This is a genomic window from Bradyrhizobium symbiodeficiens (genome assembly GCF_002266465.3).
In the GTDB taxonomy this organism is placed as follows: domain Bacteria; phylum Pseudomonadota; class Alphaproteobacteria; order Rhizobiales; family Xanthobacteraceae; genus Bradyrhizobium; species Bradyrhizobium symbiodeficiens.
Genome location: NZ_CP029427.2, coordinates 3,946,819 through 4,175,435, shown reverse-complemented (window position 1 = coordinate 4,175,435; position 228,617 = coordinate 3,946,819). Strand labels below are relative to the sequence as shown.

The following is a 228,617-nucleotide window of genomic DNA, read 5'->3' as shown; positions in this document are numbered from 1 at the left end:
GCGGGGTGTTGCGCCGAAGGAGGTCAAGAGCTCGGACATCTATTGGGGCGCGATGCCCTGGATCGGCCTGCAGGCGATCATGGTCGCGGTCGTCATCGCATTCCCGATCACGGTCACCGGATTACTGGACGCCCCCATCAAGGTGGATCTGGACAAGGTCAAGATCGAAATCCCGGACATCGAGATGCCGCCGCCGCTCGATTTCGGCCAGCCGAAGAATTGAGAACTTGTTGTGGTTCAATCCGAAACATGATCGTGCTTTGTATCGTGTCCGGTCAACCGTCCGCACGACTCCAGCTCGTTTCCGGGATTGGATCTCGATGATACGCAGCTTCACTGCCACAGTCCTTGTCCTGCTCGCATCCTCCGCATTCGCCCAAAGCGCGCCGCCGCGGGAGGGCCCGATCAGCTGCGCTGCGCCGGTTGCCCCTGACGATACCGAGCGGAGCCTGAAGCAGCGCTACGGCAAGGAGGCCGTGGTGCAGGAGCTGCCGGGCGCCGAGGGCGAACGCTACAAGGGCATCGTGCTGTTCCCGAAGGCGAGGGACCGTCGCATCGAGATCGCCTTCACCGACGACAAGGCCGGGCGCGCCTCCGGCCTGACCTTGCGCGACGCGGGCAAGGCCAGCCTCTGGAACATCGCCGGCGTCACGATCGGATCCAGCCTTGCCGACGTGCAGAAGGCCAACGGCAAGCCGTTCCTCGTCAACGGCTTCGAATGGGACTATGGCGGCTTCGTCACCGATTGGAAGGGCGGCGCGCTCAGCCGGCCGCTGCAAGGCGGTTGCACGGTCACGATCCGCTTCGGCGGCAAGACAGGCGCGCCAAGGTCGCTGTCGGGTGACGGCGTGAAGGCGGCGTCGGATGGCGCGGCGCTGGTGAAATGGGCGCCAGTAGTGACGGAGATCGGTGTGAATTTTCCGGACAGGTGACGATCGGTGCGATTGCGTATGCCGGATCAGCCGGAGGCATGATCCGCCATACTTGGAGTGGCGCCATGCACTCGAGCATTCCATTCTGGACGCGATAAACCAATCAGTAGGAATTGCTCCGCCCTGATTTTTCCGGCCCTGATTTGTTCTTTGAGAACGAAGTGGAGTCGGATGCGGAACGAAAGCGGATGTCCCGGGGGCGGCTCACGCCGTGCGCTCTGTCCGCCGCGCGCGATAGGCCTGTGGTGACATCAGGGTCAATTTCCGGAAGGCCTTGCGAAAGCTGCTCTCGTCCTCATAGCCGGCCGTCCGTGCGATCGCCTTGATCGGCTGCGTCGTCGTCTCCAGCAGCGTGCGCGCATGCTCGACGCGGCGGCGCATGATGAAGGCCTGCGGCGGCTCGTGCGTGAGATCCTGAAACTTCCGGTTCAGCGTGCGCTCGCTGAGGCCGAGCGCGCCGGCGAGCCGCTTGACCGTCATGGGAGCCTTGCCGGGGCGGCGAACCAAGAGGTCGGCCCTGGTCAGCAGCGGGTCCTGCGAGAGCAGATAGCCGACCGGCATGAATATCGACTGGGTGCGCTGCGCGGTGTCGATGACGACGTAGTCCGCGCATAATTTTGCGATCTGCTTGCCTTCGACCATCTCGATCAATCTGAGCAGCAGGTCGACCCACGACATCGGGCCGGCTGCGCAGACGATGCGGTCCGCAGCCGTGATGACGGCGTCGGCGGCGAGGTCGATCGTGGGATGACGCTGCCGCAGCTCGCCTTGCAGCCACCAGGTGATGGTGGCGCGGCGGTTGTCGAGCAGGCCGGCTCCGGCCAACAGGAACACCCCGCTGCAGAACGCACCGATCAGCCGGCCGTTCGCGTGTTGCTGCCGGAGCCAGGCGCCGGCCCGGGCATATTGCGGTTGCAGGCGCTCGGCCGTGACGTGATCGACGAGGTTACCGGGGACGAGGATCGCGTCGAAGCGCGCCCGTGCTCCGACCGCGCCGTCGGCCGCGACTATCTGCCCGCCGCCGGCGCGCACGGGCTTGCCGTCGAGCGAGAGTGTCTGCCAGCTGAAGCGGGGCTTTGCACCGCTCTGCTGCATGACGTGATTGGCGAGCGAGAGGATGTCGGCGACGCCGGCAATCGCAGAGTGCATGCAGCCTTCCACGGCCAGAATTGCAAGCTTCATGGGGAGCTCCAGGCGGGACGCGGCGATCCTATCCGATCGGTGCGCGGACCGCGTGGCGGAAATTGCCCGATCTCTGTCTTATCCGCCACTGCCTCGCCGGTCACGTTCGGGTCAATTTGCCCCCGTCGTCACACGACATGATTGGAGAGAGACATGCCTTACGTCACCATTTCCACCGTCCGCGGCATCCTGGATGCCGCGCAGAAGAAGGCGCTGCTCGATCGCGTCACCGATCTCCTGGTCGAGATCGAAGGACAGGGCAATGCGGACTTCCGCCGTAACGTCTGGGTCAGGATCGAGGAGCAGGATCCCTCGCACTGGTCGCTCGGCGGCATGCAGCCGACAGCTGAGATCATCGCCGGCACGTTCGGTACGATCGGGGCGGACGGGCTGCGGATCGCGCGGCAGAAGGCTTAGGTTCGCCTCGAGCCGAAAAACGAAAAGGCGCCTCCTTTCGGAAGCGCCTTTTGCCTGTCGCAGACGGTTCAGGCTGCTCAGCCCGAATAATACATCTCGAACTCGACCGGGTGCGGGGTCATTTCGAAGCGGGCGACTTCGGTCATCTTCAGCTCGATGTAGGCGTCGATGAAGTCGTCGTCGAACACGCCGCCGGCCTTGAGGAAGCCGCGGTCCTTGTCGAGGTTTTCCAGCGCCTCGCGGAGCGAACCGCAGACGGTCGGGATCTGCTTCAGCTCTTCCTTCGGAAGGTCGTAGAGGTCCTTGTCCATCGCCGGACCCGGATCGATCTTGTTCTTGATGCCGTCGAGGCCGGCCATCAGCATCGCGGCGAAGCCGAGATACGGGTTGGCCATCGGATCGGGGAAACGCACCTCGACGCGCTTGGCCTTTGGCGAAGCGGTGTAGGGGATGCGGCAGGAGGCCGAGCGGTTGCGCGCGGAATAGGCGAGCAGCACGGGGGCCTCATAGCCCGGGACCAGACGCTTGTAGGAGTTGGTCGACGGGTTGGTGAAGGCGTTGATCGCCTTGGCGTGCTTGATGATGCCGCCGATGTAGTGCAGGCAGGTCTCCGAGAGATCGGCGTATTTGTTGCCGGCGAACACCGGCTTGCCGTCCTTCCAGATCGACTGGTGCACGTGCATGCCCGAGCCGTTGTCGCCGAAGATCGGCTTCGGCATGAAGGTGGCGGTCTTGCCGTAGATGTGCGCGACCTGGTGGATGCAGTATTTGTAGATCTGCATGTGGTCGGCCATCAGCGTCAGCGTGTCGAACTTCATGCCGAGCTCGTGCTGGGCGGAAGCCACTTCGTGATGGTGCTTCTCGACCTTGACGCCCATCTTGGCCATGGCGCCGAGCATTTCCGAGCGCATGTCCTGCACCGAGTCCTGCGGCGGCACGGGGAAATAGCCGCCCTTGGTGCGGATGCGGTGGCCGAGATTGCCGCCTTCATATTCGGTGTCGGAATTGGTCGGCAGCTCCGAGGAGTCGAGCCGGAAACCGGTCTTGTAGGGCTCTGCCGAAAAGCGCACGTCGTCGAACACGAAGAATTCGGCTTCGGGACCGACGAACACGGTGTCACCCACGCCCATCGACTTCACCATGGCTTCCGCCTTCTTGGCGATGCCGCGGGGGTCGCGGTTGTAGGGCTCGCCGGTGGTCGGCTCGAGCACGTCGCAGGTGATGACCATGGTGGTCTCGGCGAAGAACGGGTCGATCGTCGCAGTGACCGGGTCGGGCATCAGGCACATGTCGGACTCGTTGATCGCCTTCCAGCCGGCGATCGAGGAGCCGTCGAACATCGTTCCTTCGGCGAAGATGTCGTCATCGATCATGCTGACGTCGAACGTCACATGCTGCCACTTGCCGCGCGGATCGGTGAAGCGCAGGTCGACGTACTTGACGTCGTTGTCCTTGATCGATTTCAGGACGTCTTTGGCGGTCTTCATGCATACCCCTTTTGGCTCTGCGGGTCGGTTTCCAGATGAGCAAAATTATTCTCGCTCAGGCGAGTTTTGCGCGACCGCACAAACGAAATCAGGCCGCCGAAGCAGCCTTCATTCTAGTCGCAGTGTCGCAAAATTCGGGATAGCACCCGGCTCAGATAGCGTCCAGCCCGGATTCGCCGGTTCGGATGCGGATCGCCTCTTCTATGTTGGAGACGAAAATCTTACCGTCGCCGATGCGGCCGGTTTGCGCGGCGCGGCGGATCGCATCGATGGCGCGCTCGACCAGATCGTCGCCGATCACGATCTCGATCTTCACCTTGGGCAGGAAGTCGACGATGTATTCTGCGCCGCGGTAGAGCTCGGCATGGCCTTTCTGCCGGCCAAAGCCCTTGGCTTCGGTGACGGTGATGCCCTGAAGGCCGACTTCCTGAAGCGCTTCCTTCACCTCGTCGAGCTTGAATGGCTTGATGATGGCTTCGATTTTCTTCACTGCGCGCCTCCCGGCCTTTCGAACAAATAGCAACGTCTTCGTCAGGATGCGCTTTCTTAACGCACGATCTTGTCTTCGCTATGCCTGAAACCCCTGACCAGTCCGGCAACAACGGCCGGCCACACTCTGATAAATGCCAGTGAGCACGACGAACCGAAGCGGCTTCCTCGAAAGCAGGGTCTATGCCAAGTTGCAAATGCCCTGATTGTTGGAGCGTTATCAGCCTTTTAACGTGCATCCCTGTGCAGTGGCGCCGACCTGCACAAGATACCGAAGACTACGAAATAGGCAAACGGTTCAATATCTGTGCAGATCGATGTTCCCAAGAGTGGGGCGGCACGTAACGTGCCTGTTGAAAAGGCGTTTGGACCAGGGAAGTGGCATGGAAGTTCTGACCACCGCTGAAATGCAGCGCGCCGACCAGCTCACCATCGCGGCCGGCACGCCCGGTTTCAAGCTGATGCTGAGCGCGGGGCAGGCGGTCGCCGATGCCGCCCAAGCGCTGGTGGAGGAGGGGCCGATCCTGATCGTGGCCGGCCCCGGCAACAATGGCGGTGACGGTTTTGTCGCAGCTGCCGAGCTCGCCGCGCAGGGGCGCGAGGTTTCGGTCATCCTGATGTGCGAGCGCGACCAGCTCCAGGGCGACGCGGCCTCGGCCGCGCGCGGCTGGAAGCACCCGGTGCTCCCGTTCAATCCTCAGGCGGTCGGACGGCCCGCGCTGATCATCGACGCATTGTTCGGCGCAGGCCTCAGCCGTCCCGTCGACGGCGAGGCGCGTGCGATGATCGAGGCGATCAATGCCAACGGCGCCCCGGTGCTCGCGGTCGACCTGCCGAGCGGCATCAACGGCACCAGCGCAGCCGTGATGGGCGTGGCGGTGAACGCCGCCGAGACCGTCACCTTCTTCCGCAAGAAGCCGGCGCATCTGTTGCTGCCGGGCCGTATGCATTGCGGCCACGTGCGTGTCGCCGACATCGGCATCGACGCGCAGGTGCTCGACGAGATCGCGCCGCTGACTTTCGAGAACGATCCGGATGTCTGGGGCGCCGCCTTTCCGGTGCCGCGCATCGACGGCCATAAATACGCGCGGGGGCATGTGTTGACGGTCTCCGGCGATGCGGCGGCGACCGGCGCTGCGCGGCTGGCAGCGCGCGGGGCGCTGCGCGCCGGGGCAGGGCTGGTGACGCTGGCGAGCCCGCGCGACGCGCTCGCGATCAACGCGGCCGCGCTCACGGCCGTCATGGTTCGCCCCGTCGACACCGCCATCGAGTTCGGCGAGCTGCTCGGCGACAAGCGCTACAACACCTGCATCATCGGCCCCGGCGCCGGCATCGGTGAACGCACCTGCGATCTCGTTCACACCGCGCTCACGGCGCGGCGTCATCTGGTGCTCGATGCCGATGCGCTGACGAGCTTTGCCGCAAACCCTGCGCGGCTGTTCGAATCGATCAGGTCGTCGCGCGACAATGCGGTGGTGCTGACGCCGCACGAGGGCGAGTTTCCGCGCCTGTTCTCCGATCTCAGCAACAAATTTCCGGGCCGCTCCAAGCTGGAGCGCGTGCGCGATGCCGCCGAACGCTCCGGCGCGGTGGTGCTGCTGAAGGGCCCGGACACCACCATCGCGGCCCCCGACGGCCGCGCCACCATCGCCGCCAACGCGCCGCCCTGGCTCGCCACCGCCGGCGCCGGCGACGTGCTCGCCGGCATCATCGCCGGCCTGCTGGCGCAAGGCGTACCGGCCTTCGAGGCCGCCAGCATCGGCGTCTGGATGCACGGCGAGGCCGCGCGCGAGGCCGGGCCGGGCCTGATCGCGGAGGATCTGACCGAGACGCTGCCGGCCGTGCACCGGCGGATCTATGATGCGCTCGGGGTGGAGTATTGAGCGCTCACTCCACCCCATACCAGCGCACCAGCCGGGGCGCGGCCCCAATCGGTGGCGACGGATTCGATTAGCCACCGTCCGGGCGCGGTCGCCGCGAAGGCGACGCGCTGGGTCTGGCCGGGCTCGACCGCGAGCGTGTCGAGCCAGTAGGGTTTCCAGCCGTCGTCGAGCCTGTCGAGCAGGCGGAAGGGGTGGCCGTGCAGGTGGAACACGGTGGTGAGAGGGCCGGTATTCTTGAGGGCCAGCACCACGGTGCGGCCGGTCCTGGCGCGGAAGATGGGGGCGGAGGCCGTCGAGAAGTTTGCCGGTCGCGCCCAGTCGATGTCTGCGGCGCCGAGCGCGACATCGAACCGCAGGGCGCCTTTCAGATCGAGCTTCTCGGGCAGGTCGTTCGGAGGGAGGGGCTGCGCTGGCATCAGCGGCACCCGGCGCTCCAACTGGCCGGATATCTTCAGGCGGCCGACCTGGCGGGCCTCCTTGCCGTCATGCAGCAGCAACGCGGCCGATGTGGCCGCATCCACGAAAGCGTCGGCGCGAGCGCCGGGGGCCAGCACCACGGCACCGTTGCGCGCAGAAAAGGGCTCGGCCGGTTGCCCGTCCAGGGCCATCACTCGGACGTCATGACCTTCTAGTTTGATTGCCAGAACAGTACGTTGCGAGCCGTTGATCAAGCGCAGCCGCAGCCGCTGATTGCCCATCGCTGAGAGTTCGAATGAAGTTTGCCCGTTGATCGTGTAGAGGGGCCTCGCGTCCTTCGGGTCCTGGCCGGGCGGGACCGCGGTGCCATCCTGGCGCAGGCGCCATTCCTCGATCAGCAGGACGACGTCGCTATCGACGGTGACTGGGCTGGATTCGGCGACGATGACCGGAAGCGGACGGACAGGCTGCTTCTGATCGTCCTCGAAGAGGCGAAAGTCAGCCAGCAAGGTCCCCGCGTTCAGCATTGAAATAATTGATGTTTCGACCGCGTTTGGCGGGGCAGGCGCGCGCCCTCGCAACGGGTCGGTCGGGGCCCCGCTGTTCAGGCCGTACCAGACTGGTGCAAGCGGCACAGGCAGGTCGTTCCGAAACACCAGCTCGCAACGGTCGCCCCGCTTGAGACGGACGTCCCTGAGATGACTGGCCGCGGCCAGCTCCCAGATCGGTGTCGGTGGCCGATCCGGCTTGAGAGCCAGGCTTGCGGCCCGTGCCTGGAGGGCGATCTGGGCGGTCACGGCCGGGGCCGCTCCCCCCGCCATCAGCCCGGCCGTGGACGCGCCGAGCGCCGCGCCGAGGCCGGCCAAAAGCTCACGTCGGTTCGGCTCGAATATCCCAGGTGTCATGGGCCGATCCCGACCACGCCGCGCTGGATAAGTCCAGCCGCCGTGCCTACTTAAAGCTTGCCTCTATCGGGCCATTTTTTTGCTGCGAACAGTTGGGCGCATGTTATAAGCCCGGCCGCCCGCGGCATCGCGGCCGGTCTTGATGCAAATTCACGCGGGCGTGGCGGAACTGGTAGACGCGCTGGATTTAGGTTCCAGTGACGAAAGTTGTGGGGGTTCGAGTCCCTCCGCCCGCACCAAGCGCTTATCGCGTTTGCACGGATTACGAGACCTGCTCTTGCGCGGATGTTCGTCCGCCGGGAGCCGGTTCGATGAAGCACCGGCGTTGAGGCGTTCGCCTCGCGCCGGATCGATTAATGACAGCGTCCCGACGCATGCGCGCCGGGACCGAACGGGAAGAAGATTGGACGCCATGCAGGTCACAGAAACCCTCTCGGAAGGTTTGAAGCACGAGTTCAAGATCAGCGTTCCCGCGTCTGATCTCGACGCCAAGGCCGGCGCCAAGCTCGTCGACCTCAAGGACAAGGTCCGCATCAACGGCTTCCGTCCCGGCAAGGTCCCGGTCACTCACCTGAAGAAGGTCTACGGCCGCTCCGTGATGGCGGAGACCATCGACCAGACCATCCGCGACACCAACACGCAGCTGTTCTCCGAGCGCGGCTTCCGCCTTGCGACCGAGCCGAAGATCACCATGCGAGCGAGCAGGCCGAGGTCGAGGAGCTCTTGAGCGGCAAGACCGATCTGACCTACACGGTCGCGATCGAGGTGGTGCCGGCGATCGCACTCGCCGACTTCAAGGCCTTCCAGGTCGAGAAGCCCGTGGCCGAGGTCACCGATTCCGACGTCGACGAGGCGATCAAGCGGATCGCCGATACCAACCGCGGCTATGCCGCGAAGGCCGAGGGCGCCAAGGCCGAGTCGGTGACCGCGTCACCATCAACTTCAAGGGCAGCATCAACGGCGAAGTCTTCGAGGGCGGCACCGGCGAAGGCATCCAGGTCGTGATCGGCTCGAACACCTTCATTCCCGGCTTCGAGGAACAGCTCACCGGCATCGGCGCGGGCGAGACCCGCACGCTGAAAGTGTCGTTCCCCAAGAACTACATGAACGACAAGCTCGCCGGCCAGCCGGCCGAGTTCGAGACCACCGCGACCTCGATCGAGTCGCCGCAGGACGTCGCGATCGACGACGAGTTCGCCAAGACGCTCGGCCTCGAATCGCTCGACAAGCTGAAGGAAGCCGCGCGCGAGCGCCTGGTTGCCGAGTTCGCCGGCGCGACGCGCCAGCGCGTCAAGCGCGCGCTGCTCGACCGCCTCGACGAAGCCCATCGCTTCGAGGCGCCGCCCTCGCTGGTCGACGAGGAGTTCAATCTGATGTGGAACTCGGTCAAGGCCGAGATGGACTCCGCCGGCAAGACCTTTGCCGACGAGGACACCACTGAAGACGCCGCCAAGGAAGAGTACCGCAAGATCGCCGACCGCCGCGTGCGGCTCGGTCTCGTGCTCTCCGAGATCGGCGAGAAGAACAAGATCACCGTGACCGACGACGAGGTCGGCCGCGCCGTGATCGAGCGCGCCCGCTCGATGCCCGGCCGCGAGAAGGAGGTCTGGGACTATTACCGCAGCAATGCCCAGGCGCTGGCCCAGCTTCGTGCACCGATCTATGAGGACAAGGTCGTCGACTTCATCCTCGAGCTCGCCAACGTGACCGAGAAGAAGGTTTCGCGCGAGGACCTCTACAAGGACGACGAGGCGGAAAAGACCGCGGCCTGAAGGGGTTGAGGCAGGCCTCCATTAAGGATGATCAGCGAAGAGGCCCAGCTAGCCAGATGGCCGGCTGGGCCTCTTCGTGCGAATCAGCTTCAACTGCCTCGAAGGATTAAGCCTTAATTCGCTCCGCACTTGTCAGAAGCGAATTGGGCTATATCTGTCGATACGCCTTTCACGTCTACCAAGTTCCTGCATCACAGGACGTTCATCAGCTTTCCGGCAAATCCAGCCAAACTGGCCGTCATGCCCGGCGATGTCCGTCTCCGAAAACCCTAGGTGACTCATGCGCGATCCGGTTGAAACCTACATGAACCTCGTGCCCATGGTGGTCGAGCAGACCAACCGTGGCGAGCGCGCCTACGACATCTTCTCGCGCCTGCTGAAGGAGCGCATCATCTTCCTGACCGGCCCGGTCGAGGACGGCATGTCGACGCTGGTCGTCGCCCAGCTCCTGTTCCTTGAGGCGGAAAATCCGAAGAAGGAAATCTCGATGTACATCAACTCGCCGGGCGGCGTGGTGACGTCGGGCCTTGCGATCTACGACACCATGCAATTCATCCGCCCGCCGGTATCGACGCTGTGCACGGGGCCAGGCCGCCTCGATGGGCTCGCTGCTGCTCTGCGCCGGCGAGAAGGACATGCGCTTCTCGCTGCCGAACGCGCGCATCATGGTGCACCAGCCCTCCGGCGGCTTCCAGGGCCAGGCGACCGACATCATGCTGCACGCCCAGGAAATCCTGAACCTGAAGAAGCGGCTCAACGAGATCTACGTGAAGCACACCGGGCAGACCTACAAGGCGATCGAGGATGCGCTGGAACGCGACAAGTTCCTCACCGCGGCCGACGCCAAGGAGTTCGGCCTGGTCGACAAGGTCATCGACAAGCGCGCCGAGGAGCCGGCGGCGAAAGCCCCGTAGCACTACTGGAGTGTGACGGCGATCCCTCGGTATCCCCTGGGATTGCTTGTTACCATCAGGTAGCGTTCACGCTATGGACCGTGGGCGCGTCGCAAAGCACCGTTTTGCGCCCTGCGACAGGCAGAAAGTTCCGCTTTCGTGCTTGTTTTTCGTGGCTATCCAGCAACGCCGGGGTGATTTCGATCACTTCGCCCGTGCCAAGACCGGAAATCACGGTATTGTCACGGGTAGCCGGCGGCGCCCGATTAGCGAATTCTTGATAGTCGGGTGACAGCATGGTTGGCTACGAACGATCGGCTATGATCGCGGAGAATCGAGTGACCGTGATTCGCACGGGATGTAATGCGTAGGGTCTTTTTTGGTACGGAATTTGCTCTACTTAAGCTTCATGCCGACCATCGTGTCGGAATGGAGCGATCGAGCGGAACGGAATCGAACCGCGGACGGAGACAGGAATGAGTAAGGTCGGCACGAGCGACTCCAAGAACACGCTATATTGCTCGTTCTGCGGCAAGAGCCAGCACGAAGTCCGCAAACTGATCGCGGGTCCCACGGTCTTCATCTGCGACGAGTGCGTCGAGCTCTGCATGGACATCATCCGCGAGGAGAACAAATCCTCGCTGGTCAAGTCGCGCGACGGCATTCCGACGCCGAAGGAAATCTGCAAGGTCCTGGACGACTACGTGATCGGCCAGAGCCACGCGAAGAAGGTCCTGTCGGTCGCGGTGCACAACCACTACAAGCGCCTCAACCACCAGACCAAGCACAACGACGTCGAGCTCGCGAAGTCGAACATCCTGCTGATCGGTCCGACCGGTTCGGGCAAGACGCTGCTCGCGCAGACGCTCGCCCGTATCCTGGACGTCCCCTTCACGATGGCGGACGCGACGACGCTGACCGAGGCCGGCTATGTCGGTGAGGACGTCGAGAACATCATCCTGAAGCTGCTTCAGTCCGCCGACTACAATGTCGAGCGCGCCCAGCGCGGCATCGTCTACATCGACGAAATCGACAAGATCAGCCGCAAGTCCGACAACCCCTCGATCACGCGCGATGTGTCGGGTGAGGGCGTGCAGCAGGCGCTGCTGAAGATCATGGAAGGCACGGTGGCTTCGGTCCCGCCGCAGGGCGGCCGCAAGCATCCGCAGCAGGAATTCCTGCAGGTGGACACCACCAACATCCTCTTCATCTGCGGCGGCGCGTTCGCCGGCCTCGACAAGATCATCTCGGCGCGCGGACGGTCGACCTCGATCGGTTTCGCGGCCCAGGTGATGGCGCCGGAAGACCGTCGCACCGGCGAGATCTTCCGTCACGTCGAGCCTGAGGACCTCCTGAAGTACGGCCTCATCCCCGAGTTCGTCGGCCGTCTGCCGGTCGTGGCGACGCTCGAGGACCTCGATGAGGTCTCGCTGAAGAAGATCCTGACCGAGCCGAAGAATGCGCTGGTGAAACAGTACCAGCGGCTGTTCGAGATGGAGAACATCGAGCTGACCTTCGCCGACGAGGCGCTTGGCGCGGTCGCCCGCAAGGCGATCGAGCGCAAGACCGGTGCGCGCGGGTTGCGTTCGATCCTCGAGGCGATCCTGCTCGAGACCATGTTCGACCTGCCGGGCCTGGAAGGTGTGGAAGAGGTCGTGATTTCGCGCGAAGTCGTGGAAGGAACGGCGCGTCCGCTCTACATCTACGCCGATCGGTCCGATCGCGCCGTCGAGAACGCCAGCGCCTGATCTTTCGGCGCTGGAACGCTCTAACTGTACCCTCGAGGTGGGGCTGCGGACGTGTATCTCCGCAGCCGGTGTTGCGTCGCTTACCGCGTTGCGTAAGCGCCTGATGGCGCGCGTCTTTCAATGACTTGACACCCCCCGGGTCGATAGCCACCTAATGTCGGCGGCGAGTAAAAATTCTCTTCCAGATTCGCCTCAGTTCCGATCCGGCGAGCCGGTCCAACGCGCAAACGGACCGACCGGTTTTGCGGATCACCTCGGCACCTTGTGGCGGTTGCGCATGAGCATGGCGGGCTGCGTGCAAGGGGGCAAAGCAAAAGGAAAAGGCCATGACTAATCCAAAACCCCGGCCGACCATCGTTCATGGCGAAACGCACGCCTATCCCGTGCTGCCGCTGCGCGACATCGTCGTCTTCCCGCACATGATCGTTCCGCTCTTCGTCGGTCGCGAGAAGTCGATCCGCGCGCTCGAAGAGGTGATGAAGAACGACGCGCTGATCATGCTCGCGACGCAGAAGAACGCGTCCGACGACGATCCGGCGCCCGACTCGATTTACGAGACCGGTACGCTTGCCAGCGTGCTGCAGCTCTTGAAGCTTCCCGACGGCACCGTGAAGGTGCTGGTCGAAGGGCTCGAGCGTGCGCGCGTGCAGAAATACACCGATCGCGCCGACTATTACGAAGCGACCGCCATTGCGCTGGCCGACACCGATGCGAAGTCGGTCGAGGCGGAAGCGCTGTCGCGCTCGGTCGTGTCGGACTTCGAGAGCTATGTGAAGCTCAACAAGAAGATCTCGGCCGAGGTCGTCGGCGTCGTTCAGGCGATCACCGATTTCGCCAAGCTCGCCGACACCGTTGCCTCGCATCTTGCCGTCAAGATCGCGGATCGCCAGGGTATCCTGGAGACGCTGTCCGTCACCACGCGCCTCGAGAAGGTGCTGGGCCTGATGGAGAGCGAGATCTCGGTGCTGCAGGTCGAGAAGCGGATTCGTTCTCGGGTCAAACGACAAATGGAGAAGACCCAGCGCGAGTATTATCTCAACGAGCAGATGAAGGCGATCCAGAAGGAACTCGGCGACGACGAAGGTCGTGACGAGCTCGCCGACCTCGAAGAGAAGATCTCCAAGACCAAGCTCTCCAAGGAAGCGCGCGACAAGGCGCAGCATGAATTGAAGAAGCTGCGCCAGATGTCGCCGATGTCCGCGGAAGCGACCGTCGTGCGCAACTATCTGGATTGGCTGCTGTCGATCCCGTGGAACAAGAAGTCCAAGGTGAAGAAGGATCTGGAGGCCGCGCAAGCCGTGCTGGATTCCGATCACTATGGGCTGGAGAAGGTCAAGGAGCGGATCGTCGAGTATCTCGCGGTGCAGTCGCGCGCCAACAAGCTGACCGGACCGATCCTGTGCCTTGTCGGACCTCCGGGCGTCGGCAAGACCTCGCTCGGCAAGTCGATCGCGAAGGCGACGGGGCGCGAGTTCGTGCGCGTCTCGCTCGGCGGCGTGCGCGACGAGGCCGAGATCCGCGGTCACCGCCGCACCTATATCGGCTCGATGCCCGGCAAGATCATCCAGTCGATGCGGAAGGCTAAGTCGTCAAATCCGCTGTTCCTGCTGGACGAGATCGACAAGATGGGCGCCGATTTCCGCGGCGATCCGTCGTCGGCCTTGCTCGAGGTCCTCGACCCCGAGCAGAACGCGACCTTCAACGACCACTATCTCGAGGTCGACTACGATCTGTCCAACGTGATGTTCATCACGACCGCGAATACGCTCAATATTCCGGGCCCGCTGATGGACCGCATGGAGATCATCCGGATCGCGGGCTACACCGAGAACGAGAAGGTCGAGATCGCGCGCAAGCATCTGATCCCGAACGCGGTGTCCAAGCACGGCCTGGACTCCAAGGAGTTCTCGATCGACGACGACGCGTTGCTGCTTCTGATCCGCCGCTACACCCGCGAAGCGGGCGTGCGTAACCTGGAGCGTGAGCTCTCCACACTCGCCCGCAAGGCGGTGAAGGAGCTGATGATCTCCAAGAAGAAGTCGGTCAAGGTCACCGAGAAGACTCTCGAAGAGCTTCTGGGCGTGCCGAAGTACCGCTACGGCGAGATCGAGAGCGAACCGCAGGTCGGCATCGTCACCGGCCTTGCCTGGACCGATGTCGGCGGCGAGCTGCTGACGATCGAAGGCGTCATGATGCCCGGCAAGGGCAAGATGACGGTCACGGGCAATCTGCGTGACGTCATGAAGGAGTCGATCTCCGCGGCGGCGTCCTACGTTCGCTCGCGCGCGATCAACTATGGCATCGAGCCGCCGCTGTTCGACCGGCGCGACATCCACGTGCACGTGCCGGAGGGCGCGACGCCCAAGGACGGTCCGTCGGCGGGCGTCGCCATGGCCACCGCGATCATCTCGGTCATGACCGGCATCCCGGTCCGGCACGATGTCGCGATGACCGGCGAGATCACGCTGCGCGGCCGCGTGCTGCCGATCGGCGGTCTGAAGGAGAAGCTGCTGGCTGCGGCCCGCGGCGGCATCAAGACGGTGCTGATCCCCGAGGACAACGCCAAGGATCTCACGGAGATTTCCGATGCGATCAAGGGCGGCATGGAGATCATCCCGGTCTCGCGCCTCGACGACGTCGTGGCCAAGGCGCTGGTGAAGAAGCCTGTGCCGATCGTCTGGGAAGAGGACACCAAGGTGACGGTCAAGCCGGACGGCGACGAAGCCGCCGGCGGCCTGACTGCCCACTAAGCGTAAGCGAAAAGATGATAAAACGGCGCCTTCGGGCGCCGTTTTGTTTTGGGGGTCGAGGTGATGCAGATCGACGGGCAATGCCATTGCGGAAAGATCACCTATGAGGCCGAGGTCGATCCGGAGGATGTCTCGGTCTGTCACTGCTCCGATTGCCAGACGCTGACCGGCTCGCCGTTCCGGGTGACGGCGATCTGCAGCAAGGCCGATGTCCACCTGACCGGCGGTACGCCCAAGGTCTACGGCAAGCGCGGCGACAACGGCCGAATGCGCTTCCAGCATTTTTGCGCCGATTGCGGTTCCCCGCTGTTCACCAGCGGGGAGGCCGACCAGGCCGACGATTGGGGCATCCGCTGGGGCTCGATCCGCCAGCGCGACAAACTGCGCCCCGTCAGGCAGATCTGGTGCCAGTCGGCGGCGGTCTGGATCGACGCGGTGCCGCTGCTGCCGGGAAGGCCGGGGGATTGAGGTTCGGGACTTGCTCCTATGGGGCGGGTAGGGATAAAGAGGCGGCGAGGGGCGGTTAGCTCAGCTGGTTAGAGCATCTCGTTTACACCGAGAGGGTCCGCGGTTCGAATCCGTGACCGCCCACCAGCCTTTGCTCGCTTCGCGAGCTATGGCTCGGCAAGCCCGCGCAGCCCAACATTTGCTTCAGAGCCGCGGGTTCGGAGAAGCGCGCGCGCAAGCCGCTTTGGCTCCCGAAAAGGTGCGCTGGACATCCGGACGTGGTATCGCCGCGGTGTGGTTGCAGAGCCGCGACGAGCGGCATCGCGAATGGGAATGACCGGGGACACCATGCAACAGCCCAGCGGACACGAACAGAACGCCGACCAGATCGCCTATTGGAACGGCCCGAGCGGCCAGCGCTGGGCCGATCGCCATGCTGCGCAGGAGAGCCTGCTTGGACCGATTGCCGAGGCGCTGATCGACCGCGCCAGGCCGATGCCCGGTGAGCGCGTCCTCGATGTCGGCTGCGGCTCCGGCGCGACGACGTTCGCGTTCGCCAAGGCGGTGGCGCCCGACGGGTTCGCGCTCGGCCTCGACGTCTCCGAACCGATGCTGTCGCAGGCGCGCGCGTTTGCGCCGAAAGGCCTGCCGCTCGATTTCGTGCTGGCGGATGCGACGGTGCATCCGTTCGAGCCGGCGAGCTTTGATCTGCTCGCCTCGCGCTTCGGCGTGATGTTCTTTGCCGATCCCATTGCGTCCTTCACAAATCTTCGCCGCGCGCTGAAGCCGACCGGGCGGCTCGCCTTCGCCTGCTGGCGGGAGCCCAAGGAAAACCCGTGGATGATGGCGCCGCTGATGGCGGTCTACAAGCACGTGCCGAAGATGCCGCCGGTCGGGCCGGAGGAGCCGGGCCCGTTCGCCTTCGCCTCGGAAGAACGTGTGATGCGCATCCTGAAGGGGGCCGGCTTCGTCGACATGGCGATGGAGCCGCATGACCTTCCGATGGACGTCGCGATCGGCGGCGGCCTCGATGCGGCGGTGGATGGCGCCTTGCAGATCGGCCCCGCCAGCCGCGCGCTGCAGGGACATCCGCCGGAGACGTACGCGGCCGCAAAAGCCTCGATCCGCGAGATGCTCGCGCCGTTCCAGAAGGGGCAGAGCGTCGCGTTGCAAGGCGCGATCTGGATCGTGACCGCGAAGGCGACTTAGTCGCCCCCGAACTTCCGGTTGCGGGCATTGAATTGAATCCAGCTCTGATCCAGCGCACTGGTCTTTGGTCCGCCTTGCCCCGGTGGGCAGGCTCCATCGCGTGGTTCTGGGTCTGGGTCTGTGCGATCGGCCTGGCCTTGATGGTTCACCTTGCTTTCCTGGTGGCCTGGCCGGATCACTTTATCCATGAGGACAGTGCGGCCTATATCATCCAGACCGAATCCATCCTGAGAGGACAATATCTCGAGGATGTGATGAAGCGGCCGTATGGGGTGGCCGCCTTCCTTGCGCTGCTGTCGAAACTGTTCGGCCCGCACATCCTTGTGTTCGTCATCGCGCAGCACCTGATGAGCGTCGGAACTGCGCTTTTCGTTGCGGGGATCGTGCGTTTTGCCGGCGCGCCGCGCTTCTTCGCGCTGCTCGCCTTTTGTCTTGCGGCGCTGCATGGCCGCATCGTCCATTACGACAATACGATCGGTGCGGAGACGATCTCCAACTTCCTGGTCAGTCTTGCGGCCTTCATCGCCGCGGGCGCCGCATTGAGAAAATGGCCGGCGTTGCCGTCCGCGGCGGCCGTGGGCTTGACGCTCGGCGCCGTGATGACCTGCCGGTCGGCAGCGGTAGGACAGGCTGCCGTCATTCTGTTGTGGCTGGTGGTGGTGCTGGACGCAGGGCTCCTGCGCCGGCTCGGCGTGCTTGCCCTGGCAGGCCTTCTCGCATCAGCCGTCTATCTGACGCCGGCGGCGATCAATCTGGCGATCGGCAAGCGCCCCGCCGGCAACGAGACCCTGGCCGTGATGGCCTTCGTGGTCGGCTATTCCGGCGATTTCGAGCACGGCGTTCATCTCGACCGGAAGGCGCAGGCGCGGGGGTACGTCGAGCAGATGCGTGCCGAGGACACGCCTCGGGGATGGCCCGACATCGAGGTCTATCAGTGGCCGTTCGGGGCGATGCACCGGCTGGCGAAGGCCGGCGACAGCGATACGGATCTCGAGAGGGTGGTGCGTGACATCTTCGTGGAAACGCTGACGACGCCGTCGACGCTCTATCGACACCTCACGAAACACTTTCTCCGGGAGATGTTCTTCCTGCTCTTCGACGCAAATTCGGTCGCGCGGCGGACGCCCAGTCCGCAGGGCTATGAGTTCTTCACGGAACGCGACAGGTTCCCGTTCTTTGGCAGCCCGAGCGGGTTGAAGCCCGGACAGCTGATTCAGGACGACTACAAACCCTGGTGGCCATTGTCGCGGCTACTGCCGACCGCGGATCAGCTTCAGCTCAACTTGAACCGCCTCTTTGCGCGTGGCTACGCGCCGAGCTCGGACCTCGTCGCGCTGTGCTGCGGGGTGAAAGTCTCGACCGAATACGACGATCGCCCGGGAGTAATGCTGTGGCTGTCCTCGGCGACACTCGTCCTCGCCCTCGTGCTTCTGATCGGCGTCCCCGCGAGCCATGCGGGTTGGGTGCGGCGGTCTTCCGGCCGCCTCGTCGCCGGCGGCACATTGATGATCCTGCTGGCGATGGTCAGCGCCGCGTTTCCGACCTTTCTCATCTATGGGCTCAATCGCTACGCGTATTACGCCATTCCCTTCCTCGCCGGCTCGAGCGCGATCTTGGGAAGCGTAGTGTTCGATTGGCTCAGGGCCAGAGCAGGCCGCGCCGATCGCGGCGAAGCCTAAGCGCGGTCACACCGCATCATCCGGCGCCAGCGCGCAGCCATTGTCCGGGTGGGTCTCGACCTGAAGCGTGGTATGGCCGATGCGATGGGTCGTCTTTAGCAGTTGCGCCGTCTCCATCAGGAAGCCATCGCCGGTGCCGGCGGGCATGACCAGGTGGCAGGTCAGCGCCGTCTCGGTGGTCGAGATCGGCCAGACGTGGAGATCGTGGATCGCCGACACGCCGGGACGCGCGAGCAGGAGGGCTCTGATCGCGGCGAGGTCGGTGCCCTTGGGGGCGGCCGCCATCGCCATGTCGATGGAGCCGCGCAATAGGCTGGTCGTGCTCCAGAGGATGGTGGCGCAGATGACGAGGCTGGTGACGGGATCGAGCCAGAGCCAGCCGGTCCAGATGATCAATGCCGCGGAGACCACGACGCCGAGCGAGACCGCGGCGTCGGCGGCCATGTGCAGATACGCGCCCTCGATGTTGATGTCGTCCTTGCGCCCGCTCGCGAACAGCATGGCGGTAAAGCCGTTGATGAGGATGCCGATGCCGGCGACCACCATGACGGTGACGCCAGCGACCGGCTCCGGCTCGCGCAGCCGCAGGATCGCCTCCAAGCCGATCGCGCCGGTCGCGACCAGCAGGAACACGGCATTGGCGAGCGCGGCCAGAATGGTGGAGGCGCGAAAACCGTAGGTGAAGCGGCCGCTCGGCGCCCGCCGCGCCGCGATCGAGGCGCCCCAGGCCATGACCAGGCCGAGCACGTCGGACAAATTATGGCCGGCGTCCGCGAGAAGCGCAGTGGAGTTGCCGAGATAGCCGTAGATCGCTTCGGCCACGACCAGCGCGGTGTTGAGCGCAATGCCGATCGCGAACGCCTTGCCGAAATTCGCGGGCGCATGGACATGGCCGTGACTGTGGTCGTGACCATGACCGTGGTCGCCATGATCATGGTGGTGATGACCGTGATGGTCGTGGCTGCCCACTTCTAGCGCTCCCCGGACGCCGCCAAATCAGCCGCCATTGTAGGCGTTTCGCTCGCCGCGTCACGGCGGAACAGCACGTAGAGCGCCGGCAGCACCAGCAAGGTCAGGATGGTCGAGGAGATGATGCCGCCGATCACCACGGTCGCCAGCGGCCGCTGCACCTCGGCGCCGGCACCGGTCGCGAGCGCCATCGGCACGAAGCCGAGCGAGGCGACCAGCGCGGTCATCAGCACCGGCCGCAGCCGCGTCAGCGCGCCCTCGCGTACGGCCTCCGCGACCGGCCGCCCCTCGCTGCGCAGCCGCTCGATGAAGGCGATGATGACGAGGCCGTTGAGCACGGCGACGCCCGACAGCGCGATGAAGCCGACACCCGCGCTGATCGAGAGCGGAATACCGCGCAGCAGCAGCGCCGCCACGCCGCCGGTCAGCGCCAGCGGAACGCCGGAGAATACCAGCGCCGCATCGGCCGCCGATCCCATGCTCATGAACAGCAGCAGGAACACCAGCAGAAGCGCCACCGGCACCACGATCGTCAGCCGCTTGGTCGCGGAGACCAATTGCTCGAACTGGCCGCCCCAGCCGATCCAGTAGCCGGGCGGGAGCTTGACCTTCTCGGCCACCGCCGCCTCGGCGTCAGTGACGAAGGAGCCGAGATCGCGCGCGCGGACATTGGCGGTGACGACGATGCGCCGCTTGCCGTTCTCGCGGCTGATCTGGTTCGGCCCGGGCGTCGCGTCGACGGTGGCAACCGACGACAGCGGCACATAGCGCATCTGGGCGAGGGGAGAGGCGGCCAGCGCGGTGCGAATGGCCGTGCCGGTTGCGGCGTCCTCGCCGGGCGGCAGCGGAATCGGGATCGCCCGGATCGCCTCGAGATTGCCGCGCAGGTATTCGGGCAGGCGCACGACGATGTCGAAACGGCGATCGCCCTCGAACAGCTTGCCGGCCGACTTGCCGCCGACGGCGATCTCGACGATGCCCTGCACCTCGCTGACACTGAGGCCGTAGCGGGCGAGCGCCTGGCGATCGAGGCGGACGGTGAGGATCGGCAGCCCTGCGACCTGCTCGATCTTGACGTCGCTGGCGCCGCGGATACCGCGGATCGCGGCCTCGACCTGCTTGGCTGCGCCTTGCAGGATATCGAGGTCATCGCCGAAGATCTTGACGCCAACGTCGGTGCGCACGCCCGAGATCAGCTCGTTGACCCGGAACTGGATCGGCTGGGAGATTTCGTAGGCGCTGCCGGGAATATCGTCGGCGGCCTTGTCGATGGCCTCGATCACCTCCGATTTCGATTTGCCGGGGTCGGGCCATTCGGCGCGCGGCTTCAACATGACGTAGCCGTCGGTCTGTGCCGGCGACATCGGGTCGGTGGCGATCTCGGCGGTGCCGATGCGGGTGAAGAATTCCTTCACCTCCGGAACCTGCATGACGCGTTTTTCCAGCGCCTTCTGCAGGTCTACCGATTGCGTCAGACTGGTGCCGGGGATCCGGATCGAGGCCAGCGCGACGTCGCCTTCGTCCAGGCTCGGAATGAACTCGCCGCCCATCCGCGACGCGGCGATGCCGCTTGCGACCACGATGAGTGCGGCCATGACGGCGACCGCGGCCCGGTTGTCGATGGCAAAGCGGAGCAGGGGGAGATAGGCCCGCTTGGCCATCCGCATGAACAGGTTTTCGTGCTCGGACACCTTGCCGGTGACGAAGATGGCGACCGCCGCCGGCACGAAAGTGATGGAGAACAGCACGGCTGCGCCGAGCGCCATCAGCACGGTCAGCGCCATCGGCGTGAACATCTTGCCCTCGACGCCGGTCAGCGTCAGCACGGGCAGATAGACCACCGCGATGATCAGCGTTCCGAACAGGCTCGGCTTGATGACTTCGCTGGACCCGCGCAGGATCGCGCGCATTCGCTCCGAGACCGTCAGCAGCCCGCCTTTGTCGCGCTGCGCCTGGGCCAACATGCGCAGGCAATTCTCGACGATGATCACGGCGCCGTCGACGATGATGCCGAAGTCGATGGCGCCGAGGCTCATCAGGTTCGCGCTGACTTTTGTCTCGACCATGCCTGATATCGTCATCGCCATGGACAGCGGAATGACGCAGGCCACCACGAGCGCGGCGCGGATGTTGCCGAGGATCAGGAACAGTACGGCCACCACCAGGGCCGCGCCTTCCAGCAGGTTGTTCTTGACCGTGCGGACGGTGGCTTCCACCAGGTCGGTGCGGTCGTAGACGGTCCGCGTCACCACGCCGTCGGGCAGCGATTTGGCGATCTCGTCCAGGCGGGCGGCGACGCGGCGCGCCACCGTGCGGCTGTTCTCGCCGATCAGCAGCATGGCGGTGCCGAGCACGGTCTCCTCGCCATTGCGCGTCGCAGCGCCCGTGCGCAGGTCTCGGCCTTCCGTGACAACAGCGACGTCCCTGATCCTGACGGGATTGCCGCCGCGCGAGCCGATCACGACGTCCTGGATTTCACTGAGGTTGCCGACCTGACCCGGCGAGCGAACCAGATATTGCTCGCCGTTGCGCTCGATATAGCCGGCGCCGACATTGGCGTTGTTGGCGGCGAGCGCCGTCATGACGTCGCGGAAGCCGAGCCGGTAGGCCATCAGCTTGCCTGGGTCCGGCAGCACATGGAACTGCCGCTCGAAGCCGCCGATGGTGTTGACCTCGATCACTCCGGGCACGTTGCGAAGCTGCGGCTTGATGATCCAGTCCTGCACGGTGCGCAGATCGGTCAGCGAATAGTCGTGACCGCCTTGCGTCTTCGCGCCCGTCTTGTCGTCTCTCTTGGCTTCGACGGTGTACATGAAGATTTCGCCGAGCCCGGTCGAGACCGGCCCCATCGCGACCTCGACGCCGGCCGGAAGCTGGTCCTTCACCTGCTGAATGCGTTCGCCGACGAGCTGGCGGGCGAAGAAGATGTCGGTGCCGTCCTTGAAGACGATCGTCACCTGGCTGAGACCGTAGCGCGACAGCGAGCGGGTGTAGTCGAGCCTGGGCAGGCCGCCCATTGCGGTCTCGACCGGGAAGGTGATGCGCTGCTCGGTTTCGAGCGGCGAGTAGCCGGGCGCACGCGTGTTGATCTGGACCTGGATGTTGGTGATATCAGGCACCGCATCGATCGGCAGGCGCTGGAAATTTAGGGCACCGAAAGCGACGGCGCCGAGCGCGAGCAGGAGGACCAGCCAGCGCTGTTGCAGCGAGACGGCGATCAGGCGCTCAATCATGTTCGGCCTCGCCCTTGCCCATCTCCGCCTTCACGACGAAGCTGTTCTCGGCGACGTAATGCTCGCCGGCCGACAGGCCGGCCCTGATCTCGATATGGCGCGGGTCGGAATCGCCAAGTTCAACCGGTCGCGCCTCGATCTTGTCGCCGTCTTCGCGGACGAACACGATGGTCCGGTTCTCCAGCGTCTGGATCGCGCTCCTGCGCACGGCGACCGCGACGTTGCGGGCGGCGAGGATCAGTTTGGCCGTAACGAACAGCCCGGGCCGCAGGCGTCCGTCAGGATTTTGCAGCACCACGCGTGCAAGCGCGGTCTGCGTCTCGCTGGAGCCGATCGGCGCCATGTAGGAGATCGTGCCCTTGATCTCGCCGCGGCCATCGTCGGGATCGATCAGCACCTCGTCGTTGAGGCGAACGCGCCTTAAATCCTGCCGGTAGATCGACAGGTCGACCCAGATGGTGGAGAGGTCGGCGACGACGAAGGCCGGTTTCTGCTCGGAGGCGTATTCGCCGAGCGAGATCTGCCGCTCGATGATGGTGCCGGCAATGGGCGCCTTCAGCTCGTAGACGGTGAGGCTCTGGTTGCTCTCGATGGCGGCGAGCAGATCGTCCTTGCCGACCTTGTCGCCGATGCGCTTCTGGATCGATTTGGCGAGGCCCGGGAAGCGCGGCGTCACCTGCACCACGGCTTCCTGGTTGGCGCGCAGGATGCCGTTGAAGGCGAGCGTGTCGGTCAGCGTGACGCTCGCGGCTTCGGCGAGCGTCACGCCCGCGGCTGCGAGCTTGACGTCGGAGATGCGGATGCGGTCGGCACCATGCTCGTCCTGCTCGACATGGTCGTTCGGCTTCTTTTCGGAATGCTCGCTGTGCTCGGTATGCGCGGGCGTGGCTGGCTCGAGCAGCGAGTAGCCGTAGGCGCCGAGCGCGGCGGCAACGATGGCCACGACGATAGTAGAGGACGTCTTCATCGTGCGGTCTCCCGCGCCAGCGTGAAGGGATTGCCGACGAGGCCTTCGATGGTCGCAACGCCGGCGTGGAAGTTCTGCAGCGCCTCCTGCTCGCGCAGGCGCGCCTGGCTGACGCTGGCCTGGGCGTCGAGCACCTCGAGCAGAGTGAAGCGGCCCTGGCCGTAGCCTTGCGAGATCGCCTCGGACGCCTCCATGGCCTTGGGGATGGCGGTCTCGCGCAGCACCGCGAGCTCGCGCAGCGAGCCCTGCAGCGAGTCGTAGGCGCGGCCGGCGATCACGATCAGCGTGTTGCGGTTGACCTCGCGCTCGGCCCGGGTCTTGGCGAGGCTTTCCTGCGCCGAGAGGATGTTTCCCTGGTTCCGGTCGAACACGGGGATCGGCACGGAGAGGGAGAGCCTGACAGCATCGTCATTGGTCTCGCTGAAGTGGCGCCAGCCGGCTGCGATCCGCACGTCCGGATAGGGCTTGAGCCGTGCCAGTAGAAGTTCCGCGTTACGCTGGGCATAGACCGCCGTCCAGCGCACCAGTTGCGGATTGGCGTCGATGGCGGCGACCACCGACTGGAACGTCGGCGTTTTACCCAGGATGTCCAGCCGGCCGGAGACCTCGCCGAATTTGGCGTTGGGATCGCCCATCAGCACCGCAAGCTCGCGTCGGGCGCTGGCCAGAATTGCCTTGAAGCGTTCGCGGTCGGCCTTCACCAGGGCGGAGGCGACTTCGGCGCGGCCGGTCTCGGCCGGTGAGGAGGCGCCGGCCTCGACGCGGCGGCGGAGCAGCGGCGTCAGGCGGTCGATCGCCGCAATCTGCTCGTCGAGGATATGGATGCGCCGCTGCGCGCCGAGCACGCCGAGGAAGGCGATCGCGGTTTCCGACAGCACCTCGAGCCTGATCGCCTTGCGCTGGATCGCGGCGACTTCGATGCCGGCAGCGCCAGCCGCGATCCGCGCGTCGCGCTTGCCGAACAGCTCGAAGGCCTGGCTGATCTGCAGCGTCGTCTCCGCCGATCGCGTCCCGCGATATTTGCCGGAACCGAAGGAATCGTCCTGCTCGTAGGAGAGTTCCGGATTGAGCAGGGCGCCCGCCTGGATGCGCTGGCCGGTGGCGATGCCGACGTCACGCTCCGCCGCCGTCAGCCGCGGGCTCGCGGCCAGCGCGCGCGACAGCGCGCTCCGCATCGTCAAAGTCTGGGCGTAAGACGGCGCAATCGCCGATCCGGCAATCAAACACGCCGCCACGCACGCCAAGCGCGCGGCCAAATTCCAGGGAGACATGAAACCGACCCGTGAGGATGAACCAATGGGCGCGATGCGCCCGACCAATCCGTTCAGGCCAGCGACTTGGGAGGGGGAGAGTCGGTATCGGGGATGATGCCGGCGAGCTGAGGGGCGGACTGCGGGTGCGTAGCCGAGACCAGCGCGATCGTGAAGGTCGTCGGCGCCGGCTGCGTCACGGCCAGCGAGAAGCAGCCATGGCAATGATGTCCACCGATGGCCTTGTGGTCACTGTGGCCCGAGGAGTGATCGAGGGCCTCCGCGATTTCCGAGCCGCCGCCGGGCGTGGTGACGTCGATGTCATGCGAGCCATGCAGCGCGCCCGCGAGCAGGTACATGGTCGCCACCAGCACAGCCACGAGCCCGCGCCAGTTGCGCGGGTTCCAAAAGCTGGAGGGGCGGATGGAAGTCACTGTTGCACTCAGGTTCCTGATCCGCTTGCGGTAGCACGGCGGTCGGAACAGTGTCGACCCGCAATAGTGTTACGTGTGGGGAACTCAATGTCGCACGCGCCAGACAGGAAAAGGCCCCAGCCGTTCCTTCTCGCCGATTATTGTGTGCTGGACTTCGACTGAACTCCCAAATTGGCGCGGCGGTACGCGGTGGGAGACTTGTCGAACGCTCTTTTGAAGATGCGATTGAAGTAAGATACGTCGCCAAATCCGCAAGCGAAGGCCAAGGCGGCAATCGACTGGTCCGTTGAACTGGTCAATTCCGCAGCGCACCGCGCGAGCCGCTTCGACCGGATGGTGGCTCCGAAGGTCGCCTCTTCCGCCTCGAAAAGCCGATGGAGATAGCGGGACGTGACGTGAAATTTTCGGCAAACGGATTCGACCGACAAGGACGGATCAAAAAGATTCTCATCGATATGTTTGAGGATCTCATTCAGAAAGGCTCTCCGGGTGCATGAGGGTCTGCTTTCCTCAGCCTCCGCCGTGCCACCGAGAGCCAACGCGACGAGCTTTGCGATCGTATCCGCGACCGTCTCCTGCGCTTCCGGCGGAATCTGAGGCTGCCGAACGACCGACTGCAGAAAATCTACAGCCAATTGTCCGGTCGGACTCCCCTTCGAAACGCGAATGGCCGTTGCGCCTGCCGCATCCTTCAAGAGCGGATCGAGACGTTTCTTAGGCACTCTGAAGGAAAAGATCTCCAGGTTCGATCGATAGTCGAGATCATACGGCTCCGTTGAGTCCACGATGTAGAACTCTCCCGGCCTTACGAGCGCCTCTCGTCCCCGCTGCTTTGCGAGAACATCGCCTTCGATCTGCATGTTGACGAAATAATACTCGAGTGGCGTCTTGCGGATTTCCTTGGCCCCCCTGAGGACCCGGTGTTCATCCGTCAGCAGCCGCGTGACATTCACATCCGATACCGCGTGCGCCTCGACGCTCCCGGTAAAGGCTCCCTGGCTCTTGCGAGACGGATCAAGCGTAATGAACGCTTCGCACAACACTTCGCGCCAGAAGCCGAACTGCTGGCCGGGGGGAAGATCCTGCGTGGTCCAGAACGGCATCGCGGCACTCCGTCGATAACGAGCCTCACGAAGTCGTATTGACGATCAAAGGCTAGTCCGGCCAATGCTGCAATCAAGCACAAATTTTGAACCAGGCTGTCTGTTTCCTGATCTCTGTCTGTTTCCCGATCTGGTCGCGACGACAAGATAGGGGCTGTCTCTGGAGGACGATGAATTTGTCCCTCCCGACCAAGACATGTCTTCCGGTTTTTTGGTGGCCTGTCCGCACCATCAACCGAGGGGAATGCCATGACAACGGGCATCGAATTTGCGCTGAGTCCAGACCAAATTGCACTGCAAAAGGGAGCCAGGGAATTCGCAACCACCGTCTTGAAGGACGTTCGTCCGACCATTCGCAAGTTTGGCAAGCCAGACGAGCGCTTCTATGCGACGCGTCCATTCCACAAGAAGGCCGTCGAAGCAGGCTTTGTGAAGGGCCTCTTTCCGAAGGCATTTGGAGGAACCGAGGTCCCCGCGCTCGATTTCGCGTTGGCGGCGGAAGAGCTTGCAGCCGTCGACGTCAACGTGCCGAGCACCCTTCTCGGGACGGGGCTGGGCGTCAAGCCGATCATCTTTTACGGGACCGAGGAGCAAAAGAAGCGATTCTTGCCTGACTTCATTCAAGACGGCACCCGGCTTGCCGCTCTCGCCTTCACTGAGGTGACCGGAGGCGCAAACTTCGACGCCCCCGATCCGCGTTTCGGCGTGAAGACCTTCGCCTCACTCGAAGGCAACGAATGGGTCATTAACGGAGAGAAGCATTACACGACCAATGGGACCGGGTGGGATGGCAAAAATTGTCACCTTTACGCCGTCGTGTGCCGGACAAACCCGAACAAGGGGGCCCAAGAGTCTCTCGCAGTCATTATGGTTCCGGGCAGCGATCCCGGGGTCAAGGTCACGGGGTTGCTCGACACCGTCGGGCATCGGGCTTCGATTTCACCTCGAATGAAATTCGAAAATGTCCGCGTTCCCGCCGATAACATCATTGGCAAACCGGGCGATGGCATTAAGATCGTCTCGACCAATTTCGCATGGACAGCAGCCCTGATCGGAGCGGCATGCGTCGGAGTCATGCGGTCTGCCTTTGACCATGCGCTCGAATTCGCACGAAATGATGCACGTTCCGGCCCCCATCCGATCATCGAATACCCCACCGTCGGCTACATGCTGGCCGACATGAAGATGCGAATCGAAGCGTGCCGCTATCTGACCTGGAAAGCTTGCCAGCAGTTCGACAGAAGCGGGGGCCAGGAGCAGGAGCTCGCCGTCATGACCAAGGTGTTCTGTTCGGAGACCTGCGTCGACGTCGTTTACGATGCGATGCGCGTGGTCGGTGTTGACAGCTACACCGACATGCACCCGCTGGCGGAATTGATGAACGACGCGATGTGCTTCCCGCTCTACGACGGCGGCAACATGGGCGCGCGGCGGCGTCAGCTCCATGGTATGATCAAGAGCCCGGACTACGATTCACTCGCCGCAGCCCGTGTGGGTTAGGACGTCTGCTCGCGGACGATAGCGGGAGAGCCCCGCTATCGTCTGGCGCAACGGCCCTTGGCAGGTCACGGGTCTTCGCGGGGGCGTCGGGAAGTGGGCGCCGCTACGCCTTCTCCTCCCAGATCATCGCGAGATGCACGATGGTCTGCACCGCCTTCTCCATGTCCTGCCGGCTGACCCATTCAAGCCGCGAGTGAAACGCGTGCTCGCCGGCAAAGATGTTGGGGCAGGGCAGGCCCATGAAAGACAGGCGCGAGCCGTCGGTGCCGCCGCGGATCGCGGTGCGCATCGGGCGCAGGCCGGCGCGGCGGATCGCTTCGATGGCGTATTCGAGCACGTGCGGATGACGGTCGATCACCTGCTTCATGTTGCGGTACTGCTCCTTCACCTCGAACGTGTAGGTCGAGCGCGGATAGTCCTTCATCACGTCCTTGACGATGGTCTCGAGCAGGACTTCCTTCTCCTTCAGCCCTTCCTCGGTGAAGTCGCGCACGATGAAGGAGAGCCTTGCCTGCTCCAGCGCGCCCTCGATGCCGATCGGATGCAGAAAGCCCTGCTTGCCCGAGGTCGTCTCCGGCGAGCAGCCTTCCTTCGGCAGCCGCTCGACGATGGCCGCCGCGATCTTGATCGCGTGCTCCATCTTGCCCTTGGCGTAGCCGGGATGGGCGCTGACGCCGTTGATGGTGATGGTGGCGCCGTCGGCCGAGAAGGTCTCGTCCTCGACGCAGCCGGCGCTCTCGCCGTCCATGGTGTAGCCGAAATCGGCACCGAGCTTCTTGATGTCGACATTGTCGACGCCGCGGCCGATCTCCTCATCCGGCGTGAACAGGATCTTGATGGTGCCGTGCTTCACATCGGGATTGTTGATGAAGAAATGCGCGGCGTCCATGATCTCGGCGACGCCCGCCTTGTTGTCGGCCCCCAAGAGCGTGGTGCCGTCTGTGGTGATGATGTCGTTGCCGATCTGGTTCTTCAGCGCCGGGTGTTCGGCGAAGCGGATGACCTGGCTGGTGTCGCCCGGCAGCGTGATGTCACCGCCGCGGTAGTTCGTCCAGACCTGCGGCTTGACGTCCTTGCCGGTGACGTCGGGCGAAGTGTCCATGTGCGAGCAGAAGCAGATCACCGGCACCTTCTTGGTCGTGTTGGCCGGGATCGTTCCGTAGACGTAGCCATATTCGTCGAGATGCGCATCGGCGACGCCGATGGCCTTCAGCTCGGCGGCGAGCACGCGGCCGAGATCCTTCTGCTTCTCGGTCGAGGGCGAGCGAGGGGATTCCGGATCGGACTGGGTGTCGATGGTGACGTAGCGCAGGAAGCGCTCGGTCACGGTGTGCGAAAAGGTGAGGGAGGACATTTCTGGTCAAACCGCCGGGGTCAGGGGAGCAGCCGGTATACCAGAAAAGCGGGCCGCGTTGCGGCAGCAAGGGGGTGGGATCAGGCTTAACGAAGGGTAGCCTCAGATCGCTTCTTTCAGTTCCTTGACCGGACGGAACGTGACCTTCTTGCTGGCCTTGATGTGGATCGGCTCCCCGGTGGCGGGATTGCGACCGGTGCGGGCGGCGCGCTTGCGGACCTGGAGGATGCCTAAGCCGACGATGCGGACCCGGTCGCCCTTCTTCAGGTGCTTGGTGATCAGCTCGACCATGTCGGTCAGGACGGCCTCGGCGCGCTTCTTCGAGAGCTCCTGGCTGTCCGCAATGTCGGCGGCGAGGTGCTTGAGGGTGATGGTGGCGGGAGCGGCTGCCTTCTTCGCCGAATCCTTCTTAGACATGGCTGGCCTCCTCGTTGTCCAATGACAGGGATTCCCTGAAAAAGCCGAGAATGCGTGGGGATCCCTTTAAGTCCTTTGAGACCTAGACGATTCGGGTGCGGGCTGACACCGCCGCAGGTCCCCAGCCGGAGGAACGTCGCTCACGGCTCGCCGCAGCTGCGGCAGACCTCAAGGAGTTCAAGCTAAGACTATGAAGGGATTGCCAAAATGGCGCGAGAGACGGGGCTCGAACCCGCGACCTCCGGCGTGACAGGCCGGCGCTCTAACCAACTGAGCTACTCCCGCGTGGTTCGCTCGATGCGCGCGGAACGAGGGGGGAATTAAAGGCGGGGCTGGGTGAAGTCAAGGACGTTGCGCTGGCACGGTGCTTCTCGGCTAAGTATTGCTCTGGAAAATGAAAAAGGCCGCCCGGGGGCGGCCATGGGTCAGCCCGGAACAGGACGTCTCAGCGAATCTCGGACGTCCCCGCGCTCGTCACCACCACCGGTTTGCCGGCTTTGATCACGTGGCTGGACTGGGCGGTCTGGCTGTAATCGGCGTTGCTGCGGGCGGCGATCCCGAAGGCCGCCACCGTGATGCCGGCCACCAGCGCCACCACCACGATCTTCAGGTGGGTCGCACGATCAGCAGAGTGGATTGAGTGGTTCATTTGAGCCTCCCGACGGGCTTTGCCGCCGTCTATGGCTCTGTCTTAAGGACCATCTGTTTCCGGATCGTTTCGCGGGTTCCGCAAAATGGTTTCATCTCGCCGCCCGGCTGGTTTCGCGGGGGGCCGCCGGAACGTCCCTCAGCCCCGGCTGTGTCGCGTCGCGGGGGCGCAGTTCCCGCAGCAATCTCCGGCCATGTTGGAGTGCTTCTAAGAGCGCCTCTAAGAGGCTTTCAATTAGGGAAATCGTGCGCCTCTGCATAAGCCTCTCCCCAATGCACGCCGTCACGGGGCTGACGGCATGACACATGCAGTTTCGTTTTGGGGTGGCGCGTGAACAGTCTTGGAATGCTGCGGTCGGCCGTATTGGCGACCGCGTCCGCTTGGATTTTGATGCCGCAGGCATCGCTTGCACAATCCTCCGCGCAGAGTGGCGCAACGAGTCTGCCGCCGGTGACCGTCACCGCACCGGAAGCGCGCCGGCGCGCCGCCACGACTCCTCAGCGCCGCGCACCGCGCTCGCCGGAGCAGGGCGCCAACAGGAACAGGCCGCAACCGCAGCGCAATGTCGGCTTCGTCGAGACGCCGCTCGGCCCGGTGAATGGCTACGTTGCGGGCCTCAGCTCGTCCGGCACCAAGACCAACACGCCGATCATGCAGACGCCGCAATCGGTGTCGGTCATCGGCGCCGAGCAGATCCGCGACCAGAAGCCGAACAAGCTCGACGAGGTGCTGCGCTACACCGCCGGTGTCCGGGCAGGGACTTTCGGCACGGACACCCGCAATGACTGGTGGCTGATCCGCGGCTTCAAGTCCGAGGATATCGGTCTGTTCCTCGACGGCATGCAGCTGTTCTACACCTCCTATGCGAGCTGGAAGCTGCAGACGCCGAACATGGAGCGGGTCGAGGTGCTGCGCGGTCCGTCCGCGGTGCTCTATGGCGGATCGAGCCCGAGCGGCATCGTCAACGTCATCAGCAAGCTGCCGCCGGCCGAGCCGATCCGCTACGTCGAGACCGGCGTCAACAATTTCGGCAACGCCTATGTCAGCTTCGATTTCGGCGGGCCGGTCGCGACGAGCCCCGAGAACGGCAAGCTGTTTGCCCGCGTGGTGGGCCAGGTCCAGAACGGCGGCACACAGGTCAACTTCACGCCTGACAACAACTACTTCATCGCACCGTCGTTCACATGGAAGCCGGATGCCGACACGAGCTTCACGGTGCTGGCCTCGGCCTCGAAGCAGGACACCCGCGGCATCAACTTCCTGCCCTATCAGGGCACGGTGACGAACGCGCCGTTCGGCAAGATTCCGACCAGCTTCTTCGTCGGCGATCCCAGCGTCGACAAGTTCACGCGCGAGCAGGAGATGCTCGGCTATCAGTTCGCGCGTAATCTCACCGAGGACCTGACGTTCCGTCAGAATGCCCGCTTTGCGCATGTCGACATCACCTACCGCGGCTATGTCGGCAACGATTGGGCCAACGTCAACACGGCCACCCTCAATCGGTACAATTGGTATGCGAAGAACACCGCCAATCAGGCCAATCTCGACAACCAGCTGGAGTATCGCTTCGACACCGGCCCGGTGAAGCACACCATGCTGTTCGGGGTCGATCTGAAGGGCTACCAGATCGACGACTATCAGGCCTTCGGCTTCGGCGTGTCCTCGATCAACGTCTTCAATCCCTCCTATGGCGCGGCCGAGGTTGCGCTTCCGAGCGCCCCGTTCCGGAATTTCCAGATCACGCAGAAGCAGGCGGGGACTTATCTTCAGGACCAGATGAAGCTCGGCAATTTCACGCTGGTGCTGAGCGGCCGCAATGACTGGGTCGAGACGACGCAGGAAGCGCGTGACACCGGCGCCACCGTCGGAAGCCGCGAGGACAGCAAGTTCAGCGGCCGCGCCGGGCTGATCTATAATTTCGACAACGGCATTGCGCCCTACGTCTCCTATTCGACGAGCTACAATCCGATCATCGGCCTCAACGCCCAGAACCAGCTGTTTCTGCCGGAGACCGGCAAGCAGGCCGAAATCGGCGTGAAGGTCGCGCCGAAAGGCTTCAACGGTTATTTCACAGTCTCGGCTTTCGACCTGGTCCGTCAGAACGTCGCGACGACGTTGCCGGGCAGCGTTCCGGTCCTGCAGAACCAGACCGGCGAGGTGACGTCGCGCGGTATCGAGCTCGAAGCGGTGGCCAATGCCACCAAGGAGCTGAAGTTCATCGGCTCCTTCTCGGCTTATCATCTCTTCAACAGCCGGGATCTCGATCCGTCGCTGGTCGGCAAGACGCCGACCAACACGCCTGAGCTGCTGGTCTCGGGCTGGGCCGACTACACCTTCAAGGACGGGCCGCTGGAAGGTTTTGGTTTCGGCGGTGGCGTTCGCTACATCGGCGCGTCCTGGGCCGACACTGCCAATACCCTCGAGGTTCCCGCGGTGGTGCTCGGCGATCTCGCCGTCCACTACGAGTGGCAGAACTGGCGGACGGCGCTCAACGTGATCAACCTGACCGACAAGATCTACGTCGCAAGTTGCGCCTCGGCCACGTCCTGCTTCTACGGTGACCGCCGGCGCATCACCGCCAGCGTTTCTTACAAATGGTGAGGACGGGTGAGGGCCGCGACATCACGGGCGGCCGATCCTCCGCCACGAGATAGATGAGCATCCGGGCTATGCCCCCCAGCCCGAAGCTCATCCGGGCGCGGCGCGCGCGACGGCCCTCCACGTCGCCGGCGCCGCGCTCGCGACCGGTCGGGCTGCAAAGATATCGCAGGAGGCGGGGGCTCGGCCTCGTGTGATGCATGGCTCATGCTCACTCTGCCTGTGGATAGGCTGCTCGGAGCGGCTCGGGGCTTGTTCGGCCGGAACGCCGCCGACCGGCGCCTATCCTCCGTGTAATGTGGATTTTGCTGCGCCGCAGCCTACATAAGGTAGGCTTTCCCAAGCAACGGACGCCACTGCCGCGAGCGCGGACCGCCCTTGCTGGGTTTGGCGATCTGCTCCATACCAGCGCGGGGTGATTCCGGGATTTTCACCGTTCTGGGGGCGGCAAATGGCCTAAAAAGAGCGTGTCTTGCGCCCATTGGTGCACTGCGCTAAGGCTCAGAATAATTCCAAATCGGACGAATCCGTGGCTGTCCCGAGGCTGCGGGAAAAAGGGCTCGCCAATGAGCGGCATTCTGCAGAACTATCTTCCACTCGTCGTCTTTATAGGGGTAGCTGCTATCATCGGCCTCGTGCTGCTGATCGCGCCCTTCATCGTGGCGTTCCAGCAGCCTGATCCGGAAAAGCTGTCGGCGTATGAGTGCGGTTTCAACGCCTTCGACGACGCGCGCATGAAGTTCGACGTCCGCTTCTATCTGGTCGCCATCCTCTTCATCATCTTCGACCTCGAGGTGGCGTTCCTGTTTCCCTGGGCGGTGGCGTTCGGCAAGCTTGGCGCGACCGGCTTCTGGTCCATGGTGGTGTTCCTCGGCGTGCTGACGGTCGGGTTCGCCTATGAATGGAAGAAGGGAGCTCTGGAATGGGATTGAACCCTGCGCCGTCCACAGGTCCGGCGATCGCGCCGGCCCCCAAGGGCATCCTGGATCCGTCGACCGGCAGGCCGGTCGGAGCCAATGATCCGTTCTTCCTCGAGGTCAACTCCGAGCTGTCCGACAAGGGCTTCTTCGTCGCCGCGACCGACGACCTCATCACCTGGGCCCGTACCGGCTCGCTGATGTGGATGACCTTCGGTCTCGCCTGCTGTGCGGTCGAGATGATGCAGGTGTCGATGCCGCGCTACGACGTCGAGCGCTTCGGCTTCGCGCCCCGTGCCTCGCCGCGCCAGTCCGACGTGATGATCGTCGCGGGCACCCTGACCAACAAGATGGCGCCTGCGCTGCGCAAGGTCTACGACCAGATGCCCGAGCCGCGCTACGTCATCTCGATGGGCTCCTGCGCCAATGGCGGCGGCTATTATCACTATTCCTATTCGGTCGTGCGCGGCTGCGACCGCATCGTGCCGATCGACATCTATGTGCCGGGCTGCCCGCCCACGGCGGAAGCGCTGCTCTACGGCGTGCTGCTGCTGCAGAAGAAGATCCGCCGCACCGGCACCATCGAACGCTAAGGTTTTACGTCATGGACGACGCCAAGCTCGACGCCCTGGGGCAGACGATCGTGAGCGCGCTTCCGGGCGCCGCTCTCGGTCATTCGGTGGCATTCAACCAGCTCTCGGTCGATGTTGAGGCCAGCAAGATCGTCGAGGTGGTCAAGTACCTCCGCGACGATCCGAGCTGTCGTTTCATCAACTTCACCGACATCACGGCGGCGGATTATCCTTCGCGCGAGAAGCGCTTCGACGTGATCTATCACTTCCTGTCACCGACCCTGAACGCGCGGATCCGGCTCAAGGCGCAGGCCGACGAGACCACCCAGGTGCCGTCGCTGATCGAGGTGTTTCCCGGCGCCGACTGGTTCGAGCGCGAGGCCTACGACCTCTATGGCGTGTTCTTCGTCGGCCATCCCGACATGCGGCGCCTGCTGACCGATTACGGTTTCGAGGGCCATCCGCTGCGGAAGGATTTCCCGACCACTGGTTTCGTCGAGGTCCGCTACGACGACCAGGAGAAGCGGGTGGTGTACGAGCCCGTCCGGCTCAACCAGGAATTCCGCAAGTTCGACTTTTTGTCTCCGTGGGAGGGGGCGGACTATCCGGTCCTTCCGGGTGATGAAAAAGCGGGACCGAAGGTCTGATCATGAACGAGCAACCCGAACAGCTTCGCAACTTCACCATCAACTTCGGGCCGCAGCATCCGGCGGCCCACGGAGTGTTGCGTCTCGTGCTCGAATTGGATGGCGAAGTCGTCGCGCGTGTCGACCCCCATATCGGCCTGCTGCATCGCGGCACCGAGAAGCTGATCGAGCAGAAGACCTATCTGCAGGCGATCCCGTATTTCGACCGGCTCGACTACGTCGCGCCGATGAACCAGGAGCACGCCTTCTGCATGGCGGCCGAGAAGCTGCTCGGCATCGAGGTGCCGCGCCGCGGCCAGCTCATCCGCGTGCTCTATTGCGAGATCGGCCGCATCCTGTCGCATCTGCTCAACGTCACCACGCAGGCGATGGACGTCGGCGCGCTGACCCCGCCGCTGTGGGGCTTCGAAGAGCGCGAAAAGCTGATGGTGTTCTACGAGCGCGCCTCGGGCAGCCGTATGCACGCGGCCTTCTTCCGCGTCGGCGGCGTGCATCAGGATTTGCCGCAGAAGCTGGTCGACGACATCGAGGCCTGGTGCGATCCGTTCCTCAAGGTGGTGGACGATCTCGACCGTCTTCTCACCGCCAACCGCATCTTCAAGCAGCGCAACGTCGACATCGGCGTGGTGCCGCTGAAGGAAGCCTGGGAGTGGGGCTTCTCGGGCGTGATGGTGCGCGGCTCGGGCGCGGCCTGGGATTTGCGCAAGTCGCAGCCCTATGAATGCTACGCCGAGATGGATTTCGACATCCCGATCGGCAAAAACGGCGACTGCTACGACCGCTATCTGATCCGCATGGAAGAGATGCGCCAGTCGGTGCGCATCATGAGGCAGTGCATCCAGAAGCTGAACGCGCCCGAGGGGAAGGGGCCGGTCGTCGTCGAAGACAACAAGGTCGCTCCGCCGCGCCGTGGCGAGATGAAGCGCTCGATGGAAGCGCTGATCCATCACTTCAAGCTCTACACCGAAGGCGTCCACGTGCCCGCCGGTGAAGTCTACGCCGCGGTCGAGGCGCCCAAGGGCGAGTTCGGCGTCTATCTGATCTCCGACGGCACCAACAAGCCCTACAAGTGCAAGATCCGCGCGCCCGGCTTTGCGCATCTGCAGGCCATGGACCATATCTGCCGCGGCCATCTGCTCGCCGACGTCTCGGCCATCCTCGGCTCGCTCGACATCGTGTTCGGAGAGGTCGATCGGTGATGGGGCAGCAGGCGCCAATCCAGTTCGACCGCGCCTCGGGGGCCCTTGAAGGGGCCAACCTGTGGGAGCGGACGGCTGCCTTGGCGCTGGTGACGGGATCGAAGATCTCCTCGCACTTCTCGCACATGGGCTACATCGCCTGCGCGAATCTGCTGCGGAAGACGCTGCCGGAGCGCAACATCGCGATCCGGCTCAATCCCGACGCCGTGTTCGAATTCCCTTACGGCGACGGCTATTGGAGCAAGCTGCTCAACCGATCCTACAATTACGAGGACGAGCTCGAGTTGCTGTTCGCAGACAGCGTCGACGTCGACTACACGCTGCTCGATTGCGGTGCCAATTACGGCTATTGGTCGGTGCTGGTGTCGAGCAAGCCGTTCGGCTCGCATAAGGCGATCGCGATCGAGCCGTCGGGGCAGAACTACCCGAAGCTCGCCAACAACGCCCGCGTCAACGGCAATCGCTTCGAAACCATGAAATGCGCGATCGGCGCCAGCCGCGGCACCGCGCGCCTGTCGGGCACCAAGCACGAGGCCTTCAGCATCGCCGGCGCTCCGTCCGCGGGCGGTGAGGAGGTGCCGGTCATCGCACTCGACAATCTGATCGAGGACGGCAAGGTGGCAAGCGCCGGCAAGTACCTGATCAAGCTCGACGTCGAGGGCGTCGAGATCGAGGCGATCAAGGGCGGCGCGCGTCTGCTCCAGGCCGACAGCGTCATCATGTGCGAGGAGCACGGCAGCGACCGCTCTCATGCGGTGTCGCGCTTCATCCTCGAACAGACCCCGCTGAAGCTGATCGTGTTCGATCCGCGCAGCAACCGGATGGAGACCGTGACCGAGCTGTCGATCCTCGACCGCATCAAGGTCTCGACCCACGTCGGCTACAACGTTTTCGGCACCGCAAGCGCATTTTGGCAGGACAGGATCGAAGCCCTGAATGCGAAAACTGCGCGCCGCATGCAGTGAGAGATTGAAGAGATGTCCGTTCGCCGATTAGCACCGAAGGAAGTTCAGCCCGCGAGCTTTGCGTTCACGGAGGAGAATCTCGCATTCGCCAAGCAGCAGATCGCGAAATATCCGGCCGGACGCCAGGCCTCCGCCGTCATCGCCATTCTCTGGCGCGCGCAGGAGCAGCACGACGGCTGGGTCTCGGAAGCCGCGATCCGCGTCATCGCCGACATGCTCGACATGCCCTATATCCGCGTGCTCGAAGTCGCGACCTTCTACACGATGTTCCAGCTCGCCCCCGTCGGCAAGAAGGCCCACGTCCAGGTCTGCGGCACCACGCCGTGCCGGCTGCGGGGCGCCGAGGATCTGATCCACGTCTGCGAGCACCGCATCCATCACGAGCCCTTCCATCTGTCCAAGGACGGCAATTTCAGCTGGGAGGAGGTCGAGTGCCTCGGTGCCTGCGTGAACGCGCCGATGGTCATGATCGGTAAGGACACCTACGAGGACCTGACCAAGGAAAGCTTCGGCAAGGTGCTCGACGGTTTCGCTTCGGGCAATCCGCCCAAGCCCGGTCCGCAGAACGGCCGCCAGTTCTCGGCGCCGATGGGCGGACCGACCACGCTGAAGGAGAGCACCTGATGGGTGATCTCCCCGCAATTGGAGGGAACGGGGCCGTGAAGAAATGGGGCTTCGTCGCCATGCACGCCGCGGTCGCGGCCGCTTTCATGTTCCTGCTGCAGCGTTTCATCATGAACGCGACGCAGGAGACCAGTCTGCTCTGGGCGCTGATCTTCGCCGTCTGCGCCGCCGGACTTGCCTACAAGCAGTCCATTCGTTGATCGGAAAGCACTGATATGCTCGAGGACAAGGATCGCATCTTCAAGAACCTCTACGGCCTCCACGATTGGGGGCTCGAGGGCGCGCGGCGCCGCGGTGCCTGGGATGGCACCAAGAACATCATCGACAAGGGCCGCGACTGGATCATCAACGAGATGAAGGCCTCTGGACTGCGCGGCCGCGGCGGCGCCGGTTTCCCGACCGGTCTGAAATGGTCCTTCATGCCGAAGGAGTCCACCGACGGTCGTCCCAGCTATCTCGTCGTCAACGCCGACGAATCCGAGCCCGGCACCTGCAAGGATCGCGAGATCATGCGGCACGATCCGCATCTCCTGATCGAGGGCTGCCTGATCGCGAGCTGCGCGATGAACGCGCATGCCTGCTACATCTATGTCCGCGGCGAATTCATCCGCGAGCGCGAGCATCTCCAGGCCGCGATCGACCAGGCCTATGAGGCCAAGCTCGTCGGCAAGGACAACGTCAACGGCTGGCCGTTCGACATCTACGTCGCCCACGGCGCCGGCGCCTATATCTGCGGCGAGGAAACCGCGCTGCTCGAAAGCCTCGAGGGCAAGAAAGGCCAGCCGCGGCTGAAGCCGCCATTCCCGGCCAATGTCGGCCTGTTCGGCTGCCCGACCACCGTCAACAACGTCGAGTCCATCGCGGTCGCGCCGGACATCCTGCGCCGCGGCGCGGGCTGGTTCGCCGGCATCGGCCGTCCGAACAATGTCGGCACCAAGCTGTTCTGCATCTCCGGTCATGTCGAGCGGCCCTGCAACGTCGAAGAGGCCATGGGCATTCCGTTCCGTGAGCTGATCGACAAGCATTGCGGCGGCATCCGCGGCGGCTGGGACAACCTGAAGGCCGTGATCCCCGGCGGCTCGTCGGTGCGCATGGTGCCGGCCGAGCAGATCATCGATACGCCGATGGATTTCGACAGCCTCAGCAAGCTGCGCTCGGGCCTCGGCACCGCTGCCGTGATCGTGATGGACAAGTCGACCGATCTGATCCGCGCGATTGCCCGCATCTCGTATTTCTACAAGCACGAGAGCTGCGGCCAGTGCACGCCGTGCCGCGAGGGCACGGGCTGGATGTGGCGCGTGCTCACCCGCATGGCCGAAGGCCGCGCCCACAAGCGCGAGATCGACATGCTGCTCGAAGTCACCAAGCAGGTCGAAGGCCACACCATCTGCGCGCTCGGCGACGCGGCGGCATGGCCGATCCAGGGCCTGATCGCGCATTTCCGTCACGAGATCGAAGCGCGCATCGACGAGTATTCGCACAAGTCCGACATCGACGATATCGGCGTCCGCGATCCGATGAACATGGTCGCGGCGGAGTAAGAGACATGACCAAGCTCATCATCGACGGCAAAGAGATCGATGTTCCCGCCGAATACACGCTGCTTCAGGCGTGCGAGGCGGCCGGTGCCGAGATTCCGCGCTTCTGCTACCACGAGCGGCTGTCGATCGCGGGCAATTGCCGGATGTGCCTCGTCGAGGTGAAGGGCGGCCCGAAGCCGGTCGCGAGCTGCGCCTGGGGCGTGCGCGACTGCCGTCCGGGCCCCAAGGGCGAGCCGCCGGAGATCTCCACGCGTTCGCCGATGGTGAAGAAGGCGCGCGAAGGCGTGATGGAGTTCCTTCTCATCAACCATCCGCTGGATTGCCCGATCTGCGACCAGGGCGGCGAGTGCGATCTGCAGGACCAGGCGATGGGCTATGGTGTCGACACCAGCCGCTTCGCCGAGAACAAGCGCGCGGTCGAGGACAAATATCTCGGCGCGCTGGTCAAGACCTCGATGAACCGCTGCATCCAGTGCACGCGCTGCGTCCGCTTCTCGGCGGAAGTCGCCGGCGCGCCCGAGATGGGCGCCACGGGCCGCGGCGAGGACATGGAGATCACGACCTATCTCCAGCACGCGCTGACCTCGGAATTGCAGGGCAATCTCGTCGACATCTGCCCGGTCGGCGCGCTGACCTCGAAGCCTTACGCGTTTGCCGCGCGCCCGTGGGAGCTCGGCAAGACCCAGTCGATCGACGTCATGGACGGCGTTGGGTCTGCGATCCGCGTCGACACCCGCGGCCGTGAAGTCATGCGCGTGCTGCCGCGCATCAACGAGGCGGTGAACGAGGAGTGGATCTCGGACAAGACCCGCCACGTCGTCGACGGCCTGCGCACCCAGCGGCTCGACCGGCCCTATATCCGCGAAGCCGGCAAGCTGCGCGCGGCGAGCTGGACGGAAGCCTTTGCCGCGATCGCTGCGAAAGCGGCGCGCACCGACGGCAAGCGCATCGGCGCGATCGCAGGCGATCTCGCCGGCGTCGAGGAGATGTTCGCGCTGAAGGATCTGCTCGCCAAGTTCGGCTCGAACAATCTGGCGGTGCAGGGCGGCGATGCCTTCGATCCCGCGCTCGGCCGCGGCTCCTACATCTTCAACCCGACGCTGGCCGGCGTGGAGCAGGCGGATGCGCTGCTCATCATCGGCGCGAACCCGCGGAAAGAGGCGGCCGTATTCAACGCCCGCATCCGCAAGCGCTGGCGCAGCGGCGGCTTCAAGGTCGGCGTGATCGGCGCCAAGGCCGATCTGACCTACGATTACGACCACCTCGGCGCAGGCACCGAGACCCTCGGTGAGCTCGCGGCCGGCAAGCACTCCTTCATGGACGTGCTGAAGAACGCCAAGAATCCGATCATCCTGGTCGGCGCGGGCGCGGCCTCGCGCCACGACGGCGCCGCCATTCTCGCCAGCGCCGCCAAGCTCGCGCTCGATGTCGGTGCGCTCAAGGACGGCTGGAACGGCTTTGGCGTGCTGCACGAGAGCGCTTCGCGCGTCGGTGCGCTCGACATCGGCTTCTCCGCAACCGGCGGGGGCTTGAACGCCGCGCAGATGACGACGTTCGGCACGCTGGACCTGCTGTTCCTGCTCGGTGCCGACGAGATCAGCGCGCCTGACGGCACCTTCGTCGTCTATATCGGCACCCATGGCGACCGCGGCGCGCATCGCGCCGACGTCATCCTGCCGGCCGCCGCCTACACCGAGAAGTCCGCGATCTACGTCAACACCGAAGGCCGGGTGCAGATGACGGGACGCGCCGCGTTCCCGCCGGGCGAAGCCCGCGAGGACTGGGCGATCATCCGCGCGCTGTCGGAGGCGCTCGGCAAGAAGCTCGGCTACGACTCGCTTGCGGCGCTGCGCCAGGCGATCTTCAAGGCCGTGCCGCATTTGATCCGTCTCGACCAGATCGAGGCCGGCTCGGCCGACCAGATCAAGAAGCTGGCGGGGAAGGGCGGTTCGCCCGAGAAGGCGCCGTTCAAGCCGCGGATCGAGGACTTCTATTTGACCAACCCAATCGCGCGTGCGTCCGCCGTGATGGCGGAATGTTCGCGGCTTGCCTCCGGGCAGATGCTGACCGCAGCGGAGTGAGCCGATGGAATTCTTCGAAAGCGCATTCTGGACCGGTTTTCTCTGGCCGCTGATCATCATGATCGCGCAGAGCGTCCTGGTGCTCGTCGTCCTGCTGATCGCGATCGCCTACATCCTGCTCGCCGACCGCAAGATCTGGGCGGCGGTGCAGATCCGGCGCGGCCCGAACGTGGTCGGCCCCTGGGGCCTGCTGCAATCCTTCGCGGACCTTTTGAAGTTCGTGCTGAAGGAGCCGATCATTCCGGCCGGCGCCAACAAGGGCGTGTTCCTGCTGGCGCCGCTGGTGTCGTGCGTGCTCGCGCTTGCCGCCTGGGCGGTGATCCCGACCAATCTCGGCTGGGTCATCGCCGACATCAATGTCGGCATCCTCTTCATCTTCGCGATCTCGTCGCTGTCGATCTACGGCATCATCATGGCCGGCTGGTCGTCGAACTCGAAGTATCCGTTCCTGGCCGCGCTGCGCTCGGCGGCGCAGATGGTGTCCTACGAAGTCTCGATCGGCTTCGTCATCATCACGGTGCTGCTCTGCGCCGGCACGCTGAACCTCTCGGCCGTGGTCGAGGCCCAGCACGTCCGCGGGCTCGCCAGCCTGATCGGACTGCCGCAGCTGACCATCCTGAACTGGTACGTGTGGCCGCTGTTCCCGATGTTCGTGGTGTTCTACGTCTCGGCGCTGGCGGAGACCAACCGCCCGCCGTTCGACCTCGTGGAAGCTGAATCCGAGCTCGTTGCCGGCTTCATGGTCGAGTACGGCTCGACCCCGTATCTCTTGTTCATGCTCGGCGAGTATGTCGCGATCGTCACGATGTGCGCGATGGCGACGATCCTGTTCCTCGGAGGCTGGTTGCCGCCGGTCGACCTGCCCCCCTTCAACTGGGTGCCGGGGATCATCTGGTTCTCGCTCAAAGTCTTCTTCATGTTCTTCCTGTTCGCGATGGCCAAGGCGATCGTGCCGCGCTACCGCTACGATCAACTGATGCGCCTCGGCTGGAAGGTGTTCCTGCCGCTGTCGCTGGCGATGGTGATAGTGGTGGCCGGCGTGCTGCAGTTCGCCGGCATCGCGCCGAAGTGAGGGCCGTCATGGGTATCAACGTCAACGCCACTGCACGCTCGCTCCTGCTGTCGGAATTCGTCTCGGCGTTCTTCCTCGCCATGCGCTATTTCTTCCAGCCGAAGCCGACGCTGAACTATCCGTTCGAGAAGGGCCCGATCTCGCCGCGCTTCCGCGGCGAGCATGCGCTGCGCCGCTATCCGAACGGCGAAGAGCGCTGCATCGCCTGCAAGCTCTGCGAAGCGGTCTGCCCGGCGCAGGCTATCACCATCGAAGCCGGTCCGCGCCGCAACGACGGCACCCGCCGCACCGTGCGCTACGACATCGACATGGTGAAGTGCATCTATTGCGGCCTCTGCCAGGAGGCCTGCCCGGTCGATGCCATCGTCGAAGGTCCGAACTTCGAGTTCGCGACCGAGACCCGCGAGGAACTGTTCTATGACAAGGCCAAGCTGCTCGCCAACGGCGACCGCTGGGAACGCGAGATCGCGAAGGCGATCGAGCTCGACGCGCCTTACCGGTGAGATGAGAGCATGATCCTTCCCGCGCTGTTCTTCTATCTCTTCGCCGGCGTCTGCGTCGCCTCGGCGGTGATGGTGATTGTCTCGCGCAATCCCGTGCACTCCGTGCTGTACCTGATCCTGGCCTTCGTCAACGCCTCCGGCCTGTTCGTGCTGATGGGCGCCGAATTCCTCGGCATGATGCTGATCGTCGTCTATGTCGGCGCGGTCGCGGTGCTGTTCCTGTTCGTCATCATGATGCTCGACGTGGATTTCGTCGAGCTGCGCGAGGGCTTCATCCAGTACCTGCCGGTGGGCCTGGTGATCGGCGGCATCTTCCTGTTCGAATTGCTGCTGACCGTCGGCGCCTGGATCATCAACCCAACCGTGAGCAAGACCATCACGGCGCCGATCCCGACCAACGTCTCGAATACCGAGGCGCTCGGCCTCGTGCTGTATACGAAGTACATCTACTACTTCCAGCTCTCGGGCATGGTGCTTCTGGTCGCCATGATTGGCGCCATCGTGCTGACGCTGCGCCACAAGGCGAGCGTGAAGCGGCAGGACATCAACGTTCAGAACGCGCGCACGCCCGACATGGCGATGGCGATGCGCAAGGTGGCGCCGGGGCAGGGGCTCCAGGACTCTGACGCTGCGGAGTGGGTGAAATGACGATCGGGCTCGGACATTATCTGGCGGTCGGCGCGATCCTGTTCACGCTCGGCATCCTCGGCATCTTCCTGAACCGCAAGAACATCATCGTCATCCTGATGTCGATCGAGCTGATCCTGCTCTCGGTCAACATCAACCTCGTGGCGTTCTCGACCTTTCTCGGCGACATCGTCGGCCAGGTCTTCGCGCTTCTGGTGCTCACTGTCGCGGCTGCTGAAGCTGCGATCGGTCTCGCCATCCTAGTGGTCTATTTCCGCAACCGCGGCTCGATCGCGGTTGAGGACGTCAATCTGATGAAGGGCTGAGCTCTCAAATGGTTCAGGCAATCGTTTTTCTGCCTCTGCTCGGCGCCGTCCTCGCCGGCCTGATCGCGCTGTTCGGCGCGCATGCCCGCAACCCCTCGGGTGACGAGCTCGATCATCACGGCGACCACGGTCATGGCGACGCGCACGCGTCGGCAGCCCATGGCTCGCATGGACATGACGACCATGGCCACGACGATCACGCCCACGACGACCATCACGTCTCCGAGCCGCCGGCGGCGGGCTCGCGCGGCGCCGAGCTGATCACGACCGCGCTGCTGTTCGTCTCGGCCGCGCTGTCCTGGATGACGCTGGTCGATGTCGGCTTCATGCACCACGACATCAGGATTCCGCTGCTGCCGTGGATCGTGTCCGGCGACCTCCAGGTCTTCTGGACGCTGCGGGTCGATACGCTCACCGCCGTGATGCTGGTAGTGGTGACGACCGTGTCCTCGCTCGTGCACCTCTATTCCATCGGCTACATGGACGAGGATCCGAACCGGCCCCGCTTCTTCGGCTACCTCTCATTGTTCACCTTCGCGATGCTGATGCTGGTGACCGCGGACAACCTCGTGCAGCTGTTCTTCGGCTGGGAGGGCGTGGGTCTGGCCAGCTATCTGCTGATCGGCTTCTGGTACCAGAAGCCGTCGGCGAACGCGGCGGCGATCAAGGCCTTCGTGGTCAATCGCGTCGGCGACTTCGGTTTTGCGCTCGGCATCTTCGCGATCTTCCTGCTGGCCGGCTCGACCGATTTCGAGACGATCTTCCACGCTGCGCCCGGCCTGACCGGCAAGACCATCGACTTCCTCGGCTGGCACGCCGACGCACTGACCCTGACCTGCCTGCTGCTGTTCATGGGCGCGATGGGCAAATCGGCGCAGTTCCTGCTGCACACCTGGCTGCCGGACGCGATGGAAGGCCCGACGCCGGTGTCGGCGCTGATCCACGCCGCGACCATGGTCACCGCCGGCGTCTTCATGGTGGCGCGCCTGTCGCCGCTGTTCGAGCTCGCCCCGAACGCGCAGGCCGTCGTGATGTTCTTCGGCGCCACCACCGCGTTCTTCGCGGCGACAATCGGCCTCGTGCAGAACGACATCAAGCGCATCGTTGCCTATTCGACCTGTTCGCAGCTCGGCTACATGTTCGTGGCGATGGGAGCAGGGGCCTATTCGGTCGGCATGTTCCATTTGTTCACGCACGCCTTCTTCAAGGCGCTGCTGTTCTTAGGCAGCGGCTCGGTGATCTACGCGATGCACCACGAGCAGGACATCCGCAACATGGGCGGGCTCTGGAAGAAGATCCCCTACACCTATGCGGTGATGGTGGTCGGCACCCTGGCGCTGACAGGCTTCCCGCTCACCGCCGGCTATTTCTCCAAGGACGCGATCATCGAGTCCGCCTATGCCTCGCACAACCCGTTCGCGGTGTACGGCTTCCTGATGACGGTCGTCGCCGCCGGCCTGACCTCGTTCTATTCCTGGCGCCTGATCTTCAAGACCTTCCACGGCGAGCCGCATGACGAGCATCACTACGAGGCCGCGCACGAGGCTCCGATCTGGATGCTGATCCCGATCGGCGTGCTCGCGGTCGGCTCCATCGTTGCCGGCTTCCCGTTCAAGGAGCTGTTCGCCGGTCACGGCATCGAGGAGTTCTTCCGCGAATCCGTGAAGATGAACCCGCACATCATCGAGGACATGCACCACATCCCCGAGACCATCGCCTTCTTGCCGACGGTGATGATGGTGCTGGGCTTCCTGGTGTCGTATCTGTTCTACATCCGACGGCCCTATCTGCCGGTCGAGCTCGCGAACACGCAGCCGATGCTGTACAAGTTCCTGCTCAACAAATGGTACTTCGACGAACTCTACGACATCATCTTCGTCCGTCCGGCGAAGTGGATCGGCTATCAGCTCTGGAAGAAGGGCGACGGCTTCATCATCGACGGACTCGGTCCCGACGGCGTCTCGGCCCGCGTCCTGGACGTCACCCGCAACGTCGTGAAGATCCAGACCGGCTATCTCTATCACTACGCGTTCGCCATGCTGATCGGCGCCGCCGGTCTGATCACCTGGTTCATGTTCGGCTTTGGAGGCCAGTAAATGACGACCTGGCCCATCCTATCGGTCACGACGTTCCTGCCGCTGGTCGGCGCGCTGATCGTCTATCTCAGCCGCGGCGATGACGAGGCCGCCCGGCGCAATTCGCGCTGGATCGCACTCTGGACCACGCTGATCACCTTCGCGGTGTCGGTGATCCTCGTCATGCGCTTCGACGCCGGCAACCCCGACTTCCAGTTCGTCGAGAAGGCGAACTGGCTCGCCACCGGCATCACCTACCACATGGGCGTCGACGGCATCTCGCTGCCGCTGGTGATCCTCACGACCGCCGTGATGCCGTTCTGCATCATCGCGAGCTGGAAGGCGATCACCAGACGCGTCCGCGAATACATGATGGCGTTCCTGATCCTGGAAACGCTGATGATCGGCACCTTCTCGGCGCTCGATCTCGTGCTGTTCTATTTGTTCTTCGAGGGCGGCCTGATCCCGATGTTCCTGATCATCGGCGTCTGGGGCGGTCCGCGCCGGGTCTACGCGTCGTTCAAGTTCTTCCTCTACACGCTGCTGGGCTCGGTCCTGATGCTGCTCGCCATCATGGCGCTGTACTGGAACGGCGGCACCACCGATATCCCGACGCTGATGCACACCGCCGTGCCGCGCAGCTTGCAGACCTGGGCGTGGCTGGCCTTCTTCGCATCGTTCGCGGTGAAGATGCCGATGTGGCCGGTGCACACCTGGCTGCCCGACGCACATGTCGAAGCGCCGACGGCGGGCTCGGTGGTCCTCGCCGCGATCATGCTGAAGATGGGCGGCTACGGCTTCCTGCGCTTCTCGCTGCCGATGTTCCCGCTGGCCTCCCACGACTTCGCGCCGCTGATGTTCACGCTCTCGGCCATCGCCATCGTCTACACCTCGCTGGTGGCGCTGATGCAGGAGGACATGAAGAAGCTGATCGCGTACTCGTCGGTAGCGCATATGGGCTTCGTCACCATGGGCATCTTCGCCGGCACCATGCAGGGCGTCGCCGGCGGCGTGTTCCAGATGATCTCGCACGGCATCGTCTCCGGCGCGCTGTTCCTCTGCGTCGGCGTCGTCTACGACCGCCTGCACACCCGCGAGATCGCTGCCTATGGCGGCCTCGTCAACCGGATGCCGCTCTACGCGCTGACCTTCATGGTCTTCACCATGGCCAATGTCGGTCTGCCCGGCACCTCAGGCTTCGTCGGCGAGTTCATGACGCTGCTCGGCACCTTCAAGGTCTCGATCCCGACCGCGTTCTTCGCCACCTTCGGCGTGATCCTCTCGGCGTGCTACGCATTGTGGCTCTACCGCAAGGTCGTGTTCGGGGCGCTGGTCAAGCCGTCGCTGGCGAGCATGAAGGATCTCACCTTCCGGGAGTGCCTGACGCTGTTCCCGATGATCGCGCTGACGATCCTGTTCGGCGTCTATCCGAAGCCGGTGCTCGACATGTCGGCCGCCTCGGTCCAGCAACTCGTCAACAACTACAACACCGCTGTGACGGCCGTGAAGGCCGCCGCACTGCTCCAGTGATCGGGCAGGTCAGGATATCGCCATGAACTTTGTGACTGCAGGTTACCAACTGGCGCCGGTGCTGCCCGAGATCGTGCTCGCGATCGGCGCCATGGCTCTGCTGATGCTGGGCGCCTATCGCGGGCAGGGGACGACCGGTACCGTCACCTCGCTGGCGGTCGTGCTGCTGGTCGTGGTCGGCGTGCTCGAATACATGCTGCCCGCGGGCAAGCAGGTGACCTTCGGCGGCAGCTTCATCGTCGACGATTTCGCCCGCTTCATGAAGATCCTGGCCCTGATCGGCTCGGCGGTGACGCTGATCCTGTCGACCGAGTTCCTGTCCGATCCGTCGCGCCGCATCTTCGAATACGCCATCCTGGTGCTGCTCTCGACGCTCGGCATGATGGTGCTGATTTCGGCCGGCGACCTTATCTCGCTCTATCTCGGCCTCGAACTGATGTCGCTCGCGCTCTACGTCGTGGCGGCCTCGAACCGCGACAACGCCAAGTCGACCGAAGCCGGCCTGAAGTACTTCGTGCTCGGTGCACTGTCCTCGGGCATGCTGCTGTACGGCGCCTCGCTGATCTACGGCTTCACCGGCACGGTCAGCTTCACCGGTATCGCGGCGACAGCGACGGTCTCGAATGTCGGCCTCATGTTCGGTCTGGTCTTCCTGCTCGTCGGCCTCTGCTTCAAGGTCTCGGCAGTGCCGTTCCACATGTGGACGCCTGACGTCTACGAGGGCGCGCCGACCCCGGTCACCGCCTTCTTCGCGTCGGCGCCGAAGGTCGCGGCGCTCGCCGTGTTCACCCGCGTCACGCTGACCGCTTTCCCGGGCATCGTCTCGCAGTGGCAGCAGATCCTGGTTTTCGTGTCGATCGCCTCGATGGCGCTCGGCTCCTTCGCCGCGATCGGCCAGAGCAACATCAAGCGCCTGATGGCATATTCGTCAATCGGCCACATGGGCTTCGCGCTGGTCGGCCTTGCCTCGGGCACGGTCGAGGGCGCGCAGGGCGTGCTGATGTATATCGTGATCTATGTCGCGATGACGCTGGGCTCGTTCTCGATCATCCTCGCCATGCGCCGCAACGGCCAGGCGGTCGAGCAGATCAGCGATTTCGCCGGCCTGTCGCGCACCAATCCACTGCTCGCCTTCATGTTCGCGATGCTGCTGTTCTCGCTCGCGGGCATTCCGCCGCTCGCGGGCTTCTTCGCCAAATGGTACGTCTTCGTCGCGGCCATCAAGGCGAATTTGTTCACGCTCGCCGTCGTCGGCGTGCTCACCAGCGTGGTCGGCGCCTACTACTATCTCGCCATCGTCAAGACGATGTATTTCGAAGAGCCGGCCGGTCAGGTCGATCCTGTCAGGGTCGAGGTGAAGACGGTGCTGGCGGTGTTCGGCCTGTTCAACATCCTGTTCGCGCTGTTCGCGGGTCCCGTGGTGAGCGTCGCTTCCGCCGCCGCGAAGTCGCTGTTCTAGGATGGCTTTCGCGCTCGGTCCTCGCGCATCATCCGCGGGCTACAGGCTCGCGGCCTTCGAGCGGACCGGCTCGACCAATACCGAGGCGATCGAGCACGCGAGGCGCGGCGAGCGCGGCCCGATGTGGTTCGTCACGTCGGAACAGACTGCCGGCCGCGGCCGCCGTCAACGCGCCTGGATCGCGCCGAAGGGCAATCTCGCCGCCAGCATCCTGGAGGTCCTGGACGTGGCGCCGGCCGTCGCCGCGACCATCGGCTTTGCCGCCGGGCTCGCTGAAGAAGCCGCGCTCGAGAAGGTGAGCCTCGAGGCCGCCCTGCGCCTCGGTGAGGGCCGTCCCCGCTACGCGCTGAAATGGCCCAACGACGTGCTGGCGAACGGCAAGAAGCTCGTCGGCATCGGCCTGGAGGCTGAGGCCGTCGGCGACCGTCTCGCCATCGTCGTCGGCATCGGCACCAATGTCGTGGGCGCGCCCGAGGGAACGCCCACACCTGCCATCTCACTGGCCGCGCTCGGCGTCCAGATCAGTGCCGAGGAGCTGTTCTCGGCGCTGTCGGACGCCTGGGTCGAGTTCCGGGGCATCTGGGACAATGGACGCGGCTTTGCTGATATCCGAAAACTCTGGCTGGAGCGCGCCGCCGGTCTCGGCGAGCGGGTCGCGATCAACACGGGAGCGACGACGCTGGACGGCATTTTTGACACGATCGACGACACCGGCTGCCTGATCGTCCGCACCGCGGAGGGCCGCCGGGTGCCGGTCGCCGCGGGCGAAGTGTTCTTTGGCCCTGTCGCCTCCGTGGGAGCTGCGTGATGGCGAAACCTGAGGAACTGGTATTTGCGCCGCTCGGCGGCGTCGGCGAGATCGGCATGAACCTGTCGATCTACGGCCTCGGCAGCCGCCAGCAGCGCGCCTGGATGGCGGTCGATCTCGGCGTCTCCTTCGGCGACGAGGAGCATCTGCCCGGCATCGACCTGATCATGCCGGACATCAGCTTCCTGGAGAAGGAGCGCAAGAACCTGATGGGCCTCGTGCTGACGCACGCCCATGAGGATCATTTCGGCGCCATCATCGACCTCTGGCCGAAGCTGAAATGCCCGATCTACGCGACGCAGTTCAGCGCGGCGCTGTTCGAGGCCAAACTTGCGGCCGAGCGCAATGCGCCGAAGATCCCGGTGACGGTGGTGCCATCCGGCGGGCGCGTCGATATCGGCCCGTTCAACGTCGAGTTCATTCCGGTTGCGCATTCGATTCCCGAGTCGCACGCGCTGGCGATCCACACCACCGCCGGCATCGTGCTGCACACCGGCGACTGGAAGATCGACCCGACCCCGATCATTGGCCGCCCGACCGACGAGAAGCGGCTGCGCGAGTTGGGCGATGAGGGTGTGCTCGCCCTGATCGGCGATTCCACCAACGCCGTGCGCGACGGCCGCTCGCCTTCCGAAGCCGAGGTTGCCAGAACCATCACCGAACTGGTGAAGGCAGCAAAGGGCCGTGTCGCGGTCACGACCTTTGCCTCCAACGTCGCGCGCCTCAAGGCCGTCGCCGATGCGGCGCGGGCCGCCGATCGCGAGGTCGTCGTGGTCGGCCGCGCCATGGAGCGCGTGTCGCAAGTCGCGCGCGAGACCGGCTATTTCGACGGCGTGCAAAACTTCCGCTCGACCGACGTCTACGGCCATCTGCCGCACGACAAAGTCCTGGCGCTCTGCACCGGCAGCCAGGGCGAGGCCCGTGCCGCGCTGGCGCGTATTGCCAATGACGACCATCCCGAGATCACATTGAACCGCGGCGACTGCGTCATCTTCTCGTCTCGCACCATCCCTGGTAACGAGAAGGCCGTCGGGTCGATCATCAACAATTTGGTCCTCCAGGGCGTCGAGGTCATCACCGACCGCGATCATCTCGTTCACGTCTCCGGCCATCCGCGCCGCGACGAATTGCGCGACATGATCTCCTGGGTCAGGCCGCAGCTCCTGATCCCCGTCCACGGCGAGGCTCTGCATCTGCACGAGCACGCCAAGCTGGCGCGCGCCGCCGGCGTGCCGCGCGTCCTGGTCATTCGCAACGGCGACCTCGTCAAGCTCGGCCCCGGCGATCCCGGCATCATCGGCGAAGTGCCCTCGGGCCGTCTCTACAAGGACGGCACGATCCTGGAGGATTCCAAATCCCGCGCCGTGGTCGAGCGCCGCCGTATGGCCTTTTCCGGCTGCGCCTTCGTCGCCATCGCCATGACCGAGCAGGGCGAGCTGGCCGACGATCCCGAAGTCGATCTCGTCGGCATTCCCGAGAAGACCAGGGAAGGCGAGCCCTTTGACGACCTCGTCTTCGATGCCGTGGTCTCCACCATCGAGGGCCTGCCGAAGGCGCGCCGCCGCGATGCCGACGCCTTGGGCGAGTCGGTGCGTCGCGCCGTCCGGGCCGTCATCAACGAACATTGGGGCAAAAAGCCTCCCTGTCTGGTACACGTACTGACAGTTTAACGGGAGAGAACCATGCTGGGCCGGCTCAACCATGTCGCGATCGCGACCAAGGATGCCGTCAAGTCTGCGAAGATCTACGGCACGGCGTTCGGCGCCCAGATCTCGGAAGCCGTGCCGTTGCCAGAGCACGGCGTCATCACCGTGTTCGCGACGCTGCCCAACACCAAGATCGAGTTCATCGAGCCGCTTGGCGAGACCTCACCGATCGCAAAATTCGTCGAGCGCAACCCCGACGGCGGCATCCACCACGTCTGTTACGAAGTCGTCGACATCATCGCCTCGCGCGACACGCTGGTGAAGGAGGGCGCGCGGGTGCTCGGCGACGGCGTGCCGAAGATCGGTGCCCACGGCAAGCCGGTGCTGTTCCTGCATCCGAAGGATTTTTCCGGCGCGCTGGTCGAAATCGAGCAGGCATAGGCCGCGCCATGGCCATCCAGATATCGACCGCGATCGCAATCTACTTCGTCATCTGGTGGGTCGCACTGTTCCTGACGCTGCCGTTCGGCGTGCGCAGCCAGCACGAGGATAACGTCGGCGCGCCCGGCACCGACCCCGGCGCGCCGATCCTGACCCGGATGAGGAGCAAGCTGATCTGGACCACCATCATCTCGGCAATCATCTACGGGATCGCGATGGTCGCCTATCACGCCGGCTATCTCTCGATCGAGCGCCTGTCGAAATTGATGGGCATGCCGTTCTAGATTTTTTCGATATTGCTTTGGGGGGACCGAATGACTTTTCAGAGGATCGTCATCGCGCTTCTGGTGCTGATCGTCGCCGGCCTCGGTGCCGTCGGCTATGTCGAATGGAAGATGGCCGCGCAGGTGCGCACCCTGAAGGCGTTCGTCGAGGGCTACGTCTTCAACGAAGCCGTGATGGCCTGCGAGCAGGCCAAGAGCTCGACGCCGTTCAAATGGAACGGGGGTAAGAGCACCTCGGTGATCGGGCTGAACTCCGTCAAGCTGGACAAATACAACGTCAGCGCCAGCTACACGCTGGTGGCGGATCTCGTTTATTGCGATTACGATCCGATCAAAAGAAAGGCCGAGATCGGCTCGAGCTTCCTGGAGCGGGAGTAACGATCCGGCCCAGCAGATGGGACGGGATCGTCATGGCGCAGGAGCAGGCCGGGGATTATCGTATTCTGCATGAGGCGGCCTTGCGGGATTATCTCGCAGGCCTGCCGGACCTGAAAGCGCTCCTCGGCGATTCCGCCGGCTGGGAGATCACCGAGGTCGGCGACGGCAATCTCAACCTCGTCTTCATCGTCAAGGGCGCGAGTGGCGGCGTCGCCGTGAAGCAGGCGCTGCCTTACGTGCGCCTCGTCGGCGAGAGCTGGCCGTTGCCGCTGTCGCGGGCGCATTACGAATATCTCGCTCTGTCCCGGGAGGCCCAGCTCGCGCCCGGCCTCGTGCCGGCCTTGCTGCATCACAACGACAATCTGGCGCTGACGGTGATGGAGCTGCTCGAACCCCACATCATCATGCGCAAGGGGTTGGTTGCGGGAACGCAATATCCCGGATTCGTGGACGACATCACCACGTTCATGGCGCGAACGCTGTTCTTCACCTCCGACCTCGCGCTGTCTGCGGCCGAGAAGAAGGAGGGCATCGCCGCGTTCGCCGGCAATCATGCGCTCTGCAAGATCACCGAGGATTTGATCTTCACCGATCCCTATCGCATCGCCGAACAAAATCGCTGGACCGCGCCATATCTCGATGCGCTCGCCGCCAGCCTGCGCGACGACATGGAGCTACACGTTGCCGTCTCCCGGCTCAAGCTGAAGTTCATGGCAAGCCCCGAGGCGCTGCTGCATGGCGATCTCCACACCGGATCGATCATGGTCACCGACAGCCAGACGCGGGTGATCGATCCCGAATTCGCGTTCTATGGCCCGATGGGGTTCGACGTTGGCGCCGTGATCGCCAACCTCCTGATGGCCTATTTTGCCTCGACCGGTCATGAGCGCGCGCCGGGCGAGCGGGCCGCATTCGAGTCCTGGGTGCTGGCGACGGTCGAGAACGTCTGGAACGAGTTTTCGCGCAAGTTCCTCGACCTCTGGCGCGCAGGCGCCGCGGGCGATGCCTATCCTGCCTCGCTCTTCGCCGGCGAGCGGGGCGCCGCGCGGCTGGAAGCCGAGCGCCAAGCCTACATGCAGCGGCTGTTCACTGATACTGTCGGTTTCGCCGCGGCGAAAACCATCCGCCGCATCTTCGGTCTCGCCCATAACATCGACTTCGAGCTGATCGAGGATCCGAGCAAGCGGGCCGTCAGCGAGGCGCGCGCCGTCCGGCTCGCACGGGCGATGATGGTGGAGGCGGCGGCATTTCGGACGATCGCCGAGGTCGCCGGCGCCGCGCGAAAGCTGCGGGATTGGCAGCCGGAATTGTCGGGCTGAAGACGTTGCGAAAGGCGGCGGTCACGCAATTGCGGCTTCGATAAGCGGCTAAGATCCCACACAGTTTCTACTGTGCATGGGGTTGTTTTCGCGATTTTTACTTTGAGGCGGTCTACTCCACCGCCCTTTCCCTCAGCCGCTGCGCATAGACATTGATCACCAGCGCCGCCAGCAGGATCAGGCCGCGGATCAGGATCTTCAGGAAGCTGTCGATGTTGACGTGGTCGAGGCCGTTATTGAGAACGCCGAGCACGAATAGCCCGACGATGGTGTTGCCGATGCCGCCGCGGCCGCCGAAAAGGCTGGTGCCGCCGACCACGACGGCGGCGATGGAGTCGAGCAAGTAGGTGTCGAACTCGTTCTGCTGCGCGCTGCCGAAATGAGCGACGCCGAGCATGCCGCCGATGCCCGAGCACACCGCCGAGATCACCATGACGGCACCCAGGATGAGCTTGACGTTGAGGCCGGAATATTCGGCCGCCTCGCGATTGCCCCCGACCATGTAGACGTAGCGGCCGAAGCGGGTGTAGGTCAGAACCAGATGGCCGCCGAGCAGCATGATGGCTGCAACGATGACGAGCCAGGGGATGCCGCCGATCGAGCCCGAGCCGAGCGTGGTGATCAGGCTCGGCACCTTGTAGGCGATCTGGCCGCGCACCAGCAGCGCGGAGATGCCGGCGGCGATCTGCATCATCGCCAGCGTCATGATGAAGGAGGGGATGCCGATCACGGTCAGCCCCAGCGCGTTGACGAGACCGAGCAGGGCGCAGAGCAGGATCGACAGCAGGATCGCGACCGCACCGGGCAGGGGGATGTTGGCGATGTTGACGTAGGATTCCTGCAGCGTGAAATAGGCGACCGCGATGCCGGTGACGTTGGCGATGCTGGCGATCGAGAGATCGATCTCCGCGCAGAGGATCACGAAGGTGAGGCCGACGGCGATGATGCCGGTGACCGATACTTGCGTCAGGATGTTGCCGAGATTGTCGAGCGTCGCGAAGGAGGGGCTGGCAAGGGCGAAGAAGCCGGACAGGAAAATCAGGGTGAGGAACGGGGCGATGTTGCGCATCTGCGAGCGCAGGAAGGGCGCAAGCCCGCGCGCCCGTTGCCCCGCCGCCAAAGCCGTCTCACTGCTCATGTGCTTCTCCGTCACGCCGCCTCCAGCAGGCGGTCCTTGCTGACCGGCTCGTTCTTGAATTCCCGCACCAATACGCCGCGCTTGAGCACGAGGATGCGGTCGGCCAGCGACAGCACCGTTTCCGGCTCGGTCGACAGCACGATGATGGCGAGCCCCTTGGCGCGGAGGTCGCGGACGATGTTGATGACGTCGTTCTTGGCGCCGACATCCATGCCGCGGGTCGGCTCGCACAGCACCAGGAGCTTGGGCGGATAGGTCAGCCATTTTGCCAGCGCCACCTTCTGCTGGTTGCCGCCGGAGAGCATGCCGAGGTCGAGGCCGACCACCGGCGGCCGGATCTGCAATTGCTCGACCTGACGCTTCGCGATATCGCGCTCCTGCGCCGGCTTGAGCAGCAGGGACGAGATGCGGTCCAAAATGCTGATCGAGATGTTCTTGTAGACCGGCTCCTGGTGGAACAGCATGTCGCGCCGGCTCTCGGGCACCAGCGCCACTCCGGCGCGCCGCGCCGCCGCCGTGCTGGCAAAGGTTTTCGGCGTACCCTCGACGGCAAGCGTGCCGGCGTCCGGCTTCAGCTTGCCGAACAGGATGCGCGACAATTCCTGCTGGCCACAGCCCATGAAGCCGTAGATGCCGAGCACCTCGCCGGCGCGGGCCTCGAAGGAAATGTCCTTCAGGCTGCGCGCCAGCGACAGCTGGTCGACTTTGAGCACCACCGGGCTGTCGCTCGGCGTTGGCAGCATCAGATCGTCGCTGTAGCTGTGCTCGAGCGCTTCGCCGCCGCGACCGATCATGGCCTCGATCAGCGCGCCCTTGCTGGTGGCGGCGCTCGCGGTCTCCGCGACCTTCCGCCCGTTGCGGAACACGGTCACCGTGTCCGACACGCGCAGGATGTCCTCGATGAAATGCGAGATGAAGACGATTGCAGTACCCTCTTCGCGCAGCCGCCGCAGCGTCGCGAACAGACGCTCGACCTCGGGCGGGGAGAGGGCGGAGGTCGGCTCGTCCAGGATGACGATGCGGGCGCCGGAGAACAGCACGCGCGCGATCTCGATCAGCTGCTGCAGGCCGATCGAGAGGTCGCCGAGCCGGCTCATCGGATCGACGTCGAGACCCAGTCGTGCCAGCTGCTCACCGGCCTCGCGCGCCATGCGCCGCCATTGTACGAGGCCGAGGGCGTTGGTCGGCTGGTTGCCGAGGAAGACATTCTCCGCGACGGTGAGGTCGGGTGCGACGGAGAGTTCCTGATGCACCATGGCGATGCCGGCCGCGTGCGCATCGCGCGCCGAGCGGAAATGCGTCGCCTGGCCGTCGATCAGGAAGCGGCCGGAGAATTCGGTGTGCACGCCGGCGATGATCTTCATCAGCGTGCTTTTTCCCGCGCCGTTCTCGCCGACGAGACCGTGGATCTCACTTGCGTGGAGCGCGAAGTCGACACCACGAAGCGCTTCGACGCCGCCGAAGCTCTTCGTGATGCCCTGCAGTTCAAGGATGGGCGAACGATCCTCTCGCATGAAAGCTCAGATATTGGAGGCTCAGATCAGGAAGTGATCCTGCATCCACTGCATCCCGGCGGCGTTGGCCTTGGTTACGACCGGGCCGTCGGTGACGACGTTCTTGGGAATGCCCTTTCCGCTCTTTTCGCCGCCGACAACGGCCGAGACGCCAGCGATGATGGCGCCGCCATGGATACGGCAGGACGGATTGCGCACGGTCGCGAACATACGGCCTTCGCTTACCGCCTGGATCGCCGGCGGCATGGCATCGACGCCGCCGATCAGGATGTTGGTGCGGCCCCGCGCCTTCATGATGTTGGCGGCGGCAAGCGCCATGTCGTCATTGTGGAAGAACGCCGCGTCGATCTGCGGGTACTTGGTCAGATAGGTTTCCCAGAGCCGCGCCGTCTTGGAGACGTCCCAGTCGGCCGGCTGGGTGTCGAGCACCTCGATGCCGGGGAATTGCTTCACCGTGTTGGTGAAGCCTTTTGCCCGCCCTTGCGCGCCGGTATGCCCGAGCGCGCCCTGCGTCATGATGATCTTGCCCTTGCCGCCCATCGCATTGCACAGCGCCTGCGTCACAGAGGCGCCCATGAACTCGTTGTCAGGGGCGAGGAAGGAGTGGACGTTGATCTGGTCGAGCGGTGCGATCAGCGTGTCCATATCGATCACGGGCGTGCCGGCGTCGATCATCTTCTGCACGGGCTGGGTGAGGGTGCCGATGCCGAAGGCCTGGATCGCGGCGAAGTCCCATTTCTGCGAGGCCATGTTGTCGATCGCCGCGCGCTGCTTCACCGCGTCGAGCTGGCCGTCGAACCAGGTGACCTCGACATTGAACAGCTTGCCCCAGAATTCGGCGGCTTGCTTGCCTTGCGCGCACCAGGTGGCCTGAAGGCCCGCATTGGAGAACGCCGCCTTCAGCGGCTTCTCGCTTCGCCCGACCTCGGCGGCCAATGCAGGGTTTATGCCCATGCTGCCGAGCAGGGCAGCTCCGGCGCCGGCGGTCGCAGCCGCCTGAAGAAGATCGCGCCTCGTCGTCGAGAAATCTTTCGTCCCGGACATCGCTCGCTCCCATAAATTTTATCGTCGGCGCGTCATTGATTGCGCAACCGATGTCCGAAAGTGTCTCACAAGAGTTGACGCCACTCAATCTGCAATCACTCGCTGCGCTCGCAGCAAGCCGCGTTGGTGCAGCGCAAAGCGTCAGGCTGTCGTGCCGGTGAGTGCGTCGATGTCGGTGAGCAATGTGTCCCAGGCCTGCGCGATCTCGATGGACCATTCATCGCCGAGCAGATCGCGCAGCGTGTCCCTGATGACCGCGAAGAAGGCGATGAACAGCTGGCGCGACGTGCCATAGGCGTCGTGCGAGGCAAGCTCGCAGGCAATCAGCCGGAATTGCCCGCGACGCTCAGCGGCCAGATCGAGAATCGCCCCGATCGTCAGCGCGAGCATCGATCCCTTCACGAGGTCGCCGCCCTGCGAGCGGAACATCGCCTGCGTTTCGGGACGTTCGTCGAACAGGCGTTGATAGACCAGCGGCGTGAGATCGGTGCAGCGCAAGGGCACGAGCTCAAAGCTGAGTTCGACCGGATTGGGGGACTTATTCATCGGCAGAAGTGCCATGCGGACAAAAAAAGAGCGGGGCCCTAGCCCCGCTCGAAAATTGTGTCGACCCTATTATCCCCGATTCTAAGATTTGCTCTTGATTGACGGGGCGACGCTGCGTTTTGCGCGCCAGGGGCTCCTCCCGAGACTTGGACCACCAGACTTCGACCTCGCGGCCAGCCTGAGCAAGGGGATGCTAGATCAACTTTTCTCACTTGTCATCATTTTCAGCAACGAATGTTCAAAATTCGAGCAATAGACGAAATGATCGGGCTTTTGGTCCCGCAAGTGTATGACAAATATAAGAAATTTGTGGATGCCCGACCCCTTGATTTGCCTCAAATACCGGACGCTTGGCGATAATGGAGTCGTCGGACCTCGATTTTCGACAAATTTGCGCTGGGCCAAGAAGGCGGCGGAACTGATCTCGACTTGAGCCCGGCGCGGTGTTTAGTTAGCCGGCGAACGAATGGTTCGGCGGATGCACGCGCGGCTACAGAAATTCCTCCCCCTGGTCCTGCTCGCCCTGGTGATGCAGGTGCTGGCGCCGATTGCCGCGTGCTGGGCGACCGGCCGGGCCGTTGCCGATCCGCTGTCTGCCGCCGTCATCTGCCACAGTGCGAACGAACAGGGCGGCCTCGACGATCGGACCGGCACCCCGACCGCGCGTGCGGGCGCGTGCGCCCTGTGTTGCCTGGCTCAGGCGGGCGCCTCGCTCGATTCGCCGACCCACGCGGGACTCTCGATTCCGTTCCGCCATGCCGAGCGCGTGGTGTGGCAGCCGGCGGATGCGTCGGCCATCGCCGCTCCCAAGGGTCCGAGCGCCCAGGCGCGCGCCCCACCTCAATTTTCCTGACGTAGCGACAAATCGAACCGTTGGTGCGCGCAATTGTCGTGCCGACGGCGTGCTTAATGGACCGGCCGCAATGCCGGATGTCAGGAATTCAAGAGATGTTACGCATTCGTGCGATGGGGCGCGCCGGCTTGCCCCTGTTTTTCGGGCTGGTGTCCCCGATCGGTTCAGACGCGCTCGCCCAGGCTGCCTCGGAAGCGATTCCCGCAGTGACGGTCGAGGCGCCCAAAACGTCCCGTGCCAAACCAATCACCCGGCCAACGCGGCAACGCTCCGCTTCGGCGTCGCGGGCAGCGAGGCCGGTCGCGCCGACCGCGACCGATGGCGCCCAGGGGCAAAACAACATCATGTCCACCGGCGCAGCGCGGGCCGGTCTCAACCAAGCGCCGGCCGGCCAGACCGCGACGACCATCGATCGCAGCCAGTTCGACAACCGCCCGTCGTTTTCGGTCGGCGACGTCTTGCGGGACAGCCCGGGTATTTCGATCAAGCAGGGTAATGGCCCGCGCGACTTCGGCATCTCGATTCGCGGATCCAACGCCCGGAACGGTTTCGCGATCCGCAATCTCGTGATCTTCGACGACGGCTTCCCGGTGACGCAGCCGGACGGCCTGTCGCGCAGCGACTTGATCGATCCGCACGCCTACAGTGCGATCGACGTGATCCGTGGCCCCTCGTCGGCGCTCTACGGCAATTATGCGACCGGCGGCGCGCTCAATTTTCGCACACGGCCGGGTGGCACGATCGACGGTGTCGAATACGGCGTCGATGGCGGCAGCTACGGTTACCTCAACAACTACCTGGCGGCCGGCAAGAAGGTCGGGAACTTCGAGGGCTCCCTGTTCGCGAGCGACACACGGGGCGACGGCTATATCGGCAACAGCTGGTTCAATACGCAGACCGTCAACTTCCTCGGCACGCTCAAGGCAACGCCGGACGACCGCTTCACGGTCAAGATCATCAACAACGATCTCAGCGCGCGGCTGCCGCTTCGGCAGTCGCTGAACCAGTTCTACACCAATCCCTTCCAGCAGGGTTGCACGACCGGCACGGGGACGGCCGGATGTCCCACCGTGTCTCTTTTCAACAACGGCTTCAACGGCGGCAAGGACACCGAGACCGCCACGCAGGCCGGGCTCGGGCGAAACGATCGCCGAACCATCGTCGGCGGCCGTTGGGAGCACGACTTCGACAATACGACGACGTGGCGTAACCAGTTCGTGTTTGACGACCGGAACATCAGTCAGCCCACCGGCTCGACCAGTGCGATCGGCGATTTTCCGTCGTATAATTACATGAGCGATCTCACCAAGCGCGGAGAGATATTAGGCTTGGAGTCCACTGCGTTCTTTGGCGCCTTCTACAATACTCTGACGGCATCGAGCGACACGCGAAACGTGATGCCCGGAGGCAACGCGACGCTCGGCAGGCTGTCGAGCAACCTCCACAGTGAAACGACAAATTTTGGCGTACGTGTCAGGGAAGAGCTCAAGCTCACATCTGCGTTGACGGCGGTTGCCGGTATCGGCTGGGAGACGACCCTGCTGAAAGGCGTCAATACGGCGTATGCTTATGCCGGCCCCAGCGGCATCACCACCACGACGCTGACGACGGCAGACCGGCAGTTTCAAAATGCAGCGCCAGAACTGGCGCTGCTCTACAATCTCAACAACGAATGGCTCTTCCGCGGACGGGTCGCCACTGGATATGGCACTCCGCAGGTTTCGAATCTCTTTGTCCTTCCGACTGGCTTGTCGGGCAACAATACCCAGCTCCAGGTCCAGAAAAATTTGGGCTACGATCTCGGTTTCGACTGGACTCCCAACAACACGCTCAAGCTCAGCGCGACCGGCTTTTACGAATTCTTCCGCAACGAGATCGTCAGTCAGGCGACCCCGATTGCCGGTGTTTCCTATACGTTCAACGCGCCGCGCTCGGAACATCGCGGCATCGAGCTTGCCGCCGACTGGAAGTTCTATCCGGGCTGGCGGTTCATGGCGGCGTACACCTATCTCGACGAGGTCTATACCGAATATGTCGAGAACATCACCAACGGCGCGGTGTTCAGCTTCAACCGGGCCGGCAACAAGATCCCCGGAATATCGCCCAACGAGCTGACGGCTCGAATTGGCTACGACGAATTCGCCGGCCCCCTGACCGGTCTCGGTGGCTTCGTCGAGATCCAGTGGAAGGATTCCTTCTACATGGACAATGCAAATCTGTTGAAGGCGCCGGGCTATGAGCTCGTCAATGCGAACGTCCACTACAAGACGGATCTGCTGTCCGACACGTTCAGATCCCTGAACCTGTTTCTCGAAGTCAGGAACGTGTTCGACCGTACTTACGTCGCCTCGGCCAACAACATCGCCAATACGGTGACGGGAGGTCTTCCGAGTTCTGCGAGCGCGCTTGCGAACACGGCTGGGTCGATCTATGCGGGCTCGCCGCGCACATTCGTTGCGGGTATGAAGGTGGCATTCAAATGATCCGGGCTTCTCGAAGGGAGTGGGGCATGACCCGAACCGGCCTGCTCGGGATCGTCGCCTGCATGTTCCTGCAAAGTGCGGCGCTTGCACAGATGCGCGCCCCGCATGTGTCCGAAGCTGCGTGCGAGGAACCGACTCTGCGGTGTGCCACCAAGGTGACGCCTGCCTTCAGTCCGGACGGCAAGTTGTGGCTGGTCTGGATGGCGGGAGGGCAGGTCTCGGTCGCTAGTTCGCAGGATGCGGGCCGCAGCTTTTCACCGCCCACCCAGGTCACGTCGAAACGGCTCAACCTCGATTGGGGACCGGACGCGCGGCCGAAGATCGTGGTCGACCGCAAGGGCGGCATTGCGCTCGCGTTCTCGACCTTCAGGGACGAGGCCTTCAACGGTCAGGTGCTTTACACGCGCTCGGCCGATGGCGGGAAGAGCTTTGCCGAACTGAAGCCCATCAGCGCAAATAATGAGAGCCAGCGGTTCGAGGCGCTGGCGCTCGATCAGGATGGAACGGTCTTCGCGGCCTGGCTGGACAAGCGCAATCGCACTCTTGCGAAGGAGGCGGGACAGAAATACGAGGGAGCCGGGCTGTTCTTCACCTCGTCCAGCGACGGCGGTACCACCTACGCGGAAGCAAAGCTGGCGCGTGAGGGCACCTGCGAGTGCTGCCGGTTGGGGCTGGCATTCGCCGCGCCCGGACGGCCTGTCGTGATCTTCAGGAACATTTTCGAGGGTGGCGTGCGCGACCACGCGGTCATGACCTTCCCGGACGTTGCGACACCAGGTGAAGTCCGCAGGGTCAGCGTTGACGACTGGCAGATCAATGCCTGTCCACATCACGGGCCGAGCCTCACCGTTGCGCCGAACGGGACCTATCACGTCGCCTGGTACACCAACGGCAAGGCGCGCAAGGGATTGTTCTACGCGCACTCCCGCGATGAAGGCCGCACCTTCTCCGCGCCCATGGCGCTGGGCCAGCCGGGCCGCAATCCGACGCGGCCGTTCGTGCTCGCAGGTCCTGCTGGGACCGTGATGGTCTGGAAGGAGTTCGACGGCGAGAAGACGTCGGTCCAGCTGACGGTCTCCCACGACGATGGCGAGACCTGGTCGCCGCCGAGGACGATAGCGACCACGGGCGACACGTCCGATCACCCCTTGCTCGTCTCCAACGGCAAGCAGACCTATTTGTCATGGATGACGAAGGCGGATGGTTATCGCCTCACAGCCATCGAGGACCAGCCATGAGATTTCGATTTGCCGGCATTGTGAGTCTCGGCGTCCTGATCGCATCTGCGGCTGCGTTCGGCACATCTCCCGCCTTGAAGCCGTTCGAACGCGGCAGCTGGCAAGGCGTCCTCAGGGGGCACGCCGGCCGGCCCGTGCTCGTGCATTTCTGGGGCGTGACCTGCGGCCCCTGCAAGGTCGAACTGCCGCTGCTCGGGCAGTTTGCAAAAGAACATCCGGAGATCGACGTTGTCACTGTGAGCGCCGATCTCGTGCCGAACCTGCCGGCGGCGACGCAATCGATGCTCGACAAGGCGGGTCTGTCGTCCACCGAAAATTTCATCTTCAACGACGGCTTCGTCGAGCGCTTGCGGTTCGAGATCGATCCGGCCTGGCAGGGCGACATCCCCCGCACCATGCTCATCTCGCGGGAAGGGACCATCACGACGATCGAAGGCTCTGCCGAAATCGCTGACCTTGAAAAATGGTCGGCGCAACAACTCTCCAAACACTGAAATCCAGTTCTGCAAAGGAAATACGGAAATGAAAACGATCTCGAAAAACGTGCTGCTCGCTGCATTCGCACTCGCGATCTCCGCAGCACCCGCTCTGGCCGATGACGTCAAGGCCGGCGATCTCGTCATCTCGCAGCCGTGGAGCCGTGCGACACCGGGCGGCGCAAAGGTCGCCGGCGGCTATCTCGTCATCGAGAACAAGGGAACGGCGCCGGACCGGTTGATCGGCGGTTCCGCCGACATTGCCGGCAAGTTCGAGATCCACGAGATGGCCGTCGAGAATGGCGTGATGAAGATGCGCGCGCTCGACAAAGGGCTCACCATCGAGCCCGGCAAGACGGTCAAGTTCGCACCTGGCGGCTATCATTTGATGCTCCAGGAGCTCAAGGGCCCGTTCAAGCAGGGCGACAAGGTGCCGGTGACACTGCAATTCGAGAAGGCCGGCAAAGTCGCCGTCTCCCTCGACGTCCAGGGCGTCGGCGCGCAGGTCCCCGGCGACGCCGGGCATTCCGGTCACATGGATATGAAGCCGGATCATTCGGGAATGAAAATGAAATGAGACGGGCCTGGACTCTCGGGAGACCTGATATGTCGAAGCGATCCTGTCTGTTCCTGATTGCCGCGCTCGTCGCCTCGCCGGCGGCGGCGCACGTCTCGCTCGAGACCAAGCAAGCAAGGATCGGTGCATCCTACAAGGCCGTCTTCACCGTGCCGCATGGCTGCGCGGGCTCGCCGACCGTGAAGATCCGGGTGCAGATTCCGGAAGGGGTGATCGCGGTGAAGCCGATGCCGAAGGCGGGCTGGAATGTCGATGTCGTCGAGGGCAAATATGCCGGAGAATACGACTATCACGGCAACAAGCTCTCCTCCGGCGTCAAGGAGGTGGCATGGTCCGGCGGCAAGCTGCCGGACAAGAACTATGACGAGTTCGTCCTCAGCACATTCCTCACCGACGGCCTCAAGCCGAACACGATTCTGTACTTTCCCGTCGTCCAGGAATGCGAGACCGGCGTCAGCCGCTGGATCGAGATCCCAGCCGAGGGGGCAGGGCATTCACACGAGGGCAAATCCGAGGGCAAGTCGCCGGCGCCTGGCGTGAAGCTGTTGCCAAAACCCTGATGCGCCTGCTCGCCGCGCTCGCGACGCTGCTCCTCGTTGCCGGCTTTGCAAGCGGTGCGTCGGCGCACGCGGCACTGGTCGCGGTCGAGCCGGCGAACGGCAGCATGCTCGCGACCGCGCCCAAGGCGGTGGAACTGCGCTTCAACGAACCGGTGACACCGGGCGCGATCCGGCTGATCGATGGGAAGGGCCGGGCGAGGGACGATGCGCGCGTCAGCGCATCGGGCGAGACGATTTCGGTCGCGATGCCAGCGGATCTGCCTGAGGGCACCGCGGTCGTCAGCTATCGCGTGATCTCGCAGGACGGCCATCCCGTCACGGGATCGGTGATCTTCTCGGTCGGCATGCCGACGGCGACGAAGCCGCCCGCCGCCGCGGACGCCGGGTTGAACGCGCTGATCTGGCTGACGCGGGTCGGTCTCTATATCGGGTTGTTCGTCGGCGTCGGCGGCGTGTTCTTCGCGCGCTGGGTGGCGTGGTCGACGACCGGCATGGCAGTCCCGCGCATGGCGCTCGCCGTCGGCCTTGCGAGCGCGGTGGCATCCGTCGGCGCGTTGGGGCTCGATCTTCTCGGGCAGCCACTATCTGCTCTCGCGACCGCTGGTCCCTGGAAGGTCGCTTTTGCGACCAGCGCCGGTCCTGCCCTGCTGGTCGCCTTCGCAGCGATGCTGCTTGCGTATTTGGCGCTGTGCAGCGCGTGGTTTGCGCGCGCTCTTGCGATGATCGCGTTCATCGGTGTCGGTCTGTCGCTCGCGATGACCGGACACGCCGCAACGGCGCCGCCCGAGGCGTTGACGCGGCCGGCGATCTTTCTCCATGGCCTCGGCGTTGCCTTCTGGGTCGGCGCGCTGGCCCCGCTCGGAGTGCTGGTGTCGAAGCCGACGATGGCGACGCTCCCGATTGTGAACCGCTTTTCCCGCATTGCTGCGCTCGCGGTGGGCGTGCTGGCCTTGACCGGCCTCGCGCTCGCGATCGTTCAGCTCGAAAGGCCGGAAGCGCTGGTCGGCACTCGCTACGGGCTGATCCTTTCGACCAAGCTCGTCCTGGTCACTGGATTGCTCGCGCTGGCCGCGCTCAATCGGTTCCGGTTGACACCGGCTCTGGCCCGAAACGAGACAGGGACGCCCGCGCTCAGGCGCTCGATCCTGCTGGAAGGTGCGATTGCTCTCGCCATCCTGGCCGTGGTCGCCGGCTGGCGCTTCACGCCGCCGCCGCGAACCATCGTTCCGGAGACGCCGTTGGCGATCCACATCCATAGCGACAAGGCGATGTTCCAGGTGCTGGTCTCGCCCGGCAAGGCGGGGGCTAACGATGTGGTGCTCCAACTGATGACCGGCGAGGCGACGCCGCTGGCGGCCAAGGAGGCGACGTTGACGCTAAGCCTGCCCGAGCGTGGCATCGAACCGATGGAGCGGAAGGCCTCGCTGGGGCCCGACGGCTACTGGCACGTGCGCAAGGTGGAGCTTCCGTTCGCCGGCCGCTGGCATATGCGGATCGACGCGCTGGTGACCGACTTCGAGCAGATCACGCTCGAAGATGAACTCGATGTCACGGAGCGGTGAGGCACAGCTCAGGGCGAACCTGAAGTCCGACGGAAAAATGACAGGAATCCCGTTGCGTTAGCGGCTTTTCCTCATTCCCGGTCTTGTGTTTTTGCTCTCAATCCGGTTTCACTGCAACCCACCACTGATTCCCAGAGTATTACCATGCGGTTGTCGCGGTTCTTTCTGCCCATCCTGAAGGAAAATCCGAAAGAGGCGGAGATCGTCTCGCATCGGCTGATGCTGCGCGCCGGCATGATCCGGCAGGAGGCGGCTGGTATCTACGCCTGGCTGCCGCTTGGCTTCCGCGTGCTGAAGAAGATCGAGCAGATCGTGCGCGAGGAGCAGGATCGCGCCGGTGCGCTGGAGCTGCTGATGCCGACGCTGCAACTCGCCGACCTCTGGCGCGAGAGCGGCCGCTACGACGCCTATGGCCCGGAGATGCTGCGCATCGCCGACCGCCACAAGCGCGAGCTCCTGTACGGGCCGACCAACGAGGAAATGATCACCGAGATCTTCCGCGCCTATGTGAAGTCCTACAAGAACCTGCCGCTGAATCTCTATCATATCCAATGGAAATTCCGCGACGAGCAGCGTCCGCGTTTCGGCGTGATGCGTGGCCGCGAGTTTCTGATGAAGGACGCCTATTCCTTCGACCTCAACGAGGCCGCGGCGCGCGTTGCCTATAACAAGATGTTCGTGGCGTATTTGCGCACCTTCGCGCGGATGGGGCTGAAGGCGATCCCGATGCGCGCCGAGACCGGCCCGATCGGCGGCGATCTCAGCCACGAGTTCATCGTGCTGGCCGAGACCGGCGAATCCGGCGTGTTCATCAATCGCGACGTGCTGGACCTGCCGGTGCCGGGCGCGGATGTCGACTACGAGGGCGACCTGACGCCGATCATCAAGCAGTGGACCTCGGTCTACGCGGCGACGGAGGACGTTCACGACGCGGCGCGGTTCGAGCAGGAAGTGCCCGCGGACAAGCGGGTGAACACCCGCGGCATCGAGGTCGGGCAGATCTTCTATTTCGGCACCAAATATTCCGACGCGATGAAAGCCCTGGTGGCGGGCCCCGACGGCGTCGATGTGCCGATTCACGGCGGCTCCTACGGCGTCGGCGTCTCGCGGCTGTTGGGTGCCATCATCGAGGCCTGCCATGACGATGCCGGCATCAAATGGCCGGAGGCGGTGGCGCCGTTCCGCGTGTCGATCCTCAACCTCAAGCAGGGCGATGCGGCCGTCGATGCGGCCTGCGAGAAGCTTTACGCCGAGCTCACGGCCAAGGGCGTCGACGTGCTTTATGACGACACTGACCAGCGCGCCGGCGCAAAGTTTGCCGCCGCCGACCTGATCGGCATCCCCTGGCAGATCATGATCGGGCCGAAGGGCCTCGCCGACGGCAAGGTCGAGATCAAGCGGCGCAGTGACGGCTTCCGCGAGACGATGTCGCCTGCGGACGCGGTTGCCCGCCTCGTCGGCTGAATAGTGTTCATCGCGCGATGATGGGCCGGCAATCCGGCCACAATTGACCCCGAATCATGGGATTATCAAGCGATGGATGAAACCATGACCGAGACCAAGCCAACCGCGCCTTTCGCGCCCTTCGAGTGGATGCTGTCGGCGCGCTATCTGCGCGCGCGCCGCAAGGAGGGATTCATCTCGGTCATTGCCGGGTTCTCCTTCCTCGGCATCATGCTGGGCGTGGCGACGCTGATCATCGTCATGGCGGTGATGAACGGCTTCCGCAAAGAGCTGCTCGACAAGATCCTGGGGCTGAACGGCCACATCCTGGTCCAGCCGCTGGAATCGCCGCTGACGGACTGGAAGGACGTCGCCGACCGCCTCAGCCAGGTCAAAGGCATCCGGCTCGCCGCGCCCGTCGTGGACGGCCAGGCGCTGGCGTCCTCGCCGTGGAACGCCTCGGGCGTGCTGGTGCGCGGCATCCGCTCCGACGACCTCAACAACCTCACCTCGATCGCCAAGAACATCAAGCAGGGCTCGCTCGAGGGCTTCGACGAGGGGCAGGGCGTCGCGATCGGCCGGCGCCTCGCCGACCAGCTGTCGCTGCATGCCGGCGACAGCATCACGCTGGTGGCACCGAAAGGCGCGGTCACGCCCATGGGCACGACGCCGCGCATAAAACCGTACAAGATCGTCGCCGTGTTCGAGATCGGCATGTCCGAATACGACCTCGGCTTCGTGTTCATGCCGCTCGCGGAAGCGCAGGCCTATTTCAACCGCAGCAACGACGTCACCTCGATCGAGGTGTTCACCACCAATCCCGATCAGATCGTCGCCTTCCGTCAGGCCGTGACGGAGGCGGCCGGGCGGCCGGTGTTCCTGGTCGATTGGCGGCAGCGCAATTCGACCTTCTTCAACGCGCTCCAGGTCGAGCGCAACGTGATGTTCCTGATCCTGACCATGATCGTGCTGGTCGCGGCGCTGAACATCGTCTCCGGCTTGATCATGCTGGTGAAGGACAAGGGCAGCGACATCGCGATCCTGCGCACGATGGGCGCCTCGCAGGGCTCGATCATGCGGATATTCCTGATCACGGGCGCCTCGATCGGCGTGGTCGGCACGCTGGTCGGCTTCATCGTCGGCCTCGTGATCTGTCTCAACATCGAATCCATCCGGCAATTCCTGTCCTGGCTGACTTCGACCGAGCTGTTCTCGCCGGAGCTCTATTTCCTGTCGAAACTGCCCGCCGATATCGACGTCGGCGAGACCACGGCCGTCGTCATCATGGCGCTGACGCTGTCGTTCCTGGCGACGCTGTATCCGTCGTGGCGCGCCGCGCGCCTCGATCCCGTCGAAGCGCTGCGGTACGAGTGAGGGGTTGATGGAGCAGCAGCAGGGGGCGGAAGACGTACCGGTCATTTATCTCCACGAGATAAAGCGGCAGTACTTGCAGGGCGAGGTGCCGCTGACGATCCTGGACGGCGCCAATCTCGCGCTGTGGGCCGGGCAGTCGGTCGCGCTGGTGGCGCCGTCGGGCTCGGGCAAGTCGACGCTGCTGCACATCGCGGGACTATTGGAAGCGCCCGATTCCGGCGAGGTCTATGTCTCGGGCGCGCCGACCTCGCAGCTGCCCGACATCGAGCGCACCCAGCTCCGCCGCACCGATATCGGCTTCGTCTACCAGTCGCACCGGCTGTTGCCGGAGTTCTCGGCGCTGGAGAACGTCATGATGCCGCAGATGATCCGCGGCCTGAAGAAGTCGGAGAGCGTCAAGCGCGCCAAGGAGATCCTGGGCTATCTCGGCCTCGGCGATCGCATCACCCATCGCCCGGCCGAACTGTCCGGCGGCGAGCAGCAGCGCGTCGCGATCGCGCGCGCGGTTGCCAACGCGCCGCGGGTGCTGTTTGCGGACGAGCCGACCGGAAACCTCGATCCGCACACGGCGGATCACGTGTTCCAGGCGCTGATGCAGCTGGTCAAGGCGACCTCGGTCTCGATGCTGATCGCGACCCACAACATGGAGCTGGCCGGCCGCATGGACCGGCGGGTCTCGCTCTCGAACGGCCAGGTGGTCGAGCTCGAGTAGTCAATTTTGCGAAAACAACCCCATGCACAGTAGCCAAGTGCTTGGGCCGGACTGACGAAAAAAATCGGCGACGGCGCTTCGCCGCCGCCTCAGGGCCTCAAGGCCTGATCACCGTCATCTTGAACGGGCCGGCATTGGCCGCGGCGTGCGCCACGGCGTCGTTGGCATGGTCGAGGTCGAACGCCGTGGCCTGATAATGATCGAGCCGCAACAGGCCCGACCGTACCATCGCGATCAGCCGCGTCGCCGCGTCCGGCGGATACATCCAGACGCCGTGGATGGTGATGCAATCGCGCATGATCCAGTTGTACGGCAGCTCCAGGCCCGGGCCGCCCTGCATGTTGACGCCGCCCATCAGCACGACGCGCCCGTAGGGCCGCACCGCCATGATCGCAGCGCGCACCACATTCGTGCTCACCGAGGGCGGCATGATGTCGAACACGCAGTCGATCGGGCCGGGAGACGCGCGCTTCATCAACTCGCGGTCGTCGTCCTCAACGCCGGTGAGCTTGACCGGCCTGACGCGATCGCCGAAGCGGCGGACGAGGTCAGCCAGGATCGCCTCGTTACGCCCCGGCGCTACCACGCAGGCCGCGCCCATCGCGAGTGCAACGGCGACGGCCGCGCTGCCAAAATTTCCGGTGGCGCCGCTCACCAGCACCGTCTCGCCGGGCTGGAGCTTCGCAGCGAGGAAGCCGCCATAGGGCACGAGCATTGTGCCGAGGACGCACCACTGCGCAGATTCGGCGTCGGTGATCCGGCCAAGCCACTTCGCATTCTCCGTCGGCACCCTGATCTGCTCGGCGAACGAGCCGTGGTGGAAGTATTTTTGCAAATGCATGCCGCCTTCACCGCGTGCGCTCACGCCCTGCAGATGAATGTCGGGCGCGATCGCATCGTCGCGCGAACGCACCGTCGGATCGCAGATCACCCAGTCGCCGACGGCAAGCTTGGTCGCATCCGGTCCGATCGCGCGCACCCGTCCGACGCCGCCGGCGCCGGGGACGACCGGAAGGTCGAGCGCGTAGTTGCGCGCGCCGCTGAGTACCTCGCTGGTATAGGACAGCACGCGCGTTGCGACGACGTCGACGACGACCTCGCCGGTGCCGATGACGGGGTCGCGGACCTCCTCGATGACGAGGGGGGTGCCGAAGGATTTGAGTACGGCAGCTTTCATGATGTTCACCTCAAAGTGGGTGAAGGGGTATGCGCCGACTTGGACAGGGCAAGAAGGCCTGGTATTATCCTAGTATTGCAGGGGCCCTCCATCCGTGAGCGACATCATGGCCGATCCGCGCCGCGTCGAATTCGGCGACTTCCTGAGGTCCCGCCGCGAAAAGTTGTCGCCGAAGGCCGTCGGCCTTCCGATCGGCGGGCGCCGGCGCACCGTGGGGCTGCGCCGCGAGGAGGTCGCGCAACTCGCCGGCATCGGCGTCGACTGGTACATCCGCCTCGAGCAGGGCCGCACGGTGAGCCCCTCGGTAACCACCGTCGATGCGCTGGCCCGCGCGCTGCGCCTCAGCAAGACCGAGCACGCGCACCTGAAGGCGCTGGCGCGCGACGGTGACAGGCGCGTCTTCACCCGCGAGACCGTGCCGCCGCCGATCCAGCGGCTGGTCGAGAGCTTGCCGCATCCGGCCTATGTCACCGGGCGGCGCTGGGACGTGCTGGCCTGGAACGCGGCCGCCGAGCAGGTCTTCGCGTTCGGGCGCCTGCCGGAGGCGGATCGCAACACGATGCTGCTGATGATGACCAACAAGCAGACGCGCAAGGCTTACGGAGCGGGCTGGGCGGAAGTAGCCAAGCGCATGGTCGCGATGTTTCGCGCCACGCACGACGTCTGGGCCGGCGATCCCGCCTTTGCGGAATTGCTGACGCGGCTGCGGCAGGGCAGCCCGGAATTCGTCAAATGGTGGGAAGCCCACGAGGTCCGCGGCACGTCTTCGGGCCTCAAGACGATGTCGCATCCAACCCTCGGCGTGCTGCATTTCGAGCACACCAGCTTCCAGGCCAACGACGATCCCGCGCTGAAGCTGGTGGTTTACACGCCGGTGTAGGGCGGAGGCTGACGCACCGGGCAGGCTTCAGCTTCCGAGCGATGATTGGCAAACCTGCCCATCGACCGTCCTGCGCTTACTGCACGGGCTTGGTCAAAGGCGTCGCGCCAACGTTCGGCGAGAAGCCTGCTGTCCAGGGACTGTCCGTCCAGGGCGTCGGTTGCGGTGGCGTGACGGTTCACGTTTATTTCGCCGCCGTCCGGGCCGCGAGCCTGCGCCAATCGCCGGCGCCGCTGCGGCAGGATTCTCCGGGGCTGGCCGGTTTGCAAGCCGACCTCGCAGGCGCTATGTCCGGGCCTCCCGCACAAGAGCCCTGACATGACAATCTCCGATGACAACGACTTGACGCGCCTGAAGGAGATCGGGCGCATCGTCGCCGCCACGCTGGAGGCAATGGGGAAAGCGCTCGAGCCGGGCATGACCACCTCCGAACTCGACCGGATCGGACGACAGCTGCTGGAGGCCGCCGGCGCGCGTTCGGCGCCGGAGCTGGCCTATGATTTTCCGGGGGCAACCTGCATCAGCGTGAACGAGGAGATCGCTCACGGCATCCCGGGCGAGCGGCGGATCGAGCGCGGCGATCTCGTGAACATCGACGTGTCAGCCGAGAAGAACGGCTTCTTTGCCGATACCGGAGCCTCGTTCGCCGTTCCGCCCGTAAGCCGCGGGATCGAACGACTTTGCCGGGACGGCCGGCGGGCGATGTGGACCGGCCTGCAGCAGGTCGGTGCCGGCAAACCGATCGCGGGGATCGGTCAGGCGATCGGGACCTTTGCGCGAAAGAAGGGCTACAGCCTGGTCAGGAATCTCGCCAGTCACGGCGTCGGCCTGTCGCTCCATGAGGAGCCGACGGAGATCGCAACCTGGCCCGATCGCTCCGAACGCCGCATCATGAACGATGGCCTGGTGTTCACCGTCGAGCCGTTCCTCTCCATGGGCGCCGAATGGGCGGAGAATGGCGACGACCCGTGGACGCTCTACAGCAATCCCGAGGCGCCGACCGTGCAGTACGAGCACACCGTGATCGCCACCCGCAACGGGCCTTTGATCGTGACGTTGGCCGGTTGAGGCGGCCGAGGCCGGGTACGGATCACGTTAAACGGTCGATGATCCGAAGGAGCCGGTCGCAGGACGCCTCGATCTTCTTGAGCGGAGACGTCGCGATGCCCAGCAACAGTCCGGGGCACGCCGAAGCGGTTTGAGCGTACCAAAGCGATAGCGGCGTCGGTGCCAGTCCAAACGACGCTGCGTCCCGGGCGATAGCGAGATCGGGTGCTCCGTCTGGCAATCGCAGCACCGCGGCCAGACCGGCAATCGCAACCGTCGCAGAGCGCGTGCGGAGCTGTTTCAGCAATGCATCGCCCTGCGCGGTGTAGGCGCGTTTCGTGCGCCGCAGATGCCGCAGATAGTGGCCGTCGCGCATGAAGTCGGCCGTAGCTAGCTGCACCGCGGGTCCCGGTGCCGGCGCGAGGCAAGCCGCAGTCTCTGCAAATCGCGATGCGAGAGCAGCCGGTGCAACTACAAAGCCGAGCCGCAAGGCCGGGCTTATGGTCTTGCTGAAGGAGCCGATGTGGATGACGCGGCCGGCGCGGTCGAGCGAGGCGAGCGCTGGCGTGGCGCGGCCCTTGAGCTGGAGTTCGCTGAGATAGTCATCCTCGATCACCCATGCCTTGTTTTGGGTCGCCCATTCCAGCAGTCGTGAGCGGCGTGCCAGGGACAGCGTGGATCCGAGCGGCGCCTGTTGCCCCGGTGTCACGACAACCAGCGCGGCGTCGGGTGCATGTTTCACGCCGAAATCGACGTCGATGCCGTTGGCATCGACCGCGATAGGTACGATGGATAATCCCGCGAGTTCGAGACCGTGCCGGGTGAAAGGAAAGCCGGGGTCCTCCATCCAGACTTTCTTCTTCGGCCCGAGGCGGAGGACACGGAGCGCGAGACCGAGGCCGCCGGTGAAACCGCTGGTGACGATGATTTGGGACGGCGCGCATTCTATTCCTCGGGCCAGCGCAAGGTAGGCCGCGATCTCACGTCGCAAGTCCAACTCGCCGCGCGGATCCGGGTAGATCGCGGGTGCGCTCGTTTCGGCGCGAACCGCTCGTACCCGCATTCGCGCCAGCAACTTCGCAGGAAACGTTTCCTGCGACGGCACGCCCATCTGGAAGATCGCCGGTCCAGCCGTGAGTTCCTGGTACATCTCCATGAACGAGCCGGGGTCGGGGGCCTTGTCAGGCCGCACTGGGAAGGACTGCCGGTCGGCGACATGCGTGCCGGTCGCGCGGGCCGCGACGATCATTTGGTCGGATGAGAGCTTCTCATAGGCTGAGCGCACGGTGCCGCGCGCGACGCCGAGTTGAGCCGCCAGATCCTGCCATGAGGGCAGGCGTGCGCCGGGGGCGAGCACGCCGCTCTCGATGGCGGCCCTGATCCCTCTATGGATCTGCTCCGCAAGTGGGGTCTTCGCGGACCGATCGAGCTCCAGGCGCAGCGGCCTCGTCATTCCCCATGGTACACAATTTTTGTGCGTTCTTGGTGCTTTTTTATGAACCAGGCGAGGAGCATCTGAGGGAATGAGGAGGGAGCTTTGATCTCCCCCGATCATCAAGGAGTCATCAGATGAGTGAACGTCTCAACTACAACCACATCGCACCGGCCGGCGCGAAGGCGCTGGGCGGCGTCTACGGCTATGTCACGCAGAGTGGGTTGCCTGGAACGCTTGTCACGCTCGTTTACCTGCGCATTTCACAGATCAACAACTGTGCCTATTGCCTCGACATGCATACGCGCGATCTGTTGAAGAGCGGCGTGAAGGTCGAAAAGCTCGCGCTGCTGCAGGCATGGGCCGAGGCGGGCAATCTCTTCGACGAACGCGAGCGCGCGGCCCTGGCATGGGCCGAGACCGTCACCCGCGTTGCCGAGACCAACGTTCCGGATGAAGCCTATCAAGCCGCACGCAACGTCTTCAGCGAGCGCGAACTCGTCGATCTCACAATCGCAATCAGTCTGATGAATGCGTACAATCGCATGTCGATCAGCTTCCGAAATACGCCGCAGGCCGCGCTCGAGAAGGCCGCCTGATGGCTCACGCGGCATTAACCGAACGCAAAGCAGGAGATCGAAGATGATGAACGTGATTTCCGGCGTCCAGATCCCGGACAGTCAGTTGGCGCGCGAAGCCGCCGAGCTGGTACGCAGCTACGAAGACGACATGCTGTTCAACCATTCGGTCCGCGTCTACGTGTTCGGCGCGATGAAGGGGCTGCGTCAGAAGCTGAAGTTCGATTCGGAACTGCTCTATGTCGCGGCGCTGTTTCACGATCTCGGCCTTGTCGATCACTACCACACGCAGACAAAGCGATTTGAGGTCGACGGAGCCGACGCTGCGCGTGAGTTTCTCCGGGCGCGCGGTATCGCCGAGCCGCAAGCCGATCTGGTATGGGAAGCCGTCGCGCTGCACACCACGCCGGGCATTCCGCAATATATGAGGCCGGAGATCGCTCTCACCAACGCAGGCGTTCTGGTGGACGTCGTCGGTATTGGATATGACGATTACTCGCCGGAGCAGCGTGACCAGGTGATATCAGCGTTTCCGCGCGGAGACTTCAAGAACGACTTCCTCAAGGTTCAGACGTGTTCAGCCCTGAAGAAGCCGCAGACCACATTCGGGACGGTCAATTTCGACTATATCGAGGATCACGATCCCAGCTTCCGCAAGCCGAACGCGTGCACGCGCATCCGCAACACGCCTTGGCAAAGCTGAGCGGACGGCGTCCGCTTCAGGCTCTAGCCCACCGGATTTCTGGCAGGATCTGAGCGGCTATGGTCCGGCGCCAGCGGCGGCGCGTTCGCCAGCGATGCGGTATCGCTGCGCGAAGCGATCTCAATCGGAGCGGATCGGCTGTCACGCCAGGCCACGATCCAGATCAGGAAACCGAGCAGCGCGAGCGCGGCGCCGACGGGACCGGTGGAGGTCCAGCCGAACCCCTCGCGTATGGCCAGGCCGCCGAGGAACGGGCCGAGCGCATTGGCGGTGTTGAACGCCGAATGGTTCAGCGCTGCGGCGAGCGCCTGCGCGTCTCCGGCGACGTCCATCAGCCGCGCCTGCAGGATGGCGCCGAGCGAGACGCTGGCGCCGATGGCGAAGATGTCGATCGCGAGCAGCCAGACATTGCCGGCGACCAGCGGAAACACCAGCAGCGCCACGGCTGCCAGCGGCAGGATGCAGCCCGCGGTCGGCATCAAGGCGCGGTCGGCAAAGCGCGGTACGAACAGATTGCCGAGCGTGGCGCCGATGCCGAACACCGCGAGGAAGAACGGAATGACGGCTGGGCTGACCTTGGTAACTTCGATCAGCGTCGTCGCCAGATAGGTGTAGACGGCGAACATGCCGCCGAAGCCGATGGCGCCGATCGCCAGGGTGATCCAGACGCGGCCGCTTCTAAGCGCGCCGAGTTCGCGCAGCGGATCCGACCTGCCGGCCTGATCACGTGGCGCGAACAGGGCGCACAACAGCATCGTGAGCAGCGCCAGCGCCGACACCAGGCTGAAGCTCGCGCGCCAGCCGACCGCCTGGCCGATCAGATTGGCCAAGGGCACACCAATGATGGTGGCAGAGGTCAGGCCGAGCATCACCTGGCCGATCGCCTGCGAGCGACGATGTTGCGGAACCAGCGAGGCGGCGACGAGGGCGGCGATGCCGAAATAGGCGCCGTGCGGCAGCCCTGCGAGGAAGCGGGCCGCGATCATGGAGCCAAAGCCGGGTGCCAGTGCGGTGAGCACATTGCCGAGCGCGAACACGGCCATCAGCACCAGCAGCTGCGTGCGCCGCGCGAACCGCGCGCCAAGCACGGCGATCAGCGGCGCGCCCAGCACCACGCCGAGCGCATAGGCGCTGATCGCGTGTCCCGCCGTCGGCTCGTCCACACCGAGATCGGCGGCGAAGAACGGCAGCAGGCTCATCGATGCGAATTCGGTGGTTCCGATCGCAAAGCCGCCCATCGCGAGCGAGAACAGGACGATGGCAAGGTGAGGGGGCGCTGAAGCCGAAGTCGATTTTGCGCGACGCGAGGTCGCTTGAGGCGAAGTCGTCATGTGTCCTGCATTGGTGGCGTCAACGGGAATCAGCCCAGCGAACGTCGCCACCCCTGCAAGATTTGTCCGTCTTACCTAAACCCGCATCAGCCCGCGTCAACGCCGCAGTACCGGCGAAGCGCCACTGCATATCAGCGTCCTGGATGTGCCAACGCTAATTGGCTGGTCGGCGAGGGGGCTTCTTCGTCGGAAAATGCGGGTTCACCACGCATGTCGCCGAACGTCCGACGGCGAGATATCGGCACTGCTCGAGCGTGTCGTAGCGGCAGTCGAAATAGCCGACGGGGCCGTAGATCTGCATGCACACGGGAAAGCTCGGATCGTAGGTCTGCGCGCGTGCGGTTCCGCCCGCCAGGAGCAGGGCGGTTACGGCCAGTGCGAGGCGCGCGCTGCCCATCTCAGCGCGGCAGGTAGTAGCGGGGCGAATAACCCGGCGTCTGCGCGCGCGGACGATTCTGGTAGGCGTAGGGGTCGTCGCTTTGACCTGCGAAATACGGATTGGCGATGCAGGTCAGCGCGCGTCCCGAAGCGCTCGCCTGACACTGCGCGTAGGTGTCGAACCTGCAATTGCTCAGGCCCGGCCACTCATCGCCAGTGAGGCAGAAGGGATGGTGCGTTCCGAACGCGTGCGCAGGTGTGGGAACGCTCGACACGAGCGCAAATGTGGCGAAGGCGAGCCAAAGTGTGGCGACAATGGGGAGGGCGACTCGTTTGCGCATTCTTAATTCTCCATCACGCGAACGTGCGCGCGGCGTCGGTGTCGCGCGCATGATGCTTGTGTTCCGTAGTCGACAATGGAACTCATGAAAACACTTGTTTCAAAGGGGTTCCTCGCACCTGCCGATAACATACGTTAACGGCAAGGTCCTTTCGAACCAACTGTTGCGGCGTGGCTACAGCAATTCCATCGATCGCTGTTATGACCAGCCTGCGGCCTGGGGGCCTCACGACGAAAACTGGAACGGGACTCAAATGAATAAGAACTTGTTGCTTGCGGCTGTGAGCCTCGTCGCGCTCGGCGCGACCGCGCCGGCGCTTGCTGCTGATCTCGCAGCACGGCCTTACACCAAGGCGCCTGCGATGGTCGCCGCGATTTATGACTGGAGCGGCTTCTACATCGGTATCAACGGCGGCGGCGGTTCTTCGCACGCGAAGTGGGACATCGTCGGCTTCGGCCGTGATGGTTCGCATGATGCAACCGGCGGCACGGTCGGTGGCCAGATCGGCTATCGCTGGCAGTCCGGCCAGTTCGTGTTCGGCCTGGAAGGCCAGGGCAACTGGGCCGACTTCTCGGGCAGCCATGTCGGGGCGCTCTCCGGCAACACCAACAGCACCAAGATCGATTCGTTCGGTCTGATCACCGGCCAGGTCGGTTACGCCTGGAACAACGTGCTGCTCTACGTCAAGGGCGGTGCTGCTGTGGTCGGCACCAAGTACGATACCTCGTTCGGCGGCGTGTCGCTGGCATCGGCCAACGACACCCGTTGGGGTGGCACTGTCGGCGCGGGCCTCGAGTTCGGTTTCGCCCCGAACTGGTCGATTGGCGCCGAGTACAACCACATCTTCCTCGGTGGCAACGACCGCAACCTGACCGGCCCGGCCGGTGTTCTGGCGGTCAACGTCAAGCAGGACGTCGACATGGGCCTCGTTCGCCTGAACTACAAGTTCGGCGGCCCGATGCTCGGCCGTTACTGAGACTGATCGCTCGGATTCGAGCGCTCGACGAAAAGCCCCGGCCTTCGCCGGGGCTTTTTTATTACGTGAATTCAGCGAGTTAACCATTGCCATTGGAGGTCGTCCGCCGCGCTTGACTCCAGAGAACAAAATGAGAACAATGTTCTTCATACGTTCCAACAAGGGAGCAAGCCATGTTCAGGGTTTTCGTGGAAGAGGCCGCCGCACTTGCGTCGATCACGCTGTTCGTCGGAATGATCGCGATCTGGGCCCAGGTCATACCGCAGCTCTGATTCCGCGGCCCCCGGCGGTGGACCTCCCGCTACCCCTTGGGGAAAAGCGGGACGACGCGGCGAAGCGGCCGCTCCGGCGTGGACTCTGGCGCGGTGACGCCCCACCATTACGGGGCGAGTCGGCAAAGGCGGGTGGAAGGCGGAGCGGGGTCCTCGGATCGATCTCCCGGACATCCCCCTGGTGCCGGCGACCGCTCCATTTCATCTGTCAGAGGCCGTCACGCGACCATGCCGAGCGCCGGATTTGTTCACCTTCACGTTCACTCGGCCTATTCGCTGCTCAAGGGCTCGATCAAGATCGCCAAGCTCGCCGAGCTTGCCAAGAAGGACCATCAGCCGGCACTGGCGCTGACCGACACCGATAATCTGTTCGGTGCGCTGGAGTTCTCCGACAAGATGGCGGGCTCCGGCATCCAGCCGATCGTCGGCTGCGAGTTGGCGATCGATTTCGGCGACCAGGACCCGAACGCGCGCAACGCGATCGGGCCGTCGCGCGTGGTGCTGCTGGCCGCGCAGGAGCGCGGCTATCGCAGCCTGATGCGGCTGAACTCGCGCGCGTTCCTGGAGACGCCCGACAGCCATGCGCCGTTCATCAAGTTCGACTGGTTCGAGGGTGAGACCGAGGGTCTGATCGCGCTGACGGGCGGGCCGGACGGGCCGATCTCGCTGGCGCTTGCCGGCGGTTATGCCGAGCTGGCCGCGCTGCGTTGCGAGCGCCTGGCCGGCCTGTTCGGCGACCGCCTCTACGTCGAATTGCAGCGCCACAACACCGAGAAGGAGCGGCGCGTCGAAAGCGGCCTGATCGACCTCGCCTACGCCAAGGGACTGCCGCTGGTCGCGACCAACGAGCCGTATTTCGCCGCGACCGACGATTACGAAGCGCATGACGCGCTGCTGTGCATCGCCGGCGGGCGGCTGATCGCCGAGACCGAGCGCGAGCAGCTCACCCCCGATCACCGCTTCAAGACCCGCGCCGAGATGGCCGTGCTGTTCGCCGACATTCCGGAGGCGCTGGCCTCGACGGTGGAGATCGCCGAGCGCTGCTCGTTCCGCCCGATGACGCGCAAGCCGATCCTGCCGTTCTTCACCGTCGGCGCCGCGCAGAGCTCGGACGCCGGCGCAGTCGAGGCGGCGGAACTGAAGCGCCAGGCGGAGGAGGGGCTCGCCAATCGCCTGCGGGTCCACGGCCTGTCGCAGGGCATGACGGACGAGGATTACAGCAAGCGCCTGGCGTTCGAGCTCGACGTCATCCTGCGGATGAAATACGCGGGCTACTTCCTGATCGTGTCCGACTTCATCAAATGGGCCAAGGGCCAGGGCATTCCGGTCGGACCGGGCCGCGGCTCCGGCGCAGGCTCGCTGGTCGCCTGGGCGCTGACCATCACCGACCTCGACCCGATCAAGTTCGGCCTGCTGTTCGAGCGCTTCCTCAATCCCGAACGCGTCTCGATGCCGGACTTCGACATCGACTTCTGCCAGGACCGCCGCGGCGAGGTGATCCAGTATGTGCAGCAGCGCTACGGCCGCGACCAGGTCGCGCAGATCATCACTTTCGGAACGCTGCAGGCGCGCGGCGTGCTGCGCGACGTCGGCCGCGTGCTGCAGATGCCCTATGGCCAGGTCGACAAGCTGACAAAGCTGGTGCCGCAGAATCCGGCGGCGCCCGTGACGCTCGCCGCCGCGATCGAGAGCGAGCCAAAACTGCAGGCGTTCCGCGACGAGGATCCGGTGGTGGCGCGCGCCTTCGACATCGCCCAGCGCCTCGAGGGTCTGACCCGCCACGCCTCGACGCATGCGGCCGGCATCGTGATCGGCGATCGGCCCCTGAGCGAGCTCGTGCCGCTCTACCGCGATCCCAAATCCGACATGCCGGTGACCCAGTTCAACATGAAATGGGTCGAGCCCGCGGGCCTCGTCAAGTTCGACTTCCTCGGCCTGAAGACGCTGACCGTGCTCGACGTCGCCTGCAAGCTGCTCAAGCCGCGCAACATCGACGTCGATCTCGCCACGCTGCCGATCGACGATGCCGAGAGCTACCAGATGCTGGCGCGCGGCGAGGTGGTCGGCGTGTTCCAGGTTGAAAGCCAGGGCATGCGGCGCGCGCTGGTCGACATGCGGCCGGACCGTTTCGAGGACATCATCGCGCTGGTGGCGCTGTATCGCCCGGGTCCGATGGCGAACATCCCGACCTATTGCGCGCGCAAGCACGGCGACGAGGAGCCGGAATATCTGCATCCCGTGCTGGAGCCGATCCTCAAGGAAACCTTCGGCGTCATCATCTACCAGGAACAGGTGATGCAGATCGCCCAGGTGATGTCGGGCTATTCGCTCGGCGATGCCGACCTGCTGCGCCGCGCCATGGGCAAGAAGATCCGCGCCGAGATGGACAAGCAGCGCGACATCTTCGTCGCAGGCGCGGTGAAGAACGGCGTGCCGAAGGGGCAAGCCGAGACCATCTTCGAATTGCTGGCCAAGTTCGCCGACTACGGCTTCAACAAGAGCCACGCGGCGGCCTATGCGCTGGTGTCCTATCACACCGCCTACATGAAGGCGCATTATCCGGTGGAGTTCATCGCGGCGTCGATGACGCTCGACCTGAACAACACCGACAAGCTCTCCGAATTCCGCGCCGAGGCGCAGCGCCTCGGCATCAAGGTCGAGCCGCCGAACATCAACCGTTCCGGCGCGACCTTCGAGGTCGGCGACAAGGTCATCTACTACGCGCTCGCGGCGCTCAAGGGCGTCGGCATCCAGGCGATCGAGCAGATCATCGAGGAGCGCGCCAAGCGGGGATTGTTCACCTCGCTCGCCGACTTCGCGGCACGGGTCAATCCGCGCGCGATCAACAAGCGTATCATCGAGAGTCTCGCCGCCGCCGGCGCCTTCGACACGCTGGAGCCGAACCGGGCGCGGGTATTCGCGGGGGCGGATTCGATCCTGGCCGCCTGCCAGCGCGCGCACCAGGCCGAGACCATCGGCCAGAACGACATGTTCGGCATGTCGGCGGATGCGCCGACCATCATGCTGCCGCAGATCGAGCCGTGGCTGCCGGCCGAAAAGCTCCGCCGTGAATACGACGCCGTCGGCTTCTTCCTGTCGGGCCATCCGCTCGACGATTACGCCACCGTGCTGAAGCGGCTGCGGGTGCAGTCATGGGCCGAGTTCTCGCGCGCGGTGAAGACCGGTGCCACCGCCGGCAAGGTCGCGGCCACCGTGGTCTCGCGCATGGAGCGGCGCACCAAGACCGGCAACAAGATGGGCATCATGGGGCTCTCGGATCCCACCGGTCATTTCGAGGCGGTGTTGTTCTCCGAAGGCCTCGCGCAATATCGCGACGTGCTGGAGCCGGGCGCTGCCGTGCTGCTGCAGCTCGGTGCCGAACTGCAGGGCGAGGACGTCCGCGCCCGCGTGCTGCATGCCGAGCCGCTGGATGATGCCGCTGCCAAGACGCAGAAAGGCCTGCGCATCTTCGTGCGCGACACCAAGCCGCTGGACTCGATCGCCAAGCGTCTGGCCGGCCCCGACATGGCCGCCTCGAACGGCGCCGCGCCAAAAGTCGGCAGTCCCGGCATCGCGCCGCGCTCCAATGGCGACGGCGAGGTCTCGCTGGTGATGATGCTCGACCTCGAGACCGAGGTCGAGATGAAGCTGCCCGGCCGCTTCAAGGTCTCGCCGCAGATCGCCGGCGCGATCAAGGCGGTCGCGGGCGTGGTCGACGTGCAGCAGCTCTGACGTTACCCGAGCCGCCGCAAACCAAAGCTTAACTATTCGGCCCACGGGTGGTTTCGAAGTCTATTGGGCGCAGCTATGAGTTGTCTTCTTGAGAATCTCGTTGGGCGGGAAGCCAGGAAGAACAACAATCATGTGCGACAAATGCTCTGAAAATCCCCATCAATCGATCGCTCCTTCGCGGCGCTCCATGATGCTCTTTGCCGCTTCGGCGCTCGGAGTAGCCGCGTTCGGCGGGGCCGCGTTGGCCAAGGAGGCCAAGGAGGTCAAGGCGCCGCCTAAACCCAAGAACGTGCTGTCGCCCGATGCCGCGCTCAAGCGGCTGATGGAGGGCAATTCGCGCTACGTGTCGGGCGTGTCGCGCCGCCACGACTTCACGCATGAGCGGGAAGCGTTGGTCGGCGGTCAGAATCCCTACGCGGCCGTCCTGAGCTGCGCCGATTCCCGCATCGCGCCCGAATATGCCTTCGACAGCGGACGCGGCGATCTGTTCGTGTGTCGCGTCGCCGGAAATTTTGCCGGCGACGAGACCGTTGCGAGCATGGAATACACCGTCGCCGTGCTCGGCACGCCCCTGATCCTGGTGCTCGGCCATGACAATTGCGGCGCCGTCGATGCGACCATCAAGTCGCTGAAGGACGACAAGCCGTTGCCCGGACACATCCCCACGCTGGTCGCCGCGATCGCACCTTCGGTGAAGACGGCGGCCCAGCAGAGCGGCAACGCGCTCGACAACGCCATCCGCCAGAACGTCATCGACAACGTCGCCAAGCTGAAATCGGCCGCGCCGCTTCTCAACGCAGCGGTCGAGCAGGGCAAGCTCAAGGTGGTCGGCGGCATCTATCGCTTGCGCACGGGGACTGTCGAGTTGCTGGCCCAGAGCTAGAGCCCGGCGTTGGAGTATCGGGCGTCGTGTGCAGCAGCTCCGACGCCCGGCCTGCGCCATCTCCGCGGTGGTCGTCGGATGCTGTTGCAACCTGTCGCCGATTCCAGCTAGCATTCATCCCGGGGAATGGACTGGGGATATGCGATGCTGCGACGGGGCGCGTTGTTGTTGGCCGTTGGTGCGATGCTGGTGGGCTGTGTCAGCGATCGGGTCGGAACCGACTTTGCCTCTGTCTCAAACAAGGTCGGGCCTCCGCGCGCCGGGCACTCGCGCGTCGTCCTGCTCCAGGACAAGAGGAATGGCCTTAGCATGGCGATCTGCGCCTGCGAGGTGAAGCTCGACGGTGCGCCGCTCGGTAAGGTCGTGGCTGGGAAATATGCCTATGCCGATCGGCCGGCGGGGCGCCACGAATTGCTGGTAACGGAGCTGATGTTTCCGGGCGACACCAAGCGCGAGATCGTGATGGAAGCCGGCCGGACGCACTTCTATCTCATCAAGAGCAGCCCGAGGCACGATGCCGCGACGGGCGGCGCGATCCTCGGCGGCCTGGCCGGGCTTGCCGTCGTTTCCGTCGCGACGGCGGGAGAAGCCAATCCCGGGCCGGCCGAACTGGTTGCGCTGGACGAGGCAACCGCGCGAACGAAGCTCGCCGAGCTGCAGGCCGTGGAGTGAGGTGCGTTGCTCGATCTGATCGCACGAAGCAGGGACCTGAAGGAGGCTTGCGCCGTTTCGACATTGGCCTGAGACTGGCAGAGACTGGCTTGGAGCTGACGCCGGCAGCGGCGTGGCCACGCCACCGCCTCAATCCGAGCCTTTCGTTCAACCGCCGTTCAGCTGGCTGCGCGCCTCATGCGTGGTGGCACCTCAACGACGATAGCGGGCAAGCAAGCCATGCGTGGGACGTTCAAAGCCTTCATTTGCCTCCTCCTGCCGATCGTGGCCCTTGCCGCCGGCCTGCCGGGCGAGGTGCGCGCGCAGCAGCAGGAGAAGCGCATCGCGCTCGTGGTCGGCAACGGCGCCTATGCCAAGTCCCCACTGGCGACGACCGCGAACGATGCCGGCCTGATCGCGCAGACACTGCAGGCGGCCGGCTTCGACGTCGTCGGTGCGCGCGATCTCGACGGCGACACGTTGCGCAAGAGTTTTCGCGACTTCATCCAGAAGGCCCAGGCCTCGGGGCCGGGTACCGTCGCGATGGTCTATCTTGCCGGCTACGGCGTGCAACTGGCCGGCGAGAACTATTTCATCCCGGTCGATTCCAACATCACCCGCGACACCGACGTTCCGACCGAGGCCCTGCGGATCAGCGACTATGTGCGCCAGCTCGCTTCGATCCCGCTCAAGGCCAACATCGTCGTGCTCGACGCCGCCCGCGCGCAGCCCTTCATCGAGGGCGGCCAGCAGATCGCGAGCGGTCTGGCGCTGGTCGAGCCCGAGCCGAACATGCTGATCGCGTTCAACGCCGCGCCGGGCACGGTCGCGCCGGAGGAGCCGGGGCCCTACGGCATCTACGCCCAGTCGCTGGCGGAGATGATCCGGACCGGCGGCCTGCCGCTGCCCGAAGTGTTCGACCGCGTTCGCCTGCGCGTCAACGAAGCCTCCAAGGGCGCGCAGGTGCCCTGGAACGAGCAGAAGATCTCGGCGCCATTCTCGTTCTTCGAGCGCGGGCCCGACGCACCGCCGCCGGAGACCGCCCCTGACCAGGTTGCCGCACTCCGCAACAAGCCGATCCGCGATCTTGGCGCGCAGGATGCTTATGCCGCCGCGATCGAGCGCGACACGCTGCCGGCCTATGAGGAGTTTCTAGCGGCCTATCCCGGCGATCCCCTGGCGAAGCGCGTGATGGCGATCGCCGCGGCGCGCCGCGAAGCGATCACATGGCGGCGCACCTACCGGAACGACACGCCGGAAGCTTATTGGTCGTATCTGCGCCGCTACCCGCGCGGGCCGCATGCGGCGGACGCACGCCGGCGCCTTGCGATTCTCACCGCGCCGGCCGAGGCGCCGCCGACCTTCGCGATGATCGACTATGATGTGCTGCCACCGCCGCCGGAGGAGGTGATCTATGTCGACCGCCCGGTGCTGTATTTCGGCGATCCCGTGTTCGCCTTCGCGCCGCCACCGCCGCCGCCGCTCTATTATCTGCCGCCGCCGCCGCCGGATTTCGTCGTGCTGCCGCCGCCGATGCCCGTGATCGGCCTGTTCGTGCTGCCGCAGCCGGTGTTCGTGCCGATCCCGGTGTTCGTCAGGCCGCCGGTCTATGTCGCGCCGCCGCCGAACAACATCATTTACCAGAACATCCACAATACGACCGTCATCAACACGGTGATCAACCGCCCGCCGGCCCCAGCGCCGGCTGTGGGGGCAGGGGCCGGACCAGGCAATCTGGCGCCGGCGATCGCCGGCCGTGCCAACCCGGCCGGGGCTGCCGTGCCGCAGGCGGTCGTGCAGCGCGCCGCGCTGATCCAGCAGGGCAAGGCGCCGATGCCGCCGAGCGCGACGATCCAGCCGATGGCGAGGCCCGGGGCGCCTCCGGCGACGCCGACGGCCGTCGCGCCGACGGCCGCGCCACCCATCGCGCCGCAGACGGTGCCAGCACCTGCTCCGCAGACCAGGCTGCCTCAGGCCAACACGCTGCCGGTTCCTGGCGCCCGTGGCGGCCCGCCGGCTCCGCCAGCGGGGGCGGGGCCCTTGCCGGGCGGAAGGCCCGTGCCGCCGACGGCGACCGCACCTGGTGCGACACCGCCGGCTCGTCCGGGGGCGCCGACCACGGCTGCTCCCGGCACAACGGCTGCTCCCGGCACAACGCTGCCTGCTCATTCCAATGCGCCAACGGCCGCCGCGCCGGCAAATGTCGGGCCCGCTGTGACCAACCCGACTGCTGGGCCCGGCCAGCCACCCAGGCCGCCGGTGGCACAGACGCCGCCCGGCACCGGGCCTGCGGATCGCGCCAAGTCCTCGACCCGTGAGCCTGCCGGCTCGCCGCCCGCCGCAGCGGGCGCGCCGGGAAGGACTCCGGCCGCGGCCGGAAGGCCGATCGTGCCTCCGCCTTCAGCGGCACGTGAGCCGATCAGGCCGCAGCATCTGCCATCGACGGCCCCGCCGCAGGCGGCCAGACCGGCTGCACCGCCGCCGCGGCCCCAGGCCGTGGCGCGGCCTACGCCACCACCTCCGCCGCGGGTGTCGGCCCCGCCGCCGAGAATGGCCGCACCCCCACCACCACGCCCGGCTCCTCCGGTTGCCGTCGCGCGGCCGGCGCCTCCGCCCATGGCGCGGCCCGCTCCGCCGCCGCCGGTGGCGCGACCGGCACCCCCGCCGCCGCCGCGCATGGTCGTTGCGCCGCCACCCCCGCCGCGCCCTGCGCCGCCGCCGCCGCCGGCGGCCAAGAAGTGCCCGCCGAACCAGCCCAGATGCTAATCGGGCGCTAGGGGGGCGGCCCGGTCTTCCGGGAAAGGGCCTCTCGCGGGCGAAAGCCGCCCCCGAAAGGCCCTTATTTCCTTGCTTCTGGCCGAAATGGCGCTATACAGCGCCGCATCTCACACGGAAGCATGGCTCACAAGGCCGTCCGGTGGCAGCCGGGGCGACAACGCTCCGTCTTGCTCACACGCTTCCGGAGGAACCAACCGGAGAACTAGAACGATGGCACTACCCGATTTCACTATGCGTCAGCTGCTCGAAGCCGGCGTGCACTTTGGTCACCAGTCTCACCGCTGGAATCCGAAAATGGCGCCGTTCATTTTCGGCGCCCGCAACAACATCCACATCGTCGATCTCGCGCAGACCGTGCCGTTGCTGCACACCGCCTTGCAGGCGGTCAGCGACACCGTCGCTAAGGGCGGCCGCATCCTGTTCGTCGGCACCAAGCGCCAGGCGCAGGACGGCGTCGCGGACGCTGCCAAGCGCTGCGCGCAGTATTTCGTCAATTCGCGCTGGCTCGGCGGCACGCTGACCAACTGGAAGACGATCTCGGCCTCGATCAAGCGCCTGCGCCATCTCGACGACGTGCTGGCGGGCGGCGATGCCTCCTCCTACACCAAGAAGGAGCGCCTGACGCTTCAGCGCGAGCGCGACAAGCTCGACCGCTCGCTCGGCGGCATCAAGGACATGGGCGGTCTGCCCGACCTGATCTTCGTGATCGACACCAACAAGGAAGACATCGCGATCCAGGAGGCCCAGCGCCTCAATATCCCGGTCGCCGCGATCGTCGACACCAATTCGGACCCGAAGGGCATCACCTATGTGGTCCCCGGCAACGATGACGCCGGCCGCGCGATCGCGCTGTATTGCGACCTGATCGCGCGTGCGGCGATCGACGGTATCGGACGCGCCCAGGGCGATTCCGGCATCGACATCGGCGCCTCGACCCGTCCGCTTGCTGAAGAGCTGCCGGCGGCTTCGTCGAGCGGTTTCCAGGGCCTTGCCGGCCCGCGCGGCACCGCCGACGACCTCAAGAAGCTTCCGGGCGTGTCGGGTGCGATCGAGAAGAAGTTCAACGACCTCGGCATTTTCCATTTCTGGCAGCTCGCCGAGCTCGACCACGACACCGCGCACAAGATCGGCGAGGAAGTCGGTCTGCCGAGCCGCGCGGACGCCTGGGTGGCCAAGGCCAAGGCGCTGACCGCGGAAGCGGAATAGTCAAGAGAGCGATGGGTTGGCCGGAGTGGATCCGGCCACCATTTCATTCAGTTGACGCGAATCCCTGAGATGGACCGCGGCGGGGCGCTTCGATGCCACGCCGCGGCGAACCAGCAGGCACAAAGGATTTTCAACGATGGCAACGATCACAGCTGCGATGGTCAAGGACCTGCGCGAGTCGACCGGCGCGGGCATGATGGACTGCAAGGCCGCGCTGACCGAAAACGACGGTAACATGGAAGCCGCGCAGGATTGGCTGCGCAAGAAGGGCCTGTCCAAGGCCGCCAAGAAGTCGGGCCGCGTCGCGGCCGAGGGTCTGATCGGCGCCCTCACCAAGGGCACCAAGGGTGTCGTGGTCGAGGTCAACTCCGAGACCGACTTCGTCGCGCGCAACGGCCAGTTCCAGGGCCTGGTCAAGATGATCGCCCAGGTCGCATTCGATGTCGGCGCCGATGTCGAGAAGATCAAGGCCGCCAAGGTCGGTGACGTCACGGTCGAAGCCGCCATCAATGATGCGATCGCCACCATCGGCGAGAACATGACGCTGCGCCGCGCAGCTTCGCTCGAAGTGAGCCAGGGCGTGGTGTCGAACTACGTCCACGGCGCGGTGGTCGAGGGCGCCGGCAAGATGGGCGTGATCGTGGCGCTGGAATCGCCCGGCAAGGCCGACGAGCTCGCAACGCTCGGCCGGCAGATCGCGATGCACATCGCCGCCGCCAACCCGCTCGCGCTCGATCCGTCCGGTCTCGATCCGGCGGTCGTCAAGCGCGAGAAGGACGTGCTCGCCGACAAATATCGCCAGCAGGGCAAGCCGGAGAACGTGATCGAGAAGATCGTCGAGTCCGGCCTCAAGACCTACTACAAGGAAGTCTGCCTGCTCGAGCAGGCCTTCATCCACGACACCGGCAAGTCGGTGGCGCAGGCGTTGAAGGAAGCCGAAGGCAAGGTCGGTGGTGCCCTGAAGATCGCGGGCTTTATACGCTATGCTCTCGGTGAGGGAATCGAGAAGCAGGAAAGCGACTTCGCGGCCGAGGTTGCCGCGGCAAGCGGCAAGAAGTAAGCGCCGGAACGTTCCTTCCGGCGTGCCGCCGGAAGCGGGGCCCGGACGAGGAAAGTGCTCATGTCTGATCCGGTCTATCGTCGCGTCGTGATCAAGCTGTCCGGCGAATATCTCGCGGGACAGCAAGGCTTTGGCATCGATCAGCCGACCGTCGACCGGGTTGCGGACGATCTGATTGCGGCCCGCAAGCTCGGCACCGAGGTCGCGGTCGTGATCGGCGGCGGCAACATCGTGCGCGGCGTCGAGGTCTCCGCCCGCGGTGTGTCACGGCCGACCGGCGACACCATGGGCATGCTCGCCACCATGATGAACTGCCTCGCGCTGGAATCGGCGATCGAGCGCAAGGGCACGCCGGCGCGTACGCTGTCGGCGTTCGTCATGCCCGAGATTTCCGAGCTGTTCACCCGCACTGCGGCGCACAAATACCTCGCCGAGGGACGCATCGTGCTGCTTGGCGGTGGAACCGGTAATCCGTTCTTCACCACCGATACGACCGCAGTGCTGCGTGCCGCCGAGATCGGCGCCCAGGCGGTGCTGAAGGCCACCAATGTCGACGGCGTCTACTCGGCCGACCCGAAGAAGGATCCGGCCGCGACGCGATTCGACCGGCTGACCCATTCACAGGCGATCGAGGGCGGCTACAAGGTGATGGATGCGACCGCCTTCGCGCTTGCCCGCGAGACGTCGCTGCCTATCATCGTATTCTCGATCGCGGAGCCGGGCTCGATCGGCGCGATTCTGCGTGGCGTCGGCCACGGAACCATTGTCGCCGGCTGACCGCTCATCTGTCGCGCGCCTTTAGGGAAGGTCGCGGGAGCGGTTGCCGGGATCTTGAAGGAGAAACGTGATGCCCACGGGTACTTTCGACCTCAACGAAGTGAAGCGCCGCATGCAGGGCGCCATCCAGTCGCTGAAGCACGAGCTTGGCGGCTTGCGCACGGGGCGCGCCTCCGCATCGATGCTCGATCCGGTGCAGGTCGACGCTTATGGCGGCCACATGCCGCTCAATCAGCTCGCCACCGTCAGCGTGCCGGAGCCTCGCCTGATCTCGGTGCAGGTCTGGGACAAATCGATGGTCAAGGCGGTGGAGAAGGCGATCGTCGATTCCAACCTCGGCCTGTCGCCCGCGACCGAAGGCCAGGTGCTGCGGTTGCGCATCCCCGAGCTGAACGAGGAACGGCGCAAGGAACTGGTGAAGGTCGCGCATAAATATGCGGAAGCCGCCAAGGTCGCCGCGCGCCACGTCCGCCGCGACGGCCTCGACGTCCTCAAGAAGCTCGAGAAGAACCACGAGATGTCCGAGGACGACCAGAAGCGCCACGCCGACGAGGTGCAGAAGGCGACCGATGGTACGATCACGGAAATCGACCAGTTGCTGGCCGCCAAGGAAAAGGAAATCCTCACCGTCTAAATTGCGATGATCGATCATCGCGCTTTAGGTTATCGTTTTCGCATGATCTTTTCGGAAAACCGCTTCGCACCTTGCGCTTACGCGGCCCTTCGGGTCCGGATCATGCTTTGAGGCCCTCGCAAATGTCCAACGCCGCCGCGCCCGCAACGGAAGGACCCGACCGGTCCGAGGTGCCCGCGCATGTCGCCATCATCATGGATGGCAACGGGCGCTGGGCGGCCGCGCGCGGCCTGCCGCGTGCGGAGGGGCATCGCCGCGGCGTCGAAGCTCTGCGCCGCGTCGTGCGCGCCTCGCACGAGCTTGGCATCCGCTACCTCACCATCTTCTCCTTCTCGTCGGAGAACTGGTCGCGTCCGGCAAGCGAGATCGGCGATCTCTTCGGTCTGCTCCGCCGCTTCATCCGCAACGATCTGGCAAGCCTGCATCGCGACGGCGTCAAGGTCCGCATCATCGGCGAGCGCGACGGGCTCGAGGGCGACATCTGCGCACTGCTCAACGAGGCCGAGGAGCTGACGCGCGAAAACACGCGCCTGACACTCGTCGTCGCCTTCAACTACGGCTCGCGGCAGGAGATCGCGAAGGCGGCGCAGAAGCTGGCGCGCGAAGTCGCGGAAGGTCAGCGCGATCCAGGCACGATCGACGCCGAGACGCTCGGCGCGCATCTCGATGCGCCCGATATTCCCGATCCCGATCTCATCATCCGCACCAGCGGCGAGCAGCGCCTGTCCAATTTCCTGATGTGGCAGGCCGCCTATAGCGAACTCGTCTTCGTGCCGATCCACTGGCCCGATTTCGACAAGGCGGCGCTGGAAGGCGCGATCGCCGAATTCGCCAGGCGCGAACGCCGTTTCGGCGGCCTGGTCGCGAAAACCGCCTCGTGAGCGAACAAGATTCCGCACCGGCGGGCGCCAAGCCTGCCCCAAGCAATCTGGTGATGCGGGTCCTCGCAGCGCTGGTGCTGGCGCCGCTGACCATCGCGATCGCTTATGTCGGCGGCTGGCTGTGGGTGCTGCTCGTCACGCTGGTCTCGATCGGGCTGTTCGCGGAATGGCTGACGGTGGTCGGCGCGGGCTCGGCGGCGCTGACCGGGGCAGGGACGATCGTCATCGCGATGATGGGGGCCGCCGTCGCTTTTGGCGGGCTGAAGACGTCCGTCATCATTGGCCTCGTCGGCGGCGCGATCGTGACGCTGATCGCGCGCGGCAAGTTCGTTTGGGCGGCGACGGGCTTTGCCTATGCAACGGCGGCGCTGCTGGCCTCGATCCTGGTGCGGAAGGATCTCGTCAACGGCTTCACCGCGCTGATGTTCGTGCTGCTGGTGGTGTGGGCGACCGATATCGGCGGTTATTTTGCCGGTCGCAGCATCGGCGGGCCGAAACTCTGGCCGCGCGTGAGCCCCAAAAAGACCTGGTCCGGGGCGCTGGGCGGCTTCGTCGCAAGCCTCCTGGTTGCAGTGGGCTTTGCGGCTTGCGGGTTCGGAAAGATGGCACCATTGCTGCTCGTCAGCGCCATCCTTTCGGTGGTCTCGGCACTGGGCGATCTGTTCGAATCCGCGGTGAAGCGGCGCTTTGATGTCAAGGATTCCAGTCACTTAATTCCCGGCCATGGCGGGCTTATGGATCGCTTGGACGGTTTTGTCGCCGCCATCCTGATGGCATGGATTATCGGCTTTCTCCGCCATGGTGTGCATAGCGCCGGAAGCGGTCTTATGGTTTGGTGAGGATATGAGCGCGGTCCCATTGCGTAACAACAGGCTTGCGGCGTCCGACGTCCGCAGCGTCACGGTTCTCGGCGCCACCGGCTCGATCGGCGACAGCACGATGGATCTGCTGCGCGCCTCGCCCGAGCGCTACCGCGTCGAGGCGTTGACGGCGAACAGCAATGTCGAAGCGCTGGCAAAGCTCGCGAAGGAGTTTTCCGCGCGTTTCGTCGCCATTGCCGACACCTCCAAGTTCGCCGAGCTCAAGGCTGCATTGGCCGGGACCAGCACCGAATGCGGCGCGGGCGAAAGCGCGGTGATCGAAGCCGGCGCGCGTCCGGCTGATTGGGTGATGGCCGCCGTCAGCGGCGCCGCCGGACTGAAGCCCGCGCTGGCCGCCGTCGACCGGGGCGCGCATGTCGCGCTCGCCAACAAGGAATGTCTCGTCTGCGCCGGTGATTTCTTCATGCAGCGTGCCGCCAAGGCGGGGGCCTGCATCCTGCCGGCGGATTCCGAGCACAATGCGCTGTTCCAGGCGCTGGCGTCGGGCAATCGCGACGAACTCGTCCGTGTCATCATCACGGCCTCAGGCGGCCCGTTCCGGACCTGGAAGCCGGCCGACATCGAGCAGGCGACGCTCGCGCAGGCCCTCAAGCATCCGAACTGGAGCATGGGCCAGAAGATCACGATCGATTCGGCGTCGATGATGAACAAGGGGCTCGAGGTGATCGAGGCCTCCTATCTGTTCGCGCTGGCGCCCGACGAGATCGATGTTCTCGTTCATCCGCAGTCGATCATCCATGGCATGGTCGAGTTTTCCGATTGCTCGGTGGTGGCCCAGCTCGGCGCGCCCGATATGCGCACCCCGATCGCGCACTGCCTCGGCTGGCCCGATCGCATCAAGGGGCCGGCGGCCAAGCTGGACCTCGCCAAGATCGGCCAGCTGACCTTCGAAGCGCCTGACTTCGAGCGCTTCCCCGGACTCCGGCTGGCGTTCGATTCGCTCCGGACCGGGAAGGGGGCGACCACCGTCTACAACGCTGCCAACGAGGTCGCGGTCGCGGCCTTCATCGCCGGCAAGATCCGGTTCGGTGCGATCGCCCGGCTGGTGGAGGCGACACTGGACGACTGGATCCGCAGCGGTAACCAGGCGCCTCTGACATCCGCCGATGATGCAATCTCTGTTGACCATGTTGCTCGAAATAGAGCTGCCGCCCTATTGCCTCAAATTGCCTTAAAGGCATCCTAGATGGTTCGGGGCCAGGGCCTTGCGGCGCTGGATGAGGGAATTCGATGATCGACTTTTTTGTCCATAGTTTCAATACGTTGAGCCATGGGCTCCTCGGCTACGCGGTTCCCTTCCTGTTCGTCCTGACGATCGTCGTGTTCTTCCATGAGCTCGGCCATTTCCTGGTCGCGCGCTGGGCGGGCGTGCGCGTGTTGACCTTCTCGCTCGGTTTCGGACCCGAGCTGGTCGGTTTCAATGACCGCCACGGCACCCGCTGGAAGATCTCGGCCATCCCGCTTGGCGGCTACGTCAAGTTCTTCGGCGACGAGAGCGAGGCCTCGACCCCTTCGTCCCAGACGCTCGCGGCCATGACGGCCGAGGAGCGCGCCGGCAGCTTCCACCACAAGAAGGTCGGCCCGCGCGCCGCCATCGTCGCGGCCGGACCGATTGCCAATTTCATCCTGGGCGCGCTGATTTTCGCGGGAATGGCTCTGTATTACGGCAAGCCGAGCACGATCGCGCGCGTCGACGGCGTCGTCGCCGATGGTGCTGCGGCTGCGGCCGGCTTCAAGATCGGGGACGTCGTCGTCCAGATCGATGGCAAGCCGATCGAGAGCTTTGCCGACATGCAGCGAATCGTTGCGATGAATGCGGGTTCAGCGCTTGCCTTTCAGGTCAAGCGGGACGGCACCATCGTCTCGCTGACCGCAACCCCGGCGCTGCTCGAGCGTAAGGATCCGTTCGGCAACAGCCACCGTCTCGGCGTGCTCGGCATCGAGCACAAGGCACAGGCCGGTGAGGCGTCGAGCACCCCGGTGGGCGTTGGCGAGGCGCTGAAGATCGGGGTCGAGCAGGTCTGGTTCATCATCACCAGCACCTTCAAGTTCCTGGGCTCGCTGTTCGCCGGAAACGGCAATCCCAACGAGGTCAGCGGCGTCCTGGGCATCGCGAAGATGTCGGGGCAGGCGGCCAGCGCCGGGTTCCAGTTCGTGATCAATTTGTGCGCAGTTCTGTCGGTGTCGATCGGCCTGCTGAACCTGTTCCCGATCCCGCTGCTCGATGGCGGCCATCTGATGTTCTATGCGGCGGAGGTCGTCCGCGGCCGGCCCCTGTCGGAGCGGACTCAGGAGATGGGCTTCCGAATCGGGCTCGGTTTGGTGCTGATGCTGATGGTGTTCGCGACCTACAACGACATCCTGCGGATGGCCGCATCCTGATGGAGGCTTTTTTGTGGCGTTGCTGTTGAGCAACGTCTTGGAATGAAATTGAAATTACGACGCTTTCGGCCGTTTGCGGCGTCGGTGAAATTGGCTACAAGCGGCCCTGAACTTGGGGAATCTCCGGACCGGCGTTGGGGTTGGGTCTGGCTCGGAATGATAAGGGCGCGTTGCGCGATGAAGTTTGGACTGCGACTCCGGGGGGGCTTGCTCGCAACCCTGATCATGTTCGGCGCGCCGGTGGTTGCCCCGGTCGGGGCTGTTTTTGTGCCTTCGTCTGCGCTCGCTCAGACCGTGCAGTCGATTTCCGTCGAGGGAAATCGCCGGGTCGAGGTCGAGACGATCCGCTCCTATTTCAAGCCCGGTCCGGGCGGCCGCCTGGATCAAGGCGCCATCGACGACGGCCTCAAGGCCTTGATCGAGACCGGCCTGTTCCAGGACGTGAGAATCAACCGTGGCGCCGGCGGCCAGATCGTCGTCTCGGTGGTGGAAAATCCGGTGATCGGCCGGGTTGCCTTCGAGGGCAACAAGAAGATCAAGGACGAGCAGCTCACCACTGAAGTCCAGTCCAAGGCGCGCGGCACTTTCTCCCGCGCCATGGTGCAGTCCGACACGCTGCGAATCGCCGAAATCTATCGCCGGTCCGGCCGCTACGACGTGCGCGTCACGCCCGAGATCATCGAGCAGCCGAACAACCGCGTCGATCTCATCTTCACGGTCGAGGAGGGCGCCAAGACCGGTGTCAAGTCGATCGAGTTCGTCGGCAACGTCGCGTTCTCGTCCTACCGTCTCAGGGACGTCATCAAGACGCGCGAATCGAACCTGCTGAGCTTTCTCGGCAGCGGCGACATCTATGATCCCGATCGCGTCGAAGCCGACCGCGACCTGATCCGCCGCTTCTATCTCAAGAACGGTTACGCCGACGTTCAGGTGGTGGCTGCGCTTACCGAATACGATCCGGAGAAGAAGGGCTTCAACGTCACCTTCAAGATCGAGGAAGGCGCTCAGTACCGCGTCGGCGCCGTCGATTTCCGCTCCAGCATTCCGAACTTCGATCCCACCTCGCTGCGCGGCTATTCGCGCGTCCAGGCCGGCTCGCTTTACAACGTCGAATCGGTCGAGAAGTCGGTCGAGGAAATGCAGATCGAGGCCTCGCGCCGCGGCTATGCCTTTGCCGTGGTCCGGCCCGGCGGCGACCGCAATTTCGAGGCGCACACCGTCTCGGTCGTGTTCAACATCGACGAAGGCCCGCGCACCTATATCGAGCGGATCAACCTGCGCGGCAACACGCGCACGCGCGACTACGTGATCCGCCGCGAGTTCGACATCTCCGAGGGCGATGCCTACAACCGCGCCCTGGTCGACCGTGCCGAGCGGCGCCTGAAGAACCTCGACTACTTCAAGAGCGTGAAGATCACGACCGAGCCCGGCTCGTCGAGCGATCGCGTGGTCCTGAACGTCGACATGGAAGAGAAATCGACCGGCGACTTCTCGATCTCGGGCGGTTACTCCACCACCGACGGCGCGCTGGCCGAAGTTTCGGTCTCCGAGCGCAACCTGCTCGGCCGTGGCCTGTTCGCCAAGGCAGCGGTGACCTACGGACAGTATGCACGCGGCTACTCGCTGTCGTTTGTCGAGCCGTATCTGCTCGACTACCGCGTCGCGCTCGGCCTCGACCTCTATCAGCGCCAGCAGCTGTCCAACAGCTACATCTCCTACGGCACCAAGACGCTCGGCTTCTCGCCGCGCCTCGGTTTCTCCTTGCGTGAAGATCTGTCGCTGCAGCTGCGCTACTCGATCTATCAGCAGGAAATCACGCTGCCGAGCTACCTGGCGAACTGTAACAACAACCTTGGTCCGTCGTTCAATCCGTCTCCGGCGTACGCCAACACACCGCAAGGCGCCGCCGATATCGCGTCTAGCGGTTTCAACTTCGGCGCGACCAACGGCCTTGGCTGCTACGTGGACGGCGAAGCCTCGCTGCCCGTGCGCAAGGAGCTTGCCAACGGCAAGACCCTGACCTCGGCGCTCGGCTACACGCTCACCTACAACACGCTCGACAACAACAAGAACCCCACCGACGGTCTGCTCGTCGATTTCCGTCAGGATTTCGCCGGCGTCGGCGGCGACGTGTCCTATCTGAAGTCGGTGATCGATGCGAAGTATTACGCTCCGCTGGTGTCGGACATCGTCGGCCTGGTCCGCCTGCAGAGCGGCATGCTGAACAAGATCGGCAGCGACCTGCGCATGCTCGACCACTTCCAGATGGGCCCGAACCTCGTCCGCGGCTTTGCCCCGAACGGCATCGGCCCGCGCGACCTGAATCCCTTTGGCACGCAGGACGCGCTCGGCGGCACCAAGTACTGGGGCGCTTCGCTCGAATTGCAGATGCCGTTCTGGTTCCTGCCGAAGGAAGTGGGTCTGAAGGGTGCTGTCTATGCCGACGCCGGTGGCCTGTACGATTATAAAGGGCCGACGAGCTGGACCACGACCAACGAAGTCAATGCGCCCGGCTGTATCCCCTCGACGATCAATCCATCGAGCACCGGAACCTGTACCGGCCTGGTCTATGACGACAGCAAGGTCATCCGCTCGTCGGTCGGTGTCGGCCTGATCTGGCAGTCTCCGTTCGGTCCGCTGCGCTTCGACTACGCCGTGCCGCTCAGCAAGGGCAAGTACGACCGTACGCAGGAATTCCGGTTCGGCGGCGGCACCACGTTCTAATTCGATCAGCACGGCATGAGCCGGCCCCCGGTTGGGGCCGGTCCTCAAAAAGATCGTGCTCAATCCGTGAGACAAGGCATGATGCGGCTTGACCGCTTCATGCCGAAGCCGGACCGCGACGGGGTGGAATGGCGCAGCCGACCTTCTTCACAAAGCCGCCTGCCTCGACGCTGGCTGACATTGCCACGCTGACCAAGGCGCAACTGGTCGATCCCGCCAGGGGCGGCCACATCATCACGGGCCTGGCTTCGCTGGACGAAGCGGGCCCGATGCATCTGGCGTTCTTCGACAACCTCAAATACGCCGACGAGCTCAAGGCGACCCAGGCCGGCGCTTGCCTGGTGAGCCCGCGCTTCGAGGCCCAGGTGCCGGCGCATGTGGCCGTGCTGCGGGTGGCGCAGCCGTTCCGGGCCTTCGTCAGGATCGCGCGGGAATGGCACGGCGAAGCGCTGAGGCCGCAATCCTGGGTCGGCAATGACGGCATCGCGCCTTCGGCGATCATCGATCCCTCGGCCCGGCTCGAGGACGGCGTGATCGTCGATCCCCTGGCCGTGATCGGTCCGGATGTGGAGATCGGCAGCGGCACGGTGGTCGGCGTCGGGGCGGTGATCGGGCCCGGCGTCAAGATCGGCCGGGACTGCAATGTCGGCGCGCGCACCGCGATCCAGTGCGCCCTGATCGGCAACAACGTGCTGATCCATCCCGGCTGTTCGATCGGCCAGGACGGCTATGGCTTCATCTTCTTCGGCCCCGAGGGCCATCTGAAGGTGCCCCAGACCGGGCGGGTGCTGATCCAGAACGATGTCGAGGTCGGCGCCGGGACCACGATCGACCGTGGCAGCTTGCGCGATACCGTGATCGGCGAGGGCACGAAAATCGACAATCAGGTCCAGATCGGCCACAATGTTACGATCGGCCGGCACTGCCTGCTGGCGGCCCAGATCGGGCTCGCGGGTAGCCTGACCATTGGCGACAACGTGGCACTTGGAGCGAAGGTTGGCATCAACAACCACCTCAAGATCGGGGATGGTGCCCAGGTGACCGCGATGAGCGGCGTCAAGGACGACATCCCGCCGGGCGGCCGCTGGGGTGGTTTTTTCGCCAAGCCGACCAAACAATGGTTCAAGGAGATCATCGCGGTGGAGCGCTTGGTACGCGACAGCAGGGCTGATCCGAAGAATGAGGAACGGGAATGACGGAGGAATCACCTGTCAAGTTCGAGCTGGTGGACATCAATGCCATCCTCCAGACCCTGCCGCACCGCTTTCCCATGCTGCTGATCGACCGCGTGATCAACATCCGCGCCGACTATAGCGGCATCGGCATCAAGAACGTCACCTTCAACGAGCCGGCCTTCCAGGGGCATTTCCCGGAGCGGCCGGTCTATCCCGGCGTCATGATGATCGAGGCGATGGCGCAGACCGCGGGCGTGATCGGCATCAAGTCGGTCGAAGGCACCGACAAGCCGCGGGCGGTCTATTTCCTCACCATCGACAAGTGCAAGTTCCGCAAGCCGGTGCTGCCCGGCGACACCATCGAATATCACATGCGCTCGCTCGGCCGCCGCAAGGCCATGTGGTGGTTTCACGGCGACGCCAAGGTCAACGGGCAGGTGGTTGCGGAAGCCGACGTCGGCGCCATGCTGACGGACTAAAGCGCCTTCGAGCGAAGGGACCCGGAGCGAGATCAGCTGTGCAGGACGCGCTCTCGCGCGCGGTACGCGTGGCGACCGGGGCAGGCGTAGCGGCCGGTCGTGACATCCCGCTTGATAGTCTGGTTGAAGAACTGGCCCATCGACGGGGCGCCCAGGAGGCGCTCGACAGTGTCCGCCGTCACGCCGCAATAGCGGTCATAGGCGCCGTTCGCCGCGACGATAAGGTGTTGCTGCGCGGGGTCGTAACAGACCCGCTGCAGCACCGTGCTGCGGGTGATGTCGCGGCATTCGAAGGTCTTGAGATCGACGACGCGATGTTCGGCGGTCTCGACCTTCTCGGACACGATCGGCGCGGTCGCCAGCTGTGCGAGCAGGATTGCCAGGGCCCTGACCACGATGACTTCAAGCTCCACATGAACGCGTTGAGGTGCTGCGACGGCCGGCTCATCCGGTGCCTGAAACACGCCGAGATGATACGTCACTGGACAGATTGGGCATAGTCGCGCTAACCACCGGAAAGTTGAGCGACTTCAACACCTAATCAGACCTTCTTGATGAGTCAGATTGCTTGATGAGTAAGATTGATCCTACCGCGCGGGTCGAGGACGGCGCCGTGATCGGCGAGGGCACCGAGGTCGGGCCCTTCTGCATCATCGGCCCCCACGTCGTGATCGGCAAGAACTGCAAGCTGATCGGTCACGTGCACATCACGGCGCAGACCACCATCGGTGACGATTGCACCATTTACCCCTTCGTCTCGCTCGGCACGCCGCCGCAGTCGCTCTCCTATCGGGGCGAGCTGACCAGGCTCACGATCGGCTCGGGCTGCACCATCCGTGAGTCCGTGACCATGAATGCCGGCACGGTCGCCGGCGGCGGCATCACCACGGTCGGCGACCGCGGTTATTTCATGAACTGCAGCCATGTCGGCCATGACTGCCATGTCGGCAACGACGTGATCTTCGCGACCTCGGCGACGCTCGGCGGTCACGCCGAGATCGGTGACTTCGTCTTCATCGGCGGGCTGTCAGCGGTGCACCAATTTACCCGCATCGGGCCGCAGGTCATGGTCGGCGGCGTCTGTGGCGTGCGCGACGACATCATTCCGTTCGGGCTGGTCAACGGCCAGTATGCGGTGCTGGAAGGCCTCAACATCATCGGCATGAAGCGGCGCAAGTTCACCAAGCAGCGGCTGGCGACGGTGCGCGGGTTCTACCAGAAGCTCTTCCATGGCCCCGGCACGTTCGCCGAGCGGCTGGAGGCATCGAGGCCGCTCGCGGGCGAAGATCCTGCGATCGCCGAAATTCTCGACTTCATCGGCAAGGGCAAGCGTCCGCTATGTCTTCCCGCCCTCGGAAAGTGATCCGGGGATGGCCGCGGACATGACATCTTCGGCGTCGGAGATTGCATCTCCGGTCGGCATCGTCGCCGGCGGCGGCGCGATGCCGTTCGCGGTCGCCGACTCGCTTGCCGCCCGCGGCATCACGCCGGTGCTGTTTCCGCTGCGCGGAGCCTGCGATCCGGCGCAGGTGGAGAAGTTCCGCCATCGCTGGATCTCGGTCGGCCAGCTCGGCCGCGCGATGCGGCTATTCCGCGAGGAGGGCTGCCGCGACCTGATCTTCATCGGCACGCTGGTGCGGCCCTCGCTGACCGAAATAAGGTTCGACGTCACGACGCTGCGCCTGCTCGGCAACGTCATCCGCGCCTTCCGGGGCGGCGACGATCACCTGCTGTCCGGCGTCGGCCGCATCCTCGAGCAGGGTGGCTTTCGCATGGTCGGCATCAAGGACGTCGCGCCCGATCTGCTGATGCCCGAGGGCTGCATCAGTCGCGCCTGGCCGAACGACAACAGCAAGACCGACATCGCGCGCGGTCGCGCGGTGCTGACGGCGCTCGGCCCGTTCGATATCGGCCAGGCTGCGGTGGTGATCGACGGCCACGTGGTGGCGGTCGAGGACATCGAGGGCACCGACGCGCTGCTCGCGCGCGTCGCACGGCTGCGCGAGGAGGGGCGCATTCGCGCGGCCGCCGGCCGCGGCGTGCTGGTCAAGGCGCCGAAGAGCAACCAGGATCTGCGCTTCGACCTGCCCACGATCGGCCCGCGCACTCTCGAAGGTGTCGCGGCGGCCGGCCTTGCGGGCCTCGCCGTCATCGCCGGCAACACCATCGCCGCCGAGCCGCAGGCGATGATCGCGCTGGCCGACGCGAAATACCTCTTCGTCATCGGTCTGCCGGCGTGATGCAGTCGCGCGATCCCAAGCGCAAGATCTTCCTGATCGCCACGGAGGAATCCGGCGACCGGCTCGGCAGCGCCTTGATGAAGGTGCTGCGCCAGCGCCTCGGCGATGGCGTGCAATTCGTCGGCGTCGGCGGCCGGACCATGGCGCGCGAGGGGCTCGAATCGCTGTTTCCGATCGAGGAGCTGTCGATCGTCGGCTTCGCCGCGGTGGTGCAGCAATTGCCGAAAATTCTGCGGCTGATCCGCGAGACGGCCGACGCCGTGACCGAGGCCGCGCCGGACGCGCTCGTCATCATCGACAGCCCCGATTTCACCCATCGCGTCGCCCGCCGCGTGCGCGCGAAGAATCCGGCGATTCCAGTCGTCGATTACGTCTCCCCGCAACTCTGGGCGTGGCGGCCGGGGCGGGCGCGGACCATGCTCGGTTATGTCGACCATGTACTCGGTCTCCTGCCGTTCGAGCCCGAGGAGTACCGCAAGCTCGGCGGACCGCCCTGCAGCTATGTCGGCCATCCCTTGGTCGAGCAATTGCCCTCGCTGCGGCCGAATGCGGAGGAGCAGGCGCGCCGCGATGGCCAGCCGCCGGTGCTGCTGATACTGCCCGGCAGCCGTCGCAGCGAGGTCCGGCACCACCTCGACGTCTTCGGCGCGACACTCGGCCGCTTGCAGGCCGAAGGCCGCGCGTTCGAACTGGTGCTGCCGACGATGCCGCATCTCGAAGCCACCATCCGCGAAGGCATCGCGAATTGGCCGGTCAAGCCAAGGGTCGTGACCGGCGAAAACGAGAAGCGCGCCGTGTTCCGCGTCGCGCGTGCGGCGCTGGCCAAATCCGGCACAGTGACGCTGGAACTGGCACTGTCGGGGATTCCGATGGTGACGGCCTATCGCGTCGGCGCGATCGAGGCCTTCATCCTGCGTCGCGCGATCCGCGTGTCCTCGGTGATCCTTGCGAATCTCGTGATCGGCAGGGATGTCATTCCGGAGTTCCTGCAGGAGGACTGCACGCCGGAGAAGCTGGCACCGGCGCTGAGTGACGTGCTGACGGATTCCCCGCTGCGGCGGCAGCAGGTCGAGGCGTTTGCCCAGCTCGATCGGATCATGTCGACCGGCAACAAGTCACCGAGCGTGCTGGCGGCCGACATCGTGCTGGCGACGATGCGGAAGACAAGGTGAGCGAGCTAGACTTTGTTCTGATCGTCCAATTGCGGAAAAGGCTCTACAACAAGCCCGGTTGGCTCCAGCTTTGCTGGATTGTGCCGTTGCACTGCCAAAGCTGCACGATCCCGCCGTTCTGATGCAGCATCGGTGCATGAACGTCGAGACACTTGCCGCCACCATTGCGCAGTTCCAGCCTGTTCTGCCGCCAGTTCTGCTGCGCGCTGTTGTTGCAGTCCCACACCTGGATTCTGCCGCCGTTCTTGTGGATCTCCGGAAGATTTGCATCAAGGCACTTTCCGGCAAGGCTGACGATGCGGCCGCCATTGATCGACCAGAGTTGCTGGTCCGAGCCGTTGCAGGCCCACACCTGCACCCGTCCACCATTCACACGCTGGTTCGGCGCATCGACGTCGAGGCAGAGCCCGCCGCGGCTTTTGATCGGCATAGGAATTGGGCCAGTGCATGGATTGCGCGGGTTGCCGCATGATGCACCGTCCCAGCTTGTGCATTTCGAGCTGCTCGCAAAGTTCTTATCGCAGCCTTGAACAGAAATCGAATAGAGGACGCCGGGCTGGTAAGGGGTTAGGTAAACGAAGCTCTTGTCACCAGCGCGCTCGACTTGCTTTTCGGGCCCGCCATTCGCCGACCAGCGGATGTTGTAGTGATGGAAGCCTCTTGTGTCCCACCTCGCCACAATATGTCCGCCCTCGACGCTGATTGCCGACCCCATATTGACATCTTCGAACGCTGAAGCGGCATTTGGCGAAATCGACGCGAGCGTGAAGCTAAGCGTCCCGAGGACGAGACAAAGGTAGCTATTCTGCACCGTGCGTTACTCCTCAGATTGGCGGCTCGATCCGAAGGGGCAGCTTTCCGCGTGTGTCTCCAGGAATATACATCCAGAGCGTCGCTCGGTCTGTGAATGCATTCACACGCAGGTGGCCAGGAGCACAATTTACAGGAGTGAACACACATGCTTCGCGGGGGGCGCTTGAGCTGGTCGCGCCGACATGGTTTTCAGGACGATCTAGGCGACCCTGTTCGACGGGATACGGTCGTCCTGTAGCCGAACGACCCGGCAGGCAGCGAGATCAGTGGGCTCGCCAGCCGTCATCCTTGATCTGGACCGTCGCATTTCGACAGGTCGTGGAATCCAGAATTGCTAAGCGCCCCACCATTGCGGGTGAGTTCCGCAGGCGACCTGCTGGGGCGCGATCCTGCGCGTGCCGGATCAGGAAAGGCCTTCCAGGCTGAACTGCTGCAAGGCGCCGATTGGTCCGCGATATCGAGGCGGACGGCTATCGTGCCAAGACCCGGAGGTCTGCTTTTGGCTGCTAGCTGACCTTCACGGCGATGTGCGCTGAGGGCCGCTTGGGACCCGAAGCGGACAACACGAGAACCGATATCATCGCAACGATCGGAGGAGGACGTCGCGACCTGCGTCTTCTATGAGACCCTTTTCACGCCGGGGGGCCGCCACGTCCCTTCGCCCGCCGGTAGTATCGAAGGTGGCGTAGGTTTAGGCCAGTATAGGCGCATCACGAGATAAATTTTGTCATCCGGTGCTGGAAGCCAATTTGCCTCCTTATCCGCGCCCGGGCTTTCCTTTTGAATGTACAGCGTCAGCGATCCGTCTGCGTCCTTTTTCATCGCTGGTAACATTGGGGAGTTGATGAGGTAGCGATTGATCGGGTTCTTGACCAAAAGCTGGCTCTTGCCATCGTACATCGTCACTGACCAAAACGCATTCACTGGCGGCAACTGGCCGGGTACGAAGGTGATTGCGTACTTGTGCTTGCTACCGTCGAGCGGCTCACCTGCCGCGTCGGTTCGGGTATAGGGGTACAATGCTTCTACGGCATCGTTGCCCAAGAGACCACCTTTGGCAGACCCAGCCCGCATCACCCAATCGCTGTTGTAGAACGCCTCATCGCCAAAGAACGAGCCGACGTTCCAGCCATTGATGTTTTTGTTTCCGCTGGCCAACCATTTGTCGACCTTGTCGTCGCCCTGCTTCATGGCCACCAGGATTGCGGCTTTGTGTTCGAGCGATAAGTCCTTGAACTCGAAGGTCTTGCCAGGGCCGATGCCGATCTTCGCAAGTTTCGCGCGGATCGCCTTGTCCCTTGGCGTCTCCGGGACGTATTGCAGGGCAGCATCGAGATACTGGAAGAAGTTGTCCTTGATCCCGGCGGTGTTGGCAGAAACGAAATCAATCTTCGGGGCGGCGGACGGGGCGGGTTGCTTAAGGAACGTGGAAAGCGACTGGGCCTTGTAGCCGGCCTGAATTTTCTCGACGTTCGGCATATCGCCGGGGTTGAAGAGTTGAGTGCGGATAAGCGCGAGCGGGAACGGCGTCGTCGATTGAAACACCTTCTTGATCCCAGTGGGTGCTACACCCTTCCAGTCGGGGCCGACCACCAGATAGTCGCCACCCTCGGTCCCCGTGGCGCGAGTGCCGATATAGCCAAAATTGTAGGTGTTGCCGTCGATGAGTTGGACCGCGTAATAGCGATCCTTCTCCACCATTGGCACCGAGACAACCATCGGTTCGGCACGCAAATCTAGCCAGATGAACGAGTAAGGGGTGTCGCTGTTGGGCGTGATGACGGCCGTATCCTCAGGCGTGGCGACATGGTGCAGGCTGTTGATTTCGTTGAACGGCGCTTTGAACTGTCCGGAGTTCTTGTCAACGGCGAACTCTTGCATGACTGCATAATACATCACGAGCGGTAGACCGTAGATGAAGCCTTCTTCGGCGATGTCCTTGGCCTCTAACAGACTGGGCCATCCGGCTTTGTCCTGGGCAAGTGCTGGGGTCGACATCGCCGTCGTGGCGACGAGTGCGGTCATCGCAGCAGAGCGAAGCAGATCGCGTTTCGTGAACATCTGAACGATTCCTTCCGGTTCGCAGCTTGTGGTCGAGCGCGCTTAGGTAGGCACGAGAAGGTTACACGCCTTCCGGGAGGGTTGACAGTGCAATAACGGGCAATTCAGTACGTCGGTATGTCCGCCTATTGGCCCAAAGGCGACCAGCCTCAATGTTTGCTCGACGTCTGCCTCAGAGAGCAACGCGGACCAAGACGAATTCGTCTGCACAGCCTAGGCAAGGCCGCCATCGACCCGAAAACACTGGCTGGTGATGCGCTGGCTTTCGTCGGAGGCGAGGAACAGCGCCATGTTGGCGATGTCCTCCGGCGTCACTGCATCCGGAACGGCCTGGCGCGAGCGCATCTCGGCGATGACCTGATCGTCCGGATACCACAGCCGGCGCTGGCGCTCGGTGATGACCATGCCCGGTGCAATCGCGTTGACGCGGATGTGGTCGGGGCCGACCGACCGGGCCAGCGAGTTGGTGAACCCGACGATCGCCGCCTTGGCCGCGGCATAGACCGGGAGCGCCGGGGCGCCGCGCATCCAGGCGATCGACGACATGTTGATGATCGAGCCGCCGCCGCGCGCCTGCATCTGCGGCACGACGGTCTGCGCGGCAAAGAAGACGTGCTTGAGATTGACCCCGATCGTCCAGTCGAACTCGGCGGGCGTCACTTCGCTTAGCACCTGGCGTTGATCGTTGGCGGCATTGTTGACGAGGATTGCGGCGTCGCCGAGCGCGCCGTGAACCTGCGTCATCGCGGCGCGCAAGGCGTCGATGTCCAGGAGATCGCAGGGCACGAACAGCGGTGGGGTGTCCGATGCCGCCGACACCTCTGCGACCAGCGCGCGGCCGGCCGCTTCGTCCACATCGAGGAACGCAACGCGCGCTCCTTGGGCCGCGAAGGCGCGCACGAAGGCGGCCCCGATGCCGCTGGCGCCGCCGGTGATCAGTACGACGCGGTCAGCAAGTCCGGAATAGCTCGTCTTTGTCATGCGATCAGTCGCTCCGTCTCGGGGTCGAACAGGCAGATACGGCGCGTATCGAGCGCAAAGGGCGCCGCCATCCCTGGCGGGGGGCGGATGTCAGGCGTGATGCGCGCCAGCGCGGACTCGCCGCCGAGCCGCAGCAGCACGATGGTTTCGGCGCCGGTGGGCTCGACCATCTCCACCGGCGCGTGGACGACGATGGGCGCATCGGCGGAGAACACGCGGTTGCCCTCCGCGATGCATTCCGGCCTGATCCCGAACACCACCTCGCGGCCGAGATAGGGGGCTGCCGCATCGTATCCCTGTAGACGAAGACGAACCTCGTCCGGCCGCCCCGCGCCGATCACGACCACGGGCCCGCCGGCGTCTGCCTCGAGCCGCGCCGGCATGGTGTTCATCGGAGGCGAACCCATGAAGCGCGCGACGAACAGATTGGCGGGATAGCGGTACACGGTATCGGGATCGGCAAACTGCTGCACCACGCCGCGATGCATCACGGCGATCCGCGTCGCCATCGTCATCGCCTCGATCTGGTCATGGGTGACATAGATGATGGTCGCGCCGATGCGCTGGTGCAGTCGCTTGATCTCCATGCGCATCTCGACGCGCAGTTTCGCGTCGAGATTGGACAGCGGCTCGTCGAACAGGAAGAGCAGGGGATCACGCACCAGCGCGCGGCCCATCGCCACGCGCTGGCGCTGGCCGCCGGATAATTGCGAGGGTTTGCGGCCGAGCAGCGGCTCGATCTGGAGCAGTCTGGCGACGTTCGCGACCGCCTTCTCCTGCTCGGCCTTGGGGACGTGACGGCATTCCATGCCGAAGGTGATGTTCTGGCGTACCGTCATCGACGGGTAGAGCGCGTAGGACTGGAACACCATGGCGATGTCGCGGTCTTTCGGCGGGACGTCGTTGACGACGCGCCCGCCGATCTCGACGGTGCCCGCGCTCGGATGATCGAGCCCGGCAACGATGTTGAGCAAGGTGGACTTACCGCAGCCGGACGGCCCGACCAGCACCGTGAACTCGCCGCTTTCGATGTCGAGATCGATCCCCTTCAGCACCTCGAGATTGGCGTAGCGCTTGGACAGGGCGCGAATGCTCAGTGCTGCCATGACAACTCCATCATTTCACGGCCCCGGCAGTCAGGCCGCGGACGAAGTATTTGCCGCCGAGGAGATAGATCAACAGCGTCGGGAGCGCCGCGATGATCACCGCGGCGCTCTGCACGCCATGCTGCGGGATGTCCGCGACGGCGGCGGACAGCGCGATGAGAGCGGCGGTGACGGGCTGCTGCTGGCCGCTCGTGAACGTCACGCCATAGAGGAACTCGTTCCAGATATGCGTGAACTGCCAGATCACGGTGACGACCAGGATCGGCGGCGAGAGCGGCAAGATGATGCGCCAGAAGATGCGGAAGAACCCGGCGCCGTCGATGCGCGCGGCCCTGATCAATTCATGGGGAATGGCGACATAATAGTTGCGGCAGAACAGCGTGGTGAAGGAGAGCCCCTGGATCGTGTGGATCAGCACGAGGCCGGCGAGCGTGTTGATGAGACCGATGTCCCGCAGCACGATGGTCCAGGGCAGCAGGCGCATCTGCTGGGGAAGGAACAGGCCGAGGGTCACGATGCCGTAGATCCAGGTGTCGCCGCGAAAACGCCAGAGCGACACGGCGTAGCCGGCGATCGCACCGAGCAGGGTCGAGAAGATCGTCGCCGGGATCGTGACGAGCGCGGAGTTCAGCATGTACGGCCGGATGCCGGCGCAGGTCTCGGCGACGCAGAAGCCGCTCCAGGCCGTCAAATAGTTGCTCCAGGCCCAGTGCTGCGGCCAGCCGATCATCGAGCCCTGCGCGATCTCCTCGTTGCTGCGGAGCGAATTCAGTACGACGACGGCGAGCGGCGCAAGCCATGCTGCAGCGATCAGCAGGACGACGAGGTAGATCAAAATTCGACTTGCCACGAAGGAGCGCTCACGCATGAGCGGCCCGCCGTCGCTGGACGTATCGCCACGCTGCATACGGCAGCAGCACCGCGAGCAGAATGAGCAGCATGAGGACCGCCGCCGCCGCGCCTCGGCCGAGCAGGCTGCGCTGGAACATCAGGTCGTAGACGACCAGTGCCGGCAGTTGGGTCGCGATTCCCGGGCCGCCATTGGTGAGCGCGCGGACGAGGTCGAACGTCGAAATCGCAAACTGCAACTGGATCACGACGACGGTGATGGTGATCGGCCAAAGCGACGGCAGAATGATGCGCCGGTAGATTCGAACTGGCCCGGCACCGTCGATCTGCGCCGCCTTGATGATGTCGGCGTCGACGGACCGGAGGCCGGCAAGGAACAGCGCCATGGCGAAGCCTGAGGATTGCCAGATCGCAGCGATCACGATGGTCCAGATCGCCATGTCGCGGTCGATCAGCCAGTCGAACTTGAAGGAGGCCCAGCCGAGGTCGTGGACCAGCTTCTGGATTCCAAGGCCGGGATTGAGCAGCCAACTCCAGACCGTGCCGGTGACCACGAACGACACCGCGAGGGGGTAGAGGAAGATGGATCGCAGCACGTTCTCTCCGCGAATGCGCTGGTCGAGCAGGATTGCGAGGGCGAGGCCGGTCACCAAACTCAGCAGCACGAAGGCGCTGCCGAACAGCAACAGATTGTCGAAGGCGATCTGCCAGTTCCGCGATGCCGCGACGGCCGAGTAGTTGCGTAACCCCACCCAGCCCGAAACCGGAACGAGCGTGGACGGCGTGAACGAGATCCAGACCGTCCACAGCGAGAACGACACGAGGTGCGCGGCGGACAGCAGCAGCGGCACCCAGATCATCAGGTATTCGGGCAGCCGGCGCACCCATTCGGGAAGCGCCGGCCGGCCCGGTCTTATCGAGACGGCATTGCTCAACGTGCGCCCTCGACGGCCTCGGCGAGGCGCGTGGCTGCCTGGCCGGGCTTGATCGTCTTGTCCTTCACGTACTCCGTAATCACGTCGATCATCGCAGCCGTCATGCCGTTTTCCTGCGCCATGTTGTGCGCCATGCTCAGAAGGGCTTGATTGCTTGCGATAGCGCTCTTGAGGGCGGCCGAGGTCGTTCGTTGCCCTTCGGACCAGCCTTCGCCAGACAGATCGACATCGGTGCGAACAGGGATCGATCCCGTGATCTGCGAGTACATCGTCTGGATCGCGGGATCCATGACGAGCTGGGCCATCAGTGTCTGGCCGGCTTGCAGGTCCGCCTCCTTGCGCTGCCAGAAGATGAAGGCATCGGCGTTCAACAGGAACACCGGCTTGCCATTGTCGCTGGGGCCTGGTGCGATCAGGAAGTCCTCGAACTTGAAGCCGGCGTTGCGCAATACGCCCTGCGCCCAGCCGCCCATGATCATCATGCCCATGTTGCCGTCGACGAAGCGCTTGAGGTTGGTCGAGAAGTGCTGGGCGCCGACATTGGGATCCATCCAGTCGGCGATCTTGCGTACCTGTGCGAACGCGGCCTTGATCTCGGGTCCCTCCAGGGCCTTCTTCTCGAGATTCATGATGGCGGCGCGATATGCGAGGGGACTGATGCCGGCGAGAGCGGCCTCGAATTTTTGCCCGTCATCCGGGCGGGTGCCGCCGTTGGCGATGGGAGAGGCGACACCGCCTGCTTTCATCTTTTCGGCAAGATCGTTGAAGTCAGCCCAGGTGACGGGAATCTTGTCCGCCTTGGCCTTGTCCATCGCGCGCTTGGACAGGAACAGCATGTTGGTGCTGTAGATCTGCAACGGCAGTGCGATCCATTTGCCGGCCGGCTTGTGCAGTTTCGCAAGGTCCGGAGCGACGACCTTCTCGTAGCCGGCGGCGGCGACGACCGCGTCGAGATCGACAGTCGGGGCGATCTTCGACCAGGCTGCGATCTCGGGACCCTTGAGCTGCGAGCAGGCCGGCGGATCGCCGGCCATGATCTGAGCGCGCAGCTTGTTCATCATCTCGGTGGTGAACCCGGGAACGGGCGAGTGCTGCCAAACCCCGCCTTTCTCCTCGAACTTCTTGCCGAGCGCGGTAATGGCCGCCCCGTCGCTGCCCGCGGACCATTGCGAGATCGCGGTCAGGCGCGGCTTGACCGCGCCTTGCGCGCGGGCAAAGGCCGGCAGTGCGAGCGCGGCGGCAGATCCAGCGAGCAGACGGCGCCTTGTTGTCGTGATCGGCATGGCAGTTCCTCCCGGTGTGAATTCTCTTGCGTGCGAGCCGCGCAGCTTCAGGCCATCTCAGGCGGCCTCCGTCGAGGCGGCCGGCATACCGCCGCGGCAGGCGAGGCAGAACGCGGCGAAGGCCAGTGCGGCCCTGGGATCATTGCCGTTCGACGGCGGCACGAAGGCCAGCGACACCCGCGCATGCTCGCGGCCGCCGAGCAGGCAGGCGTCGACGCCGTCGACCAGCGCTTTCCGATCGCCCTCCGCAAGGAGCGAGGGCCAGCCGGAGATCGCGACGCCGTGACAGGGTTTGACGTTCAGCGTGTTGCCGATCGCGAGCCCGAGGCGATAGAGGCGAAGCCGCAACTCCTGGCGCACGCGCGAGGAGATCGGGATCGCGGTGACCCAATCGTTGCCGAGCTGGAGCAATTCCGGCTCGGGCACGCCGAGTAGTTCGGCCAGCGCCGGAAGCGACGTATAGGCCTCGACACAGCCTATGTGGCCGCAGCGACAGCGCGGTCCGCCTTCGCCAAACACCATGTGCCCGAGCTCGATCGGCTGGAGTGCTTCGGTCTCGACAGGATCATCCATCCAGGCGCCCGCAACGCCATGGCTGACAAAGACGAACAGGTGCGTGTCAATGAACGGATAGTTTTCAGTGCGGCAGCGATGGAATGTGGCGTGCGCCACGACCGAATTGGTGAATTCCACTGGCACGCCTGCGAACATCTCGCCGAACATGTCGCTGATGCGCCCGACGTCACAGGGAATGATGGGGTTGCCCGCGGCGCTCAGCCGGCCGAGGCCCGGAATGGAGACTCCGACCTGCGAGAGGACGACGCGGCGGCGCCGCGCCCAGTCGCGCAACAATGTCATCGCTTCGCGAAACGCCCGGCCGACGGTCTCGACGGTCGGCGTCTTCGGCAGCGGCACGCGTTCAGTGTAGTGCAATTCGCCGGACAGGCCGCCGACGCCGAAGCCGAGGTGCTGCGCCGTCAGCTCGAAGGCCGCGAGCGCGACCGAGCCGTCGAGCGACACCAGGCCGGTCGGGCCGCCGACGTAAGGGGCAGGGCGCCGCACTTCCTCGATCAGGCCCTCGGCCTTCAGGTCAAGCAGGATACGCGACAGGCTCGCTTCCGACAGGCGCACGGCTTTCGCCAGCGGCGGACGAAACGAGCCGCCGGACTGAAGCAGATGAGTCAAAATGGCAGCACGCGTCTGCCGCCGACTTCTCGGCTGCTCCGGCATTTCCATCCCTGTCGTCATTCTTACTTAGAGTAAGAATTTGCGCGCGGAGCGCTCTGGCTGTCAAGGCGTTTGCAGCCGCAGGCGTAGTCTTGTTGTTGTGCGCGGCAGCATCGGGAGTCGGCCGATCGGTCTCTGTGCTTTGCCCTCGACAAGCGCATGCACAAACAAAAACGACGCCATCCTGCGATGGCGCCGTTTCGAAAGCCGTATCGGCTAGGATCTTACTTGCGATCCTTGATCGCGACATAGTCTCGCTTGGTGACGCCGGTGTAGAGCTGGCGCGGACGGCCGATCTTCTGCTGCGGGTCCTCGATCATCTCGCTCCACTGGCTGATCCAGCCGACGGTGCGGGCGACCGCGAACAGCACGGTGAACATCGAGACCGGGAAGCCCATCGCCTTCAGCGTGATGCCCGAATAGAAGTCGACGTTCGGGTACAGCTTGCGGTCGATGAAGTACTGGTCGCTGAGCGCGATGCGCTCGAGCTCGAGCGCCACCTTCAGCATCGGATCGTCGCCATGGCCGGTCTCCTTGAGCACGGCGTGACACATCTTCTGCATGATCTTGGCGCGCGGATCGTAGTTCTTGTAGACGCGGTGCCCGAAGCCCATCAGGCGGACTTCGCTGTTCTTGTCCTTCACCTTGGCGATGAACTCGGGGATCTTGTCCACGCTGCCGATCTCGGCGAGCATCGCGAGGGCTGCTTCGTTGGCGCCGCCATGCGCCGGGCCCCAGAGGCAGGCGATGCCGGCGGCGATGCAGGCGAACGGGTTGGCGCCGGACGAGCCGGCGATACGCACCGTCGAGGTCGAGGCGTTCTGCTCGTGGTCGGCATGCAGGATGAAGATCTTGTCCAGCGCTTCAGCGAGCACCGGATTCATCTTGTAGTCCTCGCACGGCACGGCGAAGCACATGTGCAGGAAGTTCTCGGCGAACTTGAGCGAGTTCTTCGGGTACACGAAGGGCTGGCCGACCGTGTACTTGTAGGCCATTGCGGCCAGGGTCGGGATCTTCGCGATCATGCGCATGGAAGCGATCATGCGCTGCTTGGGATCGTTGATGTCCGTGGAGTCGTGATAGAACGCGGCGAGCGCGCCGACTGCGGCCACCATGATCGCCATCGGATGGGCGTCGCGGCGGAAGCCCTGGAAGAAGCGGGCCATCTGCTCGTGCACCATCGTGTGATGGATCACGCGATCGTCGAAATCCTTCTTCTGCGCGGCGGTCGGCAGTTCCCCGAACAGCAGGAGATAGCAGGTCTCGAGGAAGTCGCCATTCTCGGCGAGCTGCTCGATCGGGTAGCCGCGGTATTCCAGCACGCCCGCGTCGCCGTCGATATAGGTGATCTTGGACTGGCAGCTCGCGGTGGAGGTGAAGCCGGGATCGTAAGTGAACAGGCCGGACTGGCCGTAGAGCTTGCCGATATCGATGACATCAGGCCCGACGCTGCCGCTATGGATCGGGAGATCGTAGTTCTTGTTTCCGACCGTCAGCGTAGCGGTCTTATTGCTCGATTTTGCGTCCATCAGAGGTCCCCGATGTATGGTGAAACGGGCGGAGCCGGAGGCCCCTTTGAGAGATGATGGGGCAGGCCGGATGTTCCAGAAGGTACGGGGGAGATGGGTATATTATTGCTGTGTGCGCTGCAAGATCACCCCACGCATGCTCGACTTACGTCGTAGACTGATCCTTAAGCCGGCCGAGGCTTTCCTGGCGTCCGAGGACGTCCAAAACCTCAAATATACCAGGCGACGTCGTCCGCCCGGTCAGCGCGGCCCGCAAGGGTTGGGCGACCGCGCCGAGCTTGAGACTATTTTCCTCGGCAAAAGCACGCAGCGCCGCTTCGGTGGCGGCGCCGTTCCACGTCTCGACTTTCTCCAGCGCGGAATGTAGCTGGCCGATCAGCTTGCGGTTCTCCGGCGTCAGCAGCGCTTGCGCCTTGGGATCGAGCTCCAGCGGCCGGTCGGCGAAGATGAAATAGGCGCTGTCGATCAGCTCGATCAGCGTCTTGGCGCGCTCCTTCAGGGCCGGCATGGCCTTGAGGAGCTGGGCGCGCGTGGTGTCGTTTAACTTGGCCTTAAGCTCGTCGCGCGTGGGCACGAGATGGTCGAGCACGTCCTCGAACATCTTCACGAGTGATTGATCGTCGGCGTGCCGGATGTAGTGGCCGTTGAGGTTTTCCAGCTTGGCGAAATCGAACCGGGCGGCGGCGCGGCCGACGTTGGCGAGGTCGAACGCCGCGATCATCTCCTCGGTCGAGAAGATCTCCTGGTCGCCATGGCTCCAGCCGAGCCGGACGAGGTAATTGCGTAGCGCGGCCGGCAAATATCCCATGGCGCGGTAGGCGTCGACGCCGAGCGCACCGTGGCGCTTGGAGAGCTTCGAGCCGTCCGGGCCGTGGATCAGCGGGATGTGGGACATGCTCGGCAGCGCCCAGCCCATCGCATCGTAGATCTGCTTCTGGCGGGCGGCGTTGATCAGATGATCGTCGCCGCGGATCACATGGGTGACGCCCATGTCGTGGTCGTCGACCACCACCGCAAGCATGTATGTTGGGTTGCCGTCGCCGCGCAGCAGGACGAGGTCGTCGAGGTTCTCGTTCTGCCAGACCACGCGGCCCTGGACCTGGTCCTCGATCACGGTCTCGCCGGTCTGCGGCGCGCGGAGCCGGATCGTCGGCTTGACGTCGGATGGGGCTGTTGCGGGATCGCGGTCGCGCCACAGGCCGTCGTAGAGGCGGGTGCGGCCCTCTGCGCGTGCCTTCTCGCGCATGGCAGTCAGCTCCTCGGCGGTGGCATAGCAGCGGTAGGCCTTGCCGTCGGCGAGCAGCTGCTCGGCGACCTCGCGGTGGCGCGCGGCGCGGCTGAACTGGTAGATCACCTCGTCGTCCCAGCCGAGCTCGAGCCATTTCAGGCCGTCGAGGATGGCGCCGATCGCGGCCTCGGTGGAGCGCTCCCGGTCGGTGTCCTCGATCCGGAGCAGCATCTTGCCGCCGTGCTTCTTCGCATAGAGCCAGTTGAACAGCGCCGTGCGGGCGCCCCCGATATGGAGGAAGCCGGTCGGGGAGGGAGCAAAGCGGGTGACGACGGGGGAGGTCATTCTTGGCAGGGCCTATGCATTGGAAGCGGTGGTATATAGCAGGACCGGAGCATAACTAAAGCCCGGCAGCGGACCGCTTAAGGCTTGGCTCAGCCAAGCGAATTTGGCAGAAGGACCGCTGATTTCCCTACAGGATTTTCCTAATGACAGAACCGGTGGCTGCTGAGGTTGGGCGCGATTTCATTCGTGACATCATCCAGGCCGACCTCGATCAGGCCAAGTACAAGGAGATCGTGACCCGGTTCCCGCCGGAGCCGAACGGCTATCTCCATATCGGCCACGCCAAGTCGATCGCGCTCAATTTCGGCATCGCCCAGGAGTTTCCGGGCCGCTGCCATCTGCGCTTCGACGACACCAATCCGGTCAAGGAAGAGCAGGAATATATCGATTCCATCCAGGCCGACGTGCGCTGGCTCGGCTTCGACTGGGGCAAGAACCTGTTCTTCGCCTCCGACTATTTCGACCGGTTGTACGAATGGGCGGAGCAGCTGATCCGCGACGGGCTCGCCTATGTCGACGACCAGTCCCAGGAAGAGATCCGCCTGGCGCGCGGCACGCTGACCGAGCCCGGCAAGAACTCGCCGTTCCGCGACCGCAGCGTGGACGAAAACCTCGACCTGTTCCGGCGGATGAAGGCCGGCGAATTCCCGAACGGCGCGCGCGTGCTGCGGGCCAGGATCGACATGGCCGCCGGCAACATCAATCTGCGCGACCCCGTGCTCTACCGCATCCTGCATGCGCATCATCCGCGCACCGGCACCAAGTGGCACATCTATCCGAGCTACGATTATGCCCACGGCCAGTCGGATGCGATCGAGGGCATCACGCATTCGATCTGCACGCTGGAGTTCGAGGACCACCGGCCGCTCTACGATTGGTTCATCGAGAAGCTGCCGGTGCCGTCGAAGCCGCATCAGTATGAGTTCGCGCGGTTGAACCTGACCTATACGCTGCTGTCCAAGCGCGTCCTGACCCAGCTCGTGCGTGACGGCCATGTCGCCGGCTGGGACGATCCGCGGATGCCGACCATGGCGGGGATGCGCCGCCGCGGCGTGCCGCCGGCAGCCTTGCGTGAATTCGTCAAGCGCATCGGTGTTGCCAAGGCCAACAGCGTGGTCGACGTCGGCATGCTCGAGTTCTGCATCCGCGAGGAGCTGAACCGCACGTCGCAGCGGCGCATGGGCGTGCTCCGGCCGCTCAAGGTGGTGATCGAGAACTATCCGGAAGGGCAGACCGAGGAGCTCGAGGCGATCAACCATCCGGACGATCCCTCGGCCGGCACGCGGAAAATCACGTTCGGCCGCGAGCTCTATATCGAGCAGGACGACTTCATGGAGAACCCGCCGAAGAAGTTCTTCCGCCTGTCGCCGGGCAACGAGGTGCGGCTGCGCTACGCCTATTTCGTCAAGTGCACCGGCGTGATCAAGAACGACAAGGGCGAGGTGGTGGAGCTGCGCTGCACCTACGATCCCGCGACCAAGGGCGGCAACGCGCCCGACGGGCGCAAGGTGAAGGCGACCATGCACTGGCTGCCGGCGGCGAATTCGGTGCCCGCGGAGATCCGCATCTACAATCAGCTGTTCGCCAATCCGAGCCCGGACGCATCGAACTTCGCGGCCGATCTCAATCCGAACTCACTGGAGATCCTGTCCGACGCACGGATCGAGGCGTCGGTCGCGGAGAGCAATTCGGCCGAGCCGATGCAGTTCGAGCGCCAGGGTTATTTCGTGCGCGACAAGGACTCGACGCCGGGCAAGCCGGTGTTCTCGCGCACCATCGGCCTGCGCGACACTTTCGCGAAAGAAGTCGCAAAGGGCTGACCACATGAGCAATGAAGCCGACGCCGTCGTTTCCACCATCATCGCGAAATGGTGCGCCGGCTTCGCGACGCTCGACGCGGCCGCGCTCTCGTCGCTGTATTCGAGTAACGCGTTCTTCTTCGGCTCCAACCCGAAGCTCTATCGGGGCAGGGATGGCGTCGCGGATTATTTCAACGGCCTGCCGCGCTGGCGCAAGCCGTGTGCCGTGTTCTCCGATGTGAACGCCGCGCAAGCCGGCCCTGATCTGATCAACATGGCCGCGACCATCTCGTTCGATCTCGCCGGCGAGCGGGACGATCTCGTCGTCAAGATGAGCTGGGTCATCGTCCGCGAGGACGGCGACTGGAAGATCGTCAATCACCACGCTTCGGCGAAGGCGCCGCTGATCTGACGGGCGCACGGCATCGTCATTCGCCGTGAGAGAACGAACAGGCTTCCTGCGCGTTGTGTGGGTCCAGAAGAGGAACCCACCATGCAGAACATCGCAGAGCATATGGAAGTGATCGGCGCCGACGGCGTCCATGTCGGTACCGTCGACAAGGTCGAAGGCAATCGCATCAAGCTGACCAAGAAGGACAGCGGCGAGGGCAGCCACAAGGGCCACCATCACTTCATCGACAAGGGCCTCGTTGCCGGCGTCGAAGGGAACAAGGTGCGGCTGTCCGCCAAGGCGGACGTGGCCGTGACCATGGAAGAGGAAAAGTAGGGCGCGGCCTCTCTCGTTCCCGGTCTGTACCGCTATTCGCGCCGCCGCACGTTCCGGTAGCCTCGGTGCCAGTCGCGTCGCGTAAGGTGCAGGGATATGGCGGAGCCGGGCCGGCCAGTACGGTCCCAGGGAGTTGCCGGGACGTGGCCGGTCGGCCGTGCTGCACCGGCTGGCGGCTTCGCGCCGGCAGGCTTTGGCGCCTGGCCGGCAATCGTCGAGACGCTACGTGAATGGGCCCGCGCCGAGGCCGGCGCGGGGCGACTCTTGCCATGGGTGCCTGTCGCCTTCGGCGGCGGCATCGCGCTCTATTTTGCCGCCGATCATGAGCCGGTGCTGTGGGTTGTTGCCGCGACGGCGATCGCCTTCCTGTTGGGCGCGATGCTGTTGCGGCGGAGCCGGCTGTTTGCGCCTGCGATCATGATCGCGGCGGTGGCGGCCGGCTTTGCCGTGGCAACCTGGAAGACGGCGCGCATCAGTCACCCCGTGCTGGCCAAGCCGCTCTATTCGGTGTCGCTGTCGGGTTTCGTCGAGGCCCGCGACATCCGCGAGCGCACCGATCGTTTCGTGCTGCGCGTCACCGCGATGGAGGCCCAGCGCAGCGACGTCAAGCTGGAGCGCGTCCGCCTGTCGGTGCGCAAGGGCACTGCGCCCGAGGTCGGCAGCTTCGTGCAGCTCAAGGCGCGGCTGATGCCGCCGCTCTCACCGGTACGCCCCGGCAGCTACGATTTTTCGCGCGATATGTTCTTTCAGGGCATCGGTGCCTCCGGCTTCGTGATGGGCGCGATCACCGCTTCCGTCCCGCCTGATGCCGGCGGCTTGCGGCTGCGTTATGCCGCCTTCATGCAGGGCCTGCGCGATGCGATCGACGCCCGCATCCGCGCCACGCTCGAGGGCGACAACCGCGCGATCGCGACAGCGCTGCTGACCGGGCGGCGCGATGCGATTTCCACGCCCGTCAACGACGCGATGTTCATCTCGGGGCTCGGGCACGTGCTCTCGATCTCCGGCTATCACATGGCGGTGGTCGCAGGCGTCGTCTTCTTCGCGGTGCGCGCTCTGCTGGCCTTGATCCCGGGGCTGGCGGCCGGCTTCGCCATCAAGAAATGGTCGGCCGCGGCGGCGCTGGTCGCAGCTGCATTCTATCTGCTGCTGTCTGGCGCGGAGGTCGCGACGCGAAGATCGTTCTTCATGACGGCGGTGGTGCTGATCGCGGTGATGGTCGATCGCCGCGCCATCACCTTCCGCACGCTCGCCGTGGCGGCGCTGATCGTGCTCGCGGTCGCGCCGGAGGCGCTGGTGCATCCGAGCTTTCAGATGTCGTTCGCCGCGACGCTTGGTCTCGTCGCGCTGGTGCAGATCGGCATGCCGAACCTGTTTGCCTCGCCAGACCATTCGGCGACCGCGCGCGTCGCGATGTGGGGCGGCCGCGAGATCGCGATGCTGTTCCTGGCTTCGCTGATCGCGGGGCTTGCGACCACGCCCTACGCTGCCTTTCACTTCCACCGCGTCACGCCCTACGGTGTGCTCGCCAATCTCGGCGCAATGCCGGTGGTCTCGGCGCTGGTGATGCCGGCCGGCCTGCTGGGCCTGCTCGCGGCGCCGTTCGGGCTCGACGGCGTGTTCTGGTGGCTGATGGGGATCGGCATCGACTGGATGGTCGTGGTCTCGCGCTGGGTGACGGCATTGCCGGGCGCCGTCGGCCGCATCCCCGCGTTCGGTATCGCGCCGCTGATTGCAGCGAGCCTGGGGATCATCGTGATGGGCCTGTTGCGCACGCCCTTGCGCTGGTGCGGTGCCGTGGTGCTGCTGGCTGCCATCGGCTGGGGACTGTCGGTGCGGCAGCCCGATATCCTGATCGCAGGGGACGGCGCGAGCGTCGCGGTGAGGGGCGGGGACGGGCGCTTGCATCTGATCAGGACGGGCAAGGACAATTTCCTGCTGAGGGAATGGCTGTCTGCTGACGCCGATCCGCGCGATGCCGGCAGTGGCGCGCTGGCGAGCGGCATATCGTGCGACGAGTCCGGCTGCGTCACGCCGCTCGCCGACGGTCGGCTGGTCGCGCTGGCCTCGCGCATCGATGCGCTGGCGGATGATTGCAGCCGGGCCGCACTGGTGGTGACGTCACGGCCCGCGCCGCCTGATTGTGCGGCGATGGTGGTGGATCGGCAGCGGCTTGGTCGCCAGGGCGCGCTGGCCTTGACGCAGCGTGGCGACGGCTTTTCGGTTCAGGCGGTGAGGGCGAGGGGCACGAACCGTCCCTGGTCGCCGGCGGCTGCCGGCGAGGGAGATTTCGAAGGAGCGCTCATGCCAAGGGCAGCGACTCCGCGCAGCAAGGATGCGACCCCCGCGGAGGCCGATCTTCAGGCGGAGGACTAAAGTCCCTGTCAGCCGATCGGCAGTCGCGTGACCGTCGGGCGGCTGTCGGCGATGATCTCACGGTTGCGCTCGCTGACCGGCTGGGTCACCGGCAGCTGCAGCACGGTTGCGCGCTGGCCTTCGACGAGCTGCGTCACCAGCACGGATTTGCCGTCCGGGAATTCGATCGCGTCATGGTGGCGATCGGGAATGTGCGGATCGATCTTGCCGAACTTGCCGACGCGGGAGTTGACGGTGCGCGTCCAGATCCAACGGTTATCGTAACGGACGTTGTCGGCGAAGGCGAGCTCCGTTCCCGGCAGCAGGCAGACCGCGACGGAGAGATCGGCTTCGGAGGCGAAGCCGCGTGTCGAGGTGCCGCGGAACGTTGTCGTGACGATCGTCTCGCCGACTTCTGCGGGGCGCGTCGCGACGGCATGCAGGCTGTAGTCACACATCGGGTGCTCCTCAATGCAGAGATAGCGACCCGCACCTCTTTTGGAGGCGCAGGCCCCTACCAGAGTGGAAGCACGTGACGGTCTGCCTGGTTGTAGGCAAATCTGCGGCTCGGATCGGCGAGCCGAGATCACATTATCTTTCCCGAATTCAATAGGAACAAAGTTGGCGCCCATGCATTCGGCAGGCGCGTGTCGGCGGCCCGCAGGCGAAGCGTATGCGTTCAAACAGATTGATCGCGTCGTGGGGGAAAGGGGGCAATGCTTCTTCGCGCGCCCGGCCGATGATGCCGCTGCGGAAGAATAGGGCCGGATAGTCTGTGCAATACCAGAAAGACTATCCAGCCGGAGCGGACCATCATCCGCTCCAATCTCTGATCGGCGATGCCGATCGAAGCCGCACGCACGAGGCGCAAAGACTTCTTGATCGAGGGCTTCTGGACTCAGTACTTGCGGTACAGCCCGATCAGCTTGCCCTGAATCTTCACGCGGTTCGGCGGCAGGATGCGCACCTCATACGCGGCATTGGCGGGCTCCAGGGCAATCGAGGCGCCGCGGCGGCGGAAGCGCTTGAGCGTGGCTTCCTCGTCGTCGATCAGCGCCACGACGATGTCGCCGGTATCGGCGCTCTCGTTGCGCTGGATCAGCGCCATGTCGCCGTCGAGGATGCCGGCCTCGACCATGGAATCGCCGCGCACTTCGAGTGCGTAATGCTCGCCGGAGCCGAGCATGTCGGGCGGTACGCTGATGGTGTGGCTGCGGGTCTGCAGCGCCTCGATCGGGGTGCCGGCCGCGATGCGGCCCATCACGGGCACCGCAACGGGCCGCTCGCCCTCGTCTGCGGACGGGCTGGAGCTCGCGCGTACCTTGCCGAGATTGCCCTCGATGACGCTTGGCGTGAAGCCGCGTCGGGTGCCGGCGGCAGCCTGGAGCTCCGGCAGCTTGATCACTTCGATCGCCCGGGCGCGGTTGGGCAGGCGGCGGATGAAGCCGCGCTCCTCGAGCGCGGTGATCAGGCGGTGGATGCCTGACTTCGAGCGCAGGTCGAGCGCATCCTTCATCTCGTCGAAGGACGGCGGCACGCCGCTTTCCTTCAGACGTTCGCTGATGAACCGCAGAAGCTCGTATTGTTTGCGCGTTAGCATCTCGACCAAAGTCCCCCGGTTGATGTCGTTCGATTCCGAGACGGATGAGTTCAGCTATAAGCCGCTACATCCTCGAAACAAATCATGAACGGACACTATATGTTCGATACATGTTCCGCAACTGCTTAATTTAGCGTGAACAGAACGAAGCGCGCGGAATGCGTGTGGCCGCGCAGGTCAGACGGGGAGCCGCAGCACCTCGCAGGGGCTGCCGGCCTCGGCCTTCGGCGCAAACGGTGCGCGCACGAGAAGTACCTGTGCCGCAGCAAGATTCGCAAGCAGAGAGGAATCCTGATGGCTGACGGGAAGAGCGACGAGCGTGCCGTCGTTGCGCAGCTCCAGGCGCGCGCGCAGATAGTCCTCGCGCTGGTCGTTGGCACCGAGATCGCGGCCCAGCACGGCGCGCTCGCGATGATGATGAATCACCGAACGGCCCGACAGCGCGCGAATCAGCGGTACCATGAACAGGAAGGCGCACACGTAGGACGACACGGGATTGCCGGGCAGGCCGATCACGCCCATCGTCCCCAGCCGTCCGTGCATCATCGGCTTGCCGGGCCGCATCGCGATCTTCCAGAACGCCATCGCGATGCCTTCGTCCGTGAGCGCCTGCTGGACCAGATCGTGGTCGCCCACCGATGCGCCCCCGGTCGTGATCAGGATGTCGGCGCCGCTTTCGCGCGCGCGGCGGATGCCGGCGGTGGTGGCGGCTAGCGTGTCGGCGGCGATGCCGAGGTCGATTGTCTCGGCCCCTTCCTGTCTGGCGAGCGCATGCAGGGCGAAGCCGTTGGAATAGACGATCTGGCCGTGCCCGGGTGTGGCGCCCGGCATCACCAGTTCGTCACCGGTGGCGAGGATCGCGACCTTCGGGCGGCGGCAGACGGCAAGCTGCGGATGGTTCATTGCCGCTGCGAGCGCGAGGTCGCGCTCTGTCAGTCGGGTCCCTTTGCGCAAGAGGACATCACCCTCTCGGAAATCGACGCCGGCGGGGCGGATGTGCCGACCCACGCTCGCAGCTTCCTTGATCGTGACGCTCTTGCCGTCCGCAATGGTGTCCTCCTGAATCACGACCGCGTCTGCGCCGTCGGGAACGACACCGCCAGTGAAGATCCGCACGGCTTCGCCGGCGCCGACCCGTCCTGTGAACGGACGGCCGGCTGCGACCTCACCGATGACAGTCAACCTGGAATCGATCGCTGCCGCGTCGGCCGCGCGCACGGCGTAGCCGTCCATCGCCGACATGGCTTGCGGCGGCTGCGTGCGCCGCGCGGCGACGTCACGCGCGAGCACCCGGTGGTGGGCTTCGTCGAGCGAAACCATCTGTTCAGGCAGCGGCTCAACGTCCGCCAGCACCGCGGCAAGGGCGTCGGAAACCGGCATCAAGGCCACGGCGAAACTCCTGCTCGGCACGTTCGGACGAAATGTTCCGACAGTGTTCTAACCGAGCGCGGAGGCGGAGGCAAAATTGCGGAGCAGGACGCCCATCCTGTAGCTTGCAGCCCATATCGAAGGAAGGCTCGGGCTTGGCGTCGCATCATCCAGACGATGAGACCGATCGGCAGAATGGGGCCATCCCGAGGACGAGAATGACGGCCGCCACGGCTTGCTCGCTCAACGCCTGCTCGGCGCATCCGGGCTGACAAATGCGACGTCGGGAGCCTTTGGGCCTTGATCCTTGTCCGGCAGCGGATCGGCCTGGGATTTCAGGTCGGCGGCCTTGCTGATCAGCTTGGCGGAAAGGTCCGAATCCGAGGTCGTTCTGGCGAATTCGAGCAGCAGAGAGGCCTGCTTGGTGAGATAGGTTTTGCCCAGCACGTCGATAAGTCCGATGTAGAAGTCCCAACGGAGTGATGAGTCCGAAGGGAGGTATTCCGTTCCCGGAACTCTGTATAAAAATGCACAAAGCGATCAGGTTCCCGATCTGTTGCAGATTTGGTTCCTGAAAGCGTGTCTGAAGCTGGGTGTGATGGCGGGCTTTTTCAGATGCCCAACGCCTTCAGGGCGTTTCCAACGTCGCGTGGCGACGTCACATGCACTGCCGTCAGGCCGCGTACCCGCGCGCCCTCGACATTCTCGGCGAGGTCATCGAAGAACACGATGCGTTCCGCGGGCACGCCGATCGCGGTGACGACGTGGTCGAAGGCCTCCGCATCCGGTTTGCGCAGGCCGATGCTGGACGACAGATACAGCGCGCGGAAATGGCCGAGCAGTTCGCCATATTCCCTGGAGAAATAGTCGACATGCGGCCGGTTGGTGTTGGAGAAGGCGTAGAGCGGCATCTGCTTCGCCGCACGCGGCAACAGCTCGGCAATGTCAGGCATCTCTCCGGCGAAGATCGCGTTCCAGCCTTCCAGGAATTGCGCGTCCGAAATGCCGATGCCGAGAGAAGCACGCAGCGAGGCGAAATAATCCTCGTCGCTGATCTTGCCGACCTCATGCAGCCGGTAGGCCTCGTCACGCACATAGCGCGCGACGATGGCCTCGGGCTGGCAGCCGGCATGTCCTGCCCAGCAGGCGATCGCCTTGGAGAAGTCGATGTCGAGCACCACGCGCCCGAGATCGAACAGCAGCGCATCCGCGCTGCCGGGAGAGAGCGATGTCACCTGCATCCTTTCACTCAGTAACGGTACGGATCGTGGTCGAACAGCGGGAATGCGCTGAACACGCTCGGCGCGTTGGTGGCGGTCGCCGGATGCAGGCAGGCTTTGTCGACCTCCGCGAATGACGTTGCGCCCAAAAGGCCGAGGCAGCGCAGCACCTCGTCCTCCAGCAGCTCCAGCATCCGCGCGACGCCGGCTTCGCCCGCCGCAGCCAGCGCCCAGCATTGCAGCCGTCCGATGCCGACCATGTCCGCGCCTGCCGCGATCGCCTTGACGATGTCGGTGCCGCGACAGACGCCGCCGTCGACCATGATCTTGGCGCGGCCCTTCACGGCTTCGACGATCTCGGGCAGCACATGCATGGCACCGCGGCCGTGGTCGAGCTGGCGGCCGCCATGGTTGGAGACGTAGATCCATTCGACACCGTGGTCGACCGCGATCCGGGCGTCCTCGGCGGTGGCGATGCCCTTCAGGATCAGCGGGATCTTGAACTTGTCCTTGATCATCTTCACGGTCCGCCACTCCAGGCCCTTCTGGAAATCGCCGCCCGTGGCGCGCAGGCGGCTCTCTCGAACGTAGCGCTTGGCGATGTCACGCTCACGACGGCTGTAGTGGGCGGTATCGACGGTCAGGCAGAAGCCGGCATAGCCGTTCTTCTCGGTGCGGCTGACGACATCGGCGACAAAAGCGTCGTCTCCGCGGACATAGAGCTGATAGAGCCGGAGCGCATCGGGAGCGGCTTCGGCGGTCTGCTCCAGGCCGGGCTCGGACACCGAGCTCAGCATGTGCGCCGCACCGAAGGTGCCGGCAGCACGCGCGACGCTCGCCGCGCCATCCGGATCGAAGATCTCGAGCGCGCCGACGGGGGCGAGCACCACCGGCAGGCGCATCCTGCGGCCGAACTGCTGAACCGAGCCGTCGACCTTGCGGACGTCGCGCAGCACCCGCGGCCGGAAGGCGATCTCGTCCAGCGCCATCCGGTTGCGGCGCATCGTGGTTTCGGTCTCGGCGGCGCCGACGATGTAGTCCCAGGCGTTCTGGTTGAGGTTGGCCCGCGCTTTTCGGACGAATTCGTGCAGGTTCTGAAACGGCTCGTTGCTGGCGCCGAGTTCGACGTTCCGTTCCGGTTGGATCCGGGGTGCTTCGTTCATTGTTATCCTCCCGAGAATTTGAAGCCTTGTGTCATCGCCTAACCCGTCCAGCGCTCCAAAACCATCCTAAAATGACATGGCTGCGAGGCGTGGACCGGCGCACCGATTCCCCCTGTAGGGTGTCTATGGGGGCGGCCCAGTCCTGCAACGTTGCCAAAAGTTTAGGTCCGGACGAAGCGATTTCTGCGATGTACCCGCCGGCGTGGCATCCCGGCCATGAAGAAACCAGAATGGTATTGTGAGAAGCAGACTGGATCGCCACTTGCAGGGCGAGTCCCAAGTCTCCAGAGACAAGCGCTAGCAACCGCCGAGCAAACAAGAAGGCCAGTCGATCCATGCGGAAATCCCTGCTGTTCCCCCTGGGCGCGCTCTCTGGAGCGTGTCTGACCCTTCTGGTAGCCAGCCCGCACGGTGGTGTATGGGCGGCGCGGGCAGCAGCGAGCGCGGATGACGCCTATTCCCAGCTCAACCTGTTCGGCACGGTGTTCGAGCGCGTCAAGGCCAGCTATGTCGAGAAGCCGGACAATGCCAAGCTGATCGAAGGCGCGATCACGGGCATGGTAACCTCGCTCGATCCGCACTCGCGCTACATGAACGCGAAGGCCTGGACCGAGATGCAGGAGACCACCTCCGGCGAGTTCGGCGGCCTCGGCATCGAGGTCACCATGGAGGACGGCCTCGTCAAGGTCGTCTCGCCGATCGACGATACGCCCGCCTCGAAGGCCGGCTTGATGTCCGGCGACCTCATCAGCAAGATCGACGGCGAGGCCGTGCAGGGCCTGACGCTCGAGCAGGCCGTCAACAAGATGAAGGGCCCGGTCGACACCAAGACCAAGCTCACCATCGTGCGCAAGGGCGCTGACGCCCCGCTCGACGTCGCGATCACGCGCGAGATCATCCATGTGCGCCCGGTGCGCTTCCACGTCGAGAACGGCGACATCGGCTATATCCGCGTCACCTCGTTCAACGAGCAGACCACCGACGGCCTGAAGAAGGCGATCGCCGCGATCTCCAAGCAGGTCCCGCAGGAGAAGCTCACCGGCTACGTGATGGACCTGCGCAACAATCCGGGCGGTCTGCTCGACCAGGCCGTGTCGGTGTCGAGCGCCTTCCTCCAGCGCGGCGAGGTCGTCTCGACCCGCGGCCGCAATCCGGAGGAGACCCAGCGCTTCACCGCGCATGGCGGCGACCTGACCAGGGGCAAGCCGCTGGTGGTCCTGGTCAATGGCGGCTCGGCTTCGGCTTCCGAGATCGTGGCCGGCGCGCTGCACGATCACAAGCGGGCGACCATCATCGGCACGCGCTCGTTCGGCAAGGGCTCGGTGCAGACCATCATTCCGCTCGGCGCTGGCAACGGCGCGCTGGCGCTGACCACGGCGCGCTACTACACGCCGTCGGGCCGTTCGATCCAGGCCCAGGGCATTGCTCCCGACATCGAGATCCTGCAGGACGTGCCGCCGGAACTGAAGGGCCGCATGGACACCATGGCGGAGTCCCAGATGCGCGGGCATCTCGCGGCCGGCGAGGGTGGCGAGCAGACCGGATCGCAGTCCTACGTTCCGCCGAAGGAAGAGGACGACAAGGCCCTGCACGCGGCCTTCGACTTCCTGCACGGCGTCACAGCCAATGCGGTTGCGGCCAAGCCCGCGCCTAAGGCGGCGGTGCCGAACTAGGCCTTGTGATTCCAGACAATCGCCCGGGAGCGGATGACCGCTCCCGGGCGATTTCGTTTTGGGATGCCCGTTTCAGATCGGATAGGCCTAACCCGCCTCGCGGCGACGGCTCGCATGACCGTCGCGCTGGGCGAGCCGGCTGCGATGCAGCGCGAACAGCTCCAGCACCTTGTCCGCGGGCTTCGCGGCGCTGAACAGATAGCCCTGCATCTCCGAACAGCCGAGCGCGCGGAGCAGGCGCTGCTGCTCCTCGGTCTCGACGCCCTCGGCCGTGGTGGTCATGCGGCGCGCGGCCGCCAGATTGACGACGGCCTGGACAATGCTGGCGGAGCCGTCGGGGCCGGCGATGTCGTCGACGAAGCAGCGGTCGATCTTGATCTTGTCGAACGGGAAACGGTGCAGATAGCTCAGCGAGGAGTAGCCGGTGCCGAAATCGTCGAGCGCGATGCGCACGCCGATGGCACGGAGCTGGTGCAGGATCGCCAGCGCAGTGTCGTCGTCACGGATCAGCACCGCCTCGGTGATCTCGAGCTCGAGCCGGCTCGCCGGCAGGTTGGAAGCGGCGAGCGCCGCCGTGATCTTCAAGGCTAGCGTGCCGCTCTTGAACTGTACCGGCGAGACGTTGACGGCGAGGCGGATGTCGTCGGGCCAGCCCGCCGCGTCACGGCATGCGGTCGCCAGCACCCATTCGCCGATCTCGTTGATCAGGCCGGTATCCTCGGCGATCGGGATGAACTCGGCCGGCGAGATCATGCCGCGCTCCGGATGGCGCCAGCGCACCAGAGCCTCGCAGCCGGTGATGCGATCGTCCTTCAGGCTGAGGCAGGGTTGGTAATGGACCTCGAGACCGCCAGCGCGCCCCTCCTGGGCGATGGCGTGGCGCAGGTCGCTCTCGATCTGCCGGCGCTCGCGCACCTTGGCATCCATTTCCGGCTCGAAGAACCGGTAGGTGCGGCGTCCGGCGGACTTGGCGGCATACATCGCCATGTCCGCGTTCTTGAGAATCTGGTCGAGCGCCGTGCCGTGTTCCGGCGCGAGCGCGATGCCGACGCTGGCATCGGTGGTGAGATGATGGCCCATGCAATCGAACGGCGCGCGGATGGCCGCGAAGATCTGCGCGACGAGCTCGTCGACCTGGTCCCGCGACGTCACCGCGCTCTGGACGATGGCGAATTCGTCGCCGCCGAGCCGCGCCACGAAATACGCCGGGCCGGCACAGCGGCGCAGGCTCGCGGCAACCGATTTCAACAGCTCGTCGCCGACGAGATGGCCGAGCGCGTCGTTGACGCCCTTGAACTCGTCGATGTCGATGTAATGCACCGCGATCTGTTCGTCGTGGCCGACAGCTGCCAGCTCTTCGCGCAGATGCTCGTGGAACATGGTGCGGTTGGGCAGATCGGTCAGCGCGTCGTAATGGGCGAGGTGGGTGATGCGCTCCTCGATGCGCCGGCGCTCGGTGATGTCCTCATGCGTCGCTACCCAGCCGCCGTCCGCGAGCGGCTCGTTGAGGACGTGGATCGAACGGCCGTCGGCGGTTTCGACCACCATCGAGTTGCGCACATGGACGTCGCGCAGCACGCGGGCAACGTAGTCGCCGGTGTCGCCGGTGAACGAGCCGGTCGCCTTGCGATGGGCAATGATGTCGTGGAAGCTGGAGCCGGGCTGCACCACGTCGGCCGACAGGCCGTACATTTCGATGTAGCGCTGGTTGCAGACCACGAGCCGCTGCTCGGCGTCGAACAGCAGCAGGCCCTGGGTCATGTTGTTGACGGCACGGTCGAGACGCAGCTTCTCCAGCGTCAGCCGTTCGCGGGAGGCGCGATGCTGCTCCAGCAGCTTGCGCACGATCGCGATCAGCACGCCCGCGATGGCGAGCGTGGAGGCGCCCGCGACCGAGATCAGCATGCCGATCTGCTCGCGCCAGTCCGTCAGGGCGGAGGCGCGCGTCGTGGTGGCCATCATCAGGATCGGGAAGTGGGGCAGGGCGCGCGAGGAGATCAGCCGGTCTTCGCCGTCGACGGGGCTCATGAATCGTCCGGCGAAGTGATCAAGGCCGAAGACTCTCTGCTGCTCGAACGAACCGGTCTTGAAATTCCGCCCCATCAATTCGCTGGAATGAGGGTAGCGGGCGAGCAGCGTGCCGTCGCGATGTAGCATCGAGATCGTCGCGCCTTCGCCGAGCACGACGGAGGCGAAGAATTTCTCGAAATTGGCGGGATCGATGCCGCGTCCCACGGCACCGAGGAACTCGCCGTTCGGCCCGACGATCCTGCGCACGATCAGGACGGTCCAGGCAGCCGAAATGCGGCTATGCAACGGCTCGATCAGGACATCGGGCGATTTGGGATCGTACTTGAAGGTGCGAAAATAGGCGCGATCGGCAACGTTCACCTTCGGAGCCGGCCATGTCGATGACGAGTTGATCAGATTGCCTTCGGCATCGACGATGTTGACGTCGCCGATGTAGGGCATGGCATCGATCTTCGAGCGCAACATCCGATGGACGTCCTGACCGGAGAAGCGCTTGCGAAAGTCCTCCCTGGCCGCGATTCCGGTCGTGCGGACCTGATCGACGAAGTCCTTCTGGATGACCGCGAAATCCTGCAATTGCTGATCGAAATGGTGGGCGAGCAGCAGCACGGTGTTTTCGAGCTCGCGGCTGGAGTTGCGCAACGCCCGCTCGCGGAAATTCTGCGCCATCAGGACCGAGCCTATGGCGATGGCCGCGATCAGCAGGGCGCCGCCCACCACCAGCCAGCGGATCGGTCCGCTGCGCACGAAGGCGTGGTCAAAGAGGCGGCCGCCGATTCTCGTCATCATGCTGGATCATTGCCGTGCACACGTCAGGATCAATTCTTGACCCCGATAACATCCGTTGGTTTACGGGAACGGTGTGGAGGCAAAGTTAGGAAGCGCGGTTAACTCTGGGTGAACGGCCGCGCACAAAAGCAATCGATCGGCGCGAGAGGTGGTGGTTCGTCGAAGCAAGCGCGCTTCAGGCGCGGTAATGGCCGGACTTGCCGCCGAGCTTCTCGACCAGATGGATGCCCTCGATGCGCACGCCGCGCTCGACCGCCTTGATCATGTCGTAGATGGTGAGGCAGGCGACCGAGACGGCCGTGAGGGCTTCCATCTCGACGCCGGTCGGGCCCGTGACCTTCACGCTGGCGCGAACGAGGCAGCCCGGCAATTTCGCGTCGGGTTCGATGTCGAGCGTGACTTTCGACAGCGCCAGCGGATGACAGAGCGGGATCAATTCCGAGGTGCGCTTGGCGGCCATGATGCCGGCGATGCGGGCGGTGCCGAGCACGTCGCCCTTCTTGGCGTTGCCGGATGCGATCAGGTCGAGCGTCGCCCTGGTCATGACGACGCGGCCTTCCGCGACCGCAAGCCGCTCGGTCGCGGGCTTGTCCGAGACGTCGACCATCCGCGCCTCACCGGAGGCGCCGATATGGGTGAGGGCCGGGACGGTCTTCTTGGAGGGCTTGCGCGCCATGTCAGCGCGTGCCCGTCGCGCGCGCCGTCGTCTCGCGCGCGAGCAGCGTGCGCGTCGCCGCGGTGACGTCGGCCTGTCGCATCAGGCTCTCGCCGACCAGGAAGGTCGACATGCCGACGTGCTCGAGCCGGGCGAGATCGGCAGGCGTGAAGATGCCGCTCTCGCCGACCATCAGCCGCTCCTTGGGGATCAGCGGTGCCAGCATTTCGCTGGTCGCGAGCGTGGTCTCGAAGGTGCGAAGATTGCGGTTGTTGACGCCGATCATCGGCGAGCGGAGCTTGAGCGCGCGCTCGAGCTCGGCGCGTTCGTGGATCTCGATCAGCACGTCCATGCCGTAGGCGATTGCGGTGTCTTCGAGATCTTTGGCGGTGGCATCATCGAGCGCGGCCATGATGATCAGGATGCAGTCGGCGCCGTGCGCGCGCGCTTCCGCCACCTGGTAGGTGTCGAACATGAAATCCTTGCGCAGCACCGGCAATGACGTCGCCGCGCGCGCAGCCACCATGAAGTCCAGATGGCCCTGGAACGAGGGCGTGTCAGTCAGCACCGACAGGCAGGCCGCGCCGCCGGCTTCATAGGCTTTGGCGAGCTGGGGCGGATCGAAATCGGCGCGGATCAGTCCTTTCGACGGCGAGGCTTTCTTCACCTCCGCGATCAGCGCGTAGTCGCCATTGGCGTGCTTGGCCTTGATCGCGCGCACGAAGCCGCGCGGCGCGGCCTGCGCCTTGGCCTTCGCCTCGACGGCCGACAGCGGCTGCGCGCGCTTGGCGGCGGCGATCTCTTCGCGCTTGTAGGCTTCGATCTTGGTGAGGATGTCCGACATGTCAGGCTCAGCCGTTCGAGACCGCGATCAGGTGCTTCAGCTTCGCGTTGGCCGCGCCGCTGTCGATCGAACGGGCGCCGATCGCGACGCCCTCCTTGAGGTCCTTGGCGCGGCCGGCCACGACCAGCGCGGCGGCGGCGTTCATCAGCGCAACGTCGCGGTAGGCGCTCGGCTTGCCGTCGAGCACGCTCTGCAAGGCGATTGCATTGGCGTCGGCGTCACCGCCCTTGAGCGCGCCGGCCTCGCAACGCGGCAGGCCGGCGTCCTCCGGCGTCACCTCGAAATTCCGGATCTCGCCATTGTGGAGCGCGGAGACGAAGGTCGGGCCGGTGAGGGTGATCTCGTCGAGGCCGTCGGAGCCGTGCACCACCCAGGCGGATTCGGAGCCGAGGTTCTTCAGCACCTGGGCCAGCGGCTGGACCCATTGCCGCGAGAACACACCGACCATCTGCCGCTTCACGCCGGCCGGGTTGGACAGGGGGCCGAGCAGGTTGAAGATCGTGCGCGTCGCGAGCTCGACCCGGGTCGGACCGACGTTCTTCATGGCCGGGTGATGGGCGGGAGCGAACATGAAGCCGATGCCGCATTCGCGCACGCAGTGGCCGACCTGCTCGGGCCTGAGGTCGATCTTCACGCCGAGCGAGGCCAGCACGTCGGCTGCGCCCGAGCGCGACGACAGCGCGCGGTTGCCGTGCTTGGCCACCGGCACGCCGGCACCCGAGACGATGAAGGAGGCGCAGGTCGAGACGTTGACCGAGCCGGAGCCGTCGCCACCGGTGCCGACGATGTCGACGGCTTCAGGCGGAGCCGTGACGGTCAGCATCTTGGAACGCATCGCCGCGACAGCGCCGGTGATCTCGTCCACGGTTTCGCCGCGCACCCGCAGCGCCATCAACAGGCCGCCCATCTGCGAGGGCGTGGCTTCGCCCGACATCATGGCATCGAAGGCGGAAGCCGCTTCGTCACGCGACAGGCTGGCGCCGGTCGCCACTTTTCCAATGATCGATTTCAGGTCGTCCATCGCGTGCTTTCAACTTACTGCTGGTTCGCGCCGGTCACCTGCGCGAAGGCGGCCTGATTAATGGTGGTCCCGATGTCGGTTTCGAGCCTGTTGACGTAGGAGGCAACCTGCTCCTCGGTCTGGGCACGGTCGAGGCTTTCCTTCAGCTTCTTGACCGCCTCGGAGGCGGGGTCGACTGCGGGATCGACAATGTCGGTGACACGGAAGACGATCACTTCGGTGCCGCCGGTCACCGGCGTCTGCCCGACGCCATCCTTGGCGGTGCGGAAGACGGCCGCGACGACCGCTGCGGGCACGCCGGCGGGCGTGTCGTCGCGCTTGAAGCCGGTCGCGGTCTCGACCTTGGCGCCGATCGCTGCGGCCTCATCCGCGAGTTTGCCGCCCGCTTCGAGCTTCTGCACCATCTCGGTCGCCTTGGCCTTGAGCTTGGCGGCGATTTGGTCCTGGCGCCAGCGCGCCTCGACCTGGTCGCGGACCTCGTCGAGATTGCGGTCGCGCGAGGGCGTGATGGCGAGCACGTCGTACCAGACATAGCCGCCCTTGAACGAGATCGAGTCGTTGTCGACGCCGACATCGCTGTTGAAGGCCTGCGACACCACGTCGAGTCCCTGCGGAATGTCGGCGACCGGCTGACCGTTCGGGGCGCGGCCGGAACGATCGACCGCGTCGATGGTCACGGCGGTGAGGCCGAGCTTCTGCGCCGCGTCGATCACGCTGGCGCCGCCGCCGCGCTCGTCTTCCATCTTGTCGCGGAGATCGGCGACTTTGACGCGCGCGCGCTCGGTCGCGATCTCGCGCTTGATGTCGCCGACGGCGCTGGCGAAGTCCGCCTCCTTGCCCGGCTCGATCTTGTCGACCTTGACGATGGACGTGCCGAGCGCGCCCTGGATCGGCTGGCTGATCTCGCCGGCGGGAAGCGCAAAGGCGGCTTCGCCGACCGCAGCATCCAGCGAAGATTTGGTCACAAGTCCGAGATCGACGTCAGAGGCGCTCAGCCCGCGCTCCTTGCCGAGATCTTCGAACGACATGCCACCGACGAGACGCTCCCGGGCGGTCTGGGCTTCGGCAGCGTTGGGGAAGACGATCTGCTGGATCTGGCGCTTCTCCGGCGTGCTGAGCCGGTCCTTGCGCTGCTCGAACACCTTCCTGGCGTCCTCGTCCGACACCTCGCTCCACTTGCCGATCTCTTCCGGCGAGACCACGACGAAGGAGATCTTGCGGTACTCGGGCGCGCGGAACTGGGCCTTGTGGTCTTCGAAATAGGCCGCGAGCGCCTCGGGCGAGGGCGCGTCGATCTGGCCGGCCTGGGCGGTATCGAGCCTGACGAAATCAATGGCGCGCTGCTCGTTCTGGAACCGCGTCAGTGCGTCGATCATTGCCTTCGGCGGCTCGAGGCCTGCCCCGATCGTGCCGGTGATCTGCCGGCGCAGCGACACCTTGCGCTGCTCGGCGACATAGCGCTGCTCGGTATAGCCGAAATTGCGGATCACGGCCTGGAAGCGGTTCGCATCGAAATTGCCGCCGACGCCCTTGAAGTTGGGGTCGTTCATGATGACCTGGCGGATCTGGTCGTCGGACTGGCCGAGCCCGAGCCGGCGCGCCTCTTCGTCGAGGGCGGCTTCGGCGATGGTCTGCTGCAGCACCTGGCGGTCGAGGCCGAAGGCACGCGCCTGGTCGGGCGTCAGCGGACGGCCGAACTGGCGGCTGATCTGTTGCAGGCGGTCCGTGTAGATCTGGCGGAACTCGTTCAGCGAAATCTCGGTGCTGCCGACCTTGGCCACCGTGGACTGCCCGAAGCCCTTGAAGATGTCGGCGATCCCCCAAACGCCGAAACTGATGATCAACACACCCATCACCATGGCCATGATGGTCTTGCCGAGCCAGTTTGATGAGGCCTTGCGCATTCCTCGAAGCATTTGGTCCAACTTGTTTGAGCAGGAGGGGAACGGGAGCGCGTCTTAATGCAGATTCAGCAAAAGCGCGTCACAAAATTGATCAATCATCATAAAGTGGCGGCTTTCCCCCCGCAACCTCGGGTCCGGCGACCGTTTGCGGCTGCGGTTAAAGGTCTCTCGTCTCTGGAACTGCCGCAGGTCCTCTGCTAGCGCATGCGCAAACCTCATTTTGCTGGAAATTGACATGACCGACGCCATCCGCCCCCTGATCGCCGGCAATTGGAAAATGAACGGCCTGAAGGCCCAGGCTGCCGAGTTCGACGCCATGCTCGACCGCGCCGCCGAGGTGACCGGCAAGGCCGATCTGCTGGTCTGTCCGCCCGCGACCCTGATTGCCGCCTTCGCCGACAAGGCGCGTGGCAAGAAGGTCGCGGTGGGGGCCCAGGATTGCCATCCCAAGGCCTCCGGTGCCCACACCGGCGATATCGCCGCCGAAATGCTGGTGGACGCGGGGGCGAGCGCCGTCATCGTCGGCCATTCCGAGCGCCGCGCCGACCATTGCGAGGACGATGCGCTTGTCAGGCAGAAGACCGAGGCCGCCTGGCGCGCCGGGGCTACGGCGATCGTCTGCATCGGCGAGACCCAAGCCCAGCGCGACGCCGGCCAGACCCTGGAGATCCTCGGCGGGCAGCTCGCCGGCTCCCTGCCTGAGAGCTCGACGGCCGCGAATCTCGTCGTGGCCTATGAGCCGGTCTGGGCGATCGGCACTGGGCTCACCCCCACGACCCGGGATGTCGAGCAAATTCATGGGTTTATCAGGGAGTTCCTGACCTCGCGGTTCAAGGCCGATGGTGCCAGCATGCGCATCCTCTACGGCGGCTCGGTCAAGCCCTCGAATGCGGCCGAGCTGATGGCGGTCAAGAACGTCAATGGCGCGCTGGTCGGCGGCGCTAGCCTGAAGGCGGCCGATTTCCTTGCGATTGCGAAGGGCTGCCCCTAGCTAAACCCCACGGCGCCGCCGGGGCCGATCGGGGGTGGCAATGGCCGGTCTGATCGTGTAACACCGCGCAACTTCAGGAAAACCCGCGAAGCGCGATCGGCCGCCGTCAGGCGCCGCCCGCTTGTGACGGAAGGATACTATGCAGACCGTTGTCATCGTCATCCATCTCATGATCGTCGCCGTCATGATCGGCGCTGTCCTGCTCCAGAAGTCGGAAGGCGGCGGCCTCGGCATGGGCGGCGGCGCAGGCTTCATGTCGAGCCGCGGCACCGCCAACCTCTTGACGCGGACCACCGCGATCCTCGCCGCGGGTTTCTTCCTCACCAGCATGTTCCTGTCCTGGCATGCGGGCTACAGCCGCGCGCCGTCCTCGATCATCGGCACGCCGGCGTCGCAGGGCCAGCCGGCCGGCGGATCGCCGATCGCGCCGCCGACGTCGGGCGGCATCCTGGATTCGCTGAAGAAGGCCGACGAGCAGCAACAGGCGCCGGCTCCGAGCGGCCCGCAGGTGCCTCGCTCGCAATAAAGCAGGGGCGCCATGCAGGGCGGTGGCTACCGTCCTGCATCAACAATCCCCATCAAGGCACTGTCACCACTCTTAGTTTTGGCTCACCCACAGGCCCGCAAAATCTTTGGGGCGGAATACGAATCGCTTTGGCGAATCGAATTTTGGGGATTAGAGGTTAAGTCCCATGGCGCGGTACATATTCATCACCGGCGGCGTGGTTTCTTCGCTCGGCAAGGGTCTGGCTTCAGCGGCACTCGGTGCGCTGTTGCAAGCCCGGGGCTACAAGGTCCGCCTCCGCAAGCTCGATCCCTATCTCAACCTCGATCCCGGAACGATGTCGCCGTATCAGCACGGCGAAGTGTTCGTGACCGATGACGGCGCGGAGACCGATCTCGATCTCGGTCACTACGAGCGCTTCACCGGCCGTCCCGCGACCAAGCAGGACAACATCACCACGGGGCGAATCTACCAGGACATCATCTCCAAGGAACGCCGCGGCGATTATCTCGGCGCGACCATCCAGGTGGTTCCGCACGTCACCAACGCCATCAAGGAATTCGTCCTCTCCGGCAATGACGATTACGATTTCGTGCTGGTCGAGATCGGCGGCACCGTCGGCGACATCGAGGGCCTGCCGTTCTTCGAGGCGATCCGCCAGCTCAAGAACGAGCTGCCGCGCGATCACGCCATCTACATCCACCTCACGCTGCTGCCCTACATTCCGAGCGCCGGCGAGCTGAAGACCAAGCCGACGCAGCATTCGGTGAAGGAGCTGCGTTCGATCGGCATCCAGCCGGACATCCTGCTCTGCCGCACCGACCGCGAGATCCCAAAGGAAGAGCGGCGCAAGCTGGGACTGTTCTGTAACGTGCGCGAGAGCGCCGTGATCGAGGCGCGCGACGCCGACAGCATCTATGCCGTGCCCGAGGCCTATCACAATGCGGGTCTCGACGACGAAGTGCTCGCTGCCTTCGGCATCGAATCGCGCATCCCGCCGGTGCTCAAGAGCTGGAACCAGATCAACGAGCGCATCCGCAATCCCGAGGGCGATGTCACCATCGCCATCGTCGGCAAATATACCGGCATGAAGGATGCGTATAAGTCGCTGATCGAGGCGCTGTCGCATGGCGGCATCGCCAACAAGGTCAAGGTCAATCTCGACTGGATCGAGAGCGAGATCTTCGAGAAGGAAGATCCAGCGCCGTTCCTCGAGCACGTCAACGGCATCCTGGTGCCCGGCGGATTCGGCCAGCGCGGTGCGGAAGGCAAGATCCGCGCGGCGCAGTTCGCGCGCGAGCGCGACGTGCCGTATTTCGGCATCTGCTTCGGCATGCAGATGGCGGTGATCGAGGCGGCGCGAAACCTCGTCGGCATCGAGGAAGCCAACTCCACCGAGTTCGGCCCGACCAAGGAGCCGCTGGTCGGCCTGATGACGGAATGGCTGCGCGGCAACGAGCTCGAGAGGCGCTCGAACGCCGGCGATCTCGGCGGCACGATGCGGCTTGGCGCTTATCCCGCAGCCCTCAACCGCGGCAGCCGCGTCTCGCAGGTCTATGGCGGCGCCACCGAGATATCCGAGCGCCACCGCCACCGCTACGAGGTCAACACCGCCTACAAGGACCGCCTCGAGCAGCACGGGCTTAAATTCTCGGGCCTGTCGCCCGACGGCGTGCTGCCTGAGATCGTCGAATACGAGGACCATCCCTGGTTCATCGGCGTCCAGTTCCACCCCGAACTGAAGTCGCGGCCGTTCGAGCCCCATCCGCTGTTCGCCTCGTTCATCCAGGCGGCGATGGTGCAGAGCCGGCTGGTCTAACAATCGGCTTCCGCTGGGGCCGGCGCAGATGCGTCGGGGGGCGGCGATCCCGTGATGAGCGTCATCTGCGGGCGACGCGTGAGCTTGTAGACGGCGGCCGGCGGCACGTTCAGATAGGCGCGATCCACCAGTGTTGCGCGCAGGCCCAAACGGTCGAGCACGGGCCGCGGAATCGGGCAGCTCACGCCGTAGGTGAACTGGTAAAAGGCGCCGCCGGGGCGCACGTAATTGAACGCGCCACCGAGGATCGAGACGACCTCGCGCGTCGACATGTTGAGCAGCGGCAGCCCGCTCACGACCGCGCCGACGGGTGCGCCGACATAGAGGCGCTCCGTCGCCAGCCGCGCCGCATCCATCCACAGCACGCGCGCGCCGGGAAAGCGCATTTGCAAGAGCTTCATGAAATCCGAGCCGTACTCGATCAGCGTGAGATCCTGTGGCCTGACGCCGCGTTTCAGAAGCTTGTAGGTGAATGCGCCGGTGCCGGGGCCGAGCTCGAGGATCGGGCCGGTCTTCGCGGTGATCTCGCGCGTGATGAGATCAGCAAGCGCCGCGCCCGATGGCGCGATGGCGCCGACCCGGCGCGGCGAAGACATCCAGGACACGAAAAAGGAGAGAAAATCGTTGGGCATGCGCACTCCGGCATTTCGATTGCACCTCGGGGATCAGAGGTGATGCGGAAGCACCTTGGCGGGCGTGGATTGCGACAGCATTGCGCTGCGCGAAGGGCAGGTAAATTGATCAACTCTGCGGGCTTGGCCGCAGCGTGATCCTGAAGCCGGTGCCGCCGTCCGCGCCGTCGGTGACCGAGACTTGGCCGCCATGCAGGAGCACGATCTCGCGCACCATATTGAGGCCGAGGCCGGCGCCGCGATCGAGTGGAGTGAGCCGATAGAACGGCTCGAATATCTGTTCGCGCTGAGCCGCGGGAATGCCGGCGCCTTCGTCAGTGACCTCGATGCAGGCAGGCTTGCTGATGCGAATGCCGATCGTGCCGCGGCGGGGGCCGTGTTGAATCGCGTTCTGCACGAGATTGGTCAGAGCGCGCTCAAGCGCGGCCGGATCACCGATGGTCTCGATCGGCGTCGCGGGCGCATCGAGCGCCAGCTCGTAACCTGCGGCAATTGCCAACGGCGCGAGATCGGCGGCGGCGGATTGCGCGATCACGACGAGGTCGACACGCGTGAACGGATGGCCGCAGCGGTCGAGCCGCTGGATGTCAAGCAATTGCTCGGCGAGCGTGGCCAGCCGCGCGGTATCCTCCAGCAGGCGGGTCTTGTCCGGCCCCGGGGCTAGCGACTCCAGCCGCGTGTTCAGGATTGCGATCGGCGTGCGCAGCTCGTGCGCGGCGTCGGCGACGAAACGCTTGTGGCGCGCATAGCCCTGGTCGAGCCGCGCAAGAGCGTCGTTGACCGCAGTTACGAGCGGTACGACCTCCAGCGGAATCCGGTCCACCGACAGCCGTGCGCCGCGCTGATGGATGTCGATCCGCCGTGCTTGGTCCGCCGTCGTGTCGAGCCCTCTGAATGCGCGCTGCACGATCATCGGTGTCGCTATGAAGGTCGCCGTTCCCATCAGCAAGAGGCCGGGCAAGGCAATGGCGAGAAACGCGAGCGAAGTCATGACCAGCGCCTTGGCGCCTGTCAGCCGTCCTTGCGTCGCCGTGATGATCTGCACATTGCCGGCCTCAGTGTCGACACGCTTCAGCCGCGCCGCCGGCTTGCGCGGATCGTCCTCGAAAAGCTGCCAGCCGAGCCGCGCCTGGCTGATCTGGTCGAGGCCGCCGCCTATCGCCGCAAATTCGGCGGGCGCGGCACCTTCGGTGAGCGACTGTCCCTGCCGGTCGCGGACCAGGAACCAGAGGTCGGGCGTTTCGCTGCGCAATTGTTTCAGTTCAGCCGTTGACCGCAGGGTCAAGCTGCCCTGGCCGTCGCGCGCGAGCGCGCGCTGAACCACGTCGATCACGCGATCCTCGTCGCGCTCGGCGAGCACGAAACCCGACGCGCACAATGCTCCGACCACGACGGCTACGAGCGCCACCAGCAGCGCAGCCTGGAGCCAGAGCAGGCGCCAGCTCAGCCGCGAGCGCAGGCAATAGGGATCGTCGTGCCTGCTCATGGCTGTTTCTTCAGCAGATAGCCGACCCCGCGAATGCCGTGGATCTCGACACCGGCATCCGCCTCGGCAAGCTTGCGGCGCAATCGCGAGATGTGTGTGTCCAGCGCGTTCGACTGGACCTGGTCGTCGAAATTGTAGACCGCTTCTTCGAGCGCCGAGCGTAGCACGGTTCGGCCCAGGCGGCGGATCAGGGCCTCGAGCACTAGCAGCTCGCGCCGCGGGAGCTCGAAAGGCTGACCGTCGATGCTGGCTTCGCGATGGCCGAGGTCGAAGGCGAGGCGGCCGGCGCGGATGACATCGGGGGACAGGCCCGCGGGCCGCCGCAGCACGGCGCGCAGCCGTGCCAGCAGTTCCTCGACCGCGAACGGCTTTGCCAGATAGTCGTCGGCCCCGCTATCGAGCCCGGCGACGCGGTCGGCGAGTTCGCCACGTGCAGTCAGGACGATGATCGGCACCCCGCCGGCTCGCGCGCGAAGCTTTGGAATCAGGGCAAGGCCATCGCCGTCCGGGAGCTGGCGGTCAAGCAGGACCGCGACATGGACGTCGGCGGAAATGGCCTCCTCCGCGTCCGCAAGCGTGGGGGCGTGGTCCACCACCATGTCGTAGCGCTTCAGCGCCGAGGCCAGCGCGCCGGCCATTTCCGCTTCATCCTCGACCAGCAAGATCCGCATGTGAAAGGCCCCCGAACTGCAAGGCCTTTGTAGCGGCCCGATCATTGCGGCAGCATTGCGGGAGTCCGGCGCAGCGCTGGTCGCGCAAGCCATGCGCAGAACGCCGCCGGGGCGGCCGGGCGCTGCTCAAGACACCGCGGGGGCCAGCCGCTATAACCGGCGCGCAATAAGCTTGGAGGAACGAATGATCTACGAAATGCGTGTCTATCGCTGCGTGCCAGGCCGGCTGCCGGCGCTTCTGAAGCGATTCGAGACTGCCACGCTGAAGATCTGGGAGAATCACGGCATCAGGCAGGCCGGCTTCTTCACGACGCTGATCGGTGACTCCAACCAGGAGCTGACCTATTTCCTGGCCTGGGACTCGCTCGCCGAGCGCGAGAAGAAGTGGGCTGCGTTCATGGCCGATCCGGACTGGATGAAAGCCCGCGCCGAGAGCGAAGCCGACGGCCAGATCGTCGGCAACATCGTCAGCCAGATCCTGACGCCGACCGCGTTCTCCTCGGTCAAGTAGCAGCTCCTGCGAGAGAGGCGCCGGGGAGCCCCGGCGCAACCCTGATATTCAAGCAGTCCCGGGCGAATAGGGTTGATCCGACCCCGATCGCGGCTATGGTCGCGCCGAAACGAGGGATTGGCCTTGAGCTCTTCGCATTCGGCGGCGCCGGTCGTCACCATTGGCACGGTCAAGTTCGGCAATGATCTGCCGATCTCGATCATTGCCGGACCTTGCCAGCTCGAAAGCCGTCAGCATGCGCTTGAGGTGGCTTCCGCGCTGAAGGAGATCGCCGCGCGGCTGAAGATCGGCCTCGTCTACAAGACCTCCTTCGACAAGGCCAACCGCACCAGCGCGTCGGCTGCGCGCGGACTGGGCCTCGCGCAGTCGCTGCCGATCTTCGCCGAGATCCGCGCCTCGCTCGGCCTGCCTGTCCTGACCGACGTGCACGATGCCGCGCAATGCGCCGAGGTGGCGCAGGCGGTGGACGTGTTGCAGATCCCTGCCTTCCTGTGCCGGCAGACCGATCTGCTGCTCGCTGCTGCCGCGACCGGCAAGGTCGTCAATGTCAAGAAGGGCCAGTTCCTGGCGCCCTGGGACATGACCAATGTCGTGAGCAAGATCACCGGCGCGAACAATCCGAACGTGCTCGTCACCGAGCGCGGAGCATCCTTCGGTTACAACACGCTGGTCTCCGACATGCGCGCATTGCCGATCCTGGCGCGCACCACCGGCGCGCCCGTGATCTTCGACGCCACTCATTCGGTGCAGCAGCCGGGCGGGAAGGGCGCCTCCTCGGGCGGCGAGCGCGAGTTCGTACCGGTGCTGGCGCGCGCGGCCGTTGCCGTTGGGGTCGCCGGCGTATTCATCGAGACCCATCCCGACCCGGACCGTGCGCCCTCGGACGGCCCCAACATGGTGCCGCTGCGCGAGTTCGAGGGGCTGATCGCAAGGCTGATGGCGTTCGACGCTCTGGCAAAGAGCCCGCGCTGATGCAGCAAGGCGAGGCGCCGCCGCACGATCCCGGCTTGCCGACGGCCCTCTACGTCATATCGGGCGCAAGCTTCGCCGCAGCGCTTTCGGCACGTGCGCTCGATCCGGTGCTGCCGCACGTCGCCGAGGATTTCGGCGTCAGCATCGCCACCGCCGCGGGTTTTGCCGCGGTGTTCGCCTTCACCTTCTCGATCATCCAGCCGATCGTCGGCGCCGCCGCCGATCTGTTCGGCAAGACCCGGCTGATGATCGGCTGCCTCGCGCTGCTCGGCCTTGCCAACATCCTGGGCGCATTCTCGACCTCGTTCCCGGTTCTGTTTGCGACCCGCATCCTCGCCGGCATCGGCTCCGGCGGCGTGTTTCCGGTGGCGCTCAGCCTGACCAGCGATCTCGTCGGGCCCGAGAAACGCCAGGTCGCGATCAGCCGCACGCTGGCCGGCGCGATGACCGGCAATCTGCTCGGCGCCTCGGCCTCCGGCCTGATCGGCGATTTCCTCGGCTGGCGCGGCGTGCTCGCGGTGCTGGGTGGGCTCGTGATCGTGGCGTCGATCGCCGTTGCCGCGGGCTTTCATGGCGCCAAGGTCAAGCATCCGCCGAAGACAAGCCTGTCGGCGCTGAAGGCCGGCTACCGCACCATCTTCACCAACCCCAACGCCTATGTCTGCTATTCGGCGGTGTTCGTCGAAGGCTGCTGCGTGCTCGGCCTGTTTCCCTACATCGCCTCGTTCCTGTTCGAGCTCGGGCAGACCTCGCTGTCGATCGCAGGTGTGGTCATCGCGGGCTTTGCGGTCGGCGGCCTGTTCTACACGCTCACGGTGTCGCGCCTGCTGCCATGGCTCGGCGTCAAGGGCATGATGATTGCGGGCATGGCACTGGTCGCCTCGCAGCTCGTCGCCGTCGCGTTCGGCCCGCGCTGGGAGGTGCAGGCGCTCAACCTCGTCGTGATGGGATGGGGCTTCTACATCGCCCATGGCTGCCTGCAGGTGTTCGCCAGCGAGCTCTCGGTCGAGGCGCGCGCGACTGCGTTGTCGCTGCACTCGTTCTTCTTCTTCATGGGGCAGACGGTGGGCCCGCTCGCCTACGGCCTCGGGCTTGCGCATGCCGGCAAGATGCCGACCCTGTTCGCAAGCGCTGCGATCATGGTCGTGCTGGGCTTCGTCTGCGCGCGGCTGCTCAAGGCGCGCGCACCGGCGGATGCGCGCGCGTAACAGTTGTTTTAAGCGCCACACGCGGCAAATTGCCGTTGGTGGATCGTTTGATCGCTTCCAAGCACGTTTTATGGATTAGCTGGATCGGCAATATAGAGGACTGGTATGGGCGAGCAAGATCAGTCTAGCGTCCGCTGTAAGCAATGCTGCAATGATATCCCGCAGGGCGCGCTCCTGTGTTCAGATTGCGGTTCATATCAAGATTGGCGAGGTTGGTTCTCGGTGTCGAGTACCGTCTTGGCGCTACTCACTGCACTGCTATCTGTATTGGGAATAGTGGCACCCGTCATTATCAATGCTTTACACTCCCCAAGGTCAGACGCCTTTCTACAAACACCGTCCATTGATGGAACTACGCTTCGCGTCCTGGCGGTTAACCGCGGCGACGCATCAGCCTCCTTTGTCTACGCACGAATCGATGGTGATTATCTAGCTGGCGCGACAAAGGTGCGTCTGCGCAGCGATGCTGACGCCATCATTTCTCCTGGCAGTAAATTACTGACCTTTGACATCATTCCGTTGTTGGACGAGACGCAGTCGTATGATGGTTCCTTGGAGGCAATGACCGCGGCGGTATCCGGGAAGCCACTACCCACGACGTCGGTGCTACTCGGGTTAGCACAATCGGACGGCGGGGTAAGCGTCCTTAAATATACACTGACCAACGACGAAATCTTCCGCCTCCTTCGTGACAACGCCGATAGATGCTCCAGCATCGACAAACCCAACTTTACGAACGGCTGCATTGGAAATGGCGCCCCTACAAAAGGACAGGCGTCAAATCGTCCGTCAACGAAACCGGCCGCACGCTAGACCGAGCGCGGTCAACCCGAAACGGTCTCTTCTCGATCATCCCCGCCCGCGATAAGGCGCGACGCCTTGCTCCGGCACCCATAGTCCCTTTGGCACCCTTCCGGTCTGCCAGAATACGTCGATCGGGATGCCGCCGCGCGGATACCAGTAGCCGCCGATGCGCAGCCATTTCGGCTTGATCTCGCTGGCGATGCGCTTGCCGATCATCACGGTGCAGTCCTCATGGAAGGCGCCGTGATTGCGGAAGCTCGCGATGTAGAGCTTGAGCGATTTCGACTCCAGCAGCCATGGACCGGGCGCGTAGTCGATCATCAGATGCGCGAAGTCCGGCTGGCCCGTGACCGGGCAGAGCGAGGTGAACTCCGGCACGGTGAAGCGCACCAGATAGTCGGTGCCCTTTTGCGGATTGGGCACGCGGTCGAGCGTCGCCCTTTCGGGGGCATCCGGCCATTCCACGGCACGGCCGAGCTGCAGGTCAGGTGAGTTGGTCGATTTGCTGGGTTTTTTCGCCATGGGGCAGCCTCCGGTGCGGCGGCCCTCTTAGCCAATCATCGGGCGGCCGTCACCCGGCCTTTTCCACTCCGATGCATTGCGGTAGAAGCACCGCCAACTGCCCCCCTTTGTTCCCGAAAAGAGGCCCTCATGACCGCCATCATCGACATCATCGGACGCGAAATCCTCGACAGCCGCGGCAATCCCACCGTCGAGGTCGATGTCGTGCTGGAGGATGGCGCGCTCGGCCGTGCTGCCGTGCCCTCGGGCGCCTCTACGGGGGCCCATGAAGCCGTGGAACTGCGCGACGGCGACAAGGCCCGCTATCTCGGCAAGGGCGTCTCCAAGGCGGTCGGCGCCGTCAACGGCGAGATTTTCGAGGCGCTGAGCGGCCTCGACGCCGAGCAGCAGGCCCAGATCGACCAGATCATGATTGACCTCGACGGCACCGCGAACAAGAGCCGGCTGGGCGCCAACGCCATCCTCGGCGTCTCGCTGGCCTGCGCCAAGGCGGCCGCGAACTCGCTCGACATGCCGCTCTACCGCTACGTCGGCGGCACCTCGGCGCGCCTCCTGCCGGTGCCGATGATGAACATCATCAACGGCGGCGTGCATGCCGACAACCCCATCGACTTCCAGGAATTCATGATCCTGCCCGTCGGCGCGTCTTCCTTCGCCGAGGGCCTGCGCTACGGCGCCGAAGTCTTCCACACGCTGAAGTCCGAATTGAAGAAGGCCGGCCACAACACCAATGTCGGCGACGAGGGCGGCTTCGCCCCGAACCTGCCGTCGGCCGACGCCGCGCTCGACTTCGTCATGAACGCGATCGGCAAGGCCGGCTTCAAGGCGGGCACCGACATCGTGCTCGGCCTCGACTGCGCCTCGACCGAATTCTTCAAGGACGGAAAATACGTCTACGAAGGCGAGGGCAAGACCCGTTCGATCTCCGAGCAGGCCAAGTATCTCGCGGACCTGGTCTCGCGCTATCCGATCGTCACCATCGAGGACGGCATGTCGGAGGACGATATGGACGGCTGGAAGGAGATCACCGATCTGATCGGCAAGAAGTGCCAGCTCGTCGGCGACGATCTCTTCGTCACCAACGTCAAGCGCCTCGCCGACGGCATCAAGGCCGGCCGCGCCAATTCGATCCTGATCAAGGTCAACCAGATCGGCACGCTGACCGAGACGCTCGCCGCCGTCGAGATGGCGCACAAGGCCGGCTACACCTCGGTGATGTCGCACCGCTCCGGCGAGACCGAGGATTCCACCATCGCCGACCTCGCGGTCGCCACCAATTGCGGTCAGATCAAGACCGGCTCCCTTGCACGTTCCGATCGCACCGCCAAATACAACCAGCTCCTGCGCATCGAGCAGCAGCTCGGCAAGCAGGCGCTGTACGGCGGCAGGGCGGCACTGAAGGCGCTGGCATAAGCCAGCGCTTCTTCTCGCGAAAAGACGGACAGGGGAGGATCGACATGAGCGACGGCACATCCGGACTGCAACTGCGTTCGCTGTTGAAAAAGAGCGGCGAGCTGGAATTGTCCCTCGTGAACGTCCCGACGCCGGAGCCGGCCGATGACGAGGTCGTCGTTCGCGTCGAGGCGACGCCGATCAACCCCTCCGACCTCGGGCTCCTGATCGGGCCCGCCGACATGTCGGCCGCCAAGGCCTCCGGCACCAAGGAGATGCCGGTCATCACCGCGACGATGCCTGAGGCTGCGATGCGGATGATGGGGGCCCGGCTCGATCAGTCGCTGCCGGTCGGCAACGAGGGCGCCGGCACGGTGATCCGGACCGGATCGTCGGACGCAGCAAAAGCGCTGATGGGCAAGACGGTGTCGATGATCGGCGGCGCGATGTACACGCGGTACCGCGTGCTCAAGGTCCGCGACGTCATGGAGCTGCCGGCGGGCACCACGGCTGCGGACGGCGCGTCCTGGTTCGTCAATCCGCTGACCGCGCTCGGCATGACCGAGACGATGCGGCGGGAGGGCCACAAGGCGCTGGTGCACACGGCCGCCGCCTCCAATCTCGGCCAGATGCTCAACAAGATCTGCATCAAGGACGGCATCGGCCTCGTCAACATCGTCCGGAGCAAGGAGCAGGCCGATATCCTGCACAAGATCGGCGCCAAGCACGTCGTGGATTCCAGTGCACCTGATTTCACGGACACTCTCACCAATGCGCTGGTCGAGACCGGCGCCACGATCGCTTTCGACGCCATCGGCGGCGGCAAGCTGGCCAGCCAGATCCTGACCGCCATGGAAGTTGCGGCCAACAAGACCGCGAAGGAATACAGCCGCTACGGCTCGAACGTGTACAAGCAGATCTATATCTACGGCAGCCTGGACACCCGTCCGACCGAATTGAGCCGGTCGTTCGGACTGGCCTGGGGCGTCGGCGGCTGGCTGCTGACCCCGTTCCTTCAGAACATCGGTCCGGCCGAGATCGGCCGTCTGCGTCAGCGCGTGGCGTCCGAGCTCAAGACCACCTTCGCCAGCCACTACACCAAGGTGGTGTCGCTGACCGAGGTGCTCGATCCCGCCAACATCGCCGTGTACGCCAAACGCGCCACCGGCGAGAAATTCCTCATCAACCCGAACAAATAATCAGGCTGTGCGAGGGCGGATGATTCCGGGGCGGGGCGCGGCGGCGGCTTGATCGATGCATCATGCCTGAGCAGTTGGGCGGACGACGATCTCGCCGACGTCCACATTGTCCGGTTGGCGTATCGCAAAAGCGATGGCTTCGGCAATGGCGCGCGCCGGAATGGCGATTGCCTTCATGGCCGCCTCTCCCTGTTGCCTCAGCTCGGAATCCGTCATCGAGGAGGGGAGCTCGGTGTCGACATAACCGGGAGAGATGGTTGTCACGCGAAGCGACGGGCCTGCCTCCTGACGAAGCCCCTCGGAAATCGCCCTGACGGCGTTCTTCGACCCCGCATAGACCGCCATTGTCGGAACGATCCTGATCCCGGCGGTCGACAATGTGTTGACGAAATGACCGAAGCCCTGACGTCGAAAGACAGGCAAGGCCGCAGCAATCCCGTAGAGCACGCCCTTCACGTTCACGTCGATCATGTCGTCCCAGTCGTCGACCCGGAGGTCGTCAAGGCGGGAGACCGGGGCAATCCCCGCATTGTTGATCAGGACGTCCAGCTTCCCGTATCGCTCTGTTGCAAGCCCGACGAGGCCCGCAACGTCCTTGCGCTGCTTGACGTCGGTGACGAGATAGGACGCCTTTCCGCCCTTGGAGACGATGCTCTCGGTCAGCGTCTCCAGTCGGTCGGAGCGTCGCGCGCCGAGAACCACGATAGCGCCGTGCTCTGCGAGATGCCGGGCGGTGGCTTCGCCAATTCCGCTGCTGGCGCCCGTGATGGCGATGACCTTGCCTGCGATACCCGTCATGGCTGTTCCGTTCAGTTCGTTGCAGCACCAACGTCGCATAGGAAGCTAGGATGATCTATGCTCTAGCCGGTCGAAAATCGTCGAGATCGGATCAGGCTTTGGGCAAGCTCTCGGACAAGCATCTGGGCAAGACCTTGGACTCCAAGACCTTAGACGACCCCAAGACCCTGGACCCTCTGTCCCAAGTCTTCTCACTCCTGAACGTTCGCGCCGCGCGTTGTACGAGGTTCGAGGCGGGCGGCAGGTGGTCGTATCGGTTCCCGGCAAAACCCGCCCTGAAGTTCGGCGCCGTCATTCAAGGCGAATGCTGGATCGATTTCGGCGATGAGGCCCGTCATCGGCTTGCCTCCGGCGACTGCTTTCTTCTCGCCAATGCGCCGGCCTATGTCCTGGCCAACGACGAACACCTTGCTCCCGCGGATGGTATCGCGGCGTTCGATTGGGAGCAGTCGGACGTCGCGCGCCACGCCGGCGGCGATACCGTGTTGCTCGCCGGCAGTTTCGGCTTCGAAGAGTCGGACGCCGAATTGCTGCTCGACGCGCTTCCGCGATTTCTGCTCATACCGTCACGCAGTCCGCCGGCGCCCGTCATTCAGTCCACGCTCGGGATTCTCGATCTCGAAATCAGAGGGACGGGAATTGGAGCGGCGGTGCTCACCAACAGGCTGGCCGACGTCCTGCTGGTCCAGGTGCTCCGTGCGGCGTTGAATCAGGCCGACGGCGAGGGGCTCGGATGGATCAATGCGCTGGTCGATGCCCGGATCGGCAAGGCAATTGGGCTGATGCACGCAGACCCAGCTCACCCCTGGACCCTCGACGCATTGGCCGGCGCAATCGCAATGTCGCGATCTGCGTTTTCGAAGCGGTTCAGGTCTCTGGTGGGGCTGGCGCCGGTCGACTACCTGCTTCGCTGGCGCATGCGGCTGGCACGCGAACAACTTCGGCTTGGCGCCAGCGTTTCTGCAACCGCCGCGCGGCTGGGATATTCGTCGGAAAGCGCCTTCGGGCACGCCTTCAAGCGAGTCTACGGCCAGGCGCCGAAGCGATACTGGCGCAGACAGGCGATAGGCGAAAAATTCCTCATCAACCCAAATAAATATTCGTGATCTGCGACGGCAGGTCACCGCAGGAAGGGCTTGCCTTCTGAGCGAGGCGGGGGATTATTCCGCCGCCATTGAATGCGGAAAACCGCAAGGGCTCAGAAGGGGACCTCTCCATGACCGACCTCAATCGCCGTCATTTGCTCGCAGGCGCCGCCGCCGTCGGTGCGGCCGCCGTTGCCGGCCTTCGACCGGCCGCCGTCAATGCCGCGGTGCCGCAAGCCGGGACGCAGGCGCCGGGCTTCTATCGGTACAAGGTCGGCGCTTTCGAGTGCACCTCGATCAACGACGGCGCGCGCACCTTCCCGATGCCGGACAAGTTCGTCGCCAACAAGCCGAAGGAGGAAGCTCTGGCCGCAGGCGAGGCGGCCTACATGCCGAAGGGCATGGTCACGGTGCCGTTCAACCCGCAACTCATCAACACCGGTTCCAAGCTGATCCTGATCGACACCGGCAACGGCGTCGCTAATCTGGAAGCGAGCAAGGGCGCCGTCGGGCGTACGCTGCAGAACCTCCAGGCCGCCGGGGTCGATCCGAAAGCCATTGACGTCGTGCTGCTCTCGCATCTGCATCCCGATCACACCAACGGCATTCGCCTCGCCGACGGCGCGCTCGCATTTCCCAATGCGGAGATCATGGTGCCGGGCAAGGATTGGGAGTTCTGGACCAGCGAGGACAACGCGGCCAAGGCCGAGTCCAACCCGATGATGAAGAACTACTTCGCCAACGTGAAGAAGACTTTCGCGGGCCTCGAGTCCAAGGTCACCAAATTCGAGTGGGGCAAGGAGGTCGCGCCGGGCATCACCTCGATCGCGACGCCTGGGCACACGCCGGGCCACACCTCGTTCGCCGTCGCCTCCGGCGATGCCAAGGTGCTGATCCAGTCGGATGTCACCAACATTCCGGAATTCTTCCTGCGCAATCCCGACTGGCACGTGATGTTCGACAACGATGCCGCGCTGGCACAGGAGACGCGCCACAAATTCTACGACATGGCGGCGGCGGAGAAGGCGACCGTCATCGGCTTCCACTTCACGTTCCCGTCGGTCGGCCATGTCGAGAAGGACGGCGCCAAATACCGCCTGATCCCGTCGGCGTGGAATCCGACGATCTGACCGGAGTTGGACATTTGCGCGAAAGATCAGGCCGCCGCTTGGCGGCCTGATTTGTTTGGAACGAATGTTGCGGATCAATCGTAGCCCCGGACTGCCCCAATCGTCTGCTTCCGCGAAACGCAGCGTTTCCAAATCCGGCCGGTTCATGCACTTGCATCCATCGCGCGAGATCGATTAAGTGCCGTCGCGGCACTCCAGCTCAAGCCCTCAAGGACACCTCATGGCCTACAACATCGTCACGATCGCCGGCAGCCTGCGCAAGGACAGCTTTTCGCTGAAGATCGCCAATGCGTTGGCCAAGCTTGCGCCTGATACGCTCAAGCTCGAGGTCGTCACGCCGGCCGGCATCTCGTTCTTCAACCAGGACCTCGAGGGCGCGCCGCCCGCGGACTGGCTGGCCTTCCGCGACAAGCTGCAGAAGTCGGACGGCGTCATTTTCGTCACGCCGGAATACAACCGCGCCATCCCGGGTGTGCTGAAGAACGCCATCGACGTGGCGTCGCGGCCCTATGGCAAGAGCTCGTTCAACGGCAAGCCGGTCGGCATCATCTCGAATTCGCCGGGCCCGCTCGGCGGCGTCAGCGCCGCCAAGACGCTGCAGAACATCCTGCCGGGTATCTCCGGCCCGATCATGCAGCAGCCGGAGGCCTATCTGAACGCGGTCGGCGATGCCTTCGACGCCGACGGCAATCTGGTCAAGGAGTCGCTGAAGCCGGTGCTCCAGGCCTATATCGACGCCTTCGCCGCGCACGTCGCCAAGCACCACGGCTGAGGCTAAATATCCCGCGGCCACACGAAAGGTCCTCATCCTGAGGAGGCGCGCCAGCGCCGTCTCGAAGGATGGCCGCGGGCGACATCCGGGTCTTCATGGTTCGAGACGGCCGCTGCGCGGCCTCCTCACCATGAGGGTCTGCAAGTGCGAGGCCGGACGAGGGCAATTAGCACTCCCTTAACCAACCTGTCCCATGTTCCCAGGATGGTCTCCCGCGCGCGCCTGAAATCGATCCTGACCGGTCTTGCCCTCTACGCGATGGCAGCCGCCATCGTCGGCTATTTCGGCGTCAACGCCTATACCGGCAAATACGGCCTCAACGCCCGCCAGGAACTCGACCAGGAGATCATCGCCCTGACGAGCGAGCTGGCCCAGCTCAAGCGCGAGCGCGCCAGGAGCGAGCAGCGGGTGTCGCTGCTGCGGTCCGAGCGGATCGACCCCGACATGCTGGACGAGCGGGCGCGCTACCAGCTCGACTATGTCAATCCGCGCGATCTCGTTCGGATGATCCCGGCGAAGTAATGCGGGCTCGGCGCGCGCTGCTGCCTCCCCGAGCACAGCGACCCCTCGCTGATTCCGTCGAGCCGACGCGACCAAGATATGCGCAGAGCGCGCTGCCGTCGCGCGAATGACCTCGGCGCGTCTGCGATCTGGCTCTCCACACACCTTGACGTGAGTTTGGAGCTAATGTTGCCCGATGAGCGCCAAACGTTGTGCAATATTTCGATCACGTTGCAGTGCGGCATAACGAAACCTGTGCCGCGTCGCCGCAGCGCTTTCGCGCCCGTTTGAGTTGGGTTAGAGAGGACGAAAGTTTTCTCTGACCCGGAATTCCTATGGCCGCACCCAAGAAAGCCGCCGCAAGCACGCCACAAGACAAGACCGACGGCGGTTCGCCCCCGGAATTCACCAGGGAGCAGGAGCTCAAGGCGCTCCGCGACATGCTCCTGATCCGGCGGTTCGAGGAAAAGGCCGGCCAGCTCTACGGCATGGGCGCGATCGGCGGCTTCTGCCACCTCTATATCGGCCAGGAGGCCGTGGTGGTCGGCATGCAGATGGCCCTGAAGCAGGGCGATCAGGTCATCACCGGCTATCGCGATCACGGCCACATGCTTGCCACCGGGATGGATGCCAACGGCGTCATGGCCGAGCTCACGGGCCGCCGCGGCGGTTATTCCAAGGGCAAGGGCGGCTCCATGCACATGTTCAGCAAGGAGAAGCACTTCTACGGCGGCCACGGCATCGTCGGCGCCCAGGTCTCGCTCGGCACGGGTCTCGCCTTCGCCAACAATTATCGCGGTAACGGCAATGTCAGCGTCACCTATTTCGGCGACGGCGCGGCCAACCAGGGCCAGGTCTATGAGAGTTTCAACATGGCGGAGCTCTGGAAGCTGCCGGTGATCTACGTCATCGAGAACAACCGCTACGCCATGGGCACATCGGTCTCGCGCGCCTCGGCACAGCAGGATTTCTCCAAGCGCGGCGCGTCGTTCAACATCCCCGGCAAGCAGATCGACGGCATGGACGTCCGCGCCGTCAAGGCCGCGGGCGAGGAGGCTGCGGCCTGGTGCCGCGCTGGCAAGGGCCCCTTCATCCTGGAGATGCAGACCTACCGCTATCGCGGCCACTCGATGTCCGACCCTGCAAAATATCGCACGCGCGAGGAAGTCGAGAAGGTCCGCCACGACCAGGACCCGATCGAGCAGGTGCGCAACCGCCTGTTGGCCGCCAAGGTCAGCGAGGCCGACCTCAAGGCGATCGACGCCGAGGTGCGCGACATCGTCAACGCGTCCGCAGATTTCGCCCAGCATGATCCCGAGCCGGATGCCGCCGAGCTCTGGACCGACATTTACCGCTGAACGCGCGCAAGCTTTCTTTTGGAGCCGATATGCCAATTCAAGTGCTGATGCCCGCGTTGTCGCCCACGATGGAGAAGGGCAACCTCGCCAAATGGCTGAAAAAAGAGGGCGAGACGATCAAGTCGGGTGATGTCATCGCCGAGATCGAGACCGACAAGGCGACCATGGAGGTCGAAGCGACCGACGAGGGCACGCTCGGCAAGATACTGATCCCGGAGGGCACTGCTGACGTCGCGGTGAACACGCCGATCGCGACCATCCTCGCCGACGGTGAAAGCGCCGACGACCTCGCGAAGGCGCCTGCGCCGGCTGCGCAGAAGGCCGCCGAATCCGCACCGCCTGCCGCCGCAAAGGCCGAGGCGCCCGCGCCCAAAGCCGCGCCGGCGCCGCAGGCCGTCGCCGAGCCCGATCCGGAAGTGCCCGCCGGCACCGAGATGATCACGCAGACGATCCGCGAAGCCTTGCGCGACGCCATGGCCGAAGAGATGCGCCGTGACGCCGATGTCTTCGTGATGGGCGAGGAGGTCGCTGAATATCAGGGCGCCTACAAGGTGACGCAGGGCCTGCTCCAGGAATTCGGTGCCAAGCGCGTGATCGACACCCCGATCACCGAGCACGGCTTTGCCGGCGTCGGCGTCGGTGCCGCCATGACGGGGCTCAAGCCCATCGTGGAGTTCATGACCTTCAACTTCGCCATGCAGGCGATCGACCAGATCATCAACTCCGCGGCCAAGACGCTCTATATGTCCGGCGGCCAGATGGGCTGCTCGATCGTGTTCCGCGGGCCCAACGGCGCGGCCGCGCGCGTCGCCGCCCAGCACAGCCAGGACTATTCGGCCTGGTACTCGAACGTCCCCGGCCTCAAGGTCGTCGCGCCGTTCTCGGCCGCCGATTACAAGGGCCTGCTCAAGGCTGCGATCCGCGATCCCAATCCGGTGATCTTCCTCGAGAACGAGGTGCTCTACGGCCACACCGGCGAGGTGCCGAAGCTCGATGATTTCATCATCCCGATCGGCAAGGCTCGAATCGTGCGCACCGGCAGTCACGTCACCATCGTCTCCTGGTCGAACGGCATGACCTACGCGCTGAAGGCCGCCGACGAACTCGCCAAGGAGGGCATCGAGGCCGAAGTGATCGATTTGCGCACGCTGCGCCCGATGGACACCGAGACCATCATCAACTCGGTGAAGAAGACCGGCCGCGCCGTCACGGTGGAAGAGGGCTGGGCCCAGAGCGGCGTCGGCGCCGAGATCGCCGCGCGCATCATGGAGCGCGCCTTCGACTATCTGGACGCGCCGGTTGCGCGCGTCTCCGGCAAGGACGTGCCGATGCCCTATGCGGCGAACCTGGAGAAGCTCGCGCTGCCTTCGGTGGCTGAGGTGGTCGAGGCCGCCAAAGCCGTCTGCTACAGGTAGACCATGGCGGGCCCGAAGGAGCAGCCGTTACCACCCGACGTCCTTGCCCGCGACGACGCGGTCGAGATCCTGCGCGTGTTCGTGCTGGACGGCGGGCTGTCGATGGCGTTCCAGCGGGCCTTCGAGGAGCCCGACATGTGGGGCTTGCTGCTGGTCGATCTCGCCCGTCATGCTGCGCGTGCTTATGCGCGCGAGAGCGAATATACCGAAGAGGACGCACTGAACCGGATCCTGGAGATGTTCCAGGCCGAGATCGAGCGTCCGACCGACACCGGCACCACGACGCCGCGCGGCAAGGGGCACTGACCGTGGCGATCGAAGCGCATCATTTCGATTTCATGCTGGAGGCGATCCGCGAAGCGGAGGCCTCGATCGCGCAAGGCGGCCTGCCGATCGGCGCTGTGCTGACGCGCGACAACAAGATCATCGCCCGCGGCCATAACAACCGCGTGCAGGAGAACAATCCGATCCTGCATGGCGAGATGAGCTGCCTGCGCGAGGCCGGCGCGATCTCGTTCCATGACACCGTCATGTACACCACGCTGTCGCCATGCTCGATGTGCGCGGGCGCGCTGGGGCTGTTCAAGGTGAAGCTCGTGGTGATCGGAGAGTCCGTCACCTTCGAGGGGTCCAAGGACATCCTCGACAAGTTCGGCATTCCCTGGATCGATCTTGCCGACGACCGCTCCATCACAATGATGAAGAATTGGCGTTCCATCCCTGCCAATGAGCGCCTCTGGCAGGGCGATATCGGCAACTAAACCTGGTCTGTTCGTCTCCGCTGTCGGAGGCGAATTTTTGCAAAGTTCTTCTTGAGGTCAGCATGCCCATCAACATCCTGATGCCCGCTCTCTCGCCGACGATGGAGAAGGGCAACCTCGCCAAATGGCTGAAGAAGGAAGGCGACAAGGTCAAATCCGGCGATGTCATCGCCGAGATCGAGACCGACAAGGCGACCATGGAGGTCGAGGCCATTGACGAGGGCACGATCGCCAGGATCCTGGTGCCCGAGGGCACGCAGGACGTTCCGGTCAACGACGTGATCGCGGTGCTCGCCGGCGAAGGTGAGGACGTCAAGGCCGCGGGTGCCGCCAAGCCCAGCGCTTCAGCCGCACCTCCGAAAGCTGCCGAGGCTCCTGCTGCGGCGCCGGCTCCCGCAGCTGCGCCTGCTGCGCCCAAAGCGGCCCCGCCGCCCGCTGCTGCACCTGCGCCGCAGGCCGCAGCACCGGCCGCACAGAGCAACGGCCAAGCCGGCCGCGTGTTCTCCTCGCCGCTGGCGCGGCGTCTGGCCAAAGAAGCCGGCATCGATGTCGGCATGGTCACCGGCAGCGGCCCGCACGGCCGCGTGGTCGCGCGCGACGTCGAGCAGGCCAAGTCCGGCAAGGGTCTCAAGGCACCCGCTGCGGCACCGTCAGGTGCACCCTCGATCGCTCCGACCATGTCGGACAAGCAGATCCTGTCGCTGTTCGAGCCCGGCTCCTACGAGGTCGTCCCGCACGACGGCATGCGCCGCACCATCGCGCAGCGCCTAACCGCGTCGATCCAGAACGTCCCGCATTTCTATCTCACGATGGACTGCGACATCGGCAAGCTGCTCACCGCGCGTGAGGAGATCAATGCCGCCGCGCCGAAGGACAAGGAAAAGAAGCCGCTCTACAAGATCTCGGTCAACGACTTCGTCATCAAGGCGATGGCGGTCGCGCTGCAGAAGATCCCGAACTGCAACGTCAGCTGGACCGAAAGCGGCATGGTCAAGCACCATCATTCCGACGTCGGCGTTGCGGTAGCGATGCCCGGCGGCCTGATCACGCCGATCATCCGGAAAGCGGAGACCAAGACGCTCTCCACCATCTCCAACGAGATGAAGGACTTTGCCGCGCGCGCCCGCTCCCGCAAGCTGAAGCCGGAAGAGTATCAGGGCGGCACCACCGCCGTCTCCAACCTCGGCATGTACGGCATCAGCCACTTCACCGCCGTGATCAACCCGCCGCATGCCACCATCCTCGCGGTCGGCACCAGCGAGGAGCGCCCCGTCGTGCGCGGCGGCAAGATCGAGATCGCGCACATGATGAGCGTGACCCTGTCCTGCGATCACCGCGCCATCGATGGCGCGCTCGGTGCCGAGCTGATCGGCGCGTTCAAGCAGCTGATCGAAAACCCCGTGATGATGATGGTCTGACGCCGCGGCAGAGGGGGCAATTTTGCATGTCCGTACCCGCTGGCCATGGATATCGCTGCTGCTCGGAGCCGTCGTCGCGCTCAACCCGATCGGGCTCGATTTTCTGCACTCTGCGTTCTTTGCCGGCGAGCAACTGGCACGGAACATCGCCCAGCCTATCGTGCTCATCGCTCTGGCCGTCATGGTCCTGGCGGTGATGCTCGAATGGCTGGTGAGATCTTTTCTGGTCAAGCGCCGCGCTCGCGGCGCCTCTTGAGTTGAACGGGAGCCGCCATGGCCGACACATCCTTCGACGTCATCATCATCGGCTCCGGTCCCGGCGGCTACGTCGCCGCGATCCGCGCCGCCCAGCTCGGCCTCAAGACCGCGATCGTCGAGAAGTCGTATCTCGGCGGCATCTGCCTGAACTGGGGTTGTATCCCGACCAAGGCGCTGCTGCGCTCGGCGGAGATCTATCACTACATGCAGCATGCCGGGGATTACGGCCTGTCGGCGGAGAAGGTGTCGTTCGATCCGAAGGCGGTGGTGCAGCGCTCGCGCGGCGTCTCGAAGCGGCTCAACGACGGCGTCGGCTTCCTGATGAAGAAGAACAAGGTCAGCGTGATCTGGGGCGCGGCGACGATCGACGCGCCCGGCAAGGTCACCGTGAAGAAATCCGACGTCGAGGCGCCGAAGGGCGCGCTGGGCGAGGGGAGCTATCAGGCCAAGCACATCATCGTCGCCACCGGCGCGCGTCCGCGCGTGCTGCCGGGGCTCGAGCCCGACAAGAAGCTGATCTGGACCTATTTCGAGGCGATGGTCCCGGAGAAGATGCCCAAATCGCTGCTGGTGGTCGGCTCCGGCGCGATCGGCATCGAGTTCGCTTCGTTCTTCCACACCATGGGCTCGGAGGTCACCGTCGTCGAGGTGCTGCCGCAGATCCTGCCCGTCGAGGACGCCGAGATCGCGGGCCTTGCCCGCAAGCGCCTGGAGAAGCAGGGCATCAAGATCATGTCCTCGACCAAGGTGACCAAGCTCGAGAAGAAGGCCGACAGCGTCGTCGCCACCATCGACGACGGCAAGGGCAAGCCTGTCACGACAGAGTTCGAGCGCGTCATCTCCGCCGTCGGCGTCGTCGGCAACATCGAGAATCTCGGCCTCGAAAAGCTCGGCGTGAAGACCGAGCGCGGCTGTGTCGTGATCGACGGCTATGGCAAGACCAACGTCCCCGGTATCTACGCCATCGGCGACGTCGCGGGTCCCCCGATGCTCGCACACAAGGCCGAGCATGAAGGCGTGATCTGCGTCGAGGCGATCAAGGGCCTGCACCCGCATCCCATGGACAAGCTGCTGATCCCCGGCTGCACCTATTGCAATCCGCAGGTGGCCTCGGTCGGCCTCACCGAAGCCAAGGCGAAAGAAGGCGGCCGCGAGATCCGCGTCGGCCGCTTCCCCTTCGTCGGCAACGGCAAGGCGATCGCGCTCGGGGAGGATCAGGGCCTGGTCAAGGTCATCTTCGACAAGAAGACCGGCCAGCTGTTAGGGGCCCACATGGTCGGCGCCGAGGTCACCGAGCTGATCCAGGGCTACGTCGTCGCCATGAACCTGGAGACCACGGAAGAAGAGCTGATGCACACGGTATTCCCGCATCCGACCCTGTCGGAGATGATGAAGGAGGCCGTGCTGGATGCGTATGGACGGGTGTTGAATATTTGATTCGTTCTCCGCTCGTCATGCGCGGGCTTGACCCGCGCATCCATCAAACGAGCTGCTATTCAAGTGATGGATTGCCGGGTCAAGCCCGGCACTGACGGATGCAAGAAACTGGCGACACAAGAAAGAAGAAAGATCGAGCCATGCACGACAACGACAATCTCACTATCGAACGACCGACCTTCGTCACCCATCTCGAATGCGCGATGGAGGGCGACCACTACGCCGCCGACCAGGTCCACAATCTCTCCAAGGCCGGCAAGCCGCTGCTGGTGCGCTACGATCTCGCCGGCGTGAAGAAGTCGCTGACCAACGACGCACTTGCGCAGCGACCCGCCGACATGTGGCGCTATCGCGAATTGCTGCCGGTGCGCAAATGCCAGGACATCGTCTCGCTCGGCGAGGTGACGACGCCGCTGATCCGACTGCCGAAGCTCGGCAAGAAACTCGGCGGCGGCGAGATCATCGTGAAAGATGAAGGCCGCCTGCCGACCGGCTCGTTCAAGGCGCGCGGCCTCGTGATGGCGGTGTCGATGGGCAAGGCGCTTGGCATCAAGCATATGGCGATGCCGACCAACGGCAATGCCGGTGCGGCGCTGGCCGCCTATGCGACGAGCTGCGGCATCAAGACCACGATCTTCTGTCCGGCTGACACGCCCGAGGTGAATGTCAGCGAGATCGAGCTGCAGGGCGCGACCGTCTACCGCGTCAACGGCTACATCGACGATTGCGGCAAGATCGTCGGCGAGGGCAAGGCCAAGGTCGGTTGGTTCGACACCTCGACGTTGAAGGAGCCGTATCGCATCGAGGGCAAGAAGACGATGGGCCTCGAGCTCGCCGAGCAACTCGGCTGGGACGTGCCCGACGTGATCTTCTATCCGACCGGCGGCGGCACGGGCCTGATCGGCATGTGGAAGGCGTTCGACGAACTCGAGAAGATCGGGTTCATCGGCTCCAAGCGTCCGCGCATGGTCGCGGTGCAGGCCTCCGGCTGTGCGCCGATGGTGCGCGCCTACGAGGCCGGCACCGAGCACGCCACGCGCTGGGAGGACGCCCACACCATCGCGTCGGGCATCCGCGTGCCGCAGGCGATCGGCGATTTCCTGATCCTGCGCGCGGTGCGCGAGAGCAAGGGCTTCGCCATCGCGGTCGATGACGACAAGATCTCGGCGGCGCTGAACGAGGTCGCGCGTGAGGAGGGGCTCTTGCTCTGCCCCGAGGGCGCCGCGACTTATGCCGCCTACAAGGACAGCCTCGCCGATGGTCGCGTCTCGAAGGCCGACCGCGTCATGCTGTTCAACTGCGCGACGGGTCTGAAATATCCGCTGCCGAAAGTCGACCGCACGCTCGATCGTCACAAGCCGATCGACTACACGCAGTTTTAGCTTAGTTCTCCCTCGCCCCGTTCTTGCGGGGGCGCGACGAGCTTTGCTCGCGCTGGGAGGGCCGGGGGTGAGGGGCTGCTTCCGCAAACACGGTGCTGGTTGCGTTCGCGGAGACTCCCCTTACCCGAACTACTTCGCAATTCGACCTCTTCCCGCAAGCGGGGCGAGGTGAAGAAAAACAACAATGACATTGCTGGGAGAAGACAATGACGAAGGCCGTCTGGGCTGCGCTGTTTGCTGTTCTCACTGTGACCGGCGCCGCGCGCGCCGATGACTATCCCACCCATCCCATCACCATCATCGTGCCCTTCGCGGCCGGCGGACCGTCGGATGCGATGGCGCGTGTGCTCGCCGAGCGGATGCGTACTGCGCTCGGCCAGCCCCTCGTGGTCGAGAACGTCACCGGCGCGGGCGGCTCGATCGGCGTTGCCCGTGCCGTGCAATCGCCGCCGGACGGCTACACAATCTCGTTCGGCCATCTCGGCACCCACGTCGCCAACGGCGCCGTCTACAAGCTCAAATACGACCTCGTCACCGACCTCGAGCCCGTGGTGCTGCTGCCGAGCAATCCGATGATCGTCGTCAGCAAGAACGCGGTGCCGGCGACGTCGCTGAAAGAGCTGATCGAATGGCTGAAGTCGCGGCCGTCGCCGCCGACGGCGGGCACCGCCGGCGCAGGCTCCGGCAGCCACATCGCCGGCGTCTATTTCGAGAGCGTCTCCGGCATCAAGCTGCAATACGTGCCGTATCGCGGCACCGCGCCGGCGCTGAACGATCTCATTGCCGGCCAGATCGACATCATCGTCGACCAGACCTCCAACTCGATCGCCCAGGTTCGCGCCGGCACCATCCGCGCCTACGCCATCACCGACAGCAAGCGCCTGGCCTCGGCGCCCGATATCCCGACCGCGGAGGAGGCGGGCCTGAAGGGCTTCAACATGACGCTGTGGTCGGGCCTGTGGGTGCCGAAGGGCACGCCGAAGGAGATCGTGACCAAGCTCAACGCCGCAGCCGTGGAGGCGCTGAACGATCCCGCCGTGAGGAAGCAGCTCGAAGGCCAGGGCCTGGAGATGACGCCGAAGGACCAGCTCACCCCCGAAGCGCTCGGCGCGCGGCAAAAGGCCGAGATCGCCAAATGGTGGCCGATCATCAAGGCTGCGAACATCAAGGTGGATTGAGGGCCGAGGTGCGTAGATCTCGTAGGGTGAGCAAAGCGCAGCGTGCCCACCATCCTGATTCATCTGAGAGGTTGGTGGGCACGGCGCAAGTGCGCCTTTGCCCACCCTACGACACCGGTGTTTATTCCGCCGGCGTCGCCACGGCAGCGGCGTCCTTCGTCACCACGCGCTCGTCGCTCTTGCCGGCGACCATGCTGCCGCCCTCGAACCGGGCGCGGTACACCAGCACGTTCTCCATCACGCGCTGGACGTAATTGCGCGTCTCCGACAGCGGGATACGCTCGACCCAGTCGACCGGATCGACATTGGGATCCCTGGGGTCGCCGCGGGCCTGCACCCATTCGCGCACGCGGCCGCGGCCGGCATTGTAGCCGGCGAAGGTCATGATCTGGTTGCCGCGATATTCCGACAGCAGCGCGCTGAGCTCGGCCGCGCCCATTTGCGTGTTGTAGACGGGATCGGAGACCATCTTGTCCCAATCATAGGTCAGGCCGAAGCGCTTGGCGGTGTCGCGGCCGGCTTCGGGCGTCACCTGCATCAGCCCGACCGCGTTGGCCGCCGACTTGTCGCGCTGGTCGAACGAGCTTTCGGTGCGCGCCACCGAATAGATCACGCTGGTCTCGATCGCGGGTGCGACCTGCTGGTGCGCGGGGATGCCGATGGTCGGGAAGGCGTAATGGTCCAGCGCGAGGCCGCGCGCCAGCGCCGACTTGCCGACCTCCAGCATGACGCGCGCGTCGTTGCGCTGTCCGGCGAGCGCGCCGAGGGCTTCGAGGGCCGCGACGTCGGTGCTCTCCCGGGCGAAATCCTCGGCGTAGTAAAACACCGTGTCACGCTCGCCGATGCCGTAGAGCATGCCGGCGGCACGCACGCGTTCGTCCGCGGCCGGGGTGTCCAGCGCGGCCAGCACGGGTGAGGGCGGCCGCAGCTCGATGCGGTCGAGGCCCAGCTTGGCGCGCGCGAGCTGGCCGTAATAGGCGGTCGGATAGCGCGCGGCCGCCCGGTAGCTCAGGCGCGCATCGGCGGTCGCACCCATCGCCTCGGCGGCACGGCCGCGCCAGTAATTGGCACGCGACAGTGCGATCGGATTGGCCGAGCCTTCGTCGATGGCGGCGAAGTGCGCCATCGACGCCTGGGGATCCCGAAGGAAGCGCAGCGCAATCCAGCCGCACATGAAATGATAATCGACGCGGTAGACTTCCTTCTCGGGCACCGCCGCGGTGCGCACCACGTCATACGCCGCTTTGAACTTGCCCTGGTCGAGCAGCTTGCGTGCGAGCATGCGACGCTCGCGCCACCAGGCATCGGTGTCCTGGGAGGCCATGGTGTCGGGTGCGGCGGCCAGGATCAATTCGGCGGCGTCGTCGATGCGGTCCTTCTGCAGGTGCCATTGGGCGCGGCACATCACATAGCCGAGATCGCGGCGCGCTTCGGCCGGGACGTCCTCGAGATCATCCTTGGCCTTGCTGGCCTTGCCGGTGACGGCGGCGCACGCCTTGACGATCGCCAGCGCATCCTCGCCGAGCCGTTTTGCGGCGCGCCGCGCACCGGCATAGTCCTTGGCGCCGAGCCGCTTGTCCATGCGGGCACGATGATCCTCGGCGGTGAGGAGATCGCGGAACGCCTCGTAAGCGTCTTCCTCGCTGCGCTCGGACAATTCGTCGGTGCGCCAGGCCTCGCGCACGAGGCGCGTGGCCCTGTCGGTATCGCCTTCCGTGAGCAGCACGCGGGCGAGGGCGAACTTGCCCTTGGCGCTGATCGGCCGGTCCATGGTGAATTTGTGCACGGTGGCGGCGTCGCTCTTCTCCTGCCAAAGCCGGGCTTCGGCGCGCCGGCGCAGCAGGGTGCGGCTCGGCCAGTCCGGACTGGCGGCGAGGAAGGCGGCATAACGCTTGAAATTCGCCGTGCTATCGGAATGGCGTAGCATGAACCAGTCGGCGACCTTCTGGCCGGCGGGATCGATGATGCGGTCGCGCGCCGCGCTCGCATCATCCGTTTTGCCCTTGCGCGCGAGGTCGATCGCATCCTTCAGCGCGGCGAGGTCGCCGGTCAGAGGCGGCGGTGCCGGCTTGTCCGAGGGCGCCTCGTCGGTCTTCTTCGACTTGCGCTTGGCCTCGGCATGCTTGCCATGGCGGGATTTCACCGCCGAAGATCTGGCCGCGGCATGACGCTGCTTGCCGGCCTTCGCCTCGTGCGACTTCTTCGACGCGGACGATTTGTGGCTGCTCTTCGCCGCCAGTTCGGTGGGAAGGAGGGCCATTGCGGCGACGGCAACGAGACACGCGAGCGAGCGTAGGCACTGGTTCATTCCATGGTCCCCCTGCGAAACCACTACAAACCAAGGTCCGCGACGACAGGCGGCTTGAGAATCAAAGACACCAAAAACGATGCCATGACATCGTTTCGCATTCCTCACGCTGTCGCAACAATGCGGCAAAATACGGATTGGAACTGGGGAGCTTCCGAAAACGCGGAAAAGGCAGCGCCTTTAACCTTCGTTAACGCATTCGGGTCGTGTCGCGACTTCCAGGGGCTCACGACGTCACGGGCGGGCAGATGCGCCATGTTCCCGCGGCCAAATCCGGTGTATTGAGTTCCCAGTTCCATCCTCTTGGCCATTGCTCCCGCACCTATGCCGATTTTCAACCAGTCGATCCGGCGCAAGATCGTCGGCATCGCCCTCGGATTGATCGTCCTGATGCTGGTCACCTCGATCCTGTCGATGGTGATGTCGAGCCAGGTCGGCGTCCTGCTGGACGAGCTGACCAACCGCTACATCCCGGCCTATAGCCATCTGGCCCGCGCCAACGTCCGCTCGCTGGAGCGGGCGCTGGCGCTGCGGCGGATGGTCATGACCAGGATGGGCGCGCAGTCGGACGAGGAGGCCTATGCGGCGCGGCTTCGTGACTTCGAGGCACTGGACCGCAAGTTCGAGGAGGAGGCCGAGACCGCGCGCAAGCTCATCAACGCGATCATCGACGATCCCAGGACGTATTCCGACAATGCCGCGCTGGGGCGGATCGACGTTCGCATCGAAACCGCCGTCACCGAGCTGCGGCGCGATCTGGACGAGGGCAATGCGAAGCTGCTCAAGCAGATTGAGGCCAGGGACATGGCCGAGGCCCGGGCCACGCTGGAACACCTCGATACGCAGCGCAATGCGTTCGACCAGAGGGTCGATGCGATCCGCGCCGAAATGCTGACCCAGGTCTTCTTCTCGACGTCGCAGGTGATCAGCCGCCAGCATCAGGCCATCGTCATTTCGGGCGTCGTCACGTTGCTCGCGGCGATCGTCGGCTTCGCCTTCGCGCTTCTGGTGTCCAGCGGCATCACGCGGCCGGTGCGGCTGCTGCTCGCCGGAGCCCGCGAGGTCGAGGCGGGCCGCTTCGACAAGTCGATCACCGTCTCCACGCAGGACGAGATCGGCGAGCTTGCCGCGGCGTTCAACCGCATGACCGAGCAGCTCAGGCACAATGAGCGCATCCGCGAGACCTTCGGCCGCTACATCGATCCCAAGGTGGTGCAGGGCCTGATCGACCGGCCCGAGGTCGCCATCGACGGCGAGCGCCGCGTCATGACCATCATGTTCTGCGACATGAGCGGCTTCACCGCGATGAGCGAGGGCATGACCCCGCGCGGCCTCGTCAAGGTGATGAACCACTATCTCACGGTGATGTCCGCACCCGTCAGGAGCAATCGCGGCATCATCGACAAATATATCGGCGACGCGATCATGTCCTATTGGGGCCCGCCCTTCGTCGAGGAGGACGAGCAGGCTCTGCTTGCCGCCGTTGCGGCAATCGAGATGGCCGACCAGGTCCCCGCGCTGCAGCGTCAGCTGCCCGACCTGCTCGGCATTCGCGCGATGCCCGCGCCGTGCGATTTGCGGATCGGCATCGCCACCGGCGAGGTCCTGACCGGCAGCATCGGCTCCGAGCTGATGATGAGCTTCACCGTGATGGGCGATGCCGTGAACCTGGCGTCGCGGCTGGAGGCCGTCAACAAGGTCTACGGCACCCGCATCCTGATCTCGCAGGCCACGGCCGAGGCGATCGGATCGCGGCTCGAGCTGCGCGAGATCGATCGTCTGGCGGTCGCCGGCCAGAGCGCTCCGCAGGCGATCTACGAGGTGATGGCGCGGGCGGGCGCGCTCACCGGCGCACGGGACGGCCTGCGCGCGCACTATGCCGAAGGGCTCGCCGCCTATCGTGCCCGGCGTTTCGACGAGGCGCGCGCCGCCTTCAGTGCCGCGCTCGAAGCCGTGCCCGGCGACGGCCCCTCGCGCATTATGCTCGGCCGCATCGCGCAGTTCGAGGCGAGCCCGCCCGACGAAGGATGGGACGGCGCCTGGCGGCTGGACAGCAAATAGGCTGTCGCACCGGAAAAATTCATTCTGCTCGATAACGATGTTCGCCGTGACCTATTTCCCGGGCCTAGGTTGGGTGTCCTTGAGGCGTTTGATGGGGACACGCCGATGACACATCTTGAGGACAGGCTGGAACGGTTCGAGACGCTCACCGCCGAATGTGAGCTGATCGCCAAGCTCGCCACCGACAGCACCAAGCGCGAGTTCTATCTGAAGCTTTCGGAGCAATACCGTCAGCTGGCGGTGGACATGCGGCAGGCGATCGCGGCCAAGGCCGCTGCGGCCTGACGCCGGCTGCAATCCGTTCTTAAGGTTTGGCGCGCATCCTGCGTGTGAGCGTCGCGTTTCTCGATTGCTCGCAGTGGGAATGCCGGGGCTTCGTTGCAATGCAGCGCACCCCGTGAACGTCATCGCCATCCTGACAGGCCAATCCCATGCGCCTCGTTGCCGTGATCATCATTGCGCTCATGACGGCGGCCTGCGACCGGGAGCAGGACATCACCGGCTCGACGTCGATCTGTCCGCTGCGGAATACCAGCTATAATCCCCGCGACTTGAACCAGTGCGTCAGTGCCTGCAAATCGTGCGATCGCGGCACCACGGTCACCTGTACCACCTCCTGCACCCTCAAGGGCGCGCGCTGAGCTGCCGTTCTCGTGGCACTCCCGGCGGCGGTGCTCGGGCACCGGAACGATTCACATGGGCCAATCATTGAGGGGGCAGGCAGGACGCGGAGTCCGACGGAAATGGGTATGCTCGATCCCGGTCGATTTCTGGTGTCGTGCTCGTATTGCAATGCATGGCCGATGGCGGCCAATGTGAAGCGGTCGAGCTGGATGGCCACCCCGCACGAGGTCCGCTTCGTCTGTACGCGCTGCCACCGCGAGGAGACCGCGATTGTCTCGGCCTCCGGCGAATTGACCCCCATCAAGCGCGTCGATGTGCCGCCCCGCGACGTCGCTGTCGCGTGGGCCCAGGCCCAGCGTTCCCGAGGGCGAGCCTGACCGGCGGCTGGTTCGACTTTCCGGATGGAACCCGACCGGCCCCTCGAACGTTTTGTGCCGGGATATCAACGTGAGGGGCCGGACGAATGATCGGCGAGCATTTCGACACCCGGACGCGGATCAACATGAAGTTGGCGCTTGATCGGATCTGCCGCGATCGTCCGGCGGGCGAGGATCACGGTTTCCGCCGGTCGGTTGCGGAGAGCATCGTCCGCTGCGCGCTCGCGGGACGGACCGGGATCGGCCAGCTGGTCGATGCCGGTGAACGGGCGGTGATCAAGACCGGTTCGCCAAGGCAATCGGCCCAGTGACAATTGCGTGCGCGCGTCGCGTGCGTCGGAGCCCCAAGTGAACAGTGCTGTCGAGCCAACAACGGCGAGGGCTCCCGCAGATTTCCTCTCAGGCGGTGGAGAAATGGGTGCACGCATGCGCGCCCACGACTGGACCAGCACGCCGCTGGGAGAGCCGCAAAGCTGGCCGCGCAGCCTCAAGACGGCCGTGCGCATCATGCTGACCTCGCGCCAGCCGATCTGGATCGGCTGGGGACGGGAGCTGATCTATCTCTACAACGACGCCTACAAGTCGATCATCGGCGGCAAGCATCCCTGGGCGCTGGGCCGGCCGACTGCGGAAATCTGGCGCGAGATCTGGACCGACATCGGCCCGATGCTCGCGACCGCGATGGGAGGCGACGAGGGCACCTACGTCGAAGAGCAACTTCTGATCATGGAGCGGAGCGGCTATCCGGAGGAGACCTATTACACCTTCTCCTACAGTCCGATTCCCGATGACGACGGTCTGGTCGGTGGCATCATCTGCGCCAATACCGACGACACGCGCCGTGTCATCGGCGACCGGCAGCTTGCGCTGCTGCGCGAGCTTGCGGCGACGACCGCCGAAACGCGCAGCCTTCAGGAGGCTTGCCGCCGATCGAGCCTGGCGCTCGCGACGGACTCGCGCGACGTGCCGTTCGCGCTGATCTATCTGGTCGAGCCCGAGGGGCGCGAGATCGCGTTGGTGGGCAGGTGCGGTATCGATGCCGACCATCCCGCGGCGCTGGCGCAGCTCCCGTTGGAGGGGCCGGCGCTCTGGCCGCTTGCCGAGGTCATTCGCGAACAGAAGCCGCAGGTGGTCTCCCATCTCGCCGCGCGCTTCGGGGCCGAATGTCCGCGCGGCGCATGGGACGTGCCGCCGCGGCAGGCGGCTGTGATCCCCATCCCGGCCCGCGGCGAGACGGCCCGCAAAGGGGTGCTGGTCGCCGGCCTCAATCCATTTCGGCTGTTCGACGACGACTATCGCAATTTTCTCGAACTTGCGGCCGGCGAGATCGGCGCCAGCCTGGCCAATGCGCAGGCCTACGAGGAGGAGCGTCGACGTGCCGAGGCGCTGGCTGAGATCGACCGCGCCAAGACGACGTTCTTCTCCAACATCAGCCACGAGTTCCGCACCCCGCTGACGCTGATGCTGGGACCGATCGAGGACGCGCTCAACGATACCTCGCTGACGTCGCTGCCTGAGGTGCAGCGCGAGCGGCTCGACGTTGCGCATCGCAATTCGCTCCGCCTGCTGCGGCTGGTGAACAGCCTGCTCGACTTCTCCCGCATCGAGGCGGGGCGGGTGCGGGCGAGCTTCGTCCCGACCGATCTTGCCGCGTTCACCGCCGAACTCGCCTCGAACTTCCGTTCGGCGACCGATCGGGCCGGCTTGCGCCTGATCATCGCCTGTCCGGCGCTGCCGCACGACGTCCATGTCGATCGCGAGATGTGGGAGAAGATCGTCCTCAACCTGATGTCCAACGCGTTCAAGTTCACCTTCGAGGGCGAGATCGCGGTCGAGATGGGCACCAGCGCCGACGGCAAGTCCGCCGAATTGCGCGTGCGTGACACCGGCACGGGGATTCCCCCGGACGAACTGCCGCATCTGTTCGAGCGCTTTCATCGCATCGAGGGAGCGAAGGGACGCACGTTCGAGGGCAGCGGTATCGGGCTCGCGCTGGTGCACGAGCTGATCAAGCAGCACGGCGGCGCCATCACGGTGGCGAGCGAATTCGGCCGCGGCAGCGTTTTCACTGTTACGATCCCGTTCGGATCGGCTCATCTGCCGGCAGAACGTGTTGCCGACCGCCTTGCGACGACGCTGACGACCGGAAGCGGAGTCGAAGCCTATGTCCAGGAGGCGCTGCGCTGGCTGCCGCAGGATGAGGGCGCCATGGATCTGCGCGGTGATCTCACGCTGGAGAGCACGAGCGAGACGCCGGACGCCTCCACACGTGGCAGCGGCGAGCGCATCATCCTCGCGGACGACAACACCGACCTGCGCAACTATGTCAAGCGTCTGCTCGAAGCCCAAGGCTACAGGGTGGAGGCCTTCGCCGACGGGCAGGGCGCGCTGGACGCCGCGAGGCACCATCGGCCCGACCTTATCCTGTCCGACGTCATGATGCCGCGCCTCGACGGCATCGGGCTGCTTGGCGCATTGCGCCGCGACGACAATCTGCGTGGATCGCCCGTCATCCTGTTGTCGGCGCGCGCCGGCGAAGAGGCCCGCGTCGAGGGGCTGGAGGCCGGCGCCGATGACTACGTCAACAAACCGTTCTCGGCGCGCGAATTGTTGGCGCGGGTGCGCGCCAATCTGCAGCTGGCGCGCATTCGCAGGGATGCCGAGGAGATCCAGCGCCGCCAGGCCGCGCGACTGGAGGCTGTCGTCAGCACCGTGCCGACCGCGGTCTGGTTCACCCACGACCGCGAGGCGAAGCGGGTTTTCGGCAATGCCTATGGAGCGCGGCTATTGCGGGTCCGGCCCGATACCAACATGTCGCTGTCGGCGCCCGAGGGCGAACGTCCGGCCTGCCGCGTCCTTCGCAATCGCGTCCAGGTCGAGACGTCCGAACTGCCGCTGCAGCGCGCGGCCCGCGGCGAGGAAGTCGCAGGCGAGGAACTCGAGCTCTGCTTCGAAGACGGCTCCTCGGTCACCGCGATCTTCCAGGCGTCTCCGATCGTCGACGCCGCCGGTGTGTTCCAGGGCGCGGTCTGCGCGGCCATCGACATCACCGAGCGCAAGCGGCAGGAGCGCCATCGCGAACTGCTGGTCAACGAGCTCAATCACCGCGTCAAGAACACGCTGACGACAGTGCAGTCGTTCGCGCTCCAGACCTTGCGCAACGCATCCAGCCTGGCGGAGGGGCGCAAGGCGTTCGATGCGCGATTGATCGCCTTGTCGAAGGCACACGATGTGCTCGTCAGGGAAAATTGGGAGTCCGCGGAACTGAGAGAGGTCGTGACCGAGGCTCTCGCCGCGCATGCCGAGCCGGAGAGTGCGAGGCTCAATTTCAGCGGGCCCGATCTGCGCATGCGGCCTTCGGCTGCACTGGCCATCTCGATGGCGTTGCACGAGCTCGCGACCAACGCCGTCAAGCATGGCGCCCTGTCGAACGGTTCGGGAACCGTCGACCTCGCCTGGAAGGTCGACGATCGCTTCGAGCTGTGCTGGACCGAGCTGGGCGGTCCCGCCGTGGCCCCGCCGTCGCGGCGCGGGTTCGGCACCCGCCTGATTCAGCAGGGGCTGCCCCACGAATTCGGCGGCGCCGATGTCGATCTGCGCTTCGCGCCTGAAGGCGTCGTTTGCGTCATTCGCGCGCCGCTGCATGAAATCCGCGCCAGCCTGGGCGGATTCGATATCGCAACGATGGCTGTCGGGAGGCCCTCATGAAACCTGAAACCGATCTGGCTGGCCAGCGGGTCTTCGTCGTCGAAGACGAGTCGCTGGTGATGATGCTGCTCGAGGATTCCCTTGTCGATGCCGGTTGCGAGATCGCGGGCATGGCCTCGCGCGTCGATGACGCGCTCGAGAAGGCGGCTGCGCTCTCGTATGACGTTGCCGTCCTCGACGTCAATCTCAACGGGCGGCAGACTTTCGAGGTCGCGCGCTGTATCGCAGAACGCGGCATACCTTACGTGTTCGCCACCGGTTACGGTCCTGCGAGCCTGCTTGCGGACTTCCGCCACGTTCCGATCCTGCAGAAGCCGTTTCAGCAACAGGACCTGGAGACCGCGCTCCGCCAGGCTCTGGCGGCGCAGGGGGAGCGGAACGAACCCGCTCCCCCCGGCGAGCTTCCGGCCACGCAGAGCTGTTCCCTGGCGTAGCCGTCGATTGACTCGCCAAGGCGTTGGCCCCTAAATGACCGGTGACGGTTCTCCTCACGGAGATCAAAAGGGAATGTGGTGCGGGACGTCCCAACGCTAAGGATTTGTCTCAACGCCACGGCTGCCCCCGCAACTGTAAGCGGTGAATCTTTCGTCTCATGCCACTGGGAAACTCGGTCCTGGGAAGGCGACGCAAGGTAACGACCCGCGAGCCAGGAGACCTGCCGTCAGCCGTGGTCACACGCGAAGATGTCGGTCGGGGAGTACAGACATCGGCTTCACCGGAGCAATCCATGGCTCTGCCGTGAAACCTCGTTCGCTGTGACGTGCCACTGACGTCATACCGAGGTTACAATTGTGTCCCGTGTCGTCCCTGCCGCCAGGCGCCTTGCCGCCGGCCTGCTCGCATCGGTTTCCTTCCATTCGTTCGATCTGTCTCCCGCCTTTGCCCAGCGGGTCCTGGCCGAGCAGCTGCCATCGATCGAAGTGACCCAGCCCTCCGATCAGAACCGCACGCGCGCGAGGGCAACCGGTGACGGCGAGACGACGCGGCGCAAGACGATCGCGGATGTCGCGCCGGCAGGAAATGGCGTCGGCTCATCCGGCTCCGGCGGTGAAACTGCCGCCGGCAACGGCGGCATCGTCGGGGCTGCCACGACCGTCATCACGGCCGCGGATATCGCGCATTCGCCATCGCAGACGCTTGCCGAGATCATCGCGACGCAAGTTCCCGGCGCCCAGATCACGACGTTCTACGGCGGCCCGATCGCTGCCAAGACCGGCGTGGACCTGCGCGGCTTCGGCGCCTTTGCCACCGCCAACACGCTGGTGCTGGTCAATGGCAGGCGGCTGAACGACGTCGACATGGCGCAGGTGGACCTCTCCACCATCCCGCTCGATTCCATCGAGCGCATCGAGGTCACGCGCGGCAATTCCGGTGCGGTGCTCTACGGCGACAATGCGGTCGGCGGCGTGATCAACATCATCACCAAAAATGGCGTCGGCGGACCGCCCGTGAGCGCTCGCATCGAGGCCGGCTTCGGCTCGTTCAACACCCGGCTCGGCAATGTCTCGACCTCGCTCAATTCCGGTCCGTGGTCGACGTCGTTCTACGGCAATGCGGTCAGGACCGACGGCTATCGCGATAACAATCGCTATTCCCAGAAGAACGCCGTCGGCAATCTCAATTACACCACGCCCGGCCTGACCGCATTTCTCACTGTCACCGGCGACAATCAGGAGCTGCGACTGCCGGGCGGCCGCACCGTCGATCCCTCGATCGGCCTCGACGAGCTCAGGGCCAACCGGCGAGGGACCAGCACGCCGTTCAACTACGCCAATCAGCAGGGTTTCAGCGCGACTGCGGGCTTTACCAGGACCCTGGTCAACGGCGTCGATCTCATCGTCGATGGCGGCGTGCGTGACAAGAAGCAGCAGAGCGCGTTCTTCTCCAGCCCGGCACCGGTTCCTGCCTTCTTCACGTCGACCTATGTTGGCTCCCATCTGACGAATTGGTCGATCACGCCGCGGCTCAGCGTGAAGAGCCTGCTGCTCGGCATGCCGTCGCAGCTCCTGACCGGCATCGACTATTACGATGCCAGCTTTGAACAGAACCGCGGCGCCGGGCAGGGGCTCGCGGCCTGGCACAATTACGACCTCAGGCAGCAGACGGTCGCGGGTTATTTCCAGCACAATTTGGGGATAACGCCCACCACCGACGTCTCCTACGGCGCGCGGGTGCAGACCATCGGACTTGCGGCACGCGACAATTTCGATCCGGCCGCGCCGTTCAACGCCGACATCGGCGCGCTGCCGCTGACGAGCAACGAGACCCAATATGCGCTGCATCTCGGGGCCGAGCATCGCCTCAATGACGTGGTCTCGCTGTTCGGTCGCGCCGCGCGCGCCTTCCGCACCCCCGACGTCGATGAGCGTCTGTCCTCGGGGCCGTCCTTCGACCCGCTGACCTTCGCTTCAATTCCGCAAACCTTCCAGCTCAAGACCCAGACCTCGGAGGACATCGAGGGCGGGCTGCGCATCAAGGGCGGCGGGTTGCAGCTGCAGAGCAGTGTTTATCTGATGGATCTCACCAACGAGGTCCATTTCAGCCCGGTCCTGTTCTACAACACCAATCTCGATCCGACCCGGCGCTACGGTTCGGAGACCAGCCTGTCCTATCGCGTCAACGACGCCCTGCTGTTGCGCTCCGGCGTGGCCTATACCCGTGCCGTCTTCCGCGAAGGCATCTGGGCCGGCAACGATGTGCCGCTGGTGTCGCGCTACACGGCGAGTGCGGGTGTCACCTGGAACATCTGGCAGGACTATGTGGTGCTCGATGCGACCGCGCGGTTCTGGAGCGAACGGCGCATGGACAACGACCAGGCCGGCACCCAGAAGCCGATCCCCGCCAACGGCACCATCGATCTCAAGCTCGGCGGCCGATATGAACGCTACTTCTGGTCCCTGAGCGTCAACAATGTGCTGAATGCGCTCTACTACGACTACGCCATCGCGAGCACCTTCACGGATGGCCGCTTCAGCGCCTATCCGCTGCCGGGCCGCACCTATCTGCTCAAGGCCGGTGCAACGTTCTGATTTACGTCAGGCTGTTACGCGCGCCCAAATGTACTAGACCTCAAAGAGAAGGAGATCACCCGTGCCTCTCAACACCATGGCTCATGGCATCCTGCCGTCTCGCGGCGATCGCTTCCGGCTTCACCCGGTCGCGTCGCGCCTTGCGCCGATGTTCTGCTTTGCGCTGCTGACGGCCTCATGCGCGCTCGCCAGCTTCGCGTTCGCCTGTGCAACGCCGTTTGCGGCCTTCGCGGTCGTTGCCGCGGCGATGCTGCCGCAGCGCCCGGCGCTGCTCGTCGTCACGGGCGCCTGGCTCGTCAACCAGACCATCGGTTTCGGCGTGCTGCATTATCCAGTCGACTCCAGCACGATTGCCTGGGGCTTTGTTATCGGCGCGGCTGCGCTTCTCTCGACCGCGGCAGCGTCGACGGTGCTCGGCCTGCTGCCGCGGGGCCGCACGCCGCTGATGCTGGCGATCGCGCTCGTCGCCGCCTTTGCCGTCTATGAGTTCGCGCTGCTCGCCGCGACGCCGTTCCTTGGCAGCGAGGGCGCCTTCACCGCCGCCATCGTGATGCGCATCGCTCTGACCTGCGCCGTCTGGCTCGCCGGCCTCGTTGCCGTCTGCGAGATCGTGCGTCTTGTCGATCCGTCGGGGCCCAAGCGAGCGATGTCGGCCTGAGCGGACGATCGTGACCGTAGCCCGGGTGGAGCGCAGCGTAATCCGGGGCCGCTCGCCCGGCATTTTGCACTGTCCCGGATGTCGCTGCGCTCATCCGGGCTACTGACCGTTGCCTGTGTCGCCCTCTGTCAATCCACGCACGCAAAAAGATTCCACTTTACCGAAATTCGGTTTCGGCGTATGTGTCGCCCATCCCGGCTCACCCAAGAGGGGCGACGTGAAGTCGTCATGTTCGCGAGCCGGGGTTGCGGTGGACGCGGCAGCGTCGGCACGAGAGGTGCGGGCAGGGCGGGTAGTCCCTGTGAGTCCGTAACCGCGTGCGGACGACGGCGCTGTCAGGCTTCGTCTCGCTCGTAAGTTTCCGGCTCTGTCGACAGGGCCCGGGAATACTGCGGCGACATGGCGGGCCGTGCGTACGGCAAAACCGTGTGGTCCTGACCGTCGTTGCCACGGTCAAGCTGTTCGAAGATGTGCGCGAGCCCAACCGGGTGGACGGCATCGTCAATTTGAACGGCGAGGGAGGCCAAAAGGAATGGTCGGCTCCCGGGAGATCACGGCATAAGCCGTCCAGCCACTGCGCAGGGAAGGCCGAGTGATCGGCGACACCTGTATGCTGCTGTGCGGTCTTTTTTGCGCGTGCTTTTCGCGCAGCGGACCGCGGGTGCCAGCCGGCACCCGGCCTTCCCTGTGCCCTCTTGGATTCAGAGGGTAGCGAGACCAAGCAAAGCTCGGGCGAAACGCGCCGCGAGATTGCGAAGGCGTGTCTGCAGCCACACACTCAGCGTCATCGCCCGCCTTGTGCGCGCTTGCGCACAGGGGCGGGCGATCCAGTACTCCAAGACGGCAGTGATTGAACTGAGAAGCCGCGGCGTACTGGATTCCCCGCCTGCGCGGGGAATGACAGCGATAATTGGAGAACCAATTTGCCGCCTCAGCGGATCGTCCGGTTCGACGGTGCGCTGCAGAGCCGGGGCCTATCCATCCGCTTCGCAGCCTTTCGCCTTTCTGGTCCAGGCCCTGCCGCTCCGCTCGCGCGTTGCGGCTTGTCCGGGACGCCAGGCGAAAGCCATTCGTGAGGGGAGCGCGCCCGACTCAGCCGCGCGGTCACCGTGTCGTGGAGCAAACTCGGAGGTGAATTGCCGAAACAAAATCTGAGGTTGTGGTGGGCCCTCCCAACGAGGGTATTGCGGTAGTTCGACTCGTGTCTTCCGGGTAACGATTGTGGTGTCCCCGCAACACTCATTCCGGATTTAACCTTCATTACCGGCCGTTCGCATCGCCGCCGCTTTTTGGCCACACCCGAACATGAATAAAATCACTCTAATGTTTTAGGGCAGCGGCGATCTTCGAGGGCGACGAGAAATCCCAAGGTCGATTCAAATCTTGGCTCTGATTTTTCGGGTCTGAAAGGGTTCACCGGGGAAACTGGTTTGCGATGGACGCGAAGACCGACATCAAGCAGAGGCTGCCGAGCCGTCACGTGACGGAAGGGCCAACGCGCGCGCCCCATCGCTCCTACTTCTACGCCATGGGTCTGACCACCGCGCAGATCCACCAGCCCTTCGTCGGTGTCGCTTCCTGCTGGAACGAGGCCGCGCCCTGCAACATTTCCCTGATGCGCCAGGCCCAGGCTGTGAAGAAGGGCGTGGCGTCCGCCGGCGGCACGCCGCGCGAATTCTGCACCATCACCGTGACCGACGGCATCGCCATGGGCCATGACGGCATGCGCTCCTCGCTGCCGTCGCGCGAATGCATCGCCGATTCGGTCGAGTTGACCGTGCGCGGCCATGCCTATGACGCGCTCGTCGGGCTCGCCGGCTGCGACAAGTCGCTGCCGGGCATGATGATGGCGATGGTCCGTCTCAACGTCCCCTCGATCTTTATCTATGGCGGCTCGATCCTGCCCGGCACGTTCCGCGGGCAGCAGGTCACCGTGCAGGACATGTTCGAGGCCGTCGGCAAGCACTCGGTCGGCGCCATGTCGGACGAGGACCTCGACGAGATCGAGCGCGTGGCGTGCCCCTCGGCGGGCGCCTGCGGCGCGCAGTTCACCGCCAACACCATGGCGACCGTCTCCGAGGCGATCGGCCTTGCGCTGCCTTACTCGGCCGGTGCTCCGGCACCCTACGAAATCCGCGATGCCTTCTGCATGACCGCGGGCGAGAAGGTCATGGACCTGATCGCCCAGAACATCCGGCCGCGCGACATCGTGACCCTCAAGGCGCTGGAGAATGCCGCCGCCGTGGTTGCCGCGTCCGGCGGCTCGACGAATGCTGCGCTGCACCTGCCGGCGATCGCGCATGAGTGCGGCATCAAGTTCGACCTGTTCGACGTCGCCGAAATCTTCAAAAAGACACCATATGTCGCGGATTTGAAGCCGGGTGGCCGTTATGTCGCCAAAGACATGTTTGAAGTAGGTGGCATACCGCTTCTGATGAAGACGCTGCTCGACAATGGCTTCCTGCACGGTGATTGCCTTACCGTCACGGGCCGCACGATCGCCGAAAACCTCAAGAGCGTGAAATGGAATCCGCACCAGGACGTGGTGCACCCGGCAGACAAGCCCATCACCGTCACTGGCGGCGTGGTCGGTCTGAAGGGCAATCTGGCGCCAGAAGGTGCGATCGTGAAAGTCGCGGGAATGTCCAACCTCAGGTTCACCGGTCCGGCCAGGTGCTTCGACCGTGAGGAGGATGCTTTCGAGGCGGTCCAGAAGCGCACCTACCGCGAAGGCGAAGTCATCGTGATCCGCTACGAGGGGCCCAAGGGCGGTCCCGGCATGCGGGAAATGCTCCAGACCACCGCGGCGCTGACCGGCCAGGGCATGGGCGGCAAGATCGCGCTCATCACCGACGGCCGTTTCTCCGGCGCCACCCGCGGCTTCTGCATCGGCCATGTCGGGCCCGAGGCGGCCATTGGCGGCCCGATCGGGCTGCTCGAGGACGGCGACATCATCGAGATCGACGCGGTCGCCGGTACCCTTAACGTAAAATTGAGCGACGCCGAGCTCGCCCAGCGCAAGACCAAGTGGAGCGCTCGCGCGACTAACCACACATCAGGTGCGCTCTGGAAATATGCTCAACAGGTTGGACCAGCGGTCGGGGGGGCAGTGACCCATCCGGGCGGCGCGCACGAGAAACAGTGTTATGCGGACATCTAGGCGTGCCATTGTTGCGTTTGTGTTGGGGGCCAGTGCGCTGGCCGCGCCGGCGCTTGCCTTCGACGGCGCGCCGGTCAACCCGAAGGACGCCACCATCCCGGTCGTGACCGCCTTGCCCAATGTCACGGGTGGAGTGCGCGGCAAGGTCGCGCCGGCGGCCGTGCCTCAGGAGACCTCGCTCAGCGCGCTGCAATATGCCGCCGAGGGTGGTCACCCCATCGCGCAGTGGAAGCTCGGCCGCATGTACGCCAATGGCGACGGCGTCGCCCAGGACGATCTGCGCGCCTTCGAATATTTCAGCCGGATCGCCAATGCGCATGCCGAGGACAGCCCGTCGGCGCCGCAGGCGCAGATCGTGGCCAACGCCTTCGTCGCGCTCGGCCGCTATTATCTCAGCGGCATCCCGAACTCGAAGATCAAATCGGATCCGGATCGGGCGCGGGAGATGTTCTCCTATGCGGCGTCCTATTTCGGCAATGCCGACGCGCAATACGATCTCGCCCGGCTCTACCTGAAGACGCCGGACGCCTCGCGCGAGGATTTCCGGTACGGCGCGCGCTGGCTCGGCCTTGCCGCGCAGAAGGGCCAGCATCAGGCCCAGGCACTGCTCGGCCAGATGCTGTTCAACGGCGACCGCCTGCCGCGGCAGGCCGCGCGCGGCCTGATGTGGCTGACGCTGGCGCGTGACAGCGCCGGCGCGGAAGAGACCTGGATCAAGGAAAACTACAACCGCGCCCTCGCCAAGGCCTCCGACGACGACCGCGCCATGTGCCTGCAGATGCTGGAGCAGTGGGTGCAGGGCCGCCGGGATTAAAACCCCGATTCCAGTGTCGTAGGGCGGATTGGCCGAAGGCGTAATCCGCCCATCAAGCTTCCGTTCACGCCGCCTCCAGATCCAGATCCGCCCACACCGGTACGTGGTCCGACGGCTTCTCCCAGGCCCGCACATAGCTGTCGATGCCGACATTGGCGAGCCGGTCGCTGGCCTGCGGCGACAGCAGCAGATGATCGATCCGCAGGCCCTGATTCTTCTGCCAGGCGCCGGCCTGATAATCCCAGAACGTGTAGAGGCCCGGCTCGTCGGTCACGGCCCGCAGGGCGTCGGTCAGGCCGAGGCCGAGCAGGGACTGGAAGCTCTCCCGCGTCTCGGGCTTGAACAGGGCGTCCTCGGTCCAGGCGGCGGGATTGTGGACGTCGCGGGCGTGCGGGATCACGTTGAAGTCGCCTGCGAGGATCAGCGGCTCCTCGGTCTTGAGGCGCTCCTTCGAATATTCAAGAAGCCGGGACATCCATTTGAGCTTGTAGGGATATTTCTCGGTCCCGACCGGATTGCCGTTGGGCAGGTAAAGGCACGCGATGCGCAGCACGCCAGACTTCAGCGTCACCACGCCTTCGAGGAAACGGGCGTGGGCATCCTCATCGTCGCCGGCCAGTCCCGACTTGGTCTCGTCGAACCGGAGCTTGGAGAGCAGGGCAACGCCGTTGAACGTCTTCTGCCCGTGCGTGACCACGTTGTAGCCGAGCGCCTCGATCTCCAGCCGCGGGAAGGCCTCGTCGACGCATTTGATCTCCTGCAGGCAGACGATGTCCGGCTGGCATTCCTTCAGCCAGGTCAGGAGAAGGTCGATCCGCTGCCGGACCGAGTTCACGTTCCAGGTGGCAACTCTGATGGTCATGTCGGCGGGCTCCGGGCAGGGGCCATGGTTAGAACAAACTGCAAACGCGCCCGTCAAGGACGCCGCAAAATCTCCCACAAAATTAACCCGGCTTAAGCAGGCGGCAGGCCATTGATCGTCAAAAGGTTCCTCGGATGGGATGGCCGGACAAATCGATGAAGCGAACCGAGCCGCGTGACGGCCTGATCGGCGCGTTCCTGTATTGGCTCGGCGGCTTCGAGATCGAGGACAGCCTGACTGCCGGCCTCAGCGAGCGCGAGATCGGCCGCATCCGCGCCAAGCAGATCGACGCCGTGACGCGGCTGATCCCGGTGACGATGGCGGTGACGATGCTCAACGTCGGCATCGTGCTGATCCTGTTCTGGGGCCGCGGCTGGAACGACTTCCTCGCGATCTGGGGCCTGACCCTCGCCGCCACCGCCTCGCTGGCGGTGCGCTCATGGCGGCGGTCGCATCGCAACCCGCCGCAGGAGGCCTCGCCACGCGCCGCGCGTCAGATGCTGCGCCAGGCAGTCTTCCTCGCTGCGATCTGGGGCGCGCTGCCGCTCGCTCTGTTCAGCCGTATCGAGCCGACCAGCCAGTTGATCCTGGCCTGCCTGATGGTCGGCATGATGTCCGGCGGCGCCTTCACGTTCTCGACCTTCCCGCGCGCCGGCCTGGTCTATCTCGCCACCATGACGGTCGGCTGCGCGGGCGCGCTGCTGCTGTGCGGCACCGGGCCGTATCTGGTGACGGCGGTGTTCCTGCTGCTGTTCGCGTTCTTCATGGCGCGCAACATCGTCTCGCAGGGCAATCTGTTCCTCGGCAATCTCAAGGCCCAGCTCGAGCTGGAGCGGCAGACCGAGATCATCTCATTGCTGCTGAAGGACTTCCAGGAGAACGCCAGCGACTGGCTGTGGCAGACCGACGCCGAGGGACATCTGGTCAATGTGCCCCAACGCTTCGCCGACGTTGCGCAATTGCCGCTGCCGCTGCTGAAGGGATCGTATTTCGCCGACGTGCTCGACATGCTCTGCCCCGAGGAGAAGAGCGCGGCCTACAACGTTGTCGGCCTGATGGAGCAGAACGAGCCGCTGCACGAGATGAACATCAAGGTCGTCGCCGGCGGCGAGGCGCGGCTGTGGTCGCTGACGGCCAAGCCGGCCTATGACCGCGAGGGCCAGTTCCTCGGTTATCGCGGCTTCGGGCGCGACGTGACCGAGCGCTGGCGCGCGGAAAAGGCCGAGGCCGAGAGCCGCGCGAAATCGGACTTCCTCGCGGTGATGAGCCACGAGATCCGCACGCCCATGAACGGCGTGCTCGGGCTCGCCAGTATGTTGCTGGAGACCAAGCTCGATCCGGAGCAGCACGAGGCGGTGACCACGATCCGCGAGTCCGGCGACAATCTCCAGCGCATCCTCAACGACATCCTCGACCTCTCCAAGCTCGAGGCCGGACGCTTCGCCTTCGAGGCGATCGACTTCGCCCCGCAGGCGCTGGTCGAGATGGTCGCGAACGTCGCGCGCGCGAGCGCCAATAGCAAGGGATTGGCGATCAAGGTCGAGCTCGACCCGAACCTGCCGCCGACGCTGCGCGGCGACGTCGCGCGCATTCGCCAGGTGCTGCTCAACTTCGCGTCCAACGCGGTGAAGTTCACCGATGAGGGCGAGGTGACGATCTGCGCGACCTGCCAGGCACGCCGAGACCTGCTGGCGACCGTCGAATGGACGGTGACTGACAGCGGCATCGGTATCGCCCCCGAAAAACTCGGCCAGCTCTTCAGCGACTTCGCGCAGGCCGATGCCTCGATCAGCCGCCGCTTCGGCGGCACCGGGCTTGGGCTTGCAATCTCCCGGCGCATCATCGAGCAGATGGGCGGCACCATCGGCGTCACCTCGACGCCCGGGGAGGGCTCGACCTTCTGCTTCACGCTGGTACTGCCCTGGAGCCAGGTGCAGGCTTCCGAGCATACGGCCGGCCAAGACGAGGCCGAGGAGCTCAAGGCCCGGATCGCCGGCCTCGATCGACCGTTGAAGGTGCTGGTCGCGGAGGACGATGCGGTCAACCGCATGGTCGTGAGCAAGATGTTGGGGGCCTTCGACGTCGAGCTGCGCGTCGTCACCGACGGCACTGAAGCCGTCGCGGCGGCATCAGAGGGCAACTACGATGTGGTGCTGATGGACGTGCGCATGCCCGACATGGACGGGCTTGCAGCCACCCGCGCGATCCGTGCGCAAGGCGGGCGCTTGGCGGCCTTGCCGATCGTCGCGCTGACGGCCAACGCCTTCCCCGAGGACGTCAGGATCTGCCGCGAGGCAGGCATGTCGGATTTCCTCGCCAAGCCGCTGCGCAAGCCGGCGCTGGTCGCCGCGCTGCTGCGTGCGCTCGACGGCCACACGATGTCGGAAGACGCGCCGCTCCAGCCGGCGCTGATGCCGCTCGATGTCGAGTGGACGGACGAGGAAAGGCAGATGACGGGCGCCTGATACCGGTCAGATCGAGAAGCTGGTGCCGCAGCCGCAGGACGCGGTGGCGTTGGGATTGTTGACGCGGAACGAGGCGCCGATCAGATCATCGACGAAATCGACCTGCGAGCCGGCCAGGAACGGCTGCGAGGCGGAATCGACCAGCACCACCGCGTTGTCCTGCTCGATCACGAGATCGTCGTCGGTTCGCGCCCGGTCGATATCGAACTTGTACTGGAAGCCCGAGCAGCCGCCACCCTCGACCGAGATGCGCAGCATCGCGCCTGTGCCTTCGCCCTTGAGGATCTCCCCAATCCGGCGTGCGGCGCGGTCACTGATGGTCACGTCGGTCGTCATGGCTGGTCTCCGATAGTCCCGCGGTCATACCCAATTCATTTGGTATCCCGCGCCCGGCATAGTTAAGTGCAAGGATACGCAGAATCAAATGGTTTTCTCGGAAGTATTTGAAATCAATGACTTCCCGCAGGTCAATTCCCACTTTTTGAAGGCTCTTCCCGATGCGTCGAAAAGCCGAATTCTTCCGGTGAAGCGGCGGCCGAAGCCGCCGCGCACCCTCCGCGTTCCATGTAGGGCCTATCTGACCACGCGCAACCCGGCCCGCTTGCGTGGCCGTGGCGTCTGTTCCTCCGCCACCATTTCGTTGATGCGCGCCACCACCTTGGACCGCAACCGTTCGCGGTTCCGCTTCTCGGCGTAGTATTTCGCCATTTCGTCCGATCGATGCAGGGTGATGGTTTTGATGCCGTCAATGCCGAAGTCGGTATCGGCCGCCATGATCGCCGCGTTCTTGCGGAGCCCGTGCATATGGATCGTCTTGACCCCCTTGGCTGCGAGCCCGACCTTAATCAGGTGCAGCCGGATCGCCTGCCCAAGGCCGCGCGCGCCCGTCCATGGCTGGCCCCACCGATTGACCAGAATGGTTTCGGCCGCGCCCCGTGTCTCGCGCGCAGCGAGCAGGGCGTCCGCTAGAATGGCGGGCAATTCCAGAAATTCCGGTTCCGGATCGTCGCCCTTTTGCGGTGCCACCAGAATGCCCCAGCGCACCACCTTTTTGCCGGCGACAATCTCGGTGCGGGAAACAAATTCCTTCCAAAGGACCTTCACCGCGTCGCTGCCGCGTTGGCCGAAATAGCGCAGCAACAGCACGCCTAAAACCAGATTGTCGGGCGCGGTATCGATAAATAGACGTTGCGCGTCCTCGCTCCACGGCTGCGCCGGGTTCTTGGCTTTCTTGTAGGGCCGGGTAGCGTCGCGGAACGGGTTCGGGACTTTCTTGATGTTGAATTCCGGCTGGCGACGGCAGGCCTTCCACAGCTCGGTCAACACCAACAGGTGCATGCGCGCCACCGCCTTGCCGCCCATCTTGACCTTGCGCACCTTGCCGTTGATCTCCTTTTCCACGACGCGGCGCGCGGAGACCAATTCGGTATATTCATCGATCAGGTCCACATCGACATAATCAGCCATCAGCGTGTCGCCGATGTTGTCGATCATCTGGGTTAGTACCGAGTCATAGGCCGCGCGCGTCGTGTCCCGCAGTTCCTCAAGGTAGTGGGTGGTGCCTTTATAGATCGCCGCAGCGGCCCGCACGGTGCCTTGCATTGCCACGACATGAGCGGCTTTGGGTCTCGCAAACTTTGGCGGGGCGGCCGGTTTGTCGAGAGCTTTGCGGGTGCGCAGGCATGCGTCATAGGTGCGGGCGAATTCCCGCGACTCGGTGTCGGCCGGCAGCGGCACCAGCTTGCCGTCTGCCATCCGGAAATAAAGCCATTGCTCCTTGCGATAGAGATATTTAGTCCTCTCGACCTCTCTTGTGATGCTCATTGCGCAACTCCCTCAGCCGCTTGATCACCGTGTTCTCGCCCGGCACGCTGCCGGTCTTCCAATCGTCATAGGCCGCGTCGAGGTCGTGCCGGTCCCACGTCGCCGCGTCATGTCCCGGAACCTTCGTTGGCGGCCCGATTACGCCTTCTTCTACCAGCCTTAAGAACAGCGATTTGCTGATGTCGAGATAGGTCGCGGCGGTGTCGGCGCGCATGGCACGGGGAGGGTAGGCAGTTTCGACTCTCTTGGTACGCATACTCCGGGTTGGGTCTAGAACAGCGGCATTGCCGCGATGATGATGTCATGGCTCACTGCTTCGGCTCGATGCCGAGGCGCTGCAAGGTCAGCTCCACAGCCTCCATCGCGGCGAGTCTCGCGATGTCTTCGCTTGTCGTGGTGGCCGGCCCCGAGGATGTTTCCTGAAGCCGGTGCACGATCTCGGCGTTAAAAGAGCGCTTGTTCCTTCGCGCGTCGGCCGCGATCTTGCGGCGCAATCCCACCGGGAGCCGCACATTTACCTGCACGACGTCGGCGCTCTTCCCCGGCACGGCCCCTCCGATAGCAATATGCTATATTGAAACTAGCATAGTGCTATCATTCTTTGCGAGGTGGCGCCAAGGCATTTCCGAGAGTTAAGAACCGCCAATTTGGGGTGGTCTCGTTGACATCCGCCCTGCTGGGCCTAGCTTCTTAGGCCGAACACCCAGCAGAACGGAGCCAACCGTCGCGGGTCGAATTCCGAGGGAGGAGACGCGAGCAGGCCTCAAAGGCTTGCTCGCGCAATTCTTTGGAGGTTCGTTTGGCTATCACGCACATCGGCGGAACGCAGAGCACCCCGAACTTGGGTGGGGAGCCGCATCGTCATGCCTGCATAGCTCTTGGTGCCACTTTTGTGGCTGATCTAGCCGAAGAGGCCGCCGCCTAAAAGAAGACCCGCGCCGGGCAATGCACGACACGGGCCTGATTGATGGAATTGAAGGCGATCTAGCAATCCCCTCGTAATTCCCAATCTCCCCGAATGCAATCCCTGCGCGGCGCAATTCGCGCCTGCTCATGCGGAAACCGGTCCGGCAGGCGCGCTGCATCAGCGCGATGGATGGGATGTGACCGAGCGCTGGAGGGTCTGGTCGAAAGCGGGGTGCCCTCGTCACCGTTTGGAATGGACGAAAAAGTCTCGCGGCCGTCTGCGCATCCACAGCAGACGCCTCCGGTAAGCGGCCCTGGCTCCGTCGAGCAAGAGCACCCCGGACGGCCGCTCACTCGCCTTACCGCGAGCATGGGTTTGGTCTGTCCGGATCACAACCCTTCACCATCGAGCATGACGATGGAACAGAGAGAGAGACGAGACAATGGATTGGGACAAGATCAACAAACAGAAGCAAATTGCCCGGTACGGCGCAGACGATTGGCAGTCGCTGCCGGGGATGATGGCTCCTCTCATCCGACCGAGGCGCAGGTCTCCACCGCTATCGAAGGCGGCGCTTCGCATGGCGGCAGAGCGCGCTATAACGGATTGGCAGGCGCGTCAGGCCAGCACGGTTGCGTCGTCTTGAGCGCGGCTTACCAGCAAGAAGCAGGTACAGCGGCGTGTTGTGGCCCGTCGCCCATCAGGGCGCGGAGAGGGCGGACGTCACACCGCGATGCAGGGCACCGAGAACATCAGCGCCGTGACGTATCCGCCTTCGGCGGCATCACGGCAAAGTGCCGATGAGGGTCCAAGACTCGCGGCTTCTACGGAGTCTTTAGCTGCGCGCGCGACGTTCTTCATTTGAAGAACATCATCACCACCACCATTGCCGAGCCTCTGAATCTATTCCGATCCGTAACGGCGTAACGGGCTTGGCGAAGCATAGGGGCGGGCATAGGTTGGCGGCATGGCACCGCTCAAGAACTTGAAGCACGAACGCTTCATCCACTTGCTCCTCGAAGGCAGCAAGCACGGCTGGAACGCCGCTGAAGCCTATCGCCGTGTCTACGGCGCCGAGGGCCACGTTGCGGAGAGCGCCGCATCGCGTCTGTTGAAGAATGTTGAGGTGCAGGCCCGGCTCGCCGAGCTTGCAGCTCCTCAGGAGCGGAAAGCGCGGGTGACAGTGCAGTCGCTCCTCGGCGAGCTTCAGACGACGATCGCCGATGCCCGGCAGGCGAAACAGCATTCCGTCGTCGTGCAGAGCCTCGCGCTCGCGGCCAAGCTTTGCGGGATGCTCACGGATCGGATTGAAGTCGGCGCGCCTGGCGAATTTGGCACCTGCAAGACGGGCGAGGAGGTCGTAGACCTCTTGCTCGAAGAGCAATCTCCGCAAGCGACGCTGGCACAGCTCGATGAGCTGCGAGAGCTGATCTTGGCGAGAGCTGCGGCGGGAGCCCGAGTCGTCGAGCCCAGGTCGGTGGAGTGGTCGACGATGATCGAGCGGCGACGGGCACAGCGCCAGAACTGAGGGGAAAATACCGGTTTCGTTTGCTTCTCGCTCTCCCTGCTGTACAGTATTCTCAAGATATTTGTACAAATCCGGGGTAAGGCCATGTCGGATCAAGGGAAACGCCAACGGAAGCCCGCAATCGGTTACACAAGAACTAGTTCGGCCGCGAACATCGGCGACGACAAGGACAGCGTGGTGCGCCAGCGCAAGGCGATCCAAGCCCACGCCAACCGCGCCGGTTACAAGATCGTTGCCTGGTTTGACGATCCGGCCGTGGCTGGCAGCGACATGATCGACGTGCGGCCGGGCTTCATGGCGGCCCTCGAACGGATCGCAAGCAATGGCGTTCGCACGATAATCGTCGAGACCGCCAATCGCTTTGCCCGCGATCTGATTGTGCAGGAGACGGGGTGGAAACGTCTACAAGCCGATGGCATCACCCTGATCGCCGCCGACTCGCCTGATCAGTTTGTCGATGACACGCCCACGGCTGTGCTGATCAGGCAAATCCTCGGCGCAGTTGCCCAATTCGATAAGGCTATGACGGTTGCCAAGCTTCGAGGCGCGCGCGAGCGCAAGCGGCGCAAGACGGGCGGCAAAGTCGAGGGTCGCAAGAGCTGGGCCGAGAGAAGCAAGGAGGACGCGAAGGTCGCCGAGATGGTCGAGGCGGCGACGCGCCTGCAAGGCCAAGGTCTATCGCTTCGAGACATCGCGGCCGAACTTGACAAGCTCGGCCATCGTAACGAACGCGGCGCGACGTTCTCGCCGTCGTCGGTGAAGTCCATGCTGGCGTGATGGCCTTCCCCCAAGGGGAGCCGTACTCCCCCGGTGGGGGTGAACTGCTCGGGGCTGGCCTCGAAATCCATCTCCAAGCCCGCTCTGCCTCCGCGCGGGTTTTTGCAGAGGGCCCCACCTAAAATTTTTTTCAGAAACTGCGGAGCGCGCCTCGGTGTCACCCCGAACACCGCACCAGATCGCGCCGCGAGGCCGATCTCCCACGATCGACGCTGGTCGATGGAGACGGCGTACTAGCGCGGTTTCCTATCAACTCTGACAGCTTTCCGGTGCCGCATGTTCTGCGCTGTGGTTTGCCAATTCTGCGGCAGATCGGCTGTGGGGCATGACCGCACCCAGCTCCGAAAACACCTCCGCAAACCGCTCGGCCCGATTGCCGAAGTAGAAGAGCGCTTGGCCCTGTGTTGGCGATGCCAGTCTGCCGTCCGGAGCTTGAAATCGTATGCGACCGCGCGTGAAGCAAATGGCGCTCGCAATCGGAATCAACTTCTGAAACCACGCAGTGTCGGTATAATTGTGCGTCAACATGATCGCTGCCTTAACGCGGCCCGCTCGCAGCTCGGCGACCATCTTGTCGGCGAACTGCTCGATGTAGGGTTGCGCGTAGGGAGGGTTGAGCCAGACGTTTCCATGCCATGGTCGGGTAAGGCCATTGTCAGCCTTCGTGAAGAAGGCGTTCGCTTTGACCGCGATCTGCGCCCTCGCGCAGGAGGCGGGGTCTAGATCGATCACCTCCAGTGCCGATCTGGCCAAATGAATGATGTGAGCTGGCGTGTACCACTCTGTTTCGCCGGTCCCTTGCGTTCCGCGAACCTTGCGCCGGATGTCGGCCTTAGTTGGTGCACGGCCTGCTGCAAGCGCTTCCTTGATCGCGTCATTGACGACAACTTCGCCTGCATCGCGCGTCTCTCGCCATTCCGACAGGCGCTGACGACTGACATTGATCTCATTAAGGGTGAGCGGCGCAGTGTCCGGGCTCCGGACACTGGCCAGGTGCCGATCAGCGGTGGCGATCTCGCCGCGCTCTTGTCCTGCATCGATCTCATCCGCCATCCTGATCTCGGCGCGGGTGATGATGCGAAGGCAGTCAGCATGGGTTTCGCGAGCCGCGTTCGTCACTTTCGCGAGGTGCAGCGCGATCTCTGCCAGCTTCTTAGCTTCGACAACCTCGGCGGAGGTGCGAGCCTCAAGCAGGCGCCTGCCGGCGCGGGAAAGCAACGATGGCAGATCGTCGGGTTCGGCTGCTCTCGGGATACTTAGGTCGGATGAGGACAACCATAAGATGGGGGCTAGAACACTCGGGGCTGCCTGCATGGGCAGATTGCCAGAAGGCCGCCGCGATATTGCACCACGACAGCGCGATCGGACAGCCCGCATCTTGGACTTAGGAACCGCGAAGTTAGACGCTGGCTCTCGACAAGCCGACTACGTCAGGCCTATCGTTTCGTCAGGTTAATCGAGCAGTTTGGCGAGATCCTGAATACGGATCGTTACGAAACACTCAAGCTGGCTTGAAAACGTTGGTTCATGAGGCCGGCCGCCGAGTTCTGCGCCGACAAGTTCATGTGAGCGGGCGAGCACATCACCCCGTCACAGTAATGGCATGGCCATCTGTCTGATCGACGCCGGCCTAGCCAGATTGTGATGGAGTCTTGCCCGTCGTTGGTTTGCTCGGCCTCACGGCCCCCCGGTGCCCGCGATCGGTGCGCGTATAGACGGCCTTCACAGCTAGCCCCCTGCCAAAATCGCCTTGAGCTCGTTGCCCACACGCGCACCAACCGCTGTTGGCACCGCGTTTCCAAGTTGCCGAGTCGCTGCCTTCCACGAACCACTAACTATAAACTCATCTGGCAGGCCCTGAAGTCTCGCCATCTCTCGAATCGTGAAGTACCTGACGCGGCCTTTTCCCAGCGCAATCATGTTTTCGCCACCCGGCACGCCGTGATTGCCGGCCTTCAGCGCTTTGGCCGGCTCGTCCCAGACGCTTCCCGTGTGCTTCTCGTAGGCGCGCGCTCCAAGGTGCTGCCAATGGCCGGACGGATCCCACTCGGCGGCCGCTGGCGGTAAGCCGGACAAGGCATCACGAGTAGTGACCCAAGGTTTTCGCTGCGGGACGATGCTGCTCAGCCGGATTTTCTCGACAGCGCGGGCCTCAGCCGTTGAAGAAGGTAAGCGGATTCTGCGAGTCGCGTGTCTGATCCAATAGTCGAAGGCGACGTGCTTGGACCATGCGAGCGCTTCGAGCGAATGTGTCGGAATGGCCGCGTCCCATAATTCGCCCGCGTTCGCCTCGACTCCTATGATGAGGGCGCGATGACGCTTTTGTGGAGCTCCGAGATCTGCGGCATTGACGCCACGCACTATGACTCGGTACTCCGGTCGCCCTCCTTGTTCGACGTGCCGTCGCAGTCGAGCCGAATGGGTGCACCATGATTCTCCGGGCTTCCGGACCACGTGCGGACTACCGAGTTGACGCGTCAGATATTCCAGATAGGTCGAGAATGACGGCCGCAACAATCCCCTCACGTTTTCGAACACAAACGCCCTCGGACACACCTCACGCACCGCCCGGATTGCCTCAGGCCACATGTTGCGTGGGTCCTTGCGACCAAGGTGACGACCGCCGACAGAAAATGGCTGGCAAGGAGGGCCGCCGGCTACGAGGTCAAGCCCTTGATAACGCGTGAAGTCTATATCGCGCGTGTCGCAGCCCTCGATTGTCCAATCCCTCATATATTCGACGCCGCGCCGCTTGTTCTCGAGTAGCGTGGCAATCGTTTCATTGTCGCGCTCAACGACAAGTTCGTGCTTCACTCCCGCACGCGCGAGGCCCATTCCCAAGCCGCCGCACCCTGCGAAGACCTCAATTCCGCGCATCAAGGAATCTCTCTAAGCGCCTTGACGCGCGCTCGGGGTTGGAGAGTTCGCATTCCCAGATTATCAGCGACCTCCAGCCGCGCTTCGCGAGCGCGCGCCGGACCTGGCGATCTCGTGCGACGTTTCGCTCGAATTTTTCTGTCCAGAGCTCCACGTGCGACTTTGGCAGGCGACGCCCTGCCTGACAATCGTGACGGTGCCAAAAGCATCCGTGCACAAAGACGGCACGCTTCTGGTCGCCAAACGCCAAGTCGGGATTTCCCGGCAAGTCTTTACGGTTGCCGCGGTATCTCGCGCCGAGTGCGCGCGCCATCCGTCTAACCGCGACCTCGGGCGCGGTACCTTTGCTTTTAATCAACGCCATCCGCGCGCTTCGTTCTTCTGCCGTGAGCGTGTCCATGGACCTGCCTCCACCTTCCCGCGACCGAATCTGCGCGATGGACTTGTGAGCCGCAATTGCTCCGCCGACTGTTTCCACGATATTCAAAGCGCCCTGCTTCAGGTTTGAGTGGCATCCAGAAGGTCGCGCGCCACGAAATAGAGCGCGTCCCGGCTCCATTGCATCGCATTTTGCGGGATCGATTGTCCGATCGCCGACTTTACACGCACGTCAAAAATGTTGCGGCTCGATCCGCGTGGGGTGACCTCGAAGCTGAAGTCGGTCTGCTGGACCAGAGCATGACGCAGCGGCTCCGAACGCTCGTCGTCTATGTTGTAGACAGCGTGTGCTGCGTCCGCTGCGATTGCTGATCCGCGACTACCGCCAAGGAGGTGGTCGGCGAATGAGAGTTCCAAGTTGGTGTGGGTGGTAATGGTAGTCAGGGGCCGAGTGCGCAAGCTCGAGAAAAGTTGAGGCCAAAACAAGGGATAGAGTTGCAATTCAGGGAATTGCAAAAATACATTGTGAATACCCTCAATGATCACCGAGCTAAACGGCACGCCCCCGAGCTCAGCTGCCTGCAGCCGCCACTCGATGCGATTGAATAGGTCGTTAGGCTTTAGGTAGCCCGGGTACAGGTGGATGACATCGAGGTAAGGCGGAATCTCATCGGATCCCTGTGGCATTTCCTTCTGACGTAAAGACTTCAGTTTTTCGAATAGCTCGTCGTAATATTCGCGGCCATACAGGAAGGAGATGACCAGAATTTTCTCCGCGAATGGGCATAAGTTTTTTTTGCTCTTGAAGTTAAGCGGATCGAATTGCTTGCCCAGGGAGAACTCCATCGCCGATCCTCTGAAGGCCGGAGCCATCGCGAGCTTCAGCGCCAGCGCAGCTTTGCCTCCCGAGCCAAGTCCGTTTATGAAGATGTTTGAGCCGATGGGGATGTTAACGGACTTCGACGTTAGCGATCGCGTCTCATCCGATGAAGTCTCCAACCGCGTGACAACCTTGACGGTAGAGAAATCCGGCAATCTGGGTTTCCAGATCGCGCGACGATCTAATTGATAATTGATCTGAGGCGAGAATCGCACGCCTTTTTCGCCCGCAACTTGGAATCCGTGTGTGCCGGTAGCACAAAGTTGGAAGCGCGCCTTTGTGATCTGAAAACGGCGATCAGGCTTCCGGCTGTATTCGTTGGTCGCAAAGTTTGAGATATTGATGGCGATGTCGACGAGATAGTCGATGCGGCTATCCCCGGCCCACTCCGCACCAGTCGTAAGGATGACTAACGCATCGAGCAGCCGGCACTCAGTGATGAATCGCCGAAGTTCCTCAATGGACCGCTTTTCTGACAAAAGCTCGTGAATTCCGTCCAGCACAATTATCCGATTGCAAGGAAGTCGCGCGCCTGAGGCGGTTTCGATCCGTTGTCGTTGCTTCGAGTTGCTGCCCATGTCACGCAAGAGCTCGCGCAGACTGCCGCCATCGGCCAAGGCATGCGCGGACACAGACTCGATCACCAACCAGTCGTCGGGACTTCGAGGGAAGAAAGACAAGCGTCGGTAGGCTTCCGGCGAGATGCTACTCGCGCGCATCTTCAAATCGCCTTCATGCTCCTCCGCGCTAATGAACAACGTCTTGATTCCGAATGCCGCAAGATATGCCCCAAAAGCAAGCGACAACGTGGTCTTTCCCGAACCCGGACCGCCATGAAGCGCCATCACGAGTCCGCCCTCACTGGAAAACTTGAGCGCTCCACGGAACACTGTGTCGGCTCCGCGGATTGGAAGCGGAATGCCCCAGAGTTCGTTGACAATCTCGCCGATGTCGGGAAGTCGATCGAGGTGGGGCGATCTTACGAACTCAAATGAGCCCTCGCCGTGGAGAGACGAACAATAGGCTCGTCTCGCGTCCTCGTCGGCAAAGCGCAGCCAGAAATACTCCTTCAAAGCAAAAAACTCTCGCAGCACGGTCCCTGGCCTGCTCCTCGCCACACGAGATAGGGGATCGCGACCTAAAGACTCGAACCGCGGCCGCGTGAAAGTGATGATGGTGGAAAAGGCCTTCTCTATATCTTGGACGCGGAAGTTGCGGCGGCCCGACTTCTTCCGGGACGTTTGGGAATACTGGGATTCGGGATAGGCACCCGTAGTATCAAAAATGTAATTGCGGAGTGTGACCAGCGCGTACGCGTAAGATCCCGGCGTGTCCGGTACTGTCAGGAATTCCAACGCCAGAGCCAATGGAGACTTGAGATAGGCGGGCCTCGTCCTCTTAGAGCCCGATTGATCATCGGTATCTTGCCACGCGAATGCGGCTTCCTCGGGTTCGCTCGACCGACGATGTTTTCCAACTGTCTCCTGTCTGTCGAATCGTCCGCATTCGTCCAGAGCATTTACAATCAACATCGAGATACGGGTCGGCTCGTGAGGCACCACGAAGATTGGCTTTCCCTCACCGTCGTAGACGATCGTATCCTCCGCGATAGCAGACTTTGCCTCCAGAAGTCCGCGAAGCGCCTCGGGAAGTGTGTTTTTGTTGCGAAGCGGCTGAGACCGAAGCGGCGCGATGGCTGCGGACCCATCCGTCGAACCGTCGTAGAGGTGGCGGTTTTTTCCCACAGCGAACGAAACCGCAAGCCAGGCGAAATGCCTGTTAATCATCCGATGGGCTCTCGCAGTGTCCACTCCCGCCTTTCGGGCCGCAAGAAACTCACCGGTCGCCATCCTGATGGACCGTACGAGATACGGCACGATCTCCTGGTAGGTCGAGAGTCTGGGCTTGGTGGCGGTCACCATGCGGAATGATACTTTCCCTCTTGCCTATGCAACTGCACGGTCCATCTTGTCGAATTGCGCATTTGCCGGATTAGTGTCGGCGAAGAATCCGCGAGCTCTATCAAGAGACGACTGCGGAACACCAACACGAGTTGCCCCGGAGGAGAATAGGCGGTCAATCATTGCTTCTACGGCATCAGCCTCTTCGCGAGACAGCAGGTCGAGCAGTCGAGACAGCCAGTCATCTTCTGCTCCTATCGCGAGCTTGGCTATCAGACGCATCCGCTCTAACAAATACCACCCGCCGAGATTCCCGGTGGTGATCTGGTCTAGTAGTGTCTGCCTGGCTTCCCGCAGCGCAGCAGTAGTTTCCGGCGTGCTTGCGGCAACTAGATCCATCCAAATTGCAGGATTCTCCGCCCTGAGATCTGCGTCGGAGGATACGAGTGCCAGTAGGCGTGCAGAGCCGCAGCGTTGTAGCATCGAATACACCGAGATGCGGGCGTCGAGCTTAAGTTCGGACCGAGCCTGAACTCTTTCAAGACAGTCGCGCACGCCGCCATCGGTCAGGTCGGCCTCGATGACGAAGTATTCGAGATTGTGCCACTCGTACTCGTTCAACGGGACGCCCGTGATAACGGCCTTCACGGCCTCAGCGAATTCCGACCTTCGTTCGAGGGACCGGGCTTCCTGCATTAATTCGATCAGCTTCTGCGGATTCTCGTCCTTGATCGTCCGCTCCAGACGGGTGGCCAGATTTGGGCCAGCGTTTTTTGCCCCGGTCTCGGATCGTCCTCTCTTCTTTCGCTTGTCCACTTCGATCAAGCCTTCCTAACAGGGCCATTGATGTCCCGGAATGTCGGAGGAGAGGTGACGACCTCCTCAAGTCCTGGCCGCCCACCTGCCGCCGACGCGATAGGGCGAGTTCTCCCGCTCGCGTCCCATAAGTCAAGATAGTCCCACGTCGCATCAAAATAGGTAGGGTGATGCGTCTTTCGTAACGATGCCGCCTTAAAGCTTAAGGCGACGCGGACGCCTTGTGGAAGAAGCCCGAGCCGAGCACGGAGGAAGCCGTCCAGTATGCCGCTGAAGGCATAATTCGCGCGATTCGGGTTTCTGAATAGCCAGATCATCTCGCTATCTCTGACGACAACGGTCCGACCTTCTATATCCAATGCTGCGGCGTTCTGCTTCGAGGTAAAGGGCCGGCCGGTCGCCTGATTTTCGTGATATTCGACCCAGTCTTCCACCATCTCCCGAAATTCGACGTAGGTCATCCCGCGCTTGCCGCCTGGGCGATTGAAAAATGCATACGAATACTTCTTCAGGTCGTCGAGCGGGGCCAAGTTGCCCAGGCCTTCGGTCGCCGTTAATGTCGCGGCTTGGCCCCTAAATTTCTTTCGCTGGCGGAAGACGTTGTGAAGACGCTCGGCTTGATTGAGATCGGTGCCCGCACCTGACAGGTATTGGATATATTTGGTGGTGGTCTTGTTATCCACTGCAGTGCAGGCAGCAATGTTGGCGAACGCGATCGCGCTCAGGCAAGCTGGTCTGGGCGGCATCGTCATTGGTGGTCTCGGGTTCCGCGAGGCGAGGCTTTAGGCGAGAGGATGACCGATCGGTGGGTCAATCTCGAAAAATATTATCGAAAAGTACAACCAAGAATAGCAGCCCATTCCCCGGTTTCCAAGGGCTGTGGGGGTACATTCTGCAGCGGTCATTGCCTCGTCGGCGCCAGCTCGCGCGCAGGCACTGCCGTTTCGGTATCCTGATCCGCTATATCGGTGCGTCATGGGACACATAACAATGCTGGCGTCGTCTTTTGTTACCTCACTGAGCGAGGACGCCGGAGAACGGTCGGGTCTCGCGCTTAGTAGGCAGCAACTCCTTGAGCATCTCCGCGAGGATCACCCCTATCGGACGGCGCTAACCGAGAATGACGACGTGCTGCGCATTGAAAGCGACGATTATGCGGAGCTGGTCGGGGATCTATTGCATGCCCTTGGGGCGGCAGACCAACCAGGCATGCCGACCCTAGGGCAGCGGCTCATCAAGAGGCTCGGACCAGACTGGAGGTCGCGCGTAGAAATCACGGAGATTCTAGAAGTCGAAGCCGTCGCTAACTATCATCTGCAGCGACGCAATTGGACCGGCAGGCTTGATCGGGACGCGCTCGATTCCGACATCGAAAGCGTCATCGCGTGGCGTCGGACTGGCATTATGGAGGACCTCTTGGGGGCCATGTCGGTCCATTTGGCCCACTCGCCGTTCTTTACCCGTGAGCAGCGCGTCGAGGATCCGGTCGCCCTAACATCATTATTCGAGAGTGAGTGCCTTCCGATCTCGGAATCCGGCTTCTTCGACCAGCGGTTCGTAAATTACCTGTCGAAACGACCGGAGCTTCTACAGGAGATCAACTGGCGCCAGTTCGAGGGGCTGACAGCGGAATGGCTTGCTCGGAGCGGCTACGAAGTTGAACTAGGGCCCGGCCGTAACGACGGCAGCGTGGACGTGCGAGCGTGGAACGTCGGCGCCAAGCCTGAAGCGCCACCGGTTCTGATCGTTCAATGTAAGAGGGAGAAGCGCAAGATAGGCAAGGTCGTCGTGAAGGCACTATGGGCGGACCTCTATGCTGAGAAGGCAGATGCCGGGCTAATAGTCACCACGAATGATATTAGTCCGGGAGCCGCGAGAGTTGTCGAGGCTCGGGCATACCCGGTCACTGTTGCGAACCACGACCAAGTCTTGCGATGGCTCGCGGCTATGCGGACCCCTGCTAAGGGAGTAGTCCTTTGAACTCCAGACCGTGTCGGGGGGATCGCCAAGCGGGCGGTCCCCGCCCGTCTCACGTGATGATGTTCTTTTGCTTGAGAAACGTAACGATTGCAGCGCCTGTTGCTTGTGCCAACGGACTGTTCTGTCGTGTCGCCAGCATGTGAGCGACCTTCGCGATCGTCTCCTTGTCCTGACCATGCTCCCACGCGAAGCGCATCGCTCGCGCGGCGTCCGCAATGGCATCAAGTTCGCCTTCAAATCCTGTCTGCATAAATCCTCGCTATATAATTGAACAACAAGCAGGCCTCTATGTGGGGTCGCTGGCCCGAAGACGCAAAGGGTTCGGAGCCGCGAATGCGGGGCAATAACGTCTTTGGCGCTGATCGGGCTTTGCGGATGGGGCCGCCAACCTTGTAAAGGTCAAACCACTAGCCGCAGGTCGTCCGGCTCGGCGCGACGGCGAGGCATTCGGTCGGCGCAATAGATCAACGCGTCCTGACGGCTCGTATTCCGCACTTCGGCGAAGATGATCTTGGCTGGGCGGCCATCGGGATGGGTGGGGGTGGTACGTCGGATCGGGCGAGGCATCCCGCCAAGAATGGCGCCGAATGCGCGGAGTCAAATTATCGATCCCCGGTGGGTCGGAACATTGCCGAGCCACTGCCGGTCGTGGATGTGGACAATCCAGATTAAGAGACCGCCCCATCCCGATCACTTGTTGTTTGAATCTCGGTAATCCGGACCGCAACCTGGACAGCTATAGAACGAAATTGGGAAGTGCCTTATGGGAAGTTATTGAGAAACAACGGTTGTGCTTTAACAAATGGATAGGGACTAAATTCGTCGTGTCCGTCGGAATGGCTGCCCCCCACGCGCCCTATGCCTGCGATCCCGACCACAGCCGCGGCCGGCTGGTTGCGGAGCCGCCGAGCCGAACCCGCAGCCCGTTCCGGCGGGATTGCGACCGGGTGATCCATTCCACCGCGTTTCGCCGCCTGAAGTACAAGACCCAGGTGTTCGTGTTCCACGAGGGCGATCATTACCGGACCCGGCTGACCCATTCGCTGGAGGTGGCCCAGATCGCCCGTGCTCTGGCCCGGCAGCTCGGGCTGGACGAGGACCTCACCGAAACCCTGGCGTTGGCCCACGATCTCGGTCATCCCCCGTTCGGCCATGCCGGCGAGCGGGCGCTGGACGCCTGCCTGAAGGACTTTGGCGGCTTCGACCACAACGCCCAGACGCTCCGCGTCGTCGCCTCGCTCGAGCACCGCTATCCTGAATTCGACGGCCTCAACCTGACCTGGGAGTCGCTCGAAGGCATCGTCAAGCATAACGGTCCGCTGACCGACCGCAGTGGCGCGCCGGTCGGGCGCTATCGCGAGCACGGCATTCCCGTCGGCATTGCCGACTACATCAAGACCTACGACCTCGAATTGTGGAGCTTCGCCTCGCTTGAGGCGCAGGTCGCAGCCATCGCCGACGACATCGCCTATGACGCCCACGATATCGACGACGGTCTGCGCGCCGGCCTGTTCGATCTCGACGATCTCAGGGTGATGCCGCTCACGGCTGAAATCATTGCCGAGACTTCAGCGCACTATCCCGATCTCGAAGACCTCCGGCGCGGCGCCGAATTGGTGCGTGAACTGATCTCGCACCTGATCGGTGCAGTGTTCGCGGAGGCCGAGAGGAACCTCGCTGCGGTGAAGCCGCAGTCGGCCCAGGACGTCCGCCAGCAGAGCCGGGCCCTGATCGCGTTTCCGGCCGAGGTCGCCGAGGAGGAGGCCGCCATCAAGAGCTTCCTCTACCAGCACATGTACCGTCACAAGCGGGTGATGCGGGTGATGGGGGAGGCGGAGCAGATCCTGTTCGACCTGTTCGCGAAATACCTGAAATCCCCCGGCGAGCTGCCGTCGGAATGGCTGCTGGGGGCGGAGGCTGACAACGAGGGCGACCGGGCCCGCCGGATCGGTAATTTCATTGCCGGAATGACCGACCGTTTCGCCCTGACCGAGCACCAGCGGCTTTTTGACTCGACCCCGGATTTGCGTTAGGCGGCGGCCATGCCCGACACATCCTCAGCACCGCATTTGTTCGCCGACGTGCTTGCGCGCGTGCACGCCGCCTGCCGTACGCTGGCCGTGGAAGCCAACTGGCCCGAGGGCATCGATGTCTCGCGCGTGGTGGTCGAGCCGCCGCGCGATCCCTCCCATGGCGACATGGCGACCAACGCCGCCATGGTGCTGGCAAAAGAGGCCAAGGCAAAGCCGCGCGATCTCGCCGAGCAGATCGCCGAGCGGCTGCGCGCTGATGCCCTGATCGCCAAGGTCGACGTCGCCGGTCCCGGCTTCATCAATCTGACCTTGAAGCCCGCCGCCTGGGCCGAGGCGCTGCGGACCGTGCTGCGCGAGGCCGCCGACTACGGCCGCGTCCGCGGCGGCTCCAAGGTCAATGTCGAATACGTGTCGGCCAATCCGACCGGACCGATGCATGTCGGCCATTGCCGCGGCGCAGTGTTCGGCGACGCGCTTGCGAGCCTGCTCCAATTCGCAGGCCACGACGTCACGCGCGAATACTACATCAACGACGCCGGCGCGCAGGTCGACGTGCTCGCGCGCTCCGCGTTCCTGCGCTATCGCGAGGCGCTCGGCGAGGACATCGGCGCGATCCCGGAAGGGCTCTATCCCGGCGACTATCTGAAGCCGGTCGGACAGGCGCTCGCGAAGGAGCATGGCGACAAGCTCCTCGCCAAGAACGAAGCCGAGTGGCTGCCCACGGTGCGCGCCAAGGCGATCGCGATGATGATGGACGAGATCAAGGACGACCTCGCCGCCCTCAACATCCGCCACGACGTGTTCTTCTCCGAGCGCTCGCTGATCGAGACCGGCAACAACAAGGTTGCCGAGACCATCGATTTCCTGAAGGCCAAGGGCGACATCTACGAGGGCCGTCTGCCGCCGCCGAAGGGCGCGCCGGTCGAGGACTGGGAAGACCGCGAGCAGTTGCTGTTCAAGGCCACCGCCTACGGCGACGACGTCGATCGTCCGCTGATCAAGTCGGACAATTCCTACACCTACTTCGCCTCTGACATCGCCTACCACAAGAACAAGTTCGACCGTGGCTTCGCCGAGATGATCGACGTCTGGGGCGCCGACCATGGCGGCTACATCAAGCGCATGCAGGCGGCGGTGAAGGCGACGACGTCGGGCAAGGGCGCGCTCGACGTCAAGATCGTCCAGCTCGTGAAGCTGCTGCGCAATGGCGAGCCGGTGAAAATGTCCAAGCGGAGCGGGGACTTCGTCACCTTGCGTGAGGTGGTGGATGAGGTCGGCCAGGACGCCGTCCGCTTCATGATGCTGTACCGCAAGAACGATGCGGTGCTCGATTTCGACCTCGCCAAGGTCATGGAACAGTCGCGCGACAACCCGGTGTTCTACGTTCAGTACGGCCATGCCCGCGGCCACTCGATCTTCCGCAACGCGCGGACGGAGGTGTTCCCGGAACTCCCCGAGGATGCCGGCGAGCGGATCGCCTGGCTCGCTGAGTCGGCGGTGGAACGGCTGTCCGACCCCGTCGAGCTCGACCTGCTCAAGCGGCTCGCAATATTTCCGCGCATGCTGGAAGCCGCCGCAAGCGCCCACGAGCCGCACCGAATTGCCTTTTATCTCTATGATTTAGCCAGCGAATTTCATGCACTTTGGACGAAGGGGCGCGATTTGCCCTATTTACGCTTCATTATCAATAATGATGCAGAGCTTACGAAGGCGCGGCTGGCCATGGTCCAGGGCGTCGTCTCGGTTCTGGCATCGGGCCTCGCCATCCTCGGCGTCCATGCTCCGAACGAGATGCGGTAGTTTGGGGCGAACTACCTAAGGGGAATATCGGGGGTAACCGGCAGAAGCCGGATCGCTTAGACTTGGTTGAAAGCCTTGTGGGTCGAAGGCCGTGCCTTGGTCGAGGGGCGCGCGGCTTTCCCGAAGGGACGCATCATCACGATGGCCGAACGATATCAGGACAGACCGTTTCCCTCCGATGACTATGGTCGCGGTGGCAGCCAGCATGGCAAGGCGGAAGGCGATCCCTTGGCCGAGCTCGCCCGCCTGATCGGACAGACCGATCCATTTGCTGCGCAATCGCGGCCTGGCGCTCATCCGCCGGCAGCCGCTGCGCCCGCACAGGGCTATCAGGACGACGACTATCGGCAAGACGACTATCAGCAGGACTACGCCGAGCCGACCGTGCCGTCGCCGCCCGGGCCGCCCTCATGGATGCGCCGCGCCAATGTGCAGCCGCCGGCCCCGGAGCCCGACTATCAGGTAGCCGTCAATCCGGTTCATCCGCTGCATCGCTATTCGGCCCAACCCGCTCCGCTCGAGCCTGATGTTCATCAGCCGCAGGCCTATCAGGATCACGCCTATCCGGGGCAGGCTTACCCGCAGCAGGATCAAGCTTACCAGCAACAGGCCTATCAGGAGCCGTATCAGCAGCCCGATCCGGCGCGTTACGACGATGCGCTCTACGGCCGGCTGGAGGCAGGCGAGCAGGATTATCAGCGCGAGCCGGCCTATCCGGACGATCCCTACGCGTATCAGAGCGACTATCCGGAGGCCGAGCTCGATGAGCCCAAGAAGCAGCGCGGCGGCATGATGACGATCGCGGCGATCCTGGCGCTGGCCGTGGTCGGCACGGGCGCTGCCTTCGCCTACAAGACCTATGTCGGCTCGCCCCGCAGTGGCGAGCCGCCGATCATCAGGGCCGACAACACTCCGACCAAGATCGTGCCGGCGCCGTCCGATTCCTCGTCAAAGGTGCCGGATCGCATGGCGATCGGGGACGGCTCCGAGAAGATCGTGCCGCGCGAAGAGGCGCCGGTCGACGTCAACGCCAAGGCAGGCGGTCCCCGCGTGGTGTTCCCGCCGCTGAACCAGAACGCGAATCCGCCGTCGGTGGCGAGCGTGTCACCGTCCGCCCTACCTCCGCCGGGCGCGAGCAACGGCACGCTGCCGAACAATTCGCCGCGCCCGATCAGGACTGTCGCCGTGAAGGGCGATCAGACCGATAGCGCCACGCCGCAATCGGCTGCTGCTGCCAGGCCCACGGCTGCGCCAAGGTCTGTTGCCGCGCCAAATGCACCGGCCGCGTTGCGCAATCCGCCGACCTCGGCCAATGCCAGCGCCAATCAGCCGATGTCGCTGGCCCCGCAATCCGCACCTGCGGCCGAGCCGCCGCAGCGGATGGCTGCTACCACCCCGACCCAGATCGCACCGGCCAGCAGCGGCGGCGGCTACATCGTGCAGGTCTCTTCGCAGCAGAGCGAGGATAGCGCCGCCGCGTCGTACCGGGTGCTTCAGGGCAAGTATGGCAGCGTGCTCGGTTCCCGTTCGCCGGTGATCAAGCGCGTCGACCTCACCGACAAGGGCAAGGGCGTCGTCTACCGCGCCTTTGCTGGGCCCTATGCTTCGGCCGAGGAGGCGACGCACGCCTGCAACAGCCTGAAGTCCGCAGGCCTGTCCGCCTGCTTCGTCCAGAGGAATTAACGGCCGTTTCCTTGACCCCCTCGCGGGTCAGGGTTAATCGGCCGTTATGAGCACGCGGGCCTTCATTACCGGTGTATCCGGAACGGAACTGACCGCCGTCGAGCGGGAGTTTATCCGCGACCAGCGCCCATGGGGCTTCATCCTCTTCAAACGCAATGTCGCAACGCCAGCTCAAGTTGCTGCACTGGTTGCGGAATTGCGGACGGCGGCGGGTGCCGCCGACGCGCCTGTCCTGATCGATCAGGAGGGCGGACGGGTGCAGCGCCTGGGTCCGCCGCACTGGCCGGTCTATCCGCCGGGCGCCGTCTTCTCGACCCTGTACGACACTGATTCGGCCCTTGGGCTCACCGCGGCGCGCCTGTCGGCCCGCCTGATCGCAGCCGATCTGGCCGATCTCGGCATCACGGTGGATTGCCTGCCGCTGGCCGACGTGCCGGTCGTGGGCGCCGACGCTGTCATCGGGAACCGGGCCTATGGCACCGAGCCCGGCAAGGTCGCTGCAATTGCCCGCGCGGTCACCGAGGGTCTGGAGCAGGGCGGCGTGTTGCCGGTGCTCAAGCACATCCCCGGCCATGGGCGGGCCACTGCCGACACCCATTTCAAGCTGCCGACGGTCGACACGCCGAGGGCCGAGCTGGAACGGACCGACTTCGCCGCGTTCGAGCCGCTTTCGGACCTGCCGATGGCCATGACTGCACATGTTGTGTTTAGCGCCGTCGACCCCGCCCAACCGGCGACGACATCTGCGACAATGATTGCTGACGTGATTCGCGGCGTAATCGGGTTCCAGGGTTTGTTAATGAGTGATGACGTGTCGATGAACGCGCTGTCGGGGAATATCGCCGAGCGGACCCGCGCCATCTTCGCGGCCGGCTGCGACATGGCGCTGCATTGCAACGGCAACATCGAAGAGATGCGCGAGGTTGCCGGCCAGACACCTGAGTTGTCGGGCCGGGCGCTGGAGCGGGCGAACGCCGCGCTCGCCGCGCGCAAGGCTCCGCAGCCGCTCGACCGCGTCGCCGCACGGATGGAGCTGGACGCATTGATCGCACGGGCAAACACGGCATCGGCATGACTGCAGAAATCTTATCGTTTGAGACCGGCCGGCCTGCAGAGCTCGCCGAGGATGAACCGGCGTTGGTGGTGGACGTCGAGGGCTATGAGGGCCCGCTCGACCTGTTGCTCGCGCTGGCTCGGAACCAGAAGGTCGACCTCGCCAAGATTTCGATCCTGGCGCTGGCCGACCAATATCTCCACTTCATCGAAGCCGCGCGAAAGATCCGGCTCGAGCTTGCCGCCGACTATCTCGTCATGGCGGCCTGGCTCGCCTTCCTGAAGTCGCGCTTGCTGCTGCCGGAGCCGCCGAGCGCGGAAGGTCCGAGCGCCGAGCAGATGGCCACCGCGCTCGCCAATCGCCTGCGCCGGCTGGAGGCCATTCGCGAGGCCGCCAACCGGTTGATGCACAGGCAGCAATTGCTGCGCGACATCTTCCCGCGCGGCGAGCCCGAGCAGATCGCCGAGATCAAGCATCCGAAATACACCGCGACGCTGTACGATCTGCTCACCGCCTATGCCTCCCAGCGCCAGTCGCGCGTGCTGGCGAGCGTGCATCTGGCCAAGCGCACGGTGTGGTCGCTCGCCGAGGCGCGCGCCACGCTGGAGCGGCTGGTCGGCAGCATCAGCGAGCAGGACGATTGGGGCGTGCTCGACGACTTCCTGGTCCGGCACGTCGCCGATCCCACCCAGCGCGCGACGGTGTTCGCCTCGAGCTTCGCCGCTGCGCTGGAGCTGGTTCGCGAAGGTCAGCTGGAGCTGAACCAGAAAGAGGCGTTTGCGCCGATCTATTTCCGGAAGGGGCGCCCCAAGCCGGTGCCGGACGCAGCTCCTGCGCCTGATGCGCCGGTCGCTTAAGTGCAAGAAGGAGAAGCTACCATGGCAAGCCTGGCTGAAGTGCGGGTAGAAGAGGCCGAGCCGATGGAGAACGAAACCCAGGCGCGTCCCGAGGAATTGCGGCTGCTGGAAGCGCTGCTGTTTGCTTCGAGTGAACCGCTGGACACCGCGACGCTGGCCAAGCGCATGCCCGAGGGCGTCGACGTCAAGGCCGCGCTCGAGCAATTGCAGGCGGACTATTCGTTGCGCGGGGTGAATCTCGTTCGCGTCGCCAACAAATGGACCTTCCGCACAGCCGGCGATCTCGCCTGGCTGATGACGCGGGAGAGCACCGAGACCCGCCGCCTGTCGCGCGCGGCGATCGAAGTGCTGGCGATCATTGCCTATCACCAGCCTGTGACGCGCGCCGAGATCGAGGAGATCCGCGGCGTCGTCACCTCGAAGGGCACGCTCGACGTGCTGCTGGAGACCGGCTGGATCAAGCCGCGCGGCCGGCGCAAGACGCCCGGCCGTCCGCTGACCTTCGGAACCACCGAGGACTTCCTGTCGCAGTTCACCCTGGAACAGCTCGGCGATCTGCCGGGCCTCGAGGAGCTGAAGGGCACGGGCCTGCTGGATTCGCGCCTGCCGACCGGATTCAGCGTACCGACGCCGTCGGACGACCCGCAGCTGCGTGAAGACGAGGATCCCCTGGAACCGGGCGAGGACCTCGATCTGGCGCTGGCGCCCGCGGTCGAGCCCGAGACCCCGGAAGAAGCGCCGGAAGGCGGCCATGAGGGTGGCGGCGAAGGCGGCACCGAAGAGTGAGGCCCCGGCGTTTTACCGGCCCCCTGCGACCGGTTAACACTAGCAAGATTACGTAGTGCCAACAGCGAATTGGCACTGCCTAGGTCCTTGTTTTTGACACCTGCCGAGCCTAGGTTTCGGAGAAGATCGGCCGGGTCCCCGGCCATGCGCGTTTGGAGGGTTGCAGGATGGGTTCACTCAGCATTTGGCACTGGATCCTGGTGATCGCAGTGGTCCTGCTTCTGTTCGGCCGCGGCAAGATTTCGGATCTGATGGGCGACGTGGCGCAGGGCATCAAGGCGTTCAAGAAGGGCATGCAGGACGATGACAAGCCCGCCGAGAAGCCCGAGCCGGCGAAGTCCATCGAGCACAACAATGCGCCGACCGCGGCGCGGTCCGACGTCGGCAGCAAGGCCGTCTGAGCCGGAAAGCACGCGAGACGCGGGTGCGGCCCGATCCTGCGCGCAAGGGATTTGGCCGGCTGCGGCTTCGCGTGAACGGAAGACCTCATGTTCGACATCGGGTGGAGTGAACTGGTCCTGATCGGGGTCGTCGCCTTGGTCGCCATCGGCCCGAAAGAGCTGCCGGGCGTGCTGCGCATGGTCGGGCAGTGGATGGGCAAGGCGCGCAAGATGGCCGCCGAATTCCAGGGCCAGTTCCAGGAAGCGATGCGCGAGGCCGAAATGGCCGACCTCAAGAAGAGCTTTGACGAGGTCAAGGAAGCCGCGACCGGCTTCACCAGCAACAATCCGCTGACCTCGCTCCAGAAGGACGTCAGCGACGCGCTGCGCGTCGATGCGCTGGACAAGCCGGCCGAGACGCCTGCGACTGCAGCTATCGAGCCGCCGGCGACTTCAATTGAAGCGCCGGCGACTTCAAGTGAAGCGCCGGTCACTCCGACGACACCGGAAGCGCCGACGCCTGCGACCTTCATGGAAGCCGAGGCACACGCAGCCGCGAACGAGCCGCTCGTGATCACCCGAGAGGTCGAGCAGGCAGCAGTCGCGCAGGACACCGCGCCATCCGAAGCGATCAAGGACGCCAAAGCGTCATGAGCGACGCCGATATCGAGGCCAGCAAAGCCCCGCTGATGGACCATCTGATCGAGCTGCGCTCGCGGCTGATCAAGGCGCTGCTCGGCTTCGGCATTGCATTCATCTTCTGCTTCTTCTTCGCCAAGCAGATCTACAACGTGCTGGTCTGGCCGTTCGTGTGGGTCGCGGGTCCCGAGAATTCCAAGTTCATCTACACGGCGCTGCTGGAATATTTTATCACCCAGCTCAAGCTCGCGCTGTTCGGCGCCGGCTTCATCTCGTTCCCGGTCATTGCGACGCAGATCTACGGATTCGTGGCGCCGGGTCTGTACAAGCACGAGAAGCAGGCCTTCCTGCCGTATCTGGTCGCGACTCCCTTCTTCTTCGTGCTGGGCTCCGCCCTGGTCTATTTCGTCGTGCTGCCGATGCTGGTCCGCTTCTCGCTCGGCATGCAGCAGGCCGGCAGTGACGAGACCGCACAGATCCAGCTCTTGCCCAAGGTCGGCGAATATCTGTCGCTGATGATGTCGCTGATCTTCGCCTTCGGTATCGCCTTCCAGCTCCCGGTGATCCTGACTCTGCTCGGCCGCATCGGCATCGTCTCGGCGAAGATGCTGCGCGAGAAGCGGCGCTATTTCATCGTCATCGCCTTCGTCATCGCCGCCGTGCTGACGCCGCCGGACGTGCTCAGCCAGTGCTCGCTCGCGATCCCCTTGCTGTTGCTCTACGAAGGCTCGATCATCGCGGTCGCGATGGTAGAGAAGAAGTTGGCGGCGACGCAGGCGACGACCGGCACCGACGTGTCCACGCCGGCCAATCCGGCGGAGTAGGGCCTTTCGCTCTATCATTGCGCCGCTCAGCCCATGATTCGTCATGCCCGGGCTTGACCCGGGCATCCACGGCTTGATCTAAGGCGGCAAGGACGTGGATGGCCGGGATAAACCCGGCCATGACGGGAAGACAGCCATGCACGACATCAAATCGATCCGCGACAATCCGCAAGCCTTCGACGCCGGTCTCGCGCGGCGAGGCCTGAAGCCGTTGTCGACCGCGCTGCTCGCGATCGACGAGACGCGGCGTGCGGCGATCCTGGCGTCCGAGCAGGCGCAGGCGCGGCGCAATGCGGCCTCCAAGGAAATCGGCGACGCGAAGAAAGCGAAGGACGAGGCGCGCGCGGCCAAGCTGATGGCCGAAGTTGCCGAGCTCAAGACCACGATGCCGCAGCTCGAGGCCGCCGCGAAAGCCGCCGACGATGAGCTGGCAAAAGAGCTGTCCGCCATCCCGAACATTCCGTTCGGCGACGTGCCCGACGGCGTCGACGAGCACGGCAACGTGCAGCGCCATGTGTTCGGCAACAAGCGCAACTACAGCTTCGCGCCGAAGCTGCATGACGATCTCGGCACCGCGCTCGGCGACATGGATTTCGAGGCGGCGGCAAAACTGTCGGGAGCGCGCTTCGTCGTGCTGAAGAAGGGCCTGGCGCGCCTCGAGCGCGCGCTCGGCCAGTTCATGCTGAATCTGCACGTCGACGAGCACGGCTATACCGAGATCAATCCGCCGCTGCTGGTTCGCAACGAGATCATGTTCGGCACCGGACAATTGCCGAAATTCGAGGACGATCAGTTCTGGGCGATCAAGGGCGAACTCCTTGCGTCGCCCGACCAGGAGCGGCTGAAGACAGAGCGCCTTGGCCTCATCCCGACCGCGGAAGTATCGCTCACCAACCTCGCGCGCGAATCAATCCTCGACGAAAAGCAGCTGCCGATGCGGCTCACCGCGCTGACGCCGTGCTTCCGTGCCGAGGCGGGCGCGGCCGGGCGCGACACGCGCGGCATGATCCGCCAGCACCAGTTCACCAAGGTCGAGCTGGTCTCGATCACGACGCCGGAGAGCAGCAGGGACGAGCACGAACGCATGCTCGCCTGTGCCGAGGAAGTGCTGCGGCGGCTCGACCTGCATTATCGCGTGATGACGCTGTGCGCAGGGGACATGGGTTTCTCGTCGCAAAAAACCTATGACATCGAGGTCTGGATGCCGGGCCAGGGCGAGGGCGGGGCATTCCGCGAGATCTCGAGCTGCTCGGTCTGCGGCGACTTCCAGGCGCGCCGCATGGATGCGCGCTCGCGCGGTCCCGACGGCAAGCCGCGTTTCGTCCACACGCTGAACGGTTCGGGCACTGCGCTCGGCCGCGCGCTGATCGCCGTGATGGAGACCTATCAGCAGGAGGACGGCTCGATCGCGGTCCCCGACGTACTTCAGCCCTATATGGGCGGCGTGAAAGTGATCGGGCGGGACTAACGCTGGAAACGATCGGTTGCGCGGAGCGGAGGGCCGGCTATCCTGCCGGCCATCCGTCAATGCGAACCGACCGTTCATGGCCTTGCATCGCGACATCTTCTGGGTCGGCCGACAATGGGCGGTGACGGGGGGCGGAATCCAGGCCGTCGATCAGCGCCTGCGCGGCGTGCTCGACATCGAGGTCACGCGGCTCTGGGACGAGGATTTCGTGCAGAGCCGGCGGGCCAAGCCCGGTGTGAACGCTGCCGACTTCGACAGCGCGCTGACGGTGGCCCGCGAGCGCTTTCCGCAAACGCCAGAGCCGGACGCGCTCGTTGCGGAATTGGAGGCGCTCGGCGTGATCGAGGCGCCGATCGTCAGTCCGGCGGTGCGGGCGATGGAGCTGCGCGTGGAGGGCCGGCTGGCGCGCTTCCTGCCGCAATGGCGCATCCGCCGCTAACGGGTTCAGGCCGGCTCCCTGATCGGCCGGTTTGCCTGATCGGCCGGAGCCGGATAAGACGGCTCAGACCCCGCTTTTTGGAATCGGCACTTCGCATGCGCATTCTCTGCACCAATGACGACGGCATTCACGCCCCCGGCCTCAAGGTGGTCGAGGAGATCGCGCGCGCGCTGTCCGACGACGTCTGGGTGGTGGCGCCCGAGCTCGACCAGTCCGGCGTCTCGCATTCGCTGTCGCTGAACGATCCCTTGCGCCTGCGCGAAGTCGGGCCGCGGCACTTCGCCGTGCGCGGCACGCCGACCGACTGCGTGATCATGGGGGCGCGCCATATCCTCGGCGCCAAGCTACCCGACGTCGTGCTGTCCGGGGTCAACAAGGGCCGCAACGTCGCCGAGGACGTGGTCTATTCCGGCACCATCGCCGGCGCGCTGGAGGGCACCATCCTGGGGTTGCCCTCGTTCGCGCTGTCGCAGGAGTTCAGCGTCGAGACCCGCGAGCACCCGCCGTGGGACACCGCGCGCAAATTCGGGCCCGACATCCTGCGCAAGGTGATCGCCGCCGGCATTCCGAAGGACACCGTCATCAACGTCAACTTCCCCTCCTGCGCGCCGGAGGACGTGCTCGGCATCCGCGTCACGCGCCAGGGCAAGCGCAATCTCGGCTTCTTGCGGATCGACGAGCGCAGAGACGGCCGCAACAATCCCTATTTCTGGATCGGCTTCGAGCGCTCTGCGATGCTGGACACGCCGGCGGACGGTACCGATCTGGCGGCGCTGCGGGAGCGCTATGTCTCGGTCACGCCGCTCAGGCTCGACCGCACCAACGAAGCGTTTTCGGAAGAGCTCAGCGCGACGCTAAAATAGCGCCTAGCCGCCGCGAAGTGCGGCTTCGATGGTTTTGCCGAGCGCGTCGAGCTGGAACGGCTTCTGAAGCGCCGGCCGGTCGCGATATTGCTCGGGCAGGCCGGAGGAGCCGTAGCCGGTGGCGAAGATGAACGGACAGCCCTTCGCCTTGATCACGTCGGCGACCGGCGAGATCACCTTGCCGTTGACGTTGACGTCGAGAATGGCGATGTCGAATTCGGTCGCCTGGGCGAGCCGCAGGGCCTCAGTGATGTCGCCCGCCTCAGCTGCGACCTTGTAGCCGAGCTCTTCGAGCATATCCGCGACCATCATCCTGATCATCACCTCGTCTTCGACGAGGAATACAGAGCGGCCTGAAAGCCCTGTCGCGGTCATAGTTGGTCCCTTGCCCATTGCCAAAAACGTTCGCAGATAACACGAATTGACGCAATGCGCGTTTTGACGAACGGATATCTGAAAATGGTCATCGCGGCTCGCCCGTGGCAAGCCAATTTGTGGTCAAATGCTCCAGGCGAAGGATATCATAGGTTCCTGAGCAGGAACACGATTCTAGCGCCCGGGTTGAATGTCCACCGGATCCGGCAAGACGGCACAAGCAGGCAATGACCTCCGATCAGCATCCGCCGGAAAAGATGATGTTTCAGCTCACGCTGCGGCGTCGGGGCATCAGCGACCAGGCGGTGCTGCGAACCATGGAGGCGGTGCCGCGCGAGCTTTTCGTCGACGAGGCCGATCGCGACGGCGCTTATCGGGACAGCGCGCTGCCGATCGCCTGCGGGCAGACCATCAGCCAGCCCTTCGTCGTGGCCTACATGACCGAACAGCTGCAGCTCCAGAAGCGGCACCGCGTGCTGGAGATCGGGACAGGATCCGGCTATCAGGCCGCCGTGCTGTCGCGGCTCGCCGGCCAGGTCCTGACCGTCGAGCGCTATCGCAAGCTTGCCGACACGGCACGCGCCAGGCTCGAAAAGCTCGAATGTCACAATGTCGAGGTGATGCTCGGCGACGGTCTCGATCTGCCGCCCAATATCGGCCCATTCGACCGCATCATCGTCACCGCCGCGGTGGAGCAGATACCTGAGAATCTGGTCGAGCGGCTCGAGGTCGGCGGTATCCTGATCGCGCCGGTCGGCCCGCATCAGGGCGTGCAGACGCTGATCCGCCTGACCCGCACCGAAGCCGGGATCGAGCGCAAGGAACTCGTCGATGTCCGCTTCGTGCCGGCGCTGCCCGGGGTGGCGCGGGAGCTGTAGATTTCCGGATCGGCTGTGCTGCCAACATCTTATTGGGAGGGTTAAGCCGTTATTTACTCGGCGCGTGTTTACTTAAAAGACCAGTTCAGTTGCGTACGAGTGAGTAACCATGTCCGTCGTCGCCGAGTTGCTTTACTCGCGCCGCGTACCGCAGGTCGCGGTGCTGGCGCTGATCTCCTTCAGCTTCGCAGGGTGCAGCGCCGACATGTCGTCGCGGCTGTCCCAGTCGAACTTCTCCAACCCCTTCGCGTCTGATCAGACCGGTTCGGTGCAGCAGGCACCGCCGCCGCAGCGCGAGCTGCCGCAATATTCGCGGCCGCAGACGCAGTCCGGTTATTATCAGTCGCAGCCCTTGCCGCCGCCGGCGGTGACCGCACCGCAGTCCTATCCCGTTGCGGGTGGTGGTGGCGTGTCCGGAGGCGGGCGCGGCGTCAGTTCCTACGCGCCCCCGACGCAGCCGCATCTCGAGACCACGGCTACTGTGCCGCCGCGTTCCGTTGCCGCGGCTCCGCCGGCCGGAGGCACCAAGATCATCGTCGGCACCAGCGACACGCTCGATGTGATCGCCAGGCGCTATCACGTCACGCCGCAGGCGATCCTCGCGGCCAACGGCTACAAGGGGCCGCGCGCGCTCTCGCCCGGCCAGCAACTGATCATCCCGCATCCGGCTACGGCCGCTGCGCCTGCGCCGGCTCCCGTCGCGGCGGCTCACGTGATGGCGCCTGCGGCCAAGCCAGTTGCGGCCATTGCTGCGCCGTCGAGCATGCACTTCGTCAACCGCGGCGATACGCTCGCCAGCATAGCCCGCAAGAACCACATCTCGTCGGTTGAGCTGGCCCGTGCCAATGGCCTCGATCCCTCGGCCAAGCTAAAGCTCGGCACCAAGCTGACGGTGCCCGGCGCCAGGACCGCTGTGCTGGCGCCGCCGGTTGCTGCGGCTCCGGTTGGAGCCGGACCGGTTGCCGGCACGCTCCAGCCGGTTGCGGCTGCTCCCGCGCCCGCCACCAGGATGGCGGCTGCCGCCGCGCCGGTGCAGAGCGCGCGCCTGGCTCAGGCCACGGCGAATGTCGAAGAGAAACCCGCCGCCGAGGCGCCGGCGAAAGCAGCAGAGACCACCAGCGCGCTGCCGACCTTCCGCTGGCCGGTGCGCGGCAAGGTGGTCACGAGCTACGGCGCCAAGACCAACGGTAAGTCCAATGACGGCATCAATCTCGCGGTGCCCGAGGGGACGCCGGTCAAGGCAGCCGAAGACGGCGTCGTTGCCTACTCCGGCAACGAGCTGAAGGGTTACGGCAATCTGGTCCTGGTTCGGCATTCCAACGGCTACGTCACCGCATATGCCCATGCGAGTGAGCTGTTGGTGAAGCGCGGCGATACCATCAAGCGCGGTCAGGTCATTGCCAAGTCGGGTCAATCCGGGGAGGTGGCGTCGCCGCAGCTCCACTTCGAGATCCGCAAGGGATCGACCCCGGTTGACCCGCTTCAATTCCTGAACGGGGCGTGAGGCTTACAGAGCCTCCGCATTGAAGCTGTCGTCGCCCGGCTTGACCGGGCGATCCAGCATTCCGACACAGCAGTCATTGAGCCGATAAGCCGCGGTGTACTGGATTCCCCGCCTGCGCGGGGAATGACAGTTGTGGGGGAGGCGAAACGGTCCGCTACTTCGCCGTCAGCTTCACGCCGAGGCGGCCCGCCAGCTCCTGCACGAATTGCCAGGCGACGCGGCCCGAGCGGGAGCCGCGGGTGGTCGACCATTCCAGCGCCTCGCGCTCCAGCGCTTCGTCGTCGAGCTTGACGCCGAAATGGCTGCAATAGCCGCGCACCATGGCGAGGTATTCGTCCTGGCTGCAGCGGTGGAAGCCGAGCCAGAGGCCGAAGCGATCGGACAGTGACACCTTCTCCTCAACGGCTTCGCCGGGATTGATCGCGGTCGAGCGCTCGTTCTCGATCATGTCGCGCGCCAGCAGATGACGGCGGTTCGAGGTGGCGTAGAGGATCACATTCTCCGGCCGGCCCTCGATGCCGCCTTCGAGCACCGCCTTCAGCGATTTGTAGGACGCATCATTGCCGTCGAAAGAGAGGTCGTCGATGAACACGATGAAATGGAAGCTGGCGTCCCGGAGCTTCTCCATCAGCATCGGCAGGCTCTCGATGTCCTCGCGGTGGATCTCGATCAGCTTCAGCCTGTCGGCCGGCTTTCGCTCCGCATTGATGCTGGCATGCGCGGCCTTCACCAGCGACGACTTGCCCATGCCGCGCGCGCCCCAGAGCAGCGCGTTGTTGGCGGGCAGGCCGTTGGCGAAGCGCTCGGTGTTCTCCATCAGGATGTCGCGCATCCGGTCGACGCCCTTGAGCAGGAACAGCTCGACGCGGCTGACCCGCGGCACCGCGGCGAGGCGTCCGTCGGGGTGCCAGACATAGGCATCGGCCTCTTTGAACGACTCGCGTTCGAGGGCCGGCTTGCCCTGGGCGGAGAGGTGCGCCGCAATGGTCTCCAGCGCGCGGACGATGCGCTCCTGCGAGAGGTCCGGGGATGCATTGACGGTCCCTTTGGTCGTCCCCTTGGGGCGTTTTGCCGCGACGAGGGCGGGCTTGCGGGCAGGGGTGCGTGGGCCTTTGCCGGCCGGGCTTTTGCTGGGTTTTCTGGGCATGTCCGAAGTTCCTGAGAATGCAGCCTTATCGGGCCTGACGTCGCGCCGCAAGGTGGCCAAATGAGCGGTCTGGCAGCGTTGCAATTGGGACAATGGCCGCTATAGTCCGCGCGAATTTGACCGAGCCGGTCGCCTTTGAGGGCCTGACCGGCTTTCCCCCGTTCTCACGAGGATCGTCCGAATGCTGATTACCCCTGCGTATGCCCAGGCCGCGGGCGCCGGCGACACCAACAGCATGTTGATGTCGCTGCTGCCGTTCGCCCTGATCTTCGTGATCATGTACTTCCTGATTCTGCGTCCGCAGCAGAAGAAGGTCCGGGACCACGCCGATCTCGTGAAGAACATCCGCCGCGGCGACACCGTCGTGACCTCGGGCGGCCTCGTCGGCAAGGTCACCAAGGTCGTCGACGACGACCAGATCGAGTTCGAGATCGCCGACGGCGTGCGGGTGCGTCAGATGCGCTCGATGGTCTCCGGCGTGCGCGCCAAGGGCGAGCCGGCCAAGGAATCCAAGGAAAGCGCGAAGGATAGCGCCAAGGACGACGCCGCGTCGAAGTGAGCGCGTCCGCGAGCATTTCAAGTCTCCTGATCTGACAGGTCCAGTCGATGTTGTATTTCACGCGGTGGAAGGCGCTCGGGATCATCCTGACGGCGCTGATCGTGTGCCTCTGCGCGGTCCCGAACTTCTTCCCCGAGGCGCAGGTCAAGACCTGGCCCGCCTGGGCGCAGCGCCGGCTCGTGCTCGGCCTCGATCTCCAGGGCGGCTCCTATCTGCTTCTCGAGGTCGATTCCGCCTATGTGAAGAAGGAGCGGCTCGACCAGGTTCGTGACGACGTTCGCCGGACGCTGCGCGATGCCAAGATCGGCTTCACCGGCGGCGTCACCGTGCGCAACGACGCGGCCGAGGTTCGCATCACCAAGGAGACCGACGTTCAGGCTGCGCTCGCCAAGCTGCGCGAGCTGTCCCAGCCGTTGGGCGGCCTGATGGGATCCAGCGGTCAGCGCGACCTCGAGGTGACCGATGCCGGCGGCAGCCTGATTCGCTTGACCGTCCCACAGGCCGCGATGCTCGACCGCATGCGCAAGACCATCGAGCAGTCGATCCAGATCGTCGAGCGCCGAGTCAACGAGCTCGGCACCGTCGAGCCCGTGATCCAGCGCCAGGGCAATGACCGCATCCTGGTGCAGGTGCCGGGTCTTCAGGATCCGACGCGCCTGAAGAAGCTGCTCGGCGAGACCGCGAAGATGGAATTCCGCATGGTCGACACGACCGTGTCGCCGGACCAGGCGCAACAGGGCAAGTTGCCGCCGGACTCCGAGTTGCTGATGAGCGCGTCGCCGCCGCCGACGCCCTATGTGGTCAAGAAGCAGGTGCTGGTTGCCGGCGGCGATTTGATCGATGCCCAGGCGACCTTCGACCAGCGTACGAGTGAGCCGGTCGTCAGCTTCAAGTTCAATACGTCGGGCGCGCGCAAGTTCGCGCAGGCCACGCAAGAGAATGTCGGGCTGCCCTTCGCGATCGTGCTCGACAACAAGGTGATCTCCGCGCCCCGGATCAACGAGCCCATCACGGGCGGGCAGGGACAGATCTCCGGCAGCTTCACGGTCCAGTCCGCCAACGATCTCGCAATCCTGATGCGCGCCGGCGCGCTGCCGGCGCCGCTGACCGTGGTCGAGGAGCGCACCGTCGGTCCGGGCCTCGGCCAGGACTCGATCGAGAAGGGCGAACTGGCGGCCTATGTCGGCTCGATCCTTGTCATCGTCTTCATGCTGCTGACCTACCGGCTGTTCGGGGTGTTCGCAAACATCGCGGTGGCCATCAACGTCGCCATGATCTTCGGCCTGTTGTCGCTGCTCAACGCCACGCTGACGCTGCCCGGCATCGCCGGCATCGTGCTCACCGTCGGCATCGCGGTCGACTCCAACGTGCTGATCTACGAGCGTATCCGCGAGGAGCTGCGCGGCGGCCGCAACGCGATCTCGGCGATCGACGCCGGCTTCAGGCGGGCGCTGGCGACCATTCTCGATTCCAACATCACCACCTTCATTGCCGCCGCGGTGCTGTTCTACATCGGCACCGGCCCGGTGCGCGGCTTTGCCGTGACGCTCGGCATCGGCATCATCACCACGGTGTTCACCGCCTTCACCATGACCCGGCTGATCGTCGCCTGGTGGGTGCGGTGGAAGCGGCCGCAGAGCGTGCCGATCTAGGAGCCTGATCGTGACTCACACCGTTCTCATCGGGCTCGGCGTCCTCATCGCCATTCTCACCGTGGTCGCAGCCTTTGGCTGGCTGCCATCGCTGCGGATCGTTCCGGACGATACCCATTTCGACTTCACGCGCTTCCGCCGGATCAGCTTCCCCATCTCGGCGGCGCTGTCGATCCTCGCCATCACGCTGTTCTTCACCCACGGCCTGAACCTCGGTATCGACTTCAAGGGCGGCACGCTGCTGGAGGTGCGGGCCAAGTCCGGCGCCGCCGACATCGCGGCGATGCGAAGGACGCTGGATGGCTTGCGGCTCGGCGAAGTGCAACTGCAGCAGTTCGGCGGCCCCGAGAACGTCTTGATCCGCGTTGCCGAACAGCCCGGCGGCGACAAGGCGCAGCAGGATGCCGTGCAGAAAGTCCGTACCGCGCTCGGTGATTCCATCGAGTACCGCCGCGTCGAGGTGCTCGGTCCGCGCGTCGCCGGCGAGCTTCTGGCTTACGGCATGCTCGGCCTGATGCTCGCGATCGTCTCGATCCTGATCTATCTCTGGTTCCGGTTCGAATGGCAGTTCGCGCTCGGCGCCATGATCGCCAACGTGCACGACATCGTGCTGACGATCGGCTTCATGTCGATCAGCCAGGTCGATTTCGACCTGACCAGCATCGCTGCGCTTTTGACCATTCTGGGCTATTCGCTCAACGACACCGTCGTCATCTACGACCGTATCCGTGAAATGCTGCGGCGCTACAAGAAGATGCCGATGCCGCAGCTGCTCAACGAGTCCATCAACTCGACGCTGTCGCGCTCGATCATCACCCACTTCACGGTGACGCTGGCGCTGCTGGCGCTGCTCCTGTTCGGCGGGCACGCCATCCACAGCTTCACCGCGGTGATGATGTTCGGCGTGGTGCTGGTCGGCACCTACACCTCGATCTTCATCGCGGCGCCGATCCTGATCTATCTCGGCGTCGGCGAGCACCGCGAGGATGCGCCTGATACGGCTGCGCCGGCGAAGAAAAACAAGGCATGATCCGAACCGCATGCCCTCGCAGGCGTTTGCGAGGGCAGTAAGCCCATTCGGACCAAGCTCATGGCCGGCGATCCCAACGCTCCCCATTTCCCGCGCTCGGCGCCGATCGAAGCCTATGGCAAGGGCGGCTTCGCCTTTGCCGGCATGTCGCATCGGGGCTCGCTGCTGTGTCTCCCCGACGCGATCTGGGCCTGGGACGTGACGGATCCCCAGAAGATTGACCGCTATTCGCTGGACCGGGTGTTCACGGCCGCCAACAGCATCGACACGCTTCTGATCGGCACCGGAACCGGGGTCTGGCTGCCGCCGCCGGCGCTGCGCCAGGCGCTCAAGGCGGTGATGGTGGTACTGGACACGATGCAGACCGGCCCCGCCGTGCGCACCTACAACATCATGATCGGCGAACGGCGGCGGGTTGCGGCTGCGCTGATCGCCGTGCCATGAACGCCGCCGCAGCTCCGCCCGACAATTTGTCCTTCTGCGCCGATCTCGTGCGCAGCCACGACTTCCCGCGCTATGCCGCGACGTTGTTCGCGCCCGCTGCCGAGCGCCGCGCGCTGCTGGCGCTCTACGCCTTCAATGTCGAGATCGTCCGCGTCCGCGACCAGGTGAGCCAACCCTTGCCCGGCGAGATCCGCTTTCAATGGTGGACCGATCTGTTATCGGGCGTGGTCCACGGCAGTGCCGAGGGCAATCCGGTCGCAGCCGAGCTGCTGCGCGCGATCCGTGATTTCGATTTGCCGGTCGAGCCGCTGTCGCTGCTCGTCGACGAGCACCAGTTCGACCTCTACAACGACCCGATGCCGACGCTGACGGTGCTGGAAGGCTATCTGGCCGCGACCTCATCGGCGCTGTTCGTTCTCGCGGCCCGTATCATGACGCAGCCCTCGGAGGCCGTTGAACATATCGCCCGTCATGCCGGGCTTGCGCAAGGCATCGTGCAAATCATCACGACTCTGCCGCGCGATGCCGCGCACCGGCAGATGTTTGTGCCGCAGCAGCTGCTGGCGGGCCACGATTGCGACATCGAGGACGTGTTTGCCGGCAAGGACACGCCGAACCTGCGCGCCGTGCTGGAGCAGCTCGCGGGCGAAGCGAGGCAGCATCTGGCTACGGCCCTGTCGTTGCTGGCGGAGGTGCCGCCAGCGGCTCGGGCAGCATTTCTGCCACTCGCGGAGGTACGGGCCGACCTCGCGCTCCTGTCACAACCCGGGCGCAATCCGTTTACGCCGAGGCAATCGTCCCGGCTGCGCACGCTGTGGACGCTGTGGCGGGCTTCGCGGTCGCGTGAGTTTACCAAATAGCGGCTGGCTTATCGCCTGAGCCGGCCAAATGCCCTATGCTGTCCCATGGCTGAATTGTCCCAAACCTCGCCCTTCGATCTCAGCGGTTTGCCAGTCGCCCCAAGCGACATTGCCGCCGCCGCCGAAACGATCAGGGGCGCCGTCGTCGAGACGCCCTGCAGCTACAGCCGCACGCTGAGCAGCATCTGCGGCTGCGAGATCTGGCTCAAATTCGAGAACCTCCAGTTCACCTCCTCGTTCAAGGAGCGGGGCGCGCTCAACCGTCTCACCGCGCTGACGCCGGAGGAGCGCGCACGGGGCGTGATCGCGATGTCGGCGGGCAACCACGCGCAAGGCGTGGCCTATCACGCCAAGCGGCTCGGCGTTCCCGCCACCATCGTCATGCCGGTCGGCACGCCCATGGTGAAGGTCGAGAACACCCGGCATCACGGCGCGGAGGTGGTCGTCACCGGCGCGACGCTGGAGGAGGCGGCCGCATTCGCGCGCAGCCACGGCGAAGCGCGAGGCATGATCTTCGTCCATCCCTACGACGATCCGCTTGTCATCGCGGGGCAGGGCACGATCGGGCTGGAGATGATGAGGGCCGTGCCGGAGCTCGACACGCTGGTCGTGCCGATCGGCGGCGGCGGCCTGATCAGCGGCATCGGCATCGCCGCGAAATCGATCAAGCCGTCGCTGCGAATCCTGGGCGTTGAGGCCTGGCTCTATCCGTCGATGTACAATGCCATCCATGCCGGCAATCTGCCGGCGCGCGGCGATACGCTGGCCGAAGGCATCGCGGTGAAATCGCCCGGCAAGATCACCACCGAGATCGTCCGCCGCCTCGTCGACGACATCGCGCTCGTCAACGAAGCCGAGCTGGAGCGCGCGGTCGCGACCCTGATCTCGATCGAGAAGACGGTCGTCGAGGGCGCTGGCGCCGCCGGCCTCGCCGCGCTGATGTCGGATCCCTCCCGCTTCGCGGGCCAGAAGGTGGGCCTCGTCTTGAGCGGCGGCAATATCGACACGCGGCTGATCGCATCCGTCCTCACGCGCGAACTCGCGCGCGAGGGACGGTTGACCCAGCTCTCGCTCGATATCCCTGACAGGCCCGGGCAACTGGCCGCAGTGGCCGCGCTGCTCGCCGAAGCCGGCGCCAACATCATCGAGGTCTCGCACCAGCGGACCTTCTCCGACCTGCCGGCCAAGGCGACACTGCTGCAGCTCGTCATCGAGACCCGCGACAGCGCCCATCTCGACGAGGTGATGGCGAAGCTCAGCGCCTCCGGCTTGAGCGCGCGCTGCACTTGAGTGACACGCCGACGTCAGGCCGAGCTGAGTGCTACTCCGGAAGGCCTGCAATGCGGAGGGCTTCGCCAAGTGAGGAGGCCAGCGCTGGCGCGCAGTTGACGCCCTGAAATTGACGGCCGTAGTGGAACGACGGGTGCAGCTCCAGCACCCGCGCGGCCGCCGCCTTCGCCTCCTGCAATCGTCCAAGCCTTGCCAGCGCCGCGGCCAATTGCACATAGGTGATGCTGTGGCGAGGATTGGCTTGAACCGAGCGGTAAGCGGCGCGGCACGCCTCCTCATATCGGCCGCGATGGAAGTGCCCGAGAGCCTGGGCGTCAAATGCTGCGAAAGCCCAAGAATCGAACGGGCTGAGCCGTAGGCCTTGTTCGCTCCATTCGATGGCTCGGTCGGGATCTCCGCCCCAGCCGAGCACGACGCTGCCGAGGATGTAGGTCAGCGCCGATGACGGGCTGATGGCGAGCGCGGCCTCGAACGCGACGAATGCTGCGGAGCGGTCGTGCCCGTCCATGCCGATCGAAAAGCCCGCGAGCGTAAGGGCAAGCGCGTCGTCCTGGCCGTGGGCGATGGCCGAGCGTGCGTGGCGGATCGAGGCCTCGCGATTGGCCTCCTGCAAGCCGGCCCGAAGGAATAGGCAATGATGGCACATTGCGGCGTTGCCGTGCGCCAGCGCATAATCCGGTTCGAGGGCGATCGACCGGTCGAGCAGCGAAAGTGCCTGCCTGACCTGTTCCGGCATGCCGGAATCGACATCCGGTTGCGCCCGCAGGACGATATCATAGGCGTCGAGGCTCTCGGGTCGCTTGCGTTTGACCCTGTTGATCTCGGCGCGCCGCAGGCTTGGGGCAATGGCGCCGACCACTGAGAGGGCGATGTCGTCCTGAAGCGCGAAAACGTCTTCGGACCTTCGGTCGTAGCGATCGGCCCATACATGCATTCCGGTCGATGCGTCGATGAGCTGCCCGGTGATACGCACCATCGCGCCGGTTTTCCGGACGCTGCCTTCCAGCACGTATCGGACGCCGAGCTCGCGGCCTATCTGTTTCACGTCCACCGCAGCGCCCTTGTAGATGAACGTCGAATTCCGCGCGATCACGAACAGCCAGTTGATGCGCGACAGGCCGGTGATGATGTCGTCAACCATCCCATCGGCAAAGTAGTCCTGCTCGGCATCGCCGCTCAGGTTTGCAAAGGGCAATACCGCGATTGACGGACGGTCGGGCAGGGGCAGTGGCGGCTGCTCGCGGGCCGCGGTTGCGCAGTCTGGATCGAGCGTCGTGGCGGCTGGACCAATGTATCGATAGCCGCGCCGTGGCAGGGTCTCGATCCAGCCCGCCTCTCCGGAGATTGCGGCCATGATGCGCCGCACAGCTGCGATCTGGACGGTCAGATTGCTTTCCTCGATCGCCAGGGCAGGCCAAGCTGCTTCGATCAGGGCGTCCTTGGACACCGGCGCGCCGCCCCGCCGGACCAGCAAGGCCAGCAGCAGCACAGCGCGCTGGCCGAGTGGGGTGGGCTCGGCACCGTGGAACAAGATCCCCGCGTCGACATCGATGCGGAATGGACCAAATTCAAGGATCGCGGCCATTACCGAAGAAGGACATATTTTGCAGGTCCTTTGCAATGTTTTCCGAATGGTTTTGGGACTTTCCGAGACCGTCGCAGCACCATGGTTCGCCATTCACGCGAAGCTGCAACGAGCCATGGAAGGTCCCTATGAACGCGAAACCAGTCATCCGCAGGCCCGGCGAGAACAGGGGCATCACGCTGCGCGGCCATCCCATGACCTTCCTGGTGACCGGGGAGGACACTCAGCACACCAGCATGTTCGACTGGACGATCCCGCCGGGGTTTGCCACGGGCCGTCACGTTCATCGGGTGCAGGAGGAAACCTTCTATATGCTCGAAGGCGAATGCGAATGGCACGTCGGCGACGAGGTCGTCCGGGCCCGGCCCGGGACCTATCTTTTTATTCCGCCGGGGTTGCCCCACAACATCACCAATGTCAGTGAGGAGCCCGCGCGCGTTTTGATGACCGTGTCACCGCCGGGGCACGAACATTACTTCGAGGAGTTGGCCAAGCTGACCGCGAGCGGAACGCCAGACGCGAAAGCAATCAGCGAGTTGCGGGCACGTTTCGACACTGATCAACTATCCGCTCTGACAACGAGAGCGTGAGATCGGCGCCATGGCGACGGCAGTTTGGAGTCGATCCGAGCGCCCAAACCTATTTCGGTTTATCGCGGCGTCAAATTCGCAACATGAGCGATCAGTCGATCGATCTCGGCTTCCGTATTGTAATAATGCGGTGACGCCCGCACGACATGCGGCAATGAGCGAAGTTCGGCATCGATGCGCGTGCTCGACGGATCTGAAGCGCCAATGGTGATGCCGGCTGCCGCGGCACTGGCGACAACTGCGTCCGCCTCGTGCCCGTCCAGGGTGAAGCTGACGATGGCACCCGGCGCACGTCCGAGGTCGCGAATGGTGATGCCGGCGAGGGCCGCGAGGCCGCTGCGAAGACGGCCGGCAAGCATGCGGCAGCGTTGTTCGATCGGGGCGATGCCGATCTTCAAGGCGTAATCGACGGCAGCGCCGAGCCCGAGCCTTGCCGCGTAATTGTTTTCCCAGGTCTCGAAGCGGCGGGCGTCGTCGCGAAGCCGATATTCATCGCGTGAGACCCAGGGCGCCGCAAAGTGATCGATCATCGGCGGCTCGAGCCGTTGCAGCGTCGCGCGGCGAACGTAGAGAAATCCGGTGCCGCGGGGGCCGCGCAGGAATTTGCGACCCGTGGCCGACAGCATGTCACAGCCGAGGGCTTCGACATCGACCGCCATCTGGCCGACCGCCTGGCAGGCGTCGAGCAGATAGGGAATGCCGTGCGCCCGCGCGATCTTGCCGACCGCTGCCGCCGGATTTGTCAGCCCGCCATTGGTCGGGACCCAGGTGATCGCGATCAGCTTGACGCGCGCATCGATCATGCGTTCGAGCGCGTGGATGTCGAGCTCGCCTGTGGCATCGCTCGGCACGACGTCGATCGTCGCGCCTGTCCTCTTGGCGACCTGAAGAAAGGCGACATAGTTGGCCGCGTATTCCGCCTCGGCGGTTAGAATGCGGTCGCCCTTGCGAAACGGAAGCGCGTAGAACGCCATCTGCCACGCGACCGTCGCGTTTTCCACCAGCGCGATCTCGTCGGGCGCGGCATTGAGCAGACGCGCCACCGAGCCGTAGACCGCTTGGAGCCGGTCGGCCTCGCGATCGGCGGCGGCATAGCCTCCGATCTGGCTTTCCAGATCGATATGCTGCTTCATCGCCTCGACAACGGAGGTCGGCATCAGAGCCGCGCCTGCGTTGTGGAGGTAGGCGAGCCGGCTGGCGGCCGGCGTGTCGGACCGAATTTGGTCGATGTCGATCACCAACTCCTCCACTTCTCGCGATCCCTGATGCTTGAATTAGATGCGCCGAAGGGGCCGAGCAAGACGTAAGGCCGCGGAGGCTGGCAGGATCTCAAATGCAGAGGCCGAGCAGCTTGACGTGGCAGTTGCTGGACTTCGGTTTGCTTGCGGGCGCAGCCTCGCGTTTTACGGCAACCAGCGGCTCCTTGTCCTTTTTCTTGCCCTTGCCTTTCGGCTCGTAATCGCCGGCGATCACCATCGCCCAATAGGTACGTTTGCCGCTCGCATTTTTCGCACTTGCGATGCCGACGCGGGAGGCGTTGTGCAGCAACAGGTTCTTGCGGTGACCGGACGAGTCGATCCACTGGCCCAGCGTCTTCTCGAAATTATCGTAGCCGTAGGCGATGTTCTCGGCGGCCCGGCCCGCGCCAGCCGGTGCGACGCGGCGGTTGAAAGGGCCGAGCGCGTCGTGGCTGAGGTCGTCCTTTGCCGCCATCGCGCGGGCCTGGTCCATGGCGATGCGATCGAGGGTCGAATCGCGGACGACGCGGACTTCGCCGTGCTTGAGGCGGAAGCCCGAGATCAGCTCGGCCGGCGAGTCCGCCATTGCGGCTGTGGCGTTCAGCAGCAGAAGGCCGGCGATCATTGCGCCAATCCCACCACGCGTCATTGTCCACTGCCTGCGCATGACTCCACCGCCCCCAATTCTCCGACCGCTTCTCTATCGCCAATGTGGACGCTTCAAGGCGCGATCCGGCCCGTCAGCTCGTCGGCAAATCCGCCTCGAAATTGAAGCGGTCGCGCAGGTTTTTCCGTTGTTCCAGAATGTCCTTGAGGAACGCGCGATCCTGGTCGTTCTTGATCATCGGCTCGATCAGGTCGAGCTGGTTCATGGCAACCAGTTGCAGGATCTCGGTGCGCGGCTTGCCGCTGGCGTCGCGTGGCAGCGCGTGCACCACCTGGATGTGCTCCGGCGGTTTCGGCCCCTTGGCGGCTGAAAGGTCGTTCCGCAACTGGCCTTCGAGCGTGACCTGATCGGCTTCGACGAAAGCGTAGAGCCCGACGCCGGAGCGACGGTCGGCAAAAGCGACGATGGCGGTGTCGCGCACGGCCGGATTCTTCCGGATCAACTCGGTCAGCACCGGTGCGTCGTTGACCAGCCTGCGACCGCCGCCCTCGCGGTCGGTGAAGTTGAACAGCCCGCGCGTAATGGCACGATAGACTTTCTTGCCGGTGGCGAGCCACAGGCTCGCGGCAAACGACTTCTTGGCGAGGATCTTACGCTCGCGCGGCGTCAGCGCCTCGGGCGCGTAGGAACGCTTGTGCTTGAGCAGATGCCTGAGGTCTTCGTAGGCGAGGATGCGATAGAGCCGGCCGTGCCGGTTGAAGCAGGCGGCGAGCTGGAAGTCGGTGACATAGGCGAGGCCGTCGCGGCCGACCAGCCAGTTCTGCTCCTTGGCAAGATCGTTGTGGCAGATACCGGCGCGGCGCAGCCGACGCAGCGCCGCCTTGGCCGAACGGAAATAGGCGAGGTCGCCATGCGGCTTTGCCAGATGCAAAGCGACGCCGTCAACGAAGCCGCGCACCAGCGCACGGCGTCCGGCCCACAGCAGCTCAGGTCCGACATTCAGCCCCTTGGCGAGCGCCAGAGCGTGCTTCTCGCGGGCGAACAGATGGCGGGCCAGAGGGAACGACCACCACGGCACCTCGTCGAGCCGGCGCAGCACGGCATCGACCTCGCCGCTCTCGCCGCGGAACCGCCCGCGCTCGACGGTCGAGAACACGTCGCGCTTGAGCAGCACGCCCTCGGTCCAGCGCGCCGAGAGCGTCGCGGCGTCGTCTTTGGGGAGGCTCATTGCAAACTCACGCGGCTGCGGGCATGCGCAAATGATCGGCGATCCAGCGATCGAGATCGGCGAGTGCGAGAGCGCTCATCGCCTGTTTCTTGGCCACCGTCTTCTCGTTGCCGCGCAAGCGTGTGCCGTCGGGCTTCTTCGTCGGCACGCTCGCAAGCGGCGGGAATAGACCGAAATTGATGTTCATCGGTTGGAACGACCGTGTGCCGGGCTCGATGGTCTCGATATGGCCGCCGGTGATGTGGCCGAGCAGCGATCCCAGCGCGGTCGTCCCCGGCGGGCCGACAAGCGTCTCGCCGCGCGCGTCCGCTGCTGCATAGAGACCGGCAATCAGGCCGACGCTGGCCGATTCCACATAGCCCTCGCAGCCCGTCATCTGGCCGGCGAAGCGCAGCCGCGGCTGCGCACGCAGGCGCAGCTGGCCGTCGAGCAGCTTCGGCGAGTTCAGGAAGGTGTTGCGATGCAGGCCGCCGAGACGGGCGAACTCTGCATTCTCCAGCCCGGGGATGGTGCGGAAGATGCGCTGCTGCTCGCCGTATTTCAATTTCGTCTGGAAGCCGACGATGTTGTAGAGCGTGCCGAGCTTGTTGTCCTGGCGCAGCTGCACGATCGCGTAGGCTTTGGTCGTAGGATCGTGCGGATTGGTGAGGCCGACTGGCTTCATCGGTCCGTGGCGCAAGGTCTCGGGGCCGCGCTCCGCCATTACCTCGATCGGCAGGCAGCCGTCGAAATAGGGCGTGTTGGTCTCCCACTCCTTGAATTCGGTCTTCTCGCCCGACATTAGCGCGGCGACGAAGCCGTCATACTGCTCCTTGGTCATCGGGCAGTTGATGTAGTCCGCGCCGGTGCCGCCGGGGCCGACCTTGTCGTAGCGCGACTGGAACCAAGCCACCGACATGTCGATGGATTCGCGGTGCACGATCGGCGCGATCGCGTCGAAGAAGGCGAGCGCGTTCTCGTCGGTCAGTTCGCGGATGGCATCAGCCAGCGGCGCGGAGGTGAGGGGGCCGGTCGCAACGATGACGTTGCTCCACTCGGCCGGCGGCAGGCCTGCAATCTCGCCGCGGGCGATCTGGATCAGGGGATGGTCGTTGAGCGCCTTGGTGACGGCCGCGGAGAAGCCGTCACGGTCGACGGCGAGCGCGCCGCCGGCGGGCACCTGGTTGGCGTCGGCCGCGCGCATGATCAGCGAATCGAGCCGGCGCATCTCCGCATGCAGCAGGCCGACGGCGTTGTTGGCGGCGTCGTCCGAGCGGAACGAATTGGAGCAGACGAGCTCGGCGAGCCCGTCGGTGCGGTGCGCTTCGGTCATGCGGCTCGGCCGCATCTCGTGCAACACTACGGGCACGCCGGCCTTGGCCACCTGCCAGGCGGCCTCGGAGCCGGCAAGGCCGGCGCCAATCACGTGCACGCTGTTGGAATGGGATCCTGTCATGGGGCGGACAGGTAGCGCTTTTCGGCGGAGAGTGGAATCGCCGAGATCGAGTTTTCTGCCACCAGATACGACAACGCCCGCACGAGGCGGGCGCTATCGGTCCGTTCCGGTGAAGGGTTGAAGGATATCAGCCCTGATACTGACCGGCGGCAACGCGCGGGATGTCCGAGCGATCGAGGCCGATATCGGCCAGTTCGCGATCGCTGAGCTGGGACAGTTCGGCAACATTGCGCTGATAGTCCCGGAAGGCCTGGATCATGCGGATGAGCGAGAGCAGCATTGGTAGTCTCCTGTAGTTCGATTCAGCTCTTGCCCGAGCCTCATCGTTGAAATGAATATACGTGAGAGTGGTGCAGTGCGAAAGTTCCGATGTTGCGATGCAGCTAAGCGCATGGCGCATACCGCAAGTAAGGAACGCTTAACCTCTTGCCAGTGCCGCCTAAGGGTTGGGCTGAATGACGCGGATCTGCCGATAAATTCCCGTGAAAGCAATGGCTTAAATACAGGCGATTGATCGCGGTCAAAGCCGAAATAAGTTGCGTGTGGGTCGTCGGCAAGTCACTCACTTAGCTTGTACACCCAAGTCGGTCATGCGTGATTCGCATGGTGAGAAGATTCCCATTGTGAACATAAATTCACTGTTTGATGGTCTGCATGACTGGGGAAGGGACGCCGTTGGCTTCCCCGGTCCAAATGTGGCCGGCGGAATGCGGCGGGGCTGTTCCCTCGCGCGCAGTGCCACGCGCGCGCACGCGAAGCGTGTGGCGATGATTACCAGGATGTAATGAAAACCAGAAGTTTCGCATGCGGCTCTGCGTAGCGCGCAACATCACGCAATTCTCGCGGGGAATTTATTGCGACAAGTTGCCGCGCCCGGAGAAGGTCATTTTGCAGAATCCGGCAATGTCGCTGGGCCTGCCCAAGAACAAGAGAAGGAAAGTAACGTCATGACGAAGTTACTCGGGGTTATCGCAATTGCCGCCGTCGCGTTCGTCGTCGCGCCGGCCCAGGCCGCCAAGCATGCCGCGGGCGGTTGCAGCTCGGCCAATCTGGAGAAGACGGAGACCGCGATCGAGAACATGGCCGACGGTGACGGCAAGCTCGTCGCGCAGAAGGAGATCGCTTCCGCGCAGGATTCGATGCTCAACGGCAAAATGGGTGCGTGCGGCACGCACCTGAACAAGGCGATGCACGCCACGATGGGCAAGTAAACGGGTAGGCAAACGCACGAGAGAGGGCCGGTCGCCAGGCGATCGGCCCTACGCTTTTGTTGATGGGCCTTTAAGGGGCGCGCGCCAGCTGGGTGGCGAAATAGGCGACGGTCTTGGAATAGACCTCGCTCTTGTTCCACTGCTTCAGCACCTCGAAATTCGGACTGCCGGGCTGCCAATCCTTGCCCTTCTGCCAGCCATAGCCGGCGAGATAATTGGCCGTGGAGGCGAGCACGTCGGGCGCGTTGTGCAAGAGGTCGCGCTTGCCGTTGCCGTCGAAATCGACGGCGTATTTCATCCAGGACGACGGCATGAACTGGGTCTGGCCGAGTTCGCCGGCCCAGGCGCCCTTCATCTCGGCCGGCGCGAGATCGCCGCGCTGGACGATGCGCAGCGCATCCAGCAGTTCGGCGCGAAACTGCTCGGCGCGCCGGCAGTCATAGGCCAGTGTTGCGAGCGAGCGGATCGTGGCGAATTTACCAGTGTTGACGCCGAAATCGGTCTCCAGGCCCCAGATCGCGACCAGGACCTCGCCGGGAACGCCGTAGGCCTGTTCGATGCGCGACAGCACGGAGCCGTATTGCTTCATCCTGTTGGAGCCGCGCTCCAGGCGTGGTGGCACCATGCGGCCGGAAAATTCCTCGAAGGTCTGGCTGAAGACCTTTTGCGAGCGGTCGCGGTTGAGCACGCTCTGATCGAGCGTCACGCCGGTGAGCCCCGATGCGATGGCCTGTTGTGAGATGCCCTTGGCCGCAGCGTCGGTTTTGAACTCCGCAAGCCAGGCATCGAAATTGCCCGAGCCGCAGGCAACCGCGGCGAACGCCGGCTGGGCGGACAGGATGGACGCGGAAAGGGCGAAAGCTGCGAGAGCGAGACGAGAAATCGTCGAGGTCATTCGAGGTAATGAATTCCGTGAGATGGTCGGCGCGCGCAATCTCGGTCGGAACCGCGGCCAAAGCAAGGCGTGCGATCCTGCCGAAGCATGGGCAGGATCGCATGTCACGAGATCGTCAGGCGTCGCTCTTGTTACGCCAGGGGAAGAGGTTGGCCGGGAAGTCGGCCGCCGGCTTGCGCGGACGATGCGGCGGGGGCGGCGCCGGACGTGCACCGGGCTCCGAGACGATCACCTTGCGGTAGAGATGCCAGGTGGCATGGCCGAGCAGGGGGATCACCACGGCAAGGCCGAGGAAGGCCGGGATCGTGCCGAGCGCGAGCAGCACTGCCACGATCACGCCCCAGGCGGCCATCGGCACCGGGTTCCTCGCGATCACGCGCAGCGAGGTGCTCATCGCCTCGAACGCGCCGGCATGGCGGTCCAGCATCAACGGGAACGACACGGCGCTGATGCAGAGCGCGGCGAGCGCGAACAGGAAGCCGGCGCCGCAGCCGACCACGATCAGCCACCAGCCCTGCTGCGTCGTCAGCACGCGCGTCGTGAAGTCCGAGATCCCGGTGACGCCCTCATAGCCGAACGCCGCGACATAGATCGCCTGCGCGGTCGCAACCCAGGTCACGAACAGAGCGAGCAGCAGTGCGCCGAGGCCGAGCATCGCCCCGAACGAAGGCGAGCGCAGTACCTCCATCGCATTCCAGGCGCTGGCTTCCTCATAGCGTTCACGCCGGCTGGAGAGCTCGTAGAGACCGAGCGCTGCGAAGGGGCCGATCAGCGCGAAGCCGGCGGCGAGCGGAAACAGCAGCGGCAGCACCGAATAGCCCATGACCATGCGGGCGAGCACGAGGCCGAGCACCGGATAGATCACGCAGAGGATGATGGCGTGGCTCGGCACGGCCTTGAAATCTTCCCAGCCGCGCCTGAGCGCATCCTGCAGGTCGGACAGCTGGATGGTTCGGATCACCGGTCCAGACGCATCCGTTGTCTGGACGATCGTGGGGACATTGCCCTGGTAGAGTGTGGCCATGGTCGCTAGCTCCCTTGCCGAGCGGCCGACTCCGGCGCCGGCAAACGGCGCGAGCGGCCGCCATTCTCTGAAGTCCCGCGATCCCGGCCAGACGCGAATTCCGGAAGGCATCGCGAGCTGAAGTCGAAGCGTACGCTGATTTCCGAGTCATGTCCCTCACGCTTGGGTGAGATTCGATGCCGCATCGCAACCTCGACGATGTCATTCGGCCGTCATTTCGCCGCAGATAAGCTGATGCTGGTTGATGGTTCGCAGAACGCGCGGGCGCAACGCAGGAACTTCGTCTATAAGTGCCACTCAAGGCCCTTCCAACGGATCCTTTTCGGGGAGCAGATATGAGTATTTTCGGGAAAATCATGAGCGCGATCTTTGGCAGCCAGCCGGCTTCCGCCGCGCCCGCCGGTGGCGCAGCGGCGCCCGCTGGAGCCGCGCCGGCACCGGGCGCCGCGCCCATGGCGGCGGTCGACGTGGCGGCAATCGTCGACAAGGCGGTGGCCGCGCACAAGGGCGAGAAGCTGGAATGGCGTACCTCGATCGTCGACCTCATGAAGGCGCTCGACATCGATTCCAGCCTCGCTGCGCGCAAGGACCTTGCCAAGGAACTCGGCTACACCGGTGACATGAACGACTCGGCCAGCATGAACGTCTGGCTGCACAAGCAGGTGATGTCCAAGCTCGCCGCCAATGGCGGCAAGCTGCCGTCGGAGATCAAGCACTGACCGATCGGTCGCTGAGAAGCGATCGCAAGGGCCCGCGCCTGTCGCGGGCCCTTTTTGCTTTCAGGCGACGAGATCCGCATCCTCCGGATGCTGCTCGAGATAGTCGACCACGAAGCCGCAGCCAGCGATCACCTTCTTGCCGTCGCGGCGGATGAGCTCCAGCGCGCCTTTCACCAGTTCGGAGCCGATGCCGCGACCGCGCAGCGCGTGCGGCGTCTCGGTGTGGGTGATGATGACCGCCGTCGGGGTCAGCCGGTAATTGGCGAAGGCGACGTCGCTGCCGACATCGAGCTCGAAGCGGCTCCTGTCCTTGTTGTCCCGTACCGTTGCCACCATGCAAGATCCTTCCGACGTGCTGCTTTGCTCTGATCTAGGCGCCTGAACCGGCCCTTGCCAAGGTGCGACCCAGCAAGGTTGCTGCAGGGGAGATATCCGCAAAATGCGTGTCCGGCTCGGTCTCATGGTGCTGCTCGCCGCGCTGACCGCGACGGCCTGCGGCTGAGGGCGGCCCGACCTAGGAGGCTTGCGTGGGGTCGACCAGCACGCCGGACCAGCGGGTCAAAGCTCGGAGCGCTGTAACAAGGCGGTCTGCTCAATCGGCTGCTTTGGCGAGCCTGGAATCTTCGGGCTGCTGCGGCGGGCGCAGGCATCCCTGGCAGATGACTAGGGAGCGGTTGACCCTGGCATCCTGCTCGGCCTCGCTGGCGTCCTGTGGTTGCCACCATTCCTTCGACTGGTTCTGAAGTTCGGCCTGTGATGTGTTGCGCTCGGATCGAGCGGCGGCGCGGGCTGGTCGTGAGGCTGCAAGCGGCCGATTGGGATCCACGCCCGCGCCATCCCAGGCATAGCGGCCGGGCTTGAAGGCCGCATCGGAGGCCAGATGCGCCTGCGGAGCCACGGCACATCCGGCGAGCGCCAGCGACAACAGGAGGAAGGCGGGCGCTTTGACCATGATGCGGCACTCTGTACGCGAGAACTGAGCGAGGGTGCGCCGATCATGTTTAAATTTCCCTGAACGATCGCGGCGGCGCCGGCGACAAACGCGCATGCGCTGTTTGATGTTTCTGCTCGCTCTGTTCGTCTCCGCTGCGCGCGCCGAGGATGCCAAGCCGTTCGATCCATCCGACTATCCGCCGGGCGTGCAGAAGGCGCTGCGCTGCGCCAACGACGAATGCACCGCCACGACGGCGACGAGGTGATCTTTGCGCCCGACACGGTACGCAGGATCGATCTCACCGGTGACGGCGGCGACGATTACATCGTCGATTTCAGCGAGACCAAATGCGGTGATCGCGAGACGACCTATTGCGGCCCGGATCGCGCATGACCTTGCGGCGCACGATCGTGGCCTCGCGCTGTCGAGCCATGACCAGTCGTCACTTCACATGGACCTCCCGTTCGAGCCGTTCCTGAGCAATGTGCACGACAATTGTCCTCAGGTGTACTATCGCACCGAAAACATCGTCACCCGTCTGGACAAATCGGGTCATGACTACAAGATCGCCGAGGGTGCACGAAACTTTCAGGATCGTTACAGGCCAACTGGCAACGTGACGATCACGGGTGACATTCCATTCTCAAGCGTGCACGCTTGCCTGACAGCCACGCGAAACTTCATCACCGCCGTCGAGCATCGGGGCTACGGGGGCTACAGCTTCTGGTGCATGGACGAGGCGCTCCAGGAGCTGTGGCCGCTTCTCGAAGATCTCCCGCCCGCCGTTAGCTGATCGCGAGAACTGGCGTCACGACGACACGGGATCGAGATGTTCCCCGCCGTGACGCTCGGCGAGCAGCTCCTTCACCTTTTCGATGAACTTGTTCTTCACGACGGTTCTTCCCGGGCAGGCGTGCGTCGTCAACGGGTCTTCCTTATGGACTTTCATCGTA

210 protein-coding genes, 3 tRNA genes, 3 pseudogenes and 1 riboswitch (2 of these 217 only partly in view) are annotated in these 228,617 nt (G+C 64.4%); of the genes and pseudogenes, 138 read left to right on the top strand and 78 right to left on the bottom strand.

Annotated elements, in window-relative coordinates:
- Together CIT39_RS19370 and CIT39_RS19365 are read left to right on the top strand one after the other, a co-directional pair.
- Nucleotides 1–223, top strand: partial view of a TRAP transporter large permease gene (locus tag CIT39_RS19370; protein WP_094977642.1) — the final stretch only. Its footprint begins 1,382 nt before the window's first position; only the last 223 of its 1,605 coding nucleotides appear in the window; the start codon falls outside the window, past its left edge; the stop codon is at nt 221–223.
- Nucleotides 224–320: 97 nt separating this feature from the next.
- Nucleotides 321–932 (top strand): hypothetical protein, encoded by a 612-nt coding sequence (locus tag CIT39_RS19365; RefSeq protein ID WP_094977643.1) that lies wholly within the window; start codon nt 321–323, stop codon nt 930–932.
- A gap of 204 nt (nt 933–1,136) precedes the next feature.
- Here the strand turns inward: CIT39_RS19365 and CIT39_RS19360 are convergent, their stop codons facing one another.
- Nucleotides 1,137–2,114, bottom strand: coding sequence for a GlxA family transcriptional regulator (locus CIT39_RS19360; protein WP_094891783.1), 978 nt, complete (start codon nt 2,112–2,114; stop codon nt 1,137–1,139).
- 153 nt (nt 2,115–2,267) lie between these two features.
- On the opposite strand from CIT39_RS19360, the gene CIT39_RS19355 reads away from it, so the two are divergent.
- A complete protein-coding gene (locus tag CIT39_RS19355; RefSeq protein WP_094891782.1) occupies nt 2,268–2,531 on the top strand; it encodes a tautomerase family protein in 264 nt (87 codons plus the stop codon).
- Nucleotides 2,532–2,608: 77 nt separating this feature from the next.
- Here the strand turns inward: CIT39_RS19355 and glnA are convergent, their stop codons facing one another.
- Complete coding sequence (gene glnA, locus CIT39_RS19350; protein ID WP_094891781.1) at nt 2,609–4,018, bottom strand: type I glutamate--ammonia ligase; 1,410 nt, start codon at nt 4,016–4,018, stop codon at nt 2,609–2,611.
- A gap of 151 nt (nt 4,019–4,169) precedes the next feature.
- Nucleotides 4,170–4,508 (bottom strand): P-II family nitrogen regulator, encoded by a 339-nt coding sequence (locus CIT39_RS19345; RefSeq protein WP_007603495.1) that lies wholly within the window; start codon nt 4,506–4,508, stop codon nt 4,170–4,172.
- Nucleotides 4,509–4,890: 382 nt separating this feature from the next.
- Between CIT39_RS19345 and CIT39_RS19340 the strand changes: the two genes are divergently transcribed.
- Complete coding sequence (locus tag CIT39_RS19340; RefSeq protein WP_094977644.1) at nt 4,891–6,390, top strand: NAD(P)H-hydrate dehydratase; 1,500 nt, start codon at nt 4,891–4,893, stop codon at nt 6,388–6,390.
- A gap of 4 nt (nt 6,391–6,394) precedes the next feature.
- Here CIT39_RS19340 and CIT39_RS19335 read toward each other — a convergent pair.
- Nucleotides 6,395–7,712 (bottom strand): annotated as a pseudogene (locus CIT39_RS19335) (multicopper oxidase family protein).
- A gap of 154 nt (nt 7,713–7,866) precedes the next feature.
- Between CIT39_RS19335 and CIT39_RS19330 the strand changes: the two are divergent.
- From CIT39_RS19330 to CIT39_RS19320, 3 genes and pseudogenes are all read left to right on the top strand, one after another.
- A tRNA-Leu gene (locus tag CIT39_RS19330) sits at nt 7,867–7,951 on the top strand.
- 173 nt (nt 7,952–8,124) lie between these two features.
- Nucleotides 8,125–9,484: pseudogene (gene tig, locus CIT39_RS19325) on the top strand (trigger factor).
- Between the two features lie 280 nt (nt 9,485–9,764).
- Nucleotides 9,765–10,398: pseudogene (locus tag CIT39_RS19320) on the top strand (ATP-dependent Clp protease proteolytic subunit).
- Between the two features lie 55 nt (nt 10,399–10,453).
- On the opposite strand, the gene CIT39_RS19315 reads toward CIT39_RS19320, so the two are convergent.
- A complete protein-coding gene (locus CIT39_RS19315; RefSeq protein WP_148667330.1) occupies nt 10,454–10,675 on the bottom strand; it encodes a hypothetical protein in 222 nt (73 codons plus the stop codon).
- A gap of 178 nt (nt 10,676–10,853) precedes the next feature.
- Here CIT39_RS19315 and clpX point away from each other — a divergent pair, with 178 nt between their 5' ends.
- The 6 genes from clpX to CIT39_RS19285 all read left to right on the top strand — a co-directional run bounded on the left by clpX (nt 10,854) and on the right by CIT39_RS19285 (nt 18,210).
- Nucleotides 10,854–12,125, top strand: coding sequence for an ATP-dependent Clp protease ATP-binding subunit ClpX (clpX, locus tag CIT39_RS19310; RefSeq protein ID WP_094977648.1), 1,272 nt, complete (start codon nt 10,854–10,856; stop codon nt 12,123–12,125).
- 326 nt (nt 12,126–12,451) lie between these two features.
- On the top strand, nt 12,452–14,875 hold the full coding sequence (gene lon, locus CIT39_RS19305; protein ID WP_094977649.1) for an endopeptidase La: 2,424 nt from the start codon (nt 12,452–12,454) through the stop codon (nt 14,873–14,875).
- A 63-nt stretch (nt 14,876–14,938) separates the two neighbouring features.
- Complete coding sequence (locus CIT39_RS19300; protein WP_094977865.1) at nt 14,939–15,343, top strand: GFA family protein; 405 nt, start codon at nt 14,939–14,941, stop codon at nt 15,341–15,343.
- A 49-nt stretch (nt 15,344–15,392) separates the two neighbouring features.
- A tRNA-Val gene (locus CIT39_RS19295) sits at nt 15,393–15,469 on the top strand.
- Nucleotides 15,470–15,670: 201 nt separating this feature from the next.
- Nucleotides 15,671–16,531 carry a class I SAM-dependent methyltransferase gene (locus tag CIT39_RS19290; protein WP_094977866.1) on the top strand — a complete coding sequence of 287 codons (861 nt, stop codon included), beginning with the start codon at nt 15,671–15,673 and terminating at the stop codon, nt 16,529–16,531.
- A 140-nt stretch (nt 16,532–16,671) separates the two neighbouring features.
- Nucleotides 16,672–18,210 carry a hypothetical protein gene (locus CIT39_RS19285; RefSeq protein WP_148667329.1) on the top strand — a complete coding sequence of 513 codons (1,539 nt, stop codon included), beginning with the start codon at nt 16,672–16,674 and terminating at the stop codon, nt 18,208–18,210.
- 6 nt (nt 18,211–18,216) lie between these two features.
- On the opposite strand, the gene CIT39_RS19280 is transcribed toward CIT39_RS19285, so the two are convergent.
- The 6 genes from CIT39_RS19280 to CIT39_RS19255 all read right to left on the bottom strand — a co-directional run bounded on the left by CIT39_RS19280 (nt 18,217) and on the right by CIT39_RS19255 (nt 26,166).
- Nucleotides 18,217–19,179 (bottom strand): cation diffusion facilitator family transporter, encoded by a 963-nt coding sequence (locus tag CIT39_RS19280; RefSeq protein ID WP_162308583.1) that lies wholly within the window; start codon nt 19,177–19,179, stop codon nt 18,217–18,219.
- A 2-nt stretch (nt 19,180–19,181) separates the two neighbouring features.
- Nucleotides 19,182–22,412 carry an efflux RND transporter permease subunit gene (locus tag CIT39_RS19275; protein WP_094977651.1) on the bottom strand — a complete coding sequence of 1,077 codons (3,231 nt, stop codon included), beginning with the start codon at nt 22,410–22,412 and terminating at the stop codon, nt 19,182–19,184.
- Entirely contained in the window at nt 22,405–23,379 is a 975-nt protein-coding gene (ihpB, locus tag CIT39_RS19270) for a divalent metal ion exporter adaptor subunit IhpB (protein ID WP_094977652.1), read from the bottom strand. Before ihpB ends, CIT39_RS19275 begins: the two co-directional genes overlap by 8 nt.
- Nucleotides 23,376–24,650 carry a divalent metal ion exporter subunit IhpA gene (gene ihpA / locus CIT39_RS19265; protein WP_094977653.1) on the bottom strand — a complete coding sequence of 425 codons (1,275 nt, stop codon included), beginning with the start codon at nt 24,648–24,650 and terminating at the stop codon, nt 23,376–23,378. Before ihpA ends, ihpB begins: the two co-directional genes overlap by 4 nt.
- 53 nt (nt 24,651–24,703) lie before the next feature.
- Entirely contained in the window at nt 24,704–24,988 is a 285-nt protein-coding gene (locus tag CIT39_RS19260; protein WP_244607629.1) for a hypothetical protein, read from the bottom strand.
- A gap of 212 nt (nt 24,989–25,200) precedes the next feature.
- The gene (locus CIT39_RS19255) at nt 25,201–26,166 is read right to left on the bottom strand and encodes a helix-turn-helix domain-containing protein (protein WP_094977655.1); all 966 of its coding nucleotides are present in this window, start codon (nt 26,164–26,166) and stop codon (nt 25,201–25,203) included.
- Nucleotides 26,167–26,415: 249 nt separating this feature from the next.
- Between CIT39_RS19255 and CIT39_RS19250 the strand changes: the two genes are divergently transcribed.
- A complete protein-coding gene (locus tag CIT39_RS19250) occupies nt 26,416–27,666 on the top strand; it encodes an acyl-CoA dehydrogenase family protein (RefSeq protein WP_094977656.1) in 1,251 nt (416 codons plus the stop codon).
- A gap of 103 nt (nt 27,667–27,769) precedes the next feature.
- Here CIT39_RS19250 and pepT read toward each other — a convergent pair whose 3' ends face one another.
- From pepT to CIT39_RS19230, 4 genes are all read right to left on the bottom strand, one after another.
- On the bottom strand, nt 27,770–29,020 hold the full coding sequence (gene pepT / locus CIT39_RS19245; RefSeq protein ID WP_094977657.1) for a peptidase T: 1,251 nt from the start codon (nt 29,018–29,020) through the stop codon (nt 27,770–27,772).
- Between the two features lie 102 nt (nt 29,021–29,122).
- Nucleotides 29,123–29,437, bottom strand: a complete 315-nt coding sequence (locus CIT39_RS19240) for an HU family DNA-binding protein (RefSeq protein WP_094977658.1) — start codon at nt 29,435–29,437, stop codon at nt 29,123–29,125.
- A gap of 208 nt (nt 29,438–29,645) precedes the next feature.
- A tRNA-Asp gene (locus tag CIT39_RS19235) sits at nt 29,646–29,722 on the bottom strand.
- Nucleotides 29,723–29,882: 160 nt separating this feature from the next.
- The gene (locus CIT39_RS19230; protein WP_094977659.1) at nt 29,883–30,086 is read right to left on the bottom strand and encodes a hypothetical protein; all 204 of its coding nucleotides are present in this window, start codon (nt 30,084–30,086) and stop codon (nt 29,883–29,885) included.
- Between the two features lie 345 nt (nt 30,087–30,431).
- On the opposite strand from CIT39_RS19230, the gene CIT39_RS19225 reads away from it, so the two are divergent.
- The 23 genes from CIT39_RS19225 to mtnK all read left to right on the top strand — a co-directional run bounded on the left by CIT39_RS19225 (nt 30,432) and on the right by mtnK (nt 53,698).
- The gene (locus tag CIT39_RS19225; RefSeq protein WP_094977660.1) at nt 30,432–32,687 is read left to right on the top strand and encodes a TonB-dependent siderophore receptor; all 2,256 of its coding nucleotides are present in this window, start codon (nt 30,432–30,434) and stop codon (nt 32,685–32,687) included.
- A 563-nt stretch (nt 32,688–33,250) separates the two neighbouring features.
- Nucleotides 33,251–33,616: an NADH-quinone oxidoreductase subunit A gene (locus tag CIT39_RS19220; protein WP_094977661.1), complete on the top strand. Its 366-nt coding sequence runs from the start codon at nt 33,251–33,253 to the stop codon at nt 33,614–33,616.
- On the top strand, nt 33,613–34,194 hold the full coding sequence (locus CIT39_RS19215) for a NuoB/complex I 20 kDa subunit family protein (RefSeq protein WP_408612855.1): 582 nt from the start codon (nt 33,613–33,615) through the stop codon (nt 34,192–34,194). The genes CIT39_RS19220 and CIT39_RS19215 overlap by 4 nt, the downstream gene beginning before the upstream one ends.
- An 11-nt stretch (nt 34,195–34,205) precedes the next feature.
- Nucleotides 34,206–34,820, top strand: coding sequence for an NADH-quinone oxidoreductase subunit C (locus tag CIT39_RS19210; RefSeq protein ID WP_094977663.1), 615 nt, complete (start codon nt 34,206–34,208; stop codon nt 34,818–34,820).
- Nucleotides 34,821–34,822: 2 nt separating this feature from the next.
- A complete protein-coding gene (locus tag CIT39_RS19205) occupies nt 34,823–36,019 on the top strand; it encodes an NADH-quinone oxidoreductase subunit D (RefSeq protein WP_094977664.1) in 1,197 nt (398 codons plus the stop codon).
- Nucleotides 36,019–36,984, top strand: coding sequence for an FkbM family methyltransferase (locus tag CIT39_RS19200; RefSeq protein ID WP_094977665.1), 966 nt, complete (start codon nt 36,019–36,021; stop codon nt 36,982–36,984). The genes CIT39_RS19205 and CIT39_RS19200 overlap by 1 nt, the downstream gene beginning before the upstream one ends.
- 12 nt (nt 36,985–36,996) lie before the next feature.
- Nucleotides 36,997–37,608, top strand: coding sequence for an NADH-quinone oxidoreductase subunit NuoE (gene nuoE, locus CIT39_RS19195; protein ID WP_094977666.1), 612 nt, complete (start codon nt 36,997–36,999; stop codon nt 37,606–37,608).
- The gene (locus CIT39_RS19190) at nt 37,608–37,808 is read left to right on the top strand and encodes a hypothetical protein (protein WP_094977667.1); all 201 of its coding nucleotides are present in this window, start codon (nt 37,608–37,610) and stop codon (nt 37,806–37,808) included. Before nuoE ends, CIT39_RS19190 begins: the two co-directional genes overlap by 1 nt.
- A 15-nt stretch (nt 37,809–37,823) precedes the next feature.
- Nucleotides 37,824–39,149 carry an NADH-quinone oxidoreductase subunit NuoF gene (nuoF, locus tag CIT39_RS19185; RefSeq protein ID WP_094977668.1) on the top strand — a complete coding sequence of 442 codons (1,326 nt, stop codon included), beginning with the start codon at nt 37,824–37,826 and terminating at the stop codon, nt 39,147–39,149.
- Between the two features lie 5 nt (nt 39,150–39,154).
- Entirely contained in the window at nt 39,155–41,230 is a 2,076-nt protein-coding gene (gene nuoG, locus CIT39_RS19180; protein WP_094977669.1) for an NADH-quinone oxidoreductase subunit NuoG, read from the top strand.
- 4 nt (nt 41,231–41,234) lie between these two features.
- The gene (gene nuoH / locus CIT39_RS19175) at nt 41,235–42,302 is read left to right on the top strand and encodes an NADH-quinone oxidoreductase subunit NuoH (RefSeq protein ID WP_094977670.1); all 1,068 of its coding nucleotides are present in this window, start codon (nt 41,235–41,237) and stop codon (nt 42,300–42,302) included.
- 8 nt (nt 42,303–42,310) lie between these two features.
- On the top strand, nt 42,311–42,805 hold the full coding sequence (nuoI, locus tag CIT39_RS19170) for an NADH-quinone oxidoreductase subunit NuoI (protein ID WP_191093171.1): 495 nt from the start codon (nt 42,311–42,313) through the stop codon (nt 42,803–42,805).
- Between the two features lie 9 nt (nt 42,806–42,814).
- The gene (locus CIT39_RS19165; protein WP_094977671.1) at nt 42,815–43,453 is read left to right on the top strand and encodes an NADH-quinone oxidoreductase subunit J; all 639 of its coding nucleotides are present in this window, start codon (nt 42,815–42,817) and stop codon (nt 43,451–43,453) included.
- The gene (gene nuoK / locus CIT39_RS19160; RefSeq protein ID WP_008547737.1) at nt 43,450–43,758 is read left to right on the top strand and encodes an NADH-quinone oxidoreductase subunit NuoK; all 309 of its coding nucleotides are present in this window, start codon (nt 43,450–43,452) and stop codon (nt 43,756–43,758) included. Before CIT39_RS19165 ends, nuoK begins: the two co-directional genes overlap by 4 nt.
- An 8-nt stretch (nt 43,759–43,766) precedes the next feature.
- A complete protein-coding gene (gene nuoL / locus CIT39_RS19155) occupies nt 43,767–45,854 on the top strand; it encodes an NADH-quinone oxidoreductase subunit L (RefSeq protein ID WP_094977672.1) in 2,088 nt (695 codons plus the stop codon).
- Complete coding sequence (locus CIT39_RS19150; RefSeq protein ID WP_094977673.1) at nt 45,855–47,363, top strand: NADH-quinone oxidoreductase subunit M; 1,509 nt, start codon at nt 45,855–45,857, stop codon at nt 47,361–47,363. It begins immediately after the preceding gene.
- 22 nt (nt 47,364–47,385) lie between these two features.
- Nucleotides 47,386–48,822, top strand: a complete 1,437-nt coding sequence (nuoN, locus tag CIT39_RS19145) for an NADH-quinone oxidoreductase subunit NuoN (protein WP_094977674.1) — start codon at nt 47,386–47,388, stop codon at nt 48,820–48,822.
- Nucleotide 48,823: 1 nt separating this feature from the next.
- Nucleotides 48,824–49,630: a biotin--[acetyl-CoA-carboxylase] ligase gene (locus tag CIT39_RS19140; protein ID WP_094977675.1), complete on the top strand. Its 807-nt coding sequence runs from the start codon at nt 48,824–48,826 to the stop codon at nt 49,628–49,630.
- Nucleotides 49,630–51,300, top strand: coding sequence for a ribonuclease J (locus CIT39_RS19135; RefSeq protein ID WP_094977676.1), 1,671 nt, complete (start codon nt 49,630–49,632; stop codon nt 51,298–51,300). Before CIT39_RS19140 ends, CIT39_RS19135 begins: the two co-directional genes overlap by 1 nt.
- Nucleotides 51,301–51,312: 12 nt before the next feature.
- Entirely contained in the window at nt 51,313–51,717 is a 405-nt protein-coding gene (mce, locus tag CIT39_RS19130; RefSeq protein WP_094977677.1) for a methylmalonyl-CoA epimerase, read from the top strand.
- An 8-nt stretch (nt 51,718–51,725) separates the two neighbouring features.
- A complete protein-coding gene (locus CIT39_RS19125) occupies nt 51,726–52,001 on the top strand; it encodes a DUF1467 family protein (RefSeq protein ID WP_094977678.1) in 276 nt (91 codons plus the stop codon).
- A 30-nt stretch (nt 52,002–52,031) separates the two neighbouring features.
- Nucleotides 52,032–52,379 carry a hypothetical protein gene (locus tag CIT39_RS19120; RefSeq protein ID WP_094977679.1) on the top strand — a complete coding sequence of 116 codons (348 nt, stop codon included), beginning with the start codon at nt 52,032–52,034 and terminating at the stop codon, nt 52,377–52,379.
- Between the two features lie 32 nt (nt 52,380–52,411).
- Entirely contained in the window at nt 52,412–53,698 is a 1,287-nt protein-coding gene (gene mtnK, locus CIT39_RS19115; RefSeq protein ID WP_094977680.1) for an S-methyl-5-thioribose kinase, read from the top strand.
- Nucleotides 53,699–53,810: 112 nt separating this feature from the next.
- On the opposite strand, the gene CIT39_RS19110 is transcribed toward mtnK, so the two are convergent.
- From CIT39_RS19110 to CIT39_RS19095, 4 genes are all read right to left on the bottom strand, one after another.
- Nucleotides 53,811–54,836 (bottom strand): ABC transporter permease, encoded by a 1,026-nt coding sequence (locus tag CIT39_RS19110; RefSeq protein WP_094977868.1) that lies wholly within the window; start codon nt 54,834–54,836, stop codon nt 53,811–53,813.
- 11 nt (nt 54,837–54,847) lie between these two features.
- Nucleotides 54,848–56,350: a sugar ABC transporter ATP-binding protein gene (locus CIT39_RS19105; RefSeq protein WP_094977681.1), complete on the bottom strand. Its 1,503-nt coding sequence runs from the start codon at nt 56,348–56,350 to the stop codon at nt 54,848–54,850.
- 21 nt (nt 56,351–56,371) lie between these two features.
- Complete coding sequence (locus CIT39_RS19100; protein WP_094977682.1) at nt 56,372–57,394, bottom strand: sugar ABC transporter substrate-binding protein; 1,023 nt, start codon at nt 57,392–57,394, stop codon at nt 56,372–56,374.
- Nucleotides 57,395–57,535: 141 nt separating this feature from the next.
- Nucleotides 57,536–57,940, bottom strand: coding sequence for a globin (locus CIT39_RS19095; protein ID WP_162308581.1), 405 nt, complete (start codon nt 57,938–57,940; stop codon nt 57,536–57,538).
- Nucleotides 57,941–58,406: 466 nt separating this feature from the next.
- Here CIT39_RS19095 and CIT39_RS19090 point away from each other — a divergent pair, with 466 nt between their 5' ends.
- The 10 genes from CIT39_RS19090 to CIT39_RS19045 all read left to right on the top strand — a co-directional run bounded on the left by CIT39_RS19090 (nt 58,407) and on the right by CIT39_RS19045 (nt 69,218).
- Nucleotides 58,407–58,793, top strand: coding sequence for a DUF2946 family protein (locus tag CIT39_RS19090; RefSeq protein ID WP_094977684.1), 387 nt, complete (start codon nt 58,407–58,409; stop codon nt 58,791–58,793).
- 344 nt (nt 58,794–59,137) lie between these two features.
- Entirely contained in the window at nt 59,138–61,276 is a 2,139-nt protein-coding gene (locus tag CIT39_RS19085) for a TonB-dependent receptor family protein (RefSeq protein WP_094977869.1), read from the top strand.
- A gap of 26 nt (nt 61,277–61,302) precedes the next feature.
- A complete protein-coding gene (locus CIT39_RS19080; RefSeq protein WP_094977685.1) occupies nt 61,303–62,514 on the top strand; it encodes a sialidase family protein in 1,212 nt (403 codons plus the stop codon).
- On the top strand, nt 62,511–63,008 hold the full coding sequence (locus CIT39_RS19075; protein ID WP_094977686.1) for a TlpA family protein disulfide reductase: 498 nt from the start codon (nt 62,511–62,513) through the stop codon (nt 63,006–63,008). The genes CIT39_RS19080 and CIT39_RS19075 overlap by 4 nt, the downstream gene beginning before the upstream one ends.
- Before the next feature lie 28 nt (nt 63,009–63,036).
- Complete coding sequence (locus tag CIT39_RS19070; RefSeq protein ID WP_094977687.1) at nt 63,037–63,567, top strand: copper chaperone PCu(A)C; 531 nt, start codon at nt 63,037–63,039, stop codon at nt 63,565–63,567.
- 29 nt (nt 63,568–63,596) lie between these two features.
- A complete protein-coding gene (locus CIT39_RS19065) occupies nt 63,597–64,127 on the top strand; it encodes a YcnI family copper-binding membrane protein (protein WP_148667328.1) in 531 nt (176 codons plus the stop codon).
- Nucleotides 64,127–65,689 carry a copper resistance CopC/CopD family protein gene (locus CIT39_RS19060; protein WP_162308580.1) on the top strand — a complete coding sequence of 521 codons (1,563 nt, stop codon included), beginning with the start codon at nt 64,127–64,129 and terminating at the stop codon, nt 65,687–65,689. Before CIT39_RS19065 ends, CIT39_RS19060 begins: the two co-directional genes overlap by 1 nt.
- Before the next feature lie 144 nt (nt 65,690–65,833).
- Nucleotides 65,834–67,153: a proline--tRNA ligase gene (proS, locus tag CIT39_RS19055; RefSeq protein WP_094977689.1), complete on the top strand. Its 1,320-nt coding sequence runs from the start codon at nt 65,834–65,836 to the stop codon at nt 67,151–67,153.
- A 72-nt stretch (nt 67,154–67,225) separates the two neighbouring features.
- Complete coding sequence (locus tag CIT39_RS19050; RefSeq protein WP_094977690.1) at nt 67,226–68,506, top strand: lipoprotein-releasing ABC transporter permease subunit; 1,281 nt, start codon at nt 67,226–67,228, stop codon at nt 68,504–68,506.
- Between the two features lie 7 nt (nt 68,507–68,513).
- Nucleotides 68,514–69,218, top strand: a complete 705-nt coding sequence (locus CIT39_RS19045; protein WP_094977691.1) for an ABC transporter ATP-binding protein — start codon at nt 68,514–68,516, stop codon at nt 69,216–69,218.
- A 97-nt stretch (nt 69,219–69,315) separates the two neighbouring features.
- Here the strand turns inward: CIT39_RS19045 and CIT39_RS19040 are convergent, their stop codons facing one another.
- Nucleotides 69,316–70,395, bottom strand: coding sequence for an alcohol dehydrogenase catalytic domain-containing protein (locus CIT39_RS19040; protein WP_162308579.1), 1,080 nt, complete (start codon nt 70,393–70,395; stop codon nt 69,316–69,318).
- A gap of 106 nt (nt 70,396–70,501) precedes the next feature.
- Between CIT39_RS19040 and CIT39_RS19035 the strand changes: the two genes are divergently transcribed.
- Both CIT39_RS19035 and map read left to right on the top strand, forming a co-directional pair.
- Nucleotides 70,502–71,275: a helix-turn-helix transcriptional regulator gene (locus CIT39_RS19035; protein WP_094977870.1), complete on the top strand. Its 774-nt coding sequence runs from the start codon at nt 70,502–70,504 to the stop codon at nt 71,273–71,275.
- Between the two features lie 318 nt (nt 71,276–71,593).
- Nucleotides 71,594–72,343 carry a type I methionyl aminopeptidase gene (gene map / locus CIT39_RS19030; protein WP_094977694.1) on the top strand — a complete coding sequence of 250 codons (750 nt, stop codon included), beginning with the start codon at nt 71,594–71,596 and terminating at the stop codon, nt 72,341–72,343.
- A 22-nt stretch (nt 72,344–72,365) separates the two neighbouring features.
- Here map and pdxR read toward each other — a convergent pair whose 3' ends face one another.
- Nucleotides 72,366–73,775 (bottom strand): MocR-like pyridoxine biosynthesis transcription factor PdxR, encoded by a 1,410-nt coding sequence (gene pdxR, locus CIT39_RS19025; protein ID WP_094977695.1) that lies wholly within the window; start codon nt 73,773–73,775, stop codon nt 72,366–72,368.
- Between the two features lie 116 nt (nt 73,776–73,891).
- Between pdxR and CIT39_RS19020 the strand changes: the two genes are divergently transcribed.
- Both CIT39_RS19020 and CIT39_RS19015 read left to right on the top strand, forming a co-directional pair.
- Nucleotides 73,892–74,353, top strand: a complete 462-nt coding sequence (locus CIT39_RS19020; RefSeq protein ID WP_094977696.1) for a carboxymuconolactone decarboxylase family protein — start codon at nt 73,892–73,894, stop codon at nt 74,351–74,353.
- A gap of 43 nt (nt 74,354–74,396) precedes the next feature.
- Nucleotides 74,397–75,035, top strand: coding sequence for an HD domain-containing protein (locus CIT39_RS19015; RefSeq protein ID WP_094977697.1), 639 nt, complete (start codon nt 74,397–74,399; stop codon nt 75,033–75,035).
- A gap of 23 nt (nt 75,036–75,058) precedes the next feature.
- On the opposite strand, the gene CIT39_RS19010 is transcribed toward CIT39_RS19015, so the two are convergent.
- The 3 genes from CIT39_RS19010 to CIT39_RS19000 form a co-directional block, all read right to left on the bottom strand.
- Nucleotides 75,059–76,366 carry an MFS transporter gene (locus tag CIT39_RS19010; protein WP_162308578.1) on the bottom strand — a complete coding sequence of 436 codons (1,308 nt, stop codon included), beginning with the start codon at nt 76,364–76,366 and terminating at the stop codon, nt 75,059–75,061.
- A gap of 154 nt (nt 76,367–76,520) precedes the next feature.
- The gene (locus CIT39_RS19005; protein WP_094977699.1) at nt 76,521–76,763 is read right to left on the bottom strand and encodes a DUF3551 domain-containing protein; all 243 of its coding nucleotides are present in this window, start codon (nt 76,761–76,763) and stop codon (nt 76,521–76,523) included.
- A gap of 1 nt (nt 76,764) precedes the next feature.
- Entirely contained in the window at nt 76,765–77,085 is a 321-nt protein-coding gene (locus tag CIT39_RS19000) for a DUF3551 domain-containing protein (RefSeq protein ID WP_094977700.1), read from the bottom strand.
- 253 nt (nt 77,086–77,338) lie between these two features.
- On the opposite strand from CIT39_RS19000, the gene CIT39_RS18995 reads away from it, so the two are divergent.
- The 16 genes from CIT39_RS18995 to fabZ all read left to right on the top strand — a co-directional run bounded on the left by CIT39_RS18995 (nt 77,339) and on the right by fabZ (nt 98,576).
- Nucleotides 77,339–78,061 (top strand): outer membrane protein, encoded by a 723-nt coding sequence (locus tag CIT39_RS18995; RefSeq protein WP_094977701.1) that lies wholly within the window; start codon nt 77,339–77,341, stop codon nt 78,059–78,061.
- A gap of 500 nt (nt 78,062–78,561) precedes the next feature.
- Nucleotides 78,562–82,065: a DNA polymerase III subunit alpha gene (gene dnaE, locus CIT39_RS18990; RefSeq protein ID WP_094977702.1), complete on the top strand. Its 3,504-nt coding sequence runs from the start codon at nt 78,562–78,564 to the stop codon at nt 82,063–82,065.
- 130 nt (nt 82,066–82,195) lie between these two features.
- Nucleotides 82,196–82,948 (top strand): carbonic anhydrase, encoded by a 753-nt coding sequence (locus CIT39_RS18985; RefSeq protein ID WP_094977703.1) that lies wholly within the window; start codon nt 82,196–82,198, stop codon nt 82,946–82,948.
- Between the two features lie 309 nt (nt 82,949–83,257).
- Nucleotides 83,258–83,620 carry a DUF2846 domain-containing protein gene (locus tag CIT39_RS18980; protein WP_244607607.1) on the top strand — a complete coding sequence of 121 codons (363 nt, stop codon included), beginning with the start codon at nt 83,258–83,260 and terminating at the stop codon, nt 83,618–83,620.
- Between the two features lie 219 nt (nt 83,621–83,839).
- On the top strand, nt 83,840–86,365 hold the full coding sequence (locus CIT39_RS18975; protein ID WP_094977704.1) for a caspase family protein: 2,526 nt from the start codon (nt 83,840–83,842) through the stop codon (nt 86,363–86,365).
- 222 nt (nt 86,366–86,587) lie between these two features.
- Complete coding sequence (locus tag CIT39_RS18970) at nt 86,588–87,583, top strand: 30S ribosomal protein S2 (RefSeq protein WP_094977705.1); 996 nt, start codon at nt 86,588–86,590, stop codon at nt 87,581–87,583.
- Between the two features lie 136 nt (nt 87,584–87,719).
- Nucleotides 87,720–88,643 carry a translation elongation factor Ts gene (gene tsf / locus CIT39_RS18965; RefSeq protein WP_094977706.1) on the top strand — a complete coding sequence of 308 codons (924 nt, stop codon included), beginning with the start codon at nt 87,720–87,722 and terminating at the stop codon, nt 88,641–88,643.
- Nucleotides 88,644–88,703: 60 nt separating this feature from the next.
- Nucleotides 88,704–89,420, top strand: a complete 717-nt coding sequence (gene pyrH / locus CIT39_RS18960) for a UMP kinase (RefSeq protein ID WP_038949770.1) — start codon at nt 88,704–88,706, stop codon at nt 89,418–89,420.
- Nucleotides 89,421–89,490: 70 nt separating this feature from the next.
- Nucleotides 89,491–90,054 (top strand): ribosome recycling factor, encoded by a 564-nt coding sequence (frr, locus tag CIT39_RS18955; RefSeq protein ID WP_094977707.1) that lies wholly within the window; start codon nt 89,491–89,493, stop codon nt 90,052–90,054.
- A gap of 122 nt (nt 90,055–90,176) precedes the next feature.
- A complete protein-coding gene (locus CIT39_RS18950; protein ID WP_094977708.1) occupies nt 90,177–90,935 on the top strand; it encodes an isoprenyl transferase in 759 nt (252 codons plus the stop codon).
- The gene (locus CIT39_RS18945) at nt 90,932–91,774 is read left to right on the top strand and encodes a phosphatidate cytidylyltransferase (protein WP_094977709.1); all 843 of its coding nucleotides are present in this window, start codon (nt 90,932–90,934) and stop codon (nt 91,772–91,774) included. The genes CIT39_RS18950 and CIT39_RS18945 overlap by 4 nt, the downstream gene beginning before the upstream one ends.
- Before the next feature lie 4 nt (nt 91,775–91,778).
- Nucleotides 91,779–93,002: a 1-deoxy-D-xylulose-5-phosphate reductoisomerase gene (dxr, locus tag CIT39_RS18940; RefSeq protein WP_094977710.1), complete on the top strand. Its 1,224-nt coding sequence runs from the start codon at nt 91,779–91,781 to the stop codon at nt 93,000–93,002.
- Between the two features lie 44 nt (nt 93,003–93,046).
- Nucleotides 93,047–94,198 carry an RIP metalloprotease RseP gene (gene rseP, locus CIT39_RS18935; RefSeq protein WP_094890509.1) on the top strand — a complete coding sequence of 384 codons (1,152 nt, stop codon included), beginning with the start codon at nt 93,047–93,049 and terminating at the stop codon, nt 94,196–94,198.
- Nucleotides 94,199–94,375: 177 nt separating this feature from the next.
- A complete protein-coding gene (gene bamA, locus CIT39_RS18930; protein WP_094977711.1) occupies nt 94,376–96,922 on the top strand; it encodes an outer membrane protein assembly factor BamA in 2,547 nt (848 codons plus the stop codon).
- 128 nt (nt 96,923–97,050) lie between these two features.
- Complete coding sequence (gene lpxD, locus CIT39_RS18925; protein ID WP_094977712.1) at nt 97,051–98,118, top strand: UDP-3-O-(3-hydroxymyristoyl)glucosamine N-acyltransferase; 1,068 nt, start codon at nt 97,051–97,053, stop codon at nt 98,116–98,118.
- A complete protein-coding gene (gene fabZ / locus CIT39_RS18920) occupies nt 98,115–98,576 on the top strand; it encodes a 3-hydroxyacyl-ACP dehydratase FabZ (protein WP_028141522.1) in 462 nt (153 codons plus the stop codon). Before lpxD ends, fabZ begins: the two co-directional genes overlap by 4 nt.
- A gap of 32 nt (nt 98,577–98,608) precedes the next feature.
- On the opposite strand, the gene CIT39_RS18915 is transcribed toward fabZ, so the two are convergent.
- Complete coding sequence (locus tag CIT39_RS18915; RefSeq protein ID WP_094977871.1) at nt 98,609–98,971, bottom strand: KTSC domain-containing protein; 363 nt, start codon at nt 98,969–98,971, stop codon at nt 98,609–98,611.
- A 176-nt stretch (nt 98,972–99,147) separates the two neighbouring features.
- Between CIT39_RS18915 and lpxA the strand changes: the two genes are divergently transcribed.
- The 3 genes from lpxA to lpxB are packed head-to-tail and all read left to right on the top strand — an operon-like array spanning nt 99,148 to nt 101,988.
- The gene (gene lpxA / locus CIT39_RS18910) at nt 99,148–99,939 is read left to right on the top strand and encodes an acyl-ACP--UDP-N-acetylglucosamine O-acyltransferase (RefSeq protein ID WP_094977713.1); all 792 of its coding nucleotides are present in this window, start codon (nt 99,148–99,150) and stop codon (nt 99,937–99,939) included.
- Between the two features lie 19 nt (nt 99,940–99,958).
- Nucleotides 99,959–100,816 carry an LpxI family protein gene (locus CIT39_RS18905; protein WP_162308576.1) on the top strand — a complete coding sequence of 286 codons (858 nt, stop codon included), beginning with the start codon at nt 99,959–99,961 and terminating at the stop codon, nt 100,814–100,816.
- Nucleotides 100,813–101,988, top strand: coding sequence for a lipid-A-disaccharide synthase (gene lpxB, locus CIT39_RS18900; protein ID WP_094977715.1), 1,176 nt, complete (start codon nt 100,813–100,815; stop codon nt 101,986–101,988). Before CIT39_RS18905 ends, lpxB begins: the two co-directional genes overlap by 4 nt.
- 43 nt (nt 101,989–102,031) lie before the next feature.
- On the opposite strand, the gene CIT39_RS18895 is transcribed toward lpxB, so the two are convergent.
- The 10 genes from CIT39_RS18895 to gltX form a co-directional block, all read right to left on the bottom strand.
- Complete coding sequence (locus tag CIT39_RS18895) at nt 102,032–102,799, bottom strand: RICIN domain-containing protein (RefSeq protein ID WP_140479938.1); 768 nt, start codon at nt 102,797–102,799, stop codon at nt 102,032–102,034.
- A 620-nt stretch (nt 102,800–103,419) separates the two neighbouring features.
- Nucleotides 103,420–104,862, bottom strand: a complete 1,443-nt coding sequence (locus tag CIT39_RS18890) for a DUF1254 domain-containing protein (protein WP_094977717.1) — start codon at nt 104,860–104,862, stop codon at nt 103,420–103,422.
- A gap of 213 nt (nt 104,863–105,075) precedes the next feature.
- Nucleotides 105,076–105,843: an SDR family NAD(P)-dependent oxidoreductase gene (locus CIT39_RS18885; protein ID WP_094977718.1), complete on the bottom strand. Its 768-nt coding sequence runs from the start codon at nt 105,841–105,843 to the stop codon at nt 105,076–105,078.
- The gene (locus tag CIT39_RS18880) at nt 105,840–106,949 is read right to left on the bottom strand and encodes an ABC transporter ATP-binding protein (protein ID WP_094977719.1); all 1,110 of its coding nucleotides are present in this window, start codon (nt 106,947–106,949) and stop codon (nt 105,840–105,842) included. The genes CIT39_RS18885 and CIT39_RS18880 overlap by 4 nt, the downstream gene beginning before the upstream one ends.
- A gap of 10 nt (nt 106,950–106,959) precedes the next feature.
- Nucleotides 106,960–107,817: a carbohydrate ABC transporter permease gene (locus CIT39_RS18875; protein ID WP_162308575.1), complete on the bottom strand. Its 858-nt coding sequence runs from the start codon at nt 107,815–107,817 to the stop codon at nt 106,960–106,962.
- A complete protein-coding gene (locus CIT39_RS18870) occupies nt 107,810–108,733 on the bottom strand; it encodes a carbohydrate ABC transporter permease (RefSeq protein ID WP_162308574.1) in 924 nt (307 codons plus the stop codon). The genes CIT39_RS18875 and CIT39_RS18870 overlap by 8 nt, the downstream gene beginning before the upstream one ends.
- The gene (locus CIT39_RS18865; protein WP_094977721.1) at nt 108,730–110,016 is read right to left on the bottom strand and encodes an ABC transporter substrate-binding protein; all 1,287 of its coding nucleotides are present in this window, start codon (nt 110,014–110,016) and stop codon (nt 108,730–108,732) included. Before CIT39_RS18865 ends, CIT39_RS18870 begins: the two co-directional genes overlap by 4 nt.
- Before the next feature lie 57 nt (nt 110,017–110,073).
- Nucleotides 110,074–111,252 carry an ROK family transcriptional regulator gene (locus CIT39_RS18860; protein ID WP_181955158.1) on the bottom strand — a complete coding sequence of 393 codons (1,179 nt, stop codon included), beginning with the start codon at nt 111,250–111,252 and terminating at the stop codon, nt 110,074–110,076.
- Nucleotides 111,253–111,467: 215 nt separating this feature from the next.
- The gene (gltA, locus tag CIT39_RS18855) at nt 111,468–112,772 is read right to left on the bottom strand and encodes a citrate synthase (RefSeq protein WP_094977723.1); all 1,305 of its coding nucleotides are present in this window, start codon (nt 112,770–112,772) and stop codon (nt 111,468–111,470) included.
- A gap of 145 nt (nt 112,773–112,917) precedes the next feature.
- Complete coding sequence (gene gltX, locus CIT39_RS18850; RefSeq protein WP_094977724.1) at nt 112,918–114,345, bottom strand: glutamate--tRNA ligase; 1,428 nt, start codon at nt 114,343–114,345, stop codon at nt 112,918–112,920.
- A 143-nt stretch (nt 114,346–114,488) separates the two neighbouring features.
- On the opposite strand from gltX, the gene CIT39_RS18845 reads away from it, so the two are divergent.
- The 4 genes from CIT39_RS18845 to CIT39_RS18830 all read left to right on the top strand — a co-directional run bounded on the left by CIT39_RS18845 (nt 114,489) and on the right by CIT39_RS18830 (nt 119,247).
- Entirely contained in the window at nt 114,489–116,165 is a 1,677-nt protein-coding gene (locus CIT39_RS18845; protein WP_094977725.1) for a glutamine--tRNA ligase/YqeY domain fusion protein, read from the top strand.
- A 4-nt stretch (nt 116,166–116,169) separates the two neighbouring features.
- Complete coding sequence (locus CIT39_RS18840) at nt 116,170–116,556, top strand: nuclear transport factor 2 family protein (RefSeq protein ID WP_094977726.1); 387 nt, start codon at nt 116,170–116,172, stop codon at nt 116,554–116,556.
- An 81-nt stretch (nt 116,557–116,637) separates the two neighbouring features.
- Nucleotides 116,638–116,871 carry a DUF2171 domain-containing protein gene (locus CIT39_RS18835; protein WP_015685840.1) on the top strand — a complete coding sequence of 78 codons (234 nt, stop codon included), beginning with the start codon at nt 116,638–116,640 and terminating at the stop codon, nt 116,869–116,871.
- 96 nt (nt 116,872–116,967) lie between these two features.
- Complete coding sequence (locus CIT39_RS18830) at nt 116,968–119,247, top strand: ComEC/Rec2 family competence protein (RefSeq protein WP_094977727.1); 2,280 nt, start codon at nt 116,968–116,970, stop codon at nt 119,245–119,247.
- Between the two features lie 8 nt (nt 119,248–119,255).
- Here CIT39_RS18830 and CIT39_RS18825 read toward each other — a convergent pair whose 3' ends face one another.
- The 6 genes from CIT39_RS18825 to CIT39_RS18800 form a co-directional block, all read right to left on the bottom strand.
- Nucleotides 119,256–119,684 (bottom strand): hypothetical protein, encoded by a 429-nt coding sequence (locus CIT39_RS18825; RefSeq protein WP_162308572.1) that lies wholly within the window; start codon nt 119,682–119,684, stop codon nt 119,256–119,258.
- A gap of 440 nt (nt 119,685–120,124) precedes the next feature.
- Nucleotides 120,125–120,826 (bottom strand): transcriptional repressor LexA, encoded by a 702-nt coding sequence (gene lexA / locus CIT39_RS18820; protein ID WP_094977873.1) that lies wholly within the window; start codon nt 120,824–120,826, stop codon nt 120,125–120,127.
- A 177-nt stretch (nt 120,827–121,003) separates the two neighbouring features.
- Nucleotides 121,004–122,215 carry a molybdopterin molybdotransferase MoeA gene (locus tag CIT39_RS18815; RefSeq protein ID WP_094977728.1) on the bottom strand — a complete coding sequence of 404 codons (1,212 nt, stop codon included), beginning with the start codon at nt 122,213–122,215 and terminating at the stop codon, nt 121,004–121,006.
- A gap of 222 nt (nt 122,216–122,437) precedes the next feature.
- Entirely contained in the window at nt 122,438–122,641 is a 204-nt protein-coding gene (locus CIT39_RS18810; protein WP_094977729.1) for a hypothetical protein, read from the bottom strand.
- A 164-nt stretch (nt 122,642–122,805) separates the two neighbouring features.
- Nucleotides 122,806–123,435, bottom strand: a complete 630-nt coding sequence (locus tag CIT39_RS18805; protein ID WP_140479908.1) for an HAD family hydrolase — start codon at nt 123,433–123,435, stop codon at nt 122,806–122,808.
- 8 nt (nt 123,436–123,443) lie between these two features.
- Entirely contained in the window at nt 123,444–124,577 is a 1,134-nt protein-coding gene (locus CIT39_RS18800; protein WP_094977730.1) for an alpha-hydroxy acid oxidase, read from the bottom strand.
- 335 nt (nt 124,578–124,912) lie between these two features.
- Between CIT39_RS18800 and CIT39_RS18795 the strand changes: the two genes are divergently transcribed.
- Nucleotides 124,913–126,250, top strand: a complete 1,338-nt coding sequence (locus tag CIT39_RS18795) for a S41 family peptidase (protein ID WP_094977731.1) — start codon at nt 124,913–124,915, stop codon at nt 126,248–126,250.
- A gap of 87 nt (nt 126,251–126,337) precedes the next feature.
- On the opposite strand, the gene CIT39_RS18790 is transcribed toward CIT39_RS18795, so the two are convergent.
- The 5 genes from CIT39_RS18790 to CIT39_RS18770 form a co-directional block, all read right to left on the bottom strand.
- Nucleotides 126,338–129,070, bottom strand: a complete 2,733-nt coding sequence (locus CIT39_RS18790) for a bifunctional diguanylate cyclase/phosphodiesterase (RefSeq protein WP_094977732.1) — start codon at nt 129,068–129,070, stop codon at nt 126,338–126,340.
- 175 nt (nt 129,071–129,245) lie between these two features.
- Nucleotides 129,246–129,746: a cyclic pyranopterin monophosphate synthase MoaC gene (moaC, locus tag CIT39_RS18785; protein ID WP_094977733.1), complete on the bottom strand. Its 501-nt coding sequence runs from the start codon at nt 129,744–129,746 to the stop codon at nt 129,246–129,248.
- A gap of 1 nt (nt 129,747) precedes the next feature.
- Complete coding sequence (trpC, locus tag CIT39_RS18780; protein WP_094977734.1) at nt 129,748–130,569, bottom strand: indole-3-glycerol phosphate synthase TrpC; 822 nt, start codon at nt 130,567–130,569, stop codon at nt 129,748–129,750.
- Between the two features lie 7 nt (nt 130,570–130,576).
- Nucleotides 130,577–131,590 (bottom strand): anthranilate phosphoribosyltransferase, encoded by a 1,014-nt coding sequence (gene trpD, locus CIT39_RS18775; protein ID WP_094977735.1) that lies wholly within the window; start codon nt 131,588–131,590, stop codon nt 130,577–130,579.
- A gap of 14 nt (nt 131,591–131,604) precedes the next feature.
- Nucleotides 131,605–133,506 carry a SurA N-terminal domain-containing protein gene (locus CIT39_RS18770; protein ID WP_094977736.1) on the bottom strand — a complete coding sequence of 634 codons (1,902 nt, stop codon included), beginning with the start codon at nt 133,504–133,506 and terminating at the stop codon, nt 131,605–131,607.
- Nucleotides 133,507–133,729: 223 nt separating this feature from the next.
- On the opposite strand from CIT39_RS18770, the gene tpiA reads away from it, so the two are divergent.
- The 3 genes from tpiA to CIT39_RS18755 all read left to right on the top strand — a co-directional run bounded on the left by tpiA (nt 133,730) and on the right by CIT39_RS18755 (nt 136,809).
- Entirely contained in the window at nt 133,730–134,485 is a 756-nt protein-coding gene (gene tpiA / locus CIT39_RS18765) for a triose-phosphate isomerase (protein ID WP_094977738.1), read from the top strand.
- Between the two features lie 139 nt (nt 134,486–134,624).
- A complete protein-coding gene (gene secG / locus CIT39_RS18760) occupies nt 134,625–135,011 on the top strand; it encodes a preprotein translocase subunit SecG (protein WP_018320274.1) in 387 nt (128 codons plus the stop codon).
- 166 nt (nt 135,012–135,177) lie between these two features.
- Nucleotides 135,178–136,809 (top strand): CTP synthase, encoded by a 1,632-nt coding sequence (locus tag CIT39_RS18755; RefSeq protein WP_094977739.1) that lies wholly within the window; start codon nt 135,178–135,180, stop codon nt 136,807–136,809.
- Here the strand turns inward: CIT39_RS18755 and CIT39_RS18750 are convergent.
- The 3 genes from CIT39_RS18750 to CIT39_RS18740 all read right to left on the bottom strand — a co-directional run bounded on the left by CIT39_RS18750 (nt 136,806) and on the right by CIT39_RS18740 (nt 139,598).
- Nucleotides 136,806–137,441 (bottom strand): class I SAM-dependent methyltransferase, encoded by a 636-nt coding sequence (locus tag CIT39_RS18750; RefSeq protein WP_162308571.1) that lies wholly within the window; start codon nt 137,439–137,441, stop codon nt 136,806–136,808. The genes CIT39_RS18755 and CIT39_RS18750 overlap by 4 nt on opposite strands.
- 109 nt (nt 137,442–137,550) lie before the next feature.
- Nucleotides 137,551–138,927: a sensor histidine kinase gene (locus CIT39_RS18745; RefSeq protein ID WP_094977741.1), complete on the bottom strand. Its 1,377-nt coding sequence runs from the start codon at nt 138,925–138,927 to the stop codon at nt 137,551–137,553.
- Nucleotides 138,924–139,598 (bottom strand): response regulator transcription factor, encoded by a 675-nt coding sequence (locus tag CIT39_RS18740; protein ID WP_094977742.1) that lies wholly within the window; start codon nt 139,596–139,598, stop codon nt 138,924–138,926. The genes CIT39_RS18745 and CIT39_RS18740 overlap by 4 nt, the downstream gene beginning before the upstream one ends.
- A gap of 184 nt (nt 139,599–139,782) precedes the next feature.
- On the opposite strand from CIT39_RS18740, the gene CIT39_RS18735 reads away from it, so the two are divergent.
- The 4 genes from CIT39_RS18735 to CIT39_RS18720 all read left to right on the top strand — a co-directional run bounded on the left by CIT39_RS18735 (nt 139,783) and on the right by CIT39_RS18720 (nt 143,102).
- Complete coding sequence (locus tag CIT39_RS18735) at nt 139,783–140,109, top strand: NIPSNAP family protein (protein ID WP_094977743.1); 327 nt, start codon at nt 139,783–139,785, stop codon at nt 140,107–140,109.
- Nucleotides 140,110–140,232: 123 nt separating this feature from the next.
- Nucleotides 140,233–141,081, top strand: a complete 849-nt coding sequence (gene kdsA / locus CIT39_RS18730; RefSeq protein WP_094977875.1) for a 3-deoxy-8-phosphooctulonate synthase — start codon at nt 140,233–140,235, stop codon at nt 141,079–141,081.
- Nucleotides 141,081–142,289: an MFS transporter gene (locus CIT39_RS18725; RefSeq protein WP_094977744.1), complete on the top strand. Its 1,209-nt coding sequence runs from the start codon at nt 141,081–141,083 to the stop codon at nt 142,287–142,289. Before kdsA ends, CIT39_RS18725 begins: the two co-directional genes overlap by 1 nt.
- A 237-nt stretch (nt 142,290–142,526) precedes the next feature.
- Nucleotides 142,527–143,102: a hypothetical protein gene (locus CIT39_RS18720; RefSeq protein WP_202975558.1), complete on the top strand. Its 576-nt coding sequence runs from the start codon at nt 142,527–142,529 to the stop codon at nt 143,100–143,102.
- Between the two features lie 36 nt (nt 143,103–143,138).
- Here the strand turns inward: CIT39_RS18720 and queF are convergent, their stop codons facing one another.
- A complete protein-coding gene (gene queF / locus CIT39_RS18715) occupies nt 143,139–143,615 on the bottom strand; it encodes a preQ(1) synthase (protein WP_094977746.1) in 477 nt (158 codons plus the stop codon).
- Nucleotides 143,616–143,744: 129 nt separating this feature from the next.
- On the opposite strand from queF, the gene eno reads away from it, so the two are divergent.
- Together eno and CIT39_RS18705 are read left to right on the top strand one after the other, a co-directional pair.
- Nucleotides 143,745–145,028, top strand: coding sequence for a phosphopyruvate hydratase (eno, locus tag CIT39_RS18710; protein WP_094977747.1), 1,284 nt, complete (start codon nt 143,745–143,747; stop codon nt 145,026–145,028).
- A gap of 44 nt (nt 145,029–145,072) precedes the next feature.
- Nucleotides 145,073–146,206, top strand: a complete 1,134-nt coding sequence (locus tag CIT39_RS18705; protein ID WP_094977748.1) for a zinc-binding dehydrogenase — start codon at nt 145,073–145,075, stop codon at nt 146,204–146,206.
- A 60-nt stretch (nt 146,207–146,266) separates the two neighbouring features.
- Here the strand turns inward: CIT39_RS18705 and CIT39_RS18700 are convergent, their stop codons facing one another.
- The gene (locus CIT39_RS18700; protein ID WP_094977749.1) at nt 146,267–147,004 is read right to left on the bottom strand and encodes an SDR family oxidoreductase; all 738 of its coding nucleotides are present in this window, start codon (nt 147,002–147,004) and stop codon (nt 146,267–146,269) included.
- Between the two features lie 98 nt (nt 147,005–147,102).
- Between CIT39_RS18700 and CIT39_RS18695 the strand changes: the two genes are divergently transcribed.
- The 13 genes from CIT39_RS18695 to CIT39_RS18635 all read left to right on the top strand — a co-directional run bounded on the left by CIT39_RS18695 (nt 147,103) and on the right by CIT39_RS18635 (nt 159,699).
- Nucleotides 147,103–148,110 carry an AraC family transcriptional regulator gene (locus tag CIT39_RS18695; protein ID WP_414645251.1) on the top strand — a complete coding sequence of 336 codons (1,008 nt, stop codon included), beginning with the start codon at nt 147,103–147,105 and terminating at the stop codon, nt 148,108–148,110.
- Nucleotides 148,111–148,220: 110 nt separating this feature from the next.
- Nucleotides 148,221–149,219, top strand: coding sequence for an MBL fold metallo-hydrolase (locus CIT39_RS18690; RefSeq protein ID WP_094977751.1), 999 nt, complete (start codon nt 148,221–148,223; stop codon nt 149,217–149,219).
- A 220-nt stretch (nt 149,220–149,439) separates the two neighbouring features.
- On the top strand, nt 149,440–149,991 hold the full coding sequence (locus CIT39_RS18685) for an NADPH-dependent FMN reductase (RefSeq protein ID WP_094977752.1): 552 nt from the start codon (nt 149,440–149,442) through the stop codon (nt 149,989–149,991).
- Between the two features lie 204 nt (nt 149,992–150,195).
- On the top strand, nt 150,196–150,513 hold the full coding sequence (locus CIT39_RS18680; protein WP_094977753.1) for an FtsB family cell division protein: 318 nt from the start codon (nt 150,196–150,198) through the stop codon (nt 150,511–150,513).
- Nucleotides 150,514–150,827: 314 nt separating this feature from the next.
- Nucleotides 150,828–151,850 carry a pyruvate dehydrogenase (acetyl-transferring) E1 component subunit alpha gene (gene pdhA / locus CIT39_RS18675; protein ID WP_094977754.1) on the top strand — a complete coding sequence of 341 codons (1,023 nt, stop codon included), beginning with the start codon at nt 150,828–150,830 and terminating at the stop codon, nt 151,848–151,850.
- 29 nt (nt 151,851–151,879) lie between these two features.
- Complete coding sequence (locus tag CIT39_RS18670) at nt 151,880–153,265, top strand: pyruvate dehydrogenase complex E1 component subunit beta (RefSeq protein WP_094977755.1); 1,386 nt, start codon at nt 151,880–151,882, stop codon at nt 153,263–153,265.
- Nucleotides 153,266–153,268: 3 nt separating this feature from the next.
- Nucleotides 153,269–153,571, top strand: a complete 303-nt coding sequence (locus CIT39_RS18665; RefSeq protein ID WP_027529768.1) for a DUF5076 domain-containing protein — start codon at nt 153,269–153,271, stop codon at nt 153,569–153,571.
- 2 nt (nt 153,572–153,573) lie between these two features.
- Nucleotides 153,574–154,026, top strand: a complete 453-nt coding sequence (locus CIT39_RS18660; protein ID WP_028141599.1) for a nucleoside deaminase — start codon at nt 153,574–153,576, stop codon at nt 154,024–154,026.
- A gap of 62 nt (nt 154,027–154,088) precedes the next feature.
- Nucleotides 154,089–155,444 (top strand): pyruvate dehydrogenase complex dihydrolipoamide acetyltransferase, encoded by a 1,356-nt coding sequence (locus CIT39_RS18655; RefSeq protein ID WP_094977756.1) that lies wholly within the window; start codon nt 154,089–154,091, stop codon nt 155,442–155,444.
- A 22-nt stretch (nt 155,445–155,466) separates the two neighbouring features.
- Complete coding sequence (locus tag CIT39_RS18650; protein WP_094977757.1) at nt 155,467–155,700, top strand: hypothetical protein; 234 nt, start codon at nt 155,467–155,469, stop codon at nt 155,698–155,700.
- A gap of 17 nt (nt 155,701–155,717) precedes the next feature.
- On the top strand, nt 155,718–157,139 hold the full coding sequence (lpdA, locus tag CIT39_RS18645) for a dihydrolipoyl dehydrogenase (RefSeq protein ID WP_094977758.1): 1,422 nt from the start codon (nt 155,718–155,720) through the stop codon (nt 157,137–157,139).
- 140 nt (nt 157,140–157,279) lie between these two features.
- Nucleotides 157,280–158,521, top strand: a complete 1,242-nt coding sequence (locus tag CIT39_RS18640; RefSeq protein ID WP_094977759.1) for a threonine synthase — start codon at nt 157,280–157,282, stop codon at nt 158,519–158,521.
- 206 nt (nt 158,522–158,727) lie between these two features.
- Nucleotides 158,728–159,699 carry a tripartite tricarboxylate transporter substrate binding protein BugD gene (locus tag CIT39_RS18635; RefSeq protein ID WP_094977760.1) on the top strand — a complete coding sequence of 324 codons (972 nt, stop codon included), beginning with the start codon at nt 158,728–158,730 and terminating at the stop codon, nt 159,697–159,699.
- Nucleotides 159,700–159,820: 121 nt separating this feature from the next.
- Here CIT39_RS18635 and CIT39_RS18630 read toward each other — a convergent pair whose 3' ends face one another.
- Entirely contained in the window at nt 159,821–162,007 is a 2,187-nt protein-coding gene (locus tag CIT39_RS18630) for a lytic transglycosylase domain-containing protein (protein WP_094977761.1), read from the bottom strand.
- Between the two features lie 324 nt (nt 162,008–162,331).
- Between CIT39_RS18630 and CIT39_RS18625 the strand changes: the two genes are divergently transcribed.
- From CIT39_RS18625 to CIT39_RS18575, 11 genes are all read left to right on the top strand, one after another.
- Nucleotides 162,332–164,068 carry an adenylate/guanylate cyclase domain-containing protein gene (locus CIT39_RS18625; protein WP_094977762.1) on the top strand — a complete coding sequence of 579 codons (1,737 nt, stop codon included), beginning with the start codon at nt 162,332–162,334 and terminating at the stop codon, nt 164,066–164,068.
- A 105-nt stretch (nt 164,069–164,173) separates the two neighbouring features.
- A complete protein-coding gene (locus tag CIT39_RS18620) occupies nt 164,174–164,353 on the top strand; it encodes a hypothetical protein (protein WP_094977763.1) in 180 nt (59 codons plus the stop codon).
- Nucleotides 164,354–164,499: 146 nt separating this feature from the next.
- Nucleotides 164,500–164,709 carry a hypothetical protein gene (locus CIT39_RS18615; protein WP_094977764.1) on the top strand — a complete coding sequence of 70 codons (210 nt, stop codon included), beginning with the start codon at nt 164,500–164,502 and terminating at the stop codon, nt 164,707–164,709.
- A gap of 108 nt (nt 164,710–164,817) precedes the next feature.
- Nucleotides 164,818–165,069 (top strand): hypothetical protein, encoded by a 252-nt coding sequence (locus CIT39_RS18610; RefSeq protein WP_244607606.1) that lies wholly within the window; start codon nt 164,818–164,820, stop codon nt 165,067–165,069.
- A gap of 86 nt (nt 165,070–165,155) precedes the next feature.
- Nucleotides 165,156–165,380 carry a hypothetical protein gene (locus CIT39_RS18605; RefSeq protein WP_094977766.1) on the top strand — a complete coding sequence of 75 codons (225 nt, stop codon included), beginning with the start codon at nt 165,156–165,158 and terminating at the stop codon, nt 165,378–165,380.
- Nucleotides 165,381–165,483: 103 nt separating this feature from the next.
- A complete protein-coding gene (locus CIT39_RS18600; RefSeq protein ID WP_094977767.1) occupies nt 165,484–168,777 on the top strand; it encodes an ATP-binding protein in 3,294 nt (1,097 codons plus the stop codon).
- A complete protein-coding gene (locus CIT39_RS18595; RefSeq protein WP_094977768.1) occupies nt 168,774–169,211 on the top strand; it encodes a response regulator in 438 nt (145 codons plus the stop codon). Before CIT39_RS18600 ends, CIT39_RS18595 begins: the two co-directional genes overlap by 4 nt.
- A 28-nt stretch (nt 169,212–169,239) precedes the next feature.
- A riboswitch (cobalamin riboswitch) is annotated at nt 169,240–169,454 on the top strand.
- Between the two features lie 114 nt (nt 169,455–169,568).
- The gene (locus CIT39_RS18590) at nt 169,569–171,806 is read left to right on the top strand and encodes a TonB-dependent receptor (RefSeq protein WP_094977769.1); all 2,238 of its coding nucleotides are present in this window, start codon (nt 169,569–169,571) and stop codon (nt 171,804–171,806) included.
- Nucleotides 171,807–171,882: 76 nt separating this feature from the next.
- Entirely contained in the window at nt 171,883–172,464 is a 582-nt protein-coding gene (locus tag CIT39_RS18585) for a hypothetical protein (RefSeq protein ID WP_094977876.1), read from the top strand.
- A 1,435-nt stretch (nt 172,465–173,899) separates the two neighbouring features.
- Complete coding sequence (gene ilvD / locus CIT39_RS18580) at nt 173,900–175,624, top strand: dihydroxy-acid dehydratase (RefSeq protein ID WP_094977770.1); 1,725 nt, start codon at nt 173,900–173,902, stop codon at nt 175,622–175,624.
- A complete protein-coding gene (locus CIT39_RS18575; protein WP_094977771.1) occupies nt 175,611–176,438 on the top strand; it encodes a tetratricopeptide repeat protein in 828 nt (275 codons plus the stop codon). The genes ilvD and CIT39_RS18575 overlap by 14 nt, the downstream gene beginning before the upstream one ends.
- Before the next feature lie 64 nt (nt 176,439–176,502).
- Here the strand turns inward: CIT39_RS18575 and xth are convergent, their stop codons facing one another.
- Nucleotides 176,503–177,300 carry an exodeoxyribonuclease III gene (gene xth / locus CIT39_RS18570; RefSeq protein WP_094977772.1) on the bottom strand — a complete coding sequence of 266 codons (798 nt, stop codon included), beginning with the start codon at nt 177,298–177,300 and terminating at the stop codon, nt 176,503–176,505.
- A gap of 134 nt (nt 177,301–177,434) precedes the next feature.
- Between xth and CIT39_RS18565 the strand changes: the two genes are divergently transcribed.
- Nucleotides 177,435–179,765 carry an ATP-binding protein gene (locus CIT39_RS18565; RefSeq protein ID WP_094977773.1) on the top strand — a complete coding sequence of 777 codons (2,331 nt, stop codon included), beginning with the start codon at nt 177,435–177,437 and terminating at the stop codon, nt 179,763–179,765.
- A gap of 6 nt (nt 179,766–179,771) precedes the next feature.
- Here the strand turns inward: CIT39_RS18565 and erpA are convergent, their stop codons facing one another.
- The 5 genes from erpA to CIT39_RS18540 all read right to left on the bottom strand — a co-directional run bounded on the left by erpA (nt 179,772) and on the right by CIT39_RS18540 (nt 183,357).
- A complete protein-coding gene (erpA, locus tag CIT39_RS18560; protein ID WP_094890440.1) occupies nt 179,772–180,101 on the bottom strand; it encodes an iron-sulfur cluster insertion protein ErpA in 330 nt (109 codons plus the stop codon).
- A gap of 237 nt (nt 180,102–180,338) precedes the next feature.
- The gene (locus tag CIT39_RS18555) at nt 180,339–181,589 is read right to left on the bottom strand and encodes a hypothetical protein (RefSeq protein ID WP_148667327.1); all 1,251 of its coding nucleotides are present in this window, start codon (nt 181,587–181,589) and stop codon (nt 180,339–180,341) included.
- On the bottom strand, nt 181,558–181,803 hold the full coding sequence (locus CIT39_RS18550; protein ID WP_109853907.1) for a hypothetical protein: 246 nt from the start codon (nt 181,801–181,803) through the stop codon (nt 181,558–181,560). Before CIT39_RS18550 ends, CIT39_RS18555 begins: the two co-directional genes overlap by 32 nt.
- Nucleotides 181,804–181,897: 94 nt before the next feature.
- On the bottom strand, nt 181,898–182,137 hold the full coding sequence (locus CIT39_RS18545; RefSeq protein ID WP_101635117.1) for an Arc family DNA-binding protein: 240 nt from the start codon (nt 182,135–182,137) through the stop codon (nt 181,898–181,900).
- Nucleotides 182,138–183,219: 1,082 nt separating this feature from the next.
- The gene (locus tag CIT39_RS18540; protein ID WP_155526028.1) at nt 183,220–183,357 is read right to left on the bottom strand and encodes a hypothetical protein; all 138 of its coding nucleotides are present in this window, start codon (nt 183,355–183,357) and stop codon (nt 183,220–183,222) included.
- 106 nt (nt 183,358–183,463) lie between these two features.
- Here CIT39_RS18540 and CIT39_RS18535 point away from each other — a divergent pair, with 106 nt between their 5' ends.
- Nucleotides 183,464–184,024 (top strand): terminase small subunit, encoded by a 561-nt coding sequence (locus CIT39_RS18535; protein WP_094977778.1) that lies wholly within the window; start codon nt 183,464–183,466, stop codon nt 184,022–184,024.
- Between the two features lie 84 nt (nt 184,025–184,108).
- A complete protein-coding gene (locus CIT39_RS18530; protein ID WP_094977779.1) occupies nt 184,109–184,801 on the top strand; it encodes a recombinase family protein in 693 nt (230 codons plus the stop codon).
- 249 nt (nt 184,802–185,050) lie between these two features.
- Here the strand turns inward: CIT39_RS18530 and CIT39_RS18525 are convergent, their stop codons facing one another.
- The 6 genes from CIT39_RS18525 to CIT39_RS18500 all read right to left on the bottom strand — a co-directional run bounded on the left by CIT39_RS18525 (nt 185,051) and on the right by CIT39_RS18500 (nt 192,405).
- Nucleotides 185,051–186,019 (bottom strand): DNA N-6-adenine-methyltransferase, encoded by a 969-nt coding sequence (locus CIT39_RS18525; RefSeq protein WP_162308570.1) that lies wholly within the window; start codon nt 186,017–186,019, stop codon nt 185,051–185,053.
- 510 nt (nt 186,020–186,529) lie between these two features.
- Nucleotides 186,530–187,636, bottom strand: a complete 1,107-nt coding sequence (locus tag CIT39_RS18520) for a DNA cytosine methyltransferase (protein ID WP_244607605.1) — start codon at nt 187,634–187,636, stop codon at nt 186,530–186,532.
- Nucleotides 187,637–187,664: 28 nt separating this feature from the next.
- Complete coding sequence (locus CIT39_RS18515; protein WP_094977782.1) at nt 187,665–188,078, bottom strand: very short patch repair endonuclease; 414 nt, start codon at nt 188,076–188,078, stop codon at nt 187,665–187,667.
- Nucleotides 188,079–188,176: 98 nt separating this feature from the next.
- Nucleotides 188,177–190,858: an RAD55 family ATPase gene (locus CIT39_RS18510; RefSeq protein WP_094977783.1), complete on the bottom strand. Its 2,682-nt coding sequence runs from the start codon at nt 190,856–190,858 to the stop codon at nt 188,177–188,179.
- Nucleotides 190,859–190,882: 24 nt separating this feature from the next.
- Entirely contained in the window at nt 190,883–191,653 is a 771-nt protein-coding gene (locus tag CIT39_RS18505) for a hypothetical protein (protein WP_148667326.1), read from the bottom strand.
- A 5-nt stretch (nt 191,654–191,658) separates the two neighbouring features.
- Nucleotides 191,659–192,405 carry a hypothetical protein gene (locus tag CIT39_RS18500; protein ID WP_148667325.1) on the bottom strand — a complete coding sequence of 249 codons (747 nt, stop codon included), beginning with the start codon at nt 192,403–192,405 and terminating at the stop codon, nt 191,659–191,661.
- A gap of 238 nt (nt 192,406–192,643) precedes the next feature.
- Here CIT39_RS18500 and CIT39_RS18495 point away from each other — a divergent pair, with 238 nt between their 5' ends.
- Entirely contained in the window at nt 192,644–193,633 is a 990-nt protein-coding gene (locus tag CIT39_RS18495) for a restriction endonuclease (RefSeq protein ID WP_162308569.1), read from the top strand.
- Nucleotides 193,634–193,682: 49 nt separating this feature from the next.
- Here the strand turns inward: CIT39_RS18495 and CIT39_RS18490 are convergent, their stop codons facing one another.
- Nucleotides 193,683–193,883 (bottom strand): hypothetical protein, encoded by a 201-nt coding sequence (locus CIT39_RS18490; RefSeq protein WP_094977787.1) that lies wholly within the window; start codon nt 193,881–193,883, stop codon nt 193,683–193,685.
- A 586-nt stretch (nt 193,884–194,469) separates the two neighbouring features.
- Between CIT39_RS18490 and CIT39_RS18485 the strand changes: the two genes are divergently transcribed.
- The 12 genes from CIT39_RS18485 to surE all read left to right on the top strand — a co-directional run bounded on the left by CIT39_RS18485 (nt 194,470) and on the right by surE (nt 206,459).
- Entirely contained in the window at nt 194,470–195,666 is a 1,197-nt protein-coding gene (locus CIT39_RS18485; protein WP_162308568.1) for a deoxyguanosinetriphosphate triphosphohydrolase, read from the top strand.
- Nucleotides 195,667–195,675: 9 nt separating this feature from the next.
- Entirely contained in the window at nt 195,676–197,466 is a 1,791-nt protein-coding gene (gene argS / locus CIT39_RS18480; RefSeq protein ID WP_094977789.1) for an arginine--tRNA ligase, read from the top strand.
- Between the two features lie 141 nt (nt 197,467–197,607).
- Nucleotides 197,608–199,149, top strand: coding sequence for an SPOR domain-containing protein (locus CIT39_RS18475; protein WP_094977877.1), 1,542 nt, complete (start codon nt 197,608–197,610; stop codon nt 199,147–199,149).
- 46 nt (nt 199,150–199,195) lie between these two features.
- Nucleotides 199,196–200,224, top strand: a complete 1,029-nt coding sequence (gene nagZ, locus CIT39_RS18470; protein ID WP_094977790.1) for a beta-N-acetylhexosaminidase — start codon at nt 199,196–199,198, stop codon at nt 200,222–200,224.
- Entirely contained in the window at nt 200,221–201,060 is an 840-nt protein-coding gene (locus CIT39_RS18465; RefSeq protein ID WP_094977791.1) for a segregation and condensation protein A, read from the top strand. Before nagZ ends, CIT39_RS18465 begins: the two co-directional genes overlap by 4 nt.
- A gap of 21 nt (nt 201,061–201,081) precedes the next feature.
- Nucleotides 201,082–201,846 carry an SMC-Scp complex subunit ScpB gene (gene scpB, locus CIT39_RS18460; protein WP_162308567.1) on the top strand — a complete coding sequence of 255 codons (765 nt, stop codon included), beginning with the start codon at nt 201,082–201,084 and terminating at the stop codon, nt 201,844–201,846.
- 167 nt (nt 201,847–202,013) lie between these two features.
- On the top strand, nt 202,014–202,247 hold the full coding sequence (locus tag CIT39_RS18455; protein WP_028145381.1) for a twin-arginine translocase TatA/TatE family subunit: 234 nt from the start codon (nt 202,014–202,016) through the stop codon (nt 202,245–202,247).
- 87 nt (nt 202,248–202,334) lie between these two features.
- Nucleotides 202,335–202,880 carry a Sec-independent protein translocase protein TatB gene (tatB, locus tag CIT39_RS18450; RefSeq protein ID WP_094977793.1) on the top strand — a complete coding sequence of 182 codons (546 nt, stop codon included), beginning with the start codon at nt 202,335–202,337 and terminating at the stop codon, nt 202,878–202,880.
- On the top strand, nt 202,877–203,689 hold the full coding sequence (gene tatC, locus CIT39_RS18445; RefSeq protein WP_094977794.1) for a twin-arginine translocase subunit TatC: 813 nt from the start codon (nt 202,877–202,879) through the stop codon (nt 203,687–203,689). The genes tatB and tatC overlap by 4 nt, the downstream gene beginning before the upstream one ends.
- Nucleotides 203,690–203,825: 136 nt before the next feature.
- On the top strand, nt 203,826–205,157 hold the full coding sequence (serS, locus tag CIT39_RS18440; protein WP_094977795.1) for a serine--tRNA ligase: 1,332 nt from the start codon (nt 203,826–203,828) through the stop codon (nt 205,155–205,157).
- A 76-nt stretch (nt 205,158–205,233) separates the two neighbouring features.
- The gene (locus CIT39_RS18435; RefSeq protein ID WP_094977796.1) at nt 205,234–205,596 is read left to right on the top strand and encodes a hypothetical protein; all 363 of its coding nucleotides are present in this window, start codon (nt 205,234–205,236) and stop codon (nt 205,594–205,596) included.
- Between the two features lie 95 nt (nt 205,597–205,691).
- Entirely contained in the window at nt 205,692–206,459 is a 768-nt protein-coding gene (surE, locus tag CIT39_RS18430) for a 5'/3'-nucleotidase SurE (RefSeq protein WP_162308566.1), read from the top strand.
- Nucleotides 206,460–206,462: 3 nt separating this feature from the next.
- On the opposite strand, the gene CIT39_RS18425 is transcribed toward surE, so the two are convergent.
- The gene (locus tag CIT39_RS18425) at nt 206,463–206,834 is read right to left on the bottom strand and encodes a response regulator (protein ID WP_094977798.1); all 372 of its coding nucleotides are present in this window, start codon (nt 206,832–206,834) and stop codon (nt 206,463–206,465) included.
- A 227-nt stretch (nt 206,835–207,061) separates the two neighbouring features.
- Here CIT39_RS18425 and CIT39_RS18420 point away from each other — a divergent pair, with 227 nt between their 5' ends.
- Both CIT39_RS18420 and CIT39_RS18415 read left to right on the top strand, forming a co-directional pair.
- Nucleotides 207,062–207,712, top strand: a complete 651-nt coding sequence (locus tag CIT39_RS18420) for a protein-L-isoaspartate(D-aspartate) O-methyltransferase (protein ID WP_094977799.1) — start codon at nt 207,062–207,064, stop codon at nt 207,710–207,712.
- Between the two features lie 109 nt (nt 207,713–207,821).
- Nucleotides 207,822–209,216: a LysM peptidoglycan-binding domain-containing M23 family metallopeptidase gene (locus tag CIT39_RS18415; RefSeq protein WP_094977800.1), complete on the top strand. Its 1,395-nt coding sequence runs from the start codon at nt 207,822–207,824 to the stop codon at nt 209,214–209,216.
- A 154-nt stretch (nt 209,217–209,370) separates the two neighbouring features.
- Here CIT39_RS18415 and CIT39_RS18410 read toward each other — a convergent pair whose 3' ends face one another.
- Nucleotides 209,371–210,363, bottom strand: a complete 993-nt coding sequence (locus CIT39_RS18410; RefSeq protein ID WP_094977801.1) for an ATP-binding protein — start codon at nt 210,361–210,363, stop codon at nt 209,371–209,373.
- 181 nt (nt 210,364–210,544) lie between these two features.
- Between CIT39_RS18410 and yajC the strand changes: the two genes are divergently transcribed.
- The 6 genes from yajC to CIT39_RS18380 are packed head-to-tail and all read left to right on the top strand — an operon-like array spanning nt 210,545 to nt 216,198.
- A complete protein-coding gene (gene yajC / locus CIT39_RS18405) occupies nt 210,545–210,922 on the top strand; it encodes a preprotein translocase subunit YajC (RefSeq protein ID WP_094977802.1) in 378 nt (125 codons plus the stop codon).
- A 47-nt stretch (nt 210,923–210,969) separates the two neighbouring features.
- Nucleotides 210,970–212,574, top strand: a complete 1,605-nt coding sequence (secD, locus tag CIT39_RS18400; protein ID WP_094977803.1) for a protein translocase subunit SecD — start codon at nt 210,970–210,972, stop codon at nt 212,572–212,574.
- Between the two features lie 10 nt (nt 212,575–212,584).
- Nucleotides 212,585–213,604, top strand: a complete 1,020-nt coding sequence (gene secF, locus CIT39_RS18395) for a protein translocase subunit SecF (protein ID WP_094977804.1) — start codon at nt 212,585–212,587, stop codon at nt 213,602–213,604.
- Nucleotides 213,605–213,664: 60 nt separating this feature from the next.
- On the top strand, nt 213,665–214,048 hold the full coding sequence (locus tag CIT39_RS18390; RefSeq protein ID WP_094977805.1) for an Mth938-like domain-containing protein: 384 nt from the start codon (nt 213,665–213,667) through the stop codon (nt 214,046–214,048).
- On the top strand, nt 214,045–214,908 hold the full coding sequence (locus CIT39_RS18385; protein ID WP_094977806.1) for a phytoene/squalene synthase family protein: 864 nt from the start codon (nt 214,045–214,047) through the stop codon (nt 214,906–214,908). Before CIT39_RS18390 ends, CIT39_RS18385 begins: the two co-directional genes overlap by 4 nt.
- 45 nt (nt 214,909–214,953) lie before the next feature.
- Nucleotides 214,954–216,198, top strand: a complete 1,245-nt coding sequence (locus CIT39_RS18380) for a threonine ammonia-lyase (protein ID WP_094977807.1) — start codon at nt 214,954–214,956, stop codon at nt 216,196–216,198.
- A gap of 31 nt (nt 216,199–216,229) precedes the next feature.
- Here the strand turns inward: CIT39_RS18380 and CIT39_RS18375 are convergent, their stop codons facing one another.
- Nucleotides 216,230–217,783, bottom strand: coding sequence for a winged helix-turn-helix domain-containing protein (locus CIT39_RS18375; RefSeq protein ID WP_094977808.1), 1,554 nt, complete (start codon nt 217,781–217,783; stop codon nt 216,230–216,232).
- Nucleotides 217,784–217,911: 128 nt separating this feature from the next.
- On the opposite strand from CIT39_RS18375, the gene CIT39_RS18370 reads away from it, so the two are divergent.
- Nucleotides 217,912–218,373: a cupin domain-containing protein gene (locus CIT39_RS18370; protein ID WP_094977809.1), complete on the top strand. Its 462-nt coding sequence runs from the start codon at nt 217,912–217,914 to the stop codon at nt 218,371–218,373.
- Nucleotides 218,374–218,432: 59 nt separating this feature from the next.
- Here the strand turns inward: CIT39_RS18370 and CIT39_RS18365 are convergent, their stop codons facing one another.
- The 5 genes from CIT39_RS18365 to CIT39_RS18345 all read right to left on the bottom strand — a co-directional run bounded on the left by CIT39_RS18365 (nt 218,433) and on the right by CIT39_RS18345 (nt 223,161).
- Nucleotides 218,433–219,611 carry an aminotransferase class V-fold PLP-dependent enzyme gene (locus tag CIT39_RS18365; RefSeq protein ID WP_094977878.1) on the bottom strand — a complete coding sequence of 393 codons (1,179 nt, stop codon included), beginning with the start codon at nt 219,609–219,611 and terminating at the stop codon, nt 218,433–218,435.
- Between the two features lie 91 nt (nt 219,612–219,702).
- Entirely contained in the window at nt 219,703–220,236 is a 534-nt protein-coding gene (locus CIT39_RS18360) for a CAP domain-containing protein (RefSeq protein ID WP_244607604.1), read from the bottom strand.
- Nucleotides 220,237–220,351: 115 nt separating this feature from the next.
- Nucleotides 220,352–221,446, bottom strand: a complete 1,095-nt coding sequence (locus CIT39_RS18355; protein ID WP_094977811.1) for a serine/threonine protein kinase — start codon at nt 221,444–221,446, stop codon at nt 220,352–220,354.
- A gap of 7 nt (nt 221,447–221,453) precedes the next feature.
- Entirely contained in the window at nt 221,454–222,881 is a 1,428-nt protein-coding gene (gene trmFO / locus CIT39_RS18350) for a methylenetetrahydrofolate--tRNA-(uracil(54)-C(5))-methyltransferase (FADH(2)-oxidizing) TrmFO (RefSeq protein ID WP_094977812.1), read from the bottom strand.
- 127 nt (nt 222,882–223,008) lie between these two features.
- On the bottom strand, nt 223,009–223,161 hold the full coding sequence (locus CIT39_RS18345) for a DUF1127 domain-containing protein (RefSeq protein WP_007590701.1): 153 nt from the start codon (nt 223,159–223,161) through the stop codon (nt 223,009–223,011).
- Between the two features lie 667 nt (nt 223,162–223,828).
- Between CIT39_RS18345 and CIT39_RS18340 the strand changes: the two genes are divergently transcribed.
- Nucleotides 223,829–224,092: a hypothetical protein gene (locus CIT39_RS18340; RefSeq protein ID WP_094977813.1), complete on the top strand. Its 264-nt coding sequence runs from the start codon at nt 223,829–223,831 to the stop codon at nt 224,090–224,092.
- A 70-nt stretch (nt 224,093–224,162) separates the two neighbouring features.
- Here CIT39_RS18340 and CIT39_RS18335 read toward each other — a convergent pair whose 3' ends face one another.
- The gene (locus tag CIT39_RS18335; RefSeq protein ID WP_094977814.1) at nt 224,163–224,987 is read right to left on the bottom strand and encodes a lytic murein transglycosylase; all 825 of its coding nucleotides are present in this window, start codon (nt 224,985–224,987) and stop codon (nt 224,163–224,165) included.
- A 115-nt stretch (nt 224,988–225,102) separates the two neighbouring features.
- Nucleotides 225,103–226,011, bottom strand: a complete 909-nt coding sequence (locus tag CIT39_RS18330; protein ID WP_094977815.1) for a DUF2189 domain-containing protein — start codon at nt 226,009–226,011, stop codon at nt 225,103–225,105.
- Nucleotides 226,012–226,346: 335 nt separating this feature from the next.
- Here CIT39_RS18330 and CIT39_RS18325 point away from each other — a divergent pair, with 335 nt between their 5' ends.
- On the top strand, nt 226,347–226,730 hold the full coding sequence (locus CIT39_RS18325) for a DUF3597 domain-containing protein (protein WP_162308564.1): 384 nt from the start codon (nt 226,347–226,349) through the stop codon (nt 226,728–226,730).
- Nucleotides 226,731–226,790: 60 nt separating this feature from the next.
- Here CIT39_RS18325 and CIT39_RS18320 read toward each other — a convergent pair whose 3' ends face one another.
- Both CIT39_RS18320 and CIT39_RS18315 read right to left on the bottom strand, forming a co-directional pair.
- Nucleotides 226,791–227,066, bottom strand: a complete 276-nt coding sequence (locus CIT39_RS18320) for a GNAT family N-acetyltransferase (RefSeq protein WP_094977817.1) — start codon at nt 227,064–227,066, stop codon at nt 226,791–226,793.
- A 256-nt stretch (nt 227,067–227,322) separates the two neighbouring features.
- Nucleotides 227,323–227,682, bottom strand: a complete 360-nt coding sequence (locus CIT39_RS18315) for a hypothetical protein (protein WP_094977818.1) — start codon at nt 227,680–227,682, stop codon at nt 227,323–227,325.
- Nucleotides 227,683–227,788: 106 nt separating this feature from the next.
- On the opposite strand from CIT39_RS18315, the gene CIT39_RS18310 reads away from it, so the two are divergent.
- From CIT39_RS18310 to CIT39_RS18300, 3 genes are read left to right on the top strand one after another with little or no spacing between them, the layout of a single operon-like run.
- A complete protein-coding gene (locus CIT39_RS18310; protein WP_162308563.1) occupies nt 227,789–227,929 on the top strand; it encodes a hypothetical protein in 141 nt (46 codons plus the stop codon).
- Entirely contained in the window at nt 227,902–228,057 is a 156-nt protein-coding gene (locus tag CIT39_RS18305; RefSeq protein ID WP_162308562.1) for a hypothetical protein, read from the top strand. Before CIT39_RS18310 ends, CIT39_RS18305 begins: the two co-directional genes overlap by 28 nt.
- Nucleotides 228,058–228,115: 58 nt before the next feature.
- Nucleotides 228,116–228,457, top strand: coding sequence for a hypothetical protein (locus CIT39_RS18300; protein ID WP_094977819.1), 342 nt, complete (start codon nt 228,116–228,118; stop codon nt 228,455–228,457).
- Between the two features lie 15 nt (nt 228,458–228,472).
- Here the strand turns inward: CIT39_RS18300 and CIT39_RS18295 are convergent, their stop codons facing one another.
- A protein-coding gene (locus tag CIT39_RS18295) for an N-acetylmuramoyl-L-alanine amidase (RefSeq protein WP_162308561.1) crosses the window boundary here: on the bottom strand, nt 228,473–228,617 show its 3' portion. It continues 743 nt past the right edge of the window; the window shows 145 of its 888 coding nt (coding positions 744–888); the start codon falls outside the window, past its right edge; its stop codon occupies nt 228,473–228,475.

Coding starts and splice junctions, on each gene's coding strand:
- CIT39_RS19365 (WP_094977643.1), top strand. CDS start 321: ATGATACGCAGCTTCACTGCCACAGTCCTTGTCCTGCTCGCATCCTCC.
- CIT39_RS19360 (WP_094891783.1), bottom strand. CDS start 2,114: ATGAAGCTTGCAATTCTGGCCGTGGAAGGCTGCATGCACTCTGCGATT.
- CIT39_RS19355 (WP_094891782.1), top strand. CDS start 2,268: ATGCCTTACGTCACCATTTCCACCGTCCGCGGCATCCTGGATGCCGCG.
- glnA (WP_094891781.1), bottom strand. CDS start 4,018: ATGAAGACCGCCAAAGACGTCCTGAAATCGATCAAGGACAACGACGTC.
- CIT39_RS19340 (WP_094977644.1), top strand. CDS start 4,891: ATGGAAGTTCTGACCACCGCTGAAATGCAGCGCGCCGACCAGCTCACC.
- CIT39_RS19315 (WP_148667330.1), bottom strand. CDS start 10,675: ATGCTGTCACCCGACTATCAAGAATTCGCTAATCGGGCGCCGCCGGCT.
- clpX (WP_094977648.1), top strand. CDS start 10,854: ATGAGTAAGGTCGGCACGAGCGACTCCAAGAACACGCTATATTGCTCG.
- lon (WP_094977649.1), top strand. CDS start 12,452: ATGACTAATCCAAAACCCCGGCCGACCATCGTTCATGGCGAAACGCAC.
- CIT39_RS19300 (WP_094977865.1), top strand. CDS start 14,939: ATGCAGATCGACGGGCAATGCCATTGCGGAAAGATCACCTATGAGGCC.
- CIT39_RS19290 (WP_094977866.1), top strand. CDS start 15,671: ATGCAACAGCCCAGCGGACACGAACAGAACGCCGACCAGATCGCCTAT.
- CIT39_RS19285 (WP_148667329.1), top strand. CDS start 16,672: ATGGTTCACCTTGCTTTCCTGGTGGCCTGGCCGGATCACTTTATCCAT.
- CIT39_RS19275 (WP_094977651.1), bottom strand. CDS start 22,412: ATGATTGAGCGCCTGATCGCCGTCTCGCTGCAACAGCGCTGGCTGGTC.
- ihpB (WP_094977652.1), bottom strand. CDS start 23,379: ATGAAGACGTCCTCTACTATCGTCGTGGCCATCGTTGCCGCCGCGCTC.
- ihpA (WP_094977653.1), bottom strand. CDS start 24,650: ATGTCTCCCTGGAATTTGGCCGCGCGCTTGGCGTGCGTGGCGGCGTGT.
- CIT39_RS19260 (WP_244607629.1), bottom strand. CDS start 24,988: ATGTACCTGCTCGCGGGCGCGCTGCATGGCTCGCATGACATCGACGTC.
- CIT39_RS19255 (WP_094977655.1), bottom strand. CDS start 26,166: ATGCCGTTCTGGACCACGCAGGATCTTCCCCCCGGCCAGCAGTTCGGC.
- CIT39_RS19250 (WP_094977656.1), top strand. CDS start 26,416: ATGACAACGGGCATCGAATTTGCGCTGAGTCCAGACCAAATTGCACTG.
- pepT (WP_094977657.1), bottom strand. CDS start 29,020: ATGTCCTCCCTCACCTTTTCGCACACCGTGACCGAGCGCTTCCTGCGC.
- CIT39_RS19240 (WP_094977658.1), bottom strand. CDS start 29,437: ATGTCTAAGAAGGATTCGGCGAAGAAGGCAGCCGCTCCCGCCACCATC.
- CIT39_RS19230 (WP_094977659.1), bottom strand. CDS start 30,086: ATGAACCACTCAATCCACTCTGCTGATCGTGCGACCCACCTGAAGATC.
- CIT39_RS19225 (WP_094977660.1), top strand. CDS start 30,432: ATGCTGCGGTCGGCCGTATTGGCGACCGCGTCCGCTTGGATTTTGATG.
- CIT39_RS19220 (WP_094977661.1), top strand. CDS start 33,251: ATGAGCGGCATTCTGCAGAACTATCTTCCACTCGTCGTCTTTATAGGG.
- CIT39_RS19210 (WP_094977663.1), top strand. CDS start 34,206: ATGGACGACGCCAAGCTCGACGCCCTGGGGCAGACGATCGTGAGCGCG.
- CIT39_RS19205 (WP_094977664.1), top strand. CDS start 34,823: ATGAACGAGCAACCCGAACAGCTTCGCAACTTCACCATCAACTTCGGG.
- CIT39_RS19200 (WP_094977665.1), top strand. CDS start 36,019: ATGGGGCAGCAGGCGCCAATCCAGTTCGACCGCGCCTCGGGGGCCCTT.
- nuoE (WP_094977666.1), top strand. CDS start 36,997: ATGTCCGTTCGCCGATTAGCACCGAAGGAAGTTCAGCCCGCGAGCTTT.
- CIT39_RS19190 (WP_094977667.1), top strand. CDS start 37,608: ATGGGTGATCTCCCCGCAATTGGAGGGAACGGGGCCGTGAAGAAATGG.
- nuoF (WP_094977668.1), top strand. CDS start 37,824: ATGCTCGAGGACAAGGATCGCATCTTCAAGAACCTCTACGGCCTCCAC.
- nuoG (WP_094977669.1), top strand. CDS start 39,155: ATGACCAAGCTCATCATCGACGGCAAAGAGATCGATGTTCCCGCCGAA.
- nuoH (WP_094977670.1), top strand. CDS start 41,235: ATGGAATTCTTCGAAAGCGCATTCTGGACCGGTTTTCTCTGGCCGCTG.
- nuoI (WP_191093171.1), top strand. CDS start 42,311: ATGGGTATCAACGTCAACGCCACTGCACGCTCGCTCCTGCTGTCGGAA.
- CIT39_RS19165 (WP_094977671.1), top strand. CDS start 42,815: ATGATCCTTCCCGCGCTGTTCTTCTATCTCTTCGCCGGCGTCTGCGTC.
- nuoK (WP_008547737.1), top strand. CDS start 43,450: ATGACGATCGGGCTCGGACATTATCTGGCGGTCGGCGCGATCCTGTTC.
- nuoL (WP_094977672.1), top strand. CDS start 43,767: ATGGTTCAGGCAATCGTTTTTCTGCCTCTGCTCGGCGCCGTCCTCGCC.
- CIT39_RS19150 (WP_094977673.1), top strand. CDS start 45,855: ATGACGACCTGGCCCATCCTATCGGTCACGACGTTCCTGCCGCTGGTC.
- nuoN (WP_094977674.1), top strand. CDS start 47,386: ATGAACTTTGTGACTGCAGGTTACCAACTGGCGCCGGTGCTGCCCGAG.
- CIT39_RS19140 (WP_094977675.1), top strand. CDS start 48,824: ATGGCTTTCGCGCTCGGTCCTCGCGCATCATCCGCGGGCTACAGGCTC.
- CIT39_RS19135 (WP_094977676.1), top strand. CDS start 49,630: ATGGCGAAACCTGAGGAACTGGTATTTGCGCCGCTCGGCGGCGTCGGC.
- mce (WP_094977677.1), top strand. CDS start 51,313: ATGCTGGGCCGGCTCAACCATGTCGCGATCGCGACCAAGGATGCCGTC.
- CIT39_RS19125 (WP_094977678.1), top strand. CDS start 51,726: ATGGCCATCCAGATATCGACCGCGATCGCAATCTACTTCGTCATCTGG.
- CIT39_RS19120 (WP_094977679.1), top strand. CDS start 52,032: ATGACTTTTCAGAGGATCGTCATCGCGCTTCTGGTGCTGATCGTCGCC.
- mtnK (WP_094977680.1), top strand. CDS start 52,412: ATGGCGCAGGAGCAGGCCGGGGATTATCGTATTCTGCATGAGGCGGCC.
- CIT39_RS19110 (WP_094977868.1), bottom strand. CDS start 54,836: ATGAGCAGTGAGACGGCTTTGGCGGCGGGGCAACGGGCGCGCGGGCTT.
- CIT39_RS19105 (WP_094977681.1), bottom strand. CDS start 56,350: ATGCGAGAGGATCGTTCGCCCATCCTTGAACTGCAGGGCATCACGAAG.
- CIT39_RS19100 (WP_094977682.1), bottom strand. CDS start 57,394: ATGTCCGGGACGAAAGATTTCTCGACGACGAGGCGCGATCTTCTTCAG.
- CIT39_RS19095 (WP_162308581.1), bottom strand. CDS start 57,940: ATGAATAAGTCCCCCAATCCGGTCGAACTCAGCTTTGAGCTCGTGCCC.
- CIT39_RS19090 (WP_094977684.1), top strand. CDS start 58,407: ATGGTTCGGCGGATGCACGCGCGGCTACAGAAATTCCTCCCCCTGGTC.
- CIT39_RS19085 (WP_094977869.1), top strand. CDS start 59,138: ATGTCCACCGGCGCAGCGCGGGCCGGTCTCAACCAAGCGCCGGCCGGC.
- CIT39_RS19080 (WP_094977685.1), top strand. CDS start 61,303: ATGACCCGAACCGGCCTGCTCGGGATCGTCGCCTGCATGTTCCTGCAA.
- CIT39_RS19075 (WP_094977686.1), top strand. CDS start 62,511: ATGAGATTTCGATTTGCCGGCATTGTGAGTCTCGGCGTCCTGATCGCA.
- CIT39_RS19070 (WP_094977687.1), top strand. CDS start 63,037: ATGAAAACGATCTCGAAAAACGTGCTGCTCGCTGCATTCGCACTCGCG.
- CIT39_RS19065 (WP_148667328.1), top strand. CDS start 63,597: ATGTCGAAGCGATCCTGTCTGTTCCTGATTGCCGCGCTCGTCGCCTCG.
- CIT39_RS19060 (WP_162308580.1), top strand. CDS start 64,127: ATGCGCCTGCTCGCCGCGCTCGCGACGCTGCTCCTCGTTGCCGGCTTT.
- proS (WP_094977689.1), top strand. CDS start 65,834: ATGCGGTTGTCGCGGTTCTTTCTGCCCATCCTGAAGGAAAATCCGAAA.
- CIT39_RS19050 (WP_094977690.1), top strand. CDS start 67,226: ATGGATGAAACCATGACCGAGACCAAGCCAACCGCGCCTTTCGCGCCC.
- CIT39_RS19045 (WP_094977691.1), top strand. CDS start 68,514: ATGGAGCAGCAGCAGGGGGCGGAAGACGTACCGGTCATTTATCTCCAC.
- CIT39_RS19040 (WP_162308579.1), bottom strand. CDS start 70,395: ATGAAAGCTGCCGTACTCAAATCCTTCGGCACCCCCCTCGTCATCGAG.
- CIT39_RS19035 (WP_094977870.1), top strand. CDS start 70,502: ATGGCCGATCCGCGCCGCGTCGAATTCGGCGACTTCCTGAGGTCCCGC.
- map (WP_094977694.1), top strand. CDS start 71,594: ATGACAATCTCCGATGACAACGACTTGACGCGCCTGAAGGAGATCGGG.
- pdxR (WP_094977695.1), bottom strand. CDS start 73,775: ATGACGAGGCCGCTGCGCCTGGAGCTCGATCGGTCCGCGAAGACCCCA.
- CIT39_RS19020 (WP_094977696.1), top strand. CDS start 73,892: ATGAGTGAACGTCTCAACTACAACCACATCGCACCGGCCGGCGCGAAG.
- CIT39_RS19015 (WP_094977697.1), top strand. CDS start 74,397: ATGATGAACGTGATTTCCGGCGTCCAGATCCCGGACAGTCAGTTGGCG.
- CIT39_RS19010 (WP_162308578.1), bottom strand. CDS start 76,366: ATGACGACTTCGCCTCAAGCGACCTCGCGTCGCGCAAAATCGACTTCG.
- CIT39_RS19005 (WP_094977699.1), bottom strand. CDS start 76,763: ATGGGCAGCGCGCGCCTCGCACTGGCCGTAACCGCCCTGCTCCTGGCG.
- CIT39_RS19000 (WP_094977700.1), bottom strand. CDS start 77,085: ATGCGCAAACGAGTCGCCCTCCCCATTGTCGCCACACTTTGGCTCGCC.
- CIT39_RS18995 (WP_094977701.1), top strand. CDS start 77,339: ATGAATAAGAACTTGTTGCTTGCGGCTGTGAGCCTCGTCGCGCTCGGC.
- dnaE (WP_094977702.1), top strand. CDS start 78,562: ATGCCGAGCGCCGGATTTGTTCACCTTCACGTTCACTCGGCCTATTCG.
- CIT39_RS18985 (WP_094977703.1), top strand. CDS start 82,196: ATGTGCGACAAATGCTCTGAAAATCCCCATCAATCGATCGCTCCTTCG.
- CIT39_RS18980 (WP_244607607.1), top strand. CDS start 83,258: ATGGCGATCTGCGCCTGCGAGGTGAAGCTCGACGGTGCGCCGCTCGGT.
- CIT39_RS18975 (WP_094977704.1), top strand. CDS start 83,840: ATGCGTGGGACGTTCAAAGCCTTCATTTGCCTCCTCCTGCCGATCGTG.
- CIT39_RS18970 (WP_094977705.1), top strand. CDS start 86,588: ATGGCACTACCCGATTTCACTATGCGTCAGCTGCTCGAAGCCGGCGTG.
- tsf (WP_094977706.1), top strand. CDS start 87,720: ATGGCAACGATCACAGCTGCGATGGTCAAGGACCTGCGCGAGTCGACC.
- pyrH (WP_038949770.1), top strand. CDS start 88,704: ATGTCTGATCCGGTCTATCGTCGCGTCGTGATCAAGCTGTCCGGCGAA.
- frr (WP_094977707.1), top strand. CDS start 89,491: ATGCCCACGGGTACTTTCGACCTCAACGAAGTGAAGCGCCGCATGCAG.
- CIT39_RS18950 (WP_094977708.1), top strand. CDS start 90,177: ATGTCCAACGCCGCCGCGCCCGCAACGGAAGGACCCGACCGGTCCGAG.
- dxr (WP_094977710.1), top strand. CDS start 91,779: ATGAGCGCGGTCCCATTGCGTAACAACAGGCTTGCGGCGTCCGACGTC.
- rseP (WP_094890509.1), top strand. CDS start 93,047: ATGATCGACTTTTTTGTCCATAGTTTCAATACGTTGAGCCATGGGCTC.
- bamA (WP_094977711.1), top strand. CDS start 94,376: ATGAAGTTTGGACTGCGACTCCGGGGGGGCTTGCTCGCAACCCTGATC.
- lpxD (WP_094977712.1), top strand. CDS start 97,051: ATGGCGCAGCCGACCTTCTTCACAAAGCCGCCTGCCTCGACGCTGGCT.
- fabZ (WP_028141522.1), top strand. CDS start 98,115: ATGACGGAGGAATCACCTGTCAAGTTCGAGCTGGTGGACATCAATGCC.
- lpxA (WP_094977713.1), top strand. CDS start 99,148: ATGAGTAAGATTGATCCTACCGCGCGGGTCGAGGACGGCGCCGTGATC.
- CIT39_RS18905 (WP_162308576.1), top strand. CDS start 99,959: ATGACATCTTCGGCGTCGGAGATTGCATCTCCGGTCGGCATCGTCGCC.
- CIT39_RS18890 (WP_094977717.1), bottom strand. CDS start 104,862: ATGTTCACGAAACGCGATCTGCTTCGCTCTGCTGCGATGACCGCACTC.
- CIT39_RS18885 (WP_094977718.1), bottom strand. CDS start 105,843: ATGACAAAGACGAGCTATTCCGGACTTGCTGACCGCGTCGTACTGATC.
- CIT39_RS18880 (WP_094977719.1), bottom strand. CDS start 106,949: ATGGCAGCACTGAGCATTCGCGCCCTGTCCAAGCGCTACGCCAATCTC.
- CIT39_RS18875 (WP_162308575.1), bottom strand. CDS start 107,817: ATGCGTGAGCGCTCCTTCGTGGCAAGTCGAATTTTGATCTACCTCGTC.
- CIT39_RS18865 (WP_094977721.1), bottom strand. CDS start 110,016: ATGCCGATCACGACAACAAGGCGCCGTCTGCTCGCTGGATCTGCCGCC.
- CIT39_RS18860 (WP_181955158.1), bottom strand. CDS start 111,252: ATGGAAATGCCGGAGCAGCCGAGAAGTCGGCGGCAGACGCGTGCTGCC.
- gltA (WP_094977723.1), bottom strand. CDS start 112,772: ATGGACGCAAAATCGAGCAATAAGACCGCTACGCTGACGGTCGGAAAC.
- gltX (WP_094977724.1), bottom strand. CDS start 114,345: ATGACCTCCCCCGTCGTCACCCGCTTTGCTCCCTCCCCGACCGGCTTC.
- CIT39_RS18845 (WP_094977725.1), top strand. CDS start 114,489: ATGACAGAACCGGTGGCTGCTGAGGTTGGGCGCGATTTCATTCGTGAC.
- CIT39_RS18840 (WP_094977726.1), top strand. CDS start 116,170: ATGAGCAATGAAGCCGACGCCGTCGTTTCCACCATCATCGCGAAATGG.
- CIT39_RS18835 (WP_015685840.1), top strand. CDS start 116,638: ATGCAGAACATCGCAGAGCATATGGAAGTGATCGGCGCCGACGGCGTC.
- CIT39_RS18830 (WP_094977727.1), top strand. CDS start 116,968: ATGGCGGAGCCGGGCCGGCCAGTACGGTCCCAGGGAGTTGCCGGGACG.
- CIT39_RS18825 (WP_162308572.1), bottom strand. CDS start 119,684: ATGTGTGACTACAGCCTGCATGCCGTCGCGACGCGCCCCGCAGAAGTC.
- lexA (WP_094977873.1), bottom strand. CDS start 120,826: ATGCTAACGCGCAAACAATACGAGCTTCTGCGGTTCATCAGCGAACGT.
- CIT39_RS18805 (WP_140479908.1), bottom strand. CDS start 123,435: ATGCAGGTGACATCGCTCTCTCCCGGCAGCGCGGATGCGCTGCTGTTC.
- CIT39_RS18800 (WP_094977730.1), bottom strand. CDS start 124,577: ATGAACGAAGCACCCCGGATCCAACCGGAACGGAACGTCGAACTCGGC.
- CIT39_RS18795 (WP_094977731.1), top strand. CDS start 124,913: ATGCGGAAATCCCTGCTGTTCCCCCTGGGCGCGCTCTCTGGAGCGTGT.
- CIT39_RS18790 (WP_094977732.1), bottom strand. CDS start 129,070: ATGATGACGAGAATCGGCGGCCGCCTCTTTGACCACGCCTTCGTGCGC.
- moaC (WP_094977733.1), bottom strand. CDS start 129,746: ATGGCGCGCAAGCCCTCCAAGAAGACCGTCCCGGCCCTCACCCATATC.
- trpC (WP_094977734.1), bottom strand. CDS start 130,569: ATGTCGGACATCCTCACCAAGATCGAAGCCTACAAGCGCGAAGAGATC.
- trpD (WP_094977735.1), bottom strand. CDS start 131,590: ATGGACGACCTGAAATCGATCATTGGAAAAGTGGCGACCGGCGCCAGC.
- CIT39_RS18770 (WP_094977736.1), bottom strand. CDS start 133,506: ATGCTTCGAGGAATGCGCAAGGCCTCATCAAACTGGCTCGGCAAGACC.
- tpiA (WP_094977738.1), top strand. CDS start 133,730: ATGACCGACGCCATCCGCCCCCTGATCGCCGGCAATTGGAAAATGAAC.
- secG (WP_018320274.1), top strand. CDS start 134,625: ATGCAGACCGTTGTCATCGTCATCCATCTCATGATCGTCGCCGTCATG.
- CIT39_RS18755 (WP_094977739.1), top strand. CDS start 135,178: ATGGCGCGGTACATATTCATCACCGGCGGCGTGGTTTCTTCGCTCGGC.
- CIT39_RS18750 (WP_162308571.1), bottom strand. CDS start 137,441: ATGCCCAACGATTTTCTCTCCTTTTTCGTGTCCTGGATGTCTTCGCCG.
- CIT39_RS18745 (WP_094977741.1), bottom strand. CDS start 138,927: ATGAGCAGGCACGACGATCCCTATTGCCTGCGCTCGCGGCTGAGCTGG.
- CIT39_RS18740 (WP_094977742.1), bottom strand. CDS start 139,598: ATGCGGATCTTGCTGGTCGAGGATGAAGCGGAAATGGCCGGCGCGCTG.
- CIT39_RS18735 (WP_094977743.1), top strand. CDS start 139,783: ATGATCTACGAAATGCGTGTCTATCGCTGCGTGCCAGGCCGGCTGCCG.
- CIT39_RS18725 (WP_094977744.1), top strand. CDS start 141,081: ATGCAGCAAGGCGAGGCGCCGCCGCACGATCCCGGCTTGCCGACGGCC.
- queF (WP_094977746.1), bottom strand. CDS start 143,615: ATGGCGAAAAAACCCAGCAAATCGACCAACTCACCTGACCTGCAGCTC.
- eno (WP_094977747.1), top strand. CDS start 143,745: ATGACCGCCATCATCGACATCATCGGACGCGAAATCCTCGACAGCCGC.
- CIT39_RS18705 (WP_094977748.1), top strand. CDS start 145,073: ATGAGCGACGGCACATCCGGACTGCAACTGCGTTCGCTGTTGAAAAAG.
- CIT39_RS18700 (WP_094977749.1), bottom strand. CDS start 147,004: ATGACGGGTATCGCAGGCAAGGTCATCGCCATCACGGGCGCCAGCAGC.
- CIT39_RS18690 (WP_094977751.1), top strand. CDS start 148,221: ATGACCGACCTCAATCGCCGTCATTTGCTCGCAGGCGCCGCCGCCGTC.
- CIT39_RS18685 (WP_094977752.1), top strand. CDS start 149,440: ATGGCCTACAACATCGTCACGATCGCCGGCAGCCTGCGCAAGGACAGC.
- CIT39_RS18680 (WP_094977753.1), top strand. CDS start 150,196: ATGGTCTCCCGCGCGCGCCTGAAATCGATCCTGACCGGTCTTGCCCTC.
- pdhA (WP_094977754.1), top strand. CDS start 150,828: ATGGCCGCACCCAAGAAAGCCGCCGCAAGCACGCCACAAGACAAGACC.
- CIT39_RS18670 (WP_094977755.1), top strand. CDS start 151,880: ATGCCAATTCAAGTGCTGATGCCCGCGTTGTCGCCCACGATGGAGAAG.
- CIT39_RS18665 (WP_027529768.1), top strand. CDS start 153,269: ATGGCGGGCCCGAAGGAGCAGCCGTTACCACCCGACGTCCTTGCCCGC.
- CIT39_RS18655 (WP_094977756.1), top strand. CDS start 154,089: ATGCCCATCAACATCCTGATGCCCGCTCTCTCGCCGACGATGGAGAAG.
- lpdA (WP_094977758.1), top strand. CDS start 155,718: ATGGCCGACACATCCTTCGACGTCATCATCATCGGCTCCGGTCCCGGC.
- CIT39_RS18640 (WP_094977759.1), top strand. CDS start 157,280: ATGCACGACAACGACAATCTCACTATCGAACGACCGACCTTCGTCACC.
- CIT39_RS18635 (WP_094977760.1), top strand. CDS start 158,728: ATGACGAAGGCCGTCTGGGCTGCGCTGTTTGCTGTTCTCACTGTGACC.
- CIT39_RS18630 (WP_094977761.1), bottom strand. CDS start 162,007: ATGAACCAGTGCCTACGCTCGCTCGCGTGTCTCGTTGCCGTCGCCGCA.
- CIT39_RS18625 (WP_094977762.1), top strand. CDS start 162,332: ATGCCGATTTTCAACCAGTCGATCCGGCGCAAGATCGTCGGCATCGCC.
- CIT39_RS18620 (WP_094977763.1), top strand. CDS start 164,174: ATGACACATCTTGAGGACAGGCTGGAACGGTTCGAGACGCTCACCGCC.
- CIT39_RS18615 (WP_094977764.1), top strand. CDS start 164,500: ATGCGCCTCGTTGCCGTGATCATCATTGCGCTCATGACGGCGGCCTGC.
- CIT39_RS18610 (WP_244607606.1), top strand. CDS start 164,818: ATGCTCGATCCCGGTCGATTTCTGGTGTCGTGCTCGTATTGCAATGCA.
- CIT39_RS18605 (WP_094977766.1), top strand. CDS start 165,156: ATGATCGGCGAGCATTTCGACACCCGGACGCGGATCAACATGAAGTTG.
- CIT39_RS18600 (WP_094977767.1), top strand. CDS start 165,484: ATGGGTGCACGCATGCGCGCCCACGACTGGACCAGCACGCCGCTGGGA.
- CIT39_RS18595 (WP_094977768.1), top strand. CDS start 168,774: ATGAAACCTGAAACCGATCTGGCTGGCCAGCGGGTCTTCGTCGTCGAA.
- CIT39_RS18585 (WP_094977876.1), top strand. CDS start 171,883: ATGGCTCATGGCATCCTGCCGTCTCGCGGCGATCGCTTCCGGCTTCAC.
- ilvD (WP_094977770.1), top strand. CDS start 173,900: ATGGACGCGAAGACCGACATCAAGCAGAGGCTGCCGAGCCGTCACGTG.
- CIT39_RS18575 (WP_094977771.1), top strand. CDS start 175,611: ATGCGGACATCTAGGCGTGCCATTGTTGCGTTTGTGTTGGGGGCCAGT.
- xth (WP_094977772.1), bottom strand. CDS start 177,300: ATGACCATCAGAGTTGCCACCTGGAACGTGAACTCGGTCCGGCAGCGG.
- CIT39_RS18565 (WP_094977773.1), top strand. CDS start 177,435: ATGGGATGGCCGGACAAATCGATGAAGCGAACCGAGCCGCGTGACGGC.
- erpA (WP_094890440.1), bottom strand. CDS start 180,101: ATGACGACCGACGTGACCATCAGTGACCGCGCCGCACGCCGGATTGGG.
- CIT39_RS18555 (WP_148667327.1), bottom strand. CDS start 181,589: ATGAGCATCACAAGAGAGGTCGAGAGGACTAAATATCTCTATCGCAAG.
- CIT39_RS18550 (WP_109853907.1), bottom strand. CDS start 181,803: ATGCGCGCCGACACCGCCGCGACCTATCTCGACATCAGCAAATCGCTG.
- CIT39_RS18540 (WP_155526028.1), bottom strand. CDS start 183,357: ATGAAGAACGTCGCGCGCGCAGCTAAAGACTCCGTAGAAGCCGCGAGT.
- CIT39_RS18535 (WP_094977778.1), top strand. CDS start 183,464: ATGGCACCGCTCAAGAACTTGAAGCACGAACGCTTCATCCACTTGCTC.
- CIT39_RS18530 (WP_094977779.1), top strand. CDS start 184,109: ATGTCGGATCAAGGGAAACGCCAACGGAAGCCCGCAATCGGTTACACA.
- CIT39_RS18520 (WP_244607605.1), bottom strand. CDS start 187,636: ATGGGCCTCGCGCGTGCGGGAGTGAAGCACGAACTTGTCGTTGAGCGC.
- CIT39_RS18515 (WP_094977782.1), bottom strand. CDS start 188,078: ATGGACACGCTCACGGCAGAAGAACGAAGCGCGCGGATGGCGTTGATT.
- CIT39_RS18510 (WP_094977783.1), bottom strand. CDS start 190,858: ATGGTGACCGCCACCAAGCCCAGACTCTCGACCTACCAGGAGATCGTG.
- CIT39_RS18500 (WP_148667325.1), bottom strand. CDS start 192,405: ATGACGATGCCGCCCAGACCAGCTTGCCTGAGCGCGATCGCGTTCGCC.
- CIT39_RS18495 (WP_162308569.1), top strand. CDS start 192,644: ATGCTGGCGTCGTCTTTTGTTACCTCACTGAGCGAGGACGCCGGAGAA.
- CIT39_RS18490 (WP_094977787.1), bottom strand. CDS start 193,883: ATGCAGACAGGATTTGAAGGCGAACTTGATGCCATTGCGGACGCCGCG.
- CIT39_RS18485 (WP_162308568.1), top strand. CDS start 194,470: ATGGCTGCCCCCCACGCGCCCTATGCCTGCGATCCCGACCACAGCCGC.
- argS (WP_094977789.1), top strand. CDS start 195,676: ATGCCCGACACATCCTCAGCACCGCATTTGTTCGCCGACGTGCTTGCG.
- CIT39_RS18475 (WP_094977877.1), top strand. CDS start 197,608: ATGGCCGAACGATATCAGGACAGACCGTTTCCCTCCGATGACTATGGT.
- nagZ (WP_094977790.1), top strand. CDS start 199,196: ATGAGCACGCGGGCCTTCATTACCGGTGTATCCGGAACGGAACTGACC.
- CIT39_RS18465 (WP_094977791.1), top strand. CDS start 200,221: ATGACTGCAGAAATCTTATCGTTTGAGACCGGCCGGCCTGCAGAGCTC.
- scpB (WP_162308567.1), top strand. CDS start 201,082: ATGGCAAGCCTGGCTGAAGTGCGGGTAGAAGAGGCCGAGCCGATGGAG.
- CIT39_RS18455 (WP_028145381.1), top strand. CDS start 202,014: ATGGGTTCACTCAGCATTTGGCACTGGATCCTGGTGATCGCAGTGGTC.
- tatB (WP_094977793.1), top strand. CDS start 202,335: ATGTTCGACATCGGGTGGAGTGAACTGGTCCTGATCGGGGTCGTCGCC.
- tatC (WP_094977794.1), top strand. CDS start 202,877: ATGAGCGACGCCGATATCGAGGCCAGCAAAGCCCCGCTGATGGACCAT.
- serS (WP_094977795.1), top strand. CDS start 203,826: ATGCACGACATCAAATCGATCCGCGACAATCCGCAAGCCTTCGACGCC.
- CIT39_RS18435 (WP_094977796.1), top strand. CDS start 205,234: ATGGCCTTGCATCGCGACATCTTCTGGGTCGGCCGACAATGGGCGGTG.
- surE (WP_162308566.1), top strand. CDS start 205,692: ATGCGCATTCTCTGCACCAATGACGACGGCATTCACGCCCCCGGCCTC.
- CIT39_RS18425 (WP_094977798.1), bottom strand. CDS start 206,834: ATGACCGCGACAGGGCTTTCAGGCCGCTCTGTATTCCTCGTCGAAGAC.
- CIT39_RS18420 (WP_094977799.1), top strand. CDS start 207,062: ATGACCTCCGATCAGCATCCGCCGGAAAAGATGATGTTTCAGCTCACG.
- CIT39_RS18415 (WP_094977800.1), top strand. CDS start 207,822: ATGTCCGTCGTCGCCGAGTTGCTTTACTCGCGCCGCGTACCGCAGGTC.
- CIT39_RS18410 (WP_094977801.1), bottom strand. CDS start 210,363: ATGCCCAGAAAACCCAGCAAAAGCCCGGCCGGCAAAGGCCCACGCACC.
- yajC (WP_094977802.1), top strand. CDS start 210,545: ATGCTGATTACCCCTGCGTATGCCCAGGCCGCGGGCGCCGGCGACACC.
- secD (WP_094977803.1), top strand. CDS start 210,970: ATGTTGTATTTCACGCGGTGGAAGGCGCTCGGGATCATCCTGACGGCG.
- CIT39_RS18390 (WP_094977805.1), top strand. CDS start 213,665: ATGGCCGGCGATCCCAACGCTCCCCATTTCCCGCGCTCGGCGCCGATC.
- CIT39_RS18385 (WP_094977806.1), top strand. CDS start 214,045: ATGAACGCCGCCGCAGCTCCGCCCGACAATTTGTCCTTCTGCGCCGAT.
- CIT39_RS18380 (WP_094977807.1), top strand. CDS start 214,954: ATGGCTGAATTGTCCCAAACCTCGCCCTTCGATCTCAGCGGTTTGCCA.
- CIT39_RS18375 (WP_094977808.1), bottom strand. CDS start 217,783: ATGGCCGCGATCCTTGAATTTGGTCCATTCCGCATCGATGTCGACGCG.
- CIT39_RS18370 (WP_094977809.1), top strand. CDS start 217,912: ATGAACGCGAAACCAGTCATCCGCAGGCCCGGCGAGAACAGGGGCATC.
- CIT39_RS18360 (WP_244607604.1), bottom strand. CDS start 220,236: ATGATCGCCGGCCTTCTGCTGCTGAACGCCACAGCCGCAATGGCGGAC.
- CIT39_RS18355 (WP_094977811.1), bottom strand. CDS start 221,446: ATGAGCCTCCCCAAAGACGACGCCGCGACGCTCTCGGCGCGCTGGACC.
- trmFO (WP_094977812.1), bottom strand. CDS start 222,881: ATGACAGGATCCCATTCCAACAGCGTGCACGTGATTGGCGCCGGCCTT.
- CIT39_RS18345 (WP_007590701.1), bottom strand. CDS start 223,161: ATGCTGCTCTCGCTCATCCGCATGATCCAGGCCTTCCGGGACTATCAG.
- CIT39_RS18340 (WP_094977813.1), top strand. CDS start 223,829: ATGACGAAGTTACTCGGGGTTATCGCAATTGCCGCCGTCGCGTTCGTC.
- CIT39_RS18335 (WP_094977814.1), bottom strand. CDS start 224,987: ATGACCTCGACGATTTCTCGTCTCGCTCTCGCAGCTTTCGCCCTTTCC.
- CIT39_RS18330 (WP_094977815.1), bottom strand. CDS start 226,011: ATGGCCACACTCTACCAGGGCAATGTCCCCACGATCGTCCAGACAACG.
- CIT39_RS18325 (WP_162308564.1), top strand. CDS start 226,347: ATGAGTATTTTCGGGAAAATCATGAGCGCGATCTTTGGCAGCCAGCCG.
- CIT39_RS18320 (WP_094977817.1), bottom strand. CDS start 227,066: ATGGTGGCAACGGTACGGGACAACAAGGACAGGAGCCGCTTCGAGCTC.
- CIT39_RS18315 (WP_094977818.1), bottom strand. CDS start 227,682: ATGGTCAAAGCGCCCGCCTTCCTCCTGTTGTCGCTGGCGCTCGCCGGA.
- CIT39_RS18310 (WP_162308563.1), top strand. CDS start 227,789: ATGTTTCTGCTCGCTCTGTTCGTCTCCGCTGCGCGCGCCGAGGATGCC.
- CIT39_RS18305 (WP_162308562.1), top strand. CDS start 227,902: ATGCACCGCCACGACGGCGACGAGGTGATCTTTGCGCCCGACACGGTA.
- CIT39_RS18300 (WP_094977819.1), top strand. CDS start 228,116: ATGGACCTCCCGTTCGAGCCGTTCCTGAGCAATGTGCACGACAATTGT.